This is a genomic window from Peribacillus sp. TE19612, from assembly GCF_056279465.1.
Genome location: NZ_JBWCCL010000010.1, coordinates 1 through 223017 on the forward strand (window position 1 = coordinate 1; position 223017 = coordinate 223017).

The following is a 223017-nucleotide window of genomic DNA, read 5'->3' on the forward strand; positions in this document are numbered from 1 at the left end:
TTCTGCCGTTTCTTCTTTCGCCTGTTTCCGGGCCAATGCCGCTGCTTTCGCCTTGGCCGCTGCCGCCGCCTTTTGCTTCGCTATATCCATTTCACCTTCCGGCTTTTCTGCCGTTTCTTCTTTCGCCTGTTTCCGGGCCAATGCCGCTGCCTTCGCCTTGGCCGCTGCCGCCGCCTTTTGCTTCGCTATATCCATTTCGCCTTCCGGCTTTTCTGCCGTTTCTTCTTTCGCCTGTTTCCGGGCCAATGCCGCTGCCTTCGCCTTGGCCGCGGCCGCCGCCTTTTGCTTCGCTATATCCATTTCGCCTTCCGGCTTTTCTGCCGCTTCTTCTTTCGCCTGTTTTCGGGCCAATGCTACGGCCTTCGCCTTGGCCGCGGCCTCTGCCTTTTGTTTCGCTAAGTCTTCCTTTTCACTCATCTATATCACCCGCTTTCCGGTTTTCGCCTCATAACGGATTTTTTCTTTTAATTTATTGATCCCGTAAATAAGTGCAGCTGGGTTTGGGGGACAACCCGGTATATATACATCGACAGGTACAATTTGATCTACCCCTTTGACCACTGAGTAAGAGTGAACATAAGGCCCGCCAGCAGTTGCACAGGAGCCCATTGCAATAACCCATTTCGGTTCTGGCATTTGTTCGTATAATCTACTTATTATTGGAGCCATTTTTTTCGTTACCGTTCCTGAAACAATCATGACATCCGATTGTCTGGGGGATGTCCGAAAAAAAGAACCAAATCGGTCCAAATCATAATGAGAGGAGCCGACACCCATCATTTCAATTGCACAACATGCCAAACCGAAAGTCATTGGCCAGAGTGAGTTACTTCTAGCCCAGCCTTTTATTTGTTCAAGTGTGGATAAGAAAATACTGTGGCGCATTTCTTCCATTTCTTTAGGGGTAAGTTCATCCAACTTCAATTCCACTTTAACACCTTCTTTTTCCAAGCATAGATTAGTCCTAGCATAAGGATCACGACAAAAAACAGCATTTCAATCAATGCAAACAGTCCGAGTTCATCATAGGCAACCGCCCATGGGTAAAGAAAAACCGTTTCTACATCAAATATGACGAACATCAATCCGAATAGATAATACCTGACATTGAATTGGACCCTTGAATCCTGAAAAGGATCGATTCCGCTTTCATAAGTCGTATATTTCATATCTGTCGGTTTATAAGGCCTTAGCAGTCTACCAAGAAATAAAGCGATCACAGGTAATAAAATACCGAGACAAAGGAAAACAAATACAATTAAATAATTATTTTGGTAAATATGCAGCTGTCCCATGTTCATCTCCCTTTATGGATAAATCATGTTAACTGGGTACAAGTTAAATTTGCCTGTCTTCTTTTTGGATACTGTAATAAAATATTATGCAGGGTAACAATCTTTTAGAAGCAACGTGATAGGAGGGGGTATGAAGCAAAAAATGTAAGCGTATACATTATAACATTAGGATAAAAACATGTCGACGAGTTAAGGTTTAAAATGGAAATTACTTTACCCTATAATTCGACATTTTTTCCCAATTCCGACATTCCATGTCAATATTCCTCAAAAACCTTCAGGATAAAAAAACACCTGATCTTACCACGAATGGCTTGATCAGGTGTTTTCAACAATTAAAGTTATCGCATTTCTGCAATTTGGATTCGGTTAATGGCACGTTTAAGCGCTAAATTAGCTCTTTTGGCATCATTTGATCCATCATTGTTCTGCAATCTTTGTTCAGCACGGGCTTTTGCTGCTTGAGCACGTGCAAGATCGATAGTTTCAGCTCTTTCAGCAGATTGAGCTAAAATGGTTACCACATCAGGGCGAACTTCTAAGAAGCCACCATTTACAGCTACATAGTCTGTGTTGCTTCCATTTTTAAGACGGACAGCACCAATGGTAAGCGGGGCTACAGTTGGAACGTGTCCAGCCATGATTCCCAGCTCACCGCTTTTAGCTTTAGTGCTTACCATTTCAACTTCTGCATCATATACTGGGCCATCGGGAGTAACAACATTGACTTTAATGGTCTTCATTTCATTCCCTCCTAGGTCCCTTTAATTAAGCCATTTCTTTTGCTTTAGCAACAACTTCTTCGATGCGGCCAACTAGACGGAAAGCATCTTCTGGAAGTTCGTCATATTTTCCAGCTAGGATATCTTTGAATCCTTGGACTGTTTCTTTAACTGGTACATAAGATCCCTTCTGACCAGTGAATTGTTCAGCCACGTGGAAGTTTTGTGACAAGAAGTTTTGAATTCTACGAGCACGTTGAACGATTACTTTTTCGTCTTCGCTTAATTCGTCCATACCCAAGATGGCAATAATATCTTGAAGTTCTTTATATTTCTGTAAAGTCGATTGCACTTGACGAGCCACTTTATAGTGCTCAGCCCCAACGATTTCTGGGCTAAGGGCACGAGAAGAAGACGCCAATGGATCAACTGCAGGGTAGATACCCATTTCAGAAAGTTTACGCTCAAGGTTAGTTGTTGCATCCAAGTGAGCGAAAGTTGTAGCTGGAGCCGGATCCGTATAGTCATCGGCAGGTACATAGATCGCTTGAATGGATGTAACTGAACCTTTATTTGTTGAAGTGATACGTTCTTGCAATTGACCCATTTCAGTAGCAAGAGTTGGTTGGTAACCAACCGCTGAAGGCATACGTCCTAGTAGGGCGGAAACCTCAGAACCTGCTTGTGTGAAACGGAAGATGTTATCGATGAAGAAAAGAACGTCTTGTCCTTGTTCGTCACGGAAATATTCAGCCATTGTCAAACCGCTTAGGGCAACACGCATACGTGCACCTGGCGGCTCGTTCATTTGTCCGAATACCATCGCTGTTTTCTTAATAACACCAGAATCAGTCATCTCGTAGAAAAGGTCATTACCTTCACGAGTACGCTCACCTACACCAGCGAATACCGAGATACCGCCGTGCTCTTGTGCGATGTTATTGATAAGTTCTTGGATAAGTACAGTTTTACCAACACCGGCTCCACCGAAGAGACCGATTTTACCACCTTTGATGTAAGGAGCAAGTAAATCTACTACTTTAATACCTGTTTCAAGGATTTCAACAGATGTTGATAATTCCTCGAATGTTGGTGCTTGTCTGTGAATTGGATCACGACGCACCTCTGCTGTAAGTGGTTCGAATAGGTCAATGTTTTCCCCTAATACGTTGAAAACACGACCTAGAGTAACTTCACCTACAGGTACTGAAATTGGAGCTCCTGTATCAACAGTCTCTGCACCACGGGTTAAACCATCAGTGGAAGACATTGCTACAGTACGAACTGTATTATCACCTAGTTGAAGGGCCACTTCAAGAGTTAGTCCTGTACCAGACGCTGTATTTTCGATTCTTAACGCGTTATAGATCTTAGGAAGTTGTCCGTCTTCGAATTTCACGTCAACAACCGGACCCATAACTTGAGTAACGCGTCCTATATTCATCGTTTTCCCTCCTAACGTTGCTTATAACGACTATCGAGTTTATGGAACGGCCAAGCTTCGTCCGGGCCGACCGCTCCTTTAATGATTTTATTCTAAAGCTGCTGCACCGCCGACAATCTCTGTAATTTCTTGAGTGATCGCTGCCTGACGTGCACGGTTATATTGTAATGAAAGTGAGTCGATCAACTCTTTTGCATTATCGGTCGCATTTTTCATTGCAGTCATACGTGCAGAGTGCTCACTTGCTTTACCATCTAATAAAGCACCATAAATCAAACTTTCTGCGTATTGAGGCAGTAATACCTCAAGGATTTCTTCTGCATTCGGTTCAAATTCATAAGAAGTCAATGTTGCATTGGAAGTATTGAAGTCAGCTAACGGAAGGACTTGCTTTTCCGTTACCTCCTGCTGGATTGGGCTGACATAATGGTTATAGTACATATAAAGCTCATCACACAGCTCATTCAGATATAAATTCACTGTCGATTTTGCAAGGGAGCTAATGTCAGCGAAAGACGGCTGATCAGGAACCCCAATTACTTCAAGCTCTACGTGCATGTTACGGCTGACAAAGAAATCACGGCCAACCCTTCCGATTGCGATAATGACGAACTCATCATTGGATTTATGACGTTCAAGAATGGTTTTATGAACGTGGCGAAGTATACTACTATTGTATGCCCCAGCCAATCCACGGTCCGATGTGATTACCAAGTAACCGGTTTTCTTAACTGGACGTGAAGTAAGCATTGGATGAGATGCATCCGTGCTTCCGTTCGCAATACTGGATACCACTTCTTGAATTTTTTCCATATATGGAACATATGCTTTAGCATTAGCTTCCGCACGGTTCATTTTAGAAGCAGATACCATCTGCATCGCTTTTGTAATTTGACTCGTCTTTTTCGTTGAAGTAATCCGAGACTTAATATCGCGTAAAGAGGCCATTCATTCTCACCACCCTTTATAAATTAGTTAGACCTTATTATTCAGAAATAACGAAGTTCTTTTTGAATTCGTTAATTGCAGCAACGATAGCAGCGTCTTCAGGAAGACCTTTTGTTGTGCGAATGTGATCTAATAATTCCGGATGAGAACGATCTAGGAACACATAGTACTCTTCTTCAAAACGAAGGATATCCGATACTGGAATATCATCTAAATGACCTTTAGTCAATGCATAGAAAATCATGACTTGTTTTTCTACTTTGATCGGTTTGTTTAGATCTTGCTTAAGGACTTCAACTGTACGAGCACCACGGTTAAGTTTTGCTTGTGTAGCAGCATCAAGGTCAGAACCGAATTGAGAGAATGCTTCCAATTCACGGTATGAAGCCAAGTCAAGACGTAATGTACCGGCAACTTTTTTCATCGCTTTAATTTGTGCAGATCCACCAACACGGGATACGGATAGACCAGCGTTAATCGCAGGACGTACACCTGAGAAGAACAAATCGGATTGTAAGAAGATTTGTCCATCAGTGATGGAAATTACGTTTGTTGGAATGTAAGCAGAGATGTCGCCTGCTTGTGTTTCAACAAATGGAAGCGCAGTGATTGAACCGGCACCTAAAGTGTCATTCAATTTTGCTGCACGCTCAAGTAAACGGGAGTGCAAGTAGAATACATCCCCTGGGAATGCTTCACGACCTGGAGGACGGCGAAGTAGCAAGGAAAGTTCACGGTATGCAGATGCTTGTTTAGAAAGATCATCATAAACCACAAGAACGTGCTTGCCGGCGAACATGAACTCTTCACCCATAGTCACACCAGCATATGGAGCTAGGTATAAAAGTGGTGCTGGTTGAGAAGCTGATGCAGATACAACGATTGTGTAATCCAAAGCACCATTTTTACGTAGTGTTTCAACAGTTCCACGAACCGTTGATTCTTTTTGACCGATAGCGACATAGATACAGATCATATCTTGGTCAGCTTGGTTAAGAATTGTATCGATTGCAACTGATGTTTTACCAGTTTGACGGTCACCTATGATTAACTCACGTTGTCCACGACCGATTGGAACCAATGCATCGATTGCTTTAATACCTGTTTGTAAAGGTTCATGTACTGATTTACGGTCCATTACACCTGTTGCAGGGCTTTCGATTGGACGAGTTTTTGTCGTAGCGATCGGGCCAAGGCCATCTAATGGTTGTCCAAGCGGATTCACGACACGTCCGATTAATTCTTCTCCAACTGGCACTTCCATGATACGGCCAGTACGGCGTACTTCACTGCCTTCTTTAATGTCTCTGAATGGTCCAAGAATAACAACACCTACGTTATTTTGCTCTAGGTTTTGTGCTAATCCCATTGACCCATTGGAAAATTCTAAGAGCTCCCCAGACATTGCATTATCTAAACCATGAACGCGTGCGATACCATCACCAACAGTGATAACCGTACCAACATCGCTTACTTTAATTTCCGACTGATAGTTTTCAATCTGCTTTTTAATCAGCGCACTGATTTCTTCAGCTTTGATGCTCATGAATTTCACCCCTATCTGTGAATATTAACCTAATAGTTGTTTGCTAAGGCGATCTAACTTACCGCTAATCGTCCCGTCATAAATGCGGTTACCGATTTGTAATTTGATGCCGCCAAGGATATTGCTATCCGTAATATTAGTGATGCGTAAATTTCTTTTGCCGATTTTTGCAGCAAAAGATGAAGACACAGCTTCCACTTCCGTTTCATTTAATGGACGTACTGTATAGACCGTTGCATCAGCTACTGAGTTTTCTTCATTCGCAAGTTCAATGAACTCTTGTGCCATTGCTGTCACTTCATCTGTACGATGACGCTCCACCATCAGCATCACAGTGTTTTGAACGGAAGAAGAAAGGCTTGCAAATGCATTTGCAATCAAAGCGCCTTTTGCATCTTTAGTCATTTTAGGATGAGCCAGGAAGCTTAATAGCTCATTATCTTTTGTAAAAACTTCATTCACTATGCGAAGCTCTTCTTCAAGTTGGTTAATGAGATTTTGCTCTTTCGCAATTTGGAAAAGGGCAACGGCATAACGCTTTGCTACTGTTATATCGCTCATTTCCCTTCTCCTGCCTCTTGAATGTAGTCATTAATCAATTGCTCTTGATCTGCTTCGGATAGTTCTTTTTCAATTACTTTAGAAGCAATAAGTACGGATAAAGATGCCACTTGCTCGCGTAAAGCCGTAATGGCTTTTTCTTTTTCCTGTACGATTTCACGCTTAGCTGTTTCTTTGACGCGTTCAGCTTCAAGACGTGCTTGATTCACGATCTCTTCACGCTGTGCTTCACCTTGAAGTTTTGCGTTTTCTATAAGTTGTCCCGCTTCAGTGCGAGATTGTTTTACGATTTCACGTTGTTCTTCTAAATATTTAAGTGCTTCTTGTCTGCTAGCTTCAGCTGCTTGAATTTCATTTGCAACATGTTCTTCACGTTGAGTCATGATGCCCATTAGAGGACCCCATGCAAATTTCTTCAGCAACGCTAACAAAATGATAAACATTACTAATTGGTATAACATGTCTCCGCCATTAAAGCCATGAGACGTTGACCCAAGTACAAAGCTGCTTGTTAACACGCTTGGTTCACTCCCTTCACGAGTTTCACTTCTTAAAGCGTTCATTATATGAACTTTAGAAAACTATGCTCTTAAACTGTATAAAAACAGGATTGTGGACATAAAGGAAAGGCGAAGGTTCACATGGAACGAACTTCGCCATTTTTGAACTTTTTGAAGGTTCTATTAACCACCATATACCATAAACGCAATTACTACCGCGATGATAGGCATCGCCTCAACTAAACCTACCCCGATGAACATTGTTGTTTGAAGCATACCGCGAGCTTCTGGTTGACGAGCGATACCTTCTACTGTTCTTGAAACGATAAGACCATTACCAATACCTGCACCTAGTGCTGCTAAACCAATTGCAATTGCTGCTGCAAGAAGACCTACTGAACCTGTCATTATAAATATCCTCCTTAGATTGTATCAAAATTTATTATTTTTTTAGTTCTAAATGAACTTATAATTAATGGTCGTCACTGACTTTATGAGACAGATAAACCATTGTTAACGTGACAAAGATAAACGCTTGGATACTACCGACGAAAATACTATAGCCTTGCCATACTAATGTAGGCACAATTGCACCAATAAATCCGGCAGCTCCACTAAATGCCAGGGTGCCCGCTAATAGACTCAGCAAAACTTCACCAGCATAAATGTTACCATATAGACGCAGACCAAGTGTCAAGGAGTTTGTAAATTCCTCTACAAGTGTCATTGGGTTTTTATAAGCTTTAAAGTAACCCTTGGCGCCTTTCATTTTTATAGCATAATAATGCGTTAAACCTAAAACCATGACTGCAAGAGTCAATGTGATAACTGGGTCGGCTGTTGGTGATTTCCACCAAAGCACTCCATCGTAACTAATTGCAAACGGAAGACCTAGCATATTGGACACAAAAATGTACATTAGCAAAGTCATACCAAGCAGTTGAAACTGACCACCTGTTCTCCAGTCCATGTTACTATTAATAATACCCTTAACGAAATCCATAATCCATTCCATGAAATTCTGCATGCCGGTTGGCTTCATGGCAAGCTTACGTGTACCAAGCACAGCAAGTATGAACACAACTAGACTGGCAACTGTAATCATTAGGACGTTACTCAAGTTAAAGGTAAGACCCATAAATTCTTGTAAGGGTGCTTCATGATTCAACTATATTCACCTCTCTTCCCCGCTATCGACGTATTAATTGGATGAAAAAATCTATAAAAATGACAATATAAGCTGTCATTAATCCCCATACAACACTTATCAGATGAAAATGCTCCGGAAATTCCAATGCAATGAGTACCGCTAGACCTGCGGATGCCATTCGTGTCATCGTCCCAAGAGATTTCGTTTTCTTTCCTTCATCGAGCGCCTGACTGAACTTTTTCATTTTCTGATTGATCAGCCATAGATTGTATAAACTCAAACTCGTACCCAGTATAAGCCCAGCAAAAACGGCTTGATAACTCGTAAGTCCCCATCCAACAACATAAACCGCCAGAAGAAAAATTATATATTTACTCTGCCTGTTGAACATGATTTTCATTTCTGGCATTTTTCATTTAATCTCCTGAGAAATATTTTCGTACTGAATGAAGCATTGCTTGTAAACCTAGCAAGTCCACAAAGAAGGCCAATTACTAATAGCAGCGGTTCGAATCTTAGGTTCTGACGAGTAAAAGAAGATACCGAACAAAACTGATCCGACTATTTGAGAAAGAATCGCTGACATCAAAGTCATAGCCATTTTAGACGGCGATCATTTGACGCAAGTTGCATCCTCGCGGTTGAATTTGGTGGAGGATAGAAAACATTTCATGCTGTAAAAATCTGCATGCCGGGCTCCTGAAAACCCTCTCATTTTACATCCTTTGTTAGCATACAATAGGCTAGAATCATTGTCAATGAGTGGTTAGTGAAATTTGTCACAGGTTTGTAATTATTAACGAATTGTTCACAAATTATTTTTTTTATACTATTGACATCCATTTTATTTTACTTATTGTCCTCTCTTCACTCGATAAGTAACGTCTTTTCTATCCGATCTTCCCTTCCGCCCCTTCTTGCAAAGATTATCGCCTTATATATTCCTTTAGGCGGCAAGTCCTTTTTCAATACATCTTTTTTGATCAAACCGGGAGGAGCCGATCTGGACCAATCCAAATATCCAGCGAATTTCAAGCTATCTTCCTCATAAAGGGCAATACCGAATTCTTCAGCCCCGCGCGGAAGATACATTTCGTATCGATATGTGCCTTCCTGGTCCCCTTGGCCAAAATCAAATCCCATTATCCTTGGATAATCAGGCTCTTCTTTTACATATAAATAAGGAAGGGATATTCTTTTGGTTCCTTCCATTATAATGAGGTATCCATCAAAGACTCCCTTTTTAAGCTCGGCTGGGTTGACCTGCAATCCGACTTTTATCCGTTTCTTTTCCTTCGGTTTCAAAGTAAGGGATTTCGGCAATTCCCAAGTTAGCCCCGTCTCTTTTAATGGGACCATGAATGAGTACTTCCTCATTTCCGTTCCGGTATTTTCTATGACTATCGTTTCATGATGCTCTTCAATTCCCTCTTTTTTTGTATACATCCCAAAGGACAATGAGCTTGGATTCAAGAGTGTGTCCGCTTTTAACGCTTCGTCGACCTGGATGCGTCCAGCCCCCTGTTCATATGTGTGATACAATTGATACGCTGTTTTCCTCAATGGCTTGGAAGTGCTCATCAATGCAGATTTCACTTGGTCAGGAGTCCATTCCGGGTGTTTTTGCAGGATTAAGGCGCATGCACCTGCAACATGCGGTGCGGACATACTTGTTCCATCCAGGGACATATATCCTTTAGGAATGGTGCTTTCAATTTCCACTCCCGGTGCCAATACGTCAGGCTTTATTCCCCACGATACGGTTACCGGTCCCCTGGAGCTAAAATCCGCGAGCCTATCCTGCTCGTTCTTATAAACAAATTGAACGGTTTTGCTCTGGCCTTGCTCCATGATTTGCTTGAGCTGCAATCCATCTCTTCTATTAATAGAAGCAGCTGGGATGTTCATTTCTTTTTCCAAGCTTCCAGTAAAGCTCCCGCTCGTATTATTAAAAACAATTACCCCCTTCGCACCTGCCTTTTCTGCATTGGATACTTTCTGCTGGAAGGTAAGTGTGCCACGTTCCATCAATACAATCTTATCCCGAACATTCTTCAGGTCCTTTTCATTACCCAGTCCCCCATATATGACATCCTCGGAAAACGTCAGGTTCCATTTTTTAGAGCCTTGAAACAAGGTTAAATGCGATTGATGCTTTTTTGATCCAAGTCCGTAAATCATATACGGAACCCTTAAGGGAGGAGTCGAAGCCCCAACGGAAATAGCTTTTTCCGCTGTACCGGGTGAACCGACGGTCCATACAGCCGGACCGGAATTCCCGTTTGATGTCACGGCAACGATGCCGCTTTCCACAGCCTTATTCAACGCGAGGGAGATGGGTAAATCAGGACCATTGACGTTATTGCCTAGAGAGAGGTTCAATACATCCACCTTATCCTTTATGGCTGACTCAATGGCCGTCAATACTTGATCTGTATCTCCAGAACCGCCTGGCCCCAAAGCTCGATATGCGTAAATCTCCGCTTCAGGTGCGACGCCTTTCATTTTTCCATTGGCTGCAATGATGCCTGCCACATGAGTGCCATGCAATGTATCCAGGTCGCCTTGATTTTTGGTTTCCATTGGATCTGCATCACCGTCAACCAGATCCTTACCTCCTTTATAAGCTCGTTGCAAATCGGGATGTGTATAATCGATGCCAGTATCGATTATCCCTACCTTTATCCCTTTCCCGGTGATCCGGTGATTCTCCTTATCAAAGAAACCCCTGACCCTGTCTCCTCCTATGTATGGGACACTTTTATCCAACACGGCTTGATAAACGGATACTTCCGTTACGGCCTGAATTCCCCCCTCCTTTTTAAGTTGTTCTATTTCTTTCATTTTCCCGTGAAGGGAAAATCCATCCAGGGCAACCGAATAAACATTCCGTAATTGAAGAGATGGATATCTTTCAAGCAGTTTTTCGATCTTTTTTCGATTAAAAGCCTTATCCATCGTGACAACAACCGTTACTTCCTTAGATTCAGATAGTTTTGGTAAAGGCGGCAAAATGACTTTTGCGAAGCCCTTTTCATTTTGATAAATAAATATAAAAAGGAAAACAAACACTATGAACGTTTTCTTTCCCAACATAATCATCCCCTTAGCAGTTATCTTTTCTCAACAACCTCGGAGTATGCAAATAAAAAAAGGAAAAGCGTATGGCTTTTCCTTTTTTATGGTTCAAATCTAGTTGGCGGCATATTCACTTGCTTAAAATAGTACCGGATCGCTTCAGCTATGCGGACCGAAGCATTTCCGTCCCCATATGGATTTGAAGCTTTGGACATTTTTTCGTGCACCTCTTGATCGGTGAGCAATTCATGTGCCAAATCATATATGGTTTGTTCATCAGTACCAGCCAATCTTAAGGTTCCAGCCGCAATCCCCTCAGGACGTTCGGTCGTATCCCTTAAAACTAGGACGGGTACACCAAGTGACGGTGCCTCTTCCTGGATTCCTCCAGAATCAGTCAAAATCAGATAGGCTCTAGAAGCGAAGTTATGGAAATCCAATACATCCAACGGTTCGATCAAATGAACCCGCGGATCGTCCCCGAGAACTTCGTTTGCCAATTCTTGAACAAGCGGATTTAAATGAACAGGATATACCACTTGAACATCATCATGCTCAACAATGATTCTCTTAACGGCCCTGAAGATATTCCTCATGGGTTCCCCTAGATTTTCCCTCCGATGGGCGGTAAGCAAAATGAGCCTGTCTTCTCCAAGGCCATTTAAAACCGGATGGGAATATGTCGACCTTACAGTCGTTTTTAAAGCATCCGTTGCCGTATTTCCCGTCACGAAGATATTATCCTTCTTGTTTTCGTTCAGCAGATTCTCCTCGGCTTTCGAAGTCGGCGCAAAATGCAAATCCGCCATCGTACCCGTAAGCTGTCGATTCATCTCTTCGGGATAGGGGGAATACTTATTCCATGTGCGCAGCCCCGCTTCTACATGCCCAATGACAATTTGATTATAAAAAGCTGCCAGACTGGCGACAAACGTTGTGGTTGTATCACCATGAACGAGAACAATATCTGGTTTAGCTTCCTTCATTACGGAATCAAGACCATTTAATGCTCTTGTTGTAATGTCAGCAAGCGTTTGCCTTTCCTTCATTATGTCCAAGTCATAGTCCGGCTGTATGGAAAATAGTTCGAGAACTTGATCTAACATTTGGCGATGCTGAGCCGTAACAGCAACGATCGGCTTGAAATATTCTGGGTGTTTTTGAAATTCGAGTACTAAGGGAGCCATTTTGACAGCTTCTGGTCTCGTCCCGAAAATGGTCATGACTTTAATCGGTTTGTTCATTCGTGACACCTCAGTTTCTTTCCTTATTTTGTGCCGAATAAACGATCTCCTGCGTCTCCAAGACCTGGAACGATATAACCATGTTCATTCAGTTTTTCGTCAAGACCCGCAATATAGATATCAACATCAGGATGAGCTTCTTTTAAAGCTTCTACACCTTCTGGAGCTGCAATCAAACACATGAATTTAATATTGACTGCACCGCGCTTTTTAATGGAATGGATCGCTTCGATGGCTGATCCGCCAGTGGCTAGCATCGGGTCAACGACAATGCATTCCCTTTCTGCCAAGTCACTTGGCATCTTCGCATAATATTCAACCGGTTTCAATGTTTCAGGATCACGGTAAAGTCCAACATGTCCAACCTTTGCAGCAGGAATCAGCTTAATGATTCCGTCCACCATCCCTATGCCTGCACGTAAAATCGGGACGATCCCCACTTTTTTACCAGAAAGCATTTTCACTTTCGCTGTGCTTACAGGCGTTTGGATTTCCACTTCTTCCAGCGGCATATCCCTCGTGATTTCAAATGCCATCAATGATGCAACTTCATCCACTAGTTCACGGAATTCTTTTGTTCCTGTATTTTTATCACGTATATAGGCTAATTTGTGTTGAATTAACGGGTGATCGAAAACATAAACTTTTCCCATTTGGCATCTCTCCAATTCCATTGCTTAGTTTTGCGCTTTTTTATGATTTCCCTAATCGAATAGAAAAATTTTCGTGTCTTTTAAAATTCACTTCAACCTATTTTACAGAAAAATGTTTCAATCTTCAATAAAGGTTTAGTTGTCAGACCTATTTTCACTATTCGGATTCTTCTAACACACTGACCTTCCATAAATGCAAAAAAACCGCTCCCTTTAAAGGGAGCGGCTCCGATATTACAATGAAGGATACAATTCAAATTTGTTCGCTAATGATTCAACACGCTGTTTTGCTTCTTCAAGCTTAGCTGCGTCTTCATTATTTTTCAATACAAGTCCGATGATAGCAGCTATTTCATCCATGTCTTCCAATCCGAAGCCACGTGATGTCACTGCCGCAGTCCCAATACGTATACCGCTGGTAACGAAAGGTTTTTCCGGGTCATAAGGAATCGCATTTTTGTTCACGGTAATACCGATTTCATCTAAAACATGCTCTGCGATCTTTCCCGTTAATCCTGTAGAGCGCACATCAAGAAGAATCAAGTGATTGTCCGTTCCATCAGAAACAAGAGTGAACCCTTCTTTCTTCAAACCTTCACCCAAACGTTTAGCATTGTCGATGATTTGTTGGGCATATACTTTAAAATCATCTTGAAGCGCTTCGCCGAATGCAACAGCCTTAGCTGATATAACATGCATCAAAGGACCGCCTTGAATTCCAGGGAAGATGGATTTATCGATCTTCTTACCGAATTCCTCTTTACAGATGATCATCCCACCGCGTGGTCCACGAAGTGTTTTATGAGTAGTTGTCGTTACAAAGTCAGCATAAGGAATTGGACTTTGATGTAATCCAGCCGCAACTAAACCTGCTATATGCGCCATGTCGACCATTAAATATGCCCCGACTTCATCCGCAATTTCACGGAATCGCTTGAAGTCGATTTCCCGTGGATATGCACTTGCACCCGCTACGATCAATTTAGGTTTGTGTTGACGCGCTTTTTCCAATACATCATTGTAATCGATACGGTGATCTTTTTCGTCTACACCATATTCAACAAAATTGTAGTTAACACCACTGAAGTTTACTGGACTTCCATGTGTTAAGTGACCACCATGCGAAAGGTTCATCCCAAGCACTGTGTCGCCAGTTTGAAGCACTGTAAAGTAAACGGCCATATTGGCTTGAGCTCCAGAGTGAGGCTGTACGTTCACATACTCGCCTCCGAAAATTTCTTTCGCACGCTCACGCGCTAAATCTTCAACGATGTCTACATACTCACATCCGCCATAGTAACGTTTCCCAGGGTATCCTTCTGCATACTTATTAGTCAAGACTGACCCTTGCGCTTCCATGACAGCTTCACTCACGAAGTTTTCAGAAGCAATAAGCTCAATTTTACTTCTTTGACGCCCTAATTCCAGTTGAATTGCGTTAAACACTTGCTCATCTTGCTTTGCTAAACGATTCATTCCGTAATTCCTCCTCAAATTGTGCGTGATTCGCTTTTTAGTATTTATGTGCAACATGCCTTCAAAAAGCATGAAAAAGCCTTACCAATAATTATTAGAAAATTCTACTCCATTTTAACATGTCTAATTTAGAAGTGATAGTCTAATTTTATCGAACATTAAATGTTTTTTCATTTAAAAATGTTCGTATTTAACATCGAAATTGTGATAAATAGCTCTTTCACCCTATATTCCATGAGCGGAATCACCATTCTATTAGCACTATTAAAGAAAGTTTTTTCTTCTAAGCCTTACCTTGAGCTTTACGATTTTGCCCGCCTCAATTAAAAAACAGCATTCCCCATCCGAGAAATGCTGTCTTACTTACCCATTAAGTACAACTCTTGTTTTCAGAGAGGTCCCGATAAACTGCACGCTCCCCGCCAATCAGTTTCGGACGGGTTTTTGCCATGGTCACATGTGCATGTCCTATTTCTTTAATGGCAGAGCGGATCGGGACCGCAACATGCTTCAGATGCATACCAATGAATGTGTCTCCAATATCTATCCCCGCATCCGCTTTGATATGTTCAACGACGACTGCATCTTTCCATTGCTGATAGGCGTACGTCGCCATCGATCCCCCAGCTGTTCTTACAGGAACGACCGAAACTTCTTCATAACCATAACGAATCGCGGTTTCCCTTTGTAAAACCAAGGCCCTGTTTAGATGCTCACAACATTGAAATGCAACCTGAACACCCGTTTTTCCTTGAAAATCCCTCACAACGGAAAAAATCATCCCAGCAACATCGAGCGTCCCGTCAGTACCGATCCTTTTCCCGATCACTTCACTTGTACTGCAGCCAATAACCAGTAGCTGTTTCTCTTTTAAAGCCGTCTGTTCTTGGAACTCATATAAAAGTTCCCGAAACTGGTTTTCCCATATCTCAAGCTCATTTGAAAATGTAGCATCACTTGTCATGAAAACGCATCCTTTCAATAAGAAAACTTGCTATCGGAACTCTCCAAAAACCATAAGAATTAGCTGTGCTTACCTTCGTACTCCGCAATCTTACCGATCCTGTTTTGATGGCGCCCGCCCTCAAAATCCGAAGTCAGCCATGTTTGGGCAATTTCCCTGGCAAGACCCGGACCAATGACACGTTCCCCCATCGCTAACATATTGGTATCATTATGCTGACGGGTCAATTTCGCACTATAGACATCATGAACCAATGCACATCGTATTCCTTTGACCTTATTGGCAGCAATGCTCATTCCGATTCCAGTTCCACAGATTAAAATGCCCCGATCGAACTCACCCCGTGCCACTTTTTCAGCAACCGGCAAGGCATAATCAGGATAATCCACCGACGTACTGCATTCACAGCCAAAGTCCTCAAATGGAATCTGTAACTCATTCAATAAATTCTTTATTTCTTCACGGATATGTATACCACCATGATCCGAAGCAATCGCAACTTTCATCATAATCCTCCTCTAGCTTTTTCATTTGATTTTATTGTGTCACAAAATTATGAAAAGATAAAGGATGTCCATCACTTCCCGCAAAGAAGCAGGAAACCAACTCTGGTTTCCTGCTAGCGGGTAATGGTCCTGTTCAACTTTTCCGCTTTCACTTTAAGTTCCATTGCCGATTTTCCGACATTTCCCATGACTATCCCTTGTTCGTTTGTGACAGCCGTCACTTCTTCCGCTCCAGCAGATGCTTATTCTGCAATAGCAGCCACTTCTTGGGACTGCCTTTATCCTATACCAAGCTTAGTAATATCTTTTACTCCAGCGGCCACATTATGTACCCCAGTTCAATTTTTAAGCCTTTTGACTAATTCATCTATCAATTCCTGCAGCTCCCTGAACGTTTCCCGATAAATGCCTTCAGAACCGCCGAACGGATCCATTATGTCTCTATCATATTTATCGCCGAGAATGAATTCTTTTAAAGTAAAGGTCTTATCGATCATTTGGGGGTATGAACGGGCAATGGCCGATTTATGCCCTTCCGTCATGGTGAAGATATGAGTCGCCCACTCCATTTCCTTCGCGGATAAAGGCGTTGAATGATGATTATGCACTATGTCATTTTCAACCAATACATTTTTAGCATGCATCGAAGCATCCTGACCTGTCGAAGCATACACGCCTGCGGACTTCACTTCAACACCCGCAATATTCTTGTTTTTCAATATCGCTTCTGCCATCGGGCTTCGGCATGTGTTACCTGTACATACAAATAATACTCGGATCATTTTAACGCCTCCTTTTTTATTCATTATAAGCTATCGCCCGTTTATTATAGTCAAAAAATCACTGTCATTGTGTCCGAAGAAAAATAAAAACCGCCCCGTTAATCGGAACAGTTGAGGAAGGAAGAATATGAATTCAGGCGGATCAAAAAGAGAACAATAATTTCAATCCAAACGCACACAGGATGCTTCCGCCTAGAATCTCACTATACACGCCAAGCAAACCCTGCATTTTTCTACCCAGTAAAAGCCCCGCCCATGTTAATAGAGTGGCGGCAAACCCAAAACAAAGAACGGTTAAAATCGTTTTGGCACCGTAAATCCCCAGAGTCAACCCTACCGAGAAGCTATCCAGGCTTACCCCTAAAGCAAAAATGATTAAACCTTTCCCGACAGGAGCCAGCATCTTATTTTGCATGGCACCAGCTCCATCCTTTTTACCAGGAATAAACATCTGTATACCAAGAATGATCAACAAGAGACCGCCGGCGTATGTAGCGAAGGTCCCGAATTTTTCTGAAATGAAACGGCCTGCCCCCATTCCAAGCAAGGGCATCCAAATATGAAAAATGCCTACTGTCAAACCTATAAACAGAATTTGCCTCAACCTTAGCTTAAACATTCCCATTCCAAGGCCCACTGAAAAGGCATCCATTCCCAACGCGAAGGCCATTAGCAATAAGGTGATGATTTCTCCAGCAAATGTATTCATTCCAATCCCCCTCGGACGTGCCTACTACATGTTATGCATGTCCGAAAAGAAATAGAAGGATAAATCAGTCCTTATTACACATGTTCCTTGATGATTTGATGACCTGCAGCCTTCTCAAGCCGGTTCATGACCGCAGCCCCTATTCCATGGTCAGGAAACATTTCACTAAAAATGACATCGACCTCCAGCTCGTCAAACTGTCTTAAGGCATCATATAAGCCTGTCGCAACTGTATGTAAATCGGCTAATGAACCTGGGACAACCACATAATCCGCCTTATAATCCTGTTGATGTTCATAAGCCGTAATGATGCCCACCTTTAACCCGTCACTTCTTTTCTCATCCACAAGCTTCTGAAGGAAAGCTTGATTACCTTTGACTAAAAATAGAGGGGCCTTCGGTGCATAGTGGGTATATTTCATGCCCGGGGCTTTTGGCGCCGTTTCCTGATTCTTCAAAGCGACATCTTGCCTGACTTCCCCTATTACCGCTTCCAGCTGTTCCAGGGTCACCCCGCCAGGCCTTAAAATAACAGGGACTTCCACAGTGCAATCCAGTACTGTGGATTCCACGCCCACACCTGTATTCCCGCCATCGACTATACCTGCAATCCGGCCCATCAAGTCAGCTTCAACATGTTTTGCTGAAGTGGGGCTTGGTTTACCGGAAGTATTTGCACTTGGAGCCGCAATGGGCAAATCACTCGCACGAATAAGGCCAAGGGCAACCTGGTGATCCGGCATCCTGACAGCCACCGTGTCCAATCCAGCTGTCACAAGGTTCGATAGCTGGCCCGGTTTTCGTTTCATGATCAAAGTCAAAGGACCCGGCCAAAATTCTGCCATTAGCTTCCGGGCCTGTTCCGGAATCTCTTCTACAATACCTGACAACTGGTCATCCGAGGCTATATGAACGATTAAAGGATTATCACTCGGACGCCCCTTTGCTTCGAACACTTTTTTGACCGCCTCGTCATTTTTGGCATTCGCGCCGAGTCCATAAACGGTCTCCGTAGGAAAAGCAACCACTTGATTAGCCTTTAATAATTCAGCTGATTGTGTAATCTGGGGATAACTTTGTAAATTATCCACATTTTTATCCACTGACCAAATTTTCGTTTTCATTTTGAACACCATCGCCTTTTAACATTTCTTATTTTATATAATCGCTTTAATATGAACGGTATTTTCAACTTAACGTACGAATTCCGCTTAAAAGATACTTTGAAAGTATAAAAGAAGTATACACATAATTCAAGTGTTATCCACAAATTGGGGATAACCACATCGAATCCGTGGATAAGTTTGTGGATATTAATAATTAATGACAGACTTTTTTGATTTTTTGTTAATAACCCTGTGGATATGTTTTTAAAATTATCTGAATTTAAAGAAGAGGGACTCAGCCCCCTCCTTAAAATAGATCATTGAAGATTTCTGCAAACAAGGACTTCACTTCCACCTCGGGCTCCTTTTCCCCTTCATATAATTGTTGACCTTTTTCATTGGATGCCGCAAGTTCAACCTTGTTTTCTTCAACTTTCCCTTCAATGACTTCCTCTGTCACCTGTTCCTTATCTTTCACTACCGCCACTTCTTCTTTTACCTCTGGCTCTACAACCTCTTCTTTTACCGTTAATTCCGGTGCTTCCTCTTTTACGCTCTCCACGATTACCTCTTCTTCAACTACTTCTTCCGGCCCTTTTTCCTTTTCAGCCAGCACTTCTTCTTCAACCACTTCCTCCGCAACAGGTTCACTCTCTTCATTCGTTGCAGCATACGCCTTTCCTTCCGAAGTCAATGACCCTTCCCCTTCATCCTCGACAATCGGACTTTGACTTACAGCCGTCCCATTTGAAAAATCCAAGAAACACAATGGGGGAAATAACACACACCACCAATTAGCGCCGTCCCCTTCACCAAGCGTGATAATCACTGCTTCATATTCCCCTGCCGGATATAAATACTGCCCGTACAGTTTTGTCGGAAATTCAGCTTGTCCAAAATCCACTTTCACCGACTGCTCCAAACCCTGTTCCTTTATTACCGCCTCAGCCGTCGCCTGGATATCCGGCAGATGCGAGGTGATCACATCCCTCGCTTCATCCAAAGAAGTAAGCTCAGCGACCCACTTTGTGATATCTTCATTTACCTTATCCCTAATCAGCCGTTTAACCGCTTGATCCTCTTCTGCATCACTATTGGCGAGTATCCGCAGCCGAATCGCCTCATCCGGAATTACCTTCGTATCTTCTGCACCGACCATCTCCGCTTTAGGCATATATATACTTACGATCGTTCCTATAGTTAAGATTAATAGATAAATAATGGCTAAATGTTTAGTTTTCATCGCCTTCGCCCCCTCACATGAATTAGTCTCACCATTTTCCAGCTATCTTAAACTAGTAAAAACAAAAAAAGTTGATAGCTGGAAATATAGATTCCAAAGGATTAATGAGGGTGTTGTCCCAAAAAAAAAAAAAAAAAACGTCTCACATAAGGGAGACGGATCATTTTAATTCAGCAAAGACCATTCGATCTTTTTCATTAATGTCATTTGTGATGGATACTTCCGCGGCAGGAAAGGTTCGCTTCAATAAATCGGCAACCGCCGCACCCTGCCCTGCACCCACTTCAAAACCGATCAGTCCAGGTACCTTCATGACCAAAGGTAACTGTTCCATAAAGCGGCGGTAAAAATCCAGCCCATCGATACCGGCAAACAATGCACGATGTGGTTCATGACCAGTCACGACCACTGACATGGATTTATGATCATCTTCTGGTATATATGGAGGATTCGATAAAAGAATGTCCACCTTCTCGTTCATATTCATGAACGGCGAAAGCAAATCACCTTGCATGAACTCCACTTCGGCACCAAGTGATTCGGCATTTTTCCGCGCCACCTCAAGCGATGGTTCCGCTATGTCCGTGGCCGTCACCATCAGGTTTGATTTTTCAAGTTTCATCGTTATGGCAATTGCGCCGCTGCCAGTCCCAATATCAGCTAAACGGAGCTTCTGTCCCTCCATAAAAATGGCCGGGAGTTTACGTAATGTATAATAAATCAATTCTTCTGTTTCCGGTCTCGGTATGAGCACTTCTTCATTCACAAAAAAGGTCCGTCCATAAAATTCTTCACTGCCGATTATATATTGGATGGGCGTCCCCTCAGCATGCAGCTCAATAGCGTCCTTAAATTTCCCAAAATCCGCTTCACTAAGCTCATCATGAAGGTTGGCCAGCATTTTGGAGCGAGTTTGTTTTAAAAAGTGCTGTAACAGGATTTCCCCAGCATTGGCATCACGATCATTTTCCTTTAAAAAAGAAGAAGCCCATTTAAGGGCTTCAAACACTTTCACGGCAGAATTACTCATCTGCATTTTCCAGCCTTGAAGATTGGTCTTCCATGATTAATGCATCAACGACTTCATCCAGTTTACCTTCCATGATTTGATCCAGTTTTTGAATCGTTAAACCAATGCGGTGGTCGGTAACGCGGTTTTGCGGGAAGTTATAAGTGCGAATCCTTTCAGATCGATCGCCCGTTCCAACGGCCAGCTTCCTATTTTGATCATATTCCGCCTGTATTTCGCGATTGATTTTATCGAACACCCTGGCACGCAAAACCTTCATTGCTTTTTCTTTGTTCTTGATTTGTGATTTTTCATCTTGACAGGATACAACCGTATTAGTCGGAATATGAGTCAAGCGCACCGCTGACATTGTCGTATTGACACTTTGCCCTCCAGGACCGCTTGATGCAAAGGTATCGACACGAATATCCTTATCATGGATTTCAACTTCCACTTCCTCAGCTTCAGGTAAAACGGCAACCGTGGCTGTGGATGTATGAATCCGCCCGCCTGATTCCGTTTCAGGTACTCGCTGAACGCGATGGGCTCCATTTTCGAATTTCAACTTTGAATAAGCGCCATTACCATTAATCATGAATATGATTTCCTTGTAGCCGCCAAGCCCAGTAGGATTAGCTTCAATTACTTCAGTCCGCCAGCCCTGCACCTCGGCAAAACGGCTATACATCCGGTATAGACTGCCTGCAAATAAGGCCGCCTCATCTCCGCCCGCCGCTCCGCGGATCTCCATGATTACGTTTTTATCATCGTTGGGGTCTTTCGGAATAAGCAATATTTTCAGCTTATCCTCAAGGCCTTGTATGGTCTCTTCAAGTTCATTGATCTCTTCTTTTACCATTTCACGCATTTCCGCATCAAGTTTCTCCTCCAGCATCGCCTTCGCTTCCTGAAGTTGCTCACGAACCGCTTTATATTCTTTATAAGTCGATGCGGTCTCTTGAATGCTGGATTGCTCCTTGGAATATTCCCTTAGCTTCTTGGAGTCATTAATGATCTCCGGGTCACTTAATAGTTCATTCAATCTTTCATATCTATCTTCTACTGCTTGCAAACGATCAAACAAATTATTCACCTCATAAATTTTCCAAAACATCTGAAACGAATTGGAAGTAATCCATCTTTTATTACTATAAATAAGTAGCTCAGTGCCCCAGCTCAGTTCACTTCTAGGTTAATTATAGTATAGGTGAATAATCAACGTCAAAGAGATTCAAAAATGTCGTGCCGTTACTTGTTTAATTCGACATCTACATTATATTGAGGCACAACCCTGTTTATCATGCCTTGTATTCGCTGCATTTCCTTATTTCTTTCTTTTTCGGTCTTGATTTTGCCTTTATCATGGACCGTAACGTGTATGGTATTTCCATTAAACCAAACGGAACCGGCCTCATAATCAGTTTCCGATTCGATCACCCCGCGGATTTCATCAATTTGCTGCCCCATGGATGGAGAATTATTGGATGTATGATGCGGTGTGTTGAGGACCTGATCTGATGGTCGTTCCGCTTCATTATCCCAATCATTATTGGATACTTGATTTAAACCATTGCCAACCCTGCCATCCCGGGATTGATCTCCATATTCCGAATCATTATTTATTGCATTGTCATTTTGACCGCATGCCGTTAGTGCAGCAAGCAAAAAGGCCGTCATAATAAGCAGTTTTGATTTCATATTTTTTCCCTCCATTTTGACTGGTTAAGAAGAACATTTCCTCGTTAGCCTACCCAAAATGGGGCAATATTTATCTTTTATTTCCCTTCCATGTATTGGTCAGGCCACCTAATAACTCGATAGTCTTTTCCACTTTTCCGCATAAAAAAAGCACCCTGTGATCTCATTGGATCATAGGGCACCATCATTCAAATATGTTCTTTAATCCCAACAGCCTGCTTACCTGGAACTTCGTGATGATGGCGGCAGCGGGGCTCGTACGATTCCGATGCACCCACAAGGATGATCGGCTCATCATAGGAGGCCGGCTCCCCATCTATCAAGCGCTGTGTCCTGCTCGCAGGTGATCCGCATACTTCACACACTGCCTGCAGCTTAGTCACCGCTTCTGCAAGCGATAATAGAACAGGCATAGGACCGAATGGTTCACCTCTGAAATCTTGATCGAGTCCAGCCATAATCACTCGATAACCGCTGTCCGCAAGATGCTGGGCAACCCCGATAATTTCATGATCAAAAAATTGCACTTCATCTATTGCAATGATATCCAGGGGCTTGTCCAAATACTTAAAAATATCCGTTGAATGGGCAATCGGTTTTGCCATCACAGAAGAGCCATTGTGTGATACGACAGCCTCTTCCGCATAGCGATTATCAATAGCTGGTTTAAATACAGCTATCTGCTCTTTAGCAAATTGAGCACGGCTGACTCGTTTAATCAATTCTTCAGATTTACCTGAAAACATGCTTCCGCAAATAAGCTCGATCCAGCCTGTTTGTTTCATTACATACATGGAAACAGCTACTCCCTTCCACCTGTCGATCCATTGGCCATAATTGAAGTCGACCTGGCTTTGTATAAATTCTTACTTGTTTATGGAAAAGAAAAAACAGGCAAGAAAAATACTTGCCTGTTTTTTAAAAAGTCCGGCTTATTTAATACCGTATTTTTTGTTGAAACGATCAACACGTCCGCCAGCTTCAGCGAATTTTTGACGACCAGTATAGAATGGATGGCACTCTGAACAAGTCTCAACTTTGATCTCTTCTTTAACTGAACCAGTTTCAAAAGTGTTTCCGCAAGAGCAAATTACTTTTGAAAGCTTATAATTTGGATGAATTCCAGTTTTCATTCTTTTCAGCTCCTTATGCCCTGAATCATTCGAAACAGAGTTATATACTTCAAGTTGAGGGAAAAGCACCCTCACATTTATTGTAAAAACACATGAACTCATTATAACAACTTAAAACTAGTTGTGCAACTGTTTGTTTCTTACAGGGTTTAAGAACGTTTTACGCTCGCTGGACCCTTTTTCATTTCTGACATCTCTTCATCCAGCTTACTGAAAAATTCTTCATTGCCTTTTGTCTGTTTTAGACGGCGAAGGAATTTCTCCGAGAAATCAGGCGAATCAGACATCGTTTTCCTAATGGCCCATAGTTTATCCAGGCGATCTTTCGGAATTAGCAATTCTTCTTTACGTGTACCTGAGCGACGAATATCGATTGCCGGGAAGATCCGTCTTTCGGCAAGGGCACGATCTAGATGCAGCTCCATATTGCCCGTACCTTTAAATTCTTCATAAATGACATCGTCCATTCTTGAACCAGTATCTACCAAGGCTGTAGCAAGGATCGTCAGGCTGCCGCCTTCCTCGATATTCCTCGCCGCACCGAAAAAGCGTTTCGGACGATGGAATGCAGCAGGGTCAATCCCCCCTGATAGTGTACGCCCGCTCGGCGGAATGACAAGGTTGTAAGCACGGGCTAGGCGAGTGATGCTGTCCATTAAAATGATGACATCCCGTTTATGCTCCACAAGTCGCATGGCTCGTTCTAACACCAGCTCAGCCACCTTGATATGGTTTTCCGGCACTTCATCGAAAGTTGAACTTACCACGTCTCCTGCGACGGAACGTTCAATGTCTGTCACTTCTTCCGGGCGTTCATCGATCAACAGCACAATCAATTCCGATTCGGGATGGTTTGTGGTTATCGCATTGGCAATTTCCTTGATGAGCATCGTTTTACCGGCTTTTGGCGGTGCAACAATCAGACCACGCTGTCCGAAACCGACCGGTGCCAGGACATCCATAATCCTGGTCGATAAGTTCTTCGGTGTCGTTTCCAGTTTAATTTGCCTGTTAGGATACAGCGGTGTTAAACCTGGAAAGTGGACACGCTCTTTAGCTGATTCCGGATTATCGCCATTGACCGCTTCAACATGCAGCAATCCATAATAGCGCTCGTTTTCTTTTGGAGGCCTTACCTTACCGGACACTTTATCTCCATTTCGCAAATCGAATCTGCGGATCTGTGAAGCCGAAATATAAATATCCTCCGAGCTTGGAGAATAATTAATTGGACGCAGGAAACCGAAGCCCTCGGAAGGGATGATCTCTAAAACGCCCTCCATGAATAGGAGACCATCCTGCTCAGCTTGCGCTTTCAGGATAGCGAAAATAAGTTCCTTTTTGGAAAGTTTGCTGTAATAGGAAACTTTATATTCACGAGCGTGCTCATAGAGATCCTTAAGTTTCATGTTTTCTAAATTAGAAATAGTTAAATTCATTATGACACCACACTTTTATTAATTAAACGTTTTCACCCATACTGAAAAAGAATTGGTTTGTTAGATGGAAGAAAAACCGCAATCCATGTACCCGACCAGAGTTTTCTTAGAAAGGATGATACATTTTTACATGTAAAGAAGAAAATTATTTGAAGGCTTCTTGAAGTTTGGAGTGAAAGGGCAGATTTTAAATTATTAATAGTAGACCAAGCTTTATTTTACTTTTTTTATTTTAATTATTCAACTTAAATTTTTTTAAAGAGAAAGCGAGCGATGAAACCGCTCGCTTTTTAAAAGTGATTTTTCTAAAAAACGCTATCAGTCAATCAAACCATTCGGTTTAATCTTAAGACTGTGACGCCCATCAATGAATCGAACGGTACCAGATTTAGCACGCATGACTACGGATTGCGTTTCGCCGTAATGCCCTTTAAATTGTACACCGCGTAAAAGTTCTCCGTCAGTCACACCTGTTGCAGCAAAAATTGCGTCATCTCCACGAACAAGATCTTCCATTCTGAGGACTTTTCCTAATTCAAGGCCCATTTTCCCGCAGCGTTCCACTTCTTCATCAGTATGAGGAACGAGCTTACCTTGAATTTCCCCTCCAAGGCATTTCAAGGCAACGGCTGCAATGACTCCCTCTGGAGCTCCGCCAGATCCGAATAAGATGTCAACACCGGTAAGATCGAAGGCCGTATTTATCGCTCCTGCGACATCTCCATCGTTGATCAACTTGATACGTGCCCCTGCCTCACGAAGTTCATGAATGATCTTCGAATGACGATCGCGGTTCAATACTGTCGCAACCACGTCTTGGATATCTTTATTTTTTGCCTTGGCTACCGCTTTCAGGTTGTCCAACACGGAAGCATTGATATCAATCTGACCAACCGCCTCGGGTCCGACAGCTATTTTATCCATATACATATCCGGGGCATGAAGCAAGTTCCCCTTATCGGCTATCGCCAATACAGCCAATGCATTCCAGCCGCCAGATGCAACGATGTTCGTTCCTTCTAATGGATCAACCGCAACATCCACTAGTGGCCCAAGACCAGTGCCAAGTTTTTCGCCAATATAAAGCATTGGCGCCTCATCCATTTCCCCTTCACCGATTACAACCGTTCCTTGCATGGGAATGGTATTGAAAACATCCCGCATCGCAGTTGTTGCTGCATCATCCGCTTCGTCTTTCTTTCCTCTTCCCATCCAACGAGCTGAATTTAGGGCCGCCGCCTCTGTTACGCGGACTAGCTCCATCGATAAACTTCTTTCCATTTCCGGTTCCCCCTCATGTACACTAGCATGATTTATTTATATATTAGTATAACACATTATATCATATATAGTAACACAATGAGGTAACAAGAAAAGGGATCAGCTTTTAAGCTGCTCCACTTCTTCTTGCGTCATTTCTTCACGCCAAATCGTCGCTCCCAAACCTGAAAGTTTTTCAACAAGATGGCTATATCCGCGATCTATATGTTCAAGCCCGGTCACTTCTGTAATCCCTTCAGCCATTAAACCGGCAATTACCAGAGCTGCTCCGGCACGTAAATCGCTTGCCTTCACTTTTGCCCCATGAAGTTGGACAGGACCATCGACGATGCCTGCTCTGCCCTCGACTTTGATCTTCGCATTCATGCGTCGCAGTTCATCAATATGCTTAAATCGTGCCCCGTATATCGTATCGGTCACCATGCTAGAACCGCTTGCTTTTGTTAAAAGGGAAGTGAAAGGTTGCTGAAGATCTGTTGGGAATCCAGGGTAAACCAACGTCTTGATATCAACGGATTTATAATTTTCTCCCGGCGAGACAAATATCTGGTCATCACCCGCTTCAATATTAATCCCCATTTCCCTCAATTTGGCAGTCAATGACTCCAAATGCTGGGGAATGACATTATCGATCAGAATCCCTTCACCGACAGCAGCGGCTAAAATCATGAAAGTACCGGCTTCAATCCGATCCGGTATGATCGTATGCTTGCAACCATGCAAACTTTCCACACCATCAATACGAATGATATCCGTTCCAGCACCTTTAATTTTTGCTCCCATATTGGTCAACAATGTGGCGACATCGATGATTTCCGGTTCTTTCGCAGCGTTTTCAATCACAGTGCGGCCTTTGGCCAAAACGGCGGCAAGCATGATGTTGATCGTTGCCCCTACACTAACGACATCCAAATATATGCGTGCTCCCCGGAGCTCGTCCGCCCTAAGGTAAATGGCTCCTTGTTCATTCGTCACTTGTGCGCCAAGTGCTTCGAACCCCTTAATATGCTGATCTATCGGACGGGGTCCCAAATGGCAGCCTCCAGGCAAGCCGATCACTGCCTTTTTGAATTTACCAAGCATTGCCCCCATTAAATAATACGAAGCACGTAACTTCTTGACCCTGCCATTCGGAAGTGGCATTGAAATCATCCTGCTGGGGTTGACTGTCATCTGCCCTTCATCAAAGGACACCTCACCGCCGATTTCCTCCATTAACTCTTTCAGCATCTGTACATCCGAGATATCCGGCAGGCCTTCAATCGTTACGGGAGAGTCCGCTAAAATTGTTGCCGGAATAAGGGCAACCGCACTATTTTTTGCTCCGCTGACACGAATGCTTCCCTTTAGAGGATAGCCACCGGCAATTTTAAGTTTTTCCATAATATACTCCCTTCCACGCTAAGCACTTAGAAGCTACTTCCAAAAAGTAATATTTTACCACAAGAAAATTGCATAATCCGACAACATTTACTATCTAGTTCTTTAGTTTACACAAAAGTAGAAAATTCATGTAAAAAAAAGATAAAAATTTCTAATTTATGTTAATTTTATTAAAACAGTGCAATCTATAGCGACTTAGCGGCAAGGCATTATGCTTCTGTACGTGAATTCCAATCGTTCAAGAAAGCTTCAATCCCTTTATCCGTTAATGGGTGGTGGAATAATTGCATTAAAACTTTATAAGGGATCGTTGCAATATGTGCTCCTTTAAGAGCCGCTTCTGTAATATGCATCGGATGGCGGATGGAAGCTGCAATGATCTCAGCATTGATATCATGGATTGCAAATATGTCAGCAATATCCGAAATTAAATCCAAACCATTTTGGCCGATATCGTCCAAGCGTCCTAAAAATGGCGATACATAAGTTGCTCCTGCCCTAGCTGCCAATAATGCTTGGTTGGCACTGAAAATAAGCGTGACATTTGTTTTGACACCTTGTTTTGTAAGTGCTGAAACAGCCTTCAAGCCATCTGGAGTCATTGGCACTTTGATCGTGATATTAGGTGCAATCGCAACAAGCTCCTTGGCTTCTGCCATCATTCCTTCAAAATCAAGCGCAATGACTTCAGCAGAAACGGATTCCTTAACAAGGCTTGTGATTTCTTTTAGCCGGTCATGGAAAGAAACTCCCTTTTCCCTGGCAACAAGTGATGGGTTAGTCGTAACACCTGCTAGTACGCCAAGTTCGTGCGCTTGTTTGATTTCTTCCATATTTGCTGTATCTATAAAGAATTTCATAAAATATCCTCCATATGTAATCGATTTTTTATTTCTCTATTGAATTCTAATTGTTCGAAAAATAGAGATCGGATTAAGCCTGCATCTAAAAGAAACCATTAGGGGGGAGCCCCCCAATGGGAATATTGCCTTACATTAAAAGGGATGGAACCCTTTTGAAATTATGCTTTGCCGTTTGAACCGAATTCACGAATTTTGCCGATGACCGTTTCTTTGATAGCTTCACGGCCAGGAACCATGTATTTACGAGGATCGTACACTTCAGAATCGTTATTCAGGATTTCACGAACCGCTTTTGTGAACACAATTTGATTTTCCGTATTCACATTGATTTTTGATGTTCCAAGAGAAATCGCTTTTTGGATATCTTTCGTAGGGATGCCTGTACCGCCATGAAGAACAAGAGGTTTGTTCGTTAAATCCCGTACTTCTTCCATTTCTTTATAGCCTAGGTTAGGTTCACCTTTGTATGGTCCGTGAACGGATCCCAAAGCTGGAGCAAAACAGTCGACATTCGTTTCTTTAACCAACTGTTCACATTCTTGAGGGTCTGCATATACGACTCCATCAGCGATTATATCATCTTCTTGTCCGCCAACCGTGCCCACTTCCGCTTCAACCGAAACATTCCGTGCATGAGCGAATTCGACAACCTTCTTGGTTGTTTCGATATTTTCTTCAATTGGATGATGTGAAGCATCGATCATTACTGAAGTGAATCCCGCTTCGATGGCTTCCTTACATTTATCATAACTTGAACCATGGTCAAGGTGAATGGCCACAGGAACAGTGATTTTCATGTCTTCCAACAAACCTTGAACCATCATGACAGTCGTTTTAAAACCACCCATATGACGGGCAGCACCTTCGGAAACACCAAGGATGACTGGAGATTTTTCTTGTTCAGCAGCAGCTAGGATAGCTTGAGTCCATTCAAGGTTATTGATATTGAATTGACCTACTGCATATTTTTCATCAAGGGCTTTATTCAGCATATCTTTCATAGAAACTAAAGGCATTTGATTTCCTCCTACTAGTGGATGTTTATTTTTAAAGTTAATTCTTTCTAGATATTCCCTAAAACCAAAGTAGCATACGCTTTATAAATCAGAATATCTCTCCTCTTTTAGCATATCAATACATCAAAAAAACAGCAACAATTACAACTGTACCATGTCTCAAATTTTATTCCAAAAAAACACGGCCCATCTAAAAAAAGATAGCCGCGGCAATTTCCCCGTCAATAATATTAAATTTTCAAGACCGTTAACTCGATTGAATCGGCAAGTATTCACGAACGGCTTTTCTAATATCATCAATATCAAACGGCTTTGCAAAGTGTGTCATTGCCCCTAAATCCTTTGCTTCTTGAATCATATCAAGTTCACCATATGCCGTCATGATTATGACCCGGATGTCCGGATCGACGACTTTCATCCTTTTCAAGATCTCAATACCATCCATTCCCGGAATCTTCATATCCAGCAATACAAGATCGGGTGAATGATTATTTAGCACTTCCAAGGCTTGAATGCCATTAGCTGCTTGAAATGTTTCATACCCTTCTTTATGTAACACCTCGTTCAATAAAATACGAATCCCGAATTGATCATCAACAATCAATATTTTCCCTGGCATTTTATCACCTCTCCCCTTCCCGATTCATCCATTAAATATATTAGCCTATTCGGCCTATTACCCGAAAAAGGGTAGTTACATAGATTGCGTTAAATTACTTGAGCAACGCATTTATTCATTCATGATATCTATGTTCATATTCGATAATTGTAACAAAATTCCTGCTGTATGGCTAAAAGGAATTTTAATTTTTTTGTTTTTTCGACCGATTTAGTTAATTCAGCCCTTTGAACCAAAAACCCTGAAACCTGTCAATGCAAAGGAAAGTCCTTTATAATAAGTATATTATTTTTTAAAGGAGTCCCTGTTCATGTTAAAAATTTTCTCGACACAGATAAGCGGTTTATTTAAAAAAATGATTGAAAATGAAGCCTTTGAAATGGAGGATGCCGGACGCCTGCTGGCTCAGGCTGTAGTTGGGGACGGTTCTGTGTTCATTCACGGTTTTGGTGAAATGGAGGGCGTCACTGCCGAGGCATTGAATGGGGAAGAACCCTTTCCTAAGGCAAAAAGCTATGATTTAAGTGAAACAATTTCCAAGGAAGATCGATTTCTTATATTCAGCCGCCATTCGGACGATTCAGAAGCATTGATGCTGGCAAAACAACTCAAGGAAAAAGATATCCCATTTGTTGCGGTTTCTACATCCGTCCCTTCCGAAGAAGATTCTCTTTTGGAGTTGGCTGACGTACATATTGATTTACGCATCCAACGGGGATTGATTCCCGATGAAACCGGAAATCGATATGGGTACCCTACCCTCCTTACCGCTCTTTTCGCTTATCATGGAATTAAATTCACTCTTGAAGAAATCATAAAAGAATATGAAGATGAAGAATGATGAATTCATCTAAAAAAGGTTCGGAAAAATATATCTTTCATCAAATGATGTTCCCGAACCCACTGACCACTCTCTAAATGTTAAAACAAATTTGATTGGAGCTGGTGTGCGGGACTCATGCAGGAAAGCGCGTCTAAGCGGTGCTTGGAGTGGCCATCAACCTCCCAAAGTACAAACCATAAAAAAAACTGTAGGCAAACTCGATTTTCTTCAAGTTTGCCTACAGTCTGAAACAGCCACAGGGGCTGTTTTTTTGTTAATTAACGATTTTCGCCGTTCTTTAATGACATACCGACAAAGTCGCGGAATAGCGGCTGTGGACGGTTAGGACGTGACGTGAATTCCGGATGGAATTGGGAAGCCACAAACCAAGGATGATCTTTCAGTTCAATGATTTCGACTAGACGGCCATCTGGACTTGTACCGGAGAACACGAATCCTGCCTCTTCCATAGCTTGACGGTAGTGGTTATTGAATTCATAACGGTGACGGTGACGTTCATAAACAACCTCGTCATTATAAGCTTCGTATGCTTTAGTACCTTCGATAAGCTTACATGGATACAGACCAAGACGCAGTGTTCCGCCCAAATCTTCTACATCCTTCTGCTCAGGAAGAAGATCGATGATTGGATCAGGAGTATCCTCCTTAATTTCAGCTGAATGTGCTTCTGGCAATCCCAGGACGTTGCGTGCATACTCAATGGACGCCAACTGCATGCCTAAGCAAATTCCGAAGAATGGTTTTTTTGTCGTGCGGGCAAATTCAGTCGCTGCAATTTTCCCTTCGATTCCACGATCTCCAAAACCTCCAGGTACAAGGATTCCATCTGCATCTTGAAGAAGTTCTGCAACATTTTCTTTAGTTACATCTTCGGAATTCACCCAGTCGATTTCAACATCTGCATCAAATGCGTAACCAGCATGCTTAAGTGCTTCCACTACAGAAAGATAAGCATCTTGCAATTCAACATATTTTCCGACTAAGGCGATTTTCGTTTTCTTTGATAAAGAAGTAACCTTTTTGACTAGTTCCTTCCAATCTTCCATATCCGCTTCGCCACAATCCAATTGCAAGTGATCACAAACGATTTGGTCCATATTTTGTGCTTGAAGTGCTAGAGGGATGGAGTAAAGCGTATCCGCATCAAGACATTCGATAACAGAATTTTTATCGATATCGCAGAATAAAGCGATTTTATCCTTCATATCTTGTGAAATCGGGCTTTCTGTACGTGCAACGATGATATTTGGCTGAATGCCAAGACTGCGTAATTCTTTTACACTATGCTGTGTCGGTTTTGTTTTCATTTCACCTGCAGCTTTGATGTAAGGAACCAATGTACAGTGGATATACATAACATTATTGATGCCGATATCACTCTTGATTTGGCGAATCGCTTCAAGGAATGGAAGAGACTCGATATCCCCTACAGTACCGCCAATTTCAGTGATGACTATGTCGGCATTCGTTTCATTGCCTGAACGGAAAACCCGTTCTTTAATTTCATTCGTGATATGGGGAATGACTTGAACCGTTCCACCTAGATAATCGCCGCGGCGTTCTTTTCTCAGGACGGTTGAATAAATTCTGCCTGTAGTCACATTGCTGTGTTTACCAAGGTTGATATCGATGAAACGCTCATAGTGCCCCAAATCCAAATCCGTTTCAGCACCATCATCCGTTACAAACACTTCACCATGTTGATATGGACTCATCGTACCAGGATCCAAGTTGATATAAGGGTCAAACTTCTGGATCGTAACATTCAATCCCCTATTTTTTAATAATCTTCCTAAAGAAGCGGCCGTAATCCCTTTTCCCAAGGAAGAAACTACTCCACCTGTCACAAAAATATATTTTGTCATCTTATATCCTCCTAATAGAATGTTTTGTTCCAATTCAGTTCTTCACATCATTAGATCGGAACCTGAATCAAATCTTCCGCCACATGAGCGGTTAAAAGCTAAAAACCGTAACCAGTACAAACCATTAATCACTTAAAGGTCTTTAGTGAGAGTCATGCAGGATACATGAACAAGAATAAATTTCCTTAAATGACAGTTAACATAAATATGTTCTCTATAGTTTTTACAATTCTACGAGAAATCATTTTTAAAAATAAAAAAATGATGTCATTTATTCATTCCATCATTAAAAACAAAAACGCTCCGCTTACAAAAAAGTAAGGGAGCGATATAATTTAATCATTGTGTCCTTTTTTAAGGAGCCCAAAAATGATTCTACAAATTTCGCCTTAAAAAGTCAAGGGCGATTATTTATTTCTCATCCTCTTCATTCAAGTCATCCAAGTCATCTTCGTCTTCATCTTCGTCCTCATCATCGTCCAGGACAAATGCATCATCTTCGATTATTTCTTCTTCCAGATCGTCGTCATCATCCACGTCATCATCCAAAAGCACTTCGTCGATGACTGGAGAACCTAGAATATCATCATCGTCGTCATCTTCATCCTCGTCCAAATCATCGATATCCTCTTCAAAGTCAAGGTCTTCGTCTTCAAGTTCATCGAAATCATCGATGACCACAGCAGCCTTTTTGGCTTTCTTTTTCTTTTTAGGTTTTACAACATGTACGACTTCTTCTTCGATTTGGTCAACCGGGTACCATGTTTTCAATCCCCAGCGGTTGTCTCCAAGTGAAGTGAAACGGCCATCCACATTTAAATCCGTATAGAATTGGGCAATTTTCTTTTCCACTTCCGCTTTGGATAAATGGTGCAGCGAAGCTAATTCACTAATTAAGTCTTTAAATGGAATCGGTTCATTTCTTTCAACTAACAAATCATATGCCATCTCTATTAAGGACATTTCCAATAATTGCTCTTTTGAGTATTGTTTTAAACTCAAATTCCGCACTTCCCTTCTCTATTCAAACACTGAATTCCGTGTTTTTTCACATAAAAAAATAATCTAAAACAGTAGTTCGATAAAATAACGACAATTCCTGCTAGACATATACTCCATTATAAACAATCTAAATGGGTTTATGCTAGTTCTATATGATACTTTCACAGATTTACCTTATTGTCTATCATTCACAGGAAACCAAAAGCTAAAGATCATTCCTTTTTTTCTTTTTCGATTTCTGACGATAGGCTGCCGTAAAAAAGACAACAGTCAGGATAAAAAAAGAAATGGCACCCAGTTGATGCTCATACAGCTCAAATAAAAAAATGATGGCAAGAATGTAACCTATGATCAACCCAATCATTTTCAGGTTCATTTTCTCAACTCCAATAGGGCTGATTCTTCATTTTTGCCCCTTTTCCAAATAATTATAAGGTAAAATCTTCATTTTGTTAAAAAAGTCGGGAATTATTAAAAAAAAGGGCCCCTAAACGCTCGGAGCCCCCTTCTTCGTTTACATATTTCTTCGATATTGACCGCCTACATCATATAATGCCCTCGTTATCTGACCCAGACTGGCCACCCTCACGCAGTTCATGAGCTCAGCAAAGATATTTTCCCCATTCATGGCTGCCAATTTCAGTTTAGTTAACGCTTCATCCGTGAACTCCTTATTTCTTTCCTGGAATGCCCGGAGATTTATGATTTGCCCTTCCTTTTCTTCCTTGGTTGCACGGGCAATTTCCATGCTGTTCACCGCTTCTTCGGAAGGAGGATTTGGATTCAAATACGTATTGACACCGATGATCGGCAATTCTCCCGTATGCTTTTTCATTTCGTAATGCATCGATTCATCCTGGATTTTCCCGCGCTGATACTGCGTCTCCATTGCACCCAGCACACCGCCTCGGTCATTGATGCGATCGAACTCTTGCAAGACGGCCTCTTCGACCAGATCCGTCAATTCCTCCACGATGAAGGCACCTTGCATCGGGTTTTCATTTTTTGAGAGACCATGCTCCTTGGTAATGATCATTTGGATGGCCATTGCCCGGCGCACGGATTCTTCAGTAGGCGTCGTGATGGCTTCATCATACGCATTAGTATGCAGGGAATTACAGTTGTCCTGCAGTGCCATTAAAGCTTGAAGTGTCGTTCTGATATCATTAAAATCAATTTCTTGGGCATGAAGCGAGCGCCCGGAAGTCTGTATATGATATTTGAGCTTCTGGCTGCGGTCGTTCGCACCATATTTATCCCGCATGACTGTCGCCCAGATCCTTCTTGCCACCCTCCCGATCACCGTATATTCCGGGTCGAGCCCATTTGAGAAGAAGAATGACAAATTCGGGGCAAAGTCATCAATATTCATTCCTCGGCTTAAATAATATTCGATGTAAGTAAAGCCATTCGCTAATGTAAAAGCCAGCTGTGAAATTGGGTTGGCACCCGCTTCTGCAATGTGATAGCCAGAAATGGATACAGAGTAATAGTTCCTGACTTTTCGATCGATGAAATAGGCTTGAATGTCGCCCATTAACCTTAAAGCAAATTCCGTAGAGAAGATGCATGTATTCTGGCCTTGGTCCTCTTTCAGAATATCCGCCTGAACAGTACCGCGTACCGTCTGAAGCGTATAAGCCTGCACTTCTTCAGCTTCGGCATCTGTAAGGGGACGGCCTAGCTCTTCTTCTTTCCGTTGAATCTGCTGATCGACTGCCGTATTCATATACATGGCCAAAATGATTGGTGCCGGTCCATTGATGGTCATGGATACAGAGGTTGAGGGGTGGCAAAGATCAAAACCTGCATACAGCTTTTTCATGTCATCCAACGTGCAGATGCTGACTCCGCTTTCCCCTACCTTTCCATAGATATCAGGCCGGTGATCAGGGTCCTCGCCATATAAAGTTACAGAGTCGAAAGCCGTGCTAAGCCGTTTAGCAGTATCATCCTTTGATAAATAATGAAAACGCCTGTTGGTACGGTCGGGCGATCCTTCACCGGCAAATTGCCGCTTCGGGTCTTCCCCTTCACGCTTGAACGGAAAGACTCCCGCTGTGTAAGGAAAGAAGCCCGGAACGTTCTCACGGAATACCCATCCCAAAATCTCTCCATAATCCACATATTTCGGCAGTGATACTCTCGGGATCATTAAACCTGATAAACTTTTCGTTTTCAGCTTTGTGACGATTTCTTTATCCCTGACTTTCGTTACAAACTGCTCTCCTGCATACTTTTCTTTTAAATCCATCCATCCAGAAAGGATTTTTTTAGATTCAGGTGATAAATTCGAAGCGGTTTCCTTTTTCAGTTTTTCTAAAGAAGCCACCATATCGCCGTCGTTATCATGTTCCTTAACTGCATCAATGGCTCCTTCAAGCTGGAAAAGCCTCCGGGCAATACGCACTTGTTCAGCGGCACGCTTATGATACGATCTGACCGTATCACTGATTTCACGTAAATAATACCGGCGGTCAGTGGGAATGATGACATTTTGTTTGTAAACATCCGCTTCTTTCGAAAAGGCCGTACTCCAAGCCGTTCCTGATTTTTCATTAAGCTTTTCAATCAGTGCAGCAAATAATGCATTGGTGCCTGGGTCATTGAATTGGGAAGCGATTGTACCGTATACTGGCATTTCAGATGGATCTTGATCAAAAAGCGTACGGCTTCTTTGGTATTGCTTTTGAACTTGGTTTTTTGCATCCTCGGAACCTTTGCGCTCGTATTTGTTAATGACTATCAAGTCTGCATAATCAATCATATCGATTTTTTCAAGTTGCGAAGGTGCACCGAATTCACTCGTCATTACATACATGGAAACATCGCATATTTCGGCAATTTCTGCATCACCCTGACCGATCCCGCTCGTTTCAACGATGATTAAATCGAAGCCTGCTGCCTTCACGACGGAAATGGCATCCTTTATCGCCAAAGACAGCTCACTTTTTGAATGGCGCGTGGCTAGGCTCCGCATATAAACACGATCTGAAAAGATCGAGTTCATTCTGATCCTGTCACCTAGAAGGGCACCGCCCGTTTTCTGTTTGGTCGGGTCTACAGATAGAATGGCGACTCTCTCGTCCGGAATTTCGTTAATGAACCTTCGTATCAATTCATCAGTCAATGAACTTTTTCCAGCTCCGCCAGTCCCCGTGATTCCCAGAACAGGAACCTTCTTTTCGGAAGTCTTGATCTGCTCAAAAAGACTCTCCACCGCTGCCGCTGATTCCTGTGAAACATCGAGTCTATTTTCGGCAAAGGTAATGAATTGGGCAATGGCATTCGTTCCCCCGGCAATCAATTCATCAAAACGTTCCTGTAAGGATGGTTTGACTGTCGAGAAATCACACTCCTCCATCAAAACGTTTATCATTCCTTGAAGCCCATATTCCCTCCCTTCATCAGGCGAAAAGATACGGGCAATTCCATAATCATGGAGTTCTTTAATTTCCCTAGGGATGATGACCCCGCCACCGCCGGCAAAAATCCGAATGTGCCCGGCTCCCTTTTCCATCAGCAGGTCATACATATATTTAAAATATTCCACATGTCCGCCTTGGTAAGATGACATGGCTATGCCTTGGACATCTTCCTGGATGGCCGCATTCACGATTTCTTCCACCGAACGATTATGACCTAGGTGAATAACTTCCGCCCCGCTGGACTGAAGGATTCTCCTCATTATATTGATGGATGCATCATGTCCATCAAATAAACTCGAAGCTGTAACGAATCTAATATGGTTCTTCGGTTTATACACCTCAACTGTACTCATTTAGCTCCCCCTTATTGAAACTTATTTATATCAGTGCACTTTGGAACCCGATACATTTTGAATCAATAATTGCGTCTGCAGTTCAACATACTCTTGTAGCGTGTACTGTTTATGCAAAGCCCATCTTCTAAAACTCCACATCTGTCCCTGTACGAAAATGTTATGTGAAACAAGGCTTATTTGTTTTTCCGTTAATGATAGCTCCCCATTCTCAACACATTTCGTTATCACTTTTTCGAACATGCCCACCATCCGAAGCTCTTTATTCAGAACATATGGTAAAGCATCTTTCGTCAGGGCCTTCACTTCCTGATACATGACAAGCACTTCGTCCTGCATATCATCCATCACTTTATAAAAATAGGCGATCGTCAGCTTCAAGCTTTCAAGTGTCCCATCACTCTGTTCTATTTCCTTCTGAAGCTTTTCCTGGACTTCATCATAAATAAAGTCACAAACGAGATATAAAATATCTTCCTTGGTCCGGATATACTCGTATAATGTGCCGATGCTAAAGCCTGCAGCTTTGGCAATTTCCCTGGTAGTCGTACGATGAAATCCCTTTTCTTTAAAAAGGGTTACCGCTCCTTTAATCATTTGCGTACGCCTTTTTTCAACCAGCCGCTCATCCTTTACAGATGCAAGAACCTCTCTTTTTTCCATTTCCAAACTCCTTTTGAAAGCCCTTTATTCAATAATCAAAGATATTCTGAAGAAATTGAAAAGGGAATTCCGGTAAAGGCAGAGCCTCATCGGAAAACCGCAGTTTCAACCCTATTTAGTAACCATCCGTGAGATGACCAGCTTTTGAATTTCCTGTGTACCTTCGTAAATCTGGGTTATTTTCGCATCGCGCATATACCGCTCCACTGGATAATCTTTTGTATATCCATAGCCCCCGAAAACCTGCACGGCCTCCGTCGTCACTTTCATTGCTGTATCTCCAGCAAAGAGTTTGGACATGGCCGACTCTTTCCCATAAGGAAGGCCCACTGATTCCAACCAGGCAGCCTGATAGGTTAATAGCCTTGAAGCCTCAACACCCGTTGCCATATCCGCCAATTTAAAACCGATTCCTTGCTGTGCAGAAATTGGCTTGCCGAATTGGACGCGCTCTTTTGCATAATCAACCGCGGCATCCAATGCACCTTGGGCTATCCCTACAGCCTGGGCTGCAATTCCATTACGGCCGCCATCAAGCGTCATCATCGCGATTTTAAAGCCTTCTCCTTCTTTTCCAAGGAGATTTTCTTTAGGAACACGGCACTCATCAAAGATGATTTCCGTAGTCGGTGATGAACGGATTCCAAGCTTCTTCTCTTTTTTACCAACACTGAAGCCCGGGAAGTCCTTTTCAATGATAAAAGCACTCGTTCCTTTTTGCTTCGATTCAGGATCTGTCAATGCAAAGACGACATATGTATCCGCAATCCCGCCGTTCGTAATGAAGATTTTGGAACCGCTGATAACATATTCATCACCCACAAGCTTTGCAGTCGTTCTCATCCCGCCAGCGTCTGAGCCTGAGCTAGGCTCAGTCAGGCCATATGCACCGATTTTTTCACCCTGTGCCATCGGGCGAAGGTATTTTTGTTTTTGTTCTTCAGTGCCAAACTTATATATTGGCCATCCTGCGAGTGAAGTATGGGCTGATAATGTCACCCCAGTAGAAGCGCAAACGCGGGAAAGTTCCTCAATCGCTATGCAATACGCTAAGTAATCACTTCCAATTCCGCCGTATTCCTCAGGCCACGGAATCCCTGTCAATCCAAGTTCAGCCATTTTATCGAAGATTTCACGGTCGAATCGTTCTTCTTCATCCCTCTCGGCAGCAGTCGGAGCCACTTCATTCTGGGCAAAGTCGCGCACCATTTTCCTGATCATTTCATGTTCTTCCGTTAGTTTAAATTGCATGACAGCGCCTCCTAAATATCTCGTAATTATAGATTTTTACTGATGACCATTCTCTGTATTTCGCTTGTACCCTCATAAATTTCAGTTACCTTCGCATCCCTGAAATATCGTTCGACCGGATAATCCGTTGTATATCCATAGCCTCCGAACACCTGGACTGCTTCTATCGCCACCTCAACGGCCGTCCTCGAAGCGAATAGCTTAGCCATTGCAGCCTCTTTACCGCAATTCAACCCCTGCGAGCGTAAATATGCCGCCCGATAGACGAGTAGCCTTGAAGCTTCTATGCCCGTTGCCATTTCGGCCAGTTTGAAACCAATCCCTTGCTGTTCTGCAATGGGTTTTCCGAATTGCTCCCTGCTTTTTGCATATCGGACAGCATGTTCCATGGCACCCTCAGCAATTCCCAGCGCTTGAGCGGCAATCCCGATCCTTCCAGCATCCAAGTTGGCCATGGCGATCTTAAAGCCTTCACCTTCTTTGCCAAGGAGATTGGCTGCAGGGACTTTCATATCCTCGAATGTTACCTGCACGGTGCTCGAGCCATGAAGGCCCATTTTACGTTCGTCTTTTCCGATGATTAAACCTGGCGTCCCTTTTTCTACGACAAAAGCAGAGATTCCCTTGCTTCCCTTTTGAGGGTCGGTTGAAGCAAAAACAATGAACACATCCGCTTCCCCGCCATTGGTGATAAAAACCTTGGACCCATTTATTCGATATTGTCCGCCTTCCTTTACTGCCACTGCCTTCGATTTCAAACTCGCAGCATCGGAACCTGAGCTTTGCTCAGTCAAACAAAAGGCCCCTAAATTTTTACCAGCGGCTAACTTAGGCACATACTTTCGCTTCTGCTCTTCCGTTCCAAAATAAACGATTGGATTTGTGCCAACAGATGTATGAACGGACAGTATGACACCGAGAGTGGGACTTACTTTGGAAATCTCATTGATGGCAATGATATAAGACATGAAGTCCATACCCGCGCCACCGTATTCTTCTGAAATCGGAATTCCCATCAAACCAAGCTCACCCATTTTTTGCAGAATCGTTTTTGGAAACACGCCTGTTTCCATTGCCTCGATATGAGGAGTGATCTCATTCTCCGCAAAAGAGCTTACCATTTTCCGCATCATTTCATGTTCTTCGGTAAACTTGAAATCCATCCTTCATCCCTCCCTGGCTGCACATCTTTCCATGATTAGTTATATTCATAAAAGCCCCGTCCTGATTTCTTGCCTAACCACCCAGCCTTTACATATTTCCTTAACAGCGGACACGGTCGGTATTTATCGTCTCCCAGTCCTTGGTGAAGGGTTTCCATTATATACAAGCATGTATCCAGGCCGATGAAGTCAGCTAGCGTAAGCGGGCCCATCGGATGGTTCATGCCCAGTTTCATTACGTCATCGATCGCTTCTTTAGTAGCGACGCCCTCATAAAGTGTATAGATGGCCTCATTGATCATCGGCATCAAAATCCGATTCGCTACAAAACCTGGGAAATCATTGACTTCCACCGGTACCTTATTCAAGGATTCAGCCATCTTTTCAACCTCTTGATAAACTTCATCCGCTGTAGCGAGGCCGCGAATGACCTCAACCAGCTTCATGACTGGAACCGGGTTCATAAAGTGCATGCCAATTACCTTTTCCGGCCTTTTCGTGGCAGCGGCTATCTCGGTAATCGGTAGCGAAGAAGTATTGGATGCAAGAATGACGTGCCGGGGCGTGATTTCATCCAACTCGGCGAATATTCTTGTTTTTATTTCCATGTTTTCCACTGCCGCTTCAATCACCAAATCTACTGCAGCTGCATTTTTCAAATTCGTTGAGGAAGTAAGCCGGGAAAGGATTGCATCCTTCTCCTCGGATTCCATTTTCCCTTTTTCAACCTGCCGCGATAGGTTTTTGGCAATAGTCCCTAAACCCTTTTCTACATACTCATCTTTTAAATCGTGTAAAAGAACTTCATAACCGCTCATTGCACAGACCTGGGCAATGCCAGATCCCATCTGTCCCGCACCAATGACCATCACTTTTTGAATGCCCATGGGAATATCCCTCCTCATTAATCTATGAAACTATTATCCTTGCTTAGGCACTTCTATTAAAATGGCATCTCCCTGACCGCCGCCACTGCAGATCGCTGCGATGCCCAATCCCCCTCCGCGGCGTTTCAGTTCATGCATCAGCGTAATGATGATGCGGGCACCACTTGCCCCGATTGGGTGACCTAATGCTACAGCCCCTCCGTTTACATTCACTTTTCCCGGCTCGATGTTGGCAATTTTCCCGCTGGCCAATGCAACCGCAGCAAATGCTTCATTCACTTCAAATAAATCAATTTCCTCTATCGATTTACCTGTCTTCTTCAGAAGTTCATTTATGACCAGACCTGGCGTTTTAGGGAAGTCCTTTGCTTCCACTGCCACTTCTGCATGAGCTAAAATATAGGCAAAAGGCGTTTTCCCTTCTTTTTCAGCACGTTCCTCACTCATCAATACGAGTGCACCTGCCCCGTCATTGACACCGGGTGCATTACCAGCCGTAATGGTCCCCTCATTATTGAAAGCTGGACCTAGTTTAGCCAACTTTCCGGCAGATGTATCTTTTCTTGGGGCTTCATCATGTTCGATGGTAATTGGTTCGCCTTTACGGACCGGCACCTGTACGGAAATGATTTCTTCTGCAAGAATTCCGCCATCGATTGCTTTTATCGCTTTTTGGTGACTCTCATAAGCCCAGTTATCTTGTTCCTCACGGGTGATTTCAAGATCCTCGGCTGTACTGTTACCGTAAGTCCCCATATGGACGCCCGTAAAACTGCAGCTAAGTCCATCCGATATCATCGTATCCTTCAGTTCCCCATCACCCATCCTTAGGCCCCACCTTGCTTTCGGAAGGATATAAGGTGCATTGCTCATCGATTCCATTCCGCCGGCAACAATGATTTCTTCTTCACCTAAGCGAATGATCTGATCAGCCAATGTGACACTGCGAAGTCCTGATGCGCATACTTTATTAATGGTTTCCGTTTTCACTTCCCAAGGTAATCCAGCATGACGGGCTGCCTGGCGGGACGGTATTTGGCCTTGGCCTGCTTGAAGCACATTCCCCATGATGACCTCGTCCACTTGGCTTCCTTCAATCCCTGCCCGAACAAGTGCCTCTTTGATTGCTATTCCACCAAGTTGTGATGCCGTCAAACTGCTAAGACCACCGCCGAATTTACCAAAAGGTGTTCTCACACCGCTAATAATCACTGTTTTCGCCATCATTATTTCCCCCTATAAGTAACATTGATTGAACGCTCGCTCAATTTGGAGTTAAAAAAATAGTGTTGTAAGCGCTTAATATTATATTATATTATATTACACATTTTTCTCAAAAATGAAAATATTTAGTTTATGAAAATTGAAAATATTGCCTGCTCCCATTTGAATCTCATTTAGAAGAAGCAGGCAATTCCATTTAAAATTAAGAGGCAATCGATTTATTTTCACCAATGACCGCTTTTTCGAGTAGTTCAGCTACATCATACGTTTTAACATTTTCCTCAACTTCTTTTGCTTTCGTCCCATCGGATAGCATGGTCAGGCAATAAGGACATCCTGAGCTGATCACTGTTGGACTGACGGCCAGCGCTTGTTCGGTACGGGCCACATTAATGCGGTTTCCAGTTTCTTCTTCCATCCACATCAAACCGCCTCCAGCCCCGCAGCACATACCCTTCTCACGGTTACGCTCCATCTCAATAAGTTTCACTCCATCAATGGATTGTAAGATTTCACGCGGCGGGCTGTAAACTTCATTGTACCTTCCCAAGTAACAGGAATCGTGGAATGTAATCGTCTCATTCACCGGATACTGCGGCACCAACTTGCCTTCACTGACAAGTTTGGCCAACAGCTCAGTATGGTGATACACTTCCGCTTCCAAGCCAAAATCCGGATACTCATTCTTAAAGATATTGTATGCATGCGGATCGATCGTCACGATTTTCGTTATTTCATTCTTCTGGAATTCTTCTATATTTTTCATGGCAAGTTCCTGAAAAACAAACTCATTACCCAATCGACGGGGAGTATCCCCTGAGTTTTTCTCCTTATTTCCGAGAATTGCAAATGTGACGCCCGCTTCATTCAATAATTTAGCAAAGGAAAGGGCAATCTTCTGGCTTCGGTTATCGTACGACCCCATTGAACCCACCCAAAATAAATACTCGAATTCTTCGTCTGCCTTTTTTAATTCCTTCACGGTTGGGACGCTGACATCCTCCCGAAGGCTTCGCCAATCTTCTCTCTCTTTACGGTTCAATCCCCACGGGTTCCCTTGACGCTCGATATTGGTCATGGCACGCTGTGCATCGGGATCAAGTCTGCCCTCAGTAAGCACTAGATAACGGCGCATATCAATGATTTTGTCGACATGTTCATTCATTACCGGGCATTGATCTTCACAGTTCCGGCATGTGGTGCAAGCCCAAAGTTCTTCTTCCGTAATGACTTCGCCAATCAGGCTCGGACTGTATGCTTCTGTTGCTGCAGCTGATTCCTGCGCCCCCTGCGCGGCACCAGCCAAAGCGATCTTATTTCCCTTCGTATTTCCAAAAACAAAAGATGGAACCCATGGCTGCTTCGTTGTAACGGCAGCGCCTGTATTTGTTAAATGGTCACGCATCTTGATTATGATATCCATCGGGGACAGCATTTTCCCGGTACCTGTAGCCGGGCACATATTCGTACAGCGACCGCACTCCACACAGGCATAGAGGTCCACCATTTGATATTGCGTCAAGTCCTCGATATATTTGGCACCGTAATATTGATTGCCTTCTTTGTCGAGAATCTCTTCTTCCAAGTCAACCGGTTTCAATTTCCCCGGATTGTCCAGGCGATTAAGGAATACATTTATCGGACCGGCAATCAAATGAGCGTGCTTAGATTGCGGGATATAAACAAGGAAAGATAATATGATCAGTAAATGCAGCCACCAAGCTACATAAAAAACGACGGTTGCCGCTGTTGTCCCCATCCAGCCGAATAGAAATGCGATGCTCGATGCGACTGGCTCTGACCAGGTTGCATCGTGTCCATGCCAGATCATTCCCATTCCATTCCCCAGTAATACGGTGATCATGATACCGGTAATGAAGATGACAACCAAACCTGCTTTGAAATCCCTTTTCAAGCGAACGAGCTTTTCGACATAACGGCGGTATGCCGCCCATAGGATTGCAACAAGAACGGTAAGCGTCACAATTTCCTGGAAGAAAGTAAAGGCCGGATAAACAGGGCCGAACGGTAAATGCCACCCCGGCCTTAAGCCTTTAACGAAAAAATCAAGTGCGCCAAATTGCACTAATATGAAACCATAAAATAACAAGGCATGAATGATCCCGCTCTTTTTATCTTTAAAGAGTTTCTTCTGTCCAAATACATAAATCCCTATTTTGACAAGACGATCTTTCACACGGTTATCGAATTCCACTTTTTTGCCAAGTTTTATATAAGCAATACGAGTCTTTATCAAATAGACAAACAAACCGGCGGCGTAAGCGGTTACAAGCAGGAATGCAACTAAGTTGATCCACAGTAAACCATTCATTTCCATGCAGTCTTTCCCCCTCTTTAGTAAATTGCAAAATGCCAGGTACCATTATGGGAAATTTGGCATTTTTCTGAAATTTGATTAATTCCATTATATAATGAATGAGCATTCAGTCAACTTTTTTCTTTTAAAAACCATTTAATTTTTCTGCCCCTTAATTATATAATTCGACAAATCCATGCATTACCCTTCTGCATTCCAAAAAAATGAAGACCCTTTCCCCCTTTTTAATGGTTACTGACAGGGAATTAGAGCCAAACTAAATATAATCATTTAGGGGGGATTTTTTTTGAAGATAATCACTACGATTGCCTCTATATTTTTATTGATCTTCTCTTGGTGCTGGGTTGATCTTAAGGTAGGGCATAAGCGTTATTTGAAGCACGCAACCAACATTAAATATCCGCCTCGGAATAGCGAAATGACTGTATTCACATCAGGGAAAATCCTGTTTGAAGATTATATCAAGGAAGTCAGGCAAGCTCAGGATTCCATCCATATCCTTTTTTATATAGTAAAAAATGATAAATTCAGCAAGGACTTTTTGAAGTTACTGCAGTCAAAAGCGGAAGAGGGCGTGGAAGTGCGGCTTTTAGTCGATTGGATAGGGAGTAAAAAGATGTCCCGCAAAACCATTCAGGAGCTGACTGAAAGCGGCGTTCATTTTTCTTTCAGCTTTAAACCGAAACTCCCCTTCCTTTTCTATACCATACAAAAAAGAAATCACCGTAAGATCTCGGTGATAGATGGAAAAATCGGCTATCTTGGCGGCTTTAATATCGGTAAGGAGTATATAAACCAAGGGGAGAAGCTGAACCCATGGAGGGATTACCATTTAAAAATGACCGGGGAAGGTGTAAAGGACCTTCAGGAAGTCTTCCTCTCGGATTGGTTCTATGATACAAACGAGGATTACAGAGGAACGCCTGCCTATTTTCCGACATTGACTCCCGGGACGCAGGCCCATCAGTTTGTCGTCACGAATGGCAGTGATCTTGAACAGTCACTGACACACATGATTCGTCAAGCGACTAAAAAAATCATTATCGGGACTCCATACTTCATTCCCAGTGAAACTTTATTTCAGGAATTAAGGGATGCCCTTGCACGCAATGTTTCCGTTACGGTCATCGTACCTGAAATTTCAGACCACGCCCTTGTAAAGGAAGCTTCTTTTCCCTATTTTCGGGTACTAATAAAAGACGGGGCGGAAATCATGCAATTTCAAAGAGGGTTCTACCATTCTAAAGTGATATTGATCGATGATATAATGTGTGATATCGGTACGGCTAATTTTGATAAACGCAGTTGTTTTTTAAATAGTGAAATGAACTGCATCGTATTTGACCGGACATTTATAAAAGATGTAGAAAAGGAATTGGCAGTGGACCTGGCCGAATCCAAGCCGCTGAACGGGGACGCTCTTTCCAGCATGAATGTAGTCCGTTCAGCAAAAGAATCGCTGGCTTCCATCCTTTCTCCTTTTCTTTGACAACCCTTTGCTCAAGGAGAAAAATATAATGAAAATAAGATTTGGGTTCGTATCCAATGCCACCTGTTTATGGGAGGCTTCTCCGGCTAAGACACTTACTTTCAAGCGATATAGCACACTTGGCGCAGAAAAAGGAATGGAAAAGCTCCTGGATGTGACAAGGCAGAACATTGAAAATACCTTAAGGGTCCTTCAATATAACACGGCACACCAAATAGAAGTATACCGGATGTCCAGTTCCATTGTTCCTTTAGCCACACATCCCGAAATCGAATGGGATTTCGTTACTCCTTTTAAGAAAGAGTGGAAACAGCTTGGCGATTGGGCCACTGCACACAAGATGAGGCTCAGCTTTCATCCCAATCAGTTTACGCTGTTCACCAGCCCTAAGCCCGAGATCACTCAAAATGCAGTGAAAGATATGGAGTTCCATTATAAAATGCTTGATGCAATGGGCATTGCGGACACCTCTTTCATCAATATCCATGTCGGTGGGGCCTATGGTGATAAAGAGTCCGCCCTAGTAAGGGTTCATGACAACCTTAAATCGCTGCCTATGCACATCAAGGAAAGAATGACTTTGGAGAATGATGATAAAACCTATACAGCATCTGAAACCCTCGCCGTTTGTAAAAGGGAGGGCATCCCGCTTGTATTCGATTATCACCATCATCTCGCAAACCTTTCGGATGAGCCGCTTAACGAGCTGCTCACCGAGGTGTTCACCACTTGGAATCAAGCAGGGGCGGTACCAAAGATCCATATTTCATCCCCAAAATCGGCAGGTGAATTTCGCTCGCATGCAGATTATATCGATTTGGACTTCATCATGCCCCTTTTTAAAGTGCTTAAGGATCTTGGACAGGACGCGGATTTCATGATCGAGGCCAAGATGAAGGATCGGGCAATGTTGCAGCTGATTGAAGATATGGCTAAGGTTCGAGGTGTAAAAAGGGTGAGCGGCGGAGCCATTGAGTGCTAAATAACCTAAAAAAAAGCGGCTGTTTCGCTCGAAACAGCCGCTTTTTTCCATTACATTTTTTCCGGTGCCGAAACCCCGATGATGGCCAATGCATTCTTTAACGTAATTTGTACGGATTTGACCAGTCCAAGACGCGCCTTACTTCTTTCCATTTCTTCAACATCCAGAACCTTATCTGCATTGTAGAAACTGTGGAATGTAGAGGCCAGGTCGAATATATAGTTCGTCATACGGTGAGGCATCCGTTTTTCGGCTGCTTCCGCTATTGCCTGCGGGAATTCTCCTAATTTCTTCAAAAGCTCCACTTCTTTTTCAGTAGATAGGGCAGAGAAATCAGTGACTCCTTCATAGCTGATCCCTTGTTCCACACCTTGGCGTAAAATGCTGGAAATACGGGCGTGGGCATACTGTGCATAATAAACCGGGTTTTCATTGGACTGTGATACTGCAAGATCCAAATCGAAATCCATATGAGTATCCGCACTTCTCATTGCAAAGAAATAACGTGTTGCATCCAGACCCACTTCATCAATCAGGTCACGCATCGTAACTGCTTTACCGGTACGTTTACTCATCTTCATTTTCTCGCCATCCTTGTACAGGTGAACAAGCTGGATGATTTCCACTTCAAGCTGCTCGCGGTTGTACCCTAATGCTTCGATCGCTGCTTTCATGCGCGGTATATACCCGTGGTGGTCTGCACCCCAGATATTGATCAGCGTTTCAAAGCCGCGCTCCAATTTATTACGGTGATAGGCAATATCCGGTGTCAAATATGTGTAAGACCCATCCTGCTTAATAAGCACCCGGTCTTTATCATCGCCTAATTCCGTAGAGCGGAACCATGTAGCCCCATCTTCCTCGTAAACATGGCCCCTTTCCCTCAACACTTTAAGTGCTTCATCAATTTTACCGTCTTGATAAAGGGATGTTTCGGAGTACCATACATCAAATCCGACACGGAAATTACCCAAGTCCGTTTTCAGTTTTTCCATTTCATATTTCAAGCCGTACTCACGGAAAAATTCAAAACGTTCCTTCTCATCGACATTTACATATTTATCCCCATACTCACTTGCAAGTGTCTTACCGATGCCAATGATATCTTCGCCATGATAACCGCCCTCAGGCATATCCTTTTCGAGGCCAAGTGCCTGGAAATAACGGGCTTCTATGGAAATGGCCAAATTATTGATTTGATTTCCGGCATCATTGATATAGTATTCACGTGAAACATCGTAACCGGCTTTAGAGAGGATATTACATAACGTATCACCTACTGCTGCACCACGGGCATGACCAAGATGGAGATCACCGGTCGGGTTTGCGGAAACGAACTCCACTTGGATTTTTTCGCCTTTACCAAAGTCACTTTCCCCATATGCTTCATCCACTTTCAAAATGACAGGAACCAATTCTGTCAAATAAGCATTATTCATGTAGAAGTTGATGAAACCCGGTCCTGCTATTTCAATTTTTTCGATGGATGCTTTTGAGTTGTCAAAGTTTTCGATGATTGCCTCTGCTATCACCTTTGGCGCTTTCTTTGCAATCTTCGTTAATTGCATGGCCATATTCGTGGAATAATCTCCGTGTGTCTTATCTCTTGGCAGTTCCAATACAACATTTGGAATTTGCTCTTCCGTTGCTAAACCAGCTTTAATGACTGCCGCTTTAATCTCTTCTTTCAGTTTTTCCTGTACCTCTTTTACTATATTCATGCGTTATGCTTCCTCCTTGTAGGAAATCGTCATCTCATATTGACCAGGTTCGCTTCCCTGCATATGTAACGTATATTTAAGGACAAGTTTCCCTTGCTTGGCCTGCTCATCCCATTGATGATGGATCTTCTTCGCGGTCGTCCGTAATCCTAACCTGCCATATATACTTTCGTAATGCCCATTTGTCGCTTCCTGCAGGCGGAAAAGCTGCCTCATTTTAATGGCACCATTTCTAAGCAGGATCGTTTCATCCGGTTTGTGTTTGATGGTCGTTTGTGTTTGACCGGTTTCATTTTCCTCTTTATATTGCAAATATAAATCTGCACCTTTATACATTTTTGTACCAAATGTGACCAGCTCATACGTTTCCGTTTCTGAACCGTGCTTGATTTTTGTCTGTAAAGTCACTTTAATAGCATGCTTATCTATATCATGAAGAGTCAAAGCTACACTTCCTTCATCATGTCGTTCTTAACTTTATAAGTATAAATATTCTTCAAGGAAGTTTCAACTTGGAGCGGAAAATAAAGTGTTAATCCAAAAGTGTGAGGATAAACTGTCGAAATCATGTTGTTGCAATCCATTTGATTTTAACGCAATAATGACTCATTGGGCGGAATTATTCAAAAAGGGCCATTAATTCTTATCCATGGATAAAAAAAGACCATTCCCGCTATAAAAACAGGAACAGTCAAGTCTTCCATCATTAACCTTTTTGAACCCATCCTAGAATCATTTCGCGAATCAGCTTGCTCGCCGTATTCGCAGTTTGCTCGGATGGATCATAGATCGGTGCCACTTCTACTAAATCGCAGCCGACCACATTAATTTCAGACCGTGCTATCTCATGAATCGAAGCTAAAAGCTCTTTGGAAGTGATGCCTCCACAATCTACGGTGCCTGTACCCGGCGCGTGCGCAGGGTCAAGAACATCGATGTCGATCGTCACATATACAGGACGGCCAGCTAACTGCGGCAATACTTCTTTCAAAGGTTCAAGGACTTCAAATTTAGAGATGTGCATGCCATTTTCTTTTGCCCATTGGAACTCTTCCTTCAAACCTGAACGAATGCCGAAAGAGTATACATTTTTCGGGCCGATAAGTTCTGCGGATTTACGGATGATGGACGCATGGGAAAGCGGCTCTCCCTCATAATCCTCACGTAAATCTGTATGGGCATCCATATGGATGATGGCCATATCGGGATACTTTTTGAACATGGCTTTGATGACAGGCCATGTGACAAGATGTTCCCCTCCCATACCCATTGGGAACTTACCTGCATCCAACAAGCTGTCGACAAAGTTTTCAATCATATCGATACTGCGCTGCGGATTGCCGAATGGTAATGGAATATCCCCGGCATCAAAGAATTTAACTTCCTCTAATTCACGATCTAAATACGGGCTGTACTCTTCCAAACCAATCGAAACTTCACGAATCCGGGTAGGGCCGAAGCGGGAACCCGGACGGAAACTTACCGTCCAGTCCATCGGCATGCCGTATAGCACAGCTTCAGATTCCTCAAAAACAGGGTGGCTTTTAATGAATACATTGCCAGAATAGGCTTCATCGAATTTCATGGTCCATGCCTCCCTTATTTCACTAAATCTTGAACGAATTTAGGCAGAACGAATGCTGCTTTATGAAGTTCTTTTGTATAATATTTAGTTTCCATTTCATGGAAACGATCTTCAGTCACTTCTAATGGATTATATTTTTTCGATCCGATCGTGAACGCCCAAAGGCCGCTTGGATACGTCGGGATATTCGCTAAATACAGGCTCGTGATTGGGAATATCTCTTTCACATCACGTTGTACATCGCGAATTAAGTCCGCTTTAAACCAAGGGTTGTCGGATTGTGCCACAAAAATCCCGTCTTCTTTCAAAGCTTTGGAAATCCCGGCATAAAAACCTTTTGTGAATAAATTGACAGCAGGTCCGACAGGTTCAGTTGAGTCAACCATGATCACGTCATATTCATTTTCACTTTTGGCGATGTGCATGAAGCCATCCCCAACTTGTACGTCTACACGCGGATCTTCAAGCATGCCTGCAATTTCCGGCAGGTATTTCTTTGAGTATTCGATGACTTTCCCATCGATATCCACCAATGTAGCTTTTTTTACGCTTGGGTGTTTAAGGATTTCACGGATAACTCCTCCGTCCCCTCCACCTACAACCAAAACGTTTTCTGGATTAGGATGGGTAAATAAAGGAACATGGGCTACCATTTCATGGTAAACGAATTCATCGCGCTGTGAAGTCATTACCATGTCATCCAGCAATAGCATATTGCCCCACTCTTCCGTTTCAATCATATCAAGCTTTTGAAACTCAGTTTGCTCCGTATGTAAAGTACGATTCACTTTCATCGTAATACCAAAGTTCTCTGTTTGTTTTTCAGTAAACCAAATGCTCATTTATTAACGCTCCTTTTCCATTTCATATTGTCAGTCACCTTATAGGTTCCCCAAAATCGGTATAGTCATTAGCTAGAAAAATTATAGACGAATCTAGCAGAATTGCAAGATAAATTTCTTAAATGCAGTTCTTATGTTTAAAATTTTCTTTTTTTTCCATAATAGTAATAGATACTAGATTCTTACCTGATAAGAGAGGTGAAAGCAATGGAATTGATTCCAAGCGAACGATTTAAAAGGACAACTAAATATGTACGGGCCTTCATTATCCTTGCCACAATCGGGCTGACAATACTCTTTGTATTGCTTCTCTCTTTACTGATTTATGCAAAAATATTAGGTCCGCCTCCTTTGGTCGTGCCGCAGTCCACTCTCTATTATAGTGATGATGGAAATGTGATCGGTGAAACAGATAATGGCCAGAAGCGTTATTGGGCCGGAATGGAGTCGATTTCACCACAGCTCATCAAAGCGACTGTCGCCGTTGAGGACCGCCAATTTTACACTCATTATGGATTTGATATAAAGCGGATCGGCGGTGCCATCCTTGCCGATATTAAGGCAATGTCCAAGGTCCAGGGTGCAAGCACCATTACCCAGCAGTATGCCCGGAACCTGTTTCTTGGGCATGACAAAACGTGGTCGCGTAAACTTAATGAGGCCTTTTATACGATACGTTTAGAAATGAACTACTCCAAAAAGGAAATTCTAGAAGGCTATTTAAATACGATTTACTATGGCCATGGTGCATATGGAGCCCAAGCTGCAAGTCAATATTACTTTGGCAAGGATGCCAAGGATTTGACTCTTCCTGAAGCGAGCATGCTGGCCGGAATACCAAAAGGGCCGTCAAACTATTCTCCATTGGATAACTTTGAAAAAGCGAAATCAAGGCAGAAAGTTGTCCTGCATTCCATGAAAAGCAAAAACTACGTTTCAGAAAAGGATATCGCGGAAGCGCTGCGAACATCCCTTACATTAAAAGGGGAACACGGAACGGTCACCAAGAAGACCGCTCCTTATTTCCAGGATGCCGTCAAGCAGGCTTTAAAATCTCAGCTTCATTTAGATGACCGGACGATCGAGCTCGGCGGCCTTAAGGTGTATACGACACTGGACGAAACCCAGCAGGATGCTGCTGAAGAGGTCCTTTCCAATACCATACCCAAGTCTTCAGGCATTCAAGCCTCGATAGTGGCAATGGATCCGGATACCGGGGAGGTCCGTGCGCTGGTCGGCGGTAAAGATTATTCCGAGTCTCCATTCAATCGGGCCACACAGGCCGTTCGCCAGCCTGGTTCAACCATGAAGCCATTGCTATACTATTCAGCGCTGGAGAATGGTTTCACACCGTCCACCACCTTGAAAAGCGAGACAACTACATTTTCTTTCGATGATGGTCACTCATCTTACACACCGCATAATTACAACCATCAATATGCGGAAGGCGAAATCACGATGGCTCAGGCCATTGCTCTTTCCGATAATATCTTCGCCGTAAAAACACATTTGTTCCTTGGGGAACAGTCATTGGTCGATACGGCGCGTCGATTCGGAATCACGGCAAAGATGGATGCGGTCCCTTCCCTGGCACTCGGTACGTCAGGTGTTAGGGCGATTGAAATGGTGAACGCATACAGCATTCTGGCTAACGGCGGCAAGAAGGTTGAACCCGTGTTTATCAAAAAGGTGGAAAATCAAAAAGGTGAAGTGATTTTTGATGAAAGGGAGAAACCGGAACAGATTCTGGATAAGGACAAGGCATTTGTCATGACCCAGATGCTTACAGGTGTTTTCGATGAAACGTTAAATGGCTATACGAAAGTGACCGGCAGCACCATCAGTTCCCGGCTGACCCGCCCATATGCCGGCAAATCAGGCTCCACCCCGACGGATAGCTGGATGATCGGTTACACACCGGAGCTTGTAGCAGGAGTATGGACTGGATATGACCAAGGCAAAAAGATCGAGATCCCTGCTGAAAAAGGCTATGCAAAGAAAATCTGGGCTTCCTATATGGAAAAGGGGCTAAAAGGTAAACCGGCAAAATCATTTAAGGAAACCGAAAATGTAATCGGGGTAAACGTGAATCCCGTAAGCGGAAAATTGGCCACAAAGGATTGTCCCGTCTCAAGAATGACTTATTATGTTAAAGGAACCGAGCCTGTCGAATACTGTGCCGAGCACTTTAAGGGTGAGAATCCGAAACATGCCCCAAAAGAAGAAGAACATAAAAAGGCCCCGTGGTACAAGAAAGTCTTAAAACCTTGGGGATAACGAAAAACCCCCGAAGCCTGCAGCGGCTTCGGGGGTTTTTCTGTCCTAGTTCCACAGTGACTAAACTGCTGTCTTTAAGTTTACTGATTTTATCGCTTTCCTACAAGTGCATTTTTCACTAAACTTAACATTTCATCCATCAAACGAGATTCAAACCGTCAATGACTCCTTCAGCTGATCTGAAGAACGCTCCCACATTCCCGCATCATGGTTTTTCAGGAAGTCTGCAAGTACACGTTTTGATTTATCGTCCATGTCCTCAACGATGATTTTTCGTTTTAGCGATTTATCCATCCGGTTAACATGCTCCGGGAGCGATTTGTAACCGCGTCTAATTGACCTGTCGACCGTCATTTCACATGCTGTCACACCTGCATAGTGCGGACCATTTTGAGTGGCTTCAATGGTCACCCAAACAAGCCAGTAAGGTTTGGCATTCGGGACTTCCCCTTTAGTCTTTAAAAACTTGATCCCTTTTTCCACTGCACTTCTTGCATGCATCGCTCCGATATCGACCTCTGCTTCACCCGCATCTACATCGATGATGACCGGGGAAATATTATCGAGCGTTAATACCCCTGCCCCATATCCGCCATGACCTTCTGTTGGGTCGTTTTTTATAATATTGAAGCCTACCTTTTTCTTTGGTTGTTCTTCCATGTTCATATCCCCCTTTATCGTTTGTCATTCCTTATTATTGGTTAAAAAAACAAAAGTGAAAAAAATTGACTCAAGGTGTCTCCCACAAACTTAGTACCAGTATCCAAAACCGGTCTAATTGTATATTGACTCAGCGGTGTGATGATCAGAATCAAAAAAATAAGGGAACCATATTGTTCATACTGGGTCATTTTTGCCCGCAAGTCTGCGGAAACAAGATCCTGAACGATCCTATAACCATCGAGAGGCGGCAGCGGTAACAGATTAAATACAAATAAAAGGATATTCAAGTTGATGAGCACCTCGAAGAATGGCTTAACGAAGAACGGTAAATCAGGTCCAACGCCTGCCGCCAGCAACCCGTAAAAAATTAAAAACCCCAAAAATGCAACAAGCAAATTACTGAACGGACCGGCAAAAGAGACGAGCACCCCTGCCAATTTTGGATTCTTGAAATGAAAACGATTGACCGGTACAGGTCTCGCCCAACCAAACCCGGCTATTAATATCAACAGAGTTCCGATCGGATCCAAGTGAGAAATCGGATTCAATGTGACTCTTCCTTCATTCTTAGCAGTCGGGTCACCGAACTTATAGGCCACATAAGCATGGGAAAATTCATGAACCGTAAATGCGATCAACAGTGACACAATGACATATGGAAGCATTTCCAAAGGATAAACCAAAAACCGTTCTATTTGATCAATGAATTCCATCGATAGCTTCTCCCCCATTGTTTATTACCGTTAGTATACATCAAAAGTTCAAGAAGTGAAAAAACTCTGACTTCCGTGTCTTGCAATTCTTTTTCCATTGTGAAACACTACAAGATAAGAGAGGAAGGGGGGAAAAGAGATGCCATATGTAACAGTTAAAATGCTTGAAGGCCGTACAGACGAACAAAAAAAGGCTTTAGTCGAAAAGGTGACTGCAGCCGTGACAGAAACAACTGGAGCACCAGCTGAAGCCGTGACGATTTTCATTGAAGAAATGTCAAAAAATCATTTAGCAGTAGCCGGTGTCCGTAAAAGCGATCTATAAGATTTACATAATGGGGAAAAGCTAAGCCATCAATTTGGCTTAGCTTTTGTTTTTAACTGCTCAATATATTCATATGCCTCATCAATTTCTTCAAGGGTATATTTTTGTTTGCTTTTCAGCGTAAAAATTTTCTCGGTGACTTCCTCTTTTTCAAGCGTGTCGAAGTATAGCACCGTTGAAACCAGCTCCAAAAACCGGGCATTCTGTTCGTTCATATCCTGTAAGCATGCCTCAAGTGCCGGCATCTCCACTTCCTGTATGGATAGGAAATCCTGGCCGGCATCCGTTATCGAATAACAATATTGATAATAGCCTGCTTTTTTTTCCCTTACTTCATTCAAGTAGCCCATTTCGCAGAGCTCTTCAATCCGTAAGGTCAACTCCTCCGAATACGGTCCATAAAAGTGAAACTGAAACTTTTCATGAAATGGGAAGGACAGCTTCTTCGCGATATAAACGATTTTTTGTAATTTTTTTCGACCCGAGATTTCACCGGCAGTAGAAATTGCATTGATAATGTTTGCATGATCCTTAAACAAGGCTCGTCACTCCTCACCAAAAATGTACCACTTTAATCCGATAGCTCCAAAAGCTTGCGGATCTGTTTTTTAATATTTTTCTTCGTAGATTCATCACGCAATAAATCCGCTGGATAATACAACTTATGATCCGTTCTTCTTTTCCCTGAAATTGCATCGACAATTTCGGATTCACGTGATAATTCACGAATTTCGCCATTATTTTTAAGCAAGTGAATCGGAAGTCTCTCCTCTTCCTCACCTGGCCGGTAAAAATCATACGGCAGATCTGATGAGGAATCGACGACAAGATAATAATCCGGATCGATGCCTGCCTTCTTGAATAGCGTCCTTAATTCCATCAATCTGTTCATTTGACTGTTCGACGGATGGAATTCCACATATTTAAATAGTTTACGGTTAACGAAGCGAGTGCATAAATCTTTTAAAATCGCATCGTTTTCCTCTTCCCATGCTTCGAAATAATAGAGCATCACCGATTCATCCATTTTCAAATAGTCCGTTAAAGTCACTTCTCCCTTGAACAATGAATAAAAATGGTGCGGTTCTTGAGCAAACTCATAACCGGATTCATATAAATGTTTCGCCCTATGTAGGATCTTGGTAAGTATGACCTCCGCACTTCTCGTAACTGGATGGAAATAAACCTGCCAATACATTTGGTAGCGACTCATGATATAATCCTCAACCGCATGCATCCCGCTCTGCTTTATGACGGCATGTTCTTCCCTTGGCCTCATCACACGCAAAAGCCTTTCCATATCGAAATGTCCATAACTCACGCCAGTGAAATAAGCATCACGCTGTAAATAATCCATTCTATCAGCATCGATCTGACTTGAAATCAGGCTGACTACTAATTTGCCTTTATAGGTTTTCGCGATGACTTCTGCCACTTTTTTTGGAAAATCACGCCCAACTCTAAGGAGGATCTTATTCACTTCCGTATCGCCGACGATTATCTGCTGCGTGAATTGCTCATGATCCAGATCAAACACTTTTTCAAAAGAATGAGAGAAAGGACCATGACCCAAATCATGCAGGAGGGCTGCGCACAAGGATAGTAACCGCTCCTCTGGTTTCCATTCCGGTCTGCCCTCGAAAACATCATCCACGATTCTCCGGACAATCTCATATACTCCAAGCGAATGGCTAAGCCGACTATGTTCCGCACCATGAAAGGTTAAATAAGTCGTTCCCAGCTGTTTGATCCTACGAAGCCGCTGGAATTCCTTCGTCCCTATTAAATCCCATATAACCCGGTCACGAACATGTATATATCGGTGCACCGGATCCTTGAATACTTTTTCTTCTTGTAATTTTTCGCCGGAATATCCCATGAACTACCCTCTTTTTCATAATCTCGATGCACTCATTATAGCGTGTTTTGACAAAAAACCCTAACTTCCACCTTGCTAGTAAGAGGGGGCATTTTGTAAGAAAACGGAAGTTCCAGTCTGGTTTTGTCTCGAAAATAAGGAAATAAAAAATCACCGCAGTGTGTCGAATCTGGGTGATGATTACTGGTTCCATATATCATTAAGAAATAATCCACTCTACCTATATATCATGGATCCTACTTTAGTTTTTTATTGATTTTATCTAGTAACTCGTCTTCTGTCGGTGCAGCAACCGGACGGTTATTGACAAAGGCAAAAGACTTCTTTCTGCCAGGACCGCAGTAGGATTGGCAGCCCACTTCAATTTTCGCGTCGGGATCAAGCTTTTCAAGACGCGGGATCAATGTTTTTATGTTTACCGCCAAGCAGTCATCGCACACTCTGAATTCATTGGACATCCTCCGGTCACCATCCTTTCCATGACAAACTGTATTTCATCCATTTATATGACTAAAGGGTATTTTACCGTTTCTACTTATGAATATCAAGAGGGCTGAATGATGTGAAAAATGATGTAATTAATCAAAAAACTAGTATCCTTTTAACCTTTTTGTATAAAAAATCCATATTTTGTCCAAAATGCTAGTAGAACACTCCATAAATCACTGCCACACGATATTTTATATAGTTATTTATTTTAAAAGTTACCAGAAAGGGAGTATGTAGAAATGAAGGTTCGTCAAGACGCCTGGACAGAAGAAGATGATTTGCTTTTGGCAGAAACGGTATTGCGCCATGTGCGGGAAGGCAGCACTCAGCTTAATGCTTTTGAAGAGGTAGGAGATAAGTTGAATCGCACCTCTGCAGCATGCGGATTCCGCTGGAATGCAGTCGTCCGCCATAATTATGATAAAGCACTATCCCTTGCCAAGAAACAGCGTAAGCAGCGGCAAAGGATCCTTGGAAAAGATCAAGGAGGGAAAAAACGGCTTCTTTATACACCGCCGTCCCCAACGATTTCCGACATAATGGTTCCCCATGTACAAGAAGAGGAACTAGAGTTGAAATCCGAAGTCGATACTACCAATTATGAAGCAGCAGAGGAATTCGTTGTGGCAGAAGCCCTCGCTCCTAAGGCACAGCACACACCAGTTACTTTGGAAACGGCCATGAGCCTTGATGCCGTCATCGCCTATTTGGAATCCATGAACGGCCGCATGCTTCAAGCCGAAGTATTAAAAACCGAAAATGAAAGATTGAAGCTTGAAATTAAAGGGCTGAAAAAGCGAAACGAAGATTTGGAGAATAAAATCAGCCACCTAGAACAAAACAGCGGGTTGATGCAGGAAGATTATGAAACTTTGATGAATATCATGAATCGAGCAAGAAAGCTGGTCTTGTTAGAGGAAGAGGAACGTCCGGCAACTAAGTTCAAGATGGACCGGAATGGCAATTTGGAAAAAATGGCCGAGTAATAAGATAATGTGGGGTTCTGTTATATAGATCAACCACATGCCAGAGGCCGTTTCACCCCTATTTATCCGAAAAAGGGAGCCAACAAGGCTCTTTTTTTCATTGTTTCAAGAAAGAAGGAATACTATCTCCGCCTATCATACAGTCCTTTTACAGTTTCAGTGAATGCTAAAGTCGTATTAAATGAAAGAAGCCATTCCTGACTTAATGGAACGGCTTCTTTCATATCAATCCTTTAATGCATCGAATACTTTATCATTGCGTTCGACCACTCTCGTCAAGTACGCCTCATACAGCGGCCATTCCTCAGCGGAAAGTGTGTCAGAGAATATCTTTTCGCTATGTTCCTTCAATACTTGAAGGAATCTGAGCATCACGTCTTGAACACTCAATTGCACACCCAACAATTCGGTTAGGGACGCCATTACCGAAGGGACGATATCAGGATAAGCGAATTTGGTTTCTGCATTTCCTTTAGCTGCATCATAAAAGCCCTTCACGAGACTGGCACGTTCAGCCCCGCTTCCATTGACACACAAATAGATTTGCACCGCTACGCCATTGCGGATCCTGCGTTGGGATATACCCGCAAACTTTTGCCCATTTATACTTAAATCATAACTGCCAGGACAATAGGAACCGACGATTTCCCGCGCCTCCATCTTGACTGGGAAATCGGAAAACATCAATTGGACAAGCTTCCACATCGCATCATATCCACGATTGATTTCAATTTTCTGCTCGTTTTCAGGAAAAATGAGCGAAAAATTAAGGACCCCCTCATCCAGGACGACTGCCAGCCCTCCCGAATTCCTCACGATGGCCCGGAAACCATGTTCTTCCAAATGATCCAAACCCTTTTTAAGAAAAGGCAACTTCGTATCCTGTATACCCATGACGATGGTTCGGTGGTGTACCCACGCCCTGGCTACGGCCGCTGATTTACCTGACCCAACGGAAGCGCAAAATGTATCATCCATCGCAAAGGACTCCAGAGCAGGAAACTGAGGTCCAACGGAAGATTGATCAATAATCCTCCACTCTTGCTGCATTAATAATGAATCTGTCTCACCCATACGAATCTCCCTCTACATTTAATCCTCAAGCTGTCTATTGATACTGCGCCAGAAACCCCTGTGCCGCTGTAATGACAGCCAGTTTATACACATCCTCTTCACTGCATCCCCTCGAAAGGTCATTCACCGGACGATTCAGCCCCTGAAGGATCGGACCGACCGCTTCGAAGCCACCCAAGCGCTGTACCATCTTATAGCTAATGTTCCCTGCTTCGAGACTTGGGAAAATAAAAACATTCGCATCCCCCTGAATAAGGGAATCCGGTGCTTTTTTCCTTGCCACAGAAGGAACGAAGGCCGCGTCAAACTGAAATTCCCCATCAAGAATGACTTCAGGGTCCATTTCTTTTGCCAAATCGACCGCATCAACCACTTTTAAGGTCTCGGGGGATGTTGCCGATCCCTTTGTGGAAAAGCTCAGCATCGCCACACGCGGTTCGATATCGAACATTAATGCAGTCTTCGCACTTTCTATAGCAATTTCAGCCAGGTCCTGGGAACTGGGGTTTATATTGATTGCACAATCCGCGAATACATATTTCTCTTCCTCCCGGACCATGATGAACACTCCCGAGGTTTTTTGGACGCCCGGCTTTGTTTTAATGATCTTTAAAGCTGGACGAACCGTATCGGCAGTTGAATGCGTTGCACCACTAACCATTCCATGTGCCAGTTTCATATGGACGAGCATGGTTCCAAAATAGTTCTCATCCGTTAAGATTTCACGTGCTTGCAGATCGGTCGCTTTACCATCACGGACCTTCACGAACGCTTCAACCATTTCATCCATCATGATATAATTCTTCGGATCATATATTTCGATTGCATCAAGGGAGATCTTTAAGTCTTTTGCCTTCTCTTGAATCAATCCGATATCCCCGATCAATACCGGTGTCACCAGTTTAGCTTGGGCAAGCCTGCCTGCAGCTCCCAAAATCCGTTCATCCAATCCTTCCGGAAAAACGATTTTTAAATTATGCCCCATAATTTTCGATTCCAATATTTCAAATAAATCACTCATTGGCTCTTCCTCCTTTTTAGATACGTTTCCCCCATTTTTTCTATATTTAACCATCCGGTAAAATCCATTGTCGTCTTCTTTTAAGAATACTCCAGCAGCCAGGTAAATTCCAGCCATCCGCAAATTTGAAAATATCAGAAACACCGAAAAACAGTGATGGTGTTTGCGGGTTGATATAAATTTCCTTATACTGAAACTATGCTATATTAAAGTTATAATAAGACTTAGGAGTGATTGTAATGAGTGAAGCAGCACAAACACTGGACGGCTGGTATTGTTTACATGATTTCCGCCTGATCGACTGGGCTTCTTGGAAAACGTTATCAAGTGACGAACGCCAATTGGCCATCTCGGAATTCCAAGGTTTACTGGATAAATGGAATATGACACAAAGCGACAATGAAGGCAGCCATGCCCTATATTCCATCGTTGGTCAGAAAGCGGACTTCATGCTTATGTTTGCCCGCCCAACCATGGAAGAATTGAATGCAATCGAAAACGAATTCAACAAAACGAAGCTTGCCGAATATACAATTCCCGCTTATTCATACGTTTCCGTCGTGGAATTAAGCAATTACTTAGCTGGCGGAGATAGTGAGGACCCATACCAGAACCCTCATGTTCGTTCAAGACTTTATCCGATACTGCCAAAAGCGAAACATGTATGCTTCTATCCAATGGACAAGCGTCGTGATGGCGATGATAACTGGTATATGCTTTCCATGGAAGAGCGCAAAGGCTTAATGCGTTCCCATGGCTTGATTGGCCGCAGTTATGCCGGTAAAGTAAAACAAATCATTTCGGGTTCTGTCGGTTTTGACGATTATGAATGGGGCGTGACTCTATTCGCAGATGATGTCCTTCAATTCAAAAAATTAATCTATGAAATGCGTTTTGATGAAGTGAGTGCACGTTACGCTGCATTTGGTTCTTTCTTTGTAGGAAATATCCTGCCTGAAGAAAATGTATCTTCATTCCTATACGTTTAAGACGAATGGCTTCCGGTTTCCGGAAGCTTTTTTTGCGTCCGCTCCTTTTTATTTTTCCCCGGCTGAGGAATAAATCCAATCCACATCCCATACATTTTCAATAGTGATGAAATTATTTTTTCACAGTCCCATTCAGCTTCAGGAAAATTGATCAAGGCAATTCCTGACTCCAGCGAGGTGAAGGAACGTTACTTCTATTCATTAGCCGGCAAGAGGATATGGCTTATATCATGAACGGCAGCAGCCGTTATGTATCGCTTAACATTCATTGTGGTTTTTTAAGCCACCCGGGGATTGTCCAGAAAACTTATACAATACTACCGGTCGCTATAAATCGCACTGTTTCTCCCAGTCCACACTCTCGGATTGTCCAAATTCCACAGCATCAACTAAACCTTGAATTCAGGAGGGAATGCAATGTCACAAAATAATCCTTATGGTAATTACCCGTACGGAGGAAGCCCCTATTATCCCTATGAGAATAACGAGCCTGAACTAAGGCAGCAGAATCCTAACCCGCAGCAAGGATACCAACAGCAAGGTTACCCGCAGCAAGGATACCAACAGCCATCATACCAGCCACAACAGCCCACTATGGCAGGCACGCCACAACAAATGCCGGTGACGATGGGTCAACCCCCTTCCGGACCACAGATACCTGGTATGCTTCCGGTCGAAGCGTCGTATATCGAGAACATCTTGCGTTTGAATAAAGGGAAATTAGCCACTGTTTATACCACGTTTGAAAACAACCAGGAATGGAATGCCATGATCTTCAAAGGAATCATCGAGGCTGCAGGACGCGATCATCTAATCATAAGCGATCCTCAAACGGGAAAACGATACTTAATCCCGATGGTATACTTAGATTATATAACGTTTGATGAAGAAATCGAATATGACTATCCATTTGGAGGCGGCGCTGGGCTTACCACCTATTCGCCAAGGTAAAAAAATCCAATAAAGAAAAGAGCCTCAGAATCTATTTGATTTTGAGGCTCTTCTTATATTGGCATGACTTTTTCCAAAAAAGGCTGACCCAAAAGGATCAGCTCAGTTTGTAGAGGTTCGGAAAACATTCTTTCATCAAATGATGTTCCAAACCAACACCTTCAACTCATCAGGGATGGTTTCTATCTATATATAATAACAAAGTTGATTGGAGAAAAAGGTGCGAGCCGAGGAGGCTCCAGGACCGCCTCTGGATAAGCGAGTGCCTGCAGCGGTAATGTACGTCCAAATTGTACAAGCCATAAAAAAACTGCAGGCAAACTCGATTTCTTCGAATTTGTCTGCAGCCTCAGCTGTCCTTACAAGTATTTATACGCAGCAATGATCATTAAGACCCAAGCAACCAAGAAAGAAACTCCGCCAAGCGGTGTGATGGCACCAAGGACTTTGATTTGCGTAACGCTTAGAACGAACAGGCTTCCGGAAAACAGGATAATTCCTATTAGCATAAGCCAGCCGGACCAGTTGATTAGCGGACTAGAAATTTTCCCAGCCAATAAACCGAGTACCAATAAACCCACCGCGTGGAACATTTGATATTGAACAGCGGTTTGCCAAGTTTCCAAATATTTATCAGGAATTTTTCCTTCCAGTCCGTGGGCACCGAATGCACCAAGTGCCACAGCAATAAACCCATTCAATGCACCTAAAATGATGAATAGTTTCAATTATTTCGCTCCCCTTCCCTCATTTAAAAATCGAACAAGGACTCCCCATTGGCCTCATCCATTTTAACCGGTTCTACATTCGGTGTAGCCGACATGACGGGCTGGGTCAATGTGATTGGCTTCTGTATGCTGATGTTCGAAGCTTTTTCATCAACCATCACTTCACAAAGGGATTTTATGGCCATTACATACCCTTGCACCTTATCCTCTGAATTTGCCTGTTTCGCTTTTAAAACAAGCTCTTCGATTTTATCTAACATTTGTCTTGATGAAATATCCAACTTTACCACCTCGTCTATATACAGGTCAAAACTATCATAACTAGCATAGCAAAAATCAGAGAAGAAAACACCTTGCATATTTCCTACCTTTTCATTGGCTTGGCTTGAAATTTCAAGCATGGCTTCCCTGAAGAATGAAAGACATCAAGAGAAGGCTGGTTTGATGTTTTGAATTGAAAAGCACGGCAGCCTTTTGGAAAACTGAGATCCCAAGTTATATAGAAATGACGGCACGCCATACAATTCACCCGTTTCGTTTTCTTGCTGATATCATCGGTTTGGGATTTTCCAATCAATTGGAGATTTCCCCATTTCCATCAGCAATTGATTTGTTTTGGAAAATGGTTTTGTGCCAAAGAAACCACGGGACGCCGACAGCGGACTTGGATGTACCGACTTAATGATTTTATGGCGGGCTTCATCAATCAAAGGGATTTTGGTTTGAGCGGGTTTCCCCCACAGGATGAATACAACCGGTTTCGGACGTTCATTCAATAGGCGAATAACTTGATTCGTAAAGATTTCCCATCCTTTTCCGCGGTGTGAGTGCGCCTCTCCCTCACGGACAGTCAAGACGGTATTCAATAGAAGCACTCCCTGTTTTGCCCATTCGACCAGGTAACCATTATCCGGAACCTCATAGCCAAGATCGGTGTTTAACTCTTTAAAGATATTTCTTAAAGAGGGCGGGATGCGAACCTCCGGCTTGACTGAAAAACTAAGGCCATGTGCCTGACCCTGGCCATGGTATGGGTCCTGTCCAAGGATGACAACCTTTACATCTTCAAAAGGAGTATAGTGAAGCGCATTGAAAATATCGTCCTGATCCGGATGAATGACTTGCTGACTGTACTCTTGCTTTATAAATCCCCATAGCTCCTGGTAATATTCTTTTTTGAATTCCTCTTTCAATAGAGGCCACCAATCATTTGTCAATAACTGCTTTTCCATTTGCCACAGCCCCTTTTCCACTTTTTGAAACTATATTATATCAAACTTAATCGCCTTGCCTTTTCCATAGATTACGATTTATGTTTCTATATACCCCAAAAGTGGGAAAATAGAAAGTTAGCAAGCAATTTAACCATGTTGGAGGGTTCCCTATGAAAAAATGGTACAAAAGAAAACGATTTTATCTGCTTGTCAGCATTTTGATCGTCATTGCAATCGTCATTGCCTATAACAGCTACAAGCCACTTCCCGATGGCATTTCTTATGAAGGGAAGGTTCATCATGTCGAGGATATCGATTTCATCTATGACCTCTCCTACCACGATGAACAAGGGAATCAGCAACATGAGCAGCGAATTTTCCAAACTATAAATCAAGCGATAGAAGAGGCTGATTCTTATATCGTAATCGATATGTTTTTGTTTAATGCTTTTTATGATGAAAAGATAAACTTCCCGAAGTTAACCGAGACCCTGAAGGATAATCTGGTGAAACAGAAGAAAAGGAAACCTGACCTCCAGATTATATTCATTACTGATGAAGTGAATACTTCCTATAATGCCTACCAGTTAGAGGCATTGGAAACGATGAAGAAAAATGGAATTGATGTCATTGTTACCAACTTAGACCGCCTCCGGGATCCGAATCCTCTCTATTCAGGTGTGTATCGGACCTTTTTCCAATGGTTCGGTGAAAGCGGGAAAGGCTGGATTGTCAATCCAATGGCTAAAAGCGCACCAAAGGTCACCTTGCGTTCTTATCTTAGATTGATGAATATCAAAGCCAATCACAGAAAAGTGGTCGCGACTGAAAAAACGGCCATCATCTCATCTGCCAATCCTCATGACGCAAGTGGCTTCCATTCCAATATTGCCTTCCAGATGGACGGGAATATCATCGGCGATTTCGTTAAAGCCGAAGAAGCCGCTTCGAAATTCTCGGGAGGTCCAAAGTCATTTCCTGAGTTCAAGGAGAAATCAGCAGATAAAGGGCCGATATCGGTACAACTGCTAACGGAAGGAAAAATCAATAAACATGTCCTAAAGGCAATTAAGGATGCTGAAAATGGTGACAAGATCCATCTTGCCATGTTCTACATTGCCGATCGCGAGGTTGTCGAGGCATTAACGGATGCAGCTAAACGGGGTGTGAAGATTGAAATGATATTGGATCCGAATCAAAACGCATTCGGAAGTGAAAAAATCGGGCTGCCCAATCTTCCGGTTGCCGCCGAATTCGAAAAACTGGGGGATGAAAACATCTCGATCCGCTGGTACAAAACAGAAAAAGAACAGTTCCATACAAAGTTGATGATGATTCAAAAGGCTAATGAAACGGTTATCCTTGGAGGATCGGCTAATTATACTTCACGAAATCTAGATGACTATAACCTTGAAGCGAATGTTGAAATCCATGCTCCAAATGATGCGGACGTTTCCAAGGATGTCGACAGCTATTTCCATAGACTCTGGACAAATCAAAACGGAACATACACGGTGGATTACAGTGAATACCAAAAGAAACTGCCTGTCTTCAAATACTTGACCTACCGCATACAGAAGGTATTCCGCTTCACCACTTACTAAATATTCTTTGAGATAAATGTTTAACAGGGCCCAAATGAGGTTATATACTACTATAGCCAATCAGCAACTGTAATAAGCAAGATTCCATTTACCTATATTCAAGAGATTCTTAATGAAATTCAAGGAGGAGTTTATATGTATCAAGTACATGTAGTAGAAAACGGTTTACAAGCAAAGGAAAAAATCGATGAATTAGTTACATCAGGTTATACGAAAGACGATGTATATTTGTTTGCCCATGATAAAACCCGTTCTAAACACCTTACCGAGAATACAAATACAGAAGGTGTAGGCATGAAGGAACAAGGTTTCCTTGATACCGTCGGAAATCTCTTTAAATCTCGCGGAGATGAACTTCGTAATCGAATGAGTAACCTTGGCCTTAGTGATATGGAGGCAGAGCGTTACGAGGAAGTTCTTGACGAAGGAAAAGTAGTCATCGTTGCTTCCAAACAAGATAACAAAGACGGGGTCACACACTAAAACCCGTACCATTACCCTATATGGAATCATAAAAAACGAGGCCCCAAACCTGGGGCCTCGTTTTTTTATGATCATTATCCCAGGATGCTTTGGTACGCGGCCTTTGCATGGACCATATCCTTCGTACCGTGGATCAACGCCCGGCCATCCTTGAAAATGACGATACGCTCCCCGGCTTTTTCACAGGAGAGAAGGAATGGATTGAATTTCACCAAATAACCGCTGCCGTCCAGATCCTTGGCTAGTTTCTCAAGTTGCAGTTTCAAAGGTTTTGGCGGTCTTACCTGTACAGTGTCCCTCCCGCAAAGAACAGCCGTTTTCGTTGCATTTTCCATTGTTAAAAATGGGTATGTCCTCTGCTCTCCGCATGAGAGACAATCTTTCTTTTTCGCTTTTGTCAATTTAACGGTTTGGTATTGATTTCTCCAAAGATCAAAAGAAACAAGTGCAGGCCGCACCGATTCCCAATCTTCAACAAGGATTTTCAAAGCCTCGGCAGTTTGGTGTGCCACGACCATCGTAACAGCTGGTGATATGATCCCTCCTGTGTCACAGGTCATTCCTTGAATCGGGATCGCTTTAAGCAAACAGTGCAAACATGGAGTCTGCCCGGGAAGGATCGTCAAAGTCATGCCCACGCTCCCCACACATGCCCCATAAATCCATGGTATATGAAGCTTTTGTGATAAATCATTAATAATCATCCGTGTCTCAAAATTGTCGGTTGCATCCAATATCAAATCAACATCACCAAGCAGCTGTTCGAGATTCTGGGCAGTTGCGTCCATGATGATGGCATTCACTTCAACTTCATGGTTGATATCCAATAAATGACGCTTTGCCGCCTCTGCTTTTGGCAGTTTCTCCTCGACATCCCGTTCCGTATACATTTGTTGGCGCTGTAAATTACTGGTCTCGACATAATCCCTGTCGACAATGGTAAGCTTCCCTACTCCTGCACGAGTAAGGGCCTCGGCATTAGCAGATCCCAAAGCCCCTGCACCAAGAAGCAAGACATGCTTCTTCATAATTTTCAATTGGCCCCCTTCACCAACGGGGGCGAATAAAGTCTGCCTTGAATATCGCTCTTTCACCGTGATCCCTCCCTTCCGGACGCTTCACCCTCCACTTACTGGCGGAATGAAAGCAACTGTATCTCCATCAGATAAAATCGTGTCATCATCGGCAAATTCCTCATTGACCGCTGTCATCACGGTTTCAAGACCTTCCAATTGAAAATCCACCTTCATCTTTCCTTTTAGCTCCGCCACACTCATTCCATTTCCTTCTATAGAAAGAGTCTCTTTGCCTAGCTCATCTTTCAATTGGGCAAATAAAAGTACATTAATCATCAATATCCCCCTCTTCCGGTTTCCCCGATGGATATGAAATGGTTTCCAACTGGTTTCCTACCCATGTCTCCCCATCTTCCCAGTGTTCTTTTTTCCAAATCGGGACGATTTCTTTAATTCTTTCAATCGCATACCTATTTGCCTCATATGCATCATTTCGGTGAGGCGTACTAACAGCAATAACGACTGCGATATCCGTGATTTCAAGTTTACCTACACGATGGGTGATCGCCGTTTCTGCATCAGGCCAACGCTCCTTGATCTCAGATCCGATTTGCTCCAATTTCTTGATGGCCATCGGTTCATACGCTTCGTATATTAAGAAGAGAGTCTTTTTTCCTTTCGTCATTTCCCTCACCGTACCAATAAAGGTCGTGACGGCACCTGCATTTCGACTGACTACTTTATCAATCACTTCCTGGATTTCAATCGGCTCTTTTGAAATATTATAATTCATGTCTACCATCCTTTATATATAATTCAGTTTGATCAATATAACCTGCCTCTTGATAATCTTCCATCGTATTCATATTGAAAAAAAGGTATTGAAAATGTTCAGGATTTTCGCGATATAACGTAAAGTCGGTTTCTTTCATGATTTTCACCGAAATCTTTTCCAAAAATAGACTCATTTTCAATTCATGTTTTAATAAACACTCCGTCAGTACAGGAAGACACCTTTTATGGTAAACAGCAAAAAGCGGCTGGAGCCTGCCATTTATTTCTGGAATGACAGCATCGAATTGAGGTTCATAATGGGAAATGATATCCTTTATGGCATCAGCATTCACAAACGGCATATCACAGGCTGCAAGGAACTGAAGCTCCGTTTTCGATGAGGTCAACCCTGCATGCAATCCGCCAAGAGGTCCTTGATCTTTATGTAAATCCGGAATGAGCGGAAGTTGCAGAAAATGATATTCTTCAAATGTATTCGTAATGACCATAATGTTTTCTGACACCTTTTTCAATTCGGATGCCACTCTTGAAATGTTCACAACGCCGCCTACGGTCAAAAGTGCCTTATTCACGCCCATACGGCTTGATTTCCCGCCAGCTAAAAGCAACATGGTCCATTCCATAGAAATCAACCTCCCTTTTTTGGGTTTAATCCAGCATCGAACGGAAAAGCTATACTAATGTGTCTCCACTATATTTAAATATTTTAAATCAACTTTGAAAATAATGACACTTTCACAAACTTTGCTTTGTATATCAAAAAATGGAAAGTAGGATCAAAAGCTAAAAAGCAGCCCACCCACCCATTTTATATTCTTATTTCCAGGTCCGAAAAATGACACATGCGTGGCCATTCCATTACCTTTCTTAAGGTACTCATATTAATGTGAAAACTAAGTTTTACATAAAAGAAATTTTGGTATATTCTAAAAATAGGATATTAACTGGTATGCTGATAATATCGATATCTAATTCTCCTGAGGAGGTCACATAATGACTATGAAAAGAGCAATGACAGTTGCCGGATCGGATTCGAGCGGCGGTGCCGGTCTTCAAGCGGATTTAAAGACATTCCAAGAATTCGGCGTTTACGGTATGTCCGCATTAACGACAATCGTGACGATGGATCCAAAGAATGGCTGGTCCCATAATGTATTCCCTACACCGGTCGAGGTTTTGGAAGCCCAAATCGAAACGATTCTATCAATCGGCATTGATGCCATGAAAACGGGAATGCTTGGATCAGTGGAAATCATTGAACTTGTTGCCCGTAAAATAGACGAGTTGAAGCTGGACAAGGTCGTAATCGATCCAGTCATGGTATGTAAAGGTGAAGATGAAGTATTGCACCCTGAAACGGCTGTAGCTCTGCGCGAACTGCTTGTACCACGTGCAACTGTAGTCACGCCAAACCTGTTCGAGGCCGCTCAGTTAGCGGGCACTGCGCCTATCAAGACGATTGACGATATGAGGGCTGCAGCCGAAAAGATTCATGCACTTGGTGCAAAATTTGTCTTGATCAAAGGCGGTAATAAGCTGGATCATGATAAAGCCATTGACCTTTTATATGATGGAACTGAATTTGAAATCCTTGAATCAGAAAAAATCGAAACGACCAATACACATGGTGCCGGCTGTTCATCTTCAGCAGCCATTACGGCTCAATTGGCTGAAGGGAAAAGCCCGCGTGAGGCTATTCTCATTGCTAAAGACTTCATCACCGAGGCCGTTCGCCATTCTTGGAAGATGAATGACTATGTTGGACCTGTCAATCATGGTGCATACCATAAATATGGAATCGCTGAAAAAACACAAAAATAAAACATCAAGTTTAAAGGCCGCTCAAATTCATCGAGCGGCCTTTTTCGCTTTTTTTGTTTTTATTTAGTAAAATAGAAAGAAGGAAAAGCTTATCTAGCCGCCCAGTTAAGGAGGAAATTATAGAATGAAACCTATAGACCGTACAGAGGTGCAAACTGCCATTGATTCTTTCGCCGGACAAGATGTATATCTTCACCTTGAAACGACAAATGGCGCCTATGCCACTCATGTAGATGAAGCTTTCTTCTCGGCAGGTGCTTATATTCGTAACGCATTTATACAGTATGAACATGGCAAGATAGTTGGGGATGGACCCTATCGCGTCGGCTTGAAGCTCAATATTGGCTGGGTATATGCAGAAGGCGTTAACCACTTCGAAATGGATGAACAGGGGAGATTGCTATTGGCAGGCCTTGATTTTTCCGGAAAGCTTGCTGTCTCCATGCAGCTCAGTCCCACTCCCTTTGAATGATGACAACTCGCTTGATATATATCATATGTTGATTCCGATGAAAACTCCCATTCACCGATAAACATACTTACTGTAAGTAGAACGGAAGGAGAAATATACCTTGGAAAAAGAACGCCATGTATTAGTTATATTCCCACATCCCGATGATGAAGCCTTCTCGGTCTCCGGAACGCTTGCCCTTCATAGAGAAGCGGGCACTCCTGTCACCTATTTATGCTTAACTTTAGGAGAAATGGGACGTAATTTAGGAAACCCTCCATTCGCAACAAGGGAATCGCTTCCCAAAATTCGGAAAAAGGAATTAATCGATGCAGCAAATGCAATTGGCATCCAAGATTTACGCATGCTTGGATTGCGTGATAAGACAATTGAATTCGAAGATGATGAAAAGCTGACTTCATTATTTACCGATGCCATCAATGAATTGAATCCTTCGTTGATCATTACGTTTTACCCAGGATACAGTGTCCATCCGGACCATGAAGCGACAGCACGTGCTGTAGTTCGGGCCGTGGAAAGAATGGAAGAGAAAGAGAGGCCTAAACTTCATTGTGTCGCCTTCTCGAATAACTGCATTGACGAATTGGGGCAGCCCGACATCGTCCATGATATCACTGCCGTCGAAGAAAAAAAGGTAGCCACATTCACTGCCCACCGTTCGCAAACGGAAGCAATGGTTATCGATTGGAAAGAGAAATTCGAAAATCAGGATGCAGATTTCCTAGACTGGATTCGCAAAGAAAGATTATGGACCTATAAATTTTAAGGAAACCGCCAATAAGGCGGTTTTCTTTGCTTAGGCATAAAAAAAACGCCTGTGGAATACAGGCGGAGAAAAGGGGGATACTTTGGAAAATCAATCATAATATAAGCATCCCCAAAATTCTTCATTTTATACAATCATATTCAAAAAATCAGGCAGATAAGCGTTCCTCATGCTGCATTTTCACTCTTGCCGAGGCTTTTTTTCCATGCGCCAAGTAATAAATGCCAATAAGTATGAACGCAAAGATCGACATTCCTATGAATAACCCTTTGAACCCTGTATATGGAATAAGGAATCCCAATAGGAATGGGCCCACACCAATACCGAAGTCATACATGGTAAAAAACGTGGATGTGGCTAAACCCATCCGATTTGAGGGGGCTTCCTTGATGGAAATCGCTTGACTGCTTGATTGGAACGTACCATACCCCACTCCGATAAAGGCGCCGGCAATCAGAAGCGTGATCCCATGATGGGATTGACTCAGGATGACCATACCGACAGCAAATAGCAAGAGCGATGGGTAAATAACTGCATTTTCCCCCTTCACATCAAACATCCGGCCTGTAAACGGACGGGACGCCAAAAGGAATACAGCAAATACGACAAAGAAAAAGCTCGCCGCATCCATTAAATCCATTTCCTTTGCAAAAGACGTTAAATAGGACAAGATGCTCGAATAGGTAAATCCGGCAAATCCGATAAAAATGGAAATGGGCAGTGCCCTTTTTTCAAAGTAATCACTGATTTTAAAACCCTTTTGTGGTGAAGCTCCGACCTTTTCCCCTTCAGGCACATGCATGAATAACGATGCAACTAAAGAAAACGCGGCAAATAAGGAGGCTGCATAGAAAATGATGGAATAACTGAAATGCTGTGTTATCAGCAAGCCAATGAACGGTCCGAAAGCCATTGCCAAGTTTGTACTCATGGCAAAGTAACCTGTGCCTTCCCCGCGTCTTTCATTCGGAATGATATCTGCAGCAATCGTTCCAGTTGCCGTAGTGGCAAGGCCAAAAGCAAAACCGTGAATAAGCCGATCTATCAATAAAAGGGATAAACCATTCACCAGGAAATAGCCAATGGATGCGATCAGGAATAGCACCAACGAGCCAAGCAACATCTTTCTGCGGCCGATCTTATCAATTTTTTTCCCTGCAATCGGTCTGACAAGCACAGCCCCCAGAACAAAAATACTCGAAGCAAGTCCTGCTTGTGCTTGCGACGCATGAAAATTATCCATCGTGTAAATGGTCAATGTCACCATCAGGACATAAAAAGTTAAAAATAGAAAAAAGTTTGCAGACGAGACAATCAGAAAGTCTTTCGTCCACAATTTCGGTTTGTGATTCATTTCAATCCTTCTTCCTTACTATTGTTTTAATTTTTCCTTCAGGAAAATCAACGTACGTAACGTTGCCTCCCGATCCTCATCAGCCAAACCGCTCATTAATTGAAGTTCAAATTCTTCAACTACCTTTTTGGCCTCTTGATAAGTCCTTAAACCTGACTCCGTTAACTGTATTCTCCGTTCCCGTTTATCTTTTCCTGGGACTTGTTCAATCAACTCAAGTTCTTCCAAGCGGTTTACCGTCCTGGTTACCGTCGGTTTCTCCACATCTAAATAAGTGCTTATTTCAACAAGCGTAGAACAGCCAAACTGACTCAGATAATATACAATCGACCATTGGGAATGATAAAGATCAACCTTGGCCAATTGTTCATTTAACTTTTTCGTAAATGACCTTGAAAATTGTAAGTTATGATGAAAAAAACCATTTTGAAAGGACAAAGGTATTCCTCCTGTAAAGTAGTTACCTAGGTAACTATACACCTATTCATTAAAAATGTCTAGCCCTCAGGAAGAACGAAGACAATCGTAGGGACACTGTATCCTCAGCTTCTACACCACTTCCGAGACAAAAAAATCCCTTTTCAGGAGATTCACGATTTTACTCTGAGTTTCATGCTTTTACTCGTCAATTTCACGCTTTTACTCGTGAGTTTCGCTCTTTTACTCGTGAATTTCATGCTTTTACTCGTGAGTTTCACACTTTTACTCGTGAATTTCATGCTTTTACTCGTGAGTTGGGCGTTACTCGTGAATTTCGCGCTTTTACTCGTGAATTTGGTGCCATACACAAAAAGGAAACCCCGCTATTGGCGAGGTTTCCCAAATATATGCTTCTTTTCTGCTCATTGATAACATCAAGGCATATTTAACCGAGATAGCGGCAAACGATATAGCTTATCATCCTTTTCATGAGGATTTCCTCGGCCGTCCGTATTGTTGCTTATGAAATATATGAATTCTTCCTCAACGAATACATCACGTATCCTTCCTGAGCCCGTTATGATATTGGTCAGTTTTCCGCTCTTTACATCGTAACTCTTTAGCGCTTCGCCCCTTAAGGCAGCAAAATAAAGCTTTCCGTCAAAATAGGCCATGCCTGAAGGAGCCCATGTATTTTCACCGGAATGAATCAATGGTTTTATCATATCCGGTTTTTGCTCATCGCCCTGTATCTCTGGCCAGCCATAGTTCTTACCGGGGTCAATTTTATTTAATTCATCGTGGGCCGAATCTCCGTGCTCACTTTCATACAACTGTCCTGCTTCATCCCAAGCAAGACCTTGTGGATTGCGGTGACCGTATGAATAGACATATGAATTCCCGAAAGGATTATCTTTAGGAATGGTGCCATCCAGGTTCAAGCGCAGAATTTTTCCGCCTAAAGATTCTATGTCCTGTGCGATTTCAGACTTTCTTGCATCACCTGTTGTTGCATATAGCTTATCATCCGGTCCAATCTTGATCCTGCCGCCATGGTGGAAGTCCCCGCTTGGTATTCCGTCGATTAAGGTCTCCATCTCCTGCCATATATCATCATTTTTTTCTAAAATGACGATGCGATTGATGGAATTCCCGCCCTCTTCATAAGTATAATAGGCGAAAGCTTGCCCGCTCTTAGAGAAGTCGGGAGCTAGCAAAAATCCAAGCAATCCAGCTTCGGCTTTAGCTGACAATGTCTTTTTAAGATTGACCTTTTGCCGTGTCATCTTATCCTTGTCCCATTCGACGATGGTTCCAGTCCGCTCTGACACATACATTGTGTCCCCATTCTTCTGAATCGACCACGGGGCCTGCAGGTTCGTTACCAACACATCCGGATCTTCCCCTAAAGTGCCTGTCACTTCTTTGTCAGGATTCGGCTGGTTTTTGCTTTTGTCATCATTCATGTTGCAACCAGTTAAAAACAATGTAGCCATAAGGAGAAATAAGAGCAATTTTTTCAAAGTCTTTTCCCCCTTTGATTCTTGAGTTTAATAGGCTGACTGTTTAAGTACCTTTAAAATGGCCTCCGCGACGCCTGATTCATCATTCTTGCCTGTTACTTCATCACACATATTTTTAATTTCGAGCGGGGCATTTCCCATTGCGACAGACAAACCTACCCGTTCAAACATGGATACATCATTATAATTATCTCCAATAGCCATGGTTTCCTGCATCGAGCCGGATTTTCCATTAACATATGTTTCAAGCGCCGTACCTTTTTGAGCCGTTTCACTCATGATTTCTACATTTTCACGTCCTGATGAAGTGACTGTAACTCCTTGTCCTTCCAATTTCGAAGCAATTTGATTTAATAAAGTTAAATCCTTTGAGAAGCTGAGAATTTTATAATATTCCTCATTCGAACGGCTGAATAACTCGGAATAATCGGAAATGGAGGTTACCTGTCCCAGCTGTAAACGCTGCTCTGCAAATTTTCGCATACCCTCAGGGTCAATGTCGGGATTGGCTGTAACGAATACATCAACCAAAACAGATATTGCGTTTTCATAGTCTTTGGAATAAATCCCCTGACTCGTATATATTTCGAAATAAATCCCTTGTTCTTCGAGGAATCCAGCGACCATTTTAGCAGTGACTGCTGACATTGGATTGGAAGCGGCAATCTTCCCTTCCTCCGTGAAGAGGGCAGCACCATTTACACAGATGACAGGGCAAACGATGCCTGCTTCATCTAAAGCGAACCTTGCTTCCACATAAGATCTTCCAGTAGCAATGATCACTTCCACTCCCTCGCTTTGCGCCCTCTGGATTGCTTGTTTATTTTCCTCACTGACCTTTTGCATTTTGTTTAGCAATGTTCCGTCCATATCAATCGCAATCGTCTTTATCAATTCAATCGGCCCCTTTTTTCAATATAATCCCTATTTTAACCGAAAGGGCGTGGATAAACACGTTTAACAAACCCTTATATATTCTTGATGTGGCTTCAGGGGTTAAAAAATCCTTTTATGTATATAAATAAACTGCACCTAATTAAGGTAGGCGCAGTTTATTTTCTTAATGTAGAATCGTTTTTCTATCTACATCTTGTGCCCGTTCATTAATCTGTTCATTGATGTCTTTTTGAATATCATCGATGGCTGTAAAATCCATTGCTTTTACATAAATCTTTTCGAGTTCGTCATGCAGCTCTTTTGCCTTAGCCAGATTTGCTGTCGCTTCATTCATTTTCGTCCGATACCTGGTGGAAACATCCTTTAATTGATCGGCATATATTTCATCTGTTCCTGGCAAAATGGCCGTTTTATATATATCAATGATTTCGTCCCCTCCACAACTCGGGAAATATTCATGAGGCGATGTGCTGTCAAAAATGGCGATCCCCACCTCCCGGACGATTACCATGTCCAAGCTATGCGGATCGAAGCCACAATGATATATTTCCACATCAAAGCCCCTTTGCTCCGCAGCCTTTGCAATCTTCTTCAGCATCGTTGATTTCCCTGAACCTGGACGACCCTTTAAAAAGTACCGTTTTTGTATTCCCTCAGTAATATTGGGGATGAAATCAACTGCACCCGTTGGTGTAGCTGCACCTAAGAATCGGTGACGAACATCCGACTTCTTATTAAGGACGATATCTCTATAAAAGCTTTCAATCAATTTATTGGTCAACCCATTCAATTTTGCGAAATCAATATTTGACTTGTAAATGTCTTCCCATTCATCATGTATCTTTAATGCTTCAGCGAATAGGGCATATGCTTTCTCGAAACTCTTGCTTCTCGCATTCGTCAACTTTATGATGGCCGCTCTTTCAGAAGCCAGTTGCTGGGAATCCCAGGCAGCCCCAAGATTCACATATTCCTCAATCGCCCCTGGTGCCTTCGGCTCAATCACATGCGGCGCAGTCCCATCCACGATACCGATTTTCAAAGCCGGTATGATTACTCCATCAATGGATTCATTATCGGACGAACAATGTAAATACTCGATGTTATAGTCTTTATCCAGCCATTCTTGGCCGATTTTTTTCATAATGGTCGATTTACCGGAACCAGGTCCGCCTTTTAATATGAATAATCTTTCCAGACCTTTTAAATTTGAATCATATAAACTATAAAAACCTTTAGCCGTATTGCCTCCAGCAAAATAATTCATCACTTTTCCTGTCACTTTCACACTCTCCCTCACAATAAAGATGTGATCTTCAAGACAGCGTATGAAAAAAGGGCCTAATAGGTGAATACCTAAAGGTAAACAATTTATTTATTTTATTAGGGCTGCAGATTCCGCTTGTGTGACTTCCAGGAATTCTAACGGTTTTAAAACGATCTGTGTACCGATTTTCCCTCCACTTACGATGATTTCAGTCAGGTTTGCTGCACTTTCATCGATAAAGGTCGGGTATTGTTTTTTCATTCCGATCGGGGAACAGCCTCCCCGAATGTACCCTGTGTATTTTTGCAGATCTTTAACCGCAAGCATTTCAATTTTTTTTGCACCTGCGGCCTTCGCTGCTTTTTTCAAGTCTAGTTCGGTGGCTACCGGAATGACAAATACGTAAAGCTGCTGGGGTCCGTTATGGGTGACAAGCGTTTTAAAAACGGTTTCTGGCGCTTTTCCAATCTTATCCGCAACAGTGATCCCATCAATTTTTCCATCGCGGGCATCATAACTCATCATGCCATACTCTATACGTTTGTTATCAAGAATTCGCATTGCATTCGTTTTACTGGCTCCCATAAGAAAATTCCCCTTATCGTTTTCTTCCATCTTACCATTTTAATTACCAGTCAAAAAGAAAAGCACAGTGCTTATGCATCTGTGCTTTTAGACTATAGACAAATTCGAGGAAAAGCCTGTTTTCCTCAGTTTTTATTAAAAAAAGTTCCAGTTGTTTTCTGAAGTCCGCTCTCTTTTCGACAAATTGAAACACAGTGTTTATTCATCCTAAGAGTCATTCTAAATGGCGTCTTTGAAAATCCGCTATCCTCTTGTAGTCGCCTTCCAATTGCCTGCTTACGGATAAATAAATTGACATCAATTCTTCATACACTTTAACATTCTCTTCGATCGGGACAAGTTCATTCGTTTCACCAACCATACCCTCAACCTCATCAAGGCTTTCGATTTCGCCTAAAGCATATAATCCAAGAACGGCGGCACCTAAGCTCGAACTCTCAAAGCTTTCTGGAATTGTCACGTTTTGATTGAATATATCAGCCATGATTTGGCGCCAGAGCTTCGAACGGACAAATCCGCCGCTTGCATGAATCTTCTCGGGAGCACCAGTCAATTCCTTTACGGCTATAAGGACACTGTACAAGTTATACATTACACCCTCCAGTACTGCCCGGACCATATGGTCACGAGTGTGATGAAGCGCCAGTCCAAAGAAGGAGCCCCTTGCATCGGCACTCCATAATGGTGCCCGTTCCCCTGCCATATACGGATGGAATATCAACCCATCAGAACCAGGTGCAATATTAGAAGCCATATCCGTCAGAATCTCATAGGAGTCCTGTCCCGAAGCCTTCGCTTTTTCGATTTCCACACGGCCTAATTGATCGCGTGCCCATCGGAAGGTGATTCCCCCATTGTTGACCGGTCCGCCGATTACCCAATGATTCTCAGTAAGGGCATAGCAGAATGTCCGGCCTTTGGGATCGGTAAGCGGCCTGTCACTGACGGTTCTTACCGCACCGCTCGTTCCGATTGTCACTGCCAGAACGCCTGGCTTGATTGCGTTTTGACCTAAGTTGGCAAGCACGCCATCACTCGCTCCAATCACAAACGGTGTACCAGCATGAATGTTCATTTTTGCAGCTAATTCCTCACTTAAGCCTGAGAGGATATGCGTTGTAGGGACAAGCATCGGCAGCTTATCAGCCCCAATTCCAGCAATGGTGAGTGCCTCTTCATCCCACTTTAGTTCATTCATGTTGAACATGCCCGTTGCAGAAGCGAGTGAATAATCCATCACATACTCATTGAAAAATTTATAGATGATGTATTCTTTAATTCCTATAAATTTGTCCGTTTCGTTAAAAATCCCGGGGTGCTCATTTCTTAACCACATTACTTTCGTGATTGGGGACATCGGGTGAACAGGCGTTCCGGTCCTGTGATACAATTGCATCCCCTGTTCCGAAGCCTTCAGTTTCCTCGCATAGGCAACACTTCGATTATCCGCCCATGTAATGCTATTCGTAAGCGGGTTGCCGTCCTCACCCATGGCGATCAAGCTATGCATCGCCGAACTGAACGATATCAAGCCCAGTTCTTGCTTTTCTATTCCGCTTGCAATCATGACCTCGCCTATAGCAATGATGACCGCTTTATAAATTTCTTCGGGATCTTGCTCCGCCACGGAAGGAGTTGGACTGTGCAGAGGATATTCCCTCGAACAAGATTGGACAACCTCCCCCCCTTTTGAAAAAAGAACAACTTTCGTACTCGTCGTGCCAATATCGATCCCCATCATATAACCTGAATGTTTCATATATACATCATGCTCCTTTCTCTTAAACAATTGAATTCAATAGTAAGATTAGGATAAGTGAAACGACTGATATAATCATTTCCATAACCGTTCAAGACTTTATCGTCTGTGCGACTGCTGACCATCCAAAATCTGCTCCATTCACATGTGATGGAGTAAGGACCGGCAATTTACTATAACGCCAGGAAAGCAGATATGATCGGCAGGCAGCTCAATACATTTTTAAATGCACCGCCCGCTCCAATAATCAAGATGATGGAGGCAGCGGGTTTTGCTCCCCTTTATTAAAACCTCTAGCGCAACCTAATGTAAATAATGAAACCATGAGGCGCAATGATTGGTTTTCCAATGAAATCAACCCATCATTCCATGTTGAATCTTCACCAAAGCTCCGATCAACATTACCAAGATTATTACCTACCCCTGTCTGAACAGCATCTGCAACATCCCGAATATCCATACCTGTGGTTATCCATAAAATGGCGGAAGCGAGCAGTAATGCAATAAATGGGTTTCATTTTACTTTGGCATGATAAAATCGGGCAACAAGCCCACCTATCCAAATAAACCAAACATCTTATTCAAGCATTCACTTTAAATAGGAAAGGGATCCATCAAGGTAAGATCTCAATGAAAAAAGCATCGAACCCGTTCATTATGAACTAAACTCGATGCCTGATTCAGTCATGGATCGATCAACCGCCAATAAAAAGAGGACCGGATCTTTGCTTGATTTCTTCCTCCAGTTGTTCAGGATAGGCAATGAGGAAGCAGGTGGATGGTCCTGATGATTTTTCAATATCGACTTTATTACTTATAGGCAGAGAAACACCTTCACCACTTTGATCCAGATGTCCCCATTCATACGCTATCCCTTTTGAGCCGACTGGAAGTGCCTGAACACCTTCCATTTCACATAAGCTTTTATATAAAGATAATGGTGCGACCCACTCTTGCTGTTCCATAACTTCCTCTCCAACGAGTGGCCTGCCGATCAGAGCGATTTTTCGTAAGGGCTGTTGCTTTTTAACACGTTCTTTCACTCGTTTACCAATCACCATAAGACCAAGTGCTGACTGAAGAAGCGGCATGTTACTTTCTGTGCTGCCAGTGATGGGAAGGTCCTCCATTCCCAATTCATTCAGCCCCTTCCTGACACCCATGGTCAAGTCCTCCCAGGCTTCATCACCGCAGAAATTATTTAGAACGACGGATACGGGTCTTCCGCCAACGCCCAGGCATTCCATGACGGCAACCCGAAAGGAATAATATCCAACGACCTCATAAGGGACATGGACAAGATCTTTTTCCTTCAGCCCGATCCCGCCGCTATTGTCACTTGAGACGATCAATGAATCTGATTCGGAAAATGGCAAAATCAATGAATCACTCATTCTGCTAATCCATCTTTAAAAATGATTTTTTTCAAAACAGGTTCCAAGCGCGGCAATAAAAGGACTGCCAATACTACATTTACCGCCGTCGCCACCGTTAAGCCCGGAACCAATAACGTGTAAAAGCCAGGGCTGATCAGAAATGCGAAAGGCAGGGCCAAAACGAAGGCATTACTGATAAAGAAGAGGAAAAATGCGCCTACTTTTTTTCCGTTTATATATAAAATGCTAAACATCCATGTCAGGACAGCCATTTCGACCATGATCAAAAAGTGGAATGGCCCAAGTGTCATGCCGCCGATGAACGCTGAAATGATATGACCAAGCCCAGCAACTATAGCCCCCGATACCGGGCCAAGTATGACAGCCGCCAAAAGGGCCGGAAAACTATCCAAAGCGATGCTTCCGATCGGTGAAGGGATTTTAATCATTGCCCCTACTGCCGATAAGGCGATGAATATAGCAATTGCACTAATTTTTCTTACATCCATGTTTACTCTTTTTCCTTTCTTTTCCCTCCTCGGAACACATTTGCGCTGCGGATATATTCCACATCTTTTACTCCAAGACGGAAATTGATCACACGTGCAACAGCAAAGAAGTAATCCGACAAACGATTTAAATATTGAAGTGATAATGGTGAAACGGCCGCACCCGACTTGATCAATGAAACGACCAACCGTTCTGCCCTTCTTGTCACGGTTCGGGCAATGTGAATCGTTGCAGCCGCTTTTGAGCCGCCAGGCAGGATAAACTTTTCCAGTTCCGGCGCTTCAAGTATGAAGGCATCTATCCGTTCTTCCAAATAGGTAATGGTCTCATCCGTCAGCTTTTGCGGGGCTTTCTCGGAAACGGTTGCCAAATCTCCTCCGCAGTCAAACAACTCATGCTGGATTTTCTCTAGATCGGCCAGTACATCCGTAAATATCGCAGGATTCAATTCTGTCACCGCAAGACCGATATAGCTATTCACTTCATCCACCGTTCCATAAGATTCAACACGAATGTCATCCTTGTCAAGCCGACCTCCGATTACGCTGGTTTGTCCCTTATCCCCTGTACGTGTATAGATTTTCATCCCAATTACCTCCTCTACTTTATTCGCTGGTTAATTCCATACCAGATGATATCAACGCGCTTTGATATGGATGCTACATCTTGATAGACCCATCCGCAGGCATCGCGCCATCTGCGGTCTCTTGCTTCAATCGGGACAATTCCCTTGGAAATATCAGAACCGATCACAATGCAGCTGTGTTCATTCCTTTCATTCTCCCATATTCGCCAATCAGCCATGATTTCCTTCCATCTTCTTCGAATCGAATTTGAATCCATCTTTTCTGCATCTTGCTGAATCCATGCATCCAAACCTTGCAATACAACTGCCCTGCCTTGGAAATCAATCAATTCCGGCTGTTCTTGTCGATAACCGGATAACCAAAGGACATCATTTTCCAAACCATACAATTGCTTTACCCACTTAGTTTTCCCATTATAGGCGCCTCCTGTAACAAAGTGCAGCGTTCTCCCCTCCTTAAGCTGTTCCGGTCTTCCCATATCAGCTCATATCCCCTGCCATGGGAAATTCCCCAATCAAAAAAAGACTTTTCCTTCGGGGCATAGCGGACCAATAAATCACGAATTACCCCTCCATGCGTCATTAGGGCAAATCGGTTCTCCTTACAGGCAATCAATTGATTCCAGCCATCATTGACACGTTCGGAAAATGCCGGATAACTTTCACCCCCAGGCACCAGTGCCTCCATGGGACGCTCCAGCCAATTAAGATAATCTTCATCTGTCTTCAACTCTTCATACGTTCGCCCTTCCCAACTGCCGAAGTTCATCTCACGGAACAAAGGGTTTTTGATCGGAACTTCATGTGGAAACAGCAAGCGTGCAGTTTCTACACAGCGGCGCAAATCACTGCTGAAAATTTTTTCATACTGTGGGTACGAGCCCCTCAAGTCCAGTATTTCCTTTTCTCCTTCGGTACTTAATGGAGAATCCGTCCAGCCTAAATAGGCCTTTCGTTCATTGGCTACTGTCAGCCCATGGCGAAGTAGTGTAATAGCCACAATATCAGCCATAACCAAAGCTCAACCCCTTCCACGGATGCCCCCAGTACATCCCCCGTTATCCCACCGAACCAACTCACGATTTTACGTTTCATATATACCAGGAAAAACACGGCAGCCAGACACATGATGAAAAATAAGGTAACAAGCTTAAAATCAATGACCCAGGCCAACGCCAGACTTACAAGGAGGTACAGCCAATAAATGGGCAAACTGCTTTTCATCACTGCACTTTGAAAAAAAGCACCGAGCCCCTCTTTTTTAGCGAGCGGCATCCGGATGAGTAAATAACCCATCACACATTTGCTTAAGAGCGGAAGGGCAATGATCAAGAAGTATGTCCATTCATTTACCCTTTCAACAATTTCATAGATAAATAGAAACCGGGCGGCCAAAAGGACTATGACGGAGATGACACCGAATGCACCTGTCCTGGAATCCTTCATGATTTCCAATCGCCGCTCTTTATCCTGATAGGAAAAAAAAGCATCACTTGCATCGATCCAGCCATCAAGATGCAAGCCTCCCGTTAATGCCATGGTCAAAAACCAAAGGAAAAAGGCGATCGAAAGCGATGACAATGGGGTCCATTCCACAAGTGCATACAAAACGCCGCCCAATATCAAGCCTAGCAAAAGACCTACTAATGGAAAGGTTTGAATGGCACGGTGAATATATTTCTTCTCCATCGGAAGCTGCTTCTTTATTGGAAAGACCGTAAAGAACTGCAGGTTAATTAAAAATCCTATCAATCCGCTCATTCCTGCATGCCCCCTTTCTTCCGCAATGGAATTCCCGCTTCCACTAGATAGGCTTCATCGGCCAGCCCGACGATCGTTTGATGAAGCAACCCCAGTGTTTTTCCGTATATATGAAGGAAATCATCCTGGAAAATCGGTTCCTGCACCAATTCATTGCTCACGACAATTAAACAATTGGATTGTTTTTTTATCTCATTGATTCCGGTTATTATTTTTAAAAAAACGCTATTTAAGAATTCTTCTTCAAGCGGAAGGCCAGGGCCAAATAGTTCGTTATCAAGCAGGGTTGTCAGACAATCAAGCAGAATTATGGAATCCTGATCAATATCCGCCCCTATTCTTGTAATATCCGTTGCGTATTCGGAGGTCTTCCACGTAATAGGGCTGCTTTCCCTATCTTTCCGGTGCCTAAGGATGCGTTCACCCATCTCAGCGTCACTGACTCGGCCACAGGCGAGGTAATGCAAGTTCCCATCCATCTGGAGTGCATACTCCAGGGCTTTTCTTTCCGCAAAGCTGCTTTTTCCAGAACGGACACCCCCGGTTATAAAACAGAGCCTTGCTTTCTCCACTGTCTTACCCCCTCCATCAGTGCTTCGTTATCATGTTCACTCTTCACTGCAAACCGAAGCCACCCTCCATCCAAACCCGGAAAATTATAGGTATGGCGCGGTACGATTCCTTTTTTCAGCAAAAAGGGGAAAAGGGATAAAGATTCATCTTTCACCAAATAAAAGTTAACTGTGCTATCGGAGACATCCAACCCCTGCTCCTCATAAAACCGGAATAGTTTTTGCTTTTGCCATGCAATATAGTCTCTTGTTTTTCTCATATAGGCTTCTTCTGCAAGACAGATTTTCCCTACTTCAAGTGCCACATGGTTGACGCTCCAATGCGGTTTATAATTTCTTACCCGTTTTATGATGTCAGGTGACGCAAGCAAATAGCCTAGTCTCAAACCGGGGATTGCAAAGATTTTAGTCATTGATCTTAGGATGAGTAAATGTGGAAATGCATTGATTAAAGAAGCATAACTAAAGGCATCCTCCGTGAAATCATAAAAAGCCTCATCCAGGACAACCAGGCAATTCGCTTTTTGGCATTCAATGATCAATTCCCTAACTGTATCCCGCTTAAATGAAACACCCGTCGGATTATTAGGCGTACATAAGAAAATGGCATCATATTCGGGTAATCGCGGAATCAATCGTTCCAGGTCCAATTGCCACCCAGGAGCATCAAGCTGGTGAAAATCGACCTTACATCCTGCTGCCAAACAAGCTTCAGCATATTCCGCAAATGCCGGCTGTATGATTAGCACCCTTTGATTGGCTAATCCGTTCGCTACCAGCATGATGATTTCAGCACCACCGTTCCCCATCAAAACGGATTGCTCAGGAAGTGCTTCTTTTTTTGCAATTGATTTTGTCAGTTCAATGGCATGCGGATCTGGATATTGAAGGATCCCTTCGAAAAACCCAGACCACTGTTCCTTTATGCGTAAAGGCGGACCCAATGGGTTGATGTTAGCACTGAAGTCGAGAACCGATTCAGGCATTTCGATTTCCAGCGCTTCATAAAGATAATTAGGATTAGAGCCATGAGAAGGTAATGTCAAGAATAAGTCCCCCTAGCCATAGCATCAGCAGAAATAGAAAAGATGACCGATGCATGATGGTAATCGTTTGTGGTATATGTTTTGCTTCCAATCGAACAAGCGGAACTCCCATCCTCGCACGGTCGGAAACAATTCCTTTGTACATGTTCCGGCCTCCAAGCTGGATTCCCAAAATGGCCGCAACGCCTGCTTCACACCACCCGCTATTCGGGCTTGGATGTTTTTTTGCGTCATTGAATAATATCTTCCACCTGGCGCCGAATCCATGATAGCCGGATTTCGAGCTCAGCAACATCAGGAATCCGGTGAGGCGGCTGGGTATCCAGTTGACGATATCATCGAGCTTGGCTGAAGCCCAGCCGAATTGCCCATATTTATCATTCTTGTACCCTACCATGGAATCGCAGGTATTAATCGCCCTGTACACCATCGCGAGCGGCGCACCGCCAATAGCTGCCCAAAATAATGGCGCTGTAATCCCATCACTGGTATTTTCCGCTACGGTTTCCACGGTGCCCCTGACGATTTCTGGTTCATCAAGCTCAGCCGTATCACGGCCAACGATATAGGAAAGCTTTACCCTCGCTTCAGGGAAATCCCGTTCATTAAGCGGAAGGCAAACATCCATCCCAGCTTGCTTCAAGCCCTTCTGAGCTATCGTTGTGGAAATGACAACAGCTTCCCAAAGGATACCTGCAAGCGGATGGATTAGATAAGCCAAATAAACGGTAAGAACTGTAATCAATAACACCGCCGATAGGACGATGATCAACATGAAGAGCCCTTTCCGTTTCTTATATGCCCCTTTATTGAATGCCAGATCCAACTTGCTAATCATCGTTCCTATCCATTTGACTGGATGCGGCCAACTTGGCGGATCTCCAATTAATAAATCAAGGAAGAACGCCAGCGTAACCGCAAAAAGATGGTGATAAATCATAATTCCTCAATCCGTTTCCGATTATTCGTTAAGGCTTGCACTGTACAATCATATACACCGCGACTGATCAGCTTCCCTAACGGAGTGATGGTGCCTGCATATTGAAGCTTTGCCCCTCTTTGAGTTGCCGCTATCAACATGCTGTCTGTCGATGTTCCTGTTGCACAAGTATTTGTCACCTTATCCATGACATGCAAATCATGAAGCGCTTTTACTTTTGCCTCGGTCGCAGTCACTATACTGTGGATATATGCCTCTTCTGCCAAATGCCCATTTACGAATATCCATGTATTTATCGTTCCTGGAGCGGAACTCCAAGAATGCCTGTCAGCTAATGAAGCGTCGATGGCATTCCCTACACCGGCCGTCACAATGATAAAAACCGAGAAATCTTCAGCTCTTAATAGCTTGCTTGCGACCGTATCGAGAAAGACAGCTGTCATCATCCCTACCGTTTCCTGAGGCTCAAAACCATGAGTTGTTAAATAGTCGGCCATTTCAACATGATGATCCTCGCAATCATAGCCATGATGGACGTGCCTATTCACAAAATACTTATGCCAGCCCGTCCCCGAACCAGTCACTCCAGAAGACATCGTTCTAAGCGGGATCGGAGACTTCAATTGAATCATCTCAAATCCGACTGTCAAATAAGAATCATCAATTTCCAACGGGATAGTATCCTGGCCATGCTTTTCTGGAACGATGAACATTTGCGGTTTCGGAAGGGCGGGATGTGGGTGTTTTTCGATCGTCGTATGATATACATCCTGAATCCGTTCCTGTTGAAGCACTTCATTCGGCACATCAACAACCTGAATCTGCCCTTTCTCAAGCAGCATAAGCCGATCACAATATAATCCAGCCAAATTCAAATCATGAAAAATTGAAATAACGGTCAACTTCTGCTCTTTTGCCATTTTCCTCATTAGATCAAGAAGATCTTTTTGATAGGAAAGATCCAAATGGTTCGTAGGTTCGTCCAAAAAAAGGATTTCCGGCTCTTGGGCAAGGGCCTGTGCCAGCAGGACCCTCTGTCTTTCCCCTCCTGATAATCGATCAAAATGAAGATCCTGAAAATCAGCTACTCCCGTTTGTTCCATCACCCGCTGGACAATCGATTCATCTTCTGCGGACCAACTATGGAACCAACCTGATTGATGGGCATATCGCCCAAGTGAGACCGTCTCTTTTACTGTATAGGAGAAAGCTAATGAGGAATGTTGAGGGAGCACGGCAATGACCTGTGCAAGTTGTTTTGACGAATAATCCTTCAAATCCCTGCCGCTTATCCGTACGCTTCCGCCTTTATAATCGAGCACCCCGCTAAGCATACTTAAAAGCGTCGTTTTCCCGCTGCCATTAGGACCAAGAATCCCGAATAATTCCCCTTTATGTACATCAAAAGAGACAGAGTCCAAAACAGCTTTGTTGTGATATCCACCTGTTAACCCTTTTACTTCAAGCATCCGTTTTTACCCTTCTCTCCGTCTCTTTAATAAAATCAGCGCAAATGCAGGTGCCCCGATAAGTGAGGTGATCACCCCGATCGGCAGTTCCGATGGGGCAATGATCGTTCGTGCTACAAAATCGGCCAATATCAAGAATCCGCCTCCTATCAACAATGACAACGGAAGCAAATGTTTATGGTCAGGTCCCCAAATCTTTCGGACAAAATGAGGAATGACCAATCCTACAAAACCAATCGCCCCTGAAACGGCAACTGCTGCCCCTGTCAAAGTCGAACCGGCTATCAAGATCCACATTTTCCGCCGCTTGACATTCACACCTAAGTGTTTTGCCCGGTCTTCCCCGAAAGTCATCGCATTCAATTCACTTGTATTCATGATCAAGGTCAACGAACCAATGATAAAAAACGGCAAAATGATTACGATATAATTCCATCCGCGCATTGAGACGCTTCCCATCAGCCAGCCGATGATTTGTCTTAATTCATCACCCGTCAGCGCAATCATCAATGAAATGAAGGCACTTAAAAACGAGCTGAAAATGATTCCCGTTAAAATGATCGTTTCCACTTTCATCGATCGATCCATTTTTTTTGCAAAAGTCAGTACGCAGAGCATCGTGAGCACTGAACATAAGATACTCAATGCCGGAAGGGTATATAAACCGATGAATGGCAGTGATATATTCAAGAATATTGTCAAAACGGCTCCGACCGATGCTCCTGATGAAATACCTAATGTGTAAGGATCAGCGAGCGGGTTCCGGAGCAGTCCCTGAAAAGCCGCACCCGCAATCGCAAGTGATGCCCCAACCAAACCAGCGAGCAGCACCCGCGGCAAGCGGATGTTCATCACGATATTCGTTAGCATCACATCCGGATCGGCAGAAATCGGCAAGTGGAAAATCTCCTTGCCGATTATTTGTATAAGTACGGGAATCGGTACTGGCACCGAACCAAAGGAAATGCCTATCGTCATTGCGAATAACAAAATCAACAACGCAATCAAATACGCAAACGCCCATTTAGTTGTCGAATTGGTTCGGATAGACTGATTTGGCAAGTTCCTCTACTCCCTCTATTAAGCGTGGACCGGAACGGGTCACCAAGTCAGAATGGACATCAAAGACTTGGCCATTCTTAACAGCATTTACGTCTTGCCATCCTTTTCGGGCCGTCACTTCACTTACTGCATCTTTCGTATAATAACCATACGTTGTAATGATGACATCAGGATTTGCAGCAATCATCGACTCTTCATCAATTTTTGCCCAACCGTCCAATTCAGCAGCCGCATTATCCGCTGAAATAATATGAAGCATCTCATTCATGAAAGTATTTTTTCCAGGTGTGTATATTTCCGGTGAAGGCGAAACTTCCACTAAAACGGTCTTCCTATCCTCTTTCTTTACGGACTTGGCTTTTTCCTGGATATCCTTGAGCTTCGTTTTCATACCCGCAACGATTTCGTTTGCCTTATCATGTTCTCCCGTTGCCTGTCCAATCATTTCAATAGATTCATAGACTTGGTCGAAGCTTTGGGCATCATTGACTACGAGTACATCTATTCCAGCATCCTTAAGCTGCTGTAAACCCTCATTTGAATTATGGGCACTTGATGCATGTGCAAGAACAAGGTCAGGCTTCATGGAGACAATCAGCTCCGTGTTCATTTCCATTCCGCCAACTTTTTCAATTTCTTTTGTTTCCTCCGGGTAATTATCATTGTCGGAAACACCAACGACCTTTTTACCCAAACCAAGTGCAAAGACCACTTCCGTATTACTTGGTATCAACGAAACGATTTTCTTCGGTTCTTTTTCTATCGTTACTTTTTCCCCACTTGCATCTTTAATCGTAATCGGGAAAGCCTCGTGTTGTGCATGGTTCGTTTGCTGCTTTTCATTTCCTTCGTCAGCAGCGCCACCGCAGCCAACCATCATGCCTGCAGTCAGTAACATCAACAGTATCAGACCAAAAATCTTCTTCATTTTCATTCCCCACAATCTTTTTATTTAATTTCTTCATACCTAACAGAGAAAACCAATCCTGGAAGATGCCCCCAAAACAAAAAGCATCTCCCGTTAAACGGAAGATGCTTGCATGGCAACAATATCAATACGGACTCTTTCTTAGTGTCTGCCACACACCTTCCCATCCGCGTAGGTTACAGGTGTACGAATTCTGGCAGGTCTCCTGGCTCATGGTCATCGTCAACGGCACCTTCCCATATCTCATACAGTGGTACACTGCCGTCAGCTCCCATATACAGTGGCGGGACCGCATTGGCATTTCACCAACTTCCCTTTTAAGTCATTAAGACACCAAATCGTTCATATGTATATAATTTTCACTGCCTTCATTATACACCATGTAAGAATCGATTATTATATGATTTTTCTGAACAAGTGCGAAATGACCCTTCCGCCTTCAATGCTTTGAAGCATTTTCAATCAGCGACGCAAACCCATTGATCGATAACCCCGGTGAAATCCGAACTCGATGCAGAGCATGCATCCTTGGTCGCTTGAAGCTCCCCCAGGTTCGGTAGTGACTGCCATCTTGTATCCAGCTTCTTCTGACAGCCTGAGACTCTCTTCGTTATACCGGCCAACCGGATAGGAAAGCACTGTCGTGTCCTGGTCGATGATACGGTCGAACAGCACCTTCGACTGAACCATTTCCGCTTCTTGCTGCTCTGCCGTCATGCGGTTCAGCTCCAAATGGTTGATGGTATGGCTTTCAATCGAAACCCCATCCCTGCTCATCTCCAACATTTGATTTTCAGTCAGGTGATGACTTTTATCTATGGACTTCCCGATCATGAAGACAGTTGCTTTCATATCATTTTCTTTTAATATCGGGAATGCCTCCGTGTAGTTATCTGTATAGCCATCATCAAAAGTAAGCCAGACGCACTTCTCACTTGGCATCCGATTCTCGGATAAAACGAGGAATGCTTCTTCAGGGGATAATGTATAGTAACCATTCTCCCGAAGCCAAGCCATTTGTGATCGGAATTCCTCCCTTGGAACCCGAAGGCCATTACCTTGGGAAATGCTGTGATACATCAATATCGGAAGCTGGACCGGGGACTCGGCCTTTATCCAGTCTCCCGTTTCGATTTGCCCCTCCGAATCCTGCCCGCTCCCATTCTCAGCCGCTTCGGCCACTTCAATGTCATCTTCCGCAATCGGCGCTGCCGTCTTTGTGCCTATCCCCTCTAAAATCCCTTGTGTGCATCCAGGTAAAATCAAAATTCCCAGCAATGCCGCCATCCTTAAAACTCTATATTTTTTCACTATCATTCTCCTGATTTTTTTATAGTATAATAGTACCAGAAAACCCATGAACAATAAAGTATTCCATTTAATGAAAAAAGGGGAAAAACGAGAGCTTAGCGATGCGCTAAACATTTATGAGGATTTTTTTTCATAAGTATGTGCTATTAGCTTGAAAAGTTTGCCTATAAGAAATATAATAAATAAGTCGTCGACTTTAATATATGTCCCAGTAGCTCAGCAGGATAGAGCGACAGCCTCCTAAGCTGTAGGTCGTAGGTTCGATTCCTATCTGGGACGCTAAAGTTTATAAGCCCTGTTATAATGCGGTTTCTCCGTGTTGTAGCAGGGTTTTTTTCTGTTGGTATGACCGTAAAAGCCGTAAATTGTATGTAGGATAAAAGCACTTCTGAACGTAGGAAACAGTGATATTCCATTTCACTATTACTTCTCTATGTCTGGAGGTGCTTTTTTTTATGAAAAAACACGTTATTAAACAGCGTGGAACAGCGTTAAAGGAACGGAAATTGACCAGTAAGACTACGGAAAGTTTCACAATTGAATACACACTGCAAGAAGCCTTAGATATTTTTCTACGTGCAAAAGTTGCTGAAGGTGTCCGACAGCGAACATTAGGCGAATATGTACGGCACATTAGGTATTTAACGGAATACTTATCTGTTTATCATCCGTCTTTTAATTACGTTAACGATCTATCCCCTTCTTTAATAAGAGAATATATCACTTTTTCAAAAAATAAGAAGGCTTATGCAGGCGATGAACAGCGTGAGAAAACCACTACTTTATCAGTAAACACAATAAATATAAGGTTACGTACGTTACGAACAATGTGTAAATTCTGGTTTGAAGAAGGAATAACGCCTGATAACTCAATGAAGAATATCAAGAATCTTAAACTGGATGCTGAAGAAGAGGTAAAAGGTTTTTCAGACGATGAGGTTACATTGATTTTAAATTATTTCAATGAACGCAATTTTGGGGAATGGCGAGATAAGCTTTTAGTCTTGCTTTTGCTTGATACTGGGATGCGAATAAACGAAGCTATTTCAACCAAGATTTCTAATATGGATTTTAAAGAATCATCAATCTTTATACCACCAGAAATAAATAAGAACAGAAAAGGTCGTCACATCCCTGTAAGCCGTGAAGTAATGCGAGAACTTAGAAAGCTACACGATGAATGTATCGGGTATTTTGGAGACCATGAAGCACTATTTATGAATGCTTACGGTGAACCATTGACTGGTGACACAATCCGTAGAAGATTGCATAAAGTCGGAACTGCATTAGAAATACCAAAAGTACATCCACATAGATTCAGGCATACGTTTATTCGTAATTACATTTTGAATGGTGGGGACTTATTCACCCTACAAAAGATAGTTGACCACTCTAACATCACAACAACAAGAAAATATGTGCAATTGAATGATGTACACATCAAGGATCAGCACTCCAAGTTTTCACCAGTGAGAAAGTATATGAAGCGTAGCAATCGTTAAAAACAGAAAAAGACACAGTGTCATCAGCACTGTGCCAAGAAAAACTCAACCTATAAAACTGAATAACTGAACAGCTATCAGTCTGTTAATTACCTTCATCTTATCGAAAAAATTTCGTTAATGCAAGGCGTATTAAGTATTGTCTTTTTTAAGGCATCCTGTTAGCCGTCCTCTTGCTGGAATGCCTACTAATAGCAAGTAAATCAAACCTTGAAAGGTACTGGTTGTAGCCAATGCAGAAAATACAGCCGTAATCACATTAACAGCTTTCCTTGTTTGCTGGTGGTTACTAGGTGAGAACGACCATTAACGGTTCGGTTGGTTGCTTGGTGTGTTACGGCACAGGTAGCAACAGACAAACGATAACATTCGGCACGTTGGACAAGCATAACGTGTAAAAAGTCTGTTGAGTATGAAAGTACAACGTTCAAACAAGGTGATACGGTGGACCCCTCAACAACTCGGTTCAATTCAGTGTTAATGAATGGCTGCTTTATAGTACTTAATTTTTTTAAGTGCTATAAAGGTAATCATTCTTTTGTCCAATGTTTCCTAGACAATCTTGTTAATTCAGAGGAAAGCAAAACCAAAAATCAAGAAAAACTAAAGATAAAAGATAAATTGCTGAGTGTTGTCCTAATTCATGTGCTAATTGCAAGTAATGTTTTGTAAGGCCAACTCTTACGAAAACACATGAAGAAGGGAAAAATTATAAATGTTATGCAAAAGTCTAACAGAAACTAAAATTAACATTATTGATTCGATCATGGGAAGTGGAAAGACTAGCTGGGCTATTCAGTATATGAATGAGGCACAAGTCTATCAAAAATTTATTTACATCACGCCATTCAAAACTGAAGTGGAACGGGTCTTATCCTCTGTAAACCTTAATTTTAAGCAGCCAGAAGCAGATAATGCCGGTGAAACAAAGCTAGAGGATATTAAACGACTTATCGCTGACGGGGAAAATATTGTTTCCACTCACTCATTATTCAAACGTGTGGATAGTGAAGTTATTGACCTTTTAGAGATGGAAAATTACATTTTGATTCTGGATGAAGTTATGGATGTTATTGAACAAGTTAAGATTTCCAAGGATGATTTAAAAATGCTTATACAGAATAAGGTTATTGAAGTGGACAAAAAAGGGATCGTGTCATGGGAACAAGTCAACTATCAGCAGGGTTACTTCGAAAAGATCCGTAATCTAGCTAATTCCGGCAATCTTATGATGTATCAGGATGAGGCTAATGAACCTATAGCGATTTATTGGACGTTTCCAGTTGAAACCTTTAAATGTTTTGAGGAAGTTTTTATCTTAACTTACATGTTTAATGGACAAATTCAACGTGCTTACTTTGATCTTTTTGGTCTCAATTACAATTATAAATCTGTAATAAGCAAGAATGAGGAATATAAACTTTCTTCATACATCCCTTTTCAGGAAGAGAATCGTTCACATTTAAAGAACCTAATCAACATTTACTACTCAACACCTAGAGATAAGATAGATATAAATAAGATTGGAAAGAAACATTCTTCACTTAGTGTCTCAGATTTAATGAAAAAGACTAGGAACACTGAAACAAAAAAGCTTATGCGAAACAGTGCCTACAATTTTTATCGCCATAAATGCAATGTTCCAACTGAAGAAGTTATGTGGACTACCTTCCAAGAGTTTAAGGATAAGGTTACACCACCAGGGTTAAAAGATCACTTTGTTAGTGTAAATGCACGTGCTACTAATGAGTATCAGCATAAAAGTACATGTATCTATTTAGCTAACAGATATACCAATCCTGTGATAAAAAACTTTTTTAGCAAACATGATGTAGAAGTAGAAGTTGATTTATTTGCATTGTCAGAATTACTTCAATGGTTGTTTCGTAGTCGTATTCGTACTGAACAATCTATAAATGTTTATATTCCTTCTTTTCGAATGAGAACACTTTTGGAACAATATCTAGGCAATGAAATTTAGTTAATGTGTCTATAAAAACCTTGCTAGACACTACCTAGCAAACAAATGCTGAAACCGTTGGTATCACTGGTTTTTTTGAGTATTCCCTTATAAGAAAGATACTAAAATAATAAAACCTTTCCAAACAACACTCCAAGGGATAGCCAAGGAACGGCTCCCCCTCTCTATGTTAATTTGGCTAGTAACAGATTCCACTAAGAATCCTATCTATAGTAGTGAGGGTGTAAACCCGAACACGAGGCTTTAGCCGAGTTATGTTTAGATTTTTATAACGTTTAGTTTGTTAACTCTTACTAAGTTCAGGTTAGTTTAAAGCCTAGCTTCAGCTTTTTTATACAAGAAGAGTGATCAAATATATACACTCTTTGTTTTTAGTTTAGATTTAAAAAAAATTATTTTCTATACAGTGTCCTAAAATGTAATCAAATTGCAAGTTAACCTTTGCAGGGACTTAAGAAGTCCAATAAAACTTGGAGGGAAACAAAATGAAAACAAAAACGATTATTAAGAACGGAACTATTTTTTCAGGAGAGATTAAAAAGGTTACGACTTTTCAAGCTTCTATTCGAAGTAACGGTGAGGATGCTGTATTTTCATGTTTACAGATTGAGATACTAGATGACAATGGTAGGCATTCTATACTTGTTGATAAAAAAGAAGAATTAGTGAACCAAAAGCTAGTCATAGTTAATGAGAAATCTCCAAAAGTAGTAATCGGTATGTTCGAACTTTTAACACTTGATCCTGAGGAATTTGACTTTATTATTGGAACGCTTGAAGGTGCAGGCTGTGAAATTCAATAAAGATGAACAGGAAACAGTTATTACTTTCGACACCCAAAAAGGTGAATGGACTTCTTATAGCTGCGTCCATTCTCACATTCAATCCTAGTTATCTTATAGTCATTTTGAAGAAAAAATCTAGCAATCATCTGAAGCATCCATACGGGTGCTTTTTTACTATAGTGACAGCAGGAAAATAATCCCTTACTGTCGAATTGAAAAGGTGAAAAGGGGGTGTTGATAATGAGTAATGCGAAATACAAATTTTATTATGTGAATGGGGAAACAGAAGAGTTAGAGACGAATCAGCCTTATACTGATGACCTAAAGAGTTCTCTTAGAGTGAGATTAACTCATAATCCGACATGGTTCCAAGTTGGGGAGACACATATCAACTTAAATAATGTAATTAGGGTCGAAGTCGTAGGAGATCAAGATAGACAAAGATTAAATTTATCTGAGTTAAAGTTGGGAAATTAAGGCACCTTACGAGGTGTTTTTTTCTATACATTTTGATTGAAAGATGAAACGAGGGTGAGTGTCATAGATAAATTTGGTTACAAGGTTAACAATTGGTCAAAAGTTTACTTTTTACAAGGTGAAAAAGGTGGACCCATAAAAATTGGTCATACTAACGACATAGAAAAAAGAATTAAACTGATGCAAACCGGGAATCCCGATAAATTAGTGTTACTGCATTTAACCAGTGGAGGTAAAAACTTCGAAGATCAGCTTCACGTAAGATTTTCAGAATTTCATTATAGAGGGGAATGGTTTTATCCTTCCGAAGAAATCTTAGATTTTATTAGTGAGTTAAAAATTAAGGATGAAAAGGAACCACACATTCCTACTATAGTCGAATTTGCATTAGCATGGGGTGAGTCTTTAACTACTGATGAAAAGAAACTACTTCAAGAAATCGTTAATGGAGTAAAACTAGATCCACACTTTAATTGGGATAGGTATTTAGGTATATTGGCAGATTACAAAGAGTACCTTGAGGACCCTGAAAAATTCACAGAGAAGTATAAAGATTATTATATGAAATAGCACCCCTTACGGGTGCCTTTTTCGTTCCTGCTGCCACTCAAATAGAAAGCTTGTTCTTATTATCAAACAGCTACTTTCCACCCCAAGTTATCCCTCGAACGGGTGTGATAAACAGTGCCTTTCAGAATATTTATTTCCGTCTAATCCCTTGTGGCTGTAAGGATAGGAAGGGCCTCACGTTACCCCCATGCACAAAAAAACGATTAGCTATTGCTAGTCGCTTCTTTACGTTCTGATAGTTCCTTATAGAGTTTGGCTTTACTTACCCCAGTCTTTTCGGTAATGTACTTAATGCTGTATTTCTTAGTTTCATAAAGATCAATAGCATGGTCAAGTTGCTCCTTACTCATTTTAGGTCTACCACCATTACGACCCCTAGCCCGTGCAGACTCTAATCCTGCCTTAGTACGCTCCGAAATGATATCCCGTTCCATTTCACTAAGGACGGCCAACATCTTAAACATGGCCTTGCCTATCGCTGAAGTCGTATCAATTTTATCTTGAATACTGACTAACTCTATCTCCCGTTCTTCCAGTTCTTCAGATAGTTCTATAAGGTGCTTAGTAGAACGGCTTAAACGGTCAAGTTTGTAGACTACAATCTGGTCCCCTTTTCTAGCATATGAGAGTAATTCCTTCAGCTTCGGACGGTCTGATTTTGTTCCTGTTACTTTCTCTTCAAATATGTATTCTGGCTCCACGCCTTCTTTAATGAGTGCATCCTTTTGTAAATATAAAGATTGGTCTTGAGTACTTACACGGGCATATCCTAGTTTCATTGTCATCGCCTCCCAGTCCATAAATAGGTTAATCAGGTTAGTTAATACACTTTGAATTATAGACGAGTTTATAGACTAATTCAATACCCTTTTTACTGTATTTTAAGGATTTTCTACAAAGGTCACAAAACGACCGTTTTAAAGACTAGTTTTAAAGACGATTTTATAGGGGCCTTTTTCTTATAGGGAATATTTCTTATCAATACAGACGCCACTGAAGCCCCCGTACAGAGTTAAAAAAATTCACCCTATTCAACACCTCCTATTACTCGCACCTTCGTATGGTCCATCCTAGGGCCTGTACAACTGCACTACGTAACGGCATACGGCATACAGCAAGACTACTATCATAGAGGTATGGACAAGGGGTAGTTATAGGGTTCGTGGCCATGATCCAATCGGTTCCGAATAGGACACACACCACGATACCTGATCACACTCACCAACCTGCGATACAGATTACAACCTAACTGGAATAACGAAAGAATAAGAGAAAAGGATTAGATTAGAGGTCAGGAATCTACGCGGGCCGTATTTACCCTCCCTCAAGTCCTAACCTATAGGGAAAGGCACGGAATATCCGAAGGGTACCATGGGGGGGCGGGGGTACCTCCCTCCGGCCCGACTGCTGGGTGGAAAATATATACCACGGTTTTGAAAAGCGAGTTTGCAAATTATGGTAATTGATTTGATGATAGACCACAGTCGGACCAAAGTACTGATTCCGAGGTATTTTCCTAGATAGAGTGTCGCTGAAGGCGGTCATAATCTACCTAAAGTTCTATAAAAAAGTAATTGCCTTACTTTTCGATACAAGGAATGGGGACTTGTGGTAATATAGTCGTAGATATATAAAACTGCAACTAAAGGAGAACGAGTCAAGATGAGTAAGGAAAAGAAAATCAAGGTAAAGAAGCCATTTTATAAGAAGTGGTGGGTATGGGTTATTGCCATTATCGTTATTGTTAACATAGCAAGTGGTGGAGATGAAGAAGAGTCCACTACTGAAACTAAGACAGACACTAAGGCTACTGAAACTACGGCCAAGCCTAAGGAAGAGAAAAAGGCTGAACCTAAGAAGGAAGCTCCTAAACAGCACCAAGTAGGGGACGTAGTAAAAGTGGGCAAACTTGAATACACGGTTAAAGGCGTGGAAGAAACGCAAAAGATCAGTAACGTTCTAGGGGACAAAACAACTTCAGGTAAATTCGTAATCGTTGAAATGGCGATCAAGAACCTTGATAAAAAGGAACGTATGGCTGATTCCAACATGTTCAAAGTAAAAGCTGACGGTGCTGAATACGGTGCTGATGCTGAACTAGACATGTACGTGAATGAAGGGGGAATCGGGTTCTTCCTAGAATCTATTAATCCTAATATCTCTAAAACAGGGAAAGTAGTATTTGAACTTCCGGCTGAAGCTAAAGCCTACAACATTGAAGTATCTAGTGGAGCTGGTTGGTCCGGTGGAGAATACGAGCAAATAAAACTGAAGTAACACCCTGGGAGGCTTCGGCCTCCCTATTTTTTTACATAATTTCATATCCATAATAAGGAGTGTTTTCCAGAGTGTATTACGATGACATGGTATTTTATTCTTTCCTCATTGGTATAGTGATGGTGTTAGGCATAATTTGGATTATAACAGAGGATATAAATGCAAAGAAACGTAGGAAAGAATGGGAGCGAAAAATTAGGAACTCCGGCATATATGAAGTAGACCGAATGAAGGGCTCAGAATTTGAAGTGTTCCTGAAATTCCTATTAGATTCCCACGGGTACCAAGCCCAGGTAACAAAAACCTCCGGTGATTATGGTGCGGACCTGGTACTAAATACGCCAGGGAAGAGAATAGTGGTCCAAGCGAAACGTTATAGCAAAAAGGTAGGAGTAAGGGCCGTCCAAGAAATTGTTTCCGCAAAGAGCTATTACAAGGCCGATGAATGTTGGGTCATTACAAATAACTATTTCACGGCTCCGGCTATGAAGCTAGGAAACTCAAATGAAGTACTGTTAATTGATCGTGACGAATTGATTGAATGGATGCTTGAAGACGATAAAGGCGAAGGAATCGCTAAATGACTGAACGTTTATCTATCGGTATTATAATCTCCTGTGTAGCTGTAGTAAGTGGCATACTGATTGATTTAGGAAGGCTGGATATTGTATTCATACTTCTTGTAATTTGTGTATTGGCTGTTCTTCCCGTCAAGTGGTTTCGTGACTGGTTTTGGAAGGACTAAAAATTTTAAATTCTGTACGTTGCATATGACATGTGACATCGCTAAATAAAAAGGAGTGGAGAAAATGAAATCAATATTACAATTTTTCTATTATGTAAGTGCTTTTGCTTCAGGAATAGGGTTTTTCATAGGGGGTGCACTGATACACCTATGGACAATATATATAACCTACGAAAACATAGGTGGCTTTTGGGCAATCATATCATTTTTCGCACCAGTAATATCTCAACTGTATTGGATGTATAGCTTTACAGTGCATTTTGGATTCCTCAATGCATACAACGTACTTATCATTGCTCTATTCGTTATCAAGTGGGGATTCGCTATCGTAACTACGCTTACTGCATCCGGACTAGAAAAGATTGAAGAGAAAAAATACAACGTAAACCAATAAAGAAAAGGCAGGGGTCAATTCCCCTGCTTTAGCCTCTTGCCGACTGTCTTTCTATTGATCCCTGTTCTCTTAGAAATTTCCACCTGTGTTAGTCCCTGATTGTGTAGCTCAATGATTTGACCTAAAACTTCCTCGGGGATCTTCTTACGCGGCGGGATAGCCTTAATGACATTCGAATAACCCAGGGAATCATACCGACTGGTCTTACAGTCATGTCGCTGACTTTCCTTAGTGAGGAGCCACTCAGGCCGTGCATAGAACTCGTTATAGCACCCTAGACAGCTATGGAGCAGCACGGATTTGTCATTGATGTACCTTTCTATAGGTATCACCCTACCATGATAGGTCCGGTCAAGAAGGCGCTGATATTCTCGGTTATCGTTCACGTAATTTAGCTTTACCATAGATAATCCCTCCATTTCTATAAATAAAAGAACCCACCAGTTAACTGGTAGGCTCGGTTGGTTTCTGTTCTTCTTCTTTTTTCTTCTTAAACCCCATAGTCGAGAAAGGCGCAAATACGATTGGTCTATGGGAGGCTTCAAAGTATTTTGATAGTGCCTCATCATTTAGGGGACTCGGCCCCTCGGTCGGCTTGATGATTTCCGTTCCCTTCAATCCAAGCAAAACCTTTTCCATAGCATCAGTCATCTATTTCACTTCCTTTGCTGGTGGCCGTATTTCACTTGGCATATGTCCCCCGCCTGCTAGCCTAATATGTTCTCGATGGACCACAGTCTTATTAGCTTGCCAGTAAGACAATCTATACTCATCACTACTAAACCGTAACTGTGCATCTGTAAAAGACTCAGCTACCTTTGGGTCCTCGTAGATTTCTAGGATATCCGGTGCAATAGCTCGGTATTGGCTTTGCATTTGTTGGCCAATCTCTGTTAGCTCCATGAACATCCTATAAAGGTAGTCATCCACGATTTCATTTGCATTGTATTTCGACTTAACTCGATTATCCTTACCTAATGATTCCTGCAATAAATTAACGGTCTGTAGCTTTAACGCTGTTCGTTTTTCAGCAACTTCTTCCAGCATAGAGGAAATAACTTCAGCTTTAGTCACTATCTCTTTCGCTTGAAAGTTAAGATAAATCCGTTCAGATATTGTAGCCGTTTCCTGACTCATAAGGTTGGCCATATGTTCTGATTGCAGAGCGACTAGTTCAGCTTTTAATTCTGATTCCTGTTTATTTAGGTCCTTACACTTTGCCCGGTACTGCTTTAATGTCTTTTTTGTCTCGGTGAATAAATCATCTACTACTACCTTCATATTTCCTTCACCCCAATAACCTTTTGATGGATTCCAATTCAATTTCGTTGATATTCAAAGACCGACACCCTTGGTGAATCCGGCTTTCGTACCCAATCGTTAATTCAATCTCACCCCGTTCCAATTTAGCCACGACGGACTGATCTATCCGGCACACTTCTCCAAACTTCTCTTGAGTGAGATTCCTACACAAACGAATGTATTTCAGCATGGGATACGTCAATTTCTGCTGGTATGGCAAGGCATCCTTATTTACTCCAGTCATTTTTCCACCCTCTTTCCTTAGTGAAATCCCTAGAATAGGAAGTCCAGATAAAGTAAAAAGGCGAAGCCGAAGCCTCACCTTTTCCCACCTATATGTTTGTTAGACCCCTATAGAAAACAGGCAGTAATATCCGGAAGTACTCCCACTGTTTAACGGATAAGACCTTTAGCCTTCAAAACAGACCTTACTATTTCATTCATCAAATGAAGATCATTGCCCAAATGGACCGTATAGGCTAATATTACTAAAAATCACTAAGTGTCTTTAGGGAGGTTTACAGCATGTTAGTTCACGGCAATAAAAAAGGTGTTTCCGGATGGATAAATTACTTCGATGGCGAACTAATCGGTGAAAAGATGCTTGTACAGTGTATTCTAGAAGAATTAGAGGCTAATAGAGGCCGGTCCGTCGGTGATATTATGTATTGCCCGTTAGACGGCGATCACTTGGCAGATCCGGTTTCCGTCCGACTGATCATTGAGGAGGTTTTAGACGAGTTCATATTCTTTGGGAAAGTGCCGGAGATTCCAAAGCTACCTCGAGGTTTCAAAGGATAAGCCTGTATTGGCCGTTACTAAACTGTAAACAGATTGTTACGCAAATAGCATTGTTGGAGGAGACTTCAATGTATATAATTAAGACTCCTTAAGGAGTGTTGAAAGATGATAAACGTAACAGTAGATAAGTTAAAATTCAAGAAACAATTATCGATGCTTGAACAAATCACACTGAAAGATTTTCTGTATACCTGGGTAGGTAGCTCAAGCAAGGGATTGGATGATTTTTTTCACCTTGAGTACACAGAAGATGTATTTGCCAAAATAGAAAAAATGACGAATGACACCGATTTGTTAATTTCTGATGATGAGTATTTCAGATACATAACATTGACGGAAGATAATCAATTTGTGATAGGTGTTTTAGATATGAATTCAGAATTAAAACATAGAATAATTTCACTAGATAAGTTTAAATAATTCTTCGTTTTCTTTAATCCATACAAAAAGAGGCAGCGTGGTACACTGTCTTTTTTTATTTGTTCACTATATGTCTTATGCGAAGTTACTGAACTATCCTGCACCGTTAGTTGAACAAAATTATAAAAGAGGTCCCGCGATCAGTCGACGCTGCGGGATCTCTTACTTATTTTTAATAAGCACATACATATAGGATTAGGTACAGGTAAGAATGCTTTTAAATCACATTCCCACCTGGTTATTAATCACACGGATCAAAGTCCTTAAATGCGGTACCTTTAAAAGTAAGTTTCCGGACCCTTAAATACTGCAATCTATTCCAATCAAATAGTACGCGTTATACATACTTACTATAATCATACTTAAGTAATCAGACATAATTACCTTTCTTTGAAAGGGATACTATCAAAGTAATAAGGAATAAAAAGAAAAGATAACTTAAAGGCGGAGCCGTGATTTTTACGTGTCCGTCCTTGGTCACCCCCGTATTTCCATTAGCTGATTCAGGCGTTCTTTGTCCATCTTAGCTCTATCCAGCATCTTTCCCCGATACTCTTCATAGGCCTTGATTTTCTCAGGTACTAGCCGTTTCAATCCCTCTACAGAATGCGGTAAATCCACGAAATAGATATGCTTGTTGGGATACATCGGGCTTTTCTCTCTCCTAATTAATCCGGCACTTACTAGCCGTTTTAGTGATTTCCGGATAGTTCCATCACTAGCACCGCCACAATCCATCTGGAGCGTTTCAATTGGGGGCCAAGCATAACCGTATGATGCGTTATCGTATTGTAATAGCAAAAAATACGTGTACACGTCATTAGGTTTAATTAGGCCAAATCGAACATAGTTATTGAGACTGGAAGGTAGTTGTTCGAAGTTTTCCTTCACGTTATCCTTAGCCCTTAATTCGGTCCCTTTGATACTGATCTGTATAGTTTTCATTTCAAGTTCCTCCTAGAATTATATTCTTCAAAGGGGAACTTGCAATTTTGCAGAAGAATGGGACATTCAAATTTTTTATGTCTTGATCGAATTGGATAGCAACCTTATTAGTTCGGGAATATAGATACATGGGGACCTCCCCCAAGTAGTCAACCCACCCGTCCCCCTGTACAGTTTCTAGCTGTACGGGGTTCTTCTTCGTTTGTCATGACAAAATTACTCCCATGGTAAAGATAAATGCACAGATTAATCCTAAAAGGAAGAGCAAAATTCTCCTTATTAACGTTGGGGAGAATTCATACGTGAGATCAAATATCACTTCAAGCAGGCTAGAAGAAGTACCTATATACATATCATCGATTTTCTTTTTACTTCCAAAAACGGCATACCCCATAAGATAATAGCCGAGTATAGCAAATATCCCTAAGCCTATTTTTAACCACATTTCAGTAATCTCCCAGAAGTTAGTTTTAGTTATAGTTGCCCCTTAGTTCCCCAGGTGATTAGACGGCTATATGGAAGCTTGGCCAAGTTATTTTTAACAGACGGCAAACAGCTCTCACAATACCAGGCTATGTAATCCGTTCCCTGGTCATATTCTCCATATCATACCACTTACTAAGTACGTACACATCTTTCTGTCATAGCAATTCTCACCCATATCCAGAAACGATAAAGTGGTTTATAACGAAGAACAGGTTATTACGGAGTTAGTTAAAGAAGGTTATGTCTATAATTCAGGATTATTTACCTTTTTAAAGGGTGTTGTTGATTTTCTTTTTTCCAGATTTTCTTGGCACTTTTGGTTCTTATAGCCTTTCTATTTATTTATTTAACTGTAACTTTATGTATCTACATGTAACTTATGGTATTGTTGTTTTATATTTATCAAGATATCTCATCGTTCGTACCTATAGACTTAAGACCCAATCGAGAATTAAATGTATTTGCTTCCAATTGAGAAATTGATTATTTATGTTATGACTAAACTAACGCTATCGGGGGATTTGTAAATGGGAATGGAAAATACTGAAATGTTTGAAAATGAAAATTTTGAAAATGCATTAAAATTTATGAACAGATATGTTCAAAAGAAACATCTTTTAAAAGTTAATACAAAATGGGGGATTAAAAGTACCACAAAACTCTCAGATATGTTTGAAGATATCGCCAGAGCAATTCAAACGCACATTATTGATATTAACGATTTTAGAGATTGGTTAAGTAAAAACCAAATTGATGGTAATAATTATCATTTTATTTATCAGGCCGATTTTAAAGATGTGAATGAAGTTTTACTGCAAAAATTAATGAACAATTTAGATGAAAACACAATAAATTTACTCCATGTAAATGAAGAAATTTTAGACCAGCCAAGGCTAGTACATATATTTAAACAGGATCATAAATATGTATTATCATTTATCGCACCAGCCGAAATAACAGTTAAACAAAGTGGGACCGATGGGTCTTTTAGATATGTTCAAGAAAAAGTTATTTATCCAGCATTTCTTGAATTTGACTTTAAGAATGGAAATGTAATCGTAATTCTAAATCCTACCTCTAATCTTTACCAAGTTTATGGTGTTCAACCTGGTAGAGGTAAAAATTTTACTGATATTGCTGATTTAATTCTTTCTTTAGGAAGAGACACTGTAGGTTCATTTCATGTTCAAAAACCTGATTGGATATCGCAATCACTATTTCACCTTGCTGAAGATTTAAGTTATCATAACAATCCGATTGTCGAGGAATTATCTCTTAATTCAGAGGATAGAATAAAAAAATTCGCTGAAAGCTTACTTGAGGAAAGCAAAATAAATGACGTTGCTTTAATCGACTCGTTAGCGGCTGAAATTCAGGATTCTTTCATCATTGCTCTTCAGGAAGAATTCGGAGATAATAATACAGAGAATATGTACAGAGTGTTTATGCAGAAAACTGACCAAGCTTCAACCTCTGTTGCGGTAGAAAGTAAGGTAAATGATTTAACAAGTGGTCCCGCTGGGAGAATTGCAAAACAAAGCCGGCAAGACTCGGATTTAAAAATGATAGGTCTAGAAGTTAAGTTTGATGAGAAGACTATGTATAGATTTAGAATTGAAGATGGTGGTGATCATATATTAATTAGGCCATCAAACCGTTTTACTGAAGAGGAGGTTGTCCAAAATGTACTCTCAAAACTTAGACAATATAAAAACGGAGCTCCTCATCGATGACTCTTCCATTGTAAAAAAAGCTGAGTATGTTATTCAACGGTTAAAAAAGTCAGATACATTAACAACTGGTGTTTTTTCAAGAAAGACAGGACTAACATTTGATTTGTCAGAACACTTTTTATTAAAATGTGTTGAATGTGGTATCTTGGAAATATTAATCCTGGTACCGTGTCAAGAGGAACCTGAAGAACACCCACCATATATTTTTAACTCGTATAAAGAATTTACCAAGGCCTATTTAAACCCTTCAAGTTTCCCCTGTCCTTTTTGTGAAGGATCTTTCAATTTTTCTAAAGCACTAGTTGCATTTAAAAGGCCAGCCAAAAATGCTGGATTGGAGATATAGGATGAATTTAAACTTAGAAGATTTATCCAAAATAAAAACTACATTAAAAAAATTATCTGACCCGATGGTATGGGTGCCTTTTACAGAAGATACCACACTAACGACGGAATTTGACAGGTTAGTAACTGACATCACTGATTCTAAAACATGGCCCAAAGAGAGAAATCATGAAAAAGGGAAGTTACTTGAAGCATTAATGGGTTTGGTTTTAAATCAATTTAGTGTTGCTGAAATAACTTCGGATTTTTCTGTGCAAGATAATCAAATAGATCATGAATTAGAATTCCTTGATTTATACACGACTAATTTCACTGCAATGGCTGGCCATATAGCAGTTTGTGAGTGTAAAAATGAGAAGGGAAAAGTAGACGTATCTTACGTCGCCAAACTCATTGAACTCTGTGAAACTAGAAAAGCTAAATTAGGGATTTTTGTATCTATGACTGGATTAACTGGACAAGGGTGGATATATGCAGATGGTAAAAGAAAAAAGAACTTTCTCAGGAAAGGAATAGCAATCATCCACTTTACATTTGATGAAATAATATCTTTAAAAGAGAAAAATTTTTATACCCTACTAAAACACAAGTTTAGGATGTTAATAGATGAGGTAGATGAAAACCTAGATGACATTGAAGATTATGAACGTTATTCCGAAATAGAAAAAGCTTCTTTTGCTAAAAGATTAGAAAATAACCTAGATGTTTTTACCGCCTTAGGATTAATTGAACCTGACGAGCTGATTAAATTTAAAAAACGTATTAATGACGTATATTATTAGGAAACAAACAAAAGCCCTTCTCATTAGATTAGAAAAGGGCTTTTGTTTTATCTATTTAATTTTCTCCTCTTATAGACTTCGAATGTGTAAATTAATTTGATACATTCTATGTGATAAATAAGCTTTTCCTGTTAAAATTTAAAAATTTAATATCGTTTTCTTTCATTAACCTCCCGATTTCAAAAATGGCTGCAAAGTCCCCCAATGAATAAACAAAGCACCTATTTTTATTAAAACAGCTTATTAATCAGTGAGGTACTTAAGTTAGACACCAGTTATAATTTCCGTAGCTATTGCAACCTTTTAAACGTTCTTTTTCTTCTGTACGATACGATTATTAAGACTTGGTAATACAAGGTTAAGTTTGAATGAATCCATTGATATTACAGAAAAATTCCTTGATTAAAAATGAGTAAACATAATATAATAAAAGTCGGAAACATTGTTTCGGAAACGTCAGACACTTTTATTTAGTATTTACGCATGGTATACGGTAAAAGCATGGAAATTGCTTTTATAATAGCTTTTATAAACAGTCCATACCTACTGTTAAGGAAACTGTAATAAACAGTGCCTCCTAAGCTGTAGGTCGTAGGTTCGATTCCTATCTGGGACGCTAATTATAAACCCCTGTTACAAGCGGTCCTTCCGCGGAGTAACAGGGGTTTTTTTCTGTTGATTAAGAACAATTGATTTTTTGATGGAGAAGACACAGGTCTCAAGGCTAAATTTTTTCATCAAGCCATATAGATATAAAACCTGATTGGCGAACAAGAATACAAACTGTTTGATAGTAAAAAAAGTCTTATTTATCACGTCGATAAATACAAATACTGATTTCGGGATATAATCATTTTTTTTTGAAATATATGTTTTAACCTGTCCCATCCGGGTATACAAATACTGTAAGACATTCTCACCAAAGGAGATGATAGTGCATGATGAGTACAATCAGAAGCCAATGGAACAAAGAGAATGACGCAGCTGTGTTTAGTCCCGGTGATCAGCGTTAGAATCAATTGAAGAGTTGGATGATAATCAAGCATGGGAATTACTAATCTTCTCATCCAAAGGAGGAAGATACGATCATGAGTATTTACAGCCTATGGAATCCAGAGAATGATGAAGCAATTTTCAGTCCGGGTGATCAGAAGCCATTCAGTACGCTCATACGAGTAGATTCGGATAAACACACACACACTGACAAAACACTTGAATATGAATTACATGGCACCGTACTGAATGAAATTTAGTCGAAGCAGGAAGATACGAAAAAGGATGGAGCGATTGCTCCATCCTTTTTCTTTTATTTATCGAATTTCAGTTTCGCCAAGGCATCTGCCAATGCAGTATTGATCGGCTCTTCTTTATTTTGCTTTTTCATATAATTGGATACTTCATTTTTGGATACTTTTTGATTTTTATTTTGCCCTCTTCGTTTATTGTAAGAAGAAAGTTTTTCGTGAAAACCGCATTTACAGGTGAATGTCTGTGCTTCTCCTTGACCGCGCATTTCCATCTTTTTATGGCATTGCGGGCATCTGGCATTTGTTACACGTGAAACACTTTTTTTGTGGCCGCAATCACGATCTTGACAGACAAGCATTTTTCCCTTTTTACCATTCACTTCCAGCATCAGCTTGCCGCAATCAGGACATTTCGTTCCTGACACGTTATCATGCTTAAATTTTTGATCACTATTTTTGATTTCATGGACGATATTTTTGGCGTAGGCGCGCATATCACCGATGAATGCCTGTTTTGGCAGCTTTCCTTTTGCTATCGCAGTTAACTTTTGCTCCCATTGAGCTGTCAAAGCTGGAGAACGCAAGTCTTCAGGTGCCAATTGAAGAAGTTGTTTTCCTTTCGAGGTGACATGAAGACCCTTTCCTCTCTTCTCGATCAGGAAGCTATTGAATAGTTTTTCAATGACATCCGCACGTGTTGCAACAGTTCCAATCCCGCCAGTTTCACCAAGAGTCTTGATGAGCTCTTTGCTTTCCCCTGCCATGAAACGAGCAGGATTCTCCATTGCCGAAAGAAGCGACCCCTCATTGAATGGTTCCGGCGGTTTCGTTTCACCCTCTGTTTGTTTCACAGTCGAAATGGTTAAACTGTCACCTTTTTGAACGTTCGGAAGCAGTTGCTCCGCAAGGCCATCTTTAGCTTCTTCCTCATCGAATTGGTGATCATAAACTTCCTTCCAACCTGACTTCAGGATGACCTTCCCTTTTGCCATGAACGTCTCCTGCCCCATTTTTGCGGTGATGGTCGTTTGTTCATATTCAAAAGGCGGCATCAATACAGCAAGGAACCTTTTAACGACCAAATCATAGATTTTCGATTCTTTGTCGCTCAGTTTTCCCGGCAGCGGCGTTTGCTCAGTGGGGATGATTGCATGGTGATCAGAAACCTTGCTATCGTCCACGAACGATTTATTTGTTTTAATCGGGCTGCGCAGGATCCTTGATGCATACTGGGCATATGGTTTAATGCTTACAGCCTGTAATCTTTCTTTTAGCGTATCAACCAAATCCGTTGATAAAAAGCGTGAATCCGTCCTTGGATAAGTCAAGACCTTATGGCTTTCATATAAGCGCTGCATGCTCGATAACGTCTCCTTCGCCGAATAGCCGAATTTCTTATTGGCATCCCGTTGAAGTTCTGTTAAATCATATAAGGAAGGGGCAAAACTTTTCTTATGTGCCTTGTTCACTTCAACCACTTCTGCACTTTTCCCCTTAACGGCTGCAAGAACCTTTTCTACCTTGTTTTTATCAAATGTGCGGATATCTTTTGATTGGGCATCTTGCCAGACGAGGCGCAAATTGGGTTCTGCAATTGCCGAAACGCCATAATATTTCTTAGGCTGGAATTGTTTTATTTCCTCTTCTTTTTTTGCAATCATCGCAAGTGTCGGCGTTTGGACCCTCCCGCAGGATAACTGGGCATTGTGCTTGGTCGTTAGGGCACGCGTCGCGTTCATCCCAACGATCCAGTCCGCTTCCGCCCTTGCTACAGCAGAGGCAAATAGATTTTCATACTCCTTGCCATCTTTCAGATTTTTAAATCCATCTTTGATCGCTTTATCCGTTACAGAGGAAATCCAAAGCCGCTTGACCGGCTTCTTCACATTCGCTTTTTCGAGAATCCAGCGTGCAACAAGTTCCCCTTCACGGCCTGCATCCGTTGCAATGATGACATCCTTGACATCATTGCGATTCAATTGTGTTTTAACCGATTGAAACTGTTTGCCTGATTGCTTGATCACGACCAATTTCAAAGCAGGCGGCAACATGGGCAGGTCCTCAAGGCGCCACGTTTTATATTTTTCATCATAAGATTCCGGATCTGCATGGGTAACCAAATGACCCAGTGCCCAAGTGACGATATACTGATCGCCTTCAAAAAAGCCATTCCCCTTTTTCCCGCAATTCAGCACTTTTGCTATATCTCTTCCGACCGAAGGTTTCTCGGCCAGTACGACTGTTTTACTCATATTAACATCCTTTCGCTTTTAAACTGGTTCCTCTATTATCTCATATAATTTATGACAGGGCGATAATGCACCATGGTATTGGATCGATTGGTTCAATTTAAGGATTCCCCGTACCCACATATATGTAAATTAATAGATTAGATAGCATTCCCGTGCAGATTTTAGTATGATGAAACGTAGGGATTTTTTCAAATTAATTGGGAGGTTCAATATAAATGAGCTTACTTTCTATAGATAAATTAGCACACAGCTTCGGTGACCGTACCTTATTCAAGGATGTTTCCTTCCGCCTGATGGCCGGCGAACATGTTGGTCTGGTCGGGGCAAATGGTGTCGGGAAATCAACGATGATGAATATCATTACAGGGCAACTTATCCATGATGATGGCCGGGTCGAATGGACACCTGGTGTCGAATATGGCTATCTTGATCAACATACGATACTTTCAAAAGGTAAATCGATTCGCGACGTCTTACGGGATGCATACTTACCTTTATTCGAGCAGGAAAAAGCACTGAATGAAGTTACAGAGAAAATGGGTACGGCCACTCCGGAGGAACTTGAAGAACTCTTGGAACAAATGGGTGAAATCCAGGACAAGCTGGAAGCCGGCGGTTTTTACAATCTGGATATTAAAATTGAAGAAGCGGCACGCGGTTTAGGGTTGGATGCAATCGGTTTGGACCGTGATGTCTCTGCCCTAAGCGGCGGACAACGGACAAAGGTTTTACTAGCCAAGCTACTTTTGGAACAGCCTGAAGTACTGCTTCTTGATGAACCGACGAACTACTTGGATGTGGAGCATATCCGCTGGCTGAGCAGCTACTTAAAGGAATATCCACATGCATTTCTATTGATTTCGCATGATACCGAGTTCATGAACGGCGTCGTCGACGTCATCTTCCATCTTGAATTTTCTAAATTGACCCGTTACACGGCAACTTATGAAAAGTTCCTTGAGCTGGCTGAATTGAATAAAAACCAACATATTAACGCCTATGAAAAACAGCGCGAATTCATTAAAAAGCAGGAAGATTTCATTGCAAAGAATAAAGCACGCTATTCAACGACCGGACGGGCAAAGAGCCGTCAAAAGCAATTGAATCGCATGGAACGCATCGATCGTCCGGAAACTGCAATGAAACCTACCTTTGACTTTAAAGAGTCACGTGCGAGCAGCCGTTATGTCTTTGAAGGTGAAGATTTGGAAATCGGATATGACCGCCCATTGCTTCCGAAGTTGTCCATGACCATCGAGCGGGGAGAAAAAATTGCGGTGGTCGGCTGTAACGGAGTTGGTAAATCCACTCTATTAAAAACGATTTTGGGTAAAATCGATCCTCTAGGCGGTAAAAGATCACTTGGCGATTTCCTTTTTTCTTCGTATTTTGAACAAGAAGTGAAAGCAGGCGATACGACGCCGATCGATGAAGTATGGAATGCATTTCCGCATCTGGACCAACCGCAGGTACGTGCGATTCTTGCCCGTGTCGGTTTGAAAAACGAGCACATTACACGTCCGATGAGCCATTTAAGCGGTGGAGAACAAGCTAAAGTGCGCCTATGTAAACTCATGCTTACCGAAAGCAATTGGCTGTTATTCGATGAACCGACGAACCATTTGGATGTCGTTGCAAAAGAAGAACTGAAACGAGCATTGAAAGAGTATAAAGGAACGATTGTCCTCGTATGCCATGAACCTGATTTCTATGAAGATTGGGTTACCAAAGTATGGGATGTAGAGGAATGGTCGGCACAAAATTAATTTTTTTGGGGATGTCGCGGAACGCGGCATCCTCTTTATTAAGGAATAAATAAAAAAGCTGACTGAAAAGGCTCCTTCAGTCAGCTTTCATTTCCTCATCATGCAGCTTAAACTCGTTCCGCCACCAAGGTATATGTTTTCGGAAGCCCAATATCATGGATTTTATGATTCGGTTCTTCCTCGAGCACTTTAATAACGAGTCCTGATTGACCTATTGACGTTATAAGTTCCCCGATTGTCCACTTACGCTGTACAACTCTTGAAAGGCTCCCTTTTTCCTCATCCGGCATATGCTTCGAAAATGCGACCTCATTGTTTTCGATTGCCGGAGCGAAATAGTTGCCTGTTATTTTATGTTTTTTACCATTTGAAGTAATGAGCTTTGTTGAAATCGGATGAAATTCATGCAGTACGAATCGGCCTCCGGGTTTCAGCATCTTTTTAATTTTTTCAAATAACGGCTGCAGATCTATTAAGTAATGAAGGACACCGAGCTCCATTAAAACCAAATCCTGATTCCCCGATTCATGCTCGGATGATAGCGAAAGGACATCCGAAACGATATACTCGATGGAGACATTGGCGCCACTTGCCAGCTCATTTGCAAACATTGCGTTTTCCTGGGAAAAATCAACGACTTTCACTTCTGCTCCCAATATGGCCAGTGCAACTGCCTTAACACCGTTCGATCCCATCAAATGAGTGATTTTTTTGCCGGATATTTCCCCCATATATTTATAAAAAGAATGCAGTCTCCATTTTGGGTTTTGTTTGATTTTTGATGCCAATTCAACAGGATCTCCATAACGATTGACAAGCGCTAAATAATTATTCTGGTTCCAGGCTTGTTCATTTTCCGCTGTGAACCCCTTCTGCTCGGCTGATAAGTAAGCATGAATCTCGGCACTGAACTTTCTCATTTCTTCTTCGTATAAATAACTGTATAACGACCTGCACCAAACCTCCATATCCCCCATCTTTATGGATAAACGATATGGGTCCGTTTTAATGGTCGTGTTAAACCGGCAGCGAACAGTGACAGAAATTCCCTCGACATCCATTAGAAAGAATGCAGTCTCAGGACTTCTTTCAGGCTTTGTTGGCACGTATTTCGAAAAAAGATCCAAAGCCTCATTAAAGACATCCCATTGTACATCCATGCCGATTTTCTTGTATTCATCGATATCCACTCCTTGTACGAAAAGCGCAGATCGACCTGTATATTGGTAGGGAATATTAGCTTGATCCAATATGTTCGCCATTAATGTGATTGTATGATAATAACTTGCCTTCATATGTACCTCCTAAACATCAAAAGAGCATGACAATTATTCTTCTATAGCAAATTCCAAACCGGTACTCGTAATGGCAATCAGCTCTTCATCTTGGCGATCTATGCCATAAACGAGTAATGTAACAAGCATATATATGGCTCTGAACCGGGCTAGGCTCTCTGTTTCCTTTTCGATTTCACCATAGATTTCGAAAAAAGCACTGCGCACCTCTTTTGGGAAATAACTGTATAAAAAGGAGAAATCAATGGCTGGATTCCCGTTATGGACATCTCCCCAATCAATGACACCTGCGAGAACGCCTTCGTCATCAAGTAAAACATTCCGGATATGGATGTCTCCGTGAACGAGCGAAATCGGATGCTGAACATCCAATTCATCTTCACCTAAGGTTTCAACAAAATCCTTAACTGCATGCGCCTGTTCAAAGTATCCTAGCTTTATTAGATTCGAGACATTTTCCATAAGTGATTTCTTTCGATAGGATACATCAAGCCTCATCATCCCATCAGGCTGCACACCTAAACGCATAGCCTTTTCGACAGGGAAACTGTGAAGAACCTTCAAAAAGCGGGCAAATCTTTTTGCCGATTCGACCTTATTTGCTTTTGTTCCTTCTACAGGCAAGTGTCCTTTCACCATTTTATAACCGGTAAAAGGATAAGGATACAAAGTGCTTGGTTTCCCAAAAAAAATTGGTTCAGGGATAGCAAGCGGAAAAGTGCCTGCAATGGAAGGCAAAAGCTGATTTTCCACTTGAATCAACGTAACTGCAATAGGGCGGCGGGGAAAACGGAATACAAATTGCCCATTGATTTGTATGACCGTGTTATCGAAACCCTCCCCAAGTTGCTTGATCTCTTTCAACTCAATTTCCGGAAACTGCAGCATGATCAAATTCCCTGCCAGCTCCAGAGAAACTGGATATTCTGCCAACCAAGGCTTGTTCACTCCCGTCTCCCCCTTTTACCGGTTTCTCCCTCTATTGGGGCTGCTGCCAGATCCACCTCTGCGATTACTCGCCCCTTGTGTACTAGTTGATCTACGGCTGTCTCTTTGACCTCCTCGTGGATTGTCACGCTTTTGCCCACGGCCGTCTTCCGAGCGGCCACTCCGCGGATTCTCTCGCCTTGGTCCGCGGCCGTTTTCCGAACGAACTCCACGTGAATCCTCACGTATAGGCCCGCGGCTGTTTTCCGAACGAACTCCACGTGAATCCTCACGTATAGGCCCGCGGCTGTTTTCCATCCGGCCTCCACGTGGTTTCTCCCTCTCGACTTCACGATTGTCCGCTTGATTTACAGAACGGTGACTGCCCCGATTCGGTCCTCTCGTATCGATCCGTTCCCGATGTTTCCTTCCTCCTCCCGAACGCGGGCGGCGAGTACCCTCATCGGAAGAGTCATCATGACGCTTCCTTTTTTGCCTCACCTCATCGGGTTGGAACATTTTCACTCCTTCAATCGTCCTTCTTTCGATTTTCATGGAGATCCCTTTTTCAATATCGCTTAATAGCTGAAGATCCTTCGTTGCTATGAAGGTGACAGCCAAGCCATTCTCACCCGCGCGGCCCGTCCGGCCGATTCGGTGGATGTAACTTTCTGCATCCTCGGGAACATCGTAATTAAACACATGGGTCACGCCTTCTACATCAAGCCCTCGTGCAGCAACATCCGTCGCCACTAAATATTGAAGCTTTGCGTCTCTGAAGTTTTTCATGACACGTTCCCGCTTTGCCTGTGAAAGGTCACCATGAAGCTCTTCAGAATTGAATCCAGCTGCCTTCAGGGCATCATTCAATACCGAAACGCGACGTTTTGTACGGCAAAATATGATTGCAAGGTATGGCTGTTCTTCTTTGATCATGTTGATTAATGAAGATTGTTTGGCACGATCGGTCGTCTCGATGACAAGCTGCCTGATTTTCTCGACCGTTACTTGCTCAGCCTTCACAGCGGCAGTTAATGGTTTAGTCATGTAGCGTTTAGCCAATTGATGAACCTGTTCAGGCATCGTCGCTGAAAAGAGCAGCGTTTGGCGCTCCTCTGGAAGCTGTTCCATGATTTCTTCCACTTCTGGTAAAAACCCAATATGAAGCATTTGATCAGCTTCATCTAGCACAAGCGTTCCAGTTTGTGAGAGATCGATGGTGCCTCTTCGTAAATGATCTAATAACCTGCCTGGCGTGGCGACCACCACGGAGATGTTTCTTGTCAGCTTTTTCATTTGCTGCTCGACATCCTGTCCGCCATAAACTGCAAGCACTTGAAGCCCTTCGATTTCATCAGCGAATTTTTTCAATTCAGCAGTGATTTGCAAAGCCAATTCCCTTGTTGGCGTGACGATCAGTGATTGTATGTGGGATGCGGCGGGATCGACTTTTTCCAGGATTGGCAGCAAAAAGGCCAAAGTCTTCCCCGTTCCTGTCTGCGCCTTTGCGATGACATCCCTTCCAGCAAGGATATCGGGTATCGATTTCTCCTGAATCGGGGTAGGGGCGGATATTCCTATTTGCTTTAATATGTTGTTAATCGCCGGGCTGACGCCAAGGTCGATGAATTCTGTCATGTATGGGCCTACTTTCTGAATTTCTTCATTTAATTTACTGATAAATCCACTTAAATGGTAACAGCTTCCTTCACTTCAAGTCATTATCCTTAGTCTAAGCTATTTGTTAGTATATCATTATCTATTTTCGAGAAAACCTGTACCTTAAAATTTTTCATCCTATTGTACTTTAGTTATTTTTCTAATATAATTTATAAGATTTATTATCCATCTATCGAGCTACTTACTTGAAAAAGGGTAAGCATCTCCTCCTTGTAGATTTTTGCAAGGATTTTTTGTATATAAAAAAGGAGTGACCGCATGTTTAAATTAAAAGAACGGAATTCAAATATTAAAACGGAAGTACTTGCGGGGCTTACAACCTTTTTAACACTGGCTTATATCATCGTTGTAAACCCCATGATCCTTTCTGATGCGGGTGTTCCCTTCGACCAGGCATTCACAGCAACCATAATCGCAATAATAGTCGGTACCCTATGCATGGCCCTTTTAGCCAATTACCCAATTGTCATAGCACCGGCAATGGGATTGAATGCTTATTTTGCATACTCGGTATTGGGAACCCATGATATCTCATACACAGTTGCTTTCTCTGCAGTCTTTGTTACCGGTATCATCTTTATCCTTTTATCCCTAACCTCTTTCCGTTCAAAATTGATCGAGGCCATCCCTAATAACTTAAAGCATGCTATCAGTGCCGGAATCGGGCTTTTCATCACCTTCATCGGACTGCGTTTGTCAGGTGTCGTCACACAGCATGAATCCAACCTGGTTACCCTTGGAAGCTTCAGGAATCCCAGTGTGGCACTTACATTGGTTGGTTTGGTCATAACGATCGTACTGATCGTTCGCAATGTGCAGGGAGCGATATTCATCGGAATGATCGTGACCGCCATAATCGCTTTCTTTACAGGCCAATTGGAAATTAACGGTCTGGTCTCCACCCCTTCCTTACCTGAAGGCATTATAGTCGCCAATCCAATCACATCTATCGCCGATGTCATTAACTATGGGCTTTATGGCGTCGTCTTCTCCATTTTGCTTGTCATGCTATTCGATACGACCGGTGCTTTATTGGGCATTGTCCGTCAAGCTGGATTGCTGAAGGAGAATAAGCTTGAAAAATCCGGCAGTGCCTTCTTTGCAGATTCGATCGGCACGACTGTCGGCGCCATGTTCGGCACAAGCCCGACCGCTGCCTCTGTTGAATCATCAGCTGGTGTAGGAGCGGGCGGCAAGACAGGTTTAACCGCGTTGGTGGTGGCCATCCTTTTCCTAATAACCGCCTTCTTCAGCCCCCTGATAGGAACTGTCTCAAATGTAGCGGCAATCACGGCACCTAGCTTGATCATCGTCGGAAGCATGATGATTAAGAGCATTAATGAAATTGACTGGACACACTTTGATGAATCATTCCCAGCCTTTTTGGTCATTGTCGCCATGCCTTTAACATCAAGCATCGCCAACGGGATAGCACTCGGGTTCATCGCCTATCCCATATTAAAAATGGCAAGAGGCAAATTCCGTGAAGTCCATCCATTCGTCTACTTGTTTGCCATTCTATTCCTTTACCAACTGATTTTCCTGGCTTGATCATCTTAAGAGGTATCCCTTGTGGTTCCTCTTTTTTTAACCCCCGCAAAGAAAAAGGAGGATATCCAACTTGTCGCCGGATATCCTCCTATATGTTTTTCACTCACTGGTTCATTTGATCGAGAAAATCACCAAGAAGATCATCAAGATTTTCCTCTTCAGGTTCTGGTTCCTCCACTTGTTGTGTGGTTTTTTCCAAACTCCAATCAAAGTCATCCAAATCTTTCTTAGATATTTCTGCCTGCACCACTTCATTATCCTGTTCTTTGGGCTCATCCTGCAAATAAATCTCCTCATTAATTACATTGCTGTCTAATGAGGCTAGCAAGGCTGTTGCGCGTAAAGGATCGGATAAAAGATGGTACATAATCGTTCCAAGCATAGCTTCTGAGTGGGAATGCTTGAGCCAGTCACGCTGAGATTTGCTAAGCTTGTTCGGCATGGGCAGGGCAATCATTTCCCGTTCCTGATGGGTCGATTGTCCGATTCCATCGAGAACATACTCGGCAATTTTACTGGAAAAATTCCTTCTTTCCGTTTCCTTCAATTTCTGCAGCTGCCTTAACGTATAATCTGATACATCTGAAGGGATACGAAAAGTGATGGCTTGTCCTCTTTTGATTTCAGAAGAAGCTGTTTTTTTCATTCTCTCACCTATTTAACAGCACCTGATCTTTGTTCTTTCTTCTTTTGGTGGGATTGCTGCTGTTCCTTTGAATTCCGGCGATTAAAATCCGAAATCAATTTATAATAGGCGTTGGCCATCATCCAAACGCTTTCCCGTTCATCTTCAAAAAAGTCGATATTGTAGCCATCAAAATTCTGATTGAGCGTTTTCAGGTAATCTTTCAAGACAATCGAACCTCCGCCAACAAAATAGCAGATTTCCGTTTGCGAGTTTTTCTGCCATACGTTACGCAGATGGCGATATTGCTTTTTCGCAAGTTCTCCTAAAATCCGGTCAACGATATCATGGACGCTTGTCCGGCTTCCGCGAACCATAATATGGTTACGATCGTTTTTCTTCGTGATGATTTCAACGACATCTCGTCTGCTATCCAGCTCGACACCGTGTTTTTTTCTGATTTCTTCACGAATAGATTCTAGGGCCTCAGCTACTCCTAGATTGAACCCTTGCGCCTTATCATCATCAACTTTACGGTTTTTAATGACCGCGATATCTGTCGATAGTCCGCCAATATCTTGAATGAGAATTCTTCTATCTATTAATTCACGGTTAATGATATTCAAATCATTGTCCATGACTAAATTAATGTATGCGGCGAAGCCCTCTGGATAGACTTTCACTTCATCAAATTTGATATTAACCTTAATACCTTGGTATTTAGGTGTAATTAAAAATTCTACTTGGTGAACGGATCCCAGTAGCTTCGAACGGTACCCAACATCTTTCCCTTCCTTAACTTCCCGAAGAGGTAGACCTGTTCCAAGCGTATAATTCGCTTCGACAACGTTATTTACTTTTTTGAACTTATCATTATTTCCTTGCTTGGCAGCATCCAATGCAATAGCCGCAAAAAGCATGACTAATGTTTGGTCTTCCTCTGATTTACTGCTCCCCAAATCTAGTTCTGTTGGGTTATCACTTTTTGTCGCTAAATTTCCGACACGATAAATGGCATTATTGTCTTGCAAGGCTGGTGAATGGACTCTAATATGTAAGCCTTCCAATGGGTTTTTTTCATCGAGTTCTTCGATTCCTATGACCGGACGATCTTCAATGTCTTTTGCAATGACATTTGGTATATATAGTTCAGACTCTAGCTTTCCAAAAATAGCTTTAATTGCATCATTTCCTACGTCTATTGCTGCGATTCTAGAACTCATCTAAAAACATCCCCTTTTTCATAAAAAAATTTAGGTGGAGCACTCTATTAAGCATAGAAAAGGTTTCTATATTAGTCAATGCTTCATAAGTTGTAGCTTTATTTGTCGAATCGTATTCATTTGTGTACACATTAGGAACAAATATGTACACACGTTATATATAGCCATGTGTACTCATTTGTAAACGTGTTTACTTTTCTGTGTACAAACCAACTATTTTTGTTTATATGTATACAATATTGCAAACAAACAAAGAAACTAACTTTTAATAATCTTCTTCATATAAAAGAAAGCGTAAAAAAGGAGAATTTGGTCATGGCAATAAATTGGACAAGCCACTAATGAAACGTATGAAGATATTAAAATCACCAAAAAAATACAGAAATTCCTCAATATCCGTAGCCATATTGGCGCAGCACTTTATCCTTCCTTCGTTTTCTAAACTAGAAACAGATATAACAACTGATGTCTTAATTGTTGGTGGCGGAATTACGGGTATCACTTCAGCTTATTTATTAGCCAAGCAAGGTGTGAAAGCCACATTCATTGAGGCAGATGAGACACTTAATAGTACAACAGGCCACACAACCGCAAAAATCACGGTCCAGCGCGGCTTGATTTACGACCAATTTATTACTGATCACAGTGAGGAATAGGCCAGACTATACTATATGAGGCCAACACTGAAGGAACGGAGCTATCAAAGGATTGATAGAAGAACATTCTATAGAATGTACAAGATGCGTATACGCAAATACTAATGTTTGGTCCTCCTCAGATTTACTGCTCCCCAAATCTAGTTCTGTTGGGTTATCACTTTTTGTCGCTAAATTTCCGACACGATAAATGGCATTATTGTCTTGCAAGGCTGGTGAATGGACTCTAATATGTACCCCTTCTTTTTTTACATCGAGTTCTTCGATTCCCATGATTGGCCGATCTTCATGTCTTTTGCAATGACATTTGGTATATATAGTTTTAGGCTCTAGCTTTCCAAAAATAGTTTTAATTGCATCATTTCCTACGTCTACTGCTGCGATTCTAGAACTCATCTAAAAACATCCCCTTTTTTTATAAAAAAAATTAGGTGGAGCACTCTCGATAGAAGAGATTTCTATATTAGTCGATGCTTCATTAGCTGTGCCTTATTTTCATTTTTCGAATTGTATTCATTTTCGTATACATTAGGAACAAATATGTACACACCTTATATATAGCCATGTGTACGCATTTGTAAACATGTATACTTATTTGTGTACAAACTATCTATTTTTGTTTACATGTATACATAATTGCAAACAAACCAAATAATGTATTTTTTTAATCTTTCTTCTTACAAAAATAAGCGTATAAATAGCGGCTTTGGGTATGGTAATAAATGGACGATTCACTAATGAACTGTATGGAGGTATTCAAATGACTGAAAAAAATACTGACCTTCCCCGATTTCCGGAACCTTATTGGCGCAGTGCGTTGACATTCCCTTCTTTTTCTAAACTAGATACAGACATAACCACTGATGTCTTAATAGTAGGCGGCGGAATTACCGGAATCACATCTGCTTACCTACTTGCTAAACAAGGTGTAAAAGTCACACTGATTGAAGCAGGCCAAATCCTTACCGGAACGACGGGACACACTACAGCAAAAATCACGGCCCAGCATGGCCTGATTTATGACCAGTTGATCACTGACCATGGCGAAGAGAATGCCAAGCTTTATTATGAAGCCAATACAGATGGAATGAAGCTGATTAAAGACTTGGTAGAAGCACATTCCATTGAATGTAATTTGACTGCACAGGATGCCTATGTGTACGCAAATACGGACGAATATATAAGCAAAATCCAAAAAGAACTGAGAGCCTATCAAAAACTTGGCATTCGGGGGGATTATGCGGAGAATATCCCTTTCTCCATTCCATGTAAAGCTGCTGTGATAATGAAAGATCAAGCACAGTTTCACCCATTAAAATATTTAACGTCCCTCATTTCGACAATTATCGATGCAGGAGGCACAATCTATGAACGGACAACGGCAATGAAGATTGAAGACGGCAATCCACCAACCGTTCTGACGGATACGGGACATTCCATCAAAAGCAATCAGGTTATCGTGGCCTCCCACTTCCCTTTCAATGATGAAAAGGGCTTATACTTTGCCCGTGTTCATGTAAGTAGGTCCTATGTGCTTGGCATCAAGACTGAACAGGAGTATCCAGGCGGGATGTATTACAGTGCAGACAGCCCTAGCCGCTCGCTTCGCTATACGGAATTGGACAATGGGGAAAAACTTATACTTGTTGGCGGTGATGGCCATAAAACAGGTCAGGGAATCTCAACGATCGAGCATTATGAAGCACTGAAGGACTTCAGTGCCCAGTATTTTGATGTGAAAGACATTCCCTACCGCTGGTCGGCACAGGATATCGTGACACCGGATAATATCCCCTTCGTCGGTCCAGTGACAGCCAACCAACAAAACGTCCTGATAGCTACCGGCTATGCGAAATGGGGAATGACGAATGGATCGATTGCCGCAAAGATCTTAACTGACCGGATTTTGCAAAAAGATAACCGGTATGCGGAATTGTATGATCCTGCACGTTTAAAAGGCGTGAAGAATATTCTCCAAGATAATGCTGATGTGGCGAAGCATCTCATCAAAAGCAAATTGGCTGTCAATCATAAAACGCCGGAAGACATAGGAATTGATGAAGGAGCAATCGTGAAGGTGGATGGAGACAAAGCTGGGTGTTACCGTGACCATGATGGCCAGCTTCATATTGTTGATTCCACATGTACACATATGGGGTGTGAAGTTGCCTGGAATAGCGGCGACCGTACTTGGGATTGCCCATGCCATGGCTCCCGCTACTCCATCGCTGGTGAAGTGTTGAATGGCCCTGCTGTCGAACCATTGAAGAAAATTCGCTGACTGCCAATTTGTGATTTTATCTAATAGTCGACTGGGCCATCCGTTTTCCTTATACTGAAGTTACTGCATGGTTGAATGGCTGCAAATAACTCTGAAAAGGAATGAATCGAACATGAACGGTAAAAACCGGAAAGATATTACCCCAGGTGCCTCTGTGGACATTGTACTTAAAGCAGATCAACGCACCGGAAAACTGACAAGCGGCACTGTAAAGGATATTTTAACCAACTCCAGCACCCACCCTCATGGAATTAAAGTAAGATTGACTGATGGCCAGGTGGGCAGGGTTCAAGTCATTCATAAGTAATGTGCACTCGGTCCAGGCCGAGTGTTTTTTTGTGATTGTTCGATGAATTAATGACAAAGGGGGATATTTCAATCATGTTTCCCATTCATAATTCGTACAATAGGGGTGAGATTATCTCTATAAAAGGCTGGTGTCAAAATGAATCAAGAATACAATGCCCCCGTTAGGGATTATTACCGCAACGATCAACATTTATTGAAAGTTTCCGGCTCAGAGACGCTATCTGCTGCTCCGGATCAAGCTACGATCACCCTTGGAGTCATAACAGAGGATAAGGACCCGCAAAAGGCCCAGCAAGCCAATTCCCAAGCAATCGCAAATGTCATCGCATCACTTAAATCCGCAGGCATTCCCGAAGAGCAATTGAAAACGAGTGATTACAGAATCGATCCACAATATGATTATATTGACGGAAAGGAATTGTTCAAGAACTACAAAGTCCAGCACATCATACAAGCCCAGACGACCGACATCGAGAAAATAGGCAGCATAATCGATACGGCCGTCAGAAGCGGCGCCAATTCAATCACCAGCATCCGCTTCTCTTTATCCAATCCAGATGCATACTATAACCAGGCACTTTCTCTCGCTTTAAAAAATGCATACGAAAAAGCACTCTCCATGGCCCGAACGCTAGGAATCTCATTGAATCCAGTCCCTAATAAGGTTGAAGAGCTATCCGAAACGGCAACTCCAATGCTTTTTCAAACAAGTACCCTTTCAAAAATGGCGACTACCCCGATTCAGCCTGGTGAATTGAACATCACTGCCTCAGTAAGGGTGGAATACACGTACTAGCACTCACTAAAGCCATCCTAAAAACCCCCCTTAACCTAAAGGGGGATTCAGACTGTAGACAAATTAGAGAAGAACTAATTTACTTTCAATTCGTTTGAAAAGGTTCCAGGTGATTTCAGAAATCCGCTCCCTTTCCGCCGACTGTCTGCCAAGCCTCCTCGCCGGCAAGCGTCTCCGGGGTCTCGGCTAGCCAGTTATTCGGCAGGAGTGTCGCAAATTTCTTCAATCTAGTAAGGGTTTCATTCCTATAATCCAGTTAAAAAACATGCAGATAATTCAGTATTCTAATAAAATCATGGTTCTAGGATGGCAGCAATCCGAACCTCCTTTTGTCGCAAACGGAACCCCCCTTGGCAATCCAAAGGGGGGTTTTTCATTTTAAAAGACTACCGTTTTATTTTCATGAACAATGACGCGGTCCTCCAAATGCCATTTAACGGCACGTGCCAGCACCCTGCGTTCAGCTGAACGACCGATTTTCTTCATATCCCCGGCAGAATCACGATGGTCCACCCGTTCGATATCCTGCTCGATGATTGGACCTTCATCCAAATCATTCGTCACATAATGGGAAGTCGCCCCAATCAGCTTAACACCTCTGTCGTAAGCTCGTTCATAAGGCCGTGCTCCAATGAAGGCAGGTAAAAATGAATGATGGATATTGATGATCCTGTTCGGATGGGCCGCTACGAAATCCGGCGTCAATATCTGCATATACCTGGCTAAAACAATAAGGTCCACTTTGAATTCTTCCAGAAGTCCAAGCTGTTTAGTCTCCACTTCCTTACGTATATCCTTATTGGCAGGAATGTAATAAAACGGGATGCCCATCGATTCGACAATTTCCCTCGTATCTTCATGATTGCTGATGACCAGCGCAATGTCAGCCAATAAATCCCCGCTTTGCCACTCCCATAGCAATTCCAGAAGGCAATGAGGTTCCTTCGAAACGAAGATTGCCGTCCTCTTCAGATCACTCACATGATTAAATGTCCATTGCATCGAGAATGCTGTCGAAACTTCCTGGAATGCCAGTTGCATATCCGCTGCCTTGTCATTTAATCCTGGACAATCGAACTCGATCCTGGTGAAAAAGGTACCGCCCTCAGGATTCATCGAATACTGACTCAATTCAACAATATTTGCATCATATTCTTTAAGAAAAGCCGTAACTGTCGAAACAATTCCCGGCTGGTCCGGACATTTTATAATTAAACGGCCTCTATCTTGATTTCTTTCGCGAAATTCCTGTAACTGCTCTTGCACAAAGTTGCTCACCATTTTCCCAACTGCCCTTCTTCTATTTTGCTATATTATACTTCAATTCATGGCCAAAATTAAAGTCAGTCAATCAATTCGGGATTGAATGCAAAGACCCCCCTACTTTAACAGGGGGCAGTATCATATTGAAACGCGCCGTCTCAGTTTAGAGATGATTTTTTATTTATTTTGTTTTTTCACCTGGACTTGCTGCTAGAGATAAAAAGATATAAGGGAACGCCAATAAAATTAAATCCGGGAATCCGTAGCCAATAAACACTAAGTTATAATCTGGATGTTCATCCATATAATAACCGGCTCCCGCCATATAAAATCCAACAATCAAATATCTAATGAAAGATATAGTTAAAGTACTTATAGTTAGAGCGTTTAATTTTATAGTAACTACAATTTAAGCAAAGTAAACTAAATAGACAATCCCTAAAATAACTAACAGTAGAGAAAAATAATCTGGCTCATATATTGCTTGATTCGAACTGCTAAACATATGAAATCACCTCTTACTTCAAATCTTTTTTTCTTCCTTCTTTTGAACTTGATACATAGGATTTAAATGAAGCATCAGCTTTTAATTCAGCCCGAATTGTAATAATTTAATCGTATATAAAAGGAACTTGTTATACATTCCTACTTTGGAACAATGGGTTTCATTTTTGAGTAAATAAGGAGAAAAATAATGATATGAATGAGGGTCTTTTATTTCATGAGTCACTAGTTCTACTTTAGTAATACTTGCAAAATCAAATGCCTTTTTTTAAAGCTATCCTCTATTCATATTTCATAGGTTTTAATCGCGGAAAAGTCGGCCTGATCACGGTCGACTTTTTTTTATTGAAATAGAAGTGGCCTAGATCTGAAGATGAAAAGATACCATTCGTTCTCATCCTCTATTAAATATGCAGATTATCATTCTTCCAATAAATAACTGGTGAATTTAAAGGAAATGAAGGCAAACGCCGAGAAGCTTTATGAAATGCATAGGTGAAGGGGGATTCTTGGATGAAATGTCGGTATGTTTTGGACAACCTTTTTGGTTTCAGTTTTATTTTCCATAGTTAATAAGGTTATTCACTGCCTCATAAGGGTATAGACCATTCTATTAGTTTTTTTCAAAGGGGGAAATGAAATTATCATGAAATCATCCGTTACATTCATTGTATCCATTCTGGCTGTTCTTGGTCTTCTGTCCGGCTGTGCCGAAAAGGATCAGCTGGAGGACGGGAGTAAGCTGATCAATGAGGACCAGTTTGTTTTCGCTGCCTCAGGTGAATTCAAGCCATTCAGTTATGTCAATGATGACATGACCGTGACCGGATTCGATATTGAAGTTGGCGATGCAATTGCAAAGGAACTCGACCTAGAACCTGTGCCTAAACGGATAAAGTTCAAAGGTATCGTGGAAGGTGTTAAAACCGGTCGGGCAGATGCTGCGGTTGCCAGTCATACAATCAATGAAGAACGAAGTAAACATGTTGCCTTCTCGACCCCTTATTACTATTCAGGTCCTCAAATTTTCGTCCGCCCGGATAGTGATATTAAAACGGTTGAAGATTTAAAGGGTAAGGAAGTTGCGGCTTCTAAAGGCTCCACATACGCAACGACAGCAGAAAAATATACAACCAATGTAAAAACCTATGACAGTGATATCACCGCCCTGAAGGCATTGAGCGGAGGACGTCATGATGCCGTCATCACCGACTTCGTAACCGGCAAGGAAGCGACCAAGGAAGGTTTCGACATCGAAGGAAGGCAATTGATCGAACGAAGCGAGCAGGCCATTGTACTGCCTGACGACAACCCTCGGCTGCTTGCACGCATCAACGAAGCTCTTGAAAACCTCCGTGAAGATGGAACGCTTGCTGAAATCAGCAAAAAGTATTTTGGTGAAGACATCACAACTAAGCCTGAATAAAGATTGATAGAAAGGGAGTCATTACATTGCCAAGTTTTTCACATTTTTTTGATACATTATTTAGCTCCTCGGACGTATTCATCCGGGCCATGCTCCTCACATTGGAACTGACGGTAGTCTCCATATTGGTGGGTATCGTCATCGGTTTGCTATTTGCACTTTTAAAAATATCCAATATAAAAATTCTTACATGGATTTCAGATACATATGTATTCCTGGTACGGGGAACGCCTTTAATCGTACAGATATTCATACTCTATTTCGGTATCAGCAATCTCTTCTTACTGCCGGACTTCTGGGCGGCGTCACTTGCCCTGGCTTTCCATAATGGAGCTTATATCTCAGAGATTTTACGTGGTACGATTCAATCCATCGACAAAGGCCAAATGGAGGCCGGACGCTCCCTTGGCATGAGCAATTCGCTCACCTTAAGGAGAATCATCTTGCCTCAAGCCTTCCGCCGCGCATTGCCGCCGCTTGGCAACCAATTCATCATCGGACTGAAGGATTCATCACTGGCAGCCTTCATATCCATGAATGAGCTGTTTAATGTAGCCACTACGTTGGGCTCGAATAATTTCGATGAAATGACTTATTTATTGATTGTAGCCGTCTACTACTTGATTCTAGTGGCTTTCCTGACCATTATCGTCAATTTATTCGAAAAGAAACTGTCCATTAGTGATCGATAGGGGGAATTGAAATGGAACAAAAAGAAATGATTCGCATTAGGAATTTAAATAAATCGTATGGAAACCTGCATGTACTTAAAGATATCGATATGAAGGTACTCGATAGCGATGTTGTCTGTCTGATCGGACCAAGTGGTTCCGGAAAAAGCACCCTGCTCCGCTGTTTGAATTATTTAGAGAAGAAAGACAGCGGCCAAATCCTCATTGAAGGAACGGAAATCAATCCTGGTACCCATGATATTAATAAAATCCGCGAGAAAGTCGGAATGGTATTTCAGCATTTCTACCTCTTTCCTCATATGACCGTACTGGAAAATGTGATCGAAGCACCGACACACGTCAAAAAAGTCCCTAAGGCCCAAGCGATTGAAGAAGCAAAGGCATTGCTTGCCAAAGTCGGTTTATCAGATAAAGCGGATGTCTATCCAAGCAAGCTCTCAGGCGGACAGAAACAGCGTGTTGCCATCGCCCGCGCCCTTGCCATGAAACCTGATATCCTACTCTTTGATGAGCCCACCTCGGCTCTGGATCCCGAACTTGTCGGTGAAGTTCTTGCCACGATGAAGGAGCTTGCCTTGGAAGGGATGACAATGGTAGTCGTTACACATGAAATGAGTTTTGCACGTGAGGTCGGGGATTGGATTGTCTTCATGCATAATGGGAGGGTTGTCGAAAGCGGACCGCCAAAAGAATTCTTCACCAATCCAAAAGAAGAACGTACAAAAGAATTTTTGCAAACGACAGTCTTTTAATTTTAAGTCCTGTCTGCTAGCGCGATTATAAGCAATACAGGCGTGAATTCCTGTATTGCTTTTTTTAGATGAAAAAGGTTTAATTTGTTTCTTTAATGTCCAGTTAGGTCGTTCCCTAAATTACATGATTAAAGTTTCAGGGATATTTCCGCTCAGATTGTACAAACTAAATACTTGATGAATTGTTTCAGATAAACCGTGATTCCGGCTCGAACATGGAAAAATATCTGTATTTATGGTATATATACAGGTAAAATTAAAAGAAGTATATAAATGAAAGAGGTCGAATTCAGTTGGAAAATAACTCTTCGAATTTTATTAAAAATATTATAAAAGATGACCTAGAGTCCGGAAAACATGATCATGTCATCACCCGCTTCCCTCCTGAGCCGAACGGATATTTACATATCGGGCATGCCAAATCAATCATTTTGAATTTTGGGGTGGCTGATGATTTCAATGGGAAAACCAACCTTCGTTTCGATGATACGAATCCATTGAAAGAGGATATTGAGTTTGTAAACTCCATTAAGGAAGATGTAAAATGGCTCGGCTACGACTGGGATAACCTTTTCTTCGCTTCCGACTATTTTGATGAAATGTATAAAAGAGCTGTGCTGCTCATCAATAAAGGACTGGCATATGTGGACGACCTTAATGCCGACCAAATCCGTGAATATCGCGGAACGCTGACAGAACCAGGGAAAGACAGCCCCTACCGCAATAGAACCGTTGAGGAAAATCTTGAACTATTTGAAAAGATGCGCAGCGGCGAATTCGAAAACGGCGCAAAAGTATTGCGTGCAAAAATCGATATGAGCTCACCTAACATTAATTTGCGTGATCCCGTCATATACCGTATCTCCCATACTGAACACCATAATACCGGCAACAAATGGTGCATCTACCCAATGTATGCCTTTGCCCACCCGATTGAAGATGCCATCGAGGGAGTCACACACTCCATTTGTACGCTTGAGTTCGAAGATCAACGCCCTCTTTATGACTGGATCGTTGAGAATTGTGAAATGGAAAGCAAACCAAAGCAATATGAATTTGGCCGTCTTAACCTGACCAATACAGTAATGAGCAAGCGAAAACTGAAGCAGCTTGTCGATGAGGGCTTCGTGGACGGCTGGGACGACCCTCGGATGCCTACCGTTTCAGGCTTGCGGAGACGCGGGTATACACCCGAAGCGATTCGTGCATTCTGCCAAGAGATAGGTGTCGCAAAAACAAGCGGTATCGTAGACTCTCAAATGCTTGATCATTTCGTGCGGGAAGACTTAAAGCTGAAGGCTCCACGGACTATGGCCATCCTGAACCCGCTTAAAGTGGTCATCACCAACTATCCGGAAGGCGAGATAGAGTGGCTGGATGCTGAGGTCAATCCGGAAGTACCGGAAATGGGTACACGCCAAATCCCGTTTTCACGTGAAATATATATCGAACAGGACGATTTCATGGAAAACCCGCCGAAAAAGTATTTCCGACTTTTCCCGGGCAATGAAGTCCGTTTGAAACATGCTTATTTCATTAAATGTGAAGAAGTGATAAAGGACGACGCCGGTAATGTCATTGAACTTCGCTGCACATACGATATTGAAACGAAAAGCGGATCGGGCTTCACTGGCCGTAAAGTAAAAGGTACATTGCACTGGGTCGAAGCTTCACAAGCGGTTTCAGCAGAATTCCGCAACTTTCAGCCGTTAATCTTGGATAAGGAAAATGATGAAGAGGAAGAAAAATCATTCCTGGACCGGGTAAACCCTGATTCTATCGAAATGCTACAAGGATTTGTCGAGCCTAACATGAAAGATGCTAAGCCTCAGGATAAATTCCAATTCTTCAGGCATGGCTATTATAATGTTGATTCAAAACTTACTGCGGCCGATCACTTGGTCTTCAACCAAATCGTCGGGTTGAAAAGTTCATTCAAGTTATAGAATCACGAAAAAGAACCAGACTCCTAGCGGATCTGGTTTTTTTCATTTACTGCACCCTTATATCATTTTTTCTCGTATAGCTTGATCCCTTGCTTAGAAAGGGCTTGTTTAAGAGTACTATGTGTCGAAACCTGACTAAAATCAAGGCCTAACTGAATCGATGTCTGGGCCACTTCAGGTCGAATCCCGGAAATGGTCGATTGAATGCCTAACAGGTTCAGGGTACTTATCAATTGATAGATTTGTTGGGCAACCATCGTATCCAAAAGGGAGACTCCCGATAAATCGATGAATAAGTGGGTGATATTTTTGCTAATGCATTTGCTTGGAGTCCCATTCAAAATTTCCTTTGCCCGATAGGTATCGATTTCACCGATTAACGGCAATACCGCAATGGCATCAACAATGGGAATGACCGGTGCGCCCAGCTCATTAATCAGCTCCTGTTGAGCTGACAAACGTACTTTTGTCAAAAGGTAATACTGCTCAGTGAACTCACGGTTCAATTGATCGAAGGCATGATTAATAAGCCGGCTCCACCGGATGATTATTTCTTTCGTTATCTTCGTATCCATGAGCATATAATCAGTGATGAATGCCCAATATGTTTCACGTACCTTATTAAGCGCTTCCAACACTTCGTAAATGGGGGTGTCCGATTCAACCCTGCTCTTCGCAACAAGTGTGGCCCACTGCTCCATCGTTTCATTAAAAGCAGTTTCATCTTCAAGTAGAGCACTTGTCACTGTCTTGATGGTCAAAGTATTCTGATCCCTAAGCAGCTTTTCGATTTCCTCATTAGAATCTATTGAATAGATGGACCCAGACTGCTTTTCCCTTAAAGCCAGCCATTTTTCCGTAATCTTCGACGAGTTATCAAGGATATATCGATATAATCTTTCATCTATTTTATCCATTTGTGTTCCCCTATCTCCCTAGTTATTTCATTTTGAATAGTATTAATAAATCTCCATATCCCGCTTTCTCCATTTCGTTTCTGGGGATGAATCGAAGGGCCGCAGAGTTTATGCAATATCTCGTGCCTTTAGGACTTGGACCATCGGGAAAAACATGTCCAAGGTGTGAATCGGCATCCCTGCTGCGCACCTCGGTCCGGGTCATTCGGTGGCTGAGATCCATTTTTTCATTGACACTTGCGGACATGATGGGCTTCGTGAAGCTTGGCCACCCACAACCGCTATCATATTTATCCCGCGAACTGAATAGGGGCTCACCAGAAACGACATCCACATAAATGCCTTCTTCAAAGTGATCCCAATAAGCATTATCGAAAGGCGGCTCCGTGCCATTTTCCTGGGTGACATGAAACTGACTCTCCGTTAAGGTCTTTCTAAGGTGTGCATGATCCTTAGGCCAATTTTCTTTAATGAAAGCATCCCGTCCTGAGCCTTTACGGTACAATGCATAGCGAAATTGGTTTTTCCGATAGAATTCTTGATGATATTCCTCAGCGGCGTAAAATTCCCCCGAGGGTAGAATACCCGTAACAATAGGTTTCTTAAACCGCCCGCTCATCATTAAATCTTCCCTCGATTGTTCTGCCTCCCGTTTCTGACGTTCATTAAGATAGAAAATGGCTGCCTTGTATTGCTTTCCCCTATCCGAGAACTGTCCATTATCATCTGTTGGATCGATTTGCTGCCAGAATATCTCTAATAACGTTTTATAAGAAATGATTGATGGATCGAACACCACTTGAACCGCTTCAACATGATCAGTCGCACCGGTAATCACTTGTTTATAACTTGGAGCGGCAAATTTACCGCCTGTATAACCTGATGTCACTGAAATGATACCATCCATTTCATCAAAGGGAGCAACCATGCACCAAAAGCAGCCTCCTGCAAAGATAGCTGTTTCTTTTCCATCCATCGTCATCCTAAAACTCCCCTTTCACTCCTGTCATTTTATGTATTATATACCAGCAAGCCAAGCACCTTCAAATTCAAAGATTCTACCTTTGCGTAACCAATATAAAAGAGGCACTTAGGAGTGAACCCAAGTGCCCTTTTGTGTTAGATCCGTTATTTAAAGTATCACACTTACAATGATCGCTGATAGGATGCTGACAAGAGTCGCACCGTATAGCAGCTTCAAGCCGAAACGGGCTACAACATTTCCCTGTTTTTCATGAAGTCCTTTGACTGCACCGGCAATGATACCAATTGATGAGAAATTGGCGAATGAAACCAAGAAAACCGAAACGATCCCTATCGTCCTTTCGCTCAAGGCAGCTGATGCTTCCCCTAAGCTCAGCATGGCAACGAATTCATTGGTTACCAGTTTCGTCGCCATGATTCCGCCAGCAGTCACGGTTTCTGAAATCGGTATACCCATGATAAACGCAAACGGTGCAAAGATATACCCCATGATGTCTTGGAAGCTGATGCCGAAAATCATGTCGAATATGCTGTTGATCCCGGCGATTAAAGCAACGAAACCAATTAACATCGCCGCTACAGTGATAGCAACCTTGAACCCATCCATGATATATTCCCCAAGCATTTCGAAGAAAGACTGCTTCTCTGCCCCTTCTTCAACAGGGAGAATATCCTCTGCATCCGTTACTGTATAAGGGTTGATAATGGATGCGATGATAAATCCACCAAACATGTTAATAACAATGGCCGTCACAACGTACTTTGGTTCAATCATCGTCATATAAGCACCGACAATCGACATCGATACAGTTGACATGGCTGATGCACAAAGCGTATACATCCGAGATGGCGGAATGGCACCGAGTTGTTTTTTCAAGGTTATGAAAACCTCGGATTGGCCTACTATTGCTGATGCAACCGCATTGTAAGATTCCAATTTACCCATCCCATTCACCTTACTTAGAACGAATCCAATCCACTTCATGATGAACGGAAGGATCTTGAAGTGCTGTAAAATCCCGATTAATGCGGAGATGAATACGATAGGAAGAAGGACATTTAAAAAGAAGGGCGATGCTCCTTCGTTTACAATCCCGCCAAATACAAAGGTGATCCCTTCATTTGCCCATTCCAAAAGTTTTCCGAAACCATCGGCAATTGAATTGATGATCACTAAGCCAAACTTCGTGTTTAATAATAAATAAGTTAAAACAAGCTGAATGACCACCATGAGGATGATCGGTTTAATTTTAACTTTCTTCCGGTCACTGCTGACTAAGATAGCTAGTCCAAAAACGATAAGCAGTCCTAAAATTGCAATCAGAAATTTCATATATTCTGCCTCCACTAAGGGTGAATTTAATGTTCGTGCATTAATAGTAGGATACCCTCAAATAATTTATGCAAACGTTTTCTCTTTCATCCAAAATACATGTACGTACCTCTCCAGAAGTCTATATTAAACTAATATTTTTTTTAGTGCAATTATTATTTCCCTTTTTAAAATAACAATTAGTGACAATAATGGGTTTCGTGAATAAAAAAAGAAGGCTCCCCTTCGAAAGGAACCTTCTCTTGCCTCAAATAATATCGACTATTCAGGCAGCTGTTTTTCTTGTAATCACCGTTGTCGCTAATCCTGCCCCTCCAATTACAAAGATGATGATGGATGCGGCCAAGCCACCTGCCCCTTGATAAAAGTCGATGAATTTCCCAGCAAAAGAGTCTCTGCCTTGGAAACCGCCGCCGCTTGGCATTTCTCCTGGAGTCCCGGAACCATTAGGCCCCCCTTGTGGAGTGCCCTGCGTATCATTAGTTGCCGTTTCCGTCGATGAATCATCTGTCGCCGTACTGCTATTAGCCGATTTTTCCGTATCATCCGAATCTGTTGTATTGCTGCGGTCGGCAGGCTGACCCATCACCGCCTGTCGATTCATGGGTTCATTGCCGCTGCCATCCACATACATCATGATCCCGATGACTGCTTGGACCATTAAGAGGACCGAAACCAATATTCCAACCAAAAAGTGTAACCTACCAAGTCTTTTCATCAATGATTCTCCTCCGAAAATAAATGTATTTATAAGATGATTATCTAAAAAGACCCTTAATTTTTCCTTAAGCAGCAAGGAAGAAAGTAAGGGTCTTTTTCATATTGGCTGGCAGCTAGTTTTTCCTTTGATTTCTCGGAAAAGTGATTTCAAAACGGGTCCGTTCATTCTGTTCACTTGTAACCTTGATGTTCCCTTGATGTGTGTTTACAATCCATTTGGCTATGGATAGTCCTAAGCCAGAGCCTTCATTTGCCGAACGGGATTGCTCCACTTGGTAAAAACGGTTAAAAATCAAGGGGAGTTCTTCCTGTGGAATGCCTATTCCATTATCTTCTACAGTAAGAATGATGGATGAAGCATTCTTGATGCAGGATAGGGAAATTTCCCCGCCTTCCTCGGTGAATTTCATGGCATTATCCACCAAGATCACCAATAGCTGATGAATTCTCTCTTTATCCCCATGAAACACTACCTGTTCGGGAGCATGGCTAATGATTGATTTCTCTTGAAAAGATGCTATATCCGTATACTGTTCCACGATATCCATAAGTAGGTCATCAAGGAAAAAGTTCGATTTCTTAACCTCCATTTGATTCGAATCGGTTCTGGTCAAGGTTAAAAGTCCGTTAACAAGCTTATTCAATCGGCGGACTTCTTTCGAAATGATGGATATATCAACGGCTTTTTCCTCGATTGTCGCGTTAGGTGATTGAAATAGCAAATCAGCCCGCGATTGAATGACAGCAAGCGGCGTTCGAATTTCATGCGAAGCATCCGAGACAAACTGCTGCTGCTGATCCCAGGATTTCTTGACCGGGATCAAGGCCCGTCCTGCCAGAAGATAGCCAGCGCCCACCGCCACTAGACTTCCAATTCCTCCACCAACAAACAATATGAGCAGCAAGCGATCGAGCATTTCCTTTTCTGTATCCACATTCCTGATGAATTGTACGGCCATCTGTCCATACCCCGTATCGACCTGGGTGGAAAGGGCCCGATACGTGTATCCATTCACTGATATTTCTTCAATGTCATCAAAAGTTTTAGGGAAAAATTTTTGTTCATTGACCTTAAAAAAATTATCTACACTCAGTCTTGGCTCAATGATCGTATCATCCGGTCCCCAAACGATGACGCTTGGCCCCGGTCCTAAGAGAAACTCACCTTGCGGACGTCCGCCTGGCATGCCGCCATTATTGAAATCCCGGTAATCCTTTATAAGTGAATCATTGACATCCTTATAGATCTGGTCTTCCGTATAGAAATAAATCGTTCTGCTTAATATGGCTATTAAGACAATAAAGACGATAGAATTCAATATTGTTAGTTGAAGCCTTGTTTTTTGGAACATAATGATCCCCTTATGGTTGTTTTAGCATATAACCAATACCCCGAACGGTTTGAATATCTTTATGATAATTGAAAGGTTCCAATTTTTTTCTAAGGTGATGGATGAACACTTCCACAATGGCAATCGTCGTATCTGAATCAAACCCCCAAATGCGGTCGAAAATCTGCTCACGGGTCAATATTTTCCCATTATTTTGAATCAGGTATTCCAGTAATTCAAACTGTTTCAAGGTCATTTTAATGACCTTTCCATCAACCAAAATATCCTTTTCTTTTTCCAACAGTTCAATATTACGGTATTTCACATGCTGTTCTAGCGAAATAATGCCACTCCTTCGAAGCAGGGCACGAATCCTGGCCTTAAGTTCCGGTGCCTGAAACGGCTTGACTAAATAATCATCGCCACCCATTTCCAACCCTCTGACACGATCCTCAAGTGCATCTTTTGCCGTCAAAAACAAGACACTTGTATCTATTTTTGCTTCCCTGATTTTCCGTACAATTTCAAATCCATCGATTCCCGGAAGCATTACATCCAAAATGATGATATCGTAAATACTTTGTTGAGCCATGAATAGCCCATCTTCCCCATTATCCGCTGTATCGACTTCATATTCATCCGTCAAAATCTGTCGGATCGACTCTAATAATGAAACATTATCTTCTACCACCAAAACCTTCATGCAGGGTACCTCCCAACCGCCTCAATTGTGATATATGTTGATTTTATCCTTTTTCATATGCAAAAGAAAGCGGGCTTTTAATGCCTGCTTTCTTTCAAAATGGTATGTTCATTCGTGACGCAGTGCCTGGATTGGATTTAATTTGGATGCCTTATTGGCAGGAAATACACCAAACATTATCCCGATTAAAATGGAGAATAAAAAGGCAAACAATGTCACCGTCCATGAATAACTAATCGTTAAACTTGAAAAAGCTGAAATCAATTTTGCGATTCCCAAGCCAATTCCAACTCCCAACAGTCCCCCGAAGCAGCTCAGGACCATCGCTTCAATTAAAAACTGAAGAAGAATCGATTTCCGATTTGCCCCAATTGCTTTTCTAATCCCGATTTCCTTTGTCCTCTCCGAGACGGAAACCAACATGATATTCATGATCCCGATTCCGCCTACTAGTAACGAAATACTGGCAATACTGCCAAGCATGAGTGTGAACGTTTCCGATACAGAGCTCATTGTATCCATCAGATCTTCTTGATTGGACACCGAGTAGTTATCACTCTGTTCTGGGAATGATGTGGTCATCGCACCTTGTACCTGGTACATTGCCCTATCCATGATATTCTCGTTCTCCGCTTTTAAATAGACGGTTCCGATTGTCGTGCTGCCTGTAGCCCTTTCGGCAGTGGTGATAGGTGCAATGATGACATCATCCCCGCTCGATCCCATTGAGGTGCCTACCGATTTCAGGACACCGATCACGCGATAGGAAACACCGCCGATAAGCACGTTCTGGTCCACGGCTTTTTGATTTTCAAAAAGCGTGGTGGCTGTATCCGACCCCAGGACAACGACCTTGGAGCGTAATTCCGTTTCCATATCCGTCAAAAACCGGCCTTGACTGAGCTCTAGATCCCTAACTGATAAGTAGGATGAAGTTGCACCGGTCATTGAAACCTGCACCGTAGCTTCTCCGTTCTTGGCATAAACGCGTCCAGTGACCACAGGCGCCACTTCCGATATCCCGCTCAGCTCTTTAAACTGTTCAATTGTATCATCCGTCAGCTCCACGGAGTCGGTATCCGTGACACTTACCGTTATCAGGTTCGTTCCCAGGCTATTGATTTCATCCTCAACGGACTGTGAGGAACCCTGCCCAATCGAAACCAGGACGATTACGGAGGCAACTCCAATTATGATCCCAAGCATGGTTAAAAATGCTCTGACTTTATTGGTTTTGATACTGCGTATAGCCATCTTCATTGATTCGCTCAGGTTCAATCCAATCACCTCCGTTTTCAAATAGCTGACCATCCTGTATCCGGACGACACGAGTCGCTTCTTTTGCCACTTCCAAGTCATGGGTTATAAGAATGATTGTTTGTCCCTTTCCGTTCAATTCTTTCAGCATCTGCAGCACTTCTTTACTCGTTTTACTATCAAGCGCCCCCGTCGGCTCATCCGCCAATAAAACGGGAGGATTACCGGCAAGTGCCCTTGCAATCGCAACTCTTTGCTGCTGTCCACCCGACAATTGGGTAGGCAGATGATTCTTCCGGTCACCAAGGCCCACCATATCAAGGCACGCATTGGCCACTTCTCTTCTTTCCTTCACGCTTGCCCCTCTATAAACCAGGGGAAGTTCGACATTCTCCAATGCTGTCAGTTTTGCCAACAGGTTGAAATTTTGAAAGATGAATCCTATTTTAATATTACGAATGGCAGCTAACTCATTATCCTTCATCTTCTCCACTTCTTTACCATCAAGAAGATATTCACCTATATCAGGCTTGTCAAGGCAGCCAATCATATTCATGAACGTCGATTTCCCTGACCCAGAAGGACCGATGATCGAAATGAAATCGCCTTTATCGATTGTAAGACAGACATCCTGAAGTGCCTTGACCGTTTCACCGCCTAATTCATAAGATTTAGACATGTTCTTAATTTTTATGATGGGTTTCGCCATTTTACTGACCTCCCTTTCCACTCGGCATTCCGCCACCGTTTGGCATCCCGCCGCTTGGCATTCCGCTGCCGCTCTGCATTCTTATCTCGCCTCCTTGGCCTCCCCTCATTCCTTCGCCGCCGCTGGTGGAGCTTTCATTGATGGTGATAGGCAAGGAAACAAACTGTCCCTCTTCAAGCCCCGAAGTTATTTCAATATATCTATCGTTGCTGATTCCAGTCTCAACCACTTTCTTTGTACTGGCAGCTCCTTCAGTTGTACCGGATTGTTGTATATTCACATATTTCTCTTCCCCGTCGATTTGGACTGCTTCAATCGGAACATATAAAGCATCTTTTACACTATTCGTCAAAATGCTCACCTCAGTCGACATCCCAATTTTTATATCGCCGGGTTTGTCAATTTTGATAGTGACATCGAATGAAGAAACTCCATTCTCATATGTACCTTCCTTTGCTACACTGGTTACTTCCCCCGTAAACGTTTCATCTTCAAAAGCACTGGCTTTAATTTCAACCGTTTGTCCTTTTTTAACACTTGGAACATCCAATTCATCAACACTGATCGTGGTTTTCAATTTTTTATAATCCGTAACATGTGCCAACACTTCACTGCTTGATACACGATCGCCTTCTTCAACATCCATTGTTGTTACGGTACCATCGAATGGGGCCGTTATCGGGTCACTTCCATCCGTGAAGGTAATAAGTTCATCACCTTTCTCAACCAATTCATTCTTCTCTACCAGAACTTCGTCCACTTCACCCGTTATGGAAGATGTAATGTCCTCACTATTGATTGCGGCGACCGATCCGGAACCGCTTATTTGAACTTCAAGATCTCCCTTTTCTACTGTAGCCGTCACCGATTTCGCAATGACAGGCTCAGCATTGTCCTTCATGAAAAACCAAACGCTCCCCCCAATCGCCAGCACTAAAACCGTACCTATCATTATCAACTTTTTCATCACTTTTCTCCTTTCAGGTTTCCTTCGTTGAAACCAGTATCGTGAAAGAAGCTTAACTTTTCCTTAATGGTTTTGCTTGTGCGTAAAAAGAAAAAACTATGTCGAACGAAAAAAACTTTAATTTCAGCATTTAAATTTACAATATATTCTGAAAAATATATACTGATACTGTTATCGGAAATTGGTAATGAAAACCAAATCAATAATGATGAAGGGGGAACCAACTTGGCATCAAACGATTCAATCGCTAAGCAAACCGAGGTAAGCGCTTCCGCAGACTACACCAAGATCGTCCAATCACAATCTTTTCAAGAACTCTTAAGGAAAAAACGCAATTTCATCGTGCCGCTATCCATCTTTTTCATGGTCTTTTATTTCACCCTACCCATACTAACTTCCTATTCTAAAGTTCTTAACTCCTATGCTTTTGGGGCAATCAGCTGGGCCTGGATTTTTGCCTTCGCCCAATTTATCATGACCTGGACATTATGCATCCTCTATTCCAGAAAAGCGGCGACATTTGACAAATTAGTAGAAAAAATAGTTAAAGAAGCGAAAGGATAAAAGGTGAATTCACAATGAATATTCTTGCTTTTATATTATTTCTTATCATTGTCGGACTAACATTGGTCATTACCTATTTTGCTTCACGGCGCACCAAAACGACCGCGGACTTTTATACGGCGGACAGCAGCCTCACTGGCTGGCAGAATGGCTGGGCCATTGCGGGAGATTATATGTCCGCCGCCTCATTTTTGGGAATAGCCGGCATGGTCGCACTCTCTGGATTTGACGGTTTTTTCTATAGCATAGGTTTTCTGGTTGCGTATCTGGTCGTTCTTTATATTGTGGCCGAACCGCTTCGTAACCTTGGCAAGTATACATTGGCGGACATGATCGCTGCCCGTTTCAATGAAAAGAAAGTACGCGGGGTTGCTGCCCTTAACACCATTTCGATTTCAACCTTTTATATGATCGCCCAATTAGTCGGTGCAGGTGCCCTTATAAAACTCTTACTTGGAATTGATTATCTTTACTCCGTCATCATTGTAGGTATTTTAATGACCGTATATGTCGTTTTCGGCGGTATGACGGCCACCAGTTGGGTCCAAATCGTTAAAGCCGTTTTATTGATGGCAGGAACATTCATCATCTCCATCATCGTGTTGGCGAAATTCGACTTTAGCGTGATCGAGATGTTCAGGCAGATGAAAACAGCCACTCCTTTGGGCGGGGATTTCCTTAACCCCGGTAACAAATTCAAGGATCCTTTGGATACTTTATCCCTTAATTTAGCGCTTGTACTCGGTACGGCTGGACTACCTCACATTCTTATCCGTTTCTTTACGGTGAAAGACGCCATCACAGCCCGAAAGTCAGTAGTATATGCCACTTGGATCATTGGCATCTTTTATATAATGACCATTTTCCTCGGCTTTGGAGCGGCAGCCTTTGTCGGTTACGACAAAATAATAGCCGCGAATGCGGCCGGCAATATGGCTGCTCCGCTGCTTGCCGAAGCCATTGGGGGCGACTTCCTGTTCGCCTTTGTCTCTGCAGTTGCTTTCGCTACCATTTTAGCGGTTGTGGCAGGTCTCGTTCTATCGGCAGCATCTGCTTTTGCCCATGACTTCTATGGCCACATCATCCGGAAAGGTCAAGCCACCGACAAAGAACAAGTCGTTGCTGCCCGTTGGGCATCCATCGGAGTATCCATCCTTTCCATCATCCTGGCCTTATTTGCCCAAAACATGAATGTCGCCTTCCTTGTTTCACTTGCCTTTGCCGTCGCTGCCAGTGCCAATCTGCCCATCATTGTCTTCACGGTATTCTGGAAGCGTTTTAACACGGCTGGGGCTGTAACGGGCATGTTAGTTGGACTGGTCAGTTCTCTATTGCTTGTATTCCTAAGTCCCAATGTCTGGTCACCAGTGGAGGGAGCGGCAATATTCGTTGGGGAACCATTATTCCCACTTGCCAACCCAGGCATCATCTCCATCCCGATTGGTTTTATCGCAGCCATCGCCGGAACACTTCTGTCAAGCAAAAAAGCTGATGCCAAAAAATTCGACGAAATTTTGGTTACTGCCAACACTGGGATGAAAGATCCTATATAAACTAGATTCATTATTATTTTTAAATATTAAAAAGAGAAAGGAGAGCAGGCTTCGGCCTGCTCTCCTTTCTCTTTTTTCAGAACATATTCATCAGGAAGATTCCCGCTAACTTCTCAATCTTACCTTCCTTCTATTGTACTTAGTTACTAACTGGTTCATGACTTCGGCAAAGATCAGCCCCATCGCAATGGCACCAGCCAGCATGAAAACCTTGGCTGCCAGCTGAACGGCGACATAAAAATCATTTCCGACAAAATGCTTCATCGCATCATACGACAAACCTCCAGGCACGAGGGGGATGATTCCCGATACATTGAAAATCGTGATCGGCGTTTTATACCTTTTAGCAAAATACTGGCTGATGACCGCAACGATAAATGCAGACGCTAATGTTGCAATGATGCTGTTTATCTCATTTTCAACCAGAGCAAAGTATAAGATCCACCCCAACATCCCTACGAAACCACATTGAAACAATGAATTTTTTGGTACATTGAAGATGACTCCAAAGGCGGCTGAGGCAATGAAACTTGTAATAAGCTGTGCAATCATCATTCTTCCTCCCCTAAAATCATAAGAAAACAAACGCGGCCGATATTCCTGCCCCAATTGCTAAAGCAGTCAAACCTGCATCCGCACCCTTGGATAGACCCGAAACCAAATGCCCTGCAATTAAATCCCTGGCTGCATTCGTAATTAACAGCCCTGGCACAAGCGGCATCACCGCTCCAATGATTATCGTATCCAAATGACTTCCAACTCCAATCTGGACAAAGAACAAAGCTACTAATCCTACGACTAAAGAGGCGATGAATTCAGCAAAAAAACGGACTTCCAGTAACCAGTGCAAATAAAGCAGGCATGAGAATCCCATTGCTCCAGCTATACAGGACCAGATGAAATCACTCCACTGTCCTTGGAACATGATTAAAAAGCAGCCGCTCGCTATAAATGCAGCAAAGACCTGCACCCACATGGGATACCCCATCCCGGCCTTTTCGATTTGTTTTAACCGTAAATATGCTTCCTCTGGTGTCATTTCCTTGCTGGAAATGCTTCGGGATATACTATTAACCAGCGTCACCTTATGTAAATCTGTAGATCGTTGGGAAACTCGGATCAATTTTGACGCTGGGTACATGCCATCCAGCGAAAAAATAATTCCAGTAGGGGTCGAAAAACTGTGTGATTCACCGCACCCAAACGCTGCAGCGATTCTAACCATCGTATCTTCCACCCTTGATGTTTCCGCTCCGTTCTGAAGCATGATTTTTCCCGCAAGTAAACATACATCTATAATTTCATTGTATGGTAAACGATCATCCATTTTATCCACTCCATCACTTCCTGCATGAGTTTCTCTCAATAACAGATAGACGAACACACCAATTTAAATCCACCTCATAATAGCCCAATTCCAGTGAAAAGGATATAAAAATATTACCCATTTAATTTATCAATTCCATTAACCTGCACCAATGCCGTCCTTAGTACCAGTATTCCCCTTATTTCTTGCCGAAACCATTTAGTTAACAGAAAAATTTGATTTATAACCATGAATAAAAGGAATGCGGGCACGAACCCTGCATCCCTTTTCCCTATCCTGTACGACTATACACCCTTTTGAATAAAACCATTCACGGTTTCATTAAACAACTCGCTTTCTTCCATGAACGGACAATGGCAACTATCTTCAAAGATTACTAGTTTGGAATTCGGAATTTTTTCATGCAAATGTTCCCCAGCTGCTACAGGAATGACTTTTTCATGCCTTCCAAAACAAAGAAGTGTGGGTACATTGATTGCTGGCAAGAAGTCACGATAGTCCACAATCGATTGGTCAAATAGAATGCTGCCAGCAATGGATTCCGGCATTTTGGTCACTTCCCCAAGCATCCAGCCTGCATCCTCTGCAGATAATTCATTGTTGAACATGGACGCAAGGAATTTTTGCAAAAATGGGGTACGATTCGTTTGAATTTCTGTCATGAAGGCAATCAACGTTTCCATATCAAATGCACCGATATGAAAATCGGGCCACTTAAAATCAGAGGCCAATTCATCCACGATCACAGTTGAATGAATATTTCCCTCACCGAATTGCTTAAGATAATCCCAAACGACAAATGCCCCCATCGACCAGCCTACAAGTATGACATCCTTTAATCCCAGTTCACCTATGAACGCATGAAGATCTTTTGCATAAACGGAGACCGTATTTCCATAATGTACATGATTTGACTGGCCATGACTTCTTAAATCAAGCAATATCGTTCTATATTTTTCTGAAAAGTACGGCAGCTGCCTTTTAAAGAACCGGCTGCTCATCCACACACCATGGATAAAGATAATCGGTCTCCCCTGGCCCTTTTCCTCATAAAACAACCGAACGCCTTCTTCCACCTCAACAAATGCCATTCCATCCCTCCTTCTCGATATTTTCACCATCCATTCCCCATTATTATTTATTGCATTTAATCCTTTAACATTCCTTCCTATAAAAAAATATTGTCAAACCCGATTTTAGAGTTGATAATGAAGTATATTTTTATTGGTATCTTCATCCTGAAAGGACTGAATTTAAATGAAGAGCTTTATCAAAAACTATCGATCCTCTTTAATACTGCTCACTGCCATCATTATCGGTGGGATAGCGGGCGTGGTTTTCGGGGAGAAAACCTCGATCATACAGCCGCTAGGGGACTTATTCTTAAATCTGATGTTCACGATCATCGTGCCATTGGTATTTTTCAGCATTGCTTCAGCGATTGCCAATATGAGCGGAATGAAGCGTCTCGGAAAAATTATGGGAAGTATCGTTCTCGTTTTCCTGACAACAGCCGCTTTAGCTGCCGTCATTGGATTTATTGGGACAACCATCGTCAATCCGTTGGAGGGTACAGATACGACAGCCATTAAAGAACTGATGGAAAACAGTTCCCCTGAAGAGACCATCGAAGAAGTTTCCTTCTTCAGTCAACTGGTCAATACTGTAACCGTTTCCGACTTTCCAGAACTGTTCTCCAGAAGCAATATGCTTCAGCTTATCGTTTTCTCCGTATTAATCGGACTTTCCACTGCACTGGTCGGTGAGAAAGCAAGACCGATTACTGAGTTTTTGACAGCAGGTACAGCTGTCATGATGAAGGTCGTCAAAATCGTCATGTACTATGCGCCAATTGGACTTGGTGCTTATTTTGCGGCGATTATCGGGCAGCTTGGGCCGCAGATTTTAGAAGGATATGCTCGCACTTTCATTCTTTATCTAGTCTTGGCCTTGATTTATTATTTCGGCTTCTTCACTTTGTATGCCTTTATTGCCGGCGGGAAAGATGGAGTTAAACTATTTTGGAAAAATGCCCTGACACCATCCATTACAGCCATCGCAACTTGTTCAAGTGCCGCATCCATTCCAGTCAACCTGGAATCAGTTAAGAAAATGGGCGTGCCTAAGGATATAGCGGAGACTGTCATCCCACTCGGAGCCAACACTCATAAAGATGGTTCGGTATTCGGCGGTGTATTGAAAATCGTTTTCCTATTCAGCTTATTTGGAAAGGATATGACAAGCATTTCAAGCATTTTAAGTATACTAGCTGTTGCCTTTTTGGTTGGAGCTGTTATGGGTGCCATTCCTGGGGGCGGCATGATTGGGGAAATGTTGATTCTTAGCGTATTCGGCTTCCCTGTGGAAGTCCTGCCTATCATTGCCGTTATCTCCACGATCATCGATGCTCCCGCTACATTGCTTAACTCAACAGGAAACACGGTTTGTGCCATGCTTGTCACAAGGCTTGTTGAGGGGAAAAACTGGTTAAAACAAGCTTTCGTTAAAGAAAACTCAGCCGTATGATTCTTATGACTGACTGGCTCCTGGTTAAAACAGGGGTCAGTTTTTTCATTTTCACGACTTTCTTTCAAACAGTTCTTTCATTGACAAGGGGTTCCATCCCCTTGCATAGAATTAAAGATTGAAGGAGGGAATGGAATGTTAATGAAATGCTTACCTGGGGCAATCCTTATCACGGGACTATCCTATATTTTTCTTATACAGGAAGAGCCTTTGATCATCAAAATACTGTTCAAGGTACTCCCCATGTTATTGATTTTGCTCTACGCCCGCACTAATAATGTGGGAAGACGGGGTCGTTACCAATCCTTAATCCTTCTTGGTTTATTCTTTTGCATGCTTGGAGATGGTTTGTTGATTTGGTTCGTCATCGGGCTTTCCGCCTTCTTGATCGGCCACCTTTTCTATATTTCGGCATTCTTTGGACGATGGACCTTTTCATGGCTCCGATTTGCGACGATTCTTCCGATTAGCATTTACTCCACTTGGATTAGCCGTGAAATTGTACATTCATTAATCGAAAAAGGTGAACATAACCTCATCATCCCTGTGATCTGCTATGTAACGGTCATCTCCCTTATGGGCTGGGCGGCATTCATGACCGGAAATGCCGCCGCAATCATCGGCGGGGTCCTCTTCATGATTTCAGACTCCATTTTATCTTGGAACAAATTTATCGATGATGTTGCCTTTTCAGGTCCACTGATCATGCTTACCTACTATGCAGCCCAGTTTTGCATTGCTAACAGCATTCGAAGGAAACCTTCCTTTCATGTATCGAAAGGTTTGAAAAGTGAACGGCCTATCCAGTGAATCTAATGTCCAATCGTTCCACATGAAACATTTTCATTATAAAAAAGGCATTCACAGTTCTGCTTGAACTGTGGACGCCTTTTCTTATCCTTTAATTTTCTTAATGAAGATTACTTTTAAATAACTCCCTTCCTTATACTCAGGAATTGTTTTAAAATCAGCCGGCAATGAGAATTGTTCCATGATTTCATACTTTCCATTCATTTCTTTGAAAGCAACATCAATGAAGTTCTTGAATTTTTTCATGTCGAACGTACTGCAATTAGTTGAGGCGATAATGACCCCATTGTCTTCCGTAATGGAAATAGTATCCTTCAGTAGATTCGTATAGTCTTTTCCGGCACTGAAAGTAAACTTCTTCGATTTGGCAAAGCTAGGCGGATCAAGGATGACCATTTCAAATTTCAAGGCTTTCTTCACCGCATATTTAAAATACTTGAAAACATCCATCACCACGATATTGTGATCTTCAGGATCTATGCCATTCACACTGAACTGCTCGATCGTCTTTGGTAAACTTCTATTCGCCAAGTCGACACTCGTTGTTTTAACAGCACCGCCTAAAGCGGCAAACACGGAGAATGCCCCCGTATAGGAGAACATATTCAACACCGTTTTCCCTTTTGCGTATTCATCGCGGATTTTCCTTCTGACATCGCGTTGATCAAGGAAGACACCGACCATTGCCCCATCATTCAGATAAACAGCAAAATGGACTCCATTTTCCTTTACAAGAAGCGGAAATTCCGGCTGTTCGCCCATGACAAAATCGTCTTCTTCCACGTACTGCCCCTTTGTATCAAAGCGTTTCTTCTGATAAATCGATTTGACCTCGACCGTTTCCTGCAAAGCCTTAAGGATGTAGTCCTTAAAGAAATATATTCCTTTGCTATACCAGCTAATGACATAGTGACCATCATAATGATCAATGATTAAACCGCCAATTCCATCACCTTCCCCATTAAACAAGCGGAAAGCTGTAGTCTCCCCATCTTCAAAAAAAGACTTTCGGAATTCATATGCAGCCTGGATTTTTCCTTTAAAGAAGGATTGATCGATCTTTTCATTCTCTCTTCTGGTCAATATCCAGCCATAGCCCTTATTCTGTATGCCATAATATCCTTTTGCCAGAAAGCGGTTGTTCTCATCCACCAAGCGCACCAAGGATCCCTCTTCCTGAAGGTCATTAAGATTGGCTATCGACTCTTTAACAATCAAGGGAAAACCCTTGCTGATTTTACTCACGAACTTAGCTTTCACTTTTATATCGATTTCTTTTCCCATCTATATCATCCTATCTTTGCAAATGCTTTCCTCCCCATTTTACCCTAATCCCCTTATAAATAAAAACCAGCCCGGTTCCTTAACCTGGCTGGTTTCCAAGAAAACTTTGATTATGAAACTTCCAAATGAAGATCGCCTGGCTTAACTTTACCCATCATCTTCAATACGCGATGTAAGGCAAGCGTGATCACAGCTGGCAATACCATCCCCACTGCCACATAAACCAAGAACGTGTATAGCCCCTGACCGGTTATGATGGCAATCGGGGCAATCATTGAACTTAACCCCATTCCTCCAAGCTCATACGGCACTTGAAAATCGAATGCCAAGGTAGCGATAGGCGCACAGATGATTGCCGCCACAAAAGGCGGAACTACATATAATGGTTTTTTGATTAAGTTAGGAAATTGAACTTTTGGCGTAACGACCATCTGTGCCAGGAACCCGCCCATATCATTATCTTTATAAGACATGACAGTGAACCCGACAAACTGAACCGTACATCCGATTAGGGCTGCAGCACTGGAAACGGGATCTAATTGCAGGGCGATCGCCAATGCGGCGGAAGACGCCGGTGTCATCAATAAAATGCTCCATACCAAGGCTATGACCATGGAACCGATTAATGGGGAACCCTCGACCGCAGCGGTAGTTTGACTGCTTATCCATGTTAGGAGCGGAGTGGTGACAAGAGCCAGGCCATATCCCGAAACTCCACCGACAAGAACGGCACCCATTGGGATGGCCATGATGTCTAACTTCGTTTTGCCGATTATGCGCTTACCTATATATGTTGCAATAACCGCTGCCAAGACAGCACTTAGCGGCTGGCCCGTAACAATCGTGAAGGCACCCTCAGGCGTTTTGTGAATGGCTGCACCTCCAACAGCACTTGAAGCCATGGCGCTAAAGATAATTAATGAATTTCCTCCTAGCTGATAGGCGATTCCTGCTCCTAAAGCTGGTGCCAGCAAGACCTTCGCGGCCCCGCCTATTGCCAGAAAGACCTCCCAACCTAAATATCCCCCTATGGATTCAAACAATAACCCGATCCCTAATGTAACCAAAACAGCGTTGGCTATCCCTGTTGATGCCTTGTACATTCGATCGCTGATGTATTCTTTCCTGCTCACTTTATCTCCACTCCTTGTCAGTTATCAGAATATTCAATTTAGTAAAATCAAAAAAAAAATAAAGGTCTTCATTTAAAAAGCCTATTAAGTATATCGTACCACTACCTGAATGTCTGTTAATGTCTGTTCGTATAATAACATGAATTTTCTGATAATGTAAGTGATATTTTTATTCTGAAAAAATAAAAGCGCTTTCAAAAATAGAATTTTAACACATTACTATTCAATAAAAATCAATAATTCATTATTTCAAAATAAGTTATCCCCTTTTAAGGATGCCTACATGGAATACTTAGGTACATTTGCGACAAAAAAAAGAACCCGATTAAGGATTCTCTCATTGTATTTATGCCTTTTCTAATAGATATCATCCTATTTTTGAAATCCTTCCAATTTGGCAAAAGTGTCCTTCAAGTATTGGTAAAACAATTTCTCCGTTGGCATCAGTTCCCTATCAGTCGGAACGATGACCCCTACAGCCCTGGTTACAGATGGGTTCTCCAGCGGCAGTTTAACCGTAAAACGCGGCAAGCTATCAATCAAGGAAATCTCAGGTATCAAAGTTACACCCAGACCTGCCGCCACCAGGCCTTTTATGGCATCAGTATCTTTCCCTTCAAATGCCACTTCCGGTTCAAAGCCATGCAATTTGCAAGCTTTCATAACGAGATCCCTTAAAACATAACCCTTTGGAGATAAGATGAACGGATTTCCTTGAAGCTCATTCAAGGATAGTGATTTCTTCAGGGCCAAAGGATGGCTTTCTGGCAGAAGGGCAACTAAGTTCTCAATAAACAACGTTTCCCCTTTAATTTTCTTTTCATTCACCGGCAGGGGGCCAATCAAGGCCATGTTAATGTTTCCTTTAATCACAGAATCTATCAGGTAGCGATAGGAACCTTGTTTCAATGTGAATTTCGCCTGGGGGTAACTTTCCCTGAAGTCGGAAATGACCCTTGGCAATACATAAGAAGCCAAACTGCTGGGAAAGCCAATGCGGATTGTCCCTTTTTCCGGATCTAGACTTTCGGCCATCTCACGCTTGGCACGATTGATTATATCCATAGCTTGTTCCATATGAGATAAAAATGTATGGCCTATAGGCGTCAATCTAATCTTTCGGCCTTCCCTGATAAATAAGGGCACACCCAGCTCTTCTTCTAAATTGTATATTTGGCGACTGACAGCAGACTGGGCAACATGCAAATCCACTGCTGCTTCCGTCATATGTTCACGCTTTGCCACTTCAATGAAATATTCAATTTGCCTTAATTCCAATCTAAGCTCCCTCTTTCATATCAAAACAGCATGTTATTTATCTAATATTCAGATTGTTCGTTTCATTTTTAAATTATATCATGAAAGTATCATATAAAAACCGATAGACTTACCCTATTTAATATTTTATGACTTTAACTAAAGGAGAGAAAACAATGACCACTTCACAGGAAGTCGAACATGAGGAATTGCAGGTTGCCAGAGAGTTCGTAAGTCAAGTATACGCACAGGTAAAAGAACGTAATCCTCACGAAAGTGAATTCCATCAAGCCGTAAAGGAGATATTCCTTTCATTGGTCCCGGTTTTTGCAAAACATCCAGAATATATGAAAAGCGGGATATTGGAGAGGCTGGTAGAACCCGAAAGAATGATCACCTTCCGTGTCTCTTGGGTTGATGACCTGGGAAATGTTCAAGTCAACCGTGGTTTTCGTGTGCAATTCAACAGTGCAATCGGACCATTCAAAGGCGGTCTCCGTTTCCACCCCACTGTCAATTCCAGCATCATAAAGTTTCTTGGTTTCGAGCAAATCTTTAAAAACTCGCTTACTGGCCAGCCGATCGGTGGGGGTAAAGGCGGGTCGGACTTCGATCCAAAAGGAAAATCGGATGCGGAAATCATGCGTTTTTGCCAAAGCTTCATGTCGGAACTATCTCGTTATATCGGCCCTGATACAGACGTACCGGCTGGTGATATCGGAGTCGGTGCAAGGGAGATCGGTTACTTGTTCGGTCAGTATAAAAAGATGCAAGGCAGCTACCATGCCGGTGTTTTAACCGGTAAAGGCATAAGTTACGGCGGAAGCTTGGCCCGTACAGAGGCGACTGGATATGGAACGGTTTACTTTGTCGAAGAAATGCTAAAAGACAAAGGGTTACAATTCCATGGCAGCACTGTCGTTATCTCAGGGTCTGGCAATGTATCCATTTATGCCATTGAAAAAGCTACACAGCTAGGCGCTAAAGTTGTTGCATGCAGCGACTCCAATGGCTACATATATGATGAAAATGGCCTGAATCTTGATACAGTTAGACGTCTAAAAGAAGTGGAACGAAAACGTTTAAGCGAGTATGTCGATGCGCACCCGGAGGCTGTATACCATGAAGGAAGCTACGGCATCTGGTCTGTACCATGCGATATCGCACTGCCTTGTGCCACACAAAATGAAATCGATGAAGAAGCAGCAAAATTACTGGTCAAAAATAATGTGAAGGCAGTCGGTGAGGGCGCTAATATGCCTTCAACCCTTGCGGCCATTGATGTATTCCTTAATAACGGCATCCTTTTTGGACCAGCAAAAGCAGCCAATGCAGGCGGCGTAGCCGTGTCTGCACTCGAAATGGCCCAAAACAGTGCCAGGATGCCTTGGACTTTCGAAGAAGTCGATGCCAAGCTGCATGAGATCATGAAAAATATCTATAAAAACAGCATAGAGGCCGCCGAAGCATATGGTGCGCCTGGCAATTTAGTTGTCGGGGCCAATATTGCCGGATTCCTTAAAGTGGCGGATGCGATGCTGACTCAAGGTGTACTCTAGCAATCAATAGAAGTAATGGGCGGTTCCGACACGGGGCCGCCTAAAAAAATGAACTCACTTTTCTATCTCCCTCTTATTGATATCATTTCAAGCTGAATATCCACACTAAAATCACATCAATGAAATCAAAACACTACAAAAAGAGTGCCGGAAGATTTCCGGCACTCTTTTTGTTTGGGAGACAATCACTCATTGGTGACCAATTTCAATGGAACGGATATTGTGTCATCCACTTTGTCGCCTTTTAAGATCTTTTCAGCCGCATTAACCGCTTCTTCACCGATAAGTGCCGGTTGTTGGGCGATTGTAGCTTTTAGTTCACCGTTTTCAACTGCTTTCAATGCATCATCATTTCCGTCAAAGCCAACGACGATGATGTCTTTGCCTGCCGCCTTGATTGCTTCAATGGCTCCTAGTGCCATTTCATCATTATGGGCGAATACCGCTTGGATGTCTTTATTGCCTTGCAGGATATTTTCCATTACGTTAAGCCCTTTTGTCCGGTCGAATTCCGCCGTTTGACTTGTCAGGACCTCTAACTGCTTGTCCGCAATATTATGGAAACCTTTCCCGCGTTCACGAGTTGCAGATGCTCCGGATACCCCTTCAAGTTCCACTACTTTCGCTTTTTCGCCAAGCTCTTTAACTAGATATTCTGCAGCCATTTCCCCGCCAGCCACATTATCGGAAGCGATGAACGTTTCAATGTCGCCTTCGTCTGAAGAGCGGTCAATCGTGATAACGGGAATGCCCGCATCATTTGCATCTTTAACGGCTGAAGATATTGCCGCAGAGTCAGTTGGATTCACAAGAAGGACATCAACCTTTTGAAGGATTAAATCTTCAATTCCGCTGATTTGTTTTGCCGTATCATCCTGGGCGTCAACAACTGTGACTTTCATGCCCTTTTCTTTTGCCTCTTTTTCAATACCATCTTTTAAGGAAACGAAGAATGGGTTGTTTAAAGTAGAGATGCTGACCCCGACTTTCACGTCTTTCATCGAGTCTTTCTTTTCCTTTTTATCATCTGTTAGACCAGAATCCATTGAACAGGCAGCCAAGACCATTAAAGAAAGAACCATGATGATCGTTACTATTTTTTTCATTGATTACACCTCTTCTTATGATTTTTTACGGTCAAGTAAGACCGCGATTAATATAACTGCACCTTTTACCACTTGCTGGTAGAAGGAGGATACACCAAGTAAGTTCATGCCGTTATTCAAGGTACCGATGATCAGGACACCCACCAGCGTACCGAACAACCGCCCTTTACCGCCTGAAAGGCTCGTTCCGCCCAGCACCACGGCTGCGATGGCATCCATTTCATAGGATTGTCCTGCCGTCGGCTGTGCCGAATTCAGACGCGATGTTAAAATGGCACCGGCGATTGCCGCCATCGTACCGGCCAGACCATATATGGCCACCTTGACCCGGTCAACTTTAATCCCCGAAATCCGGGAAGCCCTTTCATTTCCGCCGATGGCATATGTTTTACGGCCAAAGGATGTTTTATGAAGCAGGAACCATAGGATCATGAAAGCGATGATCATCACAACGGCCGGTACCGGCACTCCCAGGAAGTAACCTCTCCCAAGCATCTGGAACATAACGGAATCGCCAATTCCAGTAATCGGCTTTCCATCCGTGTACACAAGCGTTAATCCCCGGAAAATCGTCATGGTGGCCAGTGTCACGATGAAAGGGGCCATCTTACCCTTTGAAACGAGAATCCCATTGATTACACCCATTATTGCACCTAGTAGAATGCCCACCAATATGGCCAAGATCGGATCTAATCCCGAGACCATCATACCAGCCATGAGTGCGCTGGATAGAGCTAAAATGGAACCGACGGACAAGTCGATGCCGCCTGTCAATATAATAAAGGTCATTCCAAATGCAATAAGTGCATTGATGGAGGTTTGACGCAATAAATTCAAAATATTATTCGGTTCCATGAATGATGGATTTAAAACGGTTATTACGATAAATAAAAGTACCAGGGCGAGAAACGGACCAAATTTTTGCCAAATCCCGCTTTTCCCTGTAGCCTCAAGTTTCATCCTAGTTCCCTCCTGTCGCCAATGCCATAATTTTTTCTTGCGTCGCTTCCTGCTTTAACAATTCCCCAGCAATCCCACCTTCGTGAACCACAAGGATTCTATCGCTCATTCCAATGATTTCCGGAAGTTCCGAGGAAACCATGATGATGGCGATGCCTCGCTCCGTCAATTCATTCATCAATTCGTAAATTTCACGTTTTGCACCAACATCTATGCCCCGGGTCGGTTCATCCATAATTAAAACTTTAGGGGAGGTGCCGATCCATTTGGCGATTACCACCTTCTGTTGATTTCCTCCGGATAGGTTGCCGATGACCGTTTCAGCAGAAGATGTCTTCACGTGAAGGCGCTTAATCATCATTTCGGCAAAGTTCATCTCATCTTCCGTTTTCACGATACCGCTAGGAGCAAAACTCTTGAGATTCGGCAAGCCGATATTTTCCCTTACAGAAAAGTCGAGGATCAATCCCTCTTCTTTACGATTTTCCGTAATGAAAGCCAGGCCGTGTCGAACTGCATCCGTTGGTTTTCGTATGGAAACTTTCTTGCCTTCAATGGTGATTTCACCGCTGTCTATTTGGTCGACACCAAAAAGGGCGCGCATTATTTCCGTTCTGCCTGCTCCCATCAATCCGGCTACACCGACAATCTCACCTTGCCGAACCGCGAAATGGATATCTTCAAAAAGCCCCTTTCTGGTTAAACCTTTCACATCAAGGACTATGTCGCCAGGATTCGCTTCACGATGAGGAAAACGGTCCTCCAGCTCCCGCCCTACCATTTTCTGAACGACTTCATCGAAATTTGTTTCTGCAATTCTTTTCGTATCGACTGTCTTTCCGTCACGCATTACGGTGATCCTGTCACAAATGGCGAATATTTCTTCCATTCGGTGAGAAATATAAACAAGCGATACACCCTTTTTGGTAAGCCCCCTCATCACTTCAAAGAGCTTCTCTATTTCCCTATCAGTCAAAGCGGCCGTTGGTTCGTCCATGATGATGACTTCGGCATCCGTCATGAGCGCCTTGGCAATTTCAATCATTTGCTGTTCACCGACAGAACAGAATCCGGCTTCCTTATCAAAAGGAAGGGAAATATTAAGTGTTTTAAAAATCTCCTTTGCACGCGCTTTCATTTGTTTCGTCTTCAGGACACCGAAGGCATTCACCATTTCCCTGCCGATAAATAGATTCTCCAGCACGGTCATTTCGGGCCAAATATTCAATTCCTGACGGATAAAGGCCATTCCCGCCTCTTCGGCTTCCTTTGAATCCTTGAAGGAGGTTTCTTTACCGTTAATCTCGATCGTTCCTTGATCTTGTTTATGCAGCCCGGTCAAAATGTTCATCAAAGTTGATTTCCCCGCTCCATTTTCCCCCATTAGTGCATGCACTTCCCCAGCCTCTAAAGAAAAATGAACACCTCCCAATACCTTGTTTTGACCAAATGCTTTATAAATATTGTGCATTTCGATTTGCATGCTCATCATCTCATTTCTTTAAAAGAATACTCCAGACTGCAATATGCAATTTGAATATGGCGTCGTCTCCCCGGTCCGGATAATGGCTTTCGCGTTTCTTGTCAGCCTTTTAAAATCCTCATGGGAAACATATTCAATCGCTGCTCCGAATTGCTGCTCCATGTATTGATGCTGTTCCGGGTTTTTAACCTTCACTTCTGTGGCAGCGATAACTTTTTCAACAACCATATCTTCGTGAACCGTCCGGACGACATCTTGAAATGATGGCGTCCCAGGCGTCAATGCCAAATCTATCTTGCAAACTCCGGGCGGCACCGGCAGCCCGGCATCACCTACGACAATATAATCGGTATGACCAAGGTCAACCAGGACCTTGGCTATTGAACTATTGATGATTCCTTGACGTTTCATGCTTCAAAGCCCCTCTCGACCTCTACCCTTTGCGGCATGCCGCCTTGAGCGCCTAATTTCGTCACGGAAATGGAAGCTGCCCGGTTCGCGAACAACAAACTTTCGCCAAAACTTTTTCCTTCTGCAACAGCCACCGCAAAGGCAGCATTGAATGTATCCCCTGCACCTGTTGTATCCACCGCTTCCACTTCAAAGCTTGGAACAATCTTTTCTTCATGTCCATCAAAGTAACGGACGCCATTTTTTCCTTCGGTAATGAATAATTTATTTGGATACTCAGTCAAGACTTCCGTTCTATCTCTCCCATCGAATAGTATCTCGAATTCATGTTCATTCGGAGTAAGGAATGATGCCTGTTGAATGACAGCCTCGCTTAGCTTGCGGGCGGGAGCTGGATTCAATAGTAATCTCTTTTGAAGCATGTTGCACAAGTCAGCCAGATACTCCACAGTTTCCTCAGGTATTTCCTGCTGAACCATCACGATATCCGATTCCTCTATCACCTTTTTCGCCTTTTCTACATATTCAGGAGTAATGAAATCATTTGCACCTTTTACGACTATAATGCTGTTATCACCTTCCGAAAGGGTAATGTGTGCTGTCCCGGAAGCAGAACCTGTAACCGGTTCCACATACTGCGTGTTTACATGATTCTTTTTCAGATTTTCTAAGATGATCTCTCCATAGACATCATCTCCCACACATCCAACCATTGACACTTCTGCACCAAGACGTGCCGCTGCAACAGCCTGATTGGCTCCCTTTCCTCCAGGAACCGTGATAAAGGACTCTCCTAAAACCGTTTCCCCCGCCATTGGCCGTTTAGCTGATGTCACCACTAAGTCCATTGATGAGCTTCCCACTACTGCAATTCTAATCATGTCTTCTCCGCCTTCCTTCTCGTTGTTTGTCTCTCCACAAAAGAAACAGGGAGCTTTTTATGTGTTACTTCCATTTTTTCTTGATTGATCCTTTTAATTAGCATTTCCGCCGCATGTGCCCCCATCTCATAGGCTGGCTGCCGAATGGTCGATAACGGTGGGTGCAATAACGCTGTGAAGGAGATATCATCATAGCCGATCAATTGTATGTCTTCCGGTATCCGTATTCCCCGTTTTAAAATCTCTTGAAGTGCTGCGGCTGCAACAATATCATTACAAGCAATGATTCCATCCGTTTCCGGATATTGCTCGAAAAGCTGCTTGACGCATGTTTGGCCGCCCTGAAGAGTCAGGGATGAATCCATGACTTGCACGTTCACTTTTGCTTGTTTCAATTCTTCCAATGCTGCCATATACCGTTCATATACAGGCTTTATTTCCACTGGCCCCCTAATGAGGACGATATTCGTACTGCCTCTATCCAGCAATACGCGTGCTGCCAGCTTACCGCCTGTCCTTTGATCGGAATAAACAGCTGGTAATTTCTCTGCTGTACGGTCGAGAAGGACAACTGGAATATCCAGATTATCGAAATTCTCATTTGCTTCTTCACTAGTTGAAGCAATCATGCCCACTACATTGTTTTGCAGGAAAGTGTCAATATATTCTATTTCTTTATCTCGCTTTTCATCACTATTTCCAAAAATCAACCGATAACCAAACTGCTGCAGATAATCCTCGACACCTCTTGCCATTTCTGGGAAGAAGGGATTCGTAATGTCCGGCAAAATCAAACCAACCAATTTGGATTTACGATTGTAGAGGGATCTTGCCACTTCATTCGGTTTATAATTCAATTTTTCAACAGCTGCCATGACCACCTTTTTTGTGTCCTCATGTGCATAACCACTGCCATTCATAACTCTGGAAACCGTTGCCACAGAAACTCCAGCTTCCTTTGCCACATCCCGAATAGTTGCCAAAATATCACCCTCTACGCTTTTGTGTAACCGTTTACACATAGCTTATCACCAATTTAAATGAACGGCAAGCCCTATCTCAAAGATAATTTTTAGTGAATTTGGCCCAAAGAGGATAACACAATCCGTTTTTTATGCGTACATTTCGTCTCTTTGATTTTCCCATTTATAGGTTTAACACCCACATTACCTCAAAATCCAGTCTACTTTAAAACATAAAGGACTGTAGACAACGGGAGGCTCTACCTAACCGTTAAAACTAAGTTTATTGGAGCGGGTGTACGAGACTCCTTTGGGAAAGGCGTGTCCAAGGGAGAACCCGCAAGCGAAGACGAGGGCAGACCGCCCGCGGAAAGCGAGTGCCTGGAGCGGAAATCAACGGCCAACTTGTAAAAACCATAAGAAAACTGGCCCAAAAGTCTGAGCCAGTTTAACTTTATAGCGTTTTTGCAGGTAACTTTTCATAAAGGGCATTATTCACATGCCCAAACTCAGATGCATGCGGACGGTCTTCACCATCGCTATACCCATATTGAAGCATCCGATTTCTATTCAGGCAGAGCTTTGTTAATTTTGGCGCAAAAAAATTGAACGTATCGAAACGATCCTGTAACATAGGGAATTTTTTCTGATGTGTAAGGATTGTTCGAGCGACGCCTTCCCAAAAAACATTCTCATCCAAAAGGGACCTCTTCATCAGAAGTGTTGACAAGTATCGGAAATGACAGATGAATAGTCCCGTGAAAATGAATTGAACCAGCCCCTCCGGAGTCTCACTTCTTAGTACTTTCCTTAAATCATCAGGAAGGCTGCTTAATTCAGGAAGCGGCTGATCACTTACGTTTACATCATCTACAAAATCCTTGATGGCCAAACGGTGAGGTTTGTAATCCTTCAAAACTAAAATGGTATTTTGACCATGCGGCGAGAAGACCAATCCATATTGATAGATGAAATGCAGTAATGGTGATAGGATGACGTCAAATAATTGAGCTGTCCAAGCTTCTGCAGTCAATCCCGATTTTTCAATAAGACTTTCCACATATGGTTTACCTTTGCTGTCGGCATGTAAAAGGGACGCAAGCGTAATGGGCTTTTCTCCTTCTTCCATATAATTGTAAATACTTTCTCTCCAAATCCCCCCCAGCATCTCCAAATATTGATACGGTACATTCTCTAGCTTGGAATAATACGGGTGATCAACATTTAAACTGGCCACTTCACCAGGAAGCACTACTTTGCATTGTTCTTTCAAGAATGAATCATTTTCATAAATATTCTTTATATACGTTGTGATTTTTGGGGCAATGACCGTGCGTTCAGCTGGCAATCCACGGTATACTAGCGTATTTAAAATGCTCATCGGCAGCTTGACGTGGTGTTTATCCTTATTCGATACATTAACAAATGTCCGGATTGATTGTTGCGGCAAATATTTATCAGGACCATTTCCCAAAGCTACGATCAGCCCTTTAGCCAAGTCATCGGTAAAGTTCTGGATGATTACATTCTTCCACTGCCATTCATGAACTGGGAGGTAGTAATAGTTTTCTGCGTTCAGCCCTTTTTCTGTCAATGTCTTTGCAAATGATTTTTGGGTTTCCCCATCCATTTCATTCTCCATCAATTGCTTATAGGATAAAGTTTCGACTGAATTGAACTCACCCCTGGTTTTATGGACGGCAATCCAGGATAACTGAACTTCCTTCTGGTTTTCTGGGGCGAACTTCAAATAATCATCATAACCGAAACCGATTCTTCCCTTGTTATAAGCAATCCAAGGGTGACCGCTCATTTCGCCTTCAAGTAATGCATAATCCAGTTCGACTAAATCATCCGCATCTTGTTCAGGTTTGGATAGCAATTGGAGATCCGCAAGCAGCGTATGATGGAATTCTTTGATTAAATGTCCTGTTGTTTCTGCAGTCATCCCAATTAATGGCTGGATGTCCAAAATGAATTGAATAGCATCTTTAGCCTGTGTAAAACCTTCCGTTTCACATACCTGGATCGACTCGGCCTGTACTTCATAGCTGTCAAAAAGACGGGGCGACGCTAAAAATCGATAAGATTTCCCCTCATTTATCTTTAACTCATATAGATTTCCTGCTGCGTTTTCGTTCAGGACAGCTGGATGGATCATATCTTCATACATATACTCAGAAATCATCTTGGCCAGCAGGTTTTGGTTTACTATCGACCAATTTTTTTCTGAAACAGCCTGTTCCACTTCATTTATGAACTGCATATAATTCTCCCTTCCCTTTTCTTAGTAAGCCATGACGGGTGTTTTTACACGGAATGACTGAAATGCACCCTTTGGCTTCGATGGATAAACTTCTTTACCTGCCAATTGATTGATGATAATCGAGTTTCGGAATGCCCCCAGGCCTAGATCCGGAGCACCCACACCATGTGTATGTATCTCGCCATTTTGAATAAATAGGTGATTCGGTGTAGAGATGGCCGTTCCTACCCTATAGTCTTTCGTTATTGCAAGACGCCCCAAGTCATCGCGGACTAAATGGTCCTCCATCGTTTCAAGGAATGCCGGAAGGGTTGATTTATATCCCGTCCCAAAAACAATCGCCTCTGTGTCCACATCAAATTCGCTATCTTCAACCCACTGTCGGCATTTCAATTGCCAGCCATTTTCGGCGGGTGTAACTGCCGCAACTTCCGTCATGGCCCGAAGTTCTATGGCAAGTTCGACATTTCCAATCGATTTCTCATACATCTTGTCAAAAATTGCTGCAATGGTGGTAGCACTAATCCCTTTATACAATAAATCCTGTTTCGGCAGGATTTCATCCTTCTTTTCCTGCGGCAGCCGATAAAAGAAATCAAGGTAATCTGGAGTGAAGTATTCCAACCCGAGTTTTGAATATTCCATAGGGAAAAATCCCTTGGATCTTGTATACCAGTTTAGCTGGTAGCCATATTCCTCCTGCTCATTAAGCAAATCCAGAAAGACCTCGGCTGCACTCTGTCCAGATCCGACAACCGTTACGGATTTTTTCTTTAAGACGTTTTCTTTATTCCGTAAATAATCGGCCGAATGCAGGATGCTCTCTCCCATATAGGGCTGAAAGGCCGATGGAACAGTCGGGGAACTGCCAATTCCCATGACTACATGGCGGCTATAATAGACTTCGATCTTTTGTGTTTGTACATCCCTTACACTGATTTGATAGCAGGGTTCACCTTGATCTCCTATATATTCAACCGCCTCCACCGCTTTGCCAAAACGGCAGCTATCAAGTTGATGGGCAGCCCAGCGGCAATAGTCGTTATATTCTTTTCGTGGAATCAAGAATTTTTCAAGGAAGTAGAAATGATAAAGCCGATCATGCTGCTGTAAATAATTCAGGTAGCTATATGGGCTTGTCACATCTGCCATGCTAACCAGATCGGCAAAGAACGGCACTTGCAGCGTTGTCCCTTCCAGCAGCATCCCTTCATGCCAATTAAATTCCCCCTTTTTCTCAAAAAAGACGGCATTCAACTCCGGAGTTTTCTCCAAAAGGGCCGCAAGTCCAAGATTAAAGGGACCAATCCCTATCCCTACCAGGTCATAGATAGATTGTTGCTTCTCCATAGTTCCACTTCCTCTCGAAATTCCCCCGTGTGCATGACATAAGCAATGCTGTTTTGTCAGGGAGTTCTATCTCTTTAATTGGGGTAAACCCGCATTTTTCAAATAAATGAATCATCTTTGCATTCCTGATATCCGGTTCAGCCATCACTTTGTTTGTGGTTGAAGTCAGTAGTTGGAATTTCACCATTGCCCGTAAAAACGGCAAAGCCAGTCCTTTTCCCAGGTAATCCGGATCACCAATGAGTAAGTGAATGCCTTGATCTCCCTCTTCGGATTCATAATAATCTTCGATGATATCGCCTTTTACCCAATACGATTCCCAATAGCTCATGGGAATGGAGTCCAGACAGCCTAAATAGAGTGTTTGGTGTGTATCAGCCAATGCCTTTTTTAAATGAACAGCGAATTTTTCTTTTGTGAAATTCAAATTCCAGTAGGGTATCACATGATCTTCATGCATCCATTCATGCAATGTATCCAAATCCCTCTCAAATTCAACTTTGACAAATGAAAGCTGTTTATTGCAGTCCTTAAGCATTTCTTCATAACTATTTTTCATGGACGGCCATAACCCCCTGCGCGAACGGATTATCAATCGTTGTGTAAACGGATTGTGTCTCAAGTGAACCGACAAGCTCATCCATATCATGGAATCGTGTCAGTAAATTAGCCTTACAAGTTAATTCCCGGGCATGAAGCAATTTTGAAACAACTCGATTCAAACCTTCATCTCCGCTTTCCGTGCTGCATGTTTCCAGTTGTTCCTGAACGAGCTGTAACAGTTTGTTTTCCGATACTAATCCTTCTGTTCCAAAATTATTGATTAAGCCTAGTAAGTGATTAAAAAAGAAATAGTATTGCAGTCTTTCTTCAGCGACTTCATCAGAACAAATCGTGAAGCTTTTTTCACTTAGTTTTGGCATGATCTTCTGCAGCCTGTCCACTTTGGACTCACAATAGTAATACCCTTGATTATCACGATAATAAAAAGCGGCTGGATACCCATCTTGAAGTTGAATGATGGAATTTTGTTGATGGGCTTCCAAAACGATTCCATACTCTTCAAATAGCCAAAGCATCGGTTTCAATGTCATGGACAGATAGGTTTTGAACCAATCCTCACTTACTTCTTCGGTACTGCGGTCTTCTTCAGCTGATAATTTGCGGATGATCGCTCCAAGCCTTGATGGTGCACCATAAGCATTATCCTGACATAAGCCGGCAATCAGGCTTGCTTGTTTATCGTTTTCATAAAAAGGATTTTCCCGGATATCAACATCGAATCCCGATTCTTTCTCGGTCGTTTTGATCGTTAAGTAAGCAGGATCCTTGATGATACGGAAGGAGGGGTGCCGTTCTTTTAGATCGTCTCCCACTTTAGAATCCATTAATTTTGCAATTTCGACACCGCGATCTAATTCTTTTTGCAGATTAGCACGTAAGGAATTCGTGATTTTAACCGGAACGGAAAATTTGTACATATATCTTGATGTGGGACTATATACTGTTCTAAATGAAGAAGTGGCCGTGAATTTTTTCCCGAGCGGCCCTGCATAAACTAGTGTCCCTTGCTCGATTAGCTTCTTGACCTCTTCTTTTTCGATAAGGGCTTTTGCCTGGAGCGGGTGTGCCGGGATGATGGTATATCGGCTTTCCTCTTGGCAATACGTTCGACGGAATTCACTGGATATCTCCAAGTCACCGGCTAATTCCTGTTTGATGATCTCACTTGCCGATCGGTCTTCACTGGAATCCTGGATGACAATCGAAGGATCTGCCAGGAAGTAGTGCAGCTTAAACTGCCCTTTTAATTCGGGTGAATAGATCCATTCATCTTTTTCCGAAATGCCTTGCTTGCTTTTCGGTGTCGGATGGAACAGGTGCCCGAATAAAAGCGACTGTTCTGCTTCGATATAGGTGAAATCGGGACTTTGAAGGGCACCAGCGTCTTCGGTCCTGGCTTCGACATACCGTTGAATATTTTGGCTGCTTAGGATGACACGCAGCATCAATTCATCTTCACTATCCGTCCGGCCCTGCTCATTCAATAATTCTTTAGAAACAATCGAGACCATTGTCACGTAATCTAATTCATGTACTTGTTTGGATCCCGTTTGATAGTAAATCGGGAAGTGGAAAATATGACGCCCCGTTTCCGACCAATATTTAAGCGGAACAAGCAATGCAATGTCTTGGGATGTGAGCTTACTGACCATTAATGAATCCGGAATGGACCCCTCCAAATTCGGCCAGTTTTTCGTTTCTTCTAACCTGCAATTTCCGGTTTCCCGGAAATAGCAATTCAGAAAGCTTTGCATCGTCGTCCTTTCAGCTATTTGCTTACCATTCATCTTCATTCCTCCATCATCTTGAACATTTCACCTAATACTCGAATTTCGTCTAAAATGTCCTCTATGTGTTCAAGCCTTGTCATTGGGTTCAATAGTGTCATTTTTAAATATACCTGTCCTTCAAAACGTGTTTTTGCTAAAAATGCCCGTCCGCTTTTCAGTAATTCCTGCTGAATCTGTTTATTTAATAGATTGACTAACTGATCGCTTTCTCCTTCGGGATTATAACGGAATACAACCGCATTCAATTCAGGGGCTTTATTCAATACTGTGAATCCTTCCTCTTTATCGATCTTCACAGCCACCTCACGTGCAAGGTGACAAGTATAATCGATCATTTCGGCAAAGGTATCCAGTCCAACGACCTTCAATGACATCCAGAGCTTCAGTGCGTCGAACCTTCTCGTCGTTTGAACCGATTTATTGACTAAGTGAACCATGCCCTCCGCTTCATCTTCCTGTGGATTCAAGTAATCTGCGTGATGCTGGATATATTGGAATGAGTTGCTGTCAGACACAAGAAAAGCACCACAGCTGATGGGTTGATAGAATAATTTATGAAAATCAACCGTAATCGAGTCGGCCCGTTCAATACCGCTGATTAAGTCTCTGTAATCCTTACTTAAAATCATCGCGCCTCCATATGCAGCGTCCACATGCAACCATATCCCATTCTTCCTTGCAGCTTCGGACAACTCATGTAATGGATCGATTGAACCAAAATCCGTTGTTCCGCAAGTTGCAACGATGGCAAATGGCAGTAATCCCTGTTTCTCCAAAAGCAGCAATTGATGATTTAATTCGTCTATGGACAAACGGTGATTTGCATCCGTTTTGATCGTGATTACAGCCTGTTCTCCAAGCCCCAGCTGTGCCGCTGACTTCCGAACCGTAAAGTGGGCAGCCTCTGAGCATAAGATCCGCAATTTACTCGACTCGACCGGCAAGCCATGCTGTTGAACGTCAACACCCCAGAATTTCTTACAATATGCGTCCCTAGCCAATAGCAGACCCATATAATTAGATTGGGTTCCACCGCTTGTGAAAATCCCATCCGCTTGTTCCGGTAACCCTACCTGGCTGCAAAGCCAATCTATTAAACGCTCTTCAACGAAGGTTGCCGACGAGCTTTGGTCCCATGAATCCATGGATTGATTCAACGTTCCGATAACCATTTCGGCAGCAACGGCAGGTATTAATGTCGGGCAATGCAAATGTCCGATACAAGCAGGGCTGTGTACATTGATGCTGTCATTAATAACAAACTCTGCCAGCTCATCCGCCACTGCTTCCAGTGTCTCCCCTTTTAGGGAAGCGGGGGGCAGCCCGCTTAATCTTGCTTCGATTTCATACGGTTTTTTCCCAGAGTATGGTGAATGATTCCCTATTAAAAAGTTGGTCAGCTTTTTTTCAATGATTTTCAATGACTGGCTGTAGTTATTGAAGCCTTCTTCGTTATTCAAGAACATCCGGGAATAAGCAAAGTCCGTTTTATTTATCGTTTCGATCATTGATCATTCACCCTCTTGCAACAGCTGCACGAACAGCTTGTTCAAAAATTGCAGTGGCCTCGCGAAGCTGGGATTCCGTTACGATCAATGGAGGCAAGAACCTCACTACACTTCCATGTCTGCCGCCAACTTCCAGAATCAACCCTCTTTGAAAACATTCCTGTTGAATGGCACTGGCAAGTTGCGAATCAGCAGGATGGCTTCCATTCGCATTTTGCGGTTCTTCATGATTGATCATTTCTACTCCGACCATTAATCCCCGGCCCCTGACATCGCCGATCTGCTTAATATCTTTTTGCAAATCTTTAAGAATATCCTTTAAGAGTTCTCCCATTTTTGCGGCATGCTCCACAAGATTCGTCTCTTTCATGAATTTTAAAGTAGCAGTTCCTGCGGCCATCGCCATTTGATTTCCGCGGAACGTACCGATATGTGCACCTGGTGACCATAGGTCCAGCTCTTTGTTATAAATCACCACCGATAATGGAAGACTTCCGCCTATTGCTTTGGATAGGACAAGAACGTCCGGAACGATTCCTGCATGTTCAAACGCAAACATCTTCCCTGTACGGCCGATACCTGATTGAACTTCGTCGATAATAAGCGGGATGCCCTTCTCTTTCGTTATTCTTCTGATTTCCTTAAGCCATGGAATTGGAGCTGGTATGGAACCTCCCTCGCCTTGTACTGCCTCCAAAATCATCCCTGCAGGTGCCAATAATCCTGATTCGGGATCATTCAATAGATTTTCGATATACTGGCTGCTGATTTTATGGCTTTCTTCTCCCCCTACTCCGAAGGGACAGCGATATTGATAGGGATACGGCAGGAAATGCACATCTGGCATTAACCCTTGGATTTTTTCCTTTGGTTTTGTATTGCCGCTGATTGACATCGTTGCATGCGTTGCCCCGTGGTAAGCTCCCTGGAAAGATAAAATGCTTCTGTTGCCTGTCGCTGTCTTAACCAGTTTAAGTGCTGCCTCGATGGCATCTCCGCCAGTAGGGCCGCAGAATTGAATTTTTGCATTTTTTCTGAATTCCTCTGGCAGGCATTCAAAAATTTCATCGACGAATTGTTCTTTGATCGGCGTCGTAAAGTCCAATGTATGTAAAGGACGTTTATCCTTAATAACTTTTTCCATCGCTTCAAGCACTGCCGGATGATTGTGTCCGAGTGCTAATGTTCCAGCCCCGGCAAGAAAATCAATATATCGTTTTCCATCCATGTCTGTCAGGTAAATTCCCTCCGCCTGATCGATCGCCATGGGTAATCTTCTAGGATAGGATCGGGCATTTGATTCCCTTGTATTTTGTTGTTCCAGTAGTTGGTCATTTTTTGTAAGCGTGTTCGTTATCATAGTGAACCTCCATGTATTGAATTAATTGAGAATAATTATCATTATCGTGTAACCTATTCTAATGATAATGATAATTATTCTCAATGAGTAAATTCGCTCATTTTTCTTCTAGTAAATTCCAATAAAATTAAGAAAAGGTTAAAACTGGGGCCTACTCTCTATTAATCTATTGAATATAAAAATGTTGTTAAGGTTTTATTAAGATTCTGTTTATAAGCTGAATGCAGTCAAAAATCAAGGAAAAGGAGGAACAACAATGAATGGTTTAAAGGGAAGGCGGGAACTCAAACATGCAATCACCAAAGCAGATTGTCATTTATTAAGAAAAAACCTGCAAAACTTCATGAGGCTTGATCCGCATGGGCTGGATGGGAAATATTTAATTCGAAGTGTCTATTTCGATAACTTTGACAATAAAATCCTGCGGCAAAAAACAGAGGGATTTTATCACAGGGATAAGTTCAGGGCTAGACTTTATGATCTTGATACCGATTTCATCAATCTAGAAAAGAAGAGTAAGCGGAATAACCTTACCTATAAACAGAGGTGCAGGCTTTCTGCTAGAGAATACGAACGGCTTCGTTCAGGGGATATACATTGGATGTCCGGGGATTCAAGGGATATCCTTAGGGACTTATATGTTCAAATGACCCTTTTCCAAATCAAGCCGACAACCGTCGTTGACTATGAAAGGGAGGTATTCATCTATGAATATGGAAATGTGCGGGTCACCTTTGACAGTAATGTGAAAACGAGCTATCGGGATACGGACTTCCTGAATCCCGAATTAATCATGGTTGATGCTTTAGACCCAGATTGTGTCATCCTGGAAATAAAGTTCGACGAATTTCTTCCGGATATCATCAAACAATTGTTATCCATCATCGATACTAGAAAAACAGCTTTTTCGAAATACCAATTAAGCAGAAGATACGGCTGATTGCAGCAAACACTTAATATTTGGAGGAATAGCAAATGGATACGACGACAACTAGCACCACTTTTAATGATATTTTCAAATCAAGCTTTTTGGACAAGACCGAGAGCTTTTCAATCATTGACTCCCTAATTGGATTATTGTTGGCATTTGCCATTGGATTGTTCATTTACGTCATTTATAAGAAGACCTTTTCCGGTGTGATGTACTCACACAATTTCAATATATCCCTCATCATCATGACAATGGCCACGGCTTTGATCATCATGGGAATATCCACGAATATCGTTATCTCCCTTGGTATGGTCGGTGCACTCTCCATCGTACGATTCAGAACGCCTATCAAAGATCCCATGGACTTGGTCTTCCTATTCTGGGCAGCGGCCTCCGGGATTTTATGCGGGGCAGGACTAATTCCGCTGGTTATCATCGGTGCAATCTTAATAGGTATCGTCATGCTCATATTTGCCAATCGGATCACTGTTGAAAATCCATTTTTATTAATCGTTAAATATTCAGATGCGTCAATTGAAAAAACGTTGGAAGAAATGATATCCAACAAGGTGAAAAAGCATTCCGTCAAATCGAAATCCGTCATGGCGGATAATCACCTCGAAGTGACATATGAAATTCGATTAAAAGATAATAATGCCGAATTCATTAATCAAGTCAAGGACATGAACAGCGTTCACTCAGCCATCATGTTAAGTTATGATGGCAACTTCACAGCTTAAGATAGTTGGCGGACATAAAAATCCATGCCCACCCCTCTATATAAGACTACAGGAGGAAGGAGCCAAGGCATGTTAAAAACAAGATATGTAGTAGCGACCATTGGATTATTGATAATGATTTTTATAGCAGTGCTATTTTTCCTTCCCAATCTTCAAGTTGAAAAAGCCACTAAAGGAAATACTTATACAGAATCTGTATTTGATCAAAGTAAGGTGACAACGGTTGATATAACATTGGCTGATGAGGAGTTGGATTCCATCCTGGAAAACCCCACTGAAAAGGAGATCGTAAATGCCGATGTAACGATAGATGGGGAGACGGTTAAAAACGTGGGATTTCGCACCAAGGGGAACCTTTCCTTGAATTCCGTTGTTCAAATGGGAGATTCCGATCGTTACAGCTGGAAGATAGATTTTGATTATTATCAGGAAGATCAAGATTTACACGGCCTGAAAAAGTTGGTGCTAAACAATAATTACAGTGACCCAACCTATATGAGAGAATACCTTTCCTATGAATTAATGGACAAGATGGGCATAGCAACTCCTGGACATTCCTATATGTACGTGACCATCAACGGAAAGGAATGGGGCCTTTATCTAGGGGTGGAAGCTATAGAGGAAACCTTCCTAAATATCAACTTCACTGATGGCACAGGCGACCTCTATTATCCGGATGGTACGGGAAGCGATTTAAAGTGGATCAGCGAAGACATTGATGACTACACAGGAATAAACTTGAAAACAAACGATAATTCGGACCAATCCGCCATGATCAAAATGCTTGATAGCATTAATAATGGCGGGAATGTGGAGGAAGTCCTGGATGTCGATGAGATGCTGCGCTATTTCGCAGCCAACACAGCCCTTGTCAACCTCGATCACTATCAAGGAGATAAAAAGCACAATTACTACCTGTATGAAGAGAACGGGGTCTTTTCGATATTGCCTTGGGACTATAATATGTCATTTGGCGGTTATTCCGGAGGCGGCGGGCGACTGGCGGGCAACTCTGATCAAGAAACCGCTGACCAAAAAGATGGAACGGCTGCTGAGGGTAACGCCGATGACACTAAGCGAGATGACAAGGAACTCCTTGGAGGGGCACCGAATATGAACGGTGGCGGAATGATGGATATGAGTTCAAATTTCATGAATGAAAGTAATATCAACTTCAGCATTACCGAGCCTGTTTCAGGTACGACCCTTGAAGAGCGTCCTTTATTGAATGCCCTGCTTTCCAACGACGAGTACCGTGAAAAATATTATGATTATCTAAATGACATTGCCACAGATTTTTTCTCTGAAGAAAATATGACAGCAATGACCACTGAAATTTCTACATTGATCACACCGTTTGTGAAAAAGGACCCGACCAAGTTTTATACAATGGACGAGTATACAGAAGCAACGTCAGGCGAGGAAACCCTGGTTGATTTCGCTGTCAAACGTGCTGAATCAATCTTGGCACAACTTTCAGGAGACCTGGTCGTGGAAGCCGAGACAGAAAGCAGTATGGGCGGCGGAGTTCCTAATATCGGCGATGACGCAAATGCAGGTCAGCAACCACCAAACATGGGCGGCGAGAATGGGGCTGCGATGCAGCCTCCTGAAATGGACCGGGGCGGAAATGGGGCACCTCCTGGTATAAACGGGAACATGGGCCAAAAGGGGGCAGGTAACAGCAGCTCCTCAAAAGATACAATCATTCTATCTTCCGTGCTTCTAATCTTATTATTAGGTGCAATTGCTTTCGCCCACTTCTTTAAACGAAGAGGTAAAAAAGGATAATAGACTTACGAAAAACTGAGGTATCCCTAAAATTAGGGATACCTTTTTTGAATGGCGTATAGGCATTCTCCGGGTTATTCCTCCACATTTGAATTATTTTTAGCTGCTAATCAATATAAAATACCCTTATTTGGTATAAAATAGTAAAATAGAGAGGTAAATGAACCTCTAACCTGAGGATTGTTCACTTGTTTATCATTTGATTTTAGTGGGTAAAGATTTCCATTATCACTTTATCCGATCACATTAGTTTCACTTTTGTTAAAAACAGGTCGGTGTCAGGGGGGGAACAGATGAAAAGAAATCATACGATGATGCAATTTTTTGAGTGGCATCTGGAGGCAGATGGTTCTCATTGGGAAAGATTGAAATATGCAGCCTCCAAGTTGAAGGATATAGGAATTGACTGTGTTTGGCTTCCGCCAGTCACCAAAGGGCAATCCGTTGGGGATAATGGATATGGAATATATGACGGTTACGATTTGGGGGAATTTGACCAAAAAGGAACCGTTCGTACCAAATACGGGACGAAAGATGAATTGCTGCAAGCAATAGCCACTTGTCATAACTACGGACTTTGCGTTTATATCGATTTAGTCATGAACCATAAGGCAGGAGCTGACGGAACCGAAAAATTTGAGGTGATTGAAGTCAATCCAGACAACCGTATGGAAGATATCTCAGAACCATTCGAAATGGAAGGCTGGACAAAATTCGATTTTCCGGGACGTAAAAATAAATACTCTGACTTTAAGTGGAACCATACTCATTTCAATGGTACAGACTATGATGCTGAAAACGACAAAATGGGCGTATATCGTATCACAGGCGAAAATAAGCACTGGAATAAGCATGTCATCGATGAATTCGGAAACTACGATTATTTAATGTTTGCCAACATCGATTACAGCCTGCCGGAAGTTCGTCAGGAAATGATTAGCTGGGGAAAATGGATGGTTGATACGTTAAAGTGTGATGGTTTTCGTTTGGACGCCGTTAAACATATCGATTATGAATTCATCAATGAATTTCTCCAAGAACTCATTCCTTATACAAAGGAACATTTTTTCATGGTCGGCGAATTTTGGAAGGCGGATGTTAAAGCCTGTCAAACTTACTTAGAGCAAACCAATCATGACCTCAACTTGTTCGATGTTTCCCTGCATTATAAATTTCATGAGGCCTCAAACGCAGGAACAGACTTCGACCTCTCAACCATCTTTGATGATACCCTCGTCCAAACCAATCCAGCAGAGGCTGTCACTTTTGTCGATAACCATGACTCCCAGCCTCATGAATCACTGGAGTCTTGGGTAAAGGACTGGTTCAAGCCATCGGCATATGCACTTACCTTGCTTAGACTTTGCGGTTATCCGTGTGTCTTTTACGGGGACTATTATGGAATCGGCGGACCTTCTCCGGTGCCTGGGAAAAAGGATATCCTGGATCGACTATTATATGCTAGGTATGAAAAAGCTTACGGAGAACAGACCGATTACTTTGATGATCCAAATACGATAGGCTGGGTCCGGCACGGAGTTGAAGAGCTAGAAGGCTCGGGGTGTGCGGTCATTATCTCTAATGGAGATCACAACAGTGAAAAAAGGATGTTCGTCGGTGAACATCGGGCTGGTGAAATTTGGAGTGATTTAACTTGTCATAGAGATGACCACATTACCATTGAAGAAGATGGGTTCGCGACCTTCCCCGTTCATGGGAAAAGCGTATCCGTATGGGCCTTGAATAATCCACTCTAAAAAGGGATGGCAAGGAACGGCATGTCTTTTGCAGATATGCTGTTCTTTGCTGATGACACCATGAAGATTTGAAAAAAGATAATTTTTCCATTACAGTCAACCATGGTAAGATAAGGGAAAAAGGAGTTGAAGGAAAAGTGAAAAATGAAATCATTGAAAGATTCACTTCTTATGTGAAAGTAGATACCCAATCGAATGAGGAAAATCCCTCATGCCCCTCTACACCCGGACAGCTGACCTTGGCAAATGCATTGGTCAAGGAACTTCAATCCATTGGGATGAAGGATGTGACAATTGATGGGAACGGCTATGTCATGGCAACCTTGCCAGCCAATTCAAATAAGGATGTCCCGACAATCGGTTTCTTGGCTCATGTCGATACAGCAACGGATTTCACTGGAAAAGATGTAAAACCGCAAATCGTTGACAACTATGATGGCAAAGATCTTACTTTACATGAAAAATTGGATGTCATTCTTTCACCTGATGATTTTCCTTCGCTTAAGAACTATAAAGGGCATACCTTGATTACAACGGATGGGACAACCCTGTTGGGAGCAGATAATAAGGCTGGAATTGCCGAAATCATGACTGCCATGGATTATTTGATCCAGCATCCTGAAATCAAGCATGGAAAAATCCGTGTTGCTTTTACTCCCGATGAGGAAATCGGCAGGGGACCCCATAAGTTTGATGTAGATGCCTTTGATGCCCAATTTGCCTACACCGTGGACGGTGGCCCGCTTGGAGAACTTGAATATGAGAGCTTCAATGCAGCATCGGCCAAAATCCTGATCAAAGGGACGAATATTCATCCTGGAACGGCTAAAGGAAAAATGGTGAATTCGGCAAAAATCGCCATGGAATTCCATAATAAGCTCCCAGCGGCAGAAGCACCGGAATATACGGAAGGTTACGAAGGATTTTATCATCTGCTTTCCTTTCATGGTGATGTGGAAGAGACCAAACTTTCTTACATCATCAGGGATTTCGACCGCCAAAAATTCGATGAACGCAAGGAATATATAACGAAAGTAATCGAGGATTTAAAAGAAAAATATGGGCAAAACCGAATCCAGCTCGAATTACACGACCAATACTTCAACATGAAGGAAAAAATTGAGCCCGTGAAGGAAATCGTGGATATCGCCCATGAAGCAATGGAGAAACTCGATATAAAACCGCAAATCTCGCCAATACGCGGTGGTACGGACGGATCTCAATTATCGTATATGGGCCTGCCAACACCCAACATCTTTACGGGCGGGGAGAACTTTCATGGAAAATATGAATTTATTTCCGTAGATAATATGATACTGGCCACTAAGGTGATCGTTGGCATTGCATCACTTTTTGAAGAAAAAGCAAAGTAGCTTGATATTACGAAATATCTATTGAGTAAACCCCCAGACTTCAAGTCTGGGGGTTTTTCAATGGATATTAAGCGCGTTTCCAGTGACGGTGCTTGGCAATTGCCTCGATAAAGGCAGAACCGCTATTTTTATCCGTAACAGCTACAATGCCTGAAGCTGGATCATTGGAAATGATGCCTGCCTTCGATAAGATCATGGCCCCTTCTTTTCCCGCACCAATCGCCTTGAAATGATTGTAGGCTTCATCAACAAAGTAAATGGGTTCCTTGGATGCCATTAAAGCATCGACACTCCCCTGCCCCCCTGCAACATATACAGCATCAAAAAGTACCGAATCGGCTGTCAGGAATGTATGGTTCACCTCGACCTGCTGTCCTTCAGAACTTGTAACCACTCCACGATTATGACTGATGAATTCAGCCGTTATACCTGCCGATTTAAATGATTCCAAGACTTGATTAACCTCTGAACCGTTGAAACCATCTGCAGCCAAGATAGCCACTTTTCTTGTTGCGGCCGTGTTCACTTTCATTTGCTCCTGGCTTAAAGCTGGAGAAGCCAAGTCTATTTGAACCTCACTTTTGTTGGCTGGAGGATTCACGCCCACTCCCATGGCGATCGTTTTGGCCAGTTCAACATCCACATTGCTGAACATCTCGACAATTTGCTGCTGAACATCCTTACTTTTCACTTTTCCCACTTCAAAGTGGAAAGCCTGAATAATATGCTCCTTCTCCACTTCCGTCATGCTATTCCAAAATAGTTTAGCCTGGCTGTAATGATCCTTGAAGCTTTCACTGCGCTGCCGGACCTTCCTGCCATCGACCTTCTCCTGGTAATGTGCATAGCCGCCTTCCCCTTCCGCAGCAGGTTCAGGAGAGTTGCCTGCAAGGGAATTTTTGTGGTAGCTGACCGGCCCTGGATTTATTGACATCCGGTGCATGCCATCGCGCTGATTATTATGAACGGGGGCAACCGTCCTATTAATCGGTAGCTCATGGAAGTTCGGTCCTCCCAATCTGGATAGCTGGGTATCGGTGTATGAGAATAAACGTCCCTGAAGCAGCGGATCATTTGAAAAATCAATACCCGGTACAACATGCCCCGGATGGAAAGCTATCTGTTCCGTCTCTGCAAAAAAGTTATCCGTATTTTGGTTCAAAACCATTTTTCCGATTATTTTAACCGGGATTTGTTCTTCTGGCCATAGTTTAGTAGGATCAAGGATATCAAAGTCGAATTTGAATTCATCTTCCTCCTTAATCATTTGGACGCCAAATTCAAATTCAGGATAATTCCCGGTATCTATCGCTTCCCACAGATCTTGGCGGTGAAAATCAGGATTCTTCCCTGCAATTTTCTGTGCCTCATCCCAGACAAGGGATTTTACTCCCAGTACAGGCTTCCAATGGAATTTAACGAAATGGGCCACGCCTTGTTCATTTACAAAACGGAATGTATGGACACCAAACCCTTCCATCATCCGGAAGCTTCTAGGTATGGCCCTATCAGATAGATGCCACATGACCATATGTGCCGTTTCTTCATTGTTGGCGACGAAATCCCAAAACGTATCATGGGCAGATGCCGCCTGAGGTATTTCGTTATGAGGCTCCGGTTTAACCGCATGAATTAAATCCGGGAACTTAATGGCATCCTGGATAAAAAATACCGGAATATTATTTCCGACCAAATCATAGTTTCCTTCCTCCGTATAAAACTTTGTGGAAAATCCCCTTACATCTCGGACTGAGTCTGCCGATCCGCGGGAACCCGCCACAGTGGAGTAACGAACGAATACTGGTGTCTTCACTGAAGGGTCTTGAAGAAACTTGGCTTTTGTATATTCGGTCATCGGTTCATATACCTGAAAATATCCATGTGCCCCTGATCCACGCGCATGGACAATCCGCTCAGGAATACGCTCATGGTCAAAATGAGTCATTTTTTCACGAAAATGAAAATCCTCCATCAAAGTTGGACCACGGGTTCCCGCTTTCAAAGAATGCTCATCCTCAGAAACTCGCAAACCTTGGTTAGTCGTCATCTTTTTCCCATTATCGTCCACTCGATATTGATCCAGCTGCCGCTGCTTACTTTGCTCATCGATTCTTCCGCTTTCATTTGCTTTCGTCATCCCACTCAATCCCTCCATGTCTAAGAATTCAGATTAAATCGTGTTGTTTATTGTCTACAGGATCGTTGACTTCCACTCCAGGCACTCGCTTTTCCCGCAGGAGTCTCGCACCTTACGTTCCAATCAACTTTGTTTTAAAATTGGATAGACCCCTTTTTTCTACAAACAGATTTATTTATTGTTTCGAAATAATTGCGTTATCCTTCATCATATACCACTCTGTTTTGACGGTTAAACAGAATTTGGAGAAAGAATCTTAACCTCTTCATAAACAAAAAAACTACTATTTCAGTGAGGACGGATCATCTGTGAGTAGGTCGAATTTTCCCTAGTTGGGTCGAATCATCTGTGTATGGGTCGAATTTTCCCCCGGTGGGTCGAAAAGTTCCTGTCCCAAGTCATATAAAAAAGAAGCGGGAAGACCGATTTTCGGTCTTCCCGCTTCTTTCATTCGACACCTTTAGTTCTTAAAGGCCTCTGAAACCTTCAAAAGCTTGCCTTTCACTTTAGTATTTTTCATCACTTTCAAGACAAGCGGTCCCTTTTCATTCAATATTTCCACATAAGAAACATTATCCTGGATCGTAATGATCCCGATGTCCTCTGCATTCACTCCATCAATCTTTGCGATGGTTCCGACAAAATCCACAGCCCTGAGTTTCTTTTTCTTGCCGCCATTAAAATACAGCTTCATGATTTGTTTATTCAATTGTTCACTTTTATCTTTTTTGATTTTTGGACGGGCTTCCAATTTGGCTTCGAATTCCATTTTTTTATTGGAGACTTCCTCTTTAGATGGAGCAGTCATCTTAGGGATTTCAAAACCGATATATTCTTGGATCTCGGTAAGGAATTTGTCTTCGTACGGCGTCACAAAAGTAATGGCTTTTCCTTTTTTACCTGCACGGCCCGTTCTTCCCGTTCGATGTACGTAACTTTCCTTTTCCAATGGCAGGTCATAGTTAATTACATGGGTTATATTGTCGATGTCAATTCCACGGGCAGCAACATCTGTTGCAACCAAATAGCGGAATTCACCTCTTCTGAATTCATTCATCACTGCAAGGCGATCCTCCTGAAGCATGCCGCCGTGAATCATATCACACGGATATTCCAGTTCCAGCAGCTGTTCACATACTTGATCCACCCTATCTTTCGTCCGGCAAAAAATGATGCAGCTATCGGGGTTTTCCGTGATGGTTACGTCTCTAAGCAGGGAAAACTTATCATCTTCTTTCACTTCTATAAGGGCATGTTCAATTTTCTCCGTCGTTAAACCCTTTGCTTTGATTTCAATATCCAAAGGATCTTTCATATATTGCTTGCATAGTTTTTTTATACTCTCAGGTAATGTAGCAGAGAACAGCATGGTTACTCTATCTTTCGGAAGCTCCTTAATAATGGCTTCCACTTGTTCGATGAAGCCCATATTCAGCATTTCATCCGCTTCATCAATAACTAAATGAGTTAAGCGTTCCAAGGCGAATGTCCCTTTCTCAATATGATCCAGAACACGCCCCGGGGTTCCGACAACTACATGGCTTTTTTGTTTCAATTCCGCTTTTTGCAGTGCGAATGGATGCTTTCCATAAACTGCAGTAGCCTTTATCCTCTTAAATCTGCCAATATTCGTAATATCCTCTTTTACCTGCACGGCGAGCTCACGTGTCGGTGTTAAAATAAGCGCCTGAGGCTTATTCTCTTCCCAATCGACCATTTCGCAGATCGGTATGCCGAATGAAGCGGTCTTGCCGCTTCCTGTTTGCGATTTAACGACAAGATCCCGCTTTTTCAGCGCCACTGGAATCACTTCACGCTGTACTTCGGTTGGACGTTGATATCCCAAGCTTTCTAATGCCCTAACAATTTCATCGCTTAATGTATAATCAGTAAAACTCAATTCATTCATATAACAGCCTCTTTTGTTGTTTAGTATGTTGCTTTATTGTTCCCATAATCGTAATTTCCTTATACAGAGTTCTATTATACGCGATATGAATCGATAAACCTTGTAATATCCAAATTCAATTGTTCTATTTCAATATAATGAAACGTCCGTCTTCATTAAAACAATGTCTTCAGGGCCCCTTGATTGGAGTTAATCAAAATGGACCCTGCTTCTTTCAATATGCTAAAATATGTATGAAATTGCTGAAATAAAGGGCGTATATTCCAAACCGATGGCCAAAAGGAGGACTCATTTATGATAATCGTAACGAATAGAATCAGAGTCAAAAAAGGGATGGGTGCAGTCATGGCCCCAGGATTTACTGCACCAGGACCACTTGATACGATGGAAGGCTTCGTAAAAGTTGAAGTATTATTAACGCAGAATTTGACGGATCACGATGAACTGAGCGTTAATATGTACTGGGAAAACCTTGATAACTTTACGGCTTGGAGAAATAGCGATGCATTCAAAGCTGCACATAAACGGCCTGAATCAGGTTCCGGCGAAGCAAAAAAAGAATCTCCAATTCTAGGTAGCGAGCTTACAACGTATGAAGTCGCCTCGGTAAAGGAAATAGCTAAATAATGAAATTACACAAAAAGAGCCGCAAAATATGCGTCCTCTTTTTGTTTTTTCTTAATGAATTTACTTAGCTTCGGCTTTTTTGATTTGTTTACTTCTAAGCTGACCGCAAGCCGCATCAATATCCGTTCCATGTTCTTGGCGGATTTTACAATTGATGCCTCTCTTTTTCAGCGTATCATAAAACGAGAGAACGGACTCTTTATCACTTCTTTGGTATTGGCTATGCTCATCTACTGGATTATATGGGATTAGGTTGACATAGAGACGATGTTTTTTGTCATCAAGAAGCTCGGCAAGTTGCTCGGCTTCTTCTTGATGGTCATTGACATCTTTCAATAGGATATATTCGATCGTAATTCTCCTATTCGTTTTCTCTAAATAATAATCAAGAGATTTCATCAATTTTTCTATCGGGATGCCTCGGTTTATCTTCATGATTTGTGTCCTGAGCTCATTATTCGGCGCATGCAATGAGATGGCCAGATTCACCTGTAATTGAGTATCGGTGAATTCATAGATCTTATGGGCAAGGCCGCTTGTCGAAACAGTAATGCGCCTGCCCGCGATAGCAAGACCCTTATGGTCCATGAGCACTTTCAAAAAGTCTAACATATTTTCAAAGTTATCGAACGGTTCGCCAATACCCATTACAACAACATGGCTTACAACCTCACCTTGTTCCAATTTATCCAGATGCAGTTGAACGTTCATGATTTGTTCCACTATCTCCCCGCTGGATAAATCACGGCTTTTGGCCAATAATCCACTGGCACAGAAACTGCAGCCAATATTACAGCCCACTTGGGTGGTGACACAAACCGAAATTCCGTATTTATGTCTCATCATAACCGTTTCGATAAGGTTGCCATCCTGTAATTTAAACAGAAACTTGATCGTACCATCCGCTGCTTCTTGCTTTACGTGCTCAGTCAAAGTCTGGATGACAAAGTGCTCTTCAAGTAATTTTATGCACTCTTTATTAACATCCGTCATTTCAGAGAAACTCGTCACACGTGTTCTATAAAGCCACTCCCAGACTTGGGAAGCTCTGAATTTTTTATGGCCATGGTCCGAAAGCCACGCTGTCAATTGTTCGAATGTTAAACCATAAATGGACTCTTTATTCATTCGTTACCCTCTTTTCATTACAGTAAGATTTAATACTTTAACCCATTACATTAAGGGGAACGCCCCCGGAATCAGTCTCTATCATTTATGATATGGTTCATTTCTATTTATCCGAAAAGCCCGATATATTTGCTCCACAAGAACCAATTTCATTAATTGATGCGGAAAGGTCATTTTCGAGAAGGAAAGGGCATAATCGCTTCTTGATAACACCTCTGTGCCAAGTCCAAGCGACCCGCCAATAATAAAGGCAATTTTGCTCTTTCCATAGGTGGCGAGCTGATCCATATGAGTGGCCAGCTGTTCTGAAGTAAGCTGTTTTCCATTGATCTCAAGCGTTATTACATAGGTGTCCGGGCTGACTTTGGCCAGGATTCGTTCACCCTCCTTTTGCTTTACAATGTCCATGTCCGCTGTACTCAGGTTCTCCGGAGCCTTTTCATCCGGTACTTCCACAAGTTCTATATTAGCATAGGCGCTTAACCTTTTTGTATATTCAGCAATTCCTTGCTTTAAGTATTTTTCCTTTAGCTTGCCAACAGTAATAATCGTTATTTTCATATATATCCTCTAGCTTTCATTATGTTTTTACTATCAATTGTTGGATTTGCCTACCTATTATCATACCTTACAGTGACCTATAAGCAAAACAAGCATATCCTTTCCAATTTTTAATGCTTTTATAATAAAAACCGCTGCCCCTGAAAGCGGCAACGGTAACTTTCATTATTGAAGAAATTCGGCTGGACTTAGTTCCAATCCGAACAATTATCTTGGTTATTCGTACTACCAAATGCTTGGATCTAAACCATTCCACCCGCCGCTTTAATCTTCGGAAAATGTTAAGAACAGGTTACAAACATGTTATCCACAAAAGTTATCCACATATCCACAAAATCTATCCACATCTTGTATGGGAATATTAGTTCCCTACTAGATATATTGCCACGTTTCGACAATATTCACAGGTTGTTGATAACTGATTTTCTTCGGGAACAAGCGTTAAAACAGGATAGGTTTCACATTCGTATACCACTTCATCCAGCGCCATGTCCACATGTTCCTGACAGCAATATAATTTCATCTTTCATATCTCCTTTCCCATTCATTATTCCCATTACTTCCATTCCCAATTATCCACAAGTCACTTGAGATCTTTAATTTCAGTATATATCCACAGGTAATCGTAACAAAAAATAAGAAAAGCGCAAGGAAATAGAAAGGACAGAAGGCATTTTCTGCCCCCTGTCCTTTTGTGCTTTAAATTTCGCTGCTTGAAAGCGTGACTTCCGTTGTTTCTTTCTTTCCGTCACGGTAATAAATGATTTTAACTTTATCACCGACTTGTTTTTCATTGTAAAGGTATTTTCTTAATTCCACGACATCATGGATTTTTTCATTATCCATTCCAACTACGACGTCAAATTCCTTCAATCCTGCTTTGGATGCTGGAGAGTTGCTTTGAACGCCTGTTATCGCAACGCCAGAAGTAACTTTCCTTGGCAGCTTTAATGTATTTTGTTGATGATATTGGGAAATTTCTTCTACAGATGCCAGGTTAACACCCAAGAAAGCACGTTTCACTTCACCAAATTCCTCTATATCATTAATAATCGGGATCACTGAATCGATTGGAATGGAAAGACCGATTCCTTCCACTGCATTTTCTGCAATCTTCATCGAATTTATTCCGATGACCTGCCCTGACATATTAACGAGTGCCCCTCCGCTGTTACCTGGATTAATCGCCGCATCGGTCTGGATGACCTCTGCATTCCAATCCACTTGTCCGTCCTCATTAATATCCACCTCTATCGTGCGCTCCAAACCGGAGATGATCCCTTGTGTGATCGACCCGGAGAATTGAAGGCCTAATGGATTACCAATGGCAATGACGGGCTCACCAGGTTTCAATTTTCCGGAGTTTCCGAATTCAGCTATGGTTTTGATTTTTTCACCATTAACGACAATGACGGCTAAATCTGTCCATGGGTCACTGCCTTGTAGTTCAGCTGGCAATTTAGTGCCATCACTTAATGTCACTTCAAGTTCATTAGCTCCTTCAATGACGTGATTATTCGTGACGATATAGGCCTTGCCCCCATCTTTCTTGTAGACGACTCCAGATCCTGTGCCGGCTTCTGCCGAACTGTCCTCGGCGTTGCTCCCTTGACCCCAGAAGTTCGTTTCCTGAATGTTAGTGATGCCGACCACTGCGTCGCTGGCTTTATCAACGGCATTGGTGACGGCACTTGTTACATCAAGAGTAAGGTTTTGCTGGGACTGCTCCGTGGTCTTTCTCTCCGTTGATTTTTCCGTTGTTATTTCGTTTTCATCGTTATTTAACAGTCCGCTTCCCGGAAAGGCTAATAAAATAAGTAAGGCCCCGATGATGGCGCCCCCCAAGCCTGCTAGAAAATAGCTTGTATGGCTTTTTTTCCGTTTATTTTGGTTCTCATCATTCTGATCATAATAACCCAAGACCGCCCCATCCTCTCATTTTAGGAATGTATTATAGCAATTCTATTGTTTGGTATCCTCCCTCAATTATACTCAATTACCGAAATTTTTCTAAAAAAATGCATGCTTAATTTAATTTAAGGGGCAACATAAAATTGACTAGTATCAGCCATTTTCCTTTTACCTATACAGTTCTAACCAAACGATACCCCTTTTAATCCGATTCGTAACTTACGAATCGAAATTTTTAAAATAAAAAAAGGAATGAACAAGGTATCCCTCATCCATTCCTTTCATTTATAATGTAACAAGTTCCGTTGGTCTTTTCGGATCAGTATCATATAAGGAAAATTGTTCACCCACGATGATCCCCTTTGTCTTTAACGTCTGTTCCACCGACATTCTTGCTAGATCCTTCATATTGTTATCAAGGCTTAAGTGGGCCAAGTAAATCCGCTTGGTCTTATCACCGGCCACTTCGCTCATTGCAAGGGCAGCGTCTTCATTACAAACATGTCCGACATCACTTAAAATCCGGCGCTTGATGCTCCATGGATATTTCCCCATCCTCAGCATGGACACATCATGGTTACTTTCGAATACATAAGCATCGGCATTTGAGATGATTCCTTTCATCCGATCGCTTACGTACCCTGTATCGGTAATAACCACAAGTTTCTTATCTTCATGATGAAAGACGTAAAACATTGGCTCTGCCGCATCATGTGAAACGCCGAAAGATTCTATATCAAGGCTGCCGAACGTTTTGACCTGTTCCATTTCAAATGTGAATTTTTGTTCGGTTGCAATTTCACCGATCGATCGCTCCATGGCATTCCATGTTTTTGCATTCGCATATATCGGGAGTTTATGTTTTCTGGCAACCACGCCAAGACCTTTAATATGGTCGCTGTGTTCATGGGTAACAAGGATACCGGATAGCTTCGACATATCACGGCCTATATCCTGAAACAATGCTTCCAGGGCTTTACCGCTTAAGCCGGCATCGACGAGGAATGATTGATCCTCCGTTTCCACGAAAAAGGCATTTCCTGTACTCCCGCTTGCGAGAACACTAAAATGCATTGTCATCTATACTCACTCCAGTATTTTTTCTTCTGTATTCAATTCAATGACCTCTCCATCAAAAGCATTCACGAAGAGATCCGTTTCGTCATCAATGACCACCCACCATGTTGGCACAAGTAAATGTGACACAGATGTCGTCTGCAGCGAATTGTAATATCCCAATTTTACATTCGTGACGTCGCTTTTGGGATCAATATCACCATTCTGATACAATGCTCCGATAGCATTTAAAGCAGATGTCAATACTTTAGGTTTATTGAATTTTTTGATCCCCTCTAAATACATCTGTTCATAGGAAACGATTTCACCCTTCTTGTTCAGATATAAAGTGACCTTCCCTTTACTATTATTATAAAACATCTTTTTATCTGCCACTTGATAGCAGGTGATGGTCTGGCTTATTTCATCATAGCTCCAAAAATGATACTCATTTCCTTTTAATATATACTCCTTCAGGAATATATCAAGGTCTGCAGCATTAATTTCCGCTTTCATTCCAACCGGTATCTTAAATGTACCCACAAGCTTCTTATCATCGATGATTTTTGCTTTTTGATTTTTCAGGTACTGTATATCTTTCTTCTCGAAAGTCTTGCTTTGGGCAATCAGGAATTGATCCGACTTTTGTTTCGGAAGTGGGGTTTCTATTGAAATCTCATCTTCTTTCAACAGTTCTTCCGTTGATGACTCCGTGAAACTTTCATATTGGGAGTCATTAATCTTTTCCAGGAATTGATAAAGAAGAAAAATATTCAAAACGAAGAAAACCATGATGAAAATCGACTTTGTATTATTCCAATCCACTTTGATCGCCTCCCGTATCTTCATCAAAAGGCACAATAAACCATTTATCGCCGATACGATAATACCAAGTGGGCTCGAGTGTAACTAGAGTTACAAGTTTGGAATCCAGGGATTTATTCAGTTTATAGCCAATCGAGATGTCCTCCACGCTTTTGAAATCGATATTATCTTTCGATTTCAGCTGATTAATTACTTCTTTACCGCTTTGTAAAGTCTTTGGCGATCCTTCTGACGGGAGGACTGAGTCAAGTGAAAAGTATGGGCGGTCATAACTATAAATTTCTTCTTTCCCCCAAATTTGCTCGATTTCTGTCATTCCAGATTCATTGAAGGTCGGATAACCATTTACGAATAAGCGGAATACCACTCGTTGTTCATTCTCCGACATATAGGCAAAGCCGTAATTGTTATTTTCCCAACCGGCATGATCATTGATGAAATCGATGCTTTTTTGCAGAAGGTCACTGGAACTGCCAAATAACTTTCTCTTTTGTGCCGGATTGATATAAGAAATTAAGTAATTCTCTTTATTGACCGTCATAAGTCTTGTTCCATCCGTATATTCCTCACCGACCGAAACCGTTTCCTGGCGAACGAACTTCGGAAAACTAAATAACGCATTTTTCAAGTTTCCAATATCCAAATAGTCAATATAATATTCAAGTTTGTTGATTTCCACTGGGTTTTCCGGGACGAACAGTGTCCTTTTGCTGTTTATCGTTTCGGCAATGTATTCAGGGTGCTTATCATAGGAACCCCTATAAAATGAATCCATGAAATTTCTTAGCTTTTTAGAGTCGACCAAACCTTGATAAATCTTCTCTTGATCGTAGGAAACAAAATAAACGGCAGATTCATTACCGCTGATATCCTTTTGTTTAATGATGATTCGATCAAACGAAAATTCAGGCACTTCCTTATCCCTTATATTCAATACCGTTTTATAAAGAGAGATGGGAATCTCATCGGAGAATTCGATTTCGATCGATCCATCTTCATGAACAAAATCGTCAAATTTCCTTTGCAGCCTTTTTACGGATACCTCTTTTAAACCGCTGAAACGCCATTGTAAAAATTCATTTTCCATTTCATTGATTTCTACCGGGCTGGAGGTCTGGAAATGCTGCCCATTTCCATGGAAAAGGATACTGACTGGTTTAATGACATCACTGACAATCTGGACATCGCTTTTAATCTTTATAAATTCCGACGATTGTTCAAATGGATCATACTCAGGCTCGTACGTCCAAATGCTCCATGTCAAAAATATGCTTGTCCCAACCAAAATAATCAGTATTATACTTTTTGCACGTTCAAAATTCATGACCAATCATCCTCTTCTTCCTGTTCGTAAGGAAGTGTAAAGAACACGGTAGTTCCTTTTCCATCCACACTTTCCGCCCATATTTTCCCGCCATGCGCCACGACCATCTCTTTTGCAATCGCTAAACCAAGCCCTGTCCCACCTAAGTTACGGGCCCTTGCTTTATCCACACGGTAGAAGCGGTCGAATATTTTATCAATGACGTTTTTCGGGATACCCACGCCTTGATCTGTAATGCTCACAATGATAAAGCCATCAGATGCCCTGACGCGGAAAGTCACTTGACCCCCTTCAGGTGAGTACTTTAATGAGTTGGAGATTACATTATAGAGAACCTGGGTGATTTTATCTTCATCAATATCCACAAAATAAGCTTCCTTCGGCAAATCACGCTTAAACGTGATGTCATCATTTTTCGACATTTCAAAACGATCGATGATGTGGTCATAGAATTTATTGAAATTCACCCAGCCTGTTTTAAGCCTATAATCTTTACTGTCCATTTTCGAAAGCTGTAACAGATCATTAACAAGCCTGATCATTCGCTCCGTTTCATTTTGGGTCACACTTAAAAACGATGGAGCGATTTCCTCGTCCTTCCATGCACCTTCAGCCAACGCCTCCAGGTAACTTCTCATCGTCGTTAGCGGAGTTCGCAGTTCATGTGATACATTGGCAACGAATTCCCTGCGTTCGCTCTCGATTTTTTCCTGCTCTGTTATATCATGCAAAACAGTGATCAAACCATTAACGAATCCCGTTTCCTTTTGAATGACCGAAAAATTCCCCCTCAAAATGAAAGGCCGATTTTTTTTGCTGTAATCAAGGATAATGGACTCTCTCTCTTCCAGTAAATCCTCAAATTTATATTCTTCTTCAAGACCCAAAACCTCAATGATCGGTTGGTTCATGACGGTTTCACTGGAGACATTCAATAATTGTGCCGCCGGTTCATTAATCAAGTTCACCCGACCGCGCCTGTCCGTTGAAATTACGCCATCCGTCATATTGGCAAGGACAGATGAAAGCTTACGCCGCTCTCCTTCTGTGCTTGATTGCGACTCTTGGAGTTTTTTGGTCAAATTATTGAAAGTGACGGCAAGCTGGCCAATTTCATCATCGCCATATACCCTGACTTTTCTGGAGAAATTCCCTTTTGCCATCACCAGGGCCTGTTTTCTCATATCAGACATGGGTCTAGTGATCGTTCGTGCGAGCAGGATCCCCAAGATGGCCGTAATGACCAAAGCGATGGCCGTACCCGTCATGAAGATGCTATTGATTTCATCCATCTGTTCAAAGACATTCTCCATCTCGGCTATTACATAGACGGCGCCAATGACCTCCCCATTTGCTTCAACGGGTGTCGAAAGGACCCAGAGCCGCCTGCCTGTTTTCTTATCGCGAAATACATCACTATCTTCTTTTCCAAAAGTGAGCGTATTCTTGATAAGGACCTCTGTCGTCTTCTTCCCTACAATATCCTGGTTACCTGGGGCTGAAGTTCCGATCACGCGTCTGCTGCGGGTGTCGATGACACGTACTTCCGAAATATCATTCGATGAATTATCCCGGTCTTTCAATATCGCATCAATTGCTTCTTCGAGGGTCGGATCTTCCTCTCCCCTCTCTTTTTCCATTTCTTCACCAATACTGTAGGTAAGCAGGTTAACGTGACCTTTTATTGATTTCGTAAAGTTTCCGACAAGATTTTCTTCCAATTCTCCAACAAAATATACCCCGATTATTTGCATCGCCACGAAAATGAGCAATACATAAATCAGAACAAATTTAAAATGAATTGAGCGAAAAAAACCAACCTTTTTCATAGAAACTACTCCTGTTCAGGGTTACGCAGGTAATAACCGACCCCTCTTCTAGTTACAATCCAGCCAGGATGGCTTGGATTGTCTTCAATCTTCTCACGAAGACGTCTGACCGTTACATCGACCGTCCGCACATCACCAAAATAATCATAGCCCCACACGGTTTGTAATAAGTGCTCCCTTGTCATGACCTGACCGATGTGCTTCGCTAAGTAATGAAGCAACTCAAATTCACGATGCGTCAATTCTATCGTATCGCCACGCTTGGATACCACATAGGCATCCGGATGGATAGTGAGCGTGCCTATCGTAATTTCCTTCGGTTCATTTTCTTGATCGGGAACCGGAACAGCTTGCTGACGTCTAAGGTTCGCCTTAACGCGGGCAATTATTTCCCGGGTACTAAATGGCTTTGTCACATAGTCGTCTGCACCAAGCTCCAATCCTAACACCTTATCTATCTCCGAGTCTTTTGCCGTTAGCATGATGATCGGGGTTTCATACTTCTTCCTTACTTCCCTGCATACTTCCATCCCATCGCGCTGCGGCAGCATGATATCAAGTAAAATCAAATCAGGTTGCCGTTCTTCCACCATTTTGAGGGCTTCATTGCCATCATAAGCACAAAAAACTTCGTAGCCCTCTTTTTTTAGATTGAATTGTAATATATCAGCAATTGGCTTTTCGTCATCCACTACCAGAATCTTTTTATCCATGTACTTATCTCCTTTTTAATAACTGAACTGAATCTATTAAAAACCGTGTCCTTATCCGGGACCTTATTCACTTTTCCTTCTGCTTGCACAAAGCTTCGCAACCTAGTTTCAGCAAAGTTACATATATATACCCAATAAAAGGGGCTGAACACCGGAATGAAAGCAAATTGTCTCTATTCTACTTTATCATTTTATAGGCATTAAATCACCTTTTTCCTATTATTCTCATCTATTAATGAAGCAGAAGAAGTCTTCGAATAATTTTCGAAGACTTCCAGCGATTACTGACTTATATAGTTTAGCGGATTAACGAGAGACCCGTTTTTATATATTTCAAAATGGAGGTGGACACCGGTCGAGTGACCTGTTGAACCCATCATGCCAATTTTCATACCTTTTTCAATCTTTTGTCCCGCTATTACATCTATTGAATCCAAATGGGCATACACTGTCTTATACCCATTATTATGATTGATCGTTATCTTATTTCCATATCCTCCGGAATTCCCGGCAGTTTCGATTATCCCATGATCTGCTGCCATTATGGTCCTGGTGGCTGGCCGTGCAATATCGATACCTTTATGAAGTTTCCCCCAGCGCTGGCCCTGCTTACTGGAAATATAGCCCCCATCTGCAGGCCATGAATATGTACCGCTGCCCTGTGAAGGTATGACCTTGGTGCCTTTTCTGGTGATTTCCGTTTTAGCTTCTTCCGTGACTTCTTTTTTTACGATCGTTTCACTGATTTTCTTTCCATTTGTTTCAGATACATTATAGGTGAACGCAAGAATCCCCTCATTCCCCATTTGTTCAGTAATGAGTTCGCCCTTTGGAAGTTCGTCATCCTCCTTCACTTTCTTTTGAAAAGGAATTCTCTCTTCCTTTAATACTTCTCTTTCTACCATTACGTTCACATAGGGGGTACGCTGGGTCACATAGAGACGCTCGCCCTCTTTAACACCTATATCCTCATCCTGTCCCGGATTCAGCTCCAGCAGTTGATCCAGGTCCATATCATGGCTAGTGGCAATGGCTTTAAGATCTTCATCTTCCTTAGCCTCATAGATCGTCGTTTCTTCCTTTCCTTCTTCTATCATGGAAAGGGTTTTATCGACACTCTTGATTTCGTCTGGATATACCATTGTCTCTTTAATCGTAACGGGAAGTGAAAATTCGATGTCCAGAATTCTGCTTCCTGGCTCTTTTAACGAATCGGCATCTTTTTCACTTTCTTTTTTACCTGATTCGTATTCAGCGTATTCCTCTTCATTTACATATAATAAAGTGATTTTCTCCAGAACGTCCTCTGCATCTTCCTTTGACGCAACATAAGCGACCGCCTGGTTATCTATGTCGATTTCATACGCCTCGGCCTTCACATTCAACTGATCCTGAATTCCCTTAACAGCCTGATCCTCTTTAACATCCTCATCGAATACCTCTTCAGGTACGAACTTCAGCTGTGTCTCCTTATCGAATGTAAAGTCAGGATAATCTTCCTGTGCTTCTTCTACCTTATCGGCTACGATGTTTTCGATTTCCGTTTCATCCGTCACACTGCCGACGAACTCATCATTAAGATAAACATGCTGTATGGTTGTAGTTTCCGGTATCCCAGCAGCAGTTACCCGATTGCCCGCAAGCACCAAAATGACGGAAACCATCAACAGGATGATTCCCTTGCCTTTTGAGCTAAACATATATTTTCCTCCTTAACGGCTCAGTCACCAATTAAGAAACTAATCAAATTTATTTGAGATTTATTAGTCCAATTTAAATATCCTGATACTTATGACTGATTTCTATAATGATTTTTATCACTCATAACTCTACCATATTAAGAAAAAAAACAAGAAACCGACTTCATAATGTAATAGAACTGTATAAATGGTGACAACTTGTACCAATAGATATGGTAATGGGGACAGTTCAATAAACTGCGGAAAAAGGAGTGGGCCTAAGCCCAGCAAGGGTAAAAGAGGGTTATATCCCGAATTGGCCGAAAATGGTATGTTACAAAACGGTTAACAATCTATTACAAGATTTCATTCAGAATCCTCTGGGCACATAACAAAAAAACGCCCTAAAGGAAAGGCGTTTATACAAGGATGGCTCAGGACGGAATCGAACCGCCGACACAAGGATTTTCAGTCCTTTGCTCTACCGACTGAGCTACTGAGCCAAATATTCTATTTTAGAATAAAAATAAAATGGCGGTCCCGACGGGAATCGAACCCGCGATCTCCTGCGTGACAGGCAGGCATGTTAACCGCTACACCACGGGACCAGTAAAGCATATATATAAAGAAGTGACCCATACGGGATTCGAACCCGTGTTACCGCCGTGAAAGGGCGGTGTCTTAACCGCTTGACCAATGGGCCGAAAAAAATGGTGAGCCATGAAGGATTCGAACCTTCGACCCTCTGATTAAAAGTCAGATGCTCTACCAACTGAGCTAATGGCTCGTTCTAATGAAATGTTTCTTTGCTGGATGTTAACTTACCATCTGCAGCTTGTTAATGGCTTGTTCTATTGTGACGACGCTTTTGATAATATCATGGTTCTTATAGTTTAGGCAATAGTTTTTTGAAATAAAATTATTTTTTTCTTATCTTTTTTATTTTCCCTATAGTTTTTATCCACATTCACTCGGTATCCCGGACCTCCCGAACGTGACATATAATGCATCGATCTTAAAAATGAAAGAAGAGCCGGCAAAAAAAGCCAGCTCCTTTTTCATGAATTACGCTAGACGCCAAGGGCTTCTCACGACATTTGTTTGGTTACGGTCAGGACCGACAGAGAAAGTGGTCAAAGGAATGCCTACCAATTGAGATACGCGCTCTACATAGTGGCGAGCGTTCTCTGGAAGCTCATCCAATGATTTGCAGCCTGTGATGTCTTCTGACCAGCCTGGCAGCTCTTCATAGACTGGTTTACATTCACCAATCGCTTTCAAAGTCGCTGGTACCTCATGAATGATTTCGCCTTTGTATTCATAGGCCACACAAATTTTGACCGTATCAAGACCTGATAATACGTCAATCGAGTTCAATGATAAATCGGTAATCCCGCTGACACGGCGAGCATGGCGAACGACAACAGCGTCAAACCAGCCTACACGGCGCGGTCTGCCTGTAGTTGTACCATATTCACGGCCAATTTCCCGGATTTGGTTACCGACTTCATCATGCAATTCTGTAGGGAAAGGACCATCGCCCACACGGCTTGTGTATGCTTTACATACTCCAACCACATGGTTGATCTTCGTAGGACCTACACCCGAACCGATTGTAACTCCACCTGCAACCGGGTTGGAAGAAGTGACGAATGGGTATGTTCCTTGATCGATATCAAGCATGACACCTTGTGCCCCTTCGAATAATACCCGTTTTCCTTCATCAAGTGCGTCATTCAATACAACGGATGTATCACAAACATATTTCTGCACTTGTTGTCCGTACTCATAGTATTCTTCCAAGATATCTTCGATTTTGAAACCTTCCGTTTCATAGAAGCGTTCGAACATACGGTTTTTTTCGACAAGATTTTGAGACAATTTTCCCTCGAAAATTTCACGGTCCAAAAGGTCTGCCATGCGGATTCCGTTACGAGCAGCTTTGTCCATATATGCAGGGCCGATTCCCTTTTTAGTCGTTCCAATTTTGTTGGCGCCTTTACGGTCTTCTTCGACTTCATCCAATTTGATATGGTAAGGAAGAATGACATGTGCACGATTCGAGATACGAAGATTATCCGTACTCACCCCATGGCTATGTAAATAAGCAAGCTCCTCTACAAGAGCTTTTGGATCAACTACCATACCGTTTCCAATGACACAAATCTTATCACTATAAAAAATCCCTGACGGAATTAAATGCAGTTTATAGGTAACGCCGTTAAATTTAATTGTATGCCCTGCATTATTCCCACCTTGATAACGAGCGATGGCTTCCGCATTCTGGGATAGAAAATCTGTTATTTTACCTTTACCTTCGTCTCCCCATTGTGTACCGACTACTACAACTGATGACATCTGAATAAAGCACCTCCAAAGGTTCACGTAATACCGATCATTAACCGGTTCTTATCAAACAAACCTATTTTATCAATAATCCAAACTGGAAGTCAATACAAAATCCGAACAATACACTTTTTAAAAAATTCTTTGTTCGTAAATATGAGAAATTTCTTTCCGGTTTTTTTAGGATTGTCAAACATTATTGTACCCTCTGATTTCTTTTTCTATTATCATTAGGGCCTTTCTTTTTCCTGAAACAGAGAAAGCCCGCCATTGCATGAATGGCAGGCAGTCCCCTATGCGCCGGGAGACATCGAATCATCATCGAAGCGGCGTTCGAGATTAACGAATTTATTATATTCTTTTACGAATGCAAGCGAAACCGTGCCCACCGGACCATTACGCTGTTTCGCTATAATGATTTCAATGATATTTTTATTCTCGGATTCTTTATCATAATAATCATCACGGTATAAGAATGCGACGATATCAGCATCTTGCTCGATACTCCCGGATTCCCGGATATCAGACATCATCGGGCGCTTATCCTGACGCTGCTCCACTCCCCGCGATAGCTGGGAAAGGGCGATGACGGGCACTTTAAGTTCACGAGCCAGCGCTTTGAGTGAACGTGAAATCTCGGATACCTCTTGCTGACGGTTGTCGCCTGAACGGCCATCGCCTTGAATTAACTGCAGGTAATCGATCAATATCATGCCAAGGCCATGTTCCTGCTTCAAACGACGGCATTTTGAACGGATTTCACCAATCCTGACACCTGGCGTATCATCGATATAAATGCCGGCATTCGACAAGCTTCCCATCGCCATCGTCAGTTTACGCCAATCCTCATCAGTTAAGGAACCTGTCCGTAAATTCTGGGCGTTGATATTCCCTTCAGCACAGAGCATACGCATAACGAGCTGCTCTGCACCCATTTCAAGACTGAAAATCGCTACATTCTCCTCCGTTTTGGTCGCAACGTTTTGGGCGATGTTCAATGCAAAAGCGGTTTTACCAACCGAAGGACGGGCACCAACTATGATGAGGTCATTACGTTGGAACCCAGCTGTCATTCGATCCAGTTCAGCAAACCCTGTCGGTATTCCCGTGACATCCCCTTTACGGGTAGTCAAAATTTCTATGTTATCGTAAGTCGCAACCAATACATCCTTAATATTTTGAAAAGACCCGGAATTCTTACGCTGGGCCACTTCCATGATCGTTTTTTCTGCTTCACCGAGCAGCTCCTCGACCTCATCCTCGCGACTGTAGCCTTCCTGAGCGATGTTCGTCGCAGTCCGGATCAAACGGCGCAGCAATGACTTCTCCTCGACGATGCGGGCATAATATTCAATATTGGCCGCGGTAGGCACCGATCCGGCCAATTCACTTAAATAAGAAACCCCGCCAACTTCTTCAAGGTTTTTTGTCGCAGCCAATTCCTCTGTCACCGTAATCAAATCGACAGCTTTTCCTTCGTCATTCAATTTAAGCATCACATTAAAGATTTTTTGATGAGAGCTTCTATAAAAATCCTCTGGAATCAAAACTTCCGATGTAACGGTCAATGAAGAGGGCTCAAGAAAAATGGCTCCAAGCACAGCCTGTTCAGCTTCTATATTTTGAGGTGGAATCCTATCCTGAAATTGTTCTATCATATCTTAAAACCTCCCATTCTAAGAGGATACCTTTTATATGTTTCTAGTAAAAAAGAAAAAAGTGAAAGGACAACGTGCCCAATCACATTTTTCGTCTATCTCTATTTTATCAATTTTTCACAGATATGAAACAGCTAAAATTAGTTAATTTCTTTCACATGCACAGTCAGTGTCGCAGTGACTTCAGGATGAAGCTTGACTGGAAGCTTTGTATGCCCTAAAGTGCGGATGCCTTCAGCAAGCTCCATTTTACGTTTATCAACCTTGATACCGTGTTTTTTCTGAAGCTCAGATGCAATTTGTTTAGTCGTGATGGAACCGAATAAACGCCCGCCCTCACCGGCTTTGGCAGATAGTTCAACCGTTAATTTCTCCAGCTGCACTTTCAATTCTTCAGCCTGCTGCAGCTCTTCTGCTGCAAGTGATTCTTCTTTATTTTTCTGTGCTTCCAAAGTTTTCACGTTTGAATTATTTGCTTCAACGGCCAATCCTTGTTTAAGCAGGAAATTATGTGCATAACCATCCGCAACATTTTTAACTTCCCCTTTTTTCCCTTTACCTTTAACGTCTTTAAGAAATATCACTTTCATTCTTTATATCCCCCTTCTAAATATTCATCAATAGCTGTTTTCAATCGACTTTCGGCTTCATCAATGGAGCATACCTGTTGAGTGGCGGCATTCGTTAGATGTCCGCCTCCATTCAACATTTCCATGATCACCTGTACATTGATATCACCAAGAGAACGCGCACTTATGCCCACCGTATCATCAGACCGCTTAGCCATTACAAAGGAAGCGACAACGCCATCCATCGTCAATAGGGTGTCCGCAGCCTGAGCAATGAGCACCTGATTATGAACCTGATCGGTTTTTGCCGCGGCAATGGCAATTCCCTTTTTATAAAAGATGACTTCTTCAATGAGCTTCGAACGTTTGATATAGGTGTCCACGTCTTCTTTTAAGAATTTCTGGACAAGTACCGTATCAGCTCCATGCGCCCTTAGATAAGAGGCAGCATCGAAAGTACGTGATCCTGTTCTTAAGGTGAAGCTTTTCGTATCGACGATGATACCTGCAAGAAGCGCCGTCGACTCCAGCATATCAATTTTTGAGCGTTTCGGCTGATATTCAAGCAGTTCCGTCACAAGTTCTGCCGTTGAAGATGCATATGGCTCCATATAGACGAGCAATGAGTTCTTGATGAACTCCTCACCCCGCCGATGATGGTCGATGACCACAACCTTATCGATTCTATTCAATAACCGCTCTTCAATCACCATGGAAGGTTTATGGGTATCGACCACAACCAGCAAGGTCTCATCCGTAATCATTTCTAATGCATCATCAGGTGTTATGAACCGGGCATACAGCTCTTCTTTATTTTTGATCTCTTCCATTAAACGAAGGACACTGCTGTCGAGCTGCTGGGTGTTTATGACAATATAGCCTTCACGTTCATTCATTTGGGCAACTTTCAAGATGCCGATCGCTGAACCGATTGCGTCCATATCCGGGTTTTTATGGCCCATGACAATGACTTTATCGCTATCAAGGACTATATCCTTCAATGCATGGGAAATCACACGGGCACGGACTCTCGTGCGTTTTTCCATCGGATTGGTTTTGCCGCCATAGAATTTCACTTTTCCATTCGCTTGCTTTATGGCCACCTGGTCACCGCCCCGCCCTAAAGCGAGATCCAAGCTGGACTGGGCAAGCGTACCTAGTTCCGGCAAGGATGATACGGCCGAGCCGACCCCGATGCTCAAGGTAAGTGGTACATTTTGCTTGGCCGTCGTTTCCCTGATTTCATCCAAAATCGAGAATTTCCCCTTTTCAAGCTGCTGAAGGATATGCTCATTAAAGACAGCGATGAATCGTTCCGAGGAAACCCGCTTAAAGAAAACGCCATTATCCCTTGCCCACTTATCGAGAAGTGAGGTAACCAAGCTATTAATGCTGCTTTTACGCTGATCATCCATACCCTGTGTCAAATCATCATAATTATCAAGAAGAATGATCGCAATTGCCGTTCGCTCATCTTCATATAATTTCTCAATTTCCACTTGCTCCGTCACATCAAAAAAGTAAAGAAGCCTTTCATCACGCTTATGGACCACCTTGAATTTCCGATCGTGGAGCGTAAGTGTCTCTGTCTCGATCTCTTGCTTGATTAACGGTACTATCGAGTCCGCAACATCGTATAGCGATCTTCCTGCCAAGGAGTCTTCACTAAAACAAGAAGCCAGGAATGGATTGGTCCATTCAATGTAATAATCCTCATTAAAGAGCATGATCCCAATCGGCATTTCCAATAACGCTTCCTCGCCCACCTTCTTTAAACGGTAGGATAAAGTCGTTATATACTCTTCTGTCTTCCGTTGCTTTTTTTCTACCATTCTTAATGTTAAATAAAATAAACCAGCAAGAATCAAAAGTCCAACAAGTGCAATAACCCAATTATAATAAGCCAGTACGCCCAAAAGTAAAACGACTGCGGCCAGCACCCCATACAATGGGGACTTAATCGAGTATTCTTTCAAATAAGATGGCATAGTTTCAGCTCCTAAAAGCATCTGTTTTACAAAAAAGTCTTCTATTCCTTTTTCTTGATTGTCTCCCTAAAAGGAAAGCCTAAATCTATTATACCTAAAAATCGGACGGCCGTCGTTATAATCGGAATCGGCAGAAGCAAAGAAAAAACCACAATTAAAACAGGTATCGCCTTAACCCATGACTTAACATGAGCGATATAGAATATCAGGGAATATCCTTGTAATAAAATGAAGAACTGCAGTATGAAAAATAGGTTCGTTATGGCCATATATACAAAACTGTTCTTGTCCGTATTCACAAAAAGAGCAAGAAGCATCGTAATTAAATAATACCATAAAAGGCTTTTCGGGAGTCGCAGATCCCGAAAATGAGGCCATTTTAACGCCTTATCACTGAACCTTTTCACAATGGGATGCGCTGCAAAGAAAATCAATAAAACCATGATGACGGACATCAAGACGAACAAACTTGGCATCAGCGTGTTCATCATATCGATCGATTCATACATCCGCTTTTGGACTTGTTCCGTCGGTGCCTGTCCAAAAGAATCCATGATGCCGATTGTATTTTCAAGGGACTCCTCGGCCATGTTCATCGATTCCTCTATGTAATTAACATCCGTTATCAACACTGAAGCTGCATATATTAATAAAATGCCTCCCAGGAAGACAAGGACTGCGCTTATGAACATAGGTGCCATCGGTTTGTCCTTTTTCAAAAAATAGCCGATCGCAATTCCCGTTGCCCCCATGAGCAAGGTCAGCGGAACAGACAATATCGTCCCAATGAGGATCGACAATAACGAGGCTACAAATAAGTAACCAAGGCTCCACGATAACTTTTGTTTGATTGTGACCAGTATGAATGGAATGGGTAAAAAGAAAGTAGTGAAAATACCCAATAGTGGGATTTGAATGGTGATGAACAATAAAATGCAATATAGTGCCAGAAGTGCTCCGCCCTCGGCAATTCGTCTCCCGCTATTCATCTTTATTTCACCCCCTGTTATGATTGATGTCTTATCTCCATCTTTATATTGTATCCGTTACGGCCAGGATATTTCAAACATCACAGTCTTTTTTGGGATATGATTATTTTTTCTGAGGAAAACACCCGGATAAATTTCTTCTGAAATAAAAAAAACGCCATTCAGCGGTTTACAGGCATAAGTGACAACTTATTAAAAAAGGCACATTAAGGATTGCTCCTCAATGTGCCAATTTATTATTCACCAGATACATATGGTAGTAATGCCATAGTACGTGAGCGTTTAATAGCAATCGTTAATTTACGTTGATATTTAGCGCTTGTGCCAGTTACACGACGTGGTAAAATTTTACCGCGTTCTGAGACGAATTTTTTAAGAAGATCTACATCTTTGTAATCGATTTTAGTGATTCCGTTAGATGTGAAATAACAAACCTTTTTACGCTTACCGCGTCCTTTACGTCCACCCATTGCCATAATAAATTTCCCTCCCTGCATTTTGAATTTTCATTTCAAACGGCTGTTTAAAATGGAAGATCGTCATCTGAAATGTCGATTGTCTTTCCGTCATTTGCAAATGGATCATCATCTACACGAGTGTAGTTGTTATTGCTCCGTTGATTCTGATTAGGATTTTGTCCATACGAATTGTTGTCATTTCCGTTATTATTGCCATAACTTCTTTGACCCCCACCGTAAGAACCGCCTTCATTTCTTTCACCCGCTGAACTGCTTCGTGGTTCAAGGAATTGAACACTCTCAGCCAGAATCTCCGTCACATATACGCGTTTGCCGTCTTGTCCTTCATAATTACGTGTTTGGACACGTCCATCCACGCCAGCTAAACTGCCCTTTTTCAAGAAGTTAGCTACATTTTCTGCCGGTTTACGCCAAACTACACAGTTAATGAAATCCGCTTCACGTTCACCTTGCTGATTCGTAAAACTACGGTTCACAGCTAAAGTAAAGGTAGCTACGGGAACTCCATTAGGTGTATATCGTAATTCAGGATCTTTAGTTAAGCGTCCTACCAAAACTACGCGATTCATCATCAGAATCAACCCCTAGGTTTCAAGCTTGTTTCATGTGAAACAAGATTAGAATTTATATTAAATATCGAATTATACTTCTTCTCTAGTAGCCATGTGGCGAATAATGTCTTCACTGATTTTAGCTAGACGATCGAATTCTTGAATCGCAGCACTTTCAGCGTTAACTTTAAGAAGCATGTAGTAACCATCACGGAAATCATTGATTTCATATGCAAGACGGCGTTTACCCCATTCTTTTGCTTCTACTTCCGCACCATTATCAGAAAGGATTGTGTTGAAACGTTCAACTAAAGCTTTTTTAGCTTCTTCCTCAATGTTTGGACGGATGATATACATAATTTCGTATTTTCTCATCACTGTCACCTCCTTTTGGTCTAAGCGGCCCAATTGGGCAAGGAGCAATTATTTATAATTACTCACAAGATAAAATTATAGCATAGTTAAAGAGGCTTTGCAACGAACGGTTCGACTTATTACAATTAAATGTAATCTAATGATTTAAGTCTTAAAAAAAGACCCTACATATGGAATGGTAGGGTCTTTGATTCTTATACGTTGAAACGGAAATGGATAACATCGCCATCGTTAACGATGTATTCTTTTCCTTCCAAACGAACTTTACCCGCTTCTTTTGCGGCACCATGACTGCCCGCTTCAAGTAAATCGGTATAAGATACCGTTTCGGCACGGATGAAACCGCGTTCGAAGTCCGTGTGAATGACGCCGGCACATTGAGGGGCTTTCATTCCTTTGCGGAATGTCCAAGCCCGCACTTCCTGTACACCAGCTGTAAAGTATGTTGCCAATCCAAGCAGATTATAAGAAGCACGGATCAACTGATCTAGACCTGACTCCTCGATGCCAAGTTCAGATAGGAACATTTCCTTTTCTTCACCTTCAAGCTCTGCAATTTCTTCTTCGATTTTGGCACAAATCACGATTACTTCGGCATTTTCCTTAGCGGCATATTCACGAACTTGCTGTACATATTCATTATCGTCAGCATTCGCCACTTCTTCTTCGCTCACGTTCGCCACGTAAAGCGTCGGCTTAGCTGTAAGTAAATGCATGCCCTTCACAATTTTTTGCTGTTCTTCGGTAAACTCGACGGAACGTGCAGGCTTTTCATCTTCCAATGCTTCTTTTAAAGCCACAAGGATTTCATGTTCTGCTACAGCGGCTTTATCTTTTTGCTTGGCCATTTTTCCGACACGGTCGATGCGTTTGACAACAGATTCCAAATCGGCAAGGATCAATTCAAGATTGATGACCTCGATATCATCGATTGGATTTACTTTTCCGGAAACATGGGTAATGTTATCGTCTGCAAAGCAACGGACGACTTGACAAATTGCATCCACTTGACGGATATGAGAAAGGAATTTATTACCTAATCCTTCTCCTTTACTTGCTCCTTTTACGATCCCGGCGATATCCGTGAATTCAAATGCTGTCGGAACCGTTTTTTTCGGTTTTACCAATTCAGTCAATTTTTGCAGACGGTGATCTGGCACTTCCACAATCCCAACATTCGGGTCGATCGTACAGAAAGGATAGTTGGCAGATTCCGCACCTGCCTGAGTTATTGCATTAAATAAAGTGGATTTACCTACGTTAGGCAAACCGACTATACCAGCTGTTAAAGCCATTTATATTTCACTCCTTCAAGATGATTCGTACATATGGGAAAAGGACTGATCTTCTATAAAGACCATCCAATTACCTAAACCTTTCCCAATTATAGATTTCGCTTCCTAAAAAGACAAGTAAATCATGAGAAACGCCGGACTACTTTCACTCCCCAAAAAAAAGCATGATCACCCCTCATGCTTTTGCAGAACTTTTTTCATTTTCTTCGCGAATTCACGTCGAGGCAGCATCACGCTATGACCGCATCCTTCACATTTTATCCGGATATCCATTCCGAGCCGTATAATTCTCCACTTATTCACTCCACAGGGATGTGGTTTCTTCATTTCCACAATATCCTTAAGTGCAAATTCCTTTTCTTCCATAATCATGGGCCCCCAATTCCTATGACTCGCTGCCATTGTACGTAGATTTAATCCCACTTGCATCAAGCGCAGCACTTATTTCTTTTCTTAATATCCTACTGATTTCAATGTGATGCATCGGCTTTGTTTCCGCTTTAATCCGAAAGACGATTTCTTCAGGACTGATTTTTTCAATTCCCAAAAATTCAGGAGCTTTGATCAAGGCTTCGTATTTGCCTTCCATACTGTTTAAAAGATCAATCAGCACCTTCTCAGCACGCTCGGTCGATCCATCGTTAGGTATGGTCACATCAACTATTGCCACACTATTTAAAATGGAATAATTCGTAACCTGGATGATGCTGCCGTTGGGTATGAAGTGCAATTCACCTGCACCGCTTTTAATTTTCGTCGTACGAAGCCCGATTTCAATGACTTCCCCTTCAAAAGTATTGATTTTAATATAATCCCCAACCGAGAACTGATCTTCAAAGATAACGAAAAACCCGGTAATTATATCCTTGACTAAACTTTGTGCGCCAAATCCAATGGCCAAACCGAGAACACCCGCACCTGCGAGTAATGGCATTACATGAAGACCAAGAATCTCCAGAATCATCAACAAGGCAATGAAATTGATGACATAGGTAATGATATTTTCCAGCAATTTAATGAGTGTCGCTTCCCTGCGTTCCGTTACCCGAATGGGACTTCTTAAACGTGCTTTGAAAAATTTATTCAGAATAGTCTTTCCTATTGTAATAATAATACGCGATAACAGCAGAACAAGGAAGATTTTAATAATGCCCTCGCCCATCAGCAGCCATATCTTTTCATCCAATATCTCTTTTGCAACGTTATCATAAATGCGATCCATATTTTCCTCCTGCCTAATGCAAATAACAGCAAAACTATTATATCTTCGACGTATTCCTCTACCCTCCATGCATGGAGGTAACCATGAAATAGAGAGATTTTCTCTATTTTATCAATAAATAATGGTTTCTGTACAAAAAAATTATGGGTATATAGTTAATAGAATTTAGAAATTTTTTCCCGAACATTCAAATGATTATTTACTAGAAAGTATAGATGAAAGCAATTGGTAGAGGATAACGTCGATTCATATCCCCTTCACCTGTTTGCATGTTTTACAAAAAATTCCCTCACCCATCATGTTAAATACCGTATATTTTCCTCTTTTTATCCGTATACTGTAATACCAAATAAAGTAAAGGAGTTGAGCCGATGAATCTGAATTCTAGTCTATTTAATAATAATAAAAATAGATTAAGTCGCATCCTGCATGAAGATACGGATGCATCCAAACAAATTTCCCAGGAATTAATCAACCTCCTCCCAACAGGAAAGCTTCAACCAATCGTCATCGTCTGCATAGGCACAGACCGTTCCACAGGCGATTCACTCGGACCACTTGTCGGCACTCTGCTTAGTGAAAAGGCTGAAAACAGTTCTTCTTCATTCCATGTTTATGGTACTCTGGATGACCCTATACATGCGATGAATTTACAGGAAAAATTAAATGAAATTAAAAAGCTGCATGCCAATGCCTTTATAGTCGGAATCGATGCTTGCTTGGGGAAAATGAAAAGCGTCGGCATCGTTCAGATCGGCCAGGGACCAGTTAAGCCGGGTGCCGGGGTCAATAAAGATCTTCCTTCCGTCGGAAATGCCCATATTACAGGAATCGTGAATGTAAGTGGATTCATGGAGTTCATGGTCTTGCAGAACACGCGTCTTAATCTTGTGCTAAAAATGGCCAAAACCATTGCCGAGGGGATTTATGAAGCACAAAATCATTATCCAATAAAACCTTCCATCACTCCTTTCACATGGTCATTCAAGCAAGAAAAAACCCTTTGATCGGTTTTTTCATAAAAAAGAAGGAAGGGGCCAGCCCCTTCCTTCTTTTTTATACATAATACATGAAAGTAACCAGAATGGCAGTGATCATTATGCCCGGAAGCAGATTCGCCACCCTGATTTTGGTGACACCGATAATATTCAAACCAATCGCCAAAATCATGACTCCACCAGTTGCCGTCATTTCCAATATGAAGGAATCCATTAATGCAGATGGGATCATCGTATTGATCTGCCTTGAAAAAACCGCCAGGAATCCCTCATAAAGAATGATCGGAAATGCTGAAAAAAGTACCCCTATGCCTAGCGTGCTGGCGAGGACAAGTGCTGTGAATCCATCGATTATCGCTTTTGTTATCAAAACGTCATGATCATTCCGGATACCACTATCCAGGGCACCGATAATGGCCATCGCCCCAATCCCAAATATGAGCGTAGCCGTTACAAACCCCTGAGATATCGAGGTTCCTTCCTTCGCTTTCATCCTGCGTTCAATCCAATTGCCTAAAGAATTAAGCCTGCCCTCAAGATTCATCCATTCACCGAGGACCGCCCCGCCGACAATACTTAAAATGACAACAAGGAAATTATCACTTTTAAACCCCATCTGCAAACCTAAAACCATCACGGCTAAACCGATACCGCTCATGACCGTTTCTTTAATCTTTTCAGGTATACGTTGTAAAAACCTTCCTAAAATCGAGCCGATTAAAATGCAGGCACCATTCACCAAAGCCCCTAATAATACCATCTCATCCACCTAATTTTCTGCATAAGTCTTCATGATCTTTTCATAAGGGGATCTAAGAGGAAAGGTTCTCTTGATCAATCAAGTTCAAAATTCTCTCTAAATCTTCTTTTGAAAAGAATTCTATTTCTATTTTTCCTTTTTTCTTGCTTTGTTTTATCGTTACACTCGTTCCTAGTCTTTCACGCAGACTTGTCTCCCTTTGCTTTATGAAGATATCTTTTTTCTCTTGTTTCTTAGGTTTGGTTTCACGTGAAACGGTATCATTCAATTGATGTATATACTGCTCTAGCTGTCTGACATTCATACCTTCCTTGAGGATTTTATCCGCTACCGGCTTGAGCATCTCTTTTTTCTTTAAACCCAGCAATGCCCGGCCATGTCCCATGGAAATTTCCCCATCGGAGATATATCTCCTAATTCCTTCAGGCAAAGATAGTAATCTAACATGGTTGGCAATATGGGGTCGGCTTTTTCCCAGCCGGTTGGCCAGCTGCTCCTGGGTGAATTCCAATTTATCAAGAAGCGTTTGATAAGCGGCAGCCTCCTCGATCGGATTCAAATCTTCCCGTTGCAGGTTTTCCAAAATGGCCAGTTCCATCATCTGCTGTTCACTCAATTCCCTCACAACGACTGGAACTGTCTCTAAGCCAGCTTCCTTGGCAGCACGATAACGCCTTTCCCCAGCCACGATTTCATATCCCTTAATACTTTTCCGGGCAATAATCGGCTGTAATATCCCATGCTCCATGATGGATTGCTTTAATTCCTCTATAGCTTCTAGCCGAAAGCTCTTTCGGGGCTGATAAGGATTTGGCCTTAATTCCCTTAATTTGATTTCGCGCACGATTTCATCTTTACTGATCTCCCCACTGTTGAAAAGTAGTGCGTTAAGTCCTTTGCCAAGCCCTTTAGCCATTTGATACCACTTCCTTTGCCAATTCTAGATAGACCTCCGCCCCTCGTGACTTTGGATCATATATAATTATCGGTTCTCCATGGCTCGGTGCTTCACTCAAACGGACATTGCGGGGAATGATGGTTTGGTAGACTTTATCCTGAAAGTATTTTTTGACTTCTTCTATGACCTGGAGACCTAAATTTGTTCTTGCGTCCAACATCGTCAATAGCACACCCTCGATTTTCAAATCATGGTTCAAATGCTTTTGGACGAGGCGGACCGTATTCAATAGTTGACTCAAACCCTCCAATGCATAATATTCACATTGTACCGGGATCAAAACAGCATCGGCGGCCGTTAAGGCATTAAGCGTCAGCAAACCCAATGATGGAGGACAGTCAATCACAATGTAATCATACTGGCTTTGCACCTCTTCTAACGCCCTTTTTAATCGGACTTCCCTTGAGATGGTTGGAACAAGTTCAATTTCTGCACCCGCAAGTTGAATTGTCGCAGGTATAGCATATAGGTTTTCTACCTTTGTTTCCATGATAACGGTACTGGCCTCAACATCATCAACCAATACATCATAAATACATTGTTCCACATCTGCTTTGTCAATACCTGCTCCGCTTGTCGCATTTCCCTGCGGGTCAATATCGACCATTAAGACTTTCTGTCCAATGTATGCAAGACAAGCACTTAAACTGACAGAAGTTGTCGTTTTTCCAACACCGCCCTTTTGATTGGCAATGGCGAGAATCTTACCCACGAATTCACCCGCTTTCAACTATCTTCATGAAGCTATATCTATTGATTTTTACCGTGAATCCAATTATTTCTTTCTATTTTATCATGAATGTTACTGGAAGAAATCGTTTTCTGAAATTCCTCTTAAAATTTGAAATACATCTAAAAGCATTAAAAATCCAGGAAAAGTTGAATGTTTTAAAAGTGGAAAATGCCAGTTTTGGAGAGAAAATAAAAAAAGCTTGGTAATCGGAGACTACCAAGCGGGCTAAGGATGGGGAATCAAGTTTTTTTCTTGGGTATTTTAATCGTGAACTGATAATACTCTTCGAATTCTTCTTCCTCTGCATCCAGATTTATTCCATTGTCTGTAACCATACTGAGTGATTGGCGGATGGTATTCACGGCAATCCTCATGTCTTTACTAAACGCTTTTCGCTTAGGTTTCGGCTTCTGCACAGTACCCGTTAAGAGCTTGACGACCTGCTCTTCGGTCTGCTTGACGTTTAACCCTTTTTCGATGATTTCCAAAAGCAGTTTTAACTGCTTTTCAGGACTCTTTAACGGTATCAACGAGCGGGCATGGCGTTCCGTAATTTGCTTTTGAAGAAGTGCATCCTGAACCTCCTGCGGCAGCTTAAGCAGCCGCAGCTTATTCGCCACGGTAGATTGACCGATTCCCAGTCTTTGTGCCAGGGCTTCTTGGGTTAAACTATGCAGCTCCAATAGTTTTCCGTAAGCCAAAGCTTCTTCAATCGGTGTCAGTTCTTCACGCTGAAGGTTTTCTATCAGCGCAACCGAAGCCGTTTCTGTATCGGTGAAATCTTTGATTATAGCAGGTGCCAATTCCCAGCCAAGCTTTTGCATGGCCCGGAAACGACGCTCACCTGCAATGATTTCATATTTTCCCTGACCATAAGCCCTTACTACAATTGGTTGAATGATCCCATGTGTATGGATCGTTTGAGCCAATTCGGCAATTTTATCGTCATTAAAAACGGTCCTTGGTTGAAATCGATTAGGCACAATGTCAGAAATGGAAATTTTTCTTATTTCTTCATTATTATTGCTAGGTGTCTCCATCTCTAGTTGCTCTTCTTCTTTTTCGCCAAACCCAAAGAACCGCGAAAAAGGATGCTTCATCTTCCTACACCACCTTTTAAAACTCCCAAATAACATATTCTCTATTTAAAGGACAAGTCCTGCATACATTTCCCGACATGGTTATACATATGGCCCTTCACTGTAAAAAACATGTCGACTGGCGCCATCAAGGCAATAATGAGGGTCGACGGCCAGTTTTTATAAATATCGGCCGGCTTTCCCAAAATTATTTCCCTGAATCAGCTAGCTAAGGGCACACGTCTTAACCTGTACCGAAAATGCCTTCTTGTTGGCAAATGCAGTATTAAGTGAAAATAATAAGGTCATACATTTATAGTAAAAGAAAATAAGGGCAAGTACCAGCCATATATATCTGAATCCTCTGCTCTTACTATGAAATCATACTCATCGTACAGAGGTTATTCAATAGGCTGCTTATTCGGTGTCCCTGGTTTTCTTGGGTATTTTTTAGGAGTCTTCTTCACTTTTTTTACAGTAATGATGTTTCTTTCACTATTTTCCTCTGGCAATGTGAAAGGATGAATTTCTTCGATTTCTCCGCCTAATGTAAAAATGGCCTTCTTCCCTGTATCCATTTCATCTTGTGCACTAGCCGCTTTCATGGCAATGAACGTCCCATCCAGTTTAACAAGCGGCAAACATAGTTCACTTAAAACCGACATCCTGGCTACCGCCCTCGCCATGACAATATCATAGGATTCACGATGCTCCGGTTTTTGGGCGAAGGTTTCCGCCCGGTCATGATAAAAAGATACTCCCTTTAATTGCAATGAATCCGCAAGGTGATTCAAAAAAGAAATTCGCTTATTCAAGGAATCCACAATCGAGACGTGGATATCAGGGAAACAAATCTTCAATGGAATACTCGGAAATCCAGCTCCAGCCCCAACATCGCAAATTCGATAGGATTCGTTAAAGTCAAAATAGAAGGCTGCACTGATTGAATCATAAAAATGCTTAAGATAAACTTCTTCTTTATCTGTGATGGCTGTTAAGTTCATCTTTTCGTTCCATTCCACCAATAATCGATAATATGTGTCAAACTGATCAAGCTGGTGAGGAGAAAGCTCGATCCCTTTCTCCAGCAGTGCTTGTTGGAACTGTTCAATATTCATGTTTTTTCAATCCTTTTCGGGTATTTCCGTTACTGAGACACTCTGGCAATCTTACCTTGTTCCAAATAAACAAGCAGAATGGAAACATCAGCGGGATTCACACCGGAAATTCTTGAAGCCTGAGCTACTGATAGCGGGTGGACCTGCTTTAATTTTTGACGTGCTTCCGTTGCAAGACCAGAAATTGCATCATAATCGATATTCTCTGGAATCTTTTTGTTCTCCATTTTTTTCAGGCGATCGACTTGCTGCAAGGATTTTTCGATATATCCTTCATACTTGATCTGGATTTCGACCTGTTCCGTCACTTCTTCACTCAGTTCGACATCACTTGGCGCCAACTTCTGAATATGGGAATAATCCATTTCAGGCCTTTTCAATAAATCGGAGGCACGGATTCCATCCTTTAACTCACTGCCGCCACTTGCAGTAATGACTTCTTGCACCTCTTTGGTCGGCTTGATGAAGTTTGATTTCAATCGTTGCTTTTCCATTTCAACCGCTTCTTTTTTCATAAGGAAACGTTTGTAGCGTTCTTCTTTGATCATTCCGATATTGAATCCAATTTCCGTTAAGCGTAGATCGGCATTATCATGACGCAATAATAAACGATATTCTGCACGTGAAGTCAGCAATCGGTATGGTTCATTCGTGCCTTTCGTTACAAGGTCATCAATGAGAACACCAATATAGGCATCCGAACGGCTTAAAATCAGTTCTTCCTTACCCATTGCATTCAATCCTGCATTAATACCGGCCATCAATCCTTGTCCTGCTGCTTCTTCATAGCCGGATGTCCCGTTGATTTGTCCAGCAGTATATAGATTTTTGATTTTCTTCGTTTCAAGTGTAGGCCATAGCTGCGTAGGAACGATGGCATCATATTCAATTGCATATCCAGCACGCATCATTTCCGCTTTTTCAAGTCCCGGAATTGTTTGCAGGATTTTCACTTGCACATCTTCAGGTAGACTGGTGGATAAACCTTGCACATAAACTTCCTTTGTATTGCGACCTTCAGGTTCCAAGAAGATTTGATGCCGTGGTTTATCATTAAAACGAACGACTTTATCTTCTATCGATGGACAATAACGCGGTCCGGTTCCTTTAATCATTCCGGAATACATTGGTGAACGGTGTAGATTCTCATCAATGAGCTGATGTGTACCCTCATTCGTATACGTTAACCAGCATGGCAATTGATCCGTTATGAACTTTGTTGTTTCATAAGAAAAGGCACGAGGCACTTCATCGCCAGGCTGAATTTCCGTTTTGCTGTAGTCTATAGAAGAACTATTCACACGTGGAGGCGTTCCTGTTTTAAAACGGACCAAATCAAATCCTAACTGCTCCAAGTGTTCGGAAAGCCTGATGGAAGGCTGCTGATTATTAGGGCCGCTTGAATATTTCAGTTCCCCTAAAATGATTTCACCGCGTAAATATGTTCCCGTCGTGATTACGACAGTTTTCGCACGATACACCGCACCTGTTTTAGTGATGACACCCGTACATACGTCGTTTTCAACAATTAATTCCTCTACCATTCCTTGAATCAATGTCAAATTTTCTTGGTCTTCTATCGTCTTTTTCATTTCTTGCTGATAAAGAAATTTATCTGCCTGCGCCCGCAAAGCACGAACGGCCGGACCTTTTGCCGTATTGAGCATCCTCATTTGAATATGGGTCTTGTCGATATTTCTTCCCATTTCCCCGCCTAAAGCGTCAATTTCCCTAACGACTATCCCTTTTGCCGGCCCGCCGACGGAGGGATTGCATGGCATAAAGGCGACCATATCCAAGTTAATGGTGATCATCAACGTTTTAGCTCCGACTCTTGCAGCTGCAAGGCCTGCTTCACTGCCAGCATGACCGGCACCAATAACAATGACATCATAGCTACCTGCTTCGTATTGCATATCCTTTTCCTCCTTTTACGTTTATTTTCCTAAACAAAATTGAGAGAACAATTGGTTGATCAAATTATCCTGAACGCTTTCGCCAATGATTTCTCCAAGTAACTCCCATGCTTTCGTGAAATCGATTTGAACCAAATCAACCGGTGTACCCATTTCAATAGCATCAATTGCATCTTCGATTGCCTGTAATGCCTGTCCCAGCAAAGCTATATGCCTTGCATTGGAAACATAGGTCAGGTCTCCCGTTTCTAAAGAACCTTCGAAAAATAAAGAAGCGATCGCTTCTTCCAATTCATCGACCCCTCGATCTTCCAGTAATGAAGTCGTAACAACTTTATGGGATGCCGCCTTTTCATTAACCTTTGCCATATCGATTTTTTGTGGAAGGTCTGTTTTATTGATGATAACGATAACATCCATTCCCTCAACCGCTTGGAATAGTTTCTCATCTTCAGTAGTGAAATCATCGGAATAGTTCAATACAAGCAATATTAAATCCGCTTCTTTTAATACTGCACGAGACCGTTCAACTCCAATTCGTTCAACGATATCTTCCGTTTCGCGAATTCCTGCTGTATCGACAAGTTTAAGCGGTACACCGCGAACATTGACATACTCTTCAATAACATCACGTGTTGTACCTGGAATATCGGTGACGATCGCTTTGTTTTCATGAACTAAGCTGTTAAGCAATGAAGATTTTCCGACATTAGGACGACCTATGATAACGGTCGCAAGCCCATCCCGAAGGATTTTCCCCTGTTGGGCCGTGTGAAGCAGTTTCTCTATTTCATTCTTCACATAACTGCCTTTTTCCAAAAATAAACGATGCGTCATTTCTTCGACATCATCATATTCCGGATAATCTATATTTACCTCGACTTGAGCGAGGGTCTGTAAAATTTCCTGACGCAGATTTTGGATTAATTTCGAAAGCCGTCCTTCCATTTGACCTAATGCAACATTCATGGCTTTATCCGTTTTGGCACGGATTAAATCCATAACGGCCTCAGCTTGGGAAAGATCGATCCTGCCATTCAAAAAGGCCCGTTTCGTAAATTCACCAGGTTCCGCTAAACGAGCACCTTGTGAGAGAATAAGCTGCAGTACCCGATTGACCGAAACGATTCCACCGTGACAATTTATTTCAACTACATCTTCCCTTGTAAATGTCTTTGGACCCATCATGACCGAAACCATGACTTCCTCTATGATTTCACCTGTTTTAGGCTGGATAAGGTGGCCATAATGAATCGTATGTGATTTCACTTCAAGCAATCCTTTTCCACCTGGTCCTTTAAAGATCCTATCGGCTATTTCTATGGCCTCATCACCGCTGATTCTAACGATGGCGATTGCCCCTTCCCCTAAGGGAGTAGAGATAGCGGTGATTGTATCGAATTCCATGCTTTCACCTCTTATATATTGATGGTTCTATTTTTTTTCTGATAATAAAATCGTCGAATCCCTAAATTACTACAATACCACAGTATATTCATGAAAAAAAGTAGATACTCCTTCCTTCCAAGAGTTATCCACACGCCATTAATCCATATTCTGTAACAACCATTTTAACTTATCCACATGTGAATAACAAATATCGCACGCTTCATTTTCTTCCATCCCCTTTACGGATCAAGAAAATATAAAAAGTTTGTCACTTATTGTTGAATGGAAAATTCGCAAAAAAAATATTCGACATACAATGCCTAAAAAAAAGAACCCCTGCTTAAAAGCAGAAGGTTCATTTAAGTGGAGTAATGACCAAGTGACGATATGGCTCCGTCCCACTTGAGGTTGTTTTTATTTTTGGATAATCCAGGAGAGCATTATGGATGACCTTACGTTCATAGGATGGCATCGGCTCCAATGAAACAGCTTTACCTGTTTTCGTGGCTTTATTTGCCATTCTTTCAGCCAATTGGATTAAGGTGTCATTGCGACGGCTTCGATAATCTTCTGCATCTACGGTAATATTCAAAAACTGCTTCGAATATCGATTAGCTACCAGCTGTGCTAAATACTGAAGTGAATTTAGTGTTTGACCCCTTTTTCCAATCAATAATGCAATTTTATCACCTGATAAATGGAATGTTACGTTCTTACCTTTACGGGTGACATCTATTTGTGCATTGACTTCCATTTCGACGCAGACATCCTTCAAAAATCCAAGTGTCTCTTCAATGGGATCCGGAGGCAATGTAACATGGACGATTGCCTTCCTTGCACCAAATAAACCAAAAAACCCTTTTTTGCCTTCATCTTCTACTTCAATTTCCACGCGATCCTTAGTGCTGTTCAATTGAGCTAAAGCTAAATTTACTGCTTCTTCGACAGATTGTCCTGTAGCAGTCACTTTTTTCACTTTTTCTTTGCCCCTCCCGCGTTTTCCGCAGCTGCTTTTCTAAGATCCGGACCTTTGATGAAATATGTTTGCACGATACCAAAGATGTTACCAACTACCCAGTAAAGAGAAAGAGCAGCGGGGAAATTAATAGCAAATACAACAATCATGATTGGCATGATGTAAAGCATCATCGTCATTTGTGCAGCCATTTGTGGGTTGGAGTTCATTCCAACCATGGACATCTTTTGTTGGATGAAAGTCGTGATACCTGCAACGACCGGTAAAATATAATAAGGATCCGGGGAACCTAAATCAAACCAAAGAAAACTATGTAAAGCAATTTCTTCCGTACGGCTGATTGCATGGTAAAATCCGATCAAAATCGGCATTTGCACCAATATCGGCAAACATCCCGCCAATGGATTCACATTATATTTCGAAAATAGAGCCATTGTTTCTTGCTGTAGTTTTTGTTGTGTGGCAGCATCTTTTGAGCTGTATTTAGCTTGAAGTTCTTTCATTTCAGGCTGAATGGCCTGCATGGCTTTCGAGCTTTTCACCTGTTTGATCATTAATGGAAGTAATGCCAGGCGAATGATTAGTGTAACGCCGATGATTCCCAAACCATAGTTCTCGCCGAATGCTTCAGAAAGCCAGATGATCAGGGCTGATAATGGATAGACAATGTATGAATTCCAAAAACCTTCACTATCCGCAGTAATAGGTTCTTTAATTTCCGTACACCCTGCCAACAGCATCATTATCGAGGCTAGTCCAATAATGAGTAATATTCGTTTTTTCAACCTTAATTTCCTCCTAACTGCAATCAATCTTTTTTGAAACAATTGTGAACTGTTTATTAGAAGATTTCAAGGAAAAGTAATCCACATTTACCACAGTTACAATCGGAATTTTCTATGTCATCTTACTCAAGTAACCATATGATACGAGGATTAAGGGGACTTTATTGTTTTTTCATTTTAAAGTTTAGTGATTTAGAACGCTTCAGGACATGTATCAAGCTGCTTTTCACCTGGAAAAAGTCCATCTCCGCCGCTGGTTTTCGAGCAATCACAATATAATCCTTACCCTCTTCTATATCTTCTTTCAATTCCAAAAACGCTTGCCGTATGTATCTTTTGATTTGGTTCCTTACAACGGCGTTCCCGATTTTTTTACTGACAGAAAGGCCGATCCTAAAATGATCCTGACCCGGCTTTTCAAGGACATAGACAACGAATTGCCGATTAGCAGAAGATTCACCTTTTTTAAACACAAGCTGAAATTCATCCTCTTTCTTAATCCTTAACTTTTTTTTCATTTTTACACCTTCATTACATGAATTGAGTCTCAGTAAATCCCTTATTTTGCGAAAAAAGACCACTGAGACTTTTCAGTGGTCTATGCAGATAATACTTTTCTGCCCTTACGGCGACGTGCAGCGATTACTCTACGTCCGTTTTTCGTGCTCATACGTGCACGGAAACCGTGAACTTTACTATGTTTGCGGTTATTCGGTTGATAAGTTCTTTTCATTATATGACACCTCCCTGAGGAATAACAGTTAAAGACAGTCTTTACAATTATATAGATGGAGGTTTCTACTTGTCAACCTCATCCATAAAAAATTTCTTTTTTTAATGCTCAATGTCCAGTAGGCCTTTTTTTACTACCTAGCCTATTGTAAATGATTTTGCCCCGAACTGATATAGAAATTTTTGGGGAAAGGGAAATTTCCATCATTTTATCCATGAGCACGAATATGAGATTCGCAAGTAATCCTCCTTTCCGACACAACATTCGACAAATTATAAGAATGAACCTGAATCACTTTCGATCTTTCCCCATGGAGGTCTTCCGGCTTGAACACCTGGTTCATATCAAATTAATTCGAGCCTATAATCACCGTCTGTGGATAAAATTCGACATGTTTTTTTCTATCCACATCTCATTTTAGAGACTTTTGCACATAACAATGGCCTGTGGAAAAGTTTTTCCCACAAGCTCGGTAAGTTGTGGATAAAGTTTTCTAACCCATTGCAAGACGCCTGAATTTCTGATATTATATTTGTGTTTTCACTCTGAATAACTTTATCAACAGGTAACGTTTATCCACAGACTGTGAATAACTTGTGGATAGTTTATCCGACCTGTGTATATTAATCTGTCCACAGATGGTGGATATTGTCGAAAACCCTTTTTTCTTCTTTATTATATATTTCTTAAAATACCTGTTGATGAATAAACATTCAAATCTACACTGGCTCACCAGATGTAGTCTGTACAAAGGTTGTACAGCGCAAGATATAGTTTTGGGCACTTCACATTACACAACACAAAAATTCCTTAATACAGCTCACCGAACCTTTGCTGTCAAAATTAATATGAAGACGGCAATCGATGAGTTTATTTGTGCCTATACATTTAAATAAAATGATTAAAATTTTTTTTGCAAAGGAGGGATAAGTTTGGATAACATCGATAGCCTCTGGAACCAGGCGCTCGGAAAAATCGAAAAGAAAATCAGTAAACCAAGCTTTGAAACTTGGCTTAAATCAACCAAGGCTTATTTACTGCAAGGTGATACATTAACAGTCACCGCTCCCAATGAATTTGCCAGGGATTGGCTTGAAGAACGCTATTCCCATCTTATTTCCGATGTATTGTTTGAACTTACCGGTGAGGAATTGGAAGCAAAATTCATCATTCCCCCCAATCAAGAAGATGATGATTTTGCCGTTCCTGTTCAGCCTAAAAAGATAAAAAAACAGGATAAAGAGCATGCTGCATTTCCACAGCATATGCTTAATGCGAAAAATACATTCGATACATTTGTCATCGGCTCCGGCAATCGTTTTGCCCATGCCGCGTCTCTCGCTGTCGCAGAAGCTCCGGCCAAAGCCTATAATCCCTTATTCATATACGGGGGCGTCGGCCTTGGAAAAACTCATTTAATGCATGCAATCGGGCATTATGTTCTAGAGCATAATCCGAATGCGAAGGTCGTTTATTTATCGTCTGAAAAGTTCACGAATGAATTCATCAACTCGATCCGGGACAATAAAGCTGGGGAATTCCGTGATAGATACCGAAGCGTGGATGTTTTATTAATTGATGATATTCAATTTCTTGCGGGAAAAGAACAAACTCAAGAAGAGTTTTTCCATACATTCAATGCGCTACATGAAGAAAGCAAACAGATCGTCATCTCGAGTGACCGCCCGCCAAAAGAGATACCTACACTAGAGGATCGCCTCCGTTCAAGGTTTGAGTGGGGCTTGATCACGGATATCACGCCGCCTGATCTGGAAACGCGGATTGCCATATTGCGTAAAAAGGCAAAAGCTGAGGGTCTTGATATCCCGAACGAAGTCATGCTCTATATAGCCAACCAAATCGATTCCAATATTCGTGAGCTTGAGGGTGCACTTATTCGTGTCGTCGCTTATTCTTCATTGATCAATAAAGATATAAATGCCGATTTGGCAGCTGAAGCATTAAAAGACATCATTCCTAGCTCAAAACCTAAAATAATCACCATCTTGGAAATCCAGAAGACGGTCGGTGAACATTATAGTGTCAAACTTGAGGATTTCAAGGCGAAAAAACGGACTAAATCCGTGGCCTTTCCAAGACAGATTGCCATGTATCTTTCCAGGGAATTGACGGACTCATCCCTGCCCAAGATAGGTGATGAATTTGGAGGCCGCGATCATACGACCGTCATCCATGCGCATGAAAAAATCTCCAAGCTCATGCAAACGGACACCCAGCTTCAACGTCAGGTTAAAGAAATCCAGGACCAGCTGAGGGTATAATGGATTCTGGATAATGTGAATAACTGGCGACTACTTACACACAGTCTGTCCACATGTGGATAGACTGTTTTTCCTTAGGTTGAGTGGACTTATCCACATATCAACAGGGCCTACTACTATTACTACTATCTTTTTTAATAAAAATTATTAATAAATATGCCTATTCGGCAATAAAAAAATTGGAGGATGAAACATGAGATTTATAATCCAAAGAGATCGATTAGTTCATAGTGTCCAAGAAGTAATGAAAGCAGTCACATCAAGAACGACAATTCCGATCCTAACAGGGATAAAGATAAGCGTTACTAGTGAGGGGGTCACTCTAACAGGTAGTGATTCAGATATTTCCATCCAATCATTCATTCCCGCTGAGGTTGACGGAGATGAAATTGTTGAAGTTAAAAGCAGCGGCGGTATTGTCCTGAATGCCCGTTTTTTCAGTGAAATTGTCAAAAAGCTGCCGATGGATACTGTAGAAATTGAAGTGGAGAATAACTTTCAAACGATTATTCGCTCGGGAAAAGCTGAATTTAATCTTAATGGACTGGATCCTGAGGAATATCCGCATCTTCCGATCATTGCAGAAGAAAATATTTTCAAACTTCCAACGGACCTTTTAAAGACCCTTATCCGCCAAACTGGCTTTGCAGTGTCCACGTCAGAAACACGCCCCATCTTAACAGGTGTAAACTTGAAGGTTCAAGATGACGAATTGACCTGTATTGCAACAGATAGTCATAGGCTTGCAATGAGAACAGCCAAAATAGAAAATAAAATTAACGGGACCTATAGCGTTGTCATCCCAGGTAAAAGTCTGAATGAGTTAAGTAAAATCCTTGATGATACAAATGAACTCATTGAAATCGTCATTACCGAAAACCAAGTACTTTTCAAAGCTGAAAATTTATTATTCTTCTCAAGACTTCTTGAAGGCAATTATCCCGATACATCACGATTGATTCCATCAGATAGCAAAACCGATGTGACTGTTCACACCAAGGATTTCCTTCAAGCGATCGACAGGGCTTCTTTATTGGCGAGAGAAGGAAGAAATAATGTCGTTAAATTGACAACCCTGGAAGGCCGTATAATCGAAGTCTCTTCCAATACTCCTGAAATTGGTAAAGTAATTGAGGAAGTTCAGGCAGAAGCCATTGAAGGTGAAGACCTGAAGATCTCATTCAGTGCCAAATTTGTAATGGATGCTCTAAAGGCATTGGAAGGTTTCGATATAAAAATTAATTTCACAGGTGCAATGCGTCCGTTTGTCATTCGTCCGCTACATGACGATTCCATGCTGCAATTAATTCTCCCGGTAAGAACTTACTAAGCTAAAATAATATTTCAAAAAAATTAAAGGCTTGTGTAGCAGGTCTTTAATTTTTTTATATTTAAAGATAGATTTCCAAAGGGTTTTTGGCGTTTTTTAAATGCTGTACGGAACGCTGAATCGCTAAAAATAAGAACTGAAAAAGCTATACTTTGTCTTAATGGGATTAATTTAGTAAAATGAAATATTAAAGACTACTTAGAAAAGAGTGAGGCATGAAATGGACTCCATAAAAATCAATACTGAATATATTACGCTAGGACAATTCCTGAAATTGGCCGATTTAATCCAAAGCGGCGGAATGGCGAAATGGTTCTTAAGTGAATACGAGGTTTACATTAATGGCGAATTAGACGTGAGAAGAGGCAGAAAATTAAGATCAGGTGATAAAATAGAGATTCCTGGATTTGGCACCTACACAATTACAAGCTAAAACATAAGGGAAGAGCGGAATATGTATATTGAAAATATAAGTTTGAAAAATTACCGCAACTATACCGAATTGAATCTGACTTTTGAGAATAAAGTCAATGTAATCCTCGGCGAAAATGCTCAAGGAAAAACAAACGTCATGGAATCTATTTTCGTTTTAGCAATGGCAAAATCTCATCGCACCTCAAATGATAAAGAACTTATTCGCTGGGATGAAGAGTATGCTAAAATAGAGGGAAGAGTTAGAAAGAGAAATACCTCAATACCACTTGAGCTGACCATTTCAAAAAAAGGGAAAAAGGCGAAGTGCAACCATATTGAACAAAGAAAGTTGAGTCAATATGTCGGAAATATGAATGTGGTCATGTTTGCGCCTGAGGATCTAAACCTTGTAAAGGGAAGTCCTCTAGTCAGACGCCGTTTTATAGATATGGAAATTGGCCAGGTTTCTCCCGTATACCTTCATGATATGAGCCAATATCATAAAATACTTCAACAAAGAAATCATTACTTAAAGCTTCTGCAGACCCGGAAACAAACGGATACGACGATGCTTGACGTGCTGACCGACCAATTTATTCGGTATGCAGCGAAAATTGTCGAAAGAAGATACGAGTTTCTTTTAAAGCTCCAGCAATGGGCAGAGCCGATTCATTCGGGGATCTCCAGAAATCTAGAAGTATTGAAAATCCAATATAAACCGTCGCTTGATGTATCAGAATCTATGGATTTGACGAAAATGATAGAAGTATACACAGAAAAATTTGATAAAATAAAAACAAGGGAAATTGAACGGGGTGTAACACTGGTAGGTCCTCATCGTGACGACCTGGTTTTTTTTGTGAATGACCGTGATGTCCAGACATACGGTTCACAAGGACAACAGCGCACAACGGCCCTGTCTTTGAAACTTGCCGAAATTGAGCTGATCCATGAAGAAATCGGCGAGTATCCCATTTTATTATTGGATGATGTGTTATCGGAACTTGACGATTTCCGTCAATCCCATTTACTGAATACGATACAAGGGAAAGTGCAAACATTCGTGACGACACCCTCCGTTGATGGAATCGATCATCAAACCCTAAGAGAAGCGTCCACCTTTTATGTTAGTCAAGGAAGTATAAAAAAGGTTAAATGATGAGGTGAATGTATGTATCTCCATATTGGTGAAGACATTCTTGTGAAAACGGACGATGTCATAGCCATTTTAGATAAGAAGCTGCTCCAGGCCTCTCCAATCATGAGTGAATTTTTGGAGAAAAAATCTGATGTAACTTCCCATTTAGCAAAAAACTCGGTTAAATCGATTGTAGTGACGGACAAACAGGTATATTATTCACCGCTTGCGTCGTCCACTTTGAAAAAGCGTTCACTGCAGCCATCGCTCTTAATCGATGATATAGATATTCTTTGAATTGTAGCTAAACGTTATAATTACTCCTTAAAATTGATAATGCCAAAAGAAAAGTGTAGGTGATACGTATGACAATGGAACAAAAAGAAGTACAAGCTCAGGCATACGATGAGAATCAGATACAGGTTTTAGAAGGCTTAGAAGCAGTTCGTAAACGTCCGGGGATGTATATCGGCACTACCTCTGCAAAAGGACTTCACCATCTTGTTTGGGAAATTGTCGATAATAGTATTGATGAGGCACTAGCCGGTTTCTGTACGGAAATCAAAGTGACGATCGAAGAAGACAATAGCATAACCGTAGTCGATAATGGTCGGGGAATTCCTGTGGGGATCCATGAAAAAATGGGACGCCCAGCTGTAGAAGTAATCATGACGGTCCTTCATGCGGGCGGTAAATTTGGCGGCGGAGGTTATAAGGTCTCCGGCGGTCTGCATGGTGTGGGGGCATCAGTAGTTAATGCCTTATCCACGGTATTGGAAGTTTACGTTCATCGTGAAGGTAAAATCCATTATCAGCAATTTAACCGCGGTATCCCAAAAGAAGATTTGAAAATCATCGGGGAAACCGATCATACCGGAACGACTGTACACTTCATTCCTGATGGTGAAATCTTCACGGATACCCTGGAATATGACTTCGATACATTAGCCACACGAATCCGTGAGCTTGCATTCCTGAATAAAGGGTTGAAGCTGATCATTGAAGATAAACGTGAAGAAGAAGAAAAAATCAGGGAGTTCCACTATGAGGGCGGTATCAAATCTTATGTTGAGCATTTGAACCGTTCTAAAGAGGTATTGCATGAGGAACCGATTTTCATGGAAGGCGAGAAAGATGGAATTTCCGTTGAATTGGCTTTGCAATATAATGACAGCTATATCAGTAATGTCTTTTCTTTTGCCAATAATATCCATACCTATGAAGGCGGTACACATGAATCAGGATTCAAGACTGCTTTGACCCGTGTCATCAATGATTATGCACGGAAAAATGGTCTTTTAAAAGAAGCTGATGCCAATTTCTCAGGTGAAGATGTCCGGGAAGGTTTAACGGCAATCATTTCGATTAAGCATCCTGATCCACAATTTGAAGGTCAGACGAAAACCAAACTCGGAAACTCTGAGGTAAGAACGGTTACTGATTCCATTCTTTCGGAACGACTTGATGCCTTCTTATACGAAAATCCTGCCGTGGCCCGAAAAATTGTAGATAAAGGGCAAATGGCAGCGCGAGCCCGATTGGCAGCGAAGAAAGCACGTGAATTGACCCGGAGGAAAAGTGCTTTGGAAGTATCGAATCTACCAGGTAAATTGGCAGATTGTTCTTCTAAGGACCCGAGTATCAGCGAATTATACATCGTTGAAGGAAACTCTGCGGGAGGATCGGCAAAACAAGGGCGGGACCGCCATTTCCAAGCTATCTTGCCGCTAAGGGGTAAAATCCTTAATGTTGAAAAAGCGCGATTGGACAGAATCCTGCATAATGAAGAAATAGGTACGATCATCACAGCACTTGGAACAGGGATTGGTGATGAATTCAATACTGAAAAAGCTAGATACCATAAAATTGTTATCATGACCGATGCGGATGTGGATGGTGCCCATATCAGAACACTGATGTTGACATTCTTCTACCGGTATATGCGAAAAATCATCGAGTATGGATATATATATATTGCTCAGCCGCCACTTTTCAAGATTCAGCAAGGGAAAAAAGTGGATTATGCTTATAATGACCGCGAGCTTGAAGAAATCATGGCAAGTTTGCCAAGTACTCCAAAGCCTAACCTGCAGCGTTATAAAGGGCTGGGGGAAATGAATCCGGAGCAATTGTGGGAAACGACCATGAACCCAGAAACGAGAACGCTGCTTCAAGTCAGTTTGAAAGATGCCGCCGAGGCAGATGAAACTTTCGAGATGCTGATGGGCGACAAGGTGGAACCGCGACGTAACTTCATTGAAGAAAATGCAATTTATGTAAAAAATCTTGATATCTGATTTTTGACAGGATGCTTTTTACATCCTGTTCTTTACATAGTGCATGAACAGTTAAAATTAAATGAGATATAAGCTTTTATTAGGAGGTTGGCTCCATGTCAGAAAATGAAAGATCAGGTGTTAAAGAAATAAATATAAGTACCGAGATGCGGACATCGTTTTTGGATTATGCGATGAGCGTTATCGTGTCGCGGGCTTTACCTGATGTAAGGGACGGTTTGAAACCGGTACACCGAAGAATTCTTTATGCAATGAACGATCTTGGAATGACTTCGGATAAACCATTTAAGAAATCAGCCCGTATTGTCGGGGAAGTTATCGGTAAATATCACCCGCATGGTGATTCGGCAGTATATGAAACGATGGTACGGATGGCGCAACCTTTTAACTATCGCTATATGCTTGTAGATGGACATGGGAATTTCGGTTCGGTCGATGGTGACCAAGCTGCCGCAATGAGGTACACCGAAGCGAGAATGTCGAAAATCTCGATGGAGTTACTCCGGGACTTAAATAAAGATACGGTCAATTTCCAGGATAACTACGATGGTTCAGAAAGAGAACCAGCCGTCATGCCTGCCCGTTTCCCGAACTTGTTGGTGAATGGTTCATCAGGAATAGCGGTAGGAATGGCAACCAATATTCCGCCCCATCAATTAGGTGAGGTAATTGACGGCGTATTGGCTTTAAGCAAGAATCCTGAGATTACAATTCCAGAGTTGATGGAATATATTCCTGGTCCGGACTTTCCGACAGCTGGTTTGATTTTAGGGAGAAGCGGAATCAGAAAGGCCTATGAAACCGGTAAAGGGTCAATCATTCAACGGGCGAAAGTCGAGATTGAAGAGAAACCGAATGGTAAACAGGTAATCCTTGTTAAGGAAATCCCTTATCAAGTGAATAAAGCAAGATTGATTGAAAAAATAGCAGAACTTGCCCGAGATAAGAAAATCGAAGGCATCACCGACTTACGGGATGAATCGGATCGCAATGGCATGCGTATTGTCATGGAGCTTCGAAAGGATGTTAATGCGAATGTCCTTTTAAACAACCTGTATAAGCATACCGCGATGCAGACCACCTTCGGAATCAATCTGCTTGCTTTGGTGGACGGTCAGCCAAAGGTGCTGAATTTAAAACAATGCCTGCGCTACTACTTGGAGCATCAGCAGGTAGTCATACGGCGCAGGACTGAATTTGAACTGCGGAAAGCGGAGGCCCGTGCCCATATTTTAGAAGGTTTGCGTATTGCACTTGATAATTTGGATGCAGTCATTTCGTTGATCCGCAGTTCCCAAACGACAGATATTGCCCGTGAAGGCTTAATGACACAATTCTCACTTTCCGAAAAACAGGCGCAAGCTATCCTGGATATGCGTTTACAGCGCTTGACAGGTCTGGAACGTGAAAAAATCGAAGATGAATATCAGGCATTAATGGCTATAATTGCAGAATATAAAGCAATTCTTGCTGATGAGGAAAAGGTTCTTGAAATTATCCGTGAAGAGCTTCTTGAAATTAAAGAACGTTTTGATGATAAACGGAGAACTGAAATCACATTAGCCGGCTTTGAAAGCCTGGAAGATGAAGATTTAATCCCAGAGGAAAATATAATCGTGACACTTACGCATAACGGTTATATTAAACGCTTGCCTGCAACCACATACCGCAGTCAAAAACGCGGGGGGCGCGGAATACAGGGTATGGGAACGAATACAGATGACTTTGTCGGTCACTTGTTAACCACTTCGACTCATGACACTCTATTATTCTTCACCAACAAAGGTAAAGTCTATCGTTCAAAAGGATATGAAATACCTGAATATGGCAGGACGGCAAAAGGATTGCCGCTTATCAACTTGTTGGAAGTCGATAAAGGCGAGTGGGTCAACGCAATCATACCTGTGAAGGAATTTGCGGACGATTGGTATTTATTCTTCACGACCAGACATGGTATATCAAAGCGTACACCTTTATCGTCTTTTGCAAATATCCGTAATAACGGTTTAATTGCCCTAGGTTTACGTGAAGATGATGAATTGATCTCTGTCCGACTTACGAATGGAGAGAAACAGATCATAATTGGAACGAAGTCCGGAATGATGATTCGTTTCCCTGAGACGGATGTACGGACAATGGGACGTACTGCAGCAGGAGTAAAAGGGATTTCCTTAGGGACGAATGATGAAGTTGTCGGAATGGAAATTCTTGAAGATGATGAAGAAGTCCTGATCGTTACGAAAAACGGTTATGGAAAAAGGACCTCTGCGGAAGAATACCGTATTCAAAGCCGTGGAGGCAAAGGAATAAAAACATGTAATGTCACTGAGAAAAATGGTGAACTTATAGCCGTGAAAACAGTTACGGGTGAAGATGAAGATTTGATGCTGATTACAGCAGCTGGTGTATTGATCCGAATGGAAGTCGAAGGCATTTCTAAAACGGGCCGTAATACACAGGGTGTTAAGCTCATCCGACTCGAATCCGCAGATAATGAATATGTTTCTACGGTGGCCATCGTAGGAAGGGAAGAAGAAGAAGAAAAAGACATGGATATAGAGGCTGTAACAACTCTAGATCCGGATTCTGATCCTGAACCTACTGTAAATGAAGAAAATGAAGAAACTGAAAAAGATACGGAAGAATAATCTTTTCCTAAAAAAGGGGTTCGGAATTAAAATTCCGAACCCCTTTTGAAATTCCCTTTGATTATTTTTAAAACAATGAGAAAGCGGGAGTATCTGCAGGCAACGTTCAAATTGTATAAACCGTAAAAAAACTGTAGACCCAGCAATAAAGCTGGGTTTTTTTTGCATTAGCTCGGTTTCAAAGTGATATCAGAGTGTTCGGGTTTGGGTAAAAAGACTCGTTTGCCTCGAAGGGATTTCCTGATAAATTGCTTTTTTTTAGGTATTTGATCGATCATAAAAAAATAGTTTTCACCATGTTTTTCAAGTAAACTGATACTCATTAATACTTCCGAGGTGAAACGTTTTGCTAGTGAAAACTCACTATTTAATTGAAGGCTGCAGCATCTCTAAAGAGATTAGAGGTCTTTCGAACCGCCCCATAATGTATGAAAAAACAATATTGACCACGCGATTAATTGAGGCATTGCAAGCTTTTTTAATAACAGAGGTAAGCGTTGAAAAAACTTTGATTGATGGAAAGAAATTTTTGCCGAAAGAAGTAATCGATCCAGAATTGCAAGAAAGGGGAAAGTCATCGGATTTTACTGATTTGTATCTTAAGTCAGTACAAACATATAAACGATTATTTAAAAATTGGCAGGCGGGCAGTAAAGTCGAAGTGGCCATGATCCGTTTAATCATGATCCCCCCTTATGGACAAGGCTTTAGAGGAACCAGAAAACATTTTGATGCTGCACCACTATTGCAATAAAGAAGAATATGTATTTCATCATGCTATTTCCATTGGATTGATAGGAGGATATATTGCATTTAAAATGAAATGCAATAGGGCTGATGTCTATCAAGCTGCAATTGGCGGATGTCTGGCAGATTGCGGGATGGCAAAGCTGCCACCAAGATTATTAAATAAAAGGGAAAGCCTGACGGCAGATGATTATAAGGAGATACATGCCCATCCCATTTTCAGCTACAAGATGATAAAGGATAGTTCCATCATTAAGGATAGTGTGAAGGTAGCCGTTCTAGAGCATCATGGAAGGTTAGATGGAACGGGTTATCCCAACAAAGCCCATGAACTTATTTTCAAAAATCATTGCTGTTGCAGATGTATTTCACGCCATGACTTCCGAAAGGGCATATAGAAAGAAACAGTCACCGTTTAAGGTATTGGAAATGATCTTCCATGATGACTTTGGTAAATTTGATATTGCGGTAGTTAAAACCTTGTTATCAAGCTACGCTAATTTTTCCATAGGAAGCCGGGTCAAACAAGACCGGTCGTAAAGGTGATGGATAGTGGGCAAAAATATCAATTTAGGGATTAATCGTGAATTATATATAGAAGAAATACTATAATGTTTAAAGAAAAATTCCACTCTTGAAATGTAAGCTTTTTCTTCTTGATCAGGGGTAAAGTCATAGTATTTGAAATCTATGAATGGATGTATATTATTTATTTTAAAATAACTATTGCTTTTATTCCTGATACTAGATATAATAACTAAGTCGACAGCGAAAGAATAAAGTCGTTGACAAGAAATAATATAGATGATATATTATTAAAGTCGCTTACGAAGTAACGACGATAAATCGCTCTTTGAAAACTGAACAGAACAAAGCGCCAACGTTAAATTTTAAGTGAGCACACACTATCAAAAAAGCAAATGAGCAAGTCAAACATTTCTTCGGAGAGTTTGATCCTGGCTCAGGACGAACGCTGGCGGCGTGCCTAATACATGCAAGTCGAGC

At 42.1% G+C, this 223017-nt stretch carries 215 protein-coding genes, 5 tRNA genes, 1 rRNA gene, 3 pseudogenes and 1 riboswitch; of the genes and pseudogenes, 61 read left to right on the top strand and 163 right to left on the bottom strand.

All coding sequences use genetic code 11. The features are described from left to right. The 33 genes and pseudogenes from ACZ9AO_RS17665 to ACZ9AO_RS17825 form a co-directional block, all read right to left on the bottom strand. Window positions 1-417: pseudogene (locus ACZ9AO_RS17665) on the bottom strand (NADH-quinone oxidoreductase subunit C); the annotation flags it as partial. After that, window positions 418-894: a NuoB/complex I 20 kDa subunit family protein gene (locus tag ACZ9AO_RS17670; protein ID WP_170946902.1), complete on the bottom strand. Its 477-nt coding sequence runs from the start codon at window positions 892-894 to the stop codon at window positions 418-420. A gap of 26 nt (window positions 895-920) precedes the next feature. Continuing rightward, window positions 921-1295, bottom strand: a complete 375-nt coding sequence (locus ACZ9AO_RS17675; RefSeq protein WP_048685838.1) for an NADH-quinone oxidoreductase subunit A — start codon at window positions 1293-1295, stop codon at window positions 921-923. A gap of 341 nt (window positions 1296-1636) precedes the next feature. Next, window positions 1637-2038 (bottom strand): F0F1 ATP synthase subunit epsilon, encoded by a 402-nt coding sequence (locus ACZ9AO_RS17680; RefSeq protein WP_048685840.1) that lies wholly within the window; start codon window positions 2036-2038, stop codon window positions 1637-1639. 25 nt (window positions 2039-2063) lie between these two features. Then, window positions 2064-3461 (bottom strand): F0F1 ATP synthase subunit beta, encoded by a 1398-nt coding sequence (gene atpD / locus ACZ9AO_RS17685; RefSeq protein WP_048685843.1) that lies wholly within the window; start codon window positions 3459-3461, stop codon window positions 2064-2066. Between the two features lie 87 nt (window positions 3462-3548). Continuing rightward, window positions 3549-4409: a F0F1 ATP synthase subunit gamma gene (locus ACZ9AO_RS17690; protein ID WP_048685846.1), complete on the bottom strand. Its 861-nt coding sequence runs from the start codon at window positions 4407-4409 to the stop codon at window positions 3549-3551. A 37-nt stretch (window positions 4410-4446) separates the two neighbouring features. Then, window positions 4447-5955: a F0F1 ATP synthase subunit alpha gene (gene atpA / locus ACZ9AO_RS17695; RefSeq protein ID WP_048685849.1), complete on the bottom strand. Its 1509-nt coding sequence runs from the start codon at window positions 5953-5955 to the stop codon at window positions 4447-4449. 24 nt (window positions 5956-5979) lie between these two features. Beyond that, a complete protein-coding gene (locus tag ACZ9AO_RS17700) occupies window positions 5980-6516 on the bottom strand; it encodes a F0F1 ATP synthase subunit delta (protein ID WP_476109622.1) in 537 nt (178 codons plus the stop codon). Beyond that, window positions 6513-7034 (bottom strand): F0F1 ATP synthase subunit B, encoded by a 522-nt coding sequence (gene atpF / locus ACZ9AO_RS17705; RefSeq protein ID WP_048685855.1) that lies wholly within the window; start codon window positions 7032-7034, stop codon window positions 6513-6515. Before atpF ends, ACZ9AO_RS17700 begins: the two co-directional genes overlap by 4 nt. Window positions 7035-7199: 165 nt before the next feature. After that, entirely contained in the window at window positions 7200-7424 is a 225-nt protein-coding gene (gene atpE / locus ACZ9AO_RS17710) for a F0F1 ATP synthase subunit C (RefSeq protein WP_048685857.1), read from the bottom strand. A gap of 64 nt (window positions 7425-7488) precedes the next feature. Beyond that, the gene (atpB, locus tag ACZ9AO_RS17715; protein WP_048685858.1) at window positions 7489-8184 is read right to left on the bottom strand and encodes a F0F1 ATP synthase subunit A; all 696 of its coding nucleotides are present in this window, start codon (window positions 8182-8184) and stop codon (window positions 7489-7491) included. A gap of 22 nt (window positions 8185-8206) precedes the next feature. Next, complete coding sequence (locus ACZ9AO_RS17720) at window positions 8207-8575, bottom strand: ATP synthase subunit I (RefSeq protein WP_048685860.1); 369 nt, start codon at window positions 8573-8575, stop codon at window positions 8207-8209. 458 nt (window positions 8576-9033) lie between these two features. Further along, a complete protein-coding gene (locus ACZ9AO_RS17725; protein WP_476109624.1) occupies window positions 9034-11259 on the bottom strand; it encodes a S8 family serine peptidase in 2226 nt (741 codons plus the stop codon). An 86-nt stretch (window positions 11260-11345) separates the two neighbouring features. Then, window positions 11346-12488 carry a non-hydrolyzing UDP-N-acetylglucosamine 2-epimerase gene (gene wecB, locus ACZ9AO_RS17730; protein ID WP_063595711.1) on the bottom strand — a complete coding sequence of 381 codons (1143 nt, stop codon included), beginning with the start codon at window positions 12486-12488 and terminating at the stop codon, window positions 11346-11348. 23 nt (window positions 12489-12511) lie between these two features. Next, window positions 12512-13141, bottom strand: a complete 630-nt coding sequence (gene upp / locus ACZ9AO_RS17735; RefSeq protein ID WP_476109627.1) for a uracil phosphoribosyltransferase — start codon at window positions 13139-13141, stop codon at window positions 12512-12514. A 234-nt stretch (window positions 13142-13375) separates the two neighbouring features. After that, window positions 13376-14617, bottom strand: a complete 1242-nt coding sequence (locus ACZ9AO_RS17740; protein ID WP_053536892.1) for a serine hydroxymethyltransferase — start codon at window positions 14615-14617, stop codon at window positions 13376-13378. 370 nt (window positions 14618-14987) lie between these two features. Continuing rightward, window positions 14988-15581 carry a TIGR01440 family protein gene (locus tag ACZ9AO_RS17745; RefSeq protein ID WP_251541601.1) on the bottom strand — a complete coding sequence of 198 codons (594 nt, stop codon included), beginning with the start codon at window positions 15579-15581 and terminating at the stop codon, window positions 14988-14990. Window positions 15582-15640: 59 nt separating this feature from the next. Continuing rightward, window positions 15641-16087, bottom strand: a complete 447-nt coding sequence (gene rpiB, locus ACZ9AO_RS17750; RefSeq protein WP_476109629.1) for a ribose 5-phosphate isomerase B — start codon at window positions 16085-16087, stop codon at window positions 15641-15643. A 338-nt stretch (window positions 16088-16425) separates the two neighbouring features. Beyond that, window positions 16426-16869 (bottom strand): low molecular weight protein arginine phosphatase, encoded by a 444-nt coding sequence (locus tag ACZ9AO_RS17755; RefSeq protein ID WP_427602943.1) that lies wholly within the window; start codon window positions 16867-16869, stop codon window positions 16426-16428. A gap of 142 nt (window positions 16870-17011) precedes the next feature. After that, window positions 17012-17578 carry a manganese efflux pump MntP gene (locus tag ACZ9AO_RS17760; RefSeq protein WP_048685870.1) on the bottom strand — a complete coding sequence of 189 codons (567 nt, stop codon included), beginning with the start codon at window positions 17576-17578 and terminating at the stop codon, window positions 17012-17014. Between the two features lie 74 nt (window positions 17579-17652). After that, window positions 17653-18702: an L-threonylcarbamoyladenylate synthase gene (locus ACZ9AO_RS17765; RefSeq protein WP_251541606.1), complete on the bottom strand. Its 1050-nt coding sequence runs from the start codon at window positions 18700-18702 to the stop codon at window positions 17653-17655. A gap of 289 nt (window positions 18703-18991) precedes the next feature. Further along, window positions 18992-19927 (bottom strand): stage II sporulation protein R, encoded by a 936-nt coding sequence (spoIIR, locus tag ACZ9AO_RS17770; protein WP_476109632.1) that lies wholly within the window; start codon window positions 19925-19927, stop codon window positions 18992-18994. 160 nt (window positions 19928-20087) lie between these two features. Then, window positions 20088-20957: a peptide chain release factor N(5)-glutamine methyltransferase gene (prmC, locus tag ACZ9AO_RS17775; RefSeq protein ID WP_476109633.1), complete on the bottom strand. Its 870-nt coding sequence runs from the start codon at window positions 20955-20957 to the stop codon at window positions 20088-20090. After that, window positions 20950-22020 (bottom strand): peptide chain release factor 1, encoded by a 1071-nt coding sequence (gene prfA / locus ACZ9AO_RS17780; protein ID WP_202313896.1) that lies wholly within the window; start codon window positions 22018-22020, stop codon window positions 20950-20952. Before prfA ends, prmC begins: the two co-directional genes overlap by 8 nt. Window positions 22021-22184: 164 nt before the next feature. Beyond that, complete coding sequence (locus ACZ9AO_RS17785) at window positions 22185-22634, bottom strand: hypothetical protein (RefSeq protein ID WP_251541608.1); 450 nt, start codon at window positions 22632-22634, stop codon at window positions 22185-22187. 188 nt (window positions 22635-22822) lie between these two features. Next, complete coding sequence (locus ACZ9AO_RS17790; protein WP_251541609.1) at window positions 22823-23428, bottom strand: thymidine kinase; 606 nt, start codon at window positions 23426-23428, stop codon at window positions 22823-22825. Window positions 23429-23566: 138 nt separating this feature from the next. After that, the gene (rpmE, locus tag ACZ9AO_RS17795; protein ID WP_034315847.1) at window positions 23567-23767 is read right to left on the bottom strand and encodes a 50S ribosomal protein L31; all 201 of its coding nucleotides are present in this window, start codon (window positions 23765-23767) and stop codon (window positions 23567-23569) included. Between the two features lie 149 nt (window positions 23768-23916). Next, the gene (rho, locus tag ACZ9AO_RS17800; protein WP_034315849.1) at window positions 23917-25206 is read right to left on the bottom strand and encodes a transcription termination factor Rho; all 1290 of its coding nucleotides are present in this window, start codon (window positions 25204-25206) and stop codon (window positions 23917-23919) included. 318 nt (window positions 25207-25524) lie between these two features. Beyond that, window positions 25525-26487 carry a class II fructose-bisphosphatase gene (glpX, locus tag ACZ9AO_RS17805; protein ID WP_034315852.1) on the bottom strand — a complete coding sequence of 321 codons (963 nt, stop codon included), beginning with the start codon at window positions 26485-26487 and terminating at the stop codon, window positions 25525-25527. A 99-nt stretch (window positions 26488-26586) separates the two neighbouring features. Continuing rightward, window positions 26587-27870 (bottom strand): UDP-N-acetylglucosamine 1-carboxyvinyltransferase, encoded by a 1284-nt coding sequence (locus ACZ9AO_RS17810; RefSeq protein WP_034315853.1) that lies wholly within the window; start codon window positions 27868-27870, stop codon window positions 26587-26589. Between the two features lie 209 nt (window positions 27871-28079). Beyond that, window positions 28080-28730 carry a fructose-6-phosphate aldolase gene (gene fsa / locus ACZ9AO_RS17815; protein WP_034315855.1) on the bottom strand — a complete coding sequence of 217 codons (651 nt, stop codon included), beginning with the start codon at window positions 28728-28730 and terminating at the stop codon, window positions 28080-28082. A 161-nt stretch (window positions 28731-28891) separates the two neighbouring features. Further along, complete coding sequence (locus tag ACZ9AO_RS17820) at window positions 28892-29749, bottom strand: class II fructose-bisphosphate aldolase (protein WP_048683519.1); 858 nt, start codon at window positions 29747-29749, stop codon at window positions 28892-28894. A gap of 247 nt (window positions 29750-29996) precedes the next feature. Next, window positions 29997-30368 carry a response regulator gene (locus ACZ9AO_RS17825; RefSeq protein WP_034315860.1) on the bottom strand — a complete coding sequence of 124 codons (372 nt, stop codon included), beginning with the start codon at window positions 30366-30368 and terminating at the stop codon, window positions 29997-29999. Window positions 30369-30678: 310 nt separating this feature from the next. On the opposite strand from ACZ9AO_RS17825, the gene ACZ9AO_RS17830 reads away from it, so the two are divergent. Continuing rightward, a complete protein-coding gene (locus ACZ9AO_RS17830; RefSeq protein WP_251541611.1) occupies window positions 30679-31209 on the top strand; it encodes a DUF2529 domain-containing protein in 531 nt (176 codons plus the stop codon). Window positions 31210-31469: 260 nt separating this feature from the next. On the opposite strand, the gene ACZ9AO_RS17835 is transcribed toward ACZ9AO_RS17830, so the two are convergent. The 10 genes from ACZ9AO_RS17835 to ACZ9AO_RS17880 all read right to left on the bottom strand — a co-directional run bounded on the left by ACZ9AO_RS17835 (window position 31470) and on the right by ACZ9AO_RS17880 (window position 45380). Then, window positions 31470-33077 carry a CTP synthase gene (locus tag ACZ9AO_RS17835; RefSeq protein WP_048683527.1) on the bottom strand — a complete coding sequence of 536 codons (1608 nt, stop codon included), beginning with the start codon at window positions 33075-33077 and terminating at the stop codon, window positions 31470-31472. A 411-nt stretch (window positions 33078-33488) separates the two neighbouring features. After that, the gene (rpoE, locus tag ACZ9AO_RS17840; RefSeq protein WP_476109639.1) at window positions 33489-34079 is read right to left on the bottom strand and encodes a DNA-directed RNA polymerase subunit delta; all 591 of its coding nucleotides are present in this window, start codon (window positions 34077-34079) and stop codon (window positions 33489-33491) included. A gap of 205 nt (window positions 34080-34284) precedes the next feature. Then, a complete protein-coding gene (locus ACZ9AO_RS17845; protein WP_156319604.1) occupies window positions 34285-34455 on the bottom strand; it encodes a hypothetical protein in 171 nt (56 codons plus the stop codon). 138 nt (window positions 34456-34593) lie between these two features. After that, window positions 34594-37860, bottom strand: coding sequence for a fused isobutyryl-CoA mutase/GTPase IcmF (gene icmF, locus ACZ9AO_RS17850; protein ID WP_323596375.1), 3267 nt, complete (start codon window positions 37858-37860; stop codon window positions 34594-34596). Between the two features lie 30 nt (window positions 37861-37890). Next, complete coding sequence (locus ACZ9AO_RS17855) at window positions 37891-38523, bottom strand: TetR/AcrR family transcriptional regulator (protein ID WP_034315867.1); 633 nt, start codon at window positions 38521-38523, stop codon at window positions 37891-37893. Between the two features lie 111 nt (window positions 38524-38634). After that, window positions 38635-39774: an acyl-CoA dehydrogenase gene (locus tag ACZ9AO_RS17860; protein ID WP_048683536.1), complete on the bottom strand. Its 1140-nt coding sequence runs from the start codon at window positions 39772-39774 to the stop codon at window positions 38635-38637. A 26-nt stretch (window positions 39775-39800) separates the two neighbouring features. Beyond that, complete coding sequence (locus ACZ9AO_RS17865) at window positions 39801-40937, bottom strand: acyl-CoA dehydrogenase (protein WP_251541615.1); 1137 nt, start codon at window positions 40935-40937, stop codon at window positions 39801-39803. 35 nt (window positions 40938-40972) lie between these two features. Continuing rightward, complete coding sequence (locus tag ACZ9AO_RS17870; protein ID WP_048683542.1) at window positions 40973-41824, bottom strand: 3-hydroxybutyryl-CoA dehydrogenase; 852 nt, start codon at window positions 41822-41824, stop codon at window positions 40973-40975. A 33-nt stretch (window positions 41825-41857) separates the two neighbouring features. Beyond that, window positions 41858-43048 carry an acetyl-CoA C-acetyltransferase gene (locus ACZ9AO_RS17875; RefSeq protein ID WP_063574642.1) on the bottom strand — a complete coding sequence of 397 codons (1191 nt, stop codon included), beginning with the start codon at window positions 43046-43048 and terminating at the stop codon, window positions 41858-41860. Window positions 43049-43250: 202 nt separating this feature from the next. Then, window positions 43251-45380 (bottom strand): (Fe-S)-binding protein, encoded by a 2130-nt coding sequence (locus ACZ9AO_RS17880; RefSeq protein WP_476109813.1) that lies wholly within the window; start codon window positions 45378-45380, stop codon window positions 43251-43253. Between the two features lie 292 nt (window positions 45381-45672). On the opposite strand from ACZ9AO_RS17880, the gene cls reads away from it, so the two are divergent. Together cls and uvsE are read left to right on the top strand one after the other, a co-directional pair. Further along, window positions 45673-46875 (top strand): cardiolipin synthase, encoded by a 1203-nt coding sequence (gene cls, locus ACZ9AO_RS17885; RefSeq protein WP_251541616.1) that lies wholly within the window; start codon window positions 45673-45675, stop codon window positions 46873-46875. A gap of 28 nt (window positions 46876-46903) precedes the next feature. Then, a complete protein-coding gene (gene uvsE / locus ACZ9AO_RS17890) occupies window positions 46904-47857 on the top strand; it encodes a UV DNA damage repair endonuclease UvsE (RefSeq protein ID WP_476109644.1) in 954 nt (317 codons plus the stop codon). Between the two features lie 50 nt (window positions 47858-47907). Here uvsE and argS read toward each other — a convergent pair whose 3' ends face one another. The 4 genes from argS to speE all read right to left on the bottom strand — a co-directional run bounded on the left by argS (window position 47908) and on the right by speE (window position 52005). Next, window positions 47908-49578 carry an arginine--tRNA ligase gene (argS, locus tag ACZ9AO_RS17895; RefSeq protein WP_251541618.1) on the bottom strand — a complete coding sequence of 557 codons (1671 nt, stop codon included), beginning with the start codon at window positions 49576-49578 and terminating at the stop codon, window positions 47908-47910. Between the two features lie 3 nt (window positions 49579-49581). Further along, a complete protein-coding gene (locus ACZ9AO_RS17900; protein ID WP_048683553.1) occupies window positions 49582-50022 on the bottom strand; it encodes a YwiB family protein in 441 nt (146 codons plus the stop codon). A gap of 262 nt (window positions 50023-50284) precedes the next feature. Continuing rightward, the gene (gene speB, locus ACZ9AO_RS17905) at window positions 50285-51163 is read right to left on the bottom strand and encodes an agmatinase (RefSeq protein WP_053536907.1); all 879 of its coding nucleotides are present in this window, start codon (window positions 51161-51163) and stop codon (window positions 50285-50287) included. A gap of 14 nt (window positions 51164-51177) precedes the next feature. Then, window positions 51178-52005: a spermidine synthase gene (gene speE / locus ACZ9AO_RS17910; RefSeq protein WP_034315891.1), complete on the bottom strand. Its 828-nt coding sequence runs from the start codon at window positions 52003-52005 to the stop codon at window positions 51178-51180. 207 nt (window positions 52006-52212) lie between these two features. On the opposite strand from speE, the gene ACZ9AO_RS17915 reads away from it, so the two are divergent. After that, window positions 52213-54282 (top strand): transglycosylase domain-containing protein, encoded by a 2070-nt coding sequence (locus ACZ9AO_RS17915; RefSeq protein ID WP_476109647.1) that lies wholly within the window; start codon window positions 52213-52215, stop codon window positions 54280-54282. 150 nt (window positions 54283-54432) lie between these two features. Here ACZ9AO_RS17915 and ACZ9AO_RS17920 read toward each other — a convergent pair whose 3' ends face one another. Both ACZ9AO_RS17920 and ACZ9AO_RS17925 read right to left on the bottom strand, forming a co-directional pair. Beyond that, a complete protein-coding gene (locus ACZ9AO_RS17920; RefSeq protein WP_476109649.1) occupies window positions 54433-54942 on the bottom strand; it encodes a YwhD family protein in 510 nt (169 codons plus the stop codon). A gap of 41 nt (window positions 54943-54983) precedes the next feature. Continuing rightward, window positions 54984-55640 carry a site-2 protease family protein gene (locus tag ACZ9AO_RS17925; protein ID WP_476109815.1) on the bottom strand — a complete coding sequence of 219 codons (657 nt, stop codon included), beginning with the start codon at window positions 55638-55640 and terminating at the stop codon, window positions 54984-54986. Between the two features lie 157 nt (window positions 55641-55797). Here ACZ9AO_RS17925 and ACZ9AO_RS17930 point away from each other — a divergent pair, with 157 nt between their 5' ends. After that, a complete protein-coding gene (locus ACZ9AO_RS17930) occupies window positions 55798-55983 on the top strand; it encodes a 2-hydroxymuconate tautomerase (RefSeq protein ID WP_034315897.1) in 186 nt (61 codons plus the stop codon). A gap of 29 nt (window positions 55984-56012) precedes the next feature. On the opposite strand, the gene ACZ9AO_RS17935 is transcribed toward ACZ9AO_RS17930, so the two are convergent. The 3 genes from ACZ9AO_RS17935 to ACZ9AO_RS17945 form a co-directional block, all read right to left on the bottom strand. Further along, on the bottom strand, window positions 56013-56522 hold the full coding sequence (locus ACZ9AO_RS17935; RefSeq protein ID WP_034315899.1) for a YwgA family protein: 510 nt from the start codon (window positions 56520-56522) through the stop codon (window positions 56013-56015). A 32-nt stretch (window positions 56523-56554) separates the two neighbouring features. Beyond that, window positions 56555-57862 carry an HD domain-containing protein gene (locus ACZ9AO_RS17940; RefSeq protein ID WP_034315900.1) on the bottom strand — a complete coding sequence of 436 codons (1308 nt, stop codon included), beginning with the start codon at window positions 57860-57862 and terminating at the stop codon, window positions 56555-56557. Between the two features lie 236 nt (window positions 57863-58098). Further along, complete coding sequence (locus ACZ9AO_RS17945) at window positions 58099-58320, bottom strand: YuzB family protein (RefSeq protein WP_048683566.1); 222 nt, start codon at window positions 58318-58320, stop codon at window positions 58099-58101. A 270-nt stretch (window positions 58321-58590) separates the two neighbouring features. Here ACZ9AO_RS17945 and ACZ9AO_RS17950 point away from each other — a divergent pair, with 270 nt between their 5' ends. After that, window positions 58591-59337: an RsfA family transcriptional regulator gene (locus ACZ9AO_RS17950; protein ID WP_251541626.1), complete on the top strand. Its 747-nt coding sequence runs from the start codon at window positions 58591-58593 to the stop codon at window positions 59335-59337. Between the two features lie 225 nt (window positions 59338-59562). Here ACZ9AO_RS17950 and lipL read toward each other — a convergent pair whose 3' ends face one another. Together lipL and pta are read right to left on the bottom strand one after the other, a co-directional pair. After that, entirely contained in the window at window positions 59563-60411 is an 849-nt protein-coding gene (gene lipL, locus ACZ9AO_RS17955) for an octanoyl-[GcvH]:protein N-octanoyltransferase (protein WP_063595694.1), read from the bottom strand. Window positions 60412-60445: 34 nt separating this feature from the next. Then, the gene (pta, locus tag ACZ9AO_RS17960) at window positions 60446-61432 is read right to left on the bottom strand and encodes a phosphate acetyltransferase (protein WP_476109653.1); all 987 of its coding nucleotides are present in this window, start codon (window positions 61430-61432) and stop codon (window positions 60446-60448) included. A gap of 239 nt (window positions 61433-61671) precedes the next feature. Between pta and hemQ the strand changes: the two genes are divergently transcribed. After that, a complete protein-coding gene (gene hemQ, locus ACZ9AO_RS17965; protein ID WP_476109655.1) occupies window positions 61672-62421 on the top strand; it encodes a hydrogen peroxide-dependent heme synthase in 750 nt (249 codons plus the stop codon). Between the two features lie 417 nt (window positions 62422-62838). After that, the gene (gerQ, locus tag ACZ9AO_RS17970) at window positions 62839-63372 is read left to right on the top strand and encodes a spore coat protein GerQ (RefSeq protein ID WP_476109657.1); all 534 of its coding nucleotides are present in this window, start codon (window positions 62839-62841) and stop codon (window positions 63370-63372) included. A 359-nt stretch (window positions 63373-63731) separates the two neighbouring features. Here gerQ and ACZ9AO_RS17975 read toward each other — a convergent pair whose 3' ends face one another. From ACZ9AO_RS17975 to ACZ9AO_RS17985, 3 genes are all read right to left on the bottom strand, one after another. Next, window positions 63732-64100, bottom strand: a complete 369-nt coding sequence (locus tag ACZ9AO_RS17975) for a DUF423 domain-containing protein (RefSeq protein ID WP_054398573.1) — start codon at window positions 64098-64100, stop codon at window positions 63732-63734. A gap of 23 nt (window positions 64101-64123) precedes the next feature. Next, window positions 64124-64501 carry a YwdI family protein gene (locus ACZ9AO_RS17980; RefSeq protein WP_251541630.1) on the bottom strand — a complete coding sequence of 126 codons (378 nt, stop codon included), beginning with the start codon at window positions 64499-64501 and terminating at the stop codon, window positions 64124-64126. 150 nt (window positions 64502-64651) lie between these two features. Next, window positions 64652-65332: a uracil-DNA glycosylase gene (locus tag ACZ9AO_RS17985; protein ID WP_476109660.1), complete on the bottom strand. Its 681-nt coding sequence runs from the start codon at window positions 65330-65332 to the stop codon at window positions 64652-64654. Between the two features lie 152 nt (window positions 65333-65484). Between ACZ9AO_RS17985 and ACZ9AO_RS17990 the strand changes: the two genes are divergently transcribed. Further along, window positions 65485-66918 carry a phospholipase D family protein gene (locus ACZ9AO_RS17990; RefSeq protein WP_476109662.1) on the top strand — a complete coding sequence of 478 codons (1434 nt, stop codon included), beginning with the start codon at window positions 65485-65487 and terminating at the stop codon, window positions 66916-66918. Window positions 66919-67053: 135 nt separating this feature from the next. After that, complete coding sequence (locus ACZ9AO_RS17995) at window positions 67054-67401, top strand: YflT domain-containing protein (protein WP_053536921.1); 348 nt, start codon at window positions 67054-67056, stop codon at window positions 67399-67401. A 74-nt stretch (window positions 67402-67475) separates the two neighbouring features. Here ACZ9AO_RS17995 and ACZ9AO_RS18000 read toward each other — a convergent pair whose 3' ends face one another. From ACZ9AO_RS18000 to mobA, 4 genes are read right to left on the bottom strand one after another with little or no spacing between them, the layout of a single operon-like run. Then, window positions 67476-68495 carry a MoeB/ThiF family adenylyltransferase gene (locus ACZ9AO_RS18000; protein ID WP_476109664.1) on the bottom strand — a complete coding sequence of 340 codons (1020 nt, stop codon included), beginning with the start codon at window positions 68493-68495 and terminating at the stop codon, window positions 67476-67478. A 24-nt stretch (window positions 68496-68519) separates the two neighbouring features. Continuing rightward, entirely contained in the window at window positions 68520-68753 is a 234-nt protein-coding gene (moaD, locus tag ACZ9AO_RS18005) for a molybdopterin converting factor subunit 1 (protein WP_241589583.1), read from the bottom strand. Continuing rightward, a complete protein-coding gene (locus ACZ9AO_RS18010) occupies window positions 68746-69210 on the bottom strand; it encodes a molybdenum cofactor biosynthesis protein MoaE (RefSeq protein ID WP_476109667.1) in 465 nt (154 codons plus the stop codon). The genes moaD and ACZ9AO_RS18010 overlap by 8 nt, the downstream gene beginning before the upstream one ends. Then, on the bottom strand, window positions 69200-69835 hold the full coding sequence (gene mobA, locus ACZ9AO_RS18015; RefSeq protein ID WP_476109669.1) for a molybdenum cofactor guanylyltransferase: 636 nt from the start codon (window positions 69833-69835) through the stop codon (window positions 69200-69202). The genes ACZ9AO_RS18010 and mobA overlap by 11 nt, the downstream gene beginning before the upstream one ends. Window positions 69836-70205: 370 nt before the next feature. Between mobA and pdxK the strand changes: the two genes are divergently transcribed. From pdxK to bshB2, 3 genes are all read left to right on the top strand, one after another. Beyond that, on the top strand, window positions 70206-71033 hold the full coding sequence (pdxK, locus tag ACZ9AO_RS18020; protein ID WP_476109670.1) for a pyridoxine/pyridoxal/pyridoxamine kinase: 828 nt from the start codon (window positions 70206-70208) through the stop codon (window positions 71031-71033). Between the two features lie 124 nt (window positions 71034-71157). After that, window positions 71158-71505, top strand: a complete 348-nt coding sequence (locus ACZ9AO_RS18025; RefSeq protein WP_251541642.1) for a YojF family protein — start codon at window positions 71158-71160, stop codon at window positions 71503-71505. 100 nt (window positions 71506-71605) lie between these two features. Then, window positions 71606-72271, top strand: coding sequence for a bacillithiol biosynthesis deacetylase BshB2 (gene bshB2 / locus ACZ9AO_RS18030; RefSeq protein WP_034315960.1), 666 nt, complete (start codon window positions 71606-71608; stop codon window positions 72269-72271). Window positions 72272-72419: 148 nt separating this feature from the next. Here the strand turns inward: bshB2 and ACZ9AO_RS18035 are convergent, their stop codons facing one another. The 22 genes and pseudogenes from ACZ9AO_RS18035 to ACZ9AO_RS18140 all read right to left on the bottom strand — a co-directional run bounded on the left by ACZ9AO_RS18035 (window position 72420) and on the right by ACZ9AO_RS18140 (window position 91643). Beyond that, window positions 72420-73625 carry an MFS transporter gene (locus tag ACZ9AO_RS18035; protein ID WP_251541644.1) on the bottom strand — a complete coding sequence of 402 codons (1206 nt, stop codon included), beginning with the start codon at window positions 73623-73625 and terminating at the stop codon, window positions 72420-72422. Between the two features lie 18 nt (window positions 73626-73643). Beyond that, complete coding sequence (locus ACZ9AO_RS18040; RefSeq protein WP_352924147.1) at window positions 73644-74063, bottom strand: MarR family winged helix-turn-helix transcriptional regulator; 420 nt, start codon at window positions 74061-74063, stop codon at window positions 73644-73646. 416 nt (window positions 74064-74479) lie between these two features. Continuing rightward, on the bottom strand, window positions 74480-75568 hold the full coding sequence (locus ACZ9AO_RS18045; RefSeq protein ID WP_476109674.1) for a PQQ-dependent sugar dehydrogenase: 1089 nt from the start codon (window positions 75566-75568) through the stop codon (window positions 74480-74482). A gap of 27 nt (window positions 75569-75595) precedes the next feature. Continuing rightward, window positions 75596-76462 carry a Cof-type HAD-IIB family hydrolase gene (locus ACZ9AO_RS18050; RefSeq protein ID WP_476109676.1) on the bottom strand — a complete coding sequence of 289 codons (867 nt, stop codon included), beginning with the start codon at window positions 76460-76462 and terminating at the stop codon, window positions 75596-75598. A gap of 166 nt (window positions 76463-76628) precedes the next feature. Further along, window positions 76629-77747, bottom strand: a complete 1119-nt coding sequence (locus ACZ9AO_RS18055) for a PRK06851 family protein (protein WP_251541650.1) — start codon at window positions 77745-77747, stop codon at window positions 76629-76631. A gap of 93 nt (window positions 77748-77840) precedes the next feature. Beyond that, complete coding sequence (gene ybaK, locus ACZ9AO_RS18060; RefSeq protein ID WP_251541654.1) at window positions 77841-78317, bottom strand: Cys-tRNA(Pro) deacylase; 477 nt, start codon at window positions 78315-78317, stop codon at window positions 77841-77843. A 214-nt stretch (window positions 78318-78531) separates the two neighbouring features. Next, window positions 78532-80076: a gluconokinase gene (gntK, locus tag ACZ9AO_RS18065; RefSeq protein ID WP_251541656.1), complete on the bottom strand. Its 1545-nt coding sequence runs from the start codon at window positions 80074-80076 to the stop codon at window positions 78532-78534. Window positions 80077-80249: 173 nt separating this feature from the next. Continuing rightward, entirely contained in the window at window positions 80250-80327 is a 78-nt protein-coding gene (locus ACZ9AO_RS18070; protein ID WP_476109817.1) for a hypothetical protein, read from the bottom strand. After that, the gene (locus tag ACZ9AO_RS18075; protein ID WP_311293902.1) at window positions 80324-80581 is read right to left on the bottom strand and encodes a hypothetical protein; all 258 of its coding nucleotides are present in this window, start codon (window positions 80579-80581) and stop codon (window positions 80324-80326) included. The genes ACZ9AO_RS18070 and ACZ9AO_RS18075 overlap by 4 nt, the downstream gene beginning before the upstream one ends. Before the next feature lie 190 nt (window positions 80582-80771). After that, entirely contained in the window at window positions 80772-81470 is a 699-nt protein-coding gene (locus ACZ9AO_RS18080) for an ATP-binding protein (protein ID WP_251541660.1), read from the bottom strand. Beyond that, a complete protein-coding gene (locus ACZ9AO_RS18085) occupies window positions 81467-81961 on the bottom strand; it encodes an ECF transporter S component (protein ID WP_048688544.1) in 495 nt (164 codons plus the stop codon). Before ACZ9AO_RS18085 ends, ACZ9AO_RS18080 begins: the two co-directional genes overlap by 4 nt. Before the next feature lie 2 nt (window positions 81962-81963). After that, window positions 81964-82548 (bottom strand): cob(I)yrinic acid a,c-diamide adenosyltransferase, encoded by a 585-nt coding sequence (locus ACZ9AO_RS18090; protein ID WP_476109679.1) that lies wholly within the window; start codon window positions 82546-82548, stop codon window positions 81964-81966. A 14-nt stretch (window positions 82549-82562) separates the two neighbouring features. After that, the gene (locus ACZ9AO_RS18095) at window positions 82563-83027 is read right to left on the bottom strand and encodes a bifunctional adenosylcobinamide kinase/adenosylcobinamide-phosphate guanylyltransferase (RefSeq protein ID WP_251541665.1); all 465 of its coding nucleotides are present in this window, start codon (window positions 83025-83027) and stop codon (window positions 82563-82565) included. Beyond that, window positions 82943-83560, bottom strand: coding sequence for a histidine phosphatase family protein (locus tag ACZ9AO_RS18100; protein ID WP_476109681.1), 618 nt, complete (start codon window positions 83558-83560; stop codon window positions 82943-82945). Before ACZ9AO_RS18100 ends, ACZ9AO_RS18095 begins: the two co-directional genes overlap by 85 nt. Then, window positions 83518-84309: an adenosylcobinamide-GDP ribazoletransferase gene (cobS, locus tag ACZ9AO_RS18105; protein ID WP_251541670.1), complete on the bottom strand. Its 792-nt coding sequence runs from the start codon at window positions 84307-84309 to the stop codon at window positions 83518-83520. The genes ACZ9AO_RS18100 and cobS overlap by 43 nt, the downstream gene beginning before the upstream one ends. Then, window positions 84306-84881 carry a bifunctional adenosylcobinamide kinase/adenosylcobinamide-phosphate guanylyltransferase gene (locus ACZ9AO_RS18110; RefSeq protein ID WP_476109683.1) on the bottom strand — a complete coding sequence of 192 codons (576 nt, stop codon included), beginning with the start codon at window positions 84879-84881 and terminating at the stop codon, window positions 84306-84308. The genes cobS and ACZ9AO_RS18110 overlap by 4 nt, the downstream gene beginning before the upstream one ends. Next, window positions 84854-85927: a threonine-phosphate decarboxylase CobD gene (gene cobD, locus ACZ9AO_RS18115; protein WP_251541674.1), complete on the bottom strand. Its 1074-nt coding sequence runs from the start codon at window positions 85925-85927 to the stop codon at window positions 84854-84856. The genes ACZ9AO_RS18110 and cobD overlap by 28 nt, the downstream gene beginning before the upstream one ends. Beyond that, window positions 85902-86867: an adenosylcobinamide-phosphate synthase CbiB gene (gene cbiB, locus ACZ9AO_RS18120; RefSeq protein WP_476109685.1), complete on the bottom strand. Its 966-nt coding sequence runs from the start codon at window positions 86865-86867 to the stop codon at window positions 85902-85904. The genes cobD and cbiB overlap by 26 nt, the downstream gene beginning before the upstream one ends. After that, window positions 86864-88336 (bottom strand): heme ABC transporter ATP-binding protein, encoded by a 1473-nt coding sequence (locus ACZ9AO_RS18125; protein ID WP_476109687.1) that lies wholly within the window; start codon window positions 88334-88336, stop codon window positions 86864-86866. Before ACZ9AO_RS18125 ends, cbiB begins: the two co-directional genes overlap by 4 nt. A gap of 6 nt (window positions 88337-88342) precedes the next feature. Next, window positions 88343-89398, bottom strand: coding sequence for a FecCD family ABC transporter permease (locus tag ACZ9AO_RS18130; protein WP_285856572.1), 1056 nt, complete (start codon window positions 89396-89398; stop codon window positions 88343-88345). After that, window positions 89361-90326 (bottom strand): ABC transporter substrate-binding protein, encoded by a 966-nt coding sequence (locus ACZ9AO_RS18135; RefSeq protein ID WP_476109690.1) that lies wholly within the window; start codon window positions 90324-90326, stop codon window positions 89361-89363. Before ACZ9AO_RS18135 ends, ACZ9AO_RS18130 begins: the two co-directional genes overlap by 38 nt. A 178-nt stretch (window positions 90327-90504) precedes the next feature. Continuing rightward, a riboswitch (cobalamin riboswitch) is annotated at window positions 90505-90679 on the bottom strand. 86 nt (window positions 90680-90765) lie between these two features. Next, window positions 90766-91643, bottom strand: a pseudogene (locus ACZ9AO_RS18140) (polysaccharide deacetylase family protein). Between the two features lie 199 nt (window positions 91644-91842). On the opposite strand from ACZ9AO_RS18140, the gene ACZ9AO_RS18145 reads away from it, so the two are divergent. From ACZ9AO_RS18145 to ACZ9AO_RS18170, 6 genes are all read left to right on the top strand, one after another. Beyond that, window positions 91843-91916, top strand: a tRNA-Arg gene (locus ACZ9AO_RS18145). Window positions 91917-92092: 176 nt separating this feature from the next. Further along, on the top strand, window positions 92093-93139 hold the full coding sequence (locus ACZ9AO_RS18150; protein ID WP_476109692.1) for a tyrosine-type recombinase/integrase: 1047 nt from the start codon (window positions 92093-92095) through the stop codon (window positions 93137-93139). A 715-nt stretch (window positions 93140-93854) separates the two neighbouring features. Beyond that, window positions 93855-95120, top strand: a complete 1266-nt coding sequence (locus tag ACZ9AO_RS18155; protein ID WP_476109694.1) for a hypothetical protein — start codon at window positions 93855-93857, stop codon at window positions 95118-95120. Between the two features lie 485 nt (window positions 95121-95605). Next, window positions 95606-95923 carry a hypothetical protein gene (locus tag ACZ9AO_RS18160; RefSeq protein ID WP_476109696.1) on the top strand — a complete coding sequence of 106 codons (318 nt, stop codon included), beginning with the start codon at window positions 95606-95608 and terminating at the stop codon, window positions 95921-95923. Between the two features lie 222 nt (window positions 95924-96145). Continuing rightward, complete coding sequence (locus tag ACZ9AO_RS18165; protein WP_476109698.1) at window positions 96146-96382, top strand: hypothetical protein; 237 nt, start codon at window positions 96146-96148, stop codon at window positions 96380-96382. Between the two features lie 54 nt (window positions 96383-96436). Next, entirely contained in the window at window positions 96437-96952 is a 516-nt protein-coding gene (locus ACZ9AO_RS18170; protein ID WP_476109700.1) for a GIY-YIG nuclease family protein, read from the top strand. 203 nt (window positions 96953-97155) lie between these two features. Here the strand turns inward: ACZ9AO_RS18170 and ACZ9AO_RS18175 are convergent, their stop codons facing one another. Beyond that, window positions 97156-97731 (bottom strand): recombinase family protein, encoded by a 576-nt coding sequence (locus ACZ9AO_RS18175; RefSeq protein ID WP_476109701.1) that lies wholly within the window; start codon window positions 97729-97731, stop codon window positions 97156-97158. Between the two features lie 883 nt (window positions 97732-98614). Here ACZ9AO_RS18175 and ACZ9AO_RS18180 point away from each other — a divergent pair. The 4 genes from ACZ9AO_RS18180 (at window position 98615) to ACZ9AO_RS18195 (ending at window position 100368) form a co-directional block, all read left to right on the top strand. Further along, window positions 98615-99229, top strand: a complete 615-nt coding sequence (locus ACZ9AO_RS18180) for a DUF4352 domain-containing protein (RefSeq protein WP_328137635.1) — start codon at window positions 98615-98617, stop codon at window positions 99227-99229. 227 nt (window positions 99230-99456) lie between these two features. Continuing rightward, the gene (locus ACZ9AO_RS18185; RefSeq protein ID WP_476109703.1) at window positions 99457-99813 is read left to right on the top strand and encodes a restriction endonuclease; all 357 of its coding nucleotides are present in this window, start codon (window positions 99457-99459) and stop codon (window positions 99811-99813) included. Then, on the top strand, window positions 99810-99974 hold the full coding sequence (locus tag ACZ9AO_RS18190; RefSeq protein WP_476109705.1) for a hypothetical protein: 165 nt from the start codon (window positions 99810-99812) through the stop codon (window positions 99972-99974). Before ACZ9AO_RS18185 ends, ACZ9AO_RS18190 begins: the two co-directional genes overlap by 4 nt. A gap of 64 nt (window positions 99975-100038) precedes the next feature. Next, window positions 100039-100368 (top strand): hypothetical protein, encoded by a 330-nt coding sequence (locus ACZ9AO_RS18195; protein ID WP_328137630.1) that lies wholly within the window; start codon window positions 100039-100041, stop codon window positions 100366-100368. 444 nt (window positions 100369-100812) lie between these two features. Here ACZ9AO_RS18195 and ACZ9AO_RS18200 read toward each other — a convergent pair whose 3' ends face one another. From ACZ9AO_RS18200 to ACZ9AO_RS18210, 3 genes are read right to left on the bottom strand one after another with little or no spacing between them, the layout of a single operon-like run. Beyond that, on the bottom strand, window positions 100813-101019 hold the full coding sequence (locus tag ACZ9AO_RS18200) for a hypothetical protein (RefSeq protein ID WP_328137628.1): 207 nt from the start codon (window positions 101017-101019) through the stop codon (window positions 100813-100815). Then, window positions 101020-101649, bottom strand: a complete 630-nt coding sequence (locus ACZ9AO_RS18205) for a hypothetical protein (RefSeq protein ID WP_328137627.1) — start codon at window positions 101647-101649, stop codon at window positions 101020-101022. It lies immediately after the preceding gene. Between the two features lie 7 nt (window positions 101650-101656). Next, window positions 101657-101914 (bottom strand): helix-turn-helix transcriptional regulator, encoded by a 258-nt coding sequence (locus tag ACZ9AO_RS18210; protein WP_328137625.1) that lies wholly within the window; start codon window positions 101912-101914, stop codon window positions 101657-101659. 281 nt (window positions 101915-102195) lie between these two features. Here ACZ9AO_RS18210 and ACZ9AO_RS18215 point away from each other — a divergent pair, with 281 nt between their 5' ends. Beyond that, window positions 102196-102471 (top strand): hypothetical protein, encoded by a 276-nt coding sequence (locus ACZ9AO_RS18215; RefSeq protein ID WP_328137623.1) that lies wholly within the window; start codon window positions 102196-102198, stop codon window positions 102469-102471. A gap of 105 nt (window positions 102472-102576) precedes the next feature. Then, window positions 102577-102891 (top strand): hypothetical protein, encoded by a 315-nt coding sequence (locus tag ACZ9AO_RS18220; RefSeq protein ID WP_063592358.1) that lies wholly within the window; start codon window positions 102577-102579, stop codon window positions 102889-102891. Window positions 102892-103368: 477 nt separating this feature from the next. Here the strand turns inward: ACZ9AO_RS18220 and ACZ9AO_RS18225 are convergent, their stop codons facing one another. Both ACZ9AO_RS18225 and ACZ9AO_RS18230 read right to left on the bottom strand, forming a co-directional pair. Next, complete coding sequence (locus ACZ9AO_RS18225) at window positions 103369-103836, bottom strand: helix-turn-helix domain-containing protein (RefSeq protein ID WP_328138517.1); 468 nt, start codon at window positions 103834-103836, stop codon at window positions 103369-103371. A gap of 205 nt (window positions 103837-104041) precedes the next feature. Next, window positions 104042-104281, bottom strand: coding sequence for a hypothetical protein (locus ACZ9AO_RS18230; RefSeq protein WP_476109709.1), 240 nt, complete (start codon window positions 104279-104281; stop codon window positions 104042-104044). A 568-nt stretch (window positions 104282-104849) separates the two neighbouring features. Here ACZ9AO_RS18230 and ACZ9AO_RS18235 point away from each other — a divergent pair. The 4 genes from ACZ9AO_RS18235 (at window position 104850) to ACZ9AO_RS18250 (ending at window position 108435) form a co-directional block, all read left to right on the top strand. Then, window positions 104850-106055, top strand: a complete 1206-nt coding sequence (locus ACZ9AO_RS18235) for a hypothetical protein (protein ID WP_476109711.1) — start codon at window positions 104850-104852, stop codon at window positions 106053-106055. Next, the gene (locus ACZ9AO_RS18240) at window positions 106006-106401 is read left to right on the top strand and encodes a hypothetical protein (protein WP_476109713.1); all 396 of its coding nucleotides are present in this window, start codon (window positions 106006-106008) and stop codon (window positions 106399-106401) included. The genes ACZ9AO_RS18235 and ACZ9AO_RS18240 overlap by 50 nt, the downstream gene beginning before the upstream one ends. 1 nt (window position 106402) lies before the next feature. Continuing rightward, window positions 106403-107182, top strand: a complete 780-nt coding sequence (locus ACZ9AO_RS18245) for a restriction endonuclease (protein WP_476109715.1) — start codon at window positions 106403-106405, stop codon at window positions 107180-107182. Window positions 107183-108270: 1088 nt separating this feature from the next. After that, entirely contained in the window at window positions 108271-108435 is a 165-nt protein-coding gene (locus tag ACZ9AO_RS18250) for a hypothetical protein (protein ID WP_156404392.1), read from the top strand. A gap of 53 nt (window positions 108436-108488) precedes the next feature. Here the strand turns inward: ACZ9AO_RS18250 and ACZ9AO_RS18255 are convergent, their stop codons facing one another. Further along, window positions 108489-110681: a DNA topoisomerase III gene (locus ACZ9AO_RS18255; protein ID WP_476109717.1), complete on the bottom strand. Its 2193-nt coding sequence runs from the start codon at window positions 110679-110681 to the stop codon at window positions 108489-108491. A gap of 215 nt (window positions 110682-110896) precedes the next feature. Between ACZ9AO_RS18255 and ACZ9AO_RS18260 the strand changes: the two genes are divergently transcribed. Next, window positions 110897-112447, top strand: a complete 1551-nt coding sequence (locus tag ACZ9AO_RS18260; RefSeq protein ID WP_202186238.1) for an ABC-F family ATP-binding cassette domain-containing protein — start codon at window positions 110897-110899, stop codon at window positions 112445-112447. A gap of 107 nt (window positions 112448-112554) precedes the next feature. On the opposite strand, the gene ACZ9AO_RS18265 is transcribed toward ACZ9AO_RS18260, so the two are convergent. Genes ACZ9AO_RS18265 through ACZ9AO_RS18275 form a run of 3 tightly spaced genes read right to left on the bottom strand, consistent with a single transcriptional unit; the run spans window position 112555 to window position 116307 of the window. Then, on the bottom strand, window positions 112555-113742 hold the full coding sequence (locus tag ACZ9AO_RS18265) for a class I SAM-dependent methyltransferase (protein WP_476109719.1): 1188 nt from the start codon (window positions 113740-113742) through the stop codon (window positions 112555-112557). A 33-nt stretch (window positions 113743-113775) separates the two neighbouring features. After that, window positions 113776-114690, bottom strand: a complete 915-nt coding sequence (locus tag ACZ9AO_RS18270) for a phosphotransferase (RefSeq protein ID WP_476109721.1) — start codon at window positions 114688-114690, stop codon at window positions 113776-113778. A gap of 15 nt (window positions 114691-114705) precedes the next feature. Then, entirely contained in the window at window positions 114706-116307 is a 1602-nt protein-coding gene (locus tag ACZ9AO_RS18275; protein WP_476109723.1) for a DEAD/DEAH box helicase, read from the bottom strand. Between the two features lie 300 nt (window positions 116308-116607). Between ACZ9AO_RS18275 and ACZ9AO_RS18280 the strand changes: the two genes are divergently transcribed. After that, complete coding sequence (locus ACZ9AO_RS18280; protein WP_476109725.1) at window positions 116608-117900, top strand: NCS2 family permease; 1293 nt, start codon at window positions 116608-116610, stop codon at window positions 117898-117900. A gap of 103 nt (window positions 117901-118003) precedes the next feature. Here the strand turns inward: ACZ9AO_RS18280 and ACZ9AO_RS18285 are convergent, their stop codons facing one another. Together ACZ9AO_RS18285 and ACZ9AO_RS18290 are read right to left on the bottom strand one after the other, a co-directional pair. Continuing rightward, window positions 118004-118546, bottom strand: coding sequence for a hypothetical protein (locus ACZ9AO_RS18285; RefSeq protein WP_251541692.1), 543 nt, complete (start codon window positions 118544-118546; stop codon window positions 118004-118006). 8 nt (window positions 118547-118554) lie between these two features. After that, a complete protein-coding gene (locus ACZ9AO_RS18290; protein WP_048680510.1) occupies window positions 118555-119748 on the bottom strand; it encodes a ParM/StbA family protein in 1194 nt (397 codons plus the stop codon). A gap of 341 nt (window positions 119749-120089) precedes the next feature. Between ACZ9AO_RS18290 and ACZ9AO_RS18295 the strand changes: the two genes are divergently transcribed. Next, window positions 120090-120404 (top strand): FAD-dependent oxidoreductase, encoded by a 315-nt coding sequence (locus ACZ9AO_RS18295; protein ID WP_476109728.1) that lies wholly within the window; start codon window positions 120090-120092, stop codon window positions 120402-120404. Window positions 120405-120485: 81 nt separating this feature from the next. Here the strand turns inward: ACZ9AO_RS18295 and ACZ9AO_RS18300 are convergent. Then, window positions 120486-120800: pseudogene (locus tag ACZ9AO_RS18300) on the bottom strand (ParM/StbA family protein); the annotation flags it as partial. A gap of 364 nt (window positions 120801-121164) precedes the next feature. Here ACZ9AO_RS18300 and ACZ9AO_RS18305 point away from each other — a divergent pair. The 3 genes from ACZ9AO_RS18305 (at window position 121165) to ACZ9AO_RS18315 (ending at window position 123790) form a co-directional block, all read left to right on the top strand. Continuing rightward, window positions 121165-122685, top strand: coding sequence for an FAD-dependent oxidoreductase (locus ACZ9AO_RS18305; protein WP_476109730.1), 1521 nt, complete (start codon window positions 121165-121167; stop codon window positions 122683-122685). A 112-nt stretch (window positions 122686-122797) separates the two neighbouring features. Continuing rightward, on the top strand, window positions 122798-122992 hold the full coding sequence (locus ACZ9AO_RS18310; RefSeq protein WP_034316239.1) for a YwbE family protein: 195 nt from the start codon (window positions 122798-122800) through the stop codon (window positions 122990-122992). 138 nt (window positions 122993-123130) lie between these two features. Continuing rightward, entirely contained in the window at window positions 123131-123790 is a 660-nt protein-coding gene (locus ACZ9AO_RS18315) for an SIMPL domain-containing protein (protein ID WP_476109733.1), read from the top strand. Window positions 123791-124168: 378 nt separating this feature from the next. On the opposite strand, the gene purU is transcribed toward ACZ9AO_RS18315, so the two are convergent. Then, on the bottom strand, window positions 124169-125068 hold the full coding sequence (gene purU, locus ACZ9AO_RS18320) for a formyltetrahydrofolate deformylase (protein WP_053537426.1): 900 nt from the start codon (window positions 125066-125068) through the stop codon (window positions 124169-124171). A 166-nt stretch (window positions 125069-125234) separates the two neighbouring features. Continuing rightward, window positions 125235-125357, bottom strand: a complete 123-nt coding sequence (locus tag ACZ9AO_RS18325) for a hypothetical protein (protein WP_476109735.1) — start codon at window positions 125355-125357, stop codon at window positions 125235-125237. An 846-nt stretch (window positions 125358-126203) separates the two neighbouring features. Between ACZ9AO_RS18325 and ACZ9AO_RS18330 the strand changes: the two genes are divergently transcribed. The 4 genes from ACZ9AO_RS18330 (at window position 126204) to ACZ9AO_RS18345 (ending at window position 130373) form a co-directional block, all read left to right on the top strand. After that, window positions 126204-126983 carry a transporter substrate-binding domain-containing protein gene (locus tag ACZ9AO_RS18330; protein WP_251541702.1) on the top strand — a complete coding sequence of 260 codons (780 nt, stop codon included), beginning with the start codon at window positions 126204-126206 and terminating at the stop codon, window positions 126981-126983. 26 nt (window positions 126984-127009) lie between these two features. Continuing rightward, window positions 127010-127675 (top strand): amino acid ABC transporter permease, encoded by a 666-nt coding sequence (locus ACZ9AO_RS18335; protein ID WP_054398512.1) that lies wholly within the window; start codon window positions 127010-127012, stop codon window positions 127673-127675. 11 nt (window positions 127676-127686) lie between these two features. After that, the gene (locus ACZ9AO_RS18340; protein WP_095390614.1) at window positions 127687-128427 is read left to right on the top strand and encodes an amino acid ABC transporter ATP-binding protein; all 741 of its coding nucleotides are present in this window, start codon (window positions 127687-127689) and stop codon (window positions 128425-128427) included. Between the two features lie 293 nt (window positions 128428-128720). Then, a complete protein-coding gene (locus tag ACZ9AO_RS18345) occupies window positions 128721-130373 on the top strand; it encodes a glutamine--tRNA ligase/YqeY domain fusion protein (protein WP_476109738.1) in 1653 nt (550 codons plus the stop codon). A 62-nt stretch (window positions 130374-130435) separates the two neighbouring features. Here the strand turns inward: ACZ9AO_RS18345 and ACZ9AO_RS18350 are convergent, their stop codons facing one another. The 9 genes from ACZ9AO_RS18350 to ACZ9AO_RS18390 all read right to left on the bottom strand — a co-directional run bounded on the left by ACZ9AO_RS18350 (window position 130436) and on the right by ACZ9AO_RS18390 (window position 139294). Continuing rightward, window positions 130436-131290: an STAS domain-containing protein gene (locus tag ACZ9AO_RS18350; protein WP_251541707.1), complete on the bottom strand. Its 855-nt coding sequence runs from the start codon at window positions 131288-131290 to the stop codon at window positions 130436-130438. Between the two features lie 22 nt (window positions 131291-131312). Further along, the gene (gene msrB, locus ACZ9AO_RS18355; RefSeq protein WP_251541709.1) at window positions 131313-132272 is read right to left on the bottom strand and encodes a peptide-methionine (R)-S-oxide reductase MsrB; all 960 of its coding nucleotides are present in this window, start codon (window positions 132270-132272) and stop codon (window positions 131313-131315) included. 150 nt (window positions 132273-132422) lie between these two features. Then, window positions 132423-133607 (bottom strand): NupC/NupG family nucleoside CNT transporter, encoded by a 1185-nt coding sequence (locus ACZ9AO_RS18360; protein WP_048685673.1) that lies wholly within the window; start codon window positions 133605-133607, stop codon window positions 132423-132425. A 265-nt stretch (window positions 133608-133872) separates the two neighbouring features. Beyond that, the gene (locus ACZ9AO_RS18365; RefSeq protein WP_430114798.1) at window positions 133873-134325 is read right to left on the bottom strand and encodes a hypothetical protein; all 453 of its coding nucleotides are present in this window, start codon (window positions 134323-134325) and stop codon (window positions 133873-133875) included. 115 nt (window positions 134326-134440) lie between these two features. Beyond that, window positions 134441-135679, bottom strand: a complete 1239-nt coding sequence (locus ACZ9AO_RS18370) for a sensor histidine kinase (RefSeq protein WP_251541712.1) — start codon at window positions 135677-135679, stop codon at window positions 134441-134443. Window positions 135680-135689: 10 nt separating this feature from the next. Beyond that, complete coding sequence (locus ACZ9AO_RS18375) at window positions 135690-136361, bottom strand: response regulator transcription factor (RefSeq protein WP_034316054.1); 672 nt, start codon at window positions 136359-136361, stop codon at window positions 135690-135692. 108 nt (window positions 136362-136469) lie between these two features. After that, on the bottom strand, window positions 136470-137660 hold the full coding sequence (locus tag ACZ9AO_RS18380) for an ABC transporter permease (RefSeq protein ID WP_476109742.1): 1191 nt from the start codon (window positions 137658-137660) through the stop codon (window positions 136470-136472). Continuing rightward, entirely contained in the window at window positions 137587-138327 is a 741-nt protein-coding gene (locus ACZ9AO_RS18385) for an ABC transporter ATP-binding protein (RefSeq protein WP_063595571.1), read from the bottom strand. The genes ACZ9AO_RS18380 and ACZ9AO_RS18385 overlap by 74 nt, the downstream gene beginning before the upstream one ends. A 1-nt stretch (window position 138328) precedes the next feature. Next, window positions 138329-139294, bottom strand: coding sequence for an efflux RND transporter periplasmic adaptor subunit (locus ACZ9AO_RS18390; protein ID WP_251541713.1), 966 nt, complete (start codon window positions 139292-139294; stop codon window positions 138329-138331). A gap of 225 nt (window positions 139295-139519) precedes the next feature. On the opposite strand from ACZ9AO_RS18390, the gene ACZ9AO_RS18395 reads away from it, so the two are divergent. Both ACZ9AO_RS18395 and ACZ9AO_RS18400 read left to right on the top strand, forming a co-directional pair. Beyond that, window positions 139520-139858, top strand: coding sequence for a DUF485 domain-containing protein (locus ACZ9AO_RS18395; protein WP_251541714.1), 339 nt, complete (start codon window positions 139520-139522; stop codon window positions 139856-139858). Between the two features lie 14 nt (window positions 139859-139872). After that, entirely contained in the window at window positions 139873-141411 is a 1539-nt protein-coding gene (locus tag ACZ9AO_RS18400) for a solute symporter family protein (protein ID WP_072272184.1), read from the top strand. 105 nt (window positions 141412-141516) lie between these two features. Here the strand turns inward: ACZ9AO_RS18400 and ACZ9AO_RS18405 are convergent, their stop codons facing one another. The 3 genes from ACZ9AO_RS18405 to ACZ9AO_RS18415 form a co-directional block, all read right to left on the bottom strand. Beyond that, window positions 141517-141966 carry a threonine/serine exporter family protein gene (locus tag ACZ9AO_RS18405; protein WP_170956501.1) on the bottom strand — a complete coding sequence of 150 codons (450 nt, stop codon included), beginning with the start codon at window positions 141964-141966 and terminating at the stop codon, window positions 141517-141519. Between the two features lie 16 nt (window positions 141967-141982). Then, entirely contained in the window at window positions 141983-142738 is a 756-nt protein-coding gene (locus ACZ9AO_RS18410) for a threonine/serine exporter family protein (RefSeq protein WP_476109746.1), read from the bottom strand. A 284-nt stretch (window positions 142739-143022) separates the two neighbouring features. Continuing rightward, complete coding sequence (locus ACZ9AO_RS18415; protein WP_251541717.1) at window positions 143023-143829, bottom strand: alpha/beta fold hydrolase; 807 nt, start codon at window positions 143827-143829, stop codon at window positions 143023-143025. A gap of 166 nt (window positions 143830-143995) precedes the next feature. Between ACZ9AO_RS18415 and ACZ9AO_RS18420 the strand changes: the two genes are divergently transcribed. Together ACZ9AO_RS18420 and ACZ9AO_RS18425 are read left to right on the top strand one after the other, a co-directional pair. Then, window positions 143996-145264 (top strand): dicarboxylate/amino acid:cation symporter, encoded by a 1269-nt coding sequence (locus ACZ9AO_RS18420; RefSeq protein WP_476109748.1) that lies wholly within the window; start codon window positions 143996-143998, stop codon window positions 145262-145264. Between the two features lie 135 nt (window positions 145265-145399). Beyond that, window positions 145400-146074 (top strand): lysoplasmalogenase, encoded by a 675-nt coding sequence (locus tag ACZ9AO_RS18425; protein WP_251541720.1) that lies wholly within the window; start codon window positions 145400-145402, stop codon window positions 146072-146074. An 84-nt stretch (window positions 146075-146158) separates the two neighbouring features. On the opposite strand, the gene ACZ9AO_RS18430 is transcribed toward ACZ9AO_RS18425, so the two are convergent. From ACZ9AO_RS18430 to gltC, 3 genes are all read right to left on the bottom strand, one after another. Beyond that, window positions 146159-147358 (bottom strand): class I SAM-dependent rRNA methyltransferase, encoded by a 1200-nt coding sequence (locus ACZ9AO_RS18430; protein ID WP_476109750.1) that lies wholly within the window; start codon window positions 147356-147358, stop codon window positions 146159-146161. A 110-nt stretch (window positions 147359-147468) separates the two neighbouring features. After that, window positions 147469-148461 carry a PTS sugar transporter subunit IIC gene (locus tag ACZ9AO_RS18435; protein ID WP_476109820.1) on the bottom strand — a complete coding sequence of 331 codons (993 nt, stop codon included), beginning with the start codon at window positions 148459-148461 and terminating at the stop codon, window positions 147469-147471. 402 nt (window positions 148462-148863) lie between these two features. Then, window positions 148864-149769, bottom strand: a complete 906-nt coding sequence (gltC, locus tag ACZ9AO_RS18440; RefSeq protein WP_251541724.1) for a glutamate biosynthesis transcriptional regulator GltC — start codon at window positions 149767-149769, stop codon at window positions 148864-148866. A 155-nt stretch (window positions 149770-149924) separates the two neighbouring features. Between gltC and gdhA the strand changes: the two genes are divergently transcribed. Beyond that, window positions 149925-151307 carry an NADP-specific glutamate dehydrogenase gene (gdhA, locus tag ACZ9AO_RS18445; RefSeq protein WP_476109753.1) on the top strand — a complete coding sequence of 461 codons (1383 nt, stop codon included), beginning with the start codon at window positions 149925-149927 and terminating at the stop codon, window positions 151305-151307. A 185-nt stretch (window positions 151308-151492) separates the two neighbouring features. Here gdhA and rbsB read toward each other — a convergent pair whose 3' ends face one another. From rbsB to ACZ9AO_RS18505, 12 genes are all read right to left on the bottom strand, one after another. Continuing rightward, on the bottom strand, window positions 151493-152413 hold the full coding sequence (gene rbsB / locus ACZ9AO_RS18450) for a ribose ABC transporter substrate-binding protein RbsB (protein WP_476109755.1): 921 nt from the start codon (window positions 152411-152413) through the stop codon (window positions 151493-151495). Between the two features lie 15 nt (window positions 152414-152428). Next, window positions 152429-153373: an ABC transporter permease gene (locus ACZ9AO_RS18455; RefSeq protein ID WP_476109757.1), complete on the bottom strand. Its 945-nt coding sequence runs from the start codon at window positions 153371-153373 to the stop codon at window positions 152429-152431. Between the two features lies 1 nt (window position 153374). After that, entirely contained in the window at window positions 153375-154856 is a 1482-nt protein-coding gene (locus tag ACZ9AO_RS18460; protein ID WP_476109759.1) for a sugar ABC transporter ATP-binding protein, read from the bottom strand. Window positions 154857-154874: 18 nt separating this feature from the next. Continuing rightward, window positions 154875-155267: a D-ribose pyranase gene (gene rbsD, locus ACZ9AO_RS18465; RefSeq protein ID WP_251541728.1), complete on the bottom strand. Its 393-nt coding sequence runs from the start codon at window positions 155265-155267 to the stop codon at window positions 154875-154877. Beyond that, window positions 155264-156148 carry a ribokinase gene (rbsK, locus tag ACZ9AO_RS18470; RefSeq protein ID WP_063595563.1) on the bottom strand — a complete coding sequence of 295 codons (885 nt, stop codon included), beginning with the start codon at window positions 156146-156148 and terminating at the stop codon, window positions 155264-155266. Before rbsK ends, rbsD begins: the two co-directional genes overlap by 4 nt. After that, window positions 156145-157131 (bottom strand): LacI family DNA-binding transcriptional regulator, encoded by a 987-nt coding sequence (locus ACZ9AO_RS18475; RefSeq protein WP_048685640.1) that lies wholly within the window; start codon window positions 157129-157131, stop codon window positions 156145-156147. The genes rbsK and ACZ9AO_RS18475 overlap by 4 nt, the downstream gene beginning before the upstream one ends. Before the next feature lie 433 nt (window positions 157132-157564). Then, entirely contained in the window at window positions 157565-159376 is a 1812-nt protein-coding gene (locus ACZ9AO_RS18480; protein ID WP_476109761.1) for an IucA/IucC family protein, read from the bottom strand. 21 nt (window positions 159377-159397) lie between these two features. Beyond that, window positions 159398-160726, bottom strand: coding sequence for a lysine N(6)-hydroxylase/L-ornithine N(5)-oxygenase family protein (locus tag ACZ9AO_RS18485; protein ID WP_251541734.1), 1329 nt, complete (start codon window positions 160724-160726; stop codon window positions 159398-159400). Beyond that, on the bottom strand, window positions 160701-161285 hold the full coding sequence (locus ACZ9AO_RS18490; RefSeq protein ID WP_048685635.1) for a GNAT family N-acetyltransferase: 585 nt from the start codon (window positions 161283-161285) through the stop codon (window positions 160701-160703). The genes ACZ9AO_RS18485 and ACZ9AO_RS18490 overlap by 26 nt, the downstream gene beginning before the upstream one ends. Further along, window positions 161275-163077 carry an IucA/IucC family protein gene (locus ACZ9AO_RS18495; RefSeq protein ID WP_476109764.1) on the bottom strand — a complete coding sequence of 601 codons (1803 nt, stop codon included), beginning with the start codon at window positions 163075-163077 and terminating at the stop codon, window positions 161275-161277. The genes ACZ9AO_RS18490 and ACZ9AO_RS18495 overlap by 11 nt, the downstream gene beginning before the upstream one ends. 2 nt (window positions 163078-163079) lie before the next feature. Beyond that, window positions 163080-164588 carry a pyridoxal phosphate-dependent decarboxylase family protein gene (locus ACZ9AO_RS18500; protein WP_476109766.1) on the bottom strand — a complete coding sequence of 503 codons (1509 nt, stop codon included), beginning with the start codon at window positions 164586-164588 and terminating at the stop codon, window positions 163080-163082. 7 nt (window positions 164589-164595) lie between these two features. Then, entirely contained in the window at window positions 164596-165948 is a 1353-nt protein-coding gene (locus tag ACZ9AO_RS18505; protein ID WP_251541739.1) for an aspartate aminotransferase family protein, read from the bottom strand. A 256-nt stretch (window positions 165949-166204) separates the two neighbouring features. Between ACZ9AO_RS18505 and ACZ9AO_RS18510 the strand changes: the two genes are divergently transcribed. From ACZ9AO_RS18510 to pepT, 5 genes are all read left to right on the top strand, one after another. Then, window positions 166205-166888: a polyphosphate polymerase domain-containing protein gene (locus ACZ9AO_RS18510; RefSeq protein WP_476109768.1), complete on the top strand. Its 684-nt coding sequence runs from the start codon at window positions 166205-166207 to the stop codon at window positions 166886-166888. A 35-nt stretch (window positions 166889-166923) separates the two neighbouring features. Beyond that, the gene (locus ACZ9AO_RS18515) at window positions 166924-167619 is read left to right on the top strand and encodes a DUF4956 domain-containing protein (protein WP_476109770.1); all 696 of its coding nucleotides are present in this window, start codon (window positions 166924-166926) and stop codon (window positions 167617-167619) included. 69 nt (window positions 167620-167688) lie between these two features. Continuing rightward, window positions 167689-169410 carry a CotH kinase family protein gene (locus ACZ9AO_RS18520; protein WP_476109772.1) on the top strand — a complete coding sequence of 574 codons (1722 nt, stop codon included), beginning with the start codon at window positions 167689-167691 and terminating at the stop codon, window positions 169408-169410. Window positions 169411-169703: 293 nt separating this feature from the next. Further along, on the top strand, window positions 169704-171167 hold the full coding sequence (locus ACZ9AO_RS18525) for an alpha-amylase (protein ID WP_402904768.1): 1464 nt from the start codon (window positions 169704-169706) through the stop codon (window positions 171165-171167). Window positions 171168-171304: 137 nt separating this feature from the next. Further along, window positions 171305-172540 carry a peptidase T gene (pepT, locus tag ACZ9AO_RS18530; protein ID WP_251541745.1) on the top strand — a complete coding sequence of 412 codons (1236 nt, stop codon included), beginning with the start codon at window positions 171305-171307 and terminating at the stop codon, window positions 172538-172540. A 67-nt stretch (window positions 172541-172607) separates the two neighbouring features. Here the strand turns inward: pepT and ACZ9AO_RS18535 are convergent, their stop codons facing one another. Next, window positions 172608-174677, bottom strand: a complete 2070-nt coding sequence (locus ACZ9AO_RS18535) for a catalase (RefSeq protein ID WP_476109774.1) — start codon at window positions 174675-174677, stop codon at window positions 172608-172610. A gap of 460 nt (window positions 174678-175137) precedes the next feature. Further along, window positions 175138-176586: a DEAD/DEAH box helicase gene (locus tag ACZ9AO_RS18540; RefSeq protein ID WP_202314933.1), complete on the bottom strand. Its 1449-nt coding sequence runs from the start codon at window positions 176584-176586 to the stop codon at window positions 175138-175140. Window positions 176587-176880: 294 nt separating this feature from the next. Here ACZ9AO_RS18540 and ACZ9AO_RS18545 point away from each other — a divergent pair, with 294 nt between their 5' ends. Further along, complete coding sequence (locus ACZ9AO_RS18545; protein ID WP_048685616.1) at window positions 176881-177213, top strand: heme oxygenase; 333 nt, start codon at window positions 176881-176883, stop codon at window positions 177211-177213. 60 nt (window positions 177214-177273) lie between these two features. On the opposite strand, the gene rlmN is transcribed toward ACZ9AO_RS18545, so the two are convergent. From rlmN to ACZ9AO_RS18670, 25 genes are all read right to left on the bottom strand, one after another. Next, window positions 177274-178341, bottom strand: a complete 1068-nt coding sequence (rlmN, locus tag ACZ9AO_RS18550; protein ID WP_476109777.1) for a dual-specificity RNA methyltransferase RlmN — start codon at window positions 178339-178341, stop codon at window positions 177274-177276. An 81-nt stretch (window positions 178342-178422) separates the two neighbouring features. Next, the gene (gene rlmH / locus ACZ9AO_RS18555) at window positions 178423-178902 is read right to left on the bottom strand and encodes a 23S rRNA (pseudouridine(1915)-N(3))-methyltransferase RlmH (RefSeq protein WP_034316119.1); all 480 of its coding nucleotides are present in this window, start codon (window positions 178900-178902) and stop codon (window positions 178423-178425) included. A 361-nt stretch (window positions 178903-179263) separates the two neighbouring features. Then, a complete protein-coding gene (locus ACZ9AO_RS18560; RefSeq protein WP_065310847.1) occupies window positions 179264-179425 on the bottom strand; it encodes a CxxH/CxxC protein in 162 nt (53 codons plus the stop codon). Window positions 179426-179601: 176 nt separating this feature from the next. Further along, the gene (locus tag ACZ9AO_RS18565) at window positions 179602-180822 is read right to left on the bottom strand and encodes a S1C family serine protease (RefSeq protein WP_072272175.1); all 1221 of its coding nucleotides are present in this window, start codon (window positions 180820-180822) and stop codon (window positions 179602-179604) included. A gap of 276 nt (window positions 180823-181098) precedes the next feature. After that, window positions 181099-181893, bottom strand: a complete 795-nt coding sequence (locus tag ACZ9AO_RS18570; protein ID WP_034316123.1) for an MBL fold metallo-hydrolase — start codon at window positions 181891-181893, stop codon at window positions 181099-181101. Window positions 181894-181899: 6 nt separating this feature from the next. Beyond that, complete coding sequence (locus tag ACZ9AO_RS18575) at window positions 181900-182694, bottom strand: two-component system regulatory protein YycI (RefSeq protein ID WP_048685613.1); 795 nt, start codon at window positions 182692-182694, stop codon at window positions 181900-181902. Then, window positions 182681-184018 (bottom strand): YycH family regulatory protein, encoded by a 1338-nt coding sequence (locus ACZ9AO_RS18580; protein WP_476109780.1) that lies wholly within the window; start codon window positions 184016-184018, stop codon window positions 182681-182683. Before ACZ9AO_RS18580 ends, ACZ9AO_RS18575 begins: the two co-directional genes overlap by 14 nt. Beyond that, a complete protein-coding gene (gene walK / locus ACZ9AO_RS18585) occupies window positions 184015-185847 on the bottom strand; it encodes a cell wall metabolism sensor histidine kinase WalK (protein WP_048685611.1) in 1833 nt (610 codons plus the stop codon). Before walK ends, ACZ9AO_RS18580 begins: the two co-directional genes overlap by 4 nt. A gap of 5 nt (window positions 185848-185852) precedes the next feature. Next, window positions 185853-186560, bottom strand: coding sequence for a response regulator YycF (gene yycF, locus ACZ9AO_RS18590; protein WP_034316131.1), 708 nt, complete (start codon window positions 186558-186560; stop codon window positions 185853-185855). A gap of 281 nt (window positions 186561-186841) precedes the next feature. Next, window positions 186842-188260, bottom strand: coding sequence for a peptidoglycan DD-metalloendopeptidase family protein (locus ACZ9AO_RS18595; RefSeq protein ID WP_476109783.1), 1419 nt, complete (start codon window positions 188258-188260; stop codon window positions 186842-186844). Window positions 188261-188669: 409 nt separating this feature from the next. Further along, a tRNA-Phe gene (locus tag ACZ9AO_RS18600) sits at window positions 188670-188742 on the bottom strand. A 29-nt stretch (window positions 188743-188771) separates the two neighbouring features. After that, window positions 188772-188847: transfer RNA gene (locus tag ACZ9AO_RS18605), tRNA-Asp, on the bottom strand. A gap of 23 nt (window positions 188848-188870) precedes the next feature. Continuing rightward, a tRNA-Glu gene (locus tag ACZ9AO_RS18610) sits at window positions 188871-188942 on the bottom strand. 8 nt (window positions 188943-188950) lie between these two features. Continuing rightward, a tRNA-Lys gene (locus ACZ9AO_RS18615) sits at window positions 188951-189026 on the bottom strand. Window positions 189027-189304: 278 nt separating this feature from the next. Further along, complete coding sequence (locus tag ACZ9AO_RS18620; protein ID WP_331262607.1) at window positions 189305-190597, bottom strand: adenylosuccinate synthase; 1293 nt, start codon at window positions 190595-190597, stop codon at window positions 189305-189307. A 281-nt stretch (window positions 190598-190878) separates the two neighbouring features. Next, entirely contained in the window at window positions 190879-192243 is a 1365-nt protein-coding gene (dnaB, locus tag ACZ9AO_RS18625; RefSeq protein ID WP_034316139.1) for a replicative DNA helicase, read from the bottom strand. A gap of 140 nt (window positions 192244-192383) precedes the next feature. Then, window positions 192384-192833, bottom strand: a complete 450-nt coding sequence (gene rplI / locus ACZ9AO_RS18630) for a 50S ribosomal protein L9 (RefSeq protein ID WP_034316140.1) — start codon at window positions 192831-192833, stop codon at window positions 192384-192386. Next, window positions 192830-194800, bottom strand: coding sequence for a DHH family phosphoesterase (locus tag ACZ9AO_RS18635; protein ID WP_095390655.1), 1971 nt, complete (start codon window positions 194798-194800; stop codon window positions 192830-192832). Before ACZ9AO_RS18635 ends, rplI begins: the two co-directional genes overlap by 4 nt. Before the next feature lie 41 nt (window positions 194801-194841). Further along, window positions 194842-195789 carry a YybS family protein gene (locus tag ACZ9AO_RS18640; RefSeq protein WP_048687977.1) on the bottom strand — a complete coding sequence of 316 codons (948 nt, stop codon included), beginning with the start codon at window positions 195787-195789 and terminating at the stop codon, window positions 194842-194844. Between the two features lie 236 nt (window positions 195790-196025). Then, the gene (gene rpsR, locus ACZ9AO_RS18645) at window positions 196026-196265 is read right to left on the bottom strand and encodes a 30S ribosomal protein S18 (protein WP_034316147.1); all 240 of its coding nucleotides are present in this window, start codon (window positions 196263-196265) and stop codon (window positions 196026-196028) included. Window positions 196266-196312: 47 nt separating this feature from the next. Next, entirely contained in the window at window positions 196313-196840 is a 528-nt protein-coding gene (ssb, locus tag ACZ9AO_RS18650; RefSeq protein ID WP_034316149.1) for a single-stranded DNA-binding protein, read from the bottom strand. A gap of 69 nt (window positions 196841-196909) precedes the next feature. Next, window positions 196910-197194, bottom strand: coding sequence for a 30S ribosomal protein S6 (rpsF, locus tag ACZ9AO_RS18655; RefSeq protein WP_034316153.1), 285 nt, complete (start codon window positions 197192-197194; stop codon window positions 196910-196912). Between the two features lie 194 nt (window positions 197195-197388). Then, window positions 197389-198489: a redox-regulated ATPase YchF gene (gene ychF / locus ACZ9AO_RS18660; protein ID WP_476109789.1), complete on the bottom strand. Its 1101-nt coding sequence runs from the start codon at window positions 198487-198489 to the stop codon at window positions 197389-197391. 168 nt (window positions 198490-198657) lie between these two features. Continuing rightward, window positions 198658-198855 carry a DUF951 domain-containing protein gene (locus tag ACZ9AO_RS18665; RefSeq protein WP_048687975.1) on the bottom strand — a complete coding sequence of 66 codons (198 nt, stop codon included), beginning with the start codon at window positions 198853-198855 and terminating at the stop codon, window positions 198658-198660. A 19-nt stretch (window positions 198856-198874) separates the two neighbouring features. After that, window positions 198875-199711 (bottom strand): mechanosensitive ion channel family protein, encoded by an 837-nt coding sequence (locus ACZ9AO_RS18670; RefSeq protein WP_048687973.1) that lies wholly within the window; start codon window positions 199709-199711, stop codon window positions 198875-198877. Between the two features lie 371 nt (window positions 199712-200082). On the opposite strand from ACZ9AO_RS18670, the gene yyaC reads away from it, so the two are divergent. Next, window positions 200083-200718, top strand: a complete 636-nt coding sequence (yyaC, locus tag ACZ9AO_RS18675) for a spore protease YyaC (protein WP_053536995.1) — start codon at window positions 200083-200085, stop codon at window positions 200716-200718. A 49-nt stretch (window positions 200719-200767) separates the two neighbouring features. Here yyaC and ACZ9AO_RS18680 read toward each other — a convergent pair whose 3' ends face one another. The 11 genes from ACZ9AO_RS18680 to rpmH form a co-directional block, all read right to left on the bottom strand. After that, on the bottom strand, window positions 200768-201469 hold the full coding sequence (locus ACZ9AO_RS18680) for a DUF554 domain-containing protein (protein ID WP_048687969.1): 702 nt from the start codon (window positions 201467-201469) through the stop codon (window positions 200768-200770). A 52-nt stretch (window positions 201470-201521) separates the two neighbouring features. Further along, the gene (locus ACZ9AO_RS18685; protein ID WP_476109793.1) at window positions 201522-202385 is read right to left on the bottom strand and encodes a ParB/RepB/Spo0J family partition protein; all 864 of its coding nucleotides are present in this window, start codon (window positions 202383-202385) and stop codon (window positions 201522-201524) included. Continuing rightward, the gene (locus ACZ9AO_RS18690; RefSeq protein WP_034316249.1) at window positions 202378-203139 is read right to left on the bottom strand and encodes a ParA family protein; all 762 of its coding nucleotides are present in this window, start codon (window positions 203137-203139) and stop codon (window positions 202378-202380) included. The genes ACZ9AO_RS18685 and ACZ9AO_RS18690 overlap by 8 nt, the downstream gene beginning before the upstream one ends. Window positions 203140-203399: 260 nt before the next feature. Continuing rightward, the gene (noc, locus tag ACZ9AO_RS18695; RefSeq protein WP_034316169.1) at window positions 203400-204260 is read right to left on the bottom strand and encodes a nucleoid occlusion protein; all 861 of its coding nucleotides are present in this window, start codon (window positions 204258-204260) and stop codon (window positions 203400-203402) included. Window positions 204261-204640: 380 nt separating this feature from the next. Then, window positions 204641-205357, bottom strand: a complete 717-nt coding sequence (gene rsmG / locus ACZ9AO_RS18700) for a 16S rRNA (guanine(527)-N(7))-methyltransferase RsmG (protein ID WP_476109796.1) — start codon at window positions 205355-205357, stop codon at window positions 204641-204643. Between the two features lie 29 nt (window positions 205358-205386). Then, complete coding sequence (mnmG, locus tag ACZ9AO_RS18705; RefSeq protein ID WP_318291595.1) at window positions 205387-207273, bottom strand: tRNA uridine-5-carboxymethylaminomethyl(34) synthesis enzyme MnmG; 1887 nt, start codon at window positions 207271-207273, stop codon at window positions 205387-205389. Window positions 207274-207294: 21 nt separating this feature from the next. Continuing rightward, a complete protein-coding gene (mnmE, locus tag ACZ9AO_RS18710) occupies window positions 207295-208680 on the bottom strand; it encodes a tRNA uridine-5-carboxymethylaminomethyl(34) synthesis GTPase MnmE (protein WP_476109798.1) in 1386 nt (461 codons plus the stop codon). A 337-nt stretch (window positions 208681-209017) separates the two neighbouring features. Beyond that, entirely contained in the window at window positions 209018-209638 is a 621-nt protein-coding gene (gene jag, locus ACZ9AO_RS18715) for an RNA-binding cell elongation regulator Jag/EloR (RefSeq protein WP_476109800.1), read from the bottom strand. Beyond that, window positions 209635-210423 carry a YidC family membrane integrase SpoIIIJ gene (gene spoIIIJ / locus ACZ9AO_RS18720; RefSeq protein WP_048687953.1) on the bottom strand — a complete coding sequence of 263 codons (789 nt, stop codon included), beginning with the start codon at window positions 210421-210423 and terminating at the stop codon, window positions 209635-209637. The genes jag and spoIIIJ overlap by 4 nt, the downstream gene beginning before the upstream one ends. Before the next feature lie 161 nt (window positions 210424-210584). Continuing rightward, window positions 210585-210941, bottom strand: a complete 357-nt coding sequence (gene rnpA, locus ACZ9AO_RS18725) for a ribonuclease P protein component (RefSeq protein ID WP_048687950.1) — start codon at window positions 210939-210941, stop codon at window positions 210585-210587. 80 nt (window positions 210942-211021) lie between these two features. Next, on the bottom strand, window positions 211022-211156 hold the full coding sequence (gene rpmH, locus ACZ9AO_RS18730; RefSeq protein WP_034316183.1) for a 50S ribosomal protein L34: 135 nt from the start codon (window positions 211154-211156) through the stop codon (window positions 211022-211024). A gap of 932 nt (window positions 211157-212088) precedes the next feature. Here rpmH and dnaA point away from each other — a divergent pair. From dnaA to ACZ9AO_RS18780, 10 genes are all read left to right on the top strand, one after another. Beyond that, the gene (gene dnaA / locus ACZ9AO_RS18735) at window positions 212089-213438 is read left to right on the top strand and encodes a chromosomal replication initiator protein DnaA (RefSeq protein WP_034316187.1); all 1350 of its coding nucleotides are present in this window, start codon (window positions 212089-212091) and stop codon (window positions 213436-213438) included. Window positions 213439-213631: 193 nt separating this feature from the next. Next, entirely contained in the window at window positions 213632-214768 is a 1137-nt protein-coding gene (dnaN, locus tag ACZ9AO_RS18740) for a DNA polymerase III subunit beta (RefSeq protein WP_476109803.1), read from the top strand. Window positions 214769-214988: 220 nt separating this feature from the next. Continuing rightward, window positions 214989-215201: a S4 domain-containing protein YaaA gene (gene yaaA, locus ACZ9AO_RS18745; RefSeq protein ID WP_034316192.1), complete on the top strand. Its 213-nt coding sequence runs from the start codon at window positions 214989-214991 to the stop codon at window positions 215199-215201. A 21-nt stretch (window positions 215202-215222) separates the two neighbouring features. Then, window positions 215223-216341 (top strand): DNA replication/repair protein RecF, encoded by a 1119-nt coding sequence (recF, locus tag ACZ9AO_RS18750; protein WP_476109806.1) that lies wholly within the window; start codon window positions 215223-215225, stop codon window positions 216339-216341. A gap of 12 nt (window positions 216342-216353) precedes the next feature. Then, complete coding sequence (remB, locus tag ACZ9AO_RS18755; RefSeq protein WP_034316197.1) at window positions 216354-216617, top strand: extracellular matrix regulator RemB; 264 nt, start codon at window positions 216354-216356, stop codon at window positions 216615-216617. Window positions 216618-216691: 74 nt separating this feature from the next. Continuing rightward, window positions 216692-218617 carry a DNA topoisomerase (ATP-hydrolyzing) subunit B gene (gene gyrB, locus ACZ9AO_RS18760; protein WP_034316251.1) on the top strand — a complete coding sequence of 642 codons (1926 nt, stop codon included), beginning with the start codon at window positions 216692-216694 and terminating at the stop codon, window positions 218615-218617. A 95-nt stretch (window positions 218618-218712) separates the two neighbouring features. After that, window positions 218713-221265: a DNA gyrase subunit A gene (gyrA, locus tag ACZ9AO_RS18765; RefSeq protein ID WP_048687939.1), complete on the top strand. Its 2553-nt coding sequence runs from the start codon at window positions 218713-218715 to the stop codon at window positions 221263-221265. Window positions 221266-221611: 346 nt separating this feature from the next. After that, a complete protein-coding gene (locus tag ACZ9AO_RS18770) occupies window positions 221612-222019 on the top strand; it encodes a hypothetical protein (protein WP_476109809.1) in 408 nt (135 codons plus the stop codon). Then, window positions 221961-222410 (top strand): HD-GYP domain-containing protein, encoded by a 450-nt coding sequence (locus ACZ9AO_RS18775; protein ID WP_476109811.1) that lies wholly within the window; start codon window positions 221961-221963, stop codon window positions 222408-222410. The genes ACZ9AO_RS18770 and ACZ9AO_RS18775 overlap by 59 nt, the downstream gene beginning before the upstream one ends. 540 nt (window positions 222411-222950) lie before the next feature. Further along, window positions 222951-223017, top strand: a 16S ribosomal RNA gene (locus ACZ9AO_RS18780); the annotation flags it as partial.

Excerpts from the sequence above, each read along its gene's own strand:
- ACZ9AO_RS17670 (WP_170946902.1), bottom strand. The coding sequence starts at position 894 with ATGGAAGAAATGCGCCACAGTATTTTCTTATCCACACTTGAACAAATA.
- ACZ9AO_RS17675 (WP_048685838.1), bottom strand. The coding sequence starts at position 1,295 with ATGGGACAGCTGCATATTTACCAAAATAATTATTTAATTGTATTTGTT.
- ACZ9AO_RS17680 (WP_048685840.1), bottom strand. The coding sequence starts at position 2,038 with ATGAAGACCATTAAAGTCAATGTTGTTACTCCCGATGGCCCAGTATAT.
- atpD (WP_048685843.1), bottom strand. The coding sequence starts at position 3,461 with ATGAATATAGGACGCGTTACTCAAGTTATGGGTCCGGTTGTTGACGTG.
- ACZ9AO_RS17690 (WP_048685846.1), bottom strand. The coding sequence starts at position 4,409 with ATGGCCTCTTTACGCGATATTAAGTCTCGGATTACTTCAACGAAAAAG.
- atpA (WP_048685849.1), bottom strand. The coding sequence starts at position 5,955 with ATGAGCATCAAAGCTGAAGAAATCAGTGCGCTGATTAAAAAGCAGATT.
- ACZ9AO_RS17700 (WP_476109622.1), bottom strand. The coding sequence starts at position 6,516 with ATGAGCGATATAACAGTAGCAAAGCGTTATGCCGTTGCCCTTTTCCAA.
- atpE (WP_048685857.1), bottom strand. The coding sequence starts at position 7,424 with ATGACAGGTTCAGTAGGTCTTCTTGCAGCAGCAATTGCAATTGGTTTA.
- ACZ9AO_RS17720 (WP_048685860.1), bottom strand. The coding sequence starts at position 8,575 with ATGCCAGAAATGAAAATCATGTTCAACAGGCAGAGTAAATATATAATT.
- wecB (WP_063595711.1), bottom strand. The coding sequence starts at position 12,488 with ATGAACAAACCGATTAAAGTCATGACCATTTTCGGGACGAGACCAGAA.
- upp (WP_476109627.1), bottom strand. The coding sequence starts at position 13,141 with ATGGGAAAAGTTTATGTTTTCGATCACCCGTTAATTCAACACAAATTA.
- ACZ9AO_RS17740 (WP_053536892.1), bottom strand. The coding sequence starts at position 14,617 with ATGAATCGTTTAGCAAAGCAAGATGAGCAAGTGTTTAACGCAATTCAA.
- ACZ9AO_RS17745 (WP_251541601.1), bottom strand. The coding sequence starts at position 15,581 with ATGACAAGTGATGCTACATTTTCAAATGAGCTTGAGATATGGGAAAAC.
- rpiB (WP_476109629.1), bottom strand. The coding sequence starts at position 16,087 with ATGAAAGTTGCGATTGCTTCGGATCATGGTGGTATACATATCCGTGAA.
- ACZ9AO_RS17755 (WP_427602943.1), bottom strand. The coding sequence starts at position 16,869 with ATGATCCGAGTATTATTTGTATGTACAGGTAACACATGCCGAAGCCCG.
- ACZ9AO_RS17760 (WP_048685870.1), bottom strand. The coding sequence starts at position 17,578 with ATGAATACATTTGCTGGAGAAATCATCACCTTATTGCTAATGGCCTTC.
- ACZ9AO_RS17765 (WP_251541606.1), bottom strand. The coding sequence starts at position 18,702 with ATGAAAACGAAAATTTGGTCAGTGGATAAAAATGTGGATAATTTACAA.
- spoIIR (WP_476109632.1), bottom strand. The coding sequence starts at position 19,927 with ATGAAAACTAAACATTTAGCCATTATTTATCTATTAATCTTAACTATA.
- prmC (WP_476109633.1), bottom strand. The coding sequence starts at position 20,957 with ATGAGTAATTCTGCCGTGAAAGTGTTTGAAGCCCTTAAATGGGCTTCT.
- ACZ9AO_RS17785 (WP_251541608.1), bottom strand. The coding sequence starts at position 22,634 with ATGAAATCAAAACTGCTTATTATGACGGCCTTTTTGCTTGCTGCACTA.
- ACZ9AO_RS17790 (WP_251541609.1), bottom strand. The coding sequence starts at position 23,428 with ATGTATGTAATGAAACAAACAGGCTGGATCGAGCTTATTTGCGGAAGC.
- rpmE (WP_034315847.1), bottom strand. The coding sequence starts at position 23,767 with ATGAAAACTGGAATTCATCCAAATTATAAGCTTTCAAAAGTAATTTGC.
- rho (WP_034315849.1), bottom strand. The coding sequence starts at position 25,206 with ATGAATTTAACTATTTCTAATTTAGAAAACATGAAACTTAAGGATCTC.
- glpX (WP_034315852.1), bottom strand. The coding sequence starts at position 26,487 with ATGGAAAGAAGTTTATCGATGGAGCTAGTCCGCGTAACAGAGGCGGCG.
- ACZ9AO_RS17810 (WP_034315853.1), bottom strand. The coding sequence starts at position 27,870 with ATGGAAAAACTTAAAATTGCCGGTGGCTATCCTCTAAAGGGAAGCATT.
- fsa (WP_034315855.1), bottom strand. The coding sequence starts at position 28,730 with ATGAAATTCTTTATAGATACAGCAAATATGGAAGAAATCAAACAAGCG.
- ACZ9AO_RS17820 (WP_048683519.1), bottom strand. The coding sequence starts at position 29,749 with ATGCCTTTAGTTTCTATGAAAGATATGCTGAATAAAGCCCTTGATGAA.
- ACZ9AO_RS17825 (WP_034315860.1), bottom strand. The coding sequence starts at position 30,368 with ATGCCAGGGAAAATATTGATTGTTGATGATCAATTCGGGATTCGTATT.
- ACZ9AO_RS17830 (WP_251541611.1), top strand. The coding sequence starts at position 30,679 with ATGTTAAAAATTTTCTCGACACAGATAAGCGGTTTATTTAAAAAAATG.
- ACZ9AO_RS17835 (WP_048683527.1), bottom strand. The coding sequence starts at position 33,077 with ATGACAAAATATATTTTTGTGACAGGTGGAGTAGTTTCTTCCTTGGGA.
- ACZ9AO_RS17845 (WP_156319604.1), bottom strand. The coding sequence starts at position 34,455 with ATGAACCTGAAAATGATTGGGTTGATCATAGGTTACATTCTTGCCATC.
- icmF (WP_323596375.1), bottom strand. The coding sequence starts at position 37,860 with ATGAGTACAGTTGAGGTGTATAAACCGAAGAACCATATTAGATTCGTT.
- ACZ9AO_RS17855 (WP_034315867.1), bottom strand. The coding sequence starts at position 38,523 with ATGGAAAAAAGAGAGGTTCTTGCATCTGTAAAGGATGAGCGGCTGGTT.
- ACZ9AO_RS17860 (WP_048683536.1), bottom strand. The coding sequence starts at position 39,774 with ATGCAATTTAAACTAACGGAAGAACATGAAATGATCAGGAAAATGGTG.
- ACZ9AO_RS17865 (WP_251541615.1), bottom strand. The coding sequence starts at position 40,937 with ATGGATTTCAAGTTTACCGAAGAACATGAAATGATGCGGAAAATGGTA.
- ACZ9AO_RS17870 (WP_048683542.1), bottom strand. The coding sequence starts at position 41,824 with ATGGGCATTCAAAAAGTGATGGTCATTGGTGCGGGACAGATGGGATCT.
- ACZ9AO_RS17875 (WP_063574642.1), bottom strand. The coding sequence starts at position 43,048 with ATGGCGAAAACAGTGATTATTAGCGGTGTGAGAACACCTTTTGGTAAA.
- ACZ9AO_RS17880 (WP_476109813.1), bottom strand. The coding sequence starts at position 45,380 with ATGAATGGTTTACTGTGGATCAACTTAGTTGCATTCCTGCTTGTAACC.
- uvsE (WP_476109644.1), top strand. The coding sequence starts at position 46,904 with ATGAAAATAAGATTTGGGTTCGTATCCAATGCCACCTGTTTATGGGAG.
- argS (WP_251541618.1), bottom strand. The coding sequence starts at position 49,578 with ATGAATATAGTAAAAGAGGTACAGGAAAAACTGAAAGAAGAGATTAAA.
- speB (WP_053536907.1), bottom strand. The coding sequence starts at position 51,163 with ATGAAATTCGATGAAGCCTATTCTGGCAATGTATTCATTAAAAGCCAC.
- speE (WP_034315891.1), bottom strand. The coding sequence starts at position 52,005 with ATGAGCATTTGGTTTACTGAAAAACAAACAGAGAACTTTGGTATTACG.
- ACZ9AO_RS17915 (WP_476109647.1), top strand. The coding sequence starts at position 52,213 with ATGGAATTGATTCCAAGCGAACGATTTAAAAGGACAACTAAATATGTA.
- ACZ9AO_RS17920 (WP_476109649.1), bottom strand. The coding sequence starts at position 54,942 with ATGGAAGAACAACCAAAGAAAAAGGTAGGCTTCAATATTATAAAAAAC.
- ACZ9AO_RS17930 (WP_034315897.1), top strand. The coding sequence starts at position 55,798 with ATGCCATATGTAACAGTTAAAATGCTTGAAGGCCGTACAGACGAACAA.
- ACZ9AO_RS17940 (WP_034315900.1), bottom strand. The coding sequence starts at position 57,862 with ATGGGATATTCCGGCGAAAAATTACAAGAAGAAAAAGTATTCAAGGAT.
- ACZ9AO_RS17945 (WP_048683566.1), bottom strand. The coding sequence starts at position 58,320 with ATGTCCAATGAATTCAGAGTGTGCGATGACTGCTTGGCGGTAAACATA.
- ACZ9AO_RS17950 (WP_251541626.1), top strand. The coding sequence starts at position 58,591 with ATGAAGGTTCGTCAAGACGCCTGGACAGAAGAAGATGATTTGCTTTTG.
- lipL (WP_063595694.1), bottom strand. The coding sequence starts at position 60,411 with ATGGGTGAGACAGATTCATTATTAATGCAGCAAGAGTGGAGGATTATT.
- pta (WP_476109653.1), bottom strand. The coding sequence starts at position 61,432 with ATGAGTGATTTATTTGAAATATTGGAATCGAAAATTATGGGGCATAAT.
- hemQ (WP_476109655.1), top strand. The coding sequence starts at position 61,672 with ATGAGTGAAGCAGCACAAACACTGGACGGCTGGTATTGTTTACATGAT.
- gerQ (WP_476109657.1), top strand. The coding sequence starts at position 62,839 with ATGTCACAAAATAATCCTTATGGTAATTACCCGTACGGAGGAAGCCCC.
- ACZ9AO_RS17980 (WP_251541630.1), bottom strand. The coding sequence starts at position 64,501 with ATGCTTGAAATTTCAAGCCAAGCCAATGAAAAGGTAGGAAATATGCAA.
- ACZ9AO_RS17985 (WP_476109660.1), bottom strand. The coding sequence starts at position 65,332 with ATGGAAAAGCAGTTATTGACAAATGATTGGTGGCCTCTATTGAAAGAG.
- ACZ9AO_RS17990 (WP_476109662.1), top strand. The coding sequence starts at position 65,485 with ATGAAAAAATGGTACAAAAGAAAACGATTTTATCTGCTTGTCAGCATT.
- ACZ9AO_RS17995 (WP_053536921.1), top strand. The coding sequence starts at position 67,054 with ATGTATCAAGTACATGTAGTAGAAAACGGTTTACAAGCAAAGGAAAAA.
- moaD (WP_241589583.1), bottom strand. The coding sequence starts at position 68,753 with ATGATTAATGTACTTTTATTTGCCCAATTGAAAGATGAGCTAGGCAAA.
- ACZ9AO_RS18010 (WP_476109667.1), bottom strand. The coding sequence starts at position 69,210 with ATGAATTATAATATTTCAAAAGAGCCGATTGAAATCCAGGAAGTGATT.
- mobA (WP_476109669.1), bottom strand. The coding sequence starts at position 69,835 with ATGGAATGGACCATGTTGCTTTTAGCTGGCGGGAAATCAAGCCGTATG.
- pdxK (WP_476109670.1), top strand. The coding sequence starts at position 70,206 with ATGACTATGAAAAGAGCAATGACAGTTGCCGGATCGGATTCGAGCGGC.
- ACZ9AO_RS18025 (WP_251541642.1), top strand. The coding sequence starts at position 71,158 with ATGAAACCTATAGACCGTACAGAGGTGCAAACTGCCATTGATTCTTTC.
- ACZ9AO_RS18035 (WP_251541644.1), bottom strand. The coding sequence starts at position 73,625 with ATGAATCACAAACCGAAATTGTGGACGAAAGACTTTCTGATTGTCTCG.
- ybaK (WP_251541654.1), bottom strand. The coding sequence starts at position 78,317 with ATGGGAGCCAGTAAAACGAATGCAATGCGAATTCTTGATAACAAACGT.
- gntK (WP_251541656.1), bottom strand. The coding sequence starts at position 80,076 with ATGAAACATTCAGGTTATATGATGGGGATCGATATTGGCACGACGAGT.
- ACZ9AO_RS18080 (WP_251541660.1), bottom strand. The coding sequence starts at position 81,470 with ATGAGTGATTCATTGATTTTGCCATTTTCCGAATCAGATTCATTGATC.
- ACZ9AO_RS18085 (WP_048688544.1), bottom strand. The coding sequence starts at position 81,961 with ATGGATGTAAGAAAAATTAGTGCAATTGCTATATTCATCGCCTTATCG.
- ACZ9AO_RS18090 (WP_476109679.1), bottom strand. The coding sequence starts at position 82,548 with ATGAAAATCTATACACGTACAGGGGATAAGGGACAAACCAGCGTAATC.
- ACZ9AO_RS18095 (WP_251541665.1), bottom strand. The coding sequence starts at position 83,027 with ATGGGAAGACCGGAACAGCTTAAGGAGGGGAGAACGCTGCACTTTGTT.
- ACZ9AO_RS18100 (WP_476109681.1), bottom strand. The coding sequence starts at position 83,560 with ATGGCTGATATTGTGGCTATTACACTACTTCGCCATGGGCTGACAGTA.
- cobS (WP_251541670.1), bottom strand. The coding sequence starts at position 84,309 with ATGAGCGGATTGATAGGATTTTTAATTAACCTGCAGTTCTTTACGGTC.
- cbiB (WP_476109685.1), bottom strand. The coding sequence starts at position 86,867 with ATGATTTATCACCATCTTTTTGCGGTTACGCTGGCGTTCTTCCTTGAT.
- ACZ9AO_RS18125 (WP_476109687.1), bottom strand. The coding sequence starts at position 88,336 with ATGCTTGAAGTAAAAGGGTTAACAGGTGGATATCACAACAAAGCTGTT.
- ACZ9AO_RS18135 (WP_476109690.1), bottom strand. The coding sequence starts at position 90,326 with ATGAAGAAGATTTTTGGTCTGATACTGTTGATGTTACTGACTGCAGGC.
- ACZ9AO_RS18150 (WP_476109692.1), top strand. The coding sequence starts at position 92,093 with ATGAAAAAACACGTTATTAAACAGCGTGGAACAGCGTTAAAGGAACGG.
- ACZ9AO_RS18155 (WP_476109694.1), top strand. The coding sequence starts at position 93,855 with ATGTTATGCAAAAGTCTAACAGAAACTAAAATTAACATTATTGATTCG.
- ACZ9AO_RS18160 (WP_476109696.1), top strand. The coding sequence starts at position 95,606 with ATGAAAACAAAAACGATTATTAAGAACGGAACTATTTTTTCAGGAGAG.
- ACZ9AO_RS18165 (WP_476109698.1), top strand. The coding sequence starts at position 96,146 with ATGAGTAATGCGAAATACAAATTTTATTATGTGAATGGGGAAACAGAA.
- ACZ9AO_RS18175 (WP_476109701.1), bottom strand. The coding sequence starts at position 97,731 with ATGAAACTAGGATATGCCCGTGTAAGTACTCAAGACCAATCTTTATAT.
- ACZ9AO_RS18180 (WP_328137635.1), top strand. The coding sequence starts at position 98,615 with ATGAGTAAGGAAAAGAAAATCAAGGTAAAGAAGCCATTTTATAAGAAG.
- ACZ9AO_RS18185 (WP_476109703.1), top strand. The coding sequence starts at position 99,457 with ATGAAGGGCTCAGAATTTGAAGTGTTCCTGAAATTCCTATTAGATTCC.
- ACZ9AO_RS18190 (WP_476109705.1), top strand. The coding sequence starts at position 99,810 with ATGACTGAACGTTTATCTATCGGTATTATAATCTCCTGTGTAGCTGTA.
- ACZ9AO_RS18195 (WP_328137630.1), top strand. The coding sequence starts at position 100,039 with ATGAAATCAATATTACAATTTTTCTATTATGTAAGTGCTTTTGCTTCA.
- ACZ9AO_RS18200 (WP_328137628.1), bottom strand. The coding sequence starts at position 101,019 with ATGACTGATGCTATGGAAAAGGTTTTGCTTGGATTGAAGGGAACGGAA.
- ACZ9AO_RS18205 (WP_328137627.1), bottom strand. The coding sequence starts at position 101,649 with ATGAAGGTAGTAGTAGATGATTTATTCACCGAGACAAAAAAGACATTA.
- ACZ9AO_RS18210 (WP_328137625.1), bottom strand. The coding sequence starts at position 101,914 with ATGACTGGAGTAAATAAGGATGCCTTGCCATACCAGCAGAAATTGACG.
- ACZ9AO_RS18215 (WP_328137623.1), top strand. The coding sequence starts at position 102,196 with ATGTTAGTTCACGGCAATAAAAAAGGTGTTTCCGGATGGATAAATTAC.
- ACZ9AO_RS18220 (WP_063592358.1), top strand. The coding sequence starts at position 102,577 with ATGATAAACGTAACAGTAGATAAGTTAAAATTCAAGAAACAATTATCG.
- ACZ9AO_RS18225 (WP_328138517.1), bottom strand. The coding sequence starts at position 103,836 with ATGAAAACTATACAGATCAGTATCAAAGGGACCGAATTAAGGGCTAAG.
- ACZ9AO_RS18230 (WP_476109709.1), bottom strand. The coding sequence starts at position 104,281 with ATGTGGTTAAAAATAGGCTTAGGGATATTTGCTATACTCGGCTATTAT.
- ACZ9AO_RS18235 (WP_476109711.1), top strand. The coding sequence starts at position 104,850 with ATGGGAATGGAAAATACTGAAATGTTTGAAAATGAAAATTTTGAAAAT.
- ACZ9AO_RS18240 (WP_476109713.1), top strand. The coding sequence starts at position 106,006 with ATGTACTCTCAAAACTTAGACAATATAAAAACGGAGCTCCTCATCGAT.
- ACZ9AO_RS18245 (WP_476109715.1), top strand. The coding sequence starts at position 106,403 with ATGAATTTAAACTTAGAAGATTTATCCAAAATAAAAACTACATTAAAA.
- ACZ9AO_RS18250 (WP_156404392.1), top strand. The coding sequence starts at position 108,271 with ATGAGTATTTACAGCCTATGGAATCCAGAGAATGATGAAGCAATTTTC.
- ACZ9AO_RS18255 (WP_476109717.1), bottom strand. The coding sequence starts at position 110,681 with ATGAGTAAAACAGTCGTACTGGCCGAGAAACCTTCGGTCGGAAGAGAT.
- ACZ9AO_RS18260 (WP_202186238.1), top strand. The coding sequence starts at position 110,897 with ATGAGCTTACTTTCTATAGATAAATTAGCACACAGCTTCGGTGACCGT.
- ACZ9AO_RS18265 (WP_476109719.1), bottom strand. The coding sequence starts at position 113,742 with ATGAAGGCAAGTTATTATCATACAATCACATTAATGGCGAACATATTG.
- ACZ9AO_RS18275 (WP_476109723.1), bottom strand. The coding sequence starts at position 116,307 with ATGACAGAATTCATCGACCTTGGCGTCAGCCCGGCGATTAACAACATA.
- ACZ9AO_RS18280 (WP_476109725.1), top strand. The coding sequence starts at position 116,608 with ATGTTTAAATTAAAAGAACGGAATTCAAATATTAAAACGGAAGTACTT.
- ACZ9AO_RS18285 (WP_251541692.1), bottom strand. The coding sequence starts at position 118,546 with ATGAAAAAAACAGCTTCTTCTGAAATCAAAAGAGGACAAGCCATCACT.
- ACZ9AO_RS18290 (WP_048680510.1), bottom strand. The coding sequence starts at position 119,748 with ATGAGTTCTAGAATCGCAGCAATAGACGTAGGAAATGATGCAATTAAA.
- ACZ9AO_RS18295 (WP_476109728.1), top strand. The coding sequence starts at position 120,090 with ATGAAACGTATGAAGATATTAAAATCACCAAAAAAATACAGAAATTCC.
- ACZ9AO_RS18305 (WP_476109730.1), top strand. The coding sequence starts at position 121,165 with ATGACTGAAAAAAATACTGACCTTCCCCGATTTCCGGAACCTTATTGG.
- ACZ9AO_RS18310 (WP_034316239.1), top strand. The coding sequence starts at position 122,798 with ATGAACGGTAAAAACCGGAAAGATATTACCCCAGGTGCCTCTGTGGAC.
- ACZ9AO_RS18315 (WP_476109733.1), top strand. The coding sequence starts at position 123,131 with ATGAATCAAGAATACAATGCCCCCGTTAGGGATTATTACCGCAACGAT.
- ACZ9AO_RS18325 (WP_476109735.1), bottom strand. The coding sequence starts at position 125,357 with ATGGATGAACATCCAGATTATAACTTAGTGTTTATTGGCTACGGATTC.
- ACZ9AO_RS18330 (WP_251541702.1), top strand. The coding sequence starts at position 126,204 with ATGAAATCATCCGTTACATTCATTGTATCCATTCTGGCTGTTCTTGGT.
- ACZ9AO_RS18340 (WP_095390614.1), top strand. The coding sequence starts at position 127,687 with ATGGAACAAAAAGAAATGATTCGCATTAGGAATTTAAATAAATCGTAT.
- ACZ9AO_RS18350 (WP_251541707.1), bottom strand. The coding sequence starts at position 131,290 with ATGGATAAAATAGATGAAAGATTATATCGATATATCCTTGATAACTCG.
- msrB (WP_251541709.1), bottom strand. The coding sequence starts at position 132,272 with ATGACGATGGATGGAAAAGAAACAGCTATCTTTGCAGGAGGCTGCTTT.
- ACZ9AO_RS18360 (WP_048685673.1), bottom strand. The coding sequence starts at position 133,607 with ATGAAATTTCTGATTGCAATTTTAGGACTGCTTATCGTTTTTGGACTA.
- ACZ9AO_RS18365 (WP_430114798.1), bottom strand. The coding sequence starts at position 134,325 with ATGAAAAGACTTGGTAGGTTACACTTTTTGGTTGGAATATTGGTTTCG.
- ACZ9AO_RS18370 (WP_251541712.1), bottom strand. The coding sequence starts at position 135,679 with ATGTTCCAAAAAACAAGGCTTCAACTAACAATATTGAATTCTATCGTC.
- ACZ9AO_RS18375 (WP_034316054.1), bottom strand. The coding sequence starts at position 136,361 with ATGAAGGTTTTGGTGGTAGAAGATAATGTTTCATTATTAGAGTCGATC.
- ACZ9AO_RS18385 (WP_063595571.1), bottom strand. The coding sequence starts at position 138,327 with ATGGCGAAACCCATCATAAAAATTAAGAACATGTCTAAATCTTATGAA.
- ACZ9AO_RS18390 (WP_251541713.1), bottom strand. The coding sequence starts at position 139,294 with ATGAAAAAGTTGATAATGATAGGTACGGTTTTAGTGCTGGCGATTGGG.
- ACZ9AO_RS18400 (WP_072272184.1), top strand. The coding sequence starts at position 139,873 with ATGAATATTCTTGCTTTTATATTATTTCTTATCATTGTCGGACTAACA.
- ACZ9AO_RS18405 (WP_170956501.1), bottom strand. The coding sequence starts at position 141,966 with ATGATGATTGCACAGCTTATTACAAGTTTCATTGCCTCAGCCGCCTTT.
- ACZ9AO_RS18410 (WP_476109746.1), bottom strand. The coding sequence starts at position 142,738 with ATGGATGATCGTTTACCATACAATGAAATTATAGATGTATGTTTACTT.
- ACZ9AO_RS18415 (WP_251541717.1), bottom strand. The coding sequence starts at position 143,829 with ATGGCATTTGTTGAGGTGGAAGAAGGCGTTCGGTTGTTTTATGAGGAA.
- ACZ9AO_RS18420 (WP_476109748.1), top strand. The coding sequence starts at position 143,996 with ATGAAGAGCTTTATCAAAAACTATCGATCCTCTTTAATACTGCTCACT.
- ACZ9AO_RS18425 (WP_251541720.1), top strand. The coding sequence starts at position 145,400 with ATGTTAATGAAATGCTTACCTGGGGCAATCCTTATCACGGGACTATCC.
- ACZ9AO_RS18430 (WP_476109750.1), bottom strand. The coding sequence starts at position 147,358 with ATGGGAAAAGAAATCGATATAAAAGTGAAAGCTAAGTTCGTGAGTAAA.
- ACZ9AO_RS18435 (WP_476109820.1), bottom strand. The coding sequence starts at position 148,461 with ATGTACAAGGCATCAACAGGGATAGCCAACGCTGTTTTGGTTACATTA.
- gdhA (WP_476109753.1), top strand. The coding sequence starts at position 149,925 with ATGACCACTTCACAGGAAGTCGAACATGAGGAATTGCAGGTTGCCAGA.
- rbsB (WP_476109755.1), bottom strand. The coding sequence starts at position 152,413 with ATGAAAAAAATAGTAACGATCATCATGGTTCTTTCTTTAATGGTCTTG.
- ACZ9AO_RS18455 (WP_476109757.1), bottom strand. The coding sequence starts at position 153,373 with ATGAAACTTGAGGCTACAGGGAAAAGCGGGATTTGGCAAAAATTTGGT.
- ACZ9AO_RS18460 (WP_476109759.1), bottom strand. The coding sequence starts at position 154,856 with ATGCAAATCGAAATGCACAATATTTATAAAGCATTTGGTCAAAACAAG.
- rbsD (WP_251541728.1), bottom strand. The coding sequence starts at position 155,267 with ATGAAACGTCAAGGAATCATCAATAGTTCAATAGCCAAGGTCCTGGTT.
- rbsK (WP_063595563.1), bottom strand. The coding sequence starts at position 156,148 with ATGATTAGAATTGCAGTAGTGGGAAGCTCATCAATGGACTTAGTGGTG.
- ACZ9AO_RS18480 (WP_476109761.1), bottom strand. The coding sequence starts at position 159,376 with ATGCAGTTCATAAATGAAGTGGAACAGGCTGTTTCAGAAAAAAATTGG.
- ACZ9AO_RS18485 (WP_251541734.1), bottom strand. The coding sequence starts at position 160,726 with ATGGAGAAGCAACAATCTATCTATGACCTGGTAGGGATAGGGATTGGT.
- ACZ9AO_RS18490 (WP_048685635.1), bottom strand. The coding sequence starts at position 161,285 with ATGAAAAATAGTTATGAAGAAATGCTTAAGGACTGCAATAAACAGCTT.
- ACZ9AO_RS18495 (WP_476109764.1), bottom strand. The coding sequence starts at position 163,077 with ATGAATGGTAAGCAAATAGCTGAAAGGACGACGATGCAAAGCTTTCTG.
- ACZ9AO_RS18500 (WP_476109766.1), bottom strand. The coding sequence starts at position 164,588 with ATGATCGAAACGATAAATAAAACGGACTTTGCTTATTCCCGGATGTTC.
- ACZ9AO_RS18505 (WP_251541739.1), bottom strand. The coding sequence starts at position 165,948 with ATGATAACGAACACGCTTACAAAAAATGACCAACTACTGGAACAACAA.
- ACZ9AO_RS18510 (WP_476109768.1), top strand. The coding sequence starts at position 166,205 with ATGAATGGTTTAAAGGGAAGGCGGGAACTCAAACATGCAATCACCAAA.
- ACZ9AO_RS18515 (WP_476109770.1), top strand. The coding sequence starts at position 166,924 with ATGGATACGACGACAACTAGCACCACTTTTAATGATATTTTCAAATCA.
- ACZ9AO_RS18520 (WP_476109772.1), top strand. The coding sequence starts at position 167,689 with ATGTTAAAAACAAGATATGTAGTAGCGACCATTGGATTATTGATAATG.
- ACZ9AO_RS18525 (WP_402904768.1), top strand. The coding sequence starts at position 169,704 with ATGAAAAGAAATCATACGATGATGCAATTTTTTGAGTGGCATCTGGAG.
- ACZ9AO_RS18535 (WP_476109774.1), bottom strand. The coding sequence starts at position 174,677 with ATGACGAAAGCAAATGAAAGCGGAAGAATCGATGAGCAAAGTAAGCAG.
- ACZ9AO_RS18540 (WP_202314933.1), bottom strand. The coding sequence starts at position 176,586 with ATGAATGAATTGAGTTTTACTGATTATACATTAAGCGATGAAATTGTT.
- ACZ9AO_RS18545 (WP_048685616.1), top strand. The coding sequence starts at position 176,881 with ATGATAATCGTAACGAATAGAATCAGAGTCAAAAAAGGGATGGGTGCA.
- rlmN (WP_476109777.1), bottom strand. The coding sequence starts at position 178,341 with ATGAATAAAGAGTCCATTTATGGTTTAACATTCGAACAATTGACAGCG.
- rlmH (WP_034316119.1), bottom strand. The coding sequence starts at position 178,902 with ATGAAAATAACGATTATTACTGTTGGCAAGCTAAAGGAAAAATACTTA.
- ACZ9AO_RS18560 (WP_065310847.1), bottom strand. The coding sequence starts at position 179,425 with ATGAAATTATATTGCTGTCAGGAACATGTGGACATGGCGCTGGATGAA.
- ACZ9AO_RS18570 (WP_034316123.1), bottom strand. The coding sequence starts at position 181,893 with ATGACAATGCATTTTAGTGTTCTCGCAAGCGGGAGTACAGGAAATGCC.
- ACZ9AO_RS18580 (WP_476109780.1), bottom strand. The coding sequence starts at position 184,018 with ATGAATTTTGAACGTGCAAAAAGTATAATACTGATTATTTTGGTTGGG.
- walK (WP_048685611.1), bottom strand. The coding sequence starts at position 185,847 with ATGAAAAAGGTTGGTTTTTTTCGCTCAATTCATTTTAAATTTGTTCTG.
- yycF (WP_034316131.1), bottom strand. The coding sequence starts at position 186,560 with ATGGATAAAAAGATTCTGGTAGTGGATGACGAAAAGCCAATTGCTGAT.
- ACZ9AO_RS18595 (WP_476109783.1), bottom strand. The coding sequence starts at position 188,260 with ATGTTTAGCTCAAAAGGCAAGGGAATCATCCTGTTGATGGTTTCCGTC.
- ACZ9AO_RS18620 (WP_331262607.1), bottom strand. The coding sequence starts at position 190,597 with ATGTCATCAGTTGTAGTAGTCGGTACACAATGGGGAGACGAAGGTAAA.
- dnaB (WP_034316139.1), bottom strand. The coding sequence starts at position 192,243 with ATGATAGAACAATTTCAGGATAGGATTCCACCTCAAAATATAGAAGCT.
- rplI (WP_034316140.1), bottom strand. The coding sequence starts at position 192,833 with ATGAAAGTGATATTTCTTAAAGACGTTAAAGGTAAAGGGAAAAAAGGG.
- ACZ9AO_RS18635 (WP_095390655.1), bottom strand. The coding sequence starts at position 194,800 with ATGCCATCTTATTTGAAAGAATACTCGATTAAGTCCCCATTGTATGGG.
- ACZ9AO_RS18640 (WP_048687977.1), bottom strand. The coding sequence starts at position 195,789 with ATGAATAGCGGGAGACGAATTGCCGAGGGCGGAGCACTTCTGGCACTA.
- rpsR (WP_034316147.1), bottom strand. The coding sequence starts at position 196,265 with ATGGCAATGGGTGGACGTAAAGGACGCGGTAAGCGTAAAAAGGTTTGT.
- ssb (WP_034316149.1), bottom strand. The coding sequence starts at position 196,840 with ATGATGAATCGCGTAGTTTTGGTAGGACGCTTAACTAAAGATCCTGAA.
- rpsF (WP_034316153.1), bottom strand. The coding sequence starts at position 197,194 with ATGAGAAAATACGAAATTATGTATATCATCCGTCCAAACATTGAGGAA.
- ychF (WP_476109789.1), bottom strand. The coding sequence starts at position 198,489 with ATGGCTTTAACAGCTGGTATAGTCGGTTTGCCTAACGTAGGTAAATCC.
- ACZ9AO_RS18665 (WP_048687975.1), bottom strand. The coding sequence starts at position 198,855 with ATGGAAGAAAAGGAATTTGCACTTAAGGATATTGTGGAAATGAAGAAA.
- ACZ9AO_RS18670 (WP_048687973.1), bottom strand. The coding sequence starts at position 199,711 with ATGGATCGCATTTATGATAACGTTGCAAAAGAGATATTGGATGAAAAG.
- yyaC (WP_053536995.1), top strand. The coding sequence starts at position 200,083 with ATGAATCTGAATTCTAGTCTATTTAATAATAATAAAAATAGATTAAGT.
- ACZ9AO_RS18680 (WP_048687969.1), bottom strand. The coding sequence starts at position 201,469 with ATGGTATTATTAGGGGCTTTGGTGAATGGTGCCTGCATTTTAATCGGC.
- ACZ9AO_RS18685 (WP_476109793.1), bottom strand. The coding sequence starts at position 202,385 with ATGGCTAAAGGGCTTGGCAAAGGACTTAACGCACTACTTTTCAACAGT.
- noc (WP_034316169.1), bottom strand. The coding sequence starts at position 204,260 with ATGAAGCATCCTTTTTCGCGGTTCTTTGGGTTTGGCGAAAAAGAAGAA.
- rsmG (WP_476109796.1), bottom strand. The coding sequence starts at position 205,357 with ATGAATATTGAACAGTTCCAACAAGCACTGCTGGAGAAAGGGATCGAG.
- mnmG (WP_318291595.1), bottom strand. The coding sequence starts at position 207,273 with ATGCAATACGAAGCAGGTAGCTATGATGTCATTGTTATTGGTGCCGGT.
- mnmE (WP_476109798.1), bottom strand. The coding sequence starts at position 208,680 with ATGGAATTCGATACAATCACCGCTATCTCTACTCCCTTAGGGGAAGGG.
- rnpA (WP_048687950.1), bottom strand. The coding sequence starts at position 210,941 with ATGAAAAAAAAGTTAAGGATTAAGAAAGAGGATGAATTTCAGCTTGTG.
- rpmH (WP_034316183.1), bottom strand. The coding sequence starts at position 211,156 with ATGAAAAGAACTTATCAACCGAATAACCGCAAACATAGTAAAGTTCAC.
- dnaN (WP_476109803.1), top strand. The coding sequence starts at position 213,632 with ATGAGATTTATAATCCAAAGAGATCGATTAGTTCATAGTGTCCAAGAA.
- yaaA (WP_034316192.1), top strand. The coding sequence starts at position 214,989 with ATGGACTCCATAAAAATCAATACTGAATATATTACGCTAGGACAATTC.
- recF (WP_476109806.1), top strand. The coding sequence starts at position 215,223 with ATGTATATTGAAAATATAAGTTTGAAAAATTACCGCAACTATACCGAA.
- remB (WP_034316197.1), top strand. The coding sequence starts at position 216,354 with ATGTATCTCCATATTGGTGAAGACATTCTTGTGAAAACGGACGATGTC.
- gyrB (WP_034316251.1), top strand. The coding sequence starts at position 216,692 with ATGGAACAAAAAGAAGTACAAGCTCAGGCATACGATGAGAATCAGATA.
- gyrA (WP_048687939.1), top strand. The coding sequence starts at position 218,713 with ATGTCAGAAAATGAAAGATCAGGTGTTAAAGAAATAAATATAAGTACC.
- ACZ9AO_RS18775 (WP_476109811.1), top strand. The coding sequence starts at position 221,961 with ATGGACAAGGCTTTAGAGGAACCAGAAAACATTTTGATGCTGCACCAC.